The 180183-nt window shown below is 70.6% G+C and carries 160 protein-coding genes, 3 tRNA genes, 9 pseudogenes and 1 CRISPR repeat array; of the genes and pseudogenes, 72 read left to right on the plus strand and 100 right to left on the minus strand.

Annotated elements, in window-relative coordinates; genetic code table 11:
- Window positions 1–229 precede the first annotated feature (229 nt).
- The 3 genes from ABZ826_RS06550 to ABZ826_RS06560 all read right to left on the minus strand — a co-directional run bounded on the left by ABZ826_RS06550 (window position 230) and on the right by ABZ826_RS06560 (window position 4536).
- Window positions 230–1129, minus strand: coding sequence for a cellulose-binding protein (locus ABZ826_RS06550; protein ID WP_361443178.1), 900 nt, complete (start codon window positions 1127–1129; stop codon window positions 230–232).
- A gap of 174 nt (window positions 1130–1303) precedes the next feature.
- Window positions 1304–3553, minus strand: a complete 2250-nt coding sequence (locus ABZ826_RS06555) for an SUKH-4 family immunity protein (protein WP_361443181.1) — start codon at window positions 3551–3553, stop codon at window positions 1304–1306.
- A gap of 5 nt (window positions 3554–3558) precedes the next feature.
- A complete protein-coding gene (locus tag ABZ826_RS06560) occupies window positions 3559–4536 on the minus strand; it encodes an SMI1/KNR4 family protein (RefSeq protein WP_361443184.1) in 978 nt (325 codons plus the stop codon).
- Between the two features lie 291 nt (window positions 4537–4827).
- Here ABZ826_RS06560 and ABZ826_RS06565 point away from each other — a divergent pair, with 291 nt between their 5' ends.
- Window positions 4828–5352 (plus strand): YwqJ-related putative deaminase, encoded by a 525-nt coding sequence (locus ABZ826_RS06565; protein WP_361443187.1) that lies wholly within the window; start codon window positions 4828–4830, stop codon window positions 5350–5352.
- A 10-nt stretch (window positions 5353–5362) separates the two neighbouring features.
- Window positions 5363–5896, plus strand: a complete 534-nt coding sequence (locus ABZ826_RS06570; RefSeq protein WP_361443190.1) for an SUKH-3 domain-containing protein — start codon at window positions 5363–5365, stop codon at window positions 5894–5896.
- Between the two features lie 38 nt (window positions 5897–5934).
- Here ABZ826_RS06570 and ABZ826_RS06575 read toward each other — a convergent pair whose 3' ends face one another.
- Window positions 5935–7248, minus strand: coding sequence for a histidine kinase (locus ABZ826_RS06575; RefSeq protein WP_361443193.1), 1314 nt, complete (start codon window positions 7246–7248; stop codon window positions 5935–5937).
- 155 nt (window positions 7249–7403) lie between these two features.
- On the opposite strand from ABZ826_RS06575, the pseudogene ABZ826_RS06580 reads away from it, so the two are divergent.
- The 7 genes and pseudogenes from ABZ826_RS06580 (at window position 7404) to ABZ826_RS06610 (ending at window position 13078) form a co-directional block, all read left to right on the plus strand.
- A pseudogene (locus tag ABZ826_RS06580) lies at window positions 7404–8266 on the plus strand (hypothetical protein).
- A gap of 15 nt (window positions 8267–8281) precedes the next feature.
- A tRNA-Gln gene (locus ABZ826_RS06585) sits at window positions 8282–8354 on the plus strand.
- Window positions 8355–8463: 109 nt separating this feature from the next.
- Window positions 8464–9912: a bifunctional UDP-N-acetylglucosamine diphosphorylase/glucosamine-1-phosphate N-acetyltransferase GlmU gene (gene glmU, locus ABZ826_RS06590; RefSeq protein WP_361443196.1), complete on the plus strand. Its 1449-nt coding sequence runs from the start codon at window positions 8464–8466 to the stop codon at window positions 9910–9912.
- Between the two features lie 120 nt (window positions 9913–10032).
- The gene (locus tag ABZ826_RS06595; protein WP_361443199.1) at window positions 10033–11007 is read left to right on the plus strand and encodes a ribose-phosphate diphosphokinase; all 975 of its coding nucleotides are present in this window, start codon (window positions 10033–10035) and stop codon (window positions 11005–11007) included.
- Window positions 11008–11189: 182 nt separating this feature from the next.
- Window positions 11190–11774: a 50S ribosomal protein L25/general stress protein Ctc gene (locus ABZ826_RS06600; RefSeq protein ID WP_361443202.1), complete on the plus strand. Its 585-nt coding sequence runs from the start codon at window positions 11190–11192 to the stop codon at window positions 11772–11774.
- A 116-nt stretch (window positions 11775–11890) separates the two neighbouring features.
- Complete coding sequence (gene pth, locus ABZ826_RS06605) at window positions 11891–12484, plus strand: aminoacyl-tRNA hydrolase (protein ID WP_361443205.1); 594 nt, start codon at window positions 11891–11893, stop codon at window positions 12482–12484.
- Window positions 12485–12607: 123 nt separating this feature from the next.
- Window positions 12608–13078 (plus strand): hypothetical protein, encoded by a 471-nt coding sequence (locus ABZ826_RS06610; RefSeq protein WP_361443208.1) that lies wholly within the window; start codon window positions 12608–12610, stop codon window positions 13076–13078.
- A gap of 268 nt (window positions 13079–13346) precedes the next feature.
- Here ABZ826_RS06610 and ppc read toward each other — a convergent pair whose 3' ends face one another.
- Window positions 13347–16076 carry a phosphoenolpyruvate carboxylase gene (ppc, locus tag ABZ826_RS06615; RefSeq protein WP_361443211.1) on the minus strand — a complete coding sequence of 910 codons (2730 nt, stop codon included), beginning with the start codon at window positions 16074–16076 and terminating at the stop codon, window positions 13347–13349.
- Between the two features lie 340 nt (window positions 16077–16416).
- Between ppc and ABZ826_RS06620 the strand changes: the two genes are divergently transcribed.
- From ABZ826_RS06620 to ABZ826_RS06630, 3 genes are all read left to right on the plus strand, one after another.
- A complete protein-coding gene (locus tag ABZ826_RS06620) occupies window positions 16417–17418 on the plus strand; it encodes a fatty acid desaturase (protein WP_361443214.1) in 1002 nt (333 codons plus the stop codon).
- Window positions 17415–18101, plus strand: coding sequence for a TetR/AcrR family transcriptional regulator (locus ABZ826_RS06625; RefSeq protein ID WP_361443217.1), 687 nt, complete (start codon window positions 17415–17417; stop codon window positions 18099–18101). Before ABZ826_RS06620 ends, ABZ826_RS06625 begins: the two co-directional genes overlap by 4 nt.
- A 92-nt stretch (window positions 18102–18193) precedes the next feature.
- Window positions 18194–18796, plus strand: a complete 603-nt coding sequence (locus ABZ826_RS06630; protein WP_361443786.1) for a Uma2 family endonuclease — start codon at window positions 18194–18196, stop codon at window positions 18794–18796.
- On the opposite strand, the gene ABZ826_RS06635 is transcribed toward ABZ826_RS06630, so the two are convergent.
- A complete protein-coding gene (locus tag ABZ826_RS06635) occupies window positions 18783–19157 on the minus strand; it encodes a VOC family protein (protein ID WP_361443220.1) in 375 nt (124 codons plus the stop codon). The two genes, ABZ826_RS06630 and ABZ826_RS06635, sit on opposite strands and share 14 nt — an antisense overlap.
- Complete coding sequence (locus tag ABZ826_RS06640) at window positions 19154–19963, minus strand: trans-aconitate 2-methyltransferase (RefSeq protein WP_361443223.1); 810 nt, start codon at window positions 19961–19963, stop codon at window positions 19154–19156. Before ABZ826_RS06640 ends, ABZ826_RS06635 begins: the two co-directional genes overlap by 4 nt.
- A gap of 87 nt (window positions 19964–20050) precedes the next feature.
- Between ABZ826_RS06640 and ABZ826_RS06645 the strand changes: the two genes are divergently transcribed.
- Window positions 20051–20548 (plus strand): MarR family transcriptional regulator, encoded by a 498-nt coding sequence (locus tag ABZ826_RS06645; protein WP_361443226.1) that lies wholly within the window; start codon window positions 20051–20053, stop codon window positions 20546–20548.
- Between the two features lie 15 nt (window positions 20549–20563).
- On the opposite strand, the gene ABZ826_RS06650 is transcribed toward ABZ826_RS06645, so the two are convergent.
- From ABZ826_RS06650 to galT, 4 genes are all read right to left on the minus strand, one after another.
- Window positions 20564–21343, minus strand: coding sequence for a response regulator transcription factor (locus ABZ826_RS06650; protein WP_361443229.1), 780 nt, complete (start codon window positions 21341–21343; stop codon window positions 20564–20566).
- A 305-nt stretch (window positions 21344–21648) separates the two neighbouring features.
- Window positions 21649–22815: a galactokinase gene (gene galK / locus ABZ826_RS06655; protein ID WP_361443232.1), complete on the minus strand. Its 1167-nt coding sequence runs from the start codon at window positions 22813–22815 to the stop codon at window positions 21649–21651.
- Window positions 22812–23792: a UDP-glucose 4-epimerase GalE gene (gene galE / locus ABZ826_RS06660; RefSeq protein WP_361443235.1), complete on the minus strand. Its 981-nt coding sequence runs from the start codon at window positions 23790–23792 to the stop codon at window positions 22812–22814. The genes galK and galE overlap by 4 nt, the downstream gene beginning before the upstream one ends.
- Window positions 23789–24832 (minus strand): galactose-1-phosphate uridylyltransferase, encoded by a 1044-nt coding sequence (galT, locus tag ABZ826_RS06665; protein ID WP_361443238.1) that lies wholly within the window; start codon window positions 24830–24832, stop codon window positions 23789–23791. Before galT ends, galE begins: the two co-directional genes overlap by 4 nt.
- A 185-nt stretch (window positions 24833–25017) precedes the next feature.
- Between galT and ABZ826_RS06670 the strand changes: the two genes are divergently transcribed.
- A complete protein-coding gene (locus tag ABZ826_RS06670) occupies window positions 25018–25266 on the plus strand; it encodes a hypothetical protein (protein WP_361443241.1) in 249 nt (82 codons plus the stop codon).
- Window positions 25267–25295: 29 nt separating this feature from the next.
- On the opposite strand, the gene ABZ826_RS06675 is transcribed toward ABZ826_RS06670, so the two are convergent.
- From ABZ826_RS06675 to ABZ826_RS06695, 5 genes are all read right to left on the minus strand, one after another.
- Window positions 25296–25991 (minus strand): LuxR C-terminal-related transcriptional regulator, encoded by a 696-nt coding sequence (locus tag ABZ826_RS06675; protein WP_361443244.1) that lies wholly within the window; start codon window positions 25989–25991, stop codon window positions 25296–25298.
- A 216-nt stretch (window positions 25992–26207) separates the two neighbouring features.
- On the minus strand, window positions 26208–28124 hold the full coding sequence (locus ABZ826_RS06680) for a PQQ-binding-like beta-propeller repeat protein (protein ID WP_361443247.1): 1917 nt from the start codon (window positions 28122–28124) through the stop codon (window positions 26208–26210).
- Between the two features lie 130 nt (window positions 28125–28254).
- On the minus strand, window positions 28255–30048 hold the full coding sequence (locus tag ABZ826_RS06685; protein ID WP_361443250.1) for a PQQ-binding-like beta-propeller repeat protein: 1794 nt from the start codon (window positions 30046–30048) through the stop codon (window positions 28255–28257).
- 244 nt (window positions 30049–30292) lie between these two features.
- Complete coding sequence (locus tag ABZ826_RS06690; RefSeq protein WP_361443253.1) at window positions 30293–31705, minus strand: PQQ-binding-like beta-propeller repeat protein; 1413 nt, start codon at window positions 31703–31705, stop codon at window positions 30293–30295.
- A gap of 501 nt (window positions 31706–32206) precedes the next feature.
- Entirely contained in the window at window positions 32207–34024 is a 1818-nt protein-coding gene (locus ABZ826_RS06695; RefSeq protein WP_361443256.1) for an ABC-F family ATP-binding cassette domain-containing protein, read from the minus strand.
- On the opposite strand from ABZ826_RS06695, the gene ABZ826_RS06700 reads away from it, so the two are divergent.
- Entirely contained in the window at window positions 33975–34292 is a 318-nt protein-coding gene (locus ABZ826_RS06700; protein ID WP_361443259.1) for a type II toxin-antitoxin system YoeB family toxin, read from the plus strand. The two genes, ABZ826_RS06695 and ABZ826_RS06700, sit on opposite strands and share 50 nt — an antisense overlap.
- Here ABZ826_RS06700 and ABZ826_RS06705 read toward each other — a convergent pair.
- The 6 genes and pseudogenes from ABZ826_RS06705 to rsmI form a co-directional block, all read right to left on the minus strand.
- The gene (locus tag ABZ826_RS06705; RefSeq protein ID WP_361443262.1) at window positions 34280–35179 is read right to left on the minus strand and encodes a 4-(cytidine 5'-diphospho)-2-C-methyl-D-erythritol kinase; all 900 of its coding nucleotides are present in this window, start codon (window positions 35177–35179) and stop codon (window positions 34280–34282) included. The genes ABZ826_RS06700 and ABZ826_RS06705 overlap by 13 nt on opposite strands.
- Window positions 35176–36084, minus strand: coding sequence for a 16S rRNA (adenine(1518)-N(6)/adenine(1519)-N(6))-dimethyltransferase RsmA (rsmA, locus tag ABZ826_RS06710; RefSeq protein WP_361443265.1), 909 nt, complete (start codon window positions 36082–36084; stop codon window positions 35176–35178). The genes ABZ826_RS06705 and rsmA overlap by 4 nt, the downstream gene beginning before the upstream one ends.
- A 144-nt stretch (window positions 36085–36228) precedes the next feature.
- Window positions 36229–36594 (minus strand): annotated as a pseudogene (locus ABZ826_RS06715) (ubiquitin-like domain-containing protein); the annotation flags it as partial.
- Between the two features lie 222 nt (window positions 36595–36816).
- Window positions 36817–37683 (minus strand): TatD family hydrolase, encoded by an 867-nt coding sequence (locus ABZ826_RS06720; RefSeq protein ID WP_361443268.1) that lies wholly within the window; start codon window positions 37681–37683, stop codon window positions 36817–36819.
- A gap of 58 nt (window positions 37684–37741) precedes the next feature.
- Complete coding sequence (locus tag ABZ826_RS06725; RefSeq protein ID WP_361443271.1) at window positions 37742–38116, minus strand: hypothetical protein; 375 nt, start codon at window positions 38114–38116, stop codon at window positions 37742–37744.
- Window positions 38117–38275: 159 nt separating this feature from the next.
- Entirely contained in the window at window positions 38276–39172 is an 897-nt protein-coding gene (rsmI, locus tag ABZ826_RS06730) for a 16S rRNA (cytidine(1402)-2'-O)-methyltransferase (protein ID WP_361443274.1), read from the minus strand.
- Between the two features lie 53 nt (window positions 39173–39225).
- Between rsmI and ABZ826_RS06735 the strand changes: the two genes are divergently transcribed.
- The 4 genes from ABZ826_RS06735 to ABZ826_RS06750 all read left to right on the plus strand — a co-directional run bounded on the left by ABZ826_RS06735 (window position 39226) and on the right by ABZ826_RS06750 (window position 44304).
- Window positions 39226–40992: a phospholipid carrier-dependent glycosyltransferase gene (locus ABZ826_RS06735; protein WP_361443277.1), complete on the plus strand. Its 1767-nt coding sequence runs from the start codon at window positions 39226–39228 to the stop codon at window positions 40990–40992.
- 172 nt (window positions 40993–41164) lie between these two features.
- Window positions 41165–42799, plus strand: a complete 1635-nt coding sequence (locus ABZ826_RS06740) for a penicillin-binding transpeptidase domain-containing protein (protein WP_361443280.1) — start codon at window positions 41165–41167, stop codon at window positions 42797–42799.
- Between the two features lie 159 nt (window positions 42800–42958).
- Window positions 42959–43456 carry a YbaK/EbsC family protein gene (locus ABZ826_RS06745; protein WP_361443283.1) on the plus strand — a complete coding sequence of 166 codons (498 nt, stop codon included), beginning with the start codon at window positions 42959–42961 and terminating at the stop codon, window positions 43454–43456.
- Window positions 43453–44304 (plus strand): DMT family transporter, encoded by an 852-nt coding sequence (locus ABZ826_RS06750; RefSeq protein ID WP_361443286.1) that lies wholly within the window; start codon window positions 43453–43455, stop codon window positions 44302–44304. Before ABZ826_RS06745 ends, ABZ826_RS06750 begins: the two co-directional genes overlap by 4 nt.
- 420 nt (window positions 44305–44724) lie before the next feature.
- Here the strand turns inward: ABZ826_RS06750 and ABZ826_RS06755 are convergent, their stop codons facing one another.
- Window positions 44725–45546, minus strand: coding sequence for a helix-turn-helix transcriptional regulator (locus ABZ826_RS06755; protein ID WP_361443289.1), 822 nt, complete (start codon window positions 45544–45546; stop codon window positions 44725–44727).
- A gap of 160 nt (window positions 45547–45706) precedes the next feature.
- Between ABZ826_RS06755 and ABZ826_RS06760 the strand changes: the two genes are divergently transcribed.
- From ABZ826_RS06760 to ABZ826_RS06770, 3 genes are all read left to right on the plus strand, one after another.
- A complete protein-coding gene (locus ABZ826_RS06760; RefSeq protein WP_361443292.1) occupies window positions 45707–46924 on the plus strand; it encodes an MFS transporter in 1218 nt (405 codons plus the stop codon).
- Between the two features lie 405 nt (window positions 46925–47329).
- Window positions 47330–47917 carry a hypothetical protein gene (locus ABZ826_RS06765; RefSeq protein WP_361443295.1) on the plus strand — a complete coding sequence of 196 codons (588 nt, stop codon included), beginning with the start codon at window positions 47330–47332 and terminating at the stop codon, window positions 47915–47917.
- A 189-nt stretch (window positions 47918–48106) separates the two neighbouring features.
- Window positions 48107–48955 carry an aminoglycoside phosphotransferase gene (locus ABZ826_RS06770; protein ID WP_361443298.1) on the plus strand — a complete coding sequence of 283 codons (849 nt, stop codon included), beginning with the start codon at window positions 48107–48109 and terminating at the stop codon, window positions 48953–48955.
- 59 nt (window positions 48956–49014) lie between these two features.
- On the opposite strand, the gene ABZ826_RS06775 is transcribed toward ABZ826_RS06770, so the two are convergent.
- The 5 genes from ABZ826_RS06775 to ABZ826_RS06795 form a co-directional block, all read right to left on the minus strand.
- Window positions 49015–49815: an SDR family NAD(P)-dependent oxidoreductase gene (locus ABZ826_RS06775; protein WP_361443301.1), complete on the minus strand. Its 801-nt coding sequence runs from the start codon at window positions 49813–49815 to the stop codon at window positions 49015–49017.
- On the minus strand, window positions 49812–50975 hold the full coding sequence (locus ABZ826_RS06780; RefSeq protein ID WP_361443789.1) for a serine hydrolase domain-containing protein: 1164 nt from the start codon (window positions 50973–50975) through the stop codon (window positions 49812–49814). The genes ABZ826_RS06775 and ABZ826_RS06780 overlap by 4 nt, the downstream gene beginning before the upstream one ends.
- A gap of 66 nt (window positions 50976–51041) precedes the next feature.
- On the minus strand, window positions 51042–51824 hold the full coding sequence (locus ABZ826_RS06785; protein WP_361443304.1) for an ABC transporter ATP-binding protein: 783 nt from the start codon (window positions 51822–51824) through the stop codon (window positions 51042–51044).
- A complete protein-coding gene (gene cbiQ / locus ABZ826_RS06790) occupies window positions 51812–52573 on the minus strand; it encodes a cobalt ECF transporter T component CbiQ (RefSeq protein WP_361443307.1) in 762 nt (253 codons plus the stop codon). The genes ABZ826_RS06785 and cbiQ overlap by 13 nt, the downstream gene beginning before the upstream one ends.
- Before the next feature lies 1 nt (window position 52574).
- Complete coding sequence (locus tag ABZ826_RS06795) at window positions 52575–53633, minus strand: energy-coupling factor ABC transporter permease (RefSeq protein ID WP_361443310.1); 1059 nt, start codon at window positions 53631–53633, stop codon at window positions 52575–52577.
- Between the two features lie 180 nt (window positions 53634–53813).
- Between ABZ826_RS06795 and ABZ826_RS06800 the strand changes: the two genes are divergently transcribed.
- The gene (locus tag ABZ826_RS06800; RefSeq protein WP_351084704.1) at window positions 53814–54179 is read left to right on the plus strand and encodes an SsgA family sporulation/cell division regulator; all 366 of its coding nucleotides are present in this window, start codon (window positions 53814–53816) and stop codon (window positions 54177–54179) included.
- Between the two features lie 267 nt (window positions 54180–54446).
- On the opposite strand, the gene ABZ826_RS06805 is transcribed toward ABZ826_RS06800, so the two are convergent.
- Both ABZ826_RS06805 and ABZ826_RS06810 read right to left on the minus strand, forming a co-directional pair.
- Window positions 54447–56675, minus strand: a complete 2229-nt coding sequence (locus ABZ826_RS06805; protein WP_361443313.1) for an MMPL family transporter — start codon at window positions 56673–56675, stop codon at window positions 54447–54449.
- Between the two features lie 137 nt (window positions 56676–56812).
- Window positions 56813–57385 (minus strand): TetR/AcrR family transcriptional regulator, encoded by a 573-nt coding sequence (locus ABZ826_RS06810; protein ID WP_361443316.1) that lies wholly within the window; start codon window positions 57383–57385, stop codon window positions 56813–56815.
- A 164-nt stretch (window positions 57386–57549) separates the two neighbouring features.
- On the opposite strand from ABZ826_RS06810, the gene ABZ826_RS06815 reads away from it, so the two are divergent.
- Window positions 57550–60840, plus strand: a complete 3291-nt coding sequence (locus ABZ826_RS06815; protein ID WP_361443319.1) for a S41 family peptidase — start codon at window positions 57550–57552, stop codon at window positions 60838–60840.
- Window positions 60841–60895: 55 nt separating this feature from the next.
- On the opposite strand, the gene ABZ826_RS06820 is transcribed toward ABZ826_RS06815, so the two are convergent.
- From ABZ826_RS06820 to ABZ826_RS06830, 3 genes are read right to left on the minus strand one after another with little or no spacing between them, the layout of a single operon-like run.
- A complete protein-coding gene (locus ABZ826_RS06820; RefSeq protein ID WP_361443322.1) occupies window positions 60896–61474 on the minus strand; it encodes a NifU family protein in 579 nt (192 codons plus the stop codon).
- A complete protein-coding gene (locus tag ABZ826_RS06825; RefSeq protein ID WP_361443325.1) occupies window positions 61471–63408 on the minus strand; it encodes a ferrous iron transporter B in 1938 nt (645 codons plus the stop codon). The genes ABZ826_RS06820 and ABZ826_RS06825 overlap by 4 nt, the downstream gene beginning before the upstream one ends.
- On the minus strand, window positions 63405–63707 hold the full coding sequence (locus ABZ826_RS06830) for a FeoA family protein (protein ID WP_361443328.1): 303 nt from the start codon (window positions 63705–63707) through the stop codon (window positions 63405–63407). Before ABZ826_RS06830 ends, ABZ826_RS06825 begins: the two co-directional genes overlap by 4 nt.
- 239 nt (window positions 63708–63946) lie before the next feature.
- On the opposite strand from ABZ826_RS06830, the gene ABZ826_RS06835 reads away from it, so the two are divergent.
- Entirely contained in the window at window positions 63947–65104 is a 1158-nt protein-coding gene (locus ABZ826_RS06835; RefSeq protein WP_361443792.1) for an FAD-dependent oxidoreductase, read from the plus strand.
- A 76-nt stretch (window positions 65105–65180) separates the two neighbouring features.
- Window positions 65181–66089, plus strand: coding sequence for an RNA polymerase sigma-70 factor (locus tag ABZ826_RS06840; protein WP_361443331.1), 909 nt, complete (start codon window positions 65181–65183; stop codon window positions 66087–66089).
- Between the two features lie 18 nt (window positions 66090–66107).
- Here ABZ826_RS06840 and ABZ826_RS06845 read toward each other — a convergent pair whose 3' ends face one another.
- Together ABZ826_RS06845 and ABZ826_RS06850 are read right to left on the minus strand one after the other, a co-directional pair.
- Entirely contained in the window at window positions 66108–66578 is a 471-nt protein-coding gene (locus ABZ826_RS06845) for an ATP-binding protein (RefSeq protein ID WP_361443334.1), read from the minus strand.
- Window positions 66575–66796 carry a hypothetical protein gene (locus ABZ826_RS06850; protein WP_361443337.1) on the minus strand — a complete coding sequence of 74 codons (222 nt, stop codon included), beginning with the start codon at window positions 66794–66796 and terminating at the stop codon, window positions 66575–66577. The genes ABZ826_RS06845 and ABZ826_RS06850 overlap by 4 nt, the downstream gene beginning before the upstream one ends.
- A 117-nt stretch (window positions 66797–66913) precedes the next feature.
- Here ABZ826_RS06850 and ABZ826_RS06855 point away from each other — a divergent pair, with 117 nt between their 5' ends.
- Together ABZ826_RS06855 and ABZ826_RS06860 are read left to right on the plus strand one after the other, a co-directional pair.
- The gene (locus tag ABZ826_RS06855; RefSeq protein ID WP_361443340.1) at window positions 66914–67792 is read left to right on the plus strand and encodes a helix-turn-helix transcriptional regulator; all 879 of its coding nucleotides are present in this window, start codon (window positions 66914–66916) and stop codon (window positions 67790–67792) included.
- Window positions 67749–67952 carry a DUF397 domain-containing protein gene (locus tag ABZ826_RS06860; protein WP_361443343.1) on the plus strand — a complete coding sequence of 68 codons (204 nt, stop codon included), beginning with the start codon at window positions 67749–67751 and terminating at the stop codon, window positions 67950–67952. The genes ABZ826_RS06855 and ABZ826_RS06860 overlap by 44 nt, the downstream gene beginning before the upstream one ends.
- A gap of 54 nt (window positions 67953–68006) precedes the next feature.
- On the opposite strand, the gene ABZ826_RS06865 is transcribed toward ABZ826_RS06860, so the two are convergent.
- The 3 genes from ABZ826_RS06865 to ABZ826_RS06875 all read right to left on the minus strand — a co-directional run bounded on the left by ABZ826_RS06865 (window position 68007) and on the right by ABZ826_RS06875 (window position 70401).
- A complete protein-coding gene (locus tag ABZ826_RS06865) occupies window positions 68007–68354 on the minus strand; it encodes a VOC family protein (RefSeq protein ID WP_361443346.1) in 348 nt (115 codons plus the stop codon).
- 221 nt (window positions 68355–68575) lie between these two features.
- Window positions 68576–68935: a hypothetical protein gene (locus tag ABZ826_RS06870; RefSeq protein ID WP_361443349.1), complete on the minus strand. Its 360-nt coding sequence runs from the start codon at window positions 68933–68935 to the stop codon at window positions 68576–68578.
- Between the two features lie 665 nt (window positions 68936–69600).
- The gene (locus ABZ826_RS06875) at window positions 69601–70401 is read right to left on the minus strand and encodes a hypothetical protein (protein WP_361443352.1); all 801 of its coding nucleotides are present in this window, start codon (window positions 70399–70401) and stop codon (window positions 69601–69603) included.
- A gap of 250 nt (window positions 70402–70651) precedes the next feature.
- Between ABZ826_RS06875 and ABZ826_RS06880 the strand changes: the two genes are divergently transcribed.
- Window positions 70652–71332 carry a DUF4232 domain-containing protein gene (locus ABZ826_RS06880; RefSeq protein ID WP_361443355.1) on the plus strand — a complete coding sequence of 227 codons (681 nt, stop codon included), beginning with the start codon at window positions 70652–70654 and terminating at the stop codon, window positions 71330–71332.
- Between the two features lie 252 nt (window positions 71333–71584).
- Here the strand turns inward: ABZ826_RS06880 and ABZ826_RS06885 are convergent, their stop codons facing one another.
- The 4 genes from ABZ826_RS06885 to ABZ826_RS06900 all read right to left on the minus strand — a co-directional run bounded on the left by ABZ826_RS06885 (window position 71585) and on the right by ABZ826_RS06900 (window position 75312).
- Window positions 71585–71845 carry a hypothetical protein gene (locus ABZ826_RS06885; protein ID WP_361443358.1) on the minus strand — a complete coding sequence of 87 codons (261 nt, stop codon included), beginning with the start codon at window positions 71843–71845 and terminating at the stop codon, window positions 71585–71587.
- Window positions 71846–71930: 85 nt separating this feature from the next.
- Window positions 71931–72824, minus strand: coding sequence for an SDR family oxidoreductase (locus ABZ826_RS06890; RefSeq protein WP_361443361.1), 894 nt, complete (start codon window positions 72822–72824; stop codon window positions 71931–71933).
- Window positions 72821–73777, minus strand: coding sequence for an alpha/beta fold hydrolase (locus tag ABZ826_RS06895; protein ID WP_361443364.1), 957 nt, complete (start codon window positions 73775–73777; stop codon window positions 72821–72823). The genes ABZ826_RS06890 and ABZ826_RS06895 overlap by 4 nt, the downstream gene beginning before the upstream one ends.
- Complete coding sequence (locus ABZ826_RS06900) at window positions 73774–75312, minus strand: NAD(P)/FAD-dependent oxidoreductase (RefSeq protein WP_361443367.1); 1539 nt, start codon at window positions 75310–75312, stop codon at window positions 73774–73776. Before ABZ826_RS06900 ends, ABZ826_RS06895 begins: the two co-directional genes overlap by 4 nt.
- Before the next feature lie 167 nt (window positions 75313–75479).
- On the opposite strand from ABZ826_RS06900, the gene ABZ826_RS06905 reads away from it, so the two are divergent.
- Window positions 75480–76130: a MerR family transcriptional regulator gene (locus ABZ826_RS06905; protein WP_361443795.1), complete on the plus strand. Its 651-nt coding sequence runs from the start codon at window positions 75480–75482 to the stop codon at window positions 76128–76130.
- 45 nt (window positions 76131–76175) lie between these two features.
- Here ABZ826_RS06905 and ABZ826_RS06910 read toward each other — a convergent pair whose 3' ends face one another.
- On the minus strand, window positions 76176–76991 hold the full coding sequence (locus ABZ826_RS06910; RefSeq protein WP_361443370.1) for an exodeoxyribonuclease III: 816 nt from the start codon (window positions 76989–76991) through the stop codon (window positions 76176–76178).
- 39 nt (window positions 76992–77030) lie between these two features.
- On the opposite strand from ABZ826_RS06910, the gene ABZ826_RS06915 reads away from it, so the two are divergent.
- On the plus strand, window positions 77031–77510 hold the full coding sequence (locus ABZ826_RS06915) for a GNAT family N-acetyltransferase (RefSeq protein ID WP_361443373.1): 480 nt from the start codon (window positions 77031–77033) through the stop codon (window positions 77508–77510).
- Between the two features lie 172 nt (window positions 77511–77682).
- Here ABZ826_RS06915 and ABZ826_RS06920 read toward each other — a convergent pair whose 3' ends face one another.
- Both ABZ826_RS06920 and ABZ826_RS06925 read right to left on the minus strand, forming a co-directional pair.
- Window positions 77683–78480: an SAM-dependent methyltransferase gene (locus ABZ826_RS06920; protein WP_361443376.1), complete on the minus strand. Its 798-nt coding sequence runs from the start codon at window positions 78478–78480 to the stop codon at window positions 77683–77685.
- Window positions 78481–78666: 186 nt separating this feature from the next.
- Window positions 78667–79263: a helix-turn-helix domain-containing protein gene (locus tag ABZ826_RS06925; RefSeq protein ID WP_361443379.1), complete on the minus strand. Its 597-nt coding sequence runs from the start codon at window positions 79261–79263 to the stop codon at window positions 78667–78669.
- Window positions 79264–79492: 229 nt separating this feature from the next.
- Between ABZ826_RS06925 and ABZ826_RS06930 the strand changes: the two genes are divergently transcribed.
- A complete protein-coding gene (locus tag ABZ826_RS06930) occupies window positions 79493–79765 on the plus strand; it encodes a hypothetical protein (RefSeq protein WP_361443382.1) in 273 nt (90 codons plus the stop codon).
- 104 nt (window positions 79766–79869) lie between these two features.
- Here the strand turns inward: ABZ826_RS06930 and ABZ826_RS06935 are convergent.
- The 7 genes from ABZ826_RS06935 to galU form a co-directional block, all read right to left on the minus strand.
- Window positions 79870–79943: transfer RNA gene (locus ABZ826_RS06935), tRNA-Ala, on the minus strand.
- Between the two features lie 97 nt (window positions 79944–80040).
- Entirely contained in the window at window positions 80041–81165 is a 1125-nt protein-coding gene (gene glpR / locus ABZ826_RS06940; protein ID WP_361443385.1) for a gephyrin-like molybdotransferase receptor GlpR, read from the minus strand.
- 158 nt (window positions 81166–81323) lie between these two features.
- Window positions 81324–81956: a GNAT family protein gene (locus ABZ826_RS06945; RefSeq protein ID WP_361443798.1), complete on the minus strand. Its 633-nt coding sequence runs from the start codon at window positions 81954–81956 to the stop codon at window positions 81324–81326.
- Window positions 81953–82516, minus strand: coding sequence for a MogA/MoaB family molybdenum cofactor biosynthesis protein (locus tag ABZ826_RS06950; protein ID WP_361443388.1), 564 nt, complete (start codon window positions 82514–82516; stop codon window positions 81953–81955). Before ABZ826_RS06950 ends, ABZ826_RS06945 begins: the two co-directional genes overlap by 4 nt.
- The gene (gene moaC, locus ABZ826_RS06955) at window positions 82513–83013 is read right to left on the minus strand and encodes a cyclic pyranopterin monophosphate synthase MoaC (RefSeq protein ID WP_361443391.1); all 501 of its coding nucleotides are present in this window, start codon (window positions 83011–83013) and stop codon (window positions 82513–82515) included. Before moaC ends, ABZ826_RS06950 begins: the two co-directional genes overlap by 4 nt.
- Window positions 83014–83137: 124 nt before the next feature.
- A complete protein-coding gene (gene glp / locus ABZ826_RS06960) occupies window positions 83138–84451 on the minus strand; it encodes a gephyrin-like molybdotransferase Glp (RefSeq protein ID WP_361443394.1) in 1314 nt (437 codons plus the stop codon).
- Window positions 84452–84455: 4 nt separating this feature from the next.
- On the minus strand, window positions 84456–85358 hold the full coding sequence (gene galU / locus ABZ826_RS06965) for a UTP--glucose-1-phosphate uridylyltransferase GalU (protein WP_361443397.1): 903 nt from the start codon (window positions 85356–85358) through the stop codon (window positions 84456–84458).
- 106 nt (window positions 85359–85464) lie between these two features.
- Between galU and ABZ826_RS06970 the strand changes: the two genes are divergently transcribed.
- Complete coding sequence (locus ABZ826_RS06970; protein ID WP_361443400.1) at window positions 85465–86052, plus strand: 5-formyltetrahydrofolate cyclo-ligase; 588 nt, start codon at window positions 85465–85467, stop codon at window positions 86050–86052.
- Here the strand turns inward: ABZ826_RS06970 and ABZ826_RS06975 are convergent.
- Window positions 86042–88795, minus strand: coding sequence for a penicillin acylase family protein (locus tag ABZ826_RS06975; RefSeq protein ID WP_361443403.1), 2754 nt, complete (start codon window positions 88793–88795; stop codon window positions 86042–86044). The two genes, ABZ826_RS06970 and ABZ826_RS06975, sit on opposite strands and share 11 nt — an antisense overlap.
- Before the next feature lie 240 nt (window positions 88796–89035).
- Here ABZ826_RS06975 and ABZ826_RS06980 point away from each other — a divergent pair, with 240 nt between their 5' ends.
- From ABZ826_RS06980 to ABZ826_RS07000, 5 genes are all read left to right on the plus strand, one after another.
- The gene (locus ABZ826_RS06980; protein ID WP_361443406.1) at window positions 89036–90622 is read left to right on the plus strand and encodes a potassium/proton antiporter; all 1587 of its coding nucleotides are present in this window, start codon (window positions 89036–89038) and stop codon (window positions 90620–90622) included.
- Between the two features lie 540 nt (window positions 90623–91162).
- Window positions 91163–92446 carry an MFS transporter gene (locus ABZ826_RS06985; RefSeq protein WP_361443409.1) on the plus strand — a complete coding sequence of 428 codons (1284 nt, stop codon included), beginning with the start codon at window positions 91163–91165 and terminating at the stop codon, window positions 92444–92446.
- Between the two features lie 66 nt (window positions 92447–92512).
- Window positions 92513–92863: an FmdB family zinc ribbon protein gene (locus ABZ826_RS06990; protein WP_361443412.1), complete on the plus strand. Its 351-nt coding sequence runs from the start codon at window positions 92513–92515 to the stop codon at window positions 92861–92863.
- An 80-nt stretch (window positions 92864–92943) separates the two neighbouring features.
- A complete protein-coding gene (locus ABZ826_RS06995; protein ID WP_361443415.1) occupies window positions 92944–93777 on the plus strand; it encodes an S-methyl-5'-thioadenosine phosphorylase in 834 nt (277 codons plus the stop codon).
- A gap of 503 nt (window positions 93778–94280) precedes the next feature.
- A complete protein-coding gene (locus ABZ826_RS07000; protein WP_361443418.1) occupies window positions 94281–94772 on the plus strand; it encodes a hypothetical protein in 492 nt (163 codons plus the stop codon).
- 194 nt (window positions 94773–94966) lie between these two features.
- On the opposite strand, the gene ABZ826_RS07005 is transcribed toward ABZ826_RS07000, so the two are convergent.
- Together ABZ826_RS07005 and ABZ826_RS07010 are read right to left on the minus strand one after the other, a co-directional pair.
- Window positions 94967–95176, minus strand: coding sequence for a hypothetical protein (locus ABZ826_RS07005; protein WP_361443421.1), 210 nt, complete (start codon window positions 95174–95176; stop codon window positions 94967–94969).
- A gap of 21 nt (window positions 95177–95197) precedes the next feature.
- Window positions 95198–95425, minus strand: a pseudogene (locus ABZ826_RS07010) (hypothetical protein); the annotation flags it as partial.
- 80 nt (window positions 95426–95505) lie between these two features.
- Here ABZ826_RS07010 and ABZ826_RS07015 point away from each other — a divergent pair.
- The 3 genes from ABZ826_RS07015 to ABZ826_RS07025 all read left to right on the plus strand — a co-directional run bounded on the left by ABZ826_RS07015 (window position 95506) and on the right by ABZ826_RS07025 (window position 98893).
- Window positions 95506–96669 carry a low temperature requirement protein A gene (locus ABZ826_RS07015; RefSeq protein ID WP_361443424.1) on the plus strand — a complete coding sequence of 388 codons (1164 nt, stop codon included), beginning with the start codon at window positions 95506–95508 and terminating at the stop codon, window positions 96667–96669.
- Between the two features lie 209 nt (window positions 96670–96878).
- Complete coding sequence (locus ABZ826_RS07020) at window positions 96879–97988, plus strand: P1 family peptidase (protein ID WP_361443801.1); 1110 nt, start codon at window positions 96879–96881, stop codon at window positions 97986–97988.
- A gap of 134 nt (window positions 97989–98122) precedes the next feature.
- Window positions 98123–98893 (plus strand): DUF6227 family protein, encoded by a 771-nt coding sequence (locus tag ABZ826_RS07025; protein ID WP_361443427.1) that lies wholly within the window; start codon window positions 98123–98125, stop codon window positions 98891–98893.
- Window positions 98894–98991: 98 nt separating this feature from the next.
- On the opposite strand, the gene ABZ826_RS07030 is transcribed toward ABZ826_RS07025, so the two are convergent.
- Complete coding sequence (locus ABZ826_RS07030; RefSeq protein WP_361443430.1) at window positions 98992–100566, minus strand: MFS transporter; 1575 nt, start codon at window positions 100564–100566, stop codon at window positions 98992–98994.
- A 93-nt stretch (window positions 100567–100659) separates the two neighbouring features.
- Here ABZ826_RS07030 and ABZ826_RS07035 point away from each other — a divergent pair, with 93 nt between their 5' ends.
- On the plus strand, window positions 100660–101775 hold the full coding sequence (locus ABZ826_RS07035) for a YafY family protein (RefSeq protein ID WP_361443433.1): 1116 nt from the start codon (window positions 100660–100662) through the stop codon (window positions 101773–101775).
- A gap of 87 nt (window positions 101776–101862) precedes the next feature.
- Here the strand turns inward: ABZ826_RS07035 and ABZ826_RS07040 are convergent, their stop codons facing one another.
- On the minus strand, window positions 101863–102861 hold the full coding sequence (locus ABZ826_RS07040) for a sigma-70 family RNA polymerase sigma factor (protein WP_361443436.1): 999 nt from the start codon (window positions 102859–102861) through the stop codon (window positions 101863–101865).
- Window positions 102862–103009: 148 nt separating this feature from the next.
- Here ABZ826_RS07040 and ABZ826_RS07045 point away from each other — a divergent pair, with 148 nt between their 5' ends.
- The gene (locus tag ABZ826_RS07045; RefSeq protein ID WP_361443439.1) at window positions 103010–103549 is read left to right on the plus strand and encodes an N-acetyltransferase family protein; all 540 of its coding nucleotides are present in this window, start codon (window positions 103010–103012) and stop codon (window positions 103547–103549) included.
- A gap of 71 nt (window positions 103550–103620) precedes the next feature.
- Entirely contained in the window at window positions 103621–104724 is a 1104-nt protein-coding gene (locus tag ABZ826_RS07050; RefSeq protein WP_361443442.1) for a questin oxidase family protein, read from the plus strand.
- Window positions 104725–104799: 75 nt separating this feature from the next.
- Here the strand turns inward: ABZ826_RS07050 and ABZ826_RS07055 are convergent, their stop codons facing one another.
- On the minus strand, window positions 104800–105582 hold the full coding sequence (locus ABZ826_RS07055) for a class III extradiol ring-cleavage dioxygenase (protein WP_361443445.1): 783 nt from the start codon (window positions 105580–105582) through the stop codon (window positions 104800–104802).
- A gap of 145 nt (window positions 105583–105727) precedes the next feature.
- Between ABZ826_RS07055 and ABZ826_RS07060 the strand changes: the two genes are divergently transcribed.
- Entirely contained in the window at window positions 105728–106231 is a 504-nt protein-coding gene (locus tag ABZ826_RS07060) for a MarR family transcriptional regulator (RefSeq protein WP_361443448.1), read from the plus strand.
- A gap of 90 nt (window positions 106232–106321) precedes the next feature.
- On the opposite strand, the gene ABZ826_RS07065 is transcribed toward ABZ826_RS07060, so the two are convergent.
- Window positions 106322–107854 (minus strand): MFS transporter, encoded by a 1533-nt coding sequence (locus tag ABZ826_RS07065; protein ID WP_361443451.1) that lies wholly within the window; start codon window positions 107852–107854, stop codon window positions 106322–106324.
- Window positions 107855–108148: 294 nt separating this feature from the next.
- Window positions 108149–108811: a TetR/AcrR family transcriptional regulator gene (locus tag ABZ826_RS07070; RefSeq protein ID WP_361443454.1), complete on the minus strand. Its 663-nt coding sequence runs from the start codon at window positions 108809–108811 to the stop codon at window positions 108149–108151.
- A gap of 382 nt (window positions 108812–109193) precedes the next feature.
- On the opposite strand from ABZ826_RS07070, the gene ABZ826_RS07075 reads away from it, so the two are divergent.
- Window positions 109194–110468: a M6 family metalloprotease domain-containing protein gene (locus ABZ826_RS07075; protein WP_361443457.1), complete on the plus strand. Its 1275-nt coding sequence runs from the start codon at window positions 109194–109196 to the stop codon at window positions 110466–110468.
- A 39-nt stretch (window positions 110469–110507) separates the two neighbouring features.
- Here the strand turns inward: ABZ826_RS07075 and ABZ826_RS07080 are convergent, their stop codons facing one another.
- The 3 genes from ABZ826_RS07080 to ABZ826_RS07090 form a co-directional block, all read right to left on the minus strand.
- Window positions 110508–112406 (minus strand): class I adenylate-forming enzyme family protein, encoded by a 1899-nt coding sequence (locus tag ABZ826_RS07080; RefSeq protein ID WP_361443460.1) that lies wholly within the window; start codon window positions 112404–112406, stop codon window positions 110508–110510.
- Between the two features lie 90 nt (window positions 112407–112496).
- Complete coding sequence (locus tag ABZ826_RS07085; RefSeq protein WP_361443463.1) at window positions 112497–113921, minus strand: HAMP domain-containing sensor histidine kinase; 1425 nt, start codon at window positions 113919–113921, stop codon at window positions 112497–112499.
- Window positions 113918–114655, minus strand: coding sequence for a response regulator transcription factor (locus tag ABZ826_RS07090; RefSeq protein ID WP_361443466.1), 738 nt, complete (start codon window positions 114653–114655; stop codon window positions 113918–113920). The genes ABZ826_RS07085 and ABZ826_RS07090 overlap by 4 nt, the downstream gene beginning before the upstream one ends.
- A 171-nt stretch (window positions 114656–114826) precedes the next feature.
- Between ABZ826_RS07090 and ABZ826_RS07095 the strand changes: the two genes are divergently transcribed.
- The 4 genes from ABZ826_RS07095 (at window position 114827) to ABZ826_RS07110 (ending at window position 117888) form a co-directional block, all read left to right on the plus strand.
- A complete protein-coding gene (locus ABZ826_RS07095; RefSeq protein ID WP_361443469.1) occupies window positions 114827–116188 on the plus strand; it encodes a ferredoxin reductase family protein in 1362 nt (453 codons plus the stop codon).
- An 11-nt stretch (window positions 116189–116199) separates the two neighbouring features.
- A complete protein-coding gene (locus ABZ826_RS07100) occupies window positions 116200–116643 on the plus strand; it encodes an FMN-binding protein (protein WP_361443472.1) in 444 nt (147 codons plus the stop codon).
- A complete protein-coding gene (locus ABZ826_RS07105) occupies window positions 116636–117436 on the plus strand; it encodes an FAD:protein FMN transferase (RefSeq protein WP_361443475.1) in 801 nt (266 codons plus the stop codon). Before ABZ826_RS07100 ends, ABZ826_RS07105 begins: the two co-directional genes overlap by 8 nt.
- A gap of 376 nt (window positions 117437–117812) precedes the next feature.
- Window positions 117813–117888 (plus strand) — tRNA-Arg (locus tag ABZ826_RS07110).
- A gap of 76 nt (window positions 117889–117964) precedes the next feature.
- Here ABZ826_RS07110 and ABZ826_RS07115 read toward each other — a convergent pair.
- From ABZ826_RS07115 to ABZ826_RS07155, 9 genes and pseudogenes are all read right to left on the minus strand, one after another.
- Window positions 117965–119117, minus strand: a pseudogene (locus ABZ826_RS07115) (site-specific integrase).
- Entirely contained in the window at window positions 119117–119308 is a 192-nt protein-coding gene (locus tag ABZ826_RS07120) for a helix-turn-helix domain-containing protein (protein ID WP_329831976.1), read from the minus strand. The pseudogene ABZ826_RS07115 and the gene ABZ826_RS07120 overlap by 1 nt, the downstream one beginning before the upstream one ends.
- Complete coding sequence (repSA, locus tag ABZ826_RS07125; protein ID WP_361443804.1) at window positions 119305–120684, minus strand: replication initiator protein RepSA; 1380 nt, start codon at window positions 120682–120684, stop codon at window positions 119305–119307. The genes ABZ826_RS07120 and repSA overlap by 4 nt, the downstream gene beginning before the upstream one ends.
- 110 nt (window positions 120685–120794) lie before the next feature.
- Window positions 120795–121112, minus strand: a complete 318-nt coding sequence (locus ABZ826_RS07130; protein ID WP_361443478.1) for a SpdD-like protein — start codon at window positions 121110–121112, stop codon at window positions 120795–120797.
- 23 nt (window positions 121113–121135) lie between these two features.
- Window positions 121136–121291, minus strand: a complete 156-nt coding sequence (locus ABZ826_RS07135) for a hypothetical protein (protein ID WP_361443481.1) — start codon at window positions 121289–121291, stop codon at window positions 121136–121138.
- 13 nt (window positions 121292–121304) lie between these two features.
- Window positions 121305–121496 (minus strand): annotated as a pseudogene (locus tag ABZ826_RS07140) (mobile element transfer protein).
- A 1-nt stretch (window position 121497) separates the two neighbouring features.
- The gene (locus ABZ826_RS07145; protein WP_361443484.1) at window positions 121498–121692 is read right to left on the minus strand and encodes a hypothetical protein; all 195 of its coding nucleotides are present in this window, start codon (window positions 121690–121692) and stop codon (window positions 121498–121500) included.
- Window positions 121693–121711: 19 nt separating this feature from the next.
- On the minus strand, window positions 121712–122377 hold the full coding sequence (locus tag ABZ826_RS07150; RefSeq protein ID WP_361443487.1) for a DUF2637 domain-containing protein: 666 nt from the start codon (window positions 122375–122377) through the stop codon (window positions 121712–121714).
- A gap of 82 nt (window positions 122378–122459) precedes the next feature.
- Window positions 122460–123077, minus strand: a pseudogene (locus ABZ826_RS07155) (FtsK/SpoIIIE domain-containing protein); the annotation flags it as partial.
- Between the two features lie 13 nt (window positions 123078–123090).
- Here ABZ826_RS07155 and ABZ826_RS07160 point away from each other — a divergent pair.
- A pseudogene (locus ABZ826_RS07160) lies at window positions 123091–123195 on the plus strand (IS5/IS1182 family transposase); the annotation flags it as partial.
- A gap of 181 nt (window positions 123196–123376) precedes the next feature.
- On the opposite strand, the gene ABZ826_RS07165 reads toward ABZ826_RS07160, so the two are convergent.
- Window positions 123377–123823 carry a DUF1772 domain-containing protein gene (locus ABZ826_RS07165; RefSeq protein ID WP_361443490.1) on the minus strand — a complete coding sequence of 149 codons (447 nt, stop codon included), beginning with the start codon at window positions 123821–123823 and terminating at the stop codon, window positions 123377–123379.
- Between the two features lie 90 nt (window positions 123824–123913).
- Between ABZ826_RS07165 and ABZ826_RS07170 the strand changes: the two genes are divergently transcribed.
- From ABZ826_RS07170 to ABZ826_RS07180, 3 genes are all read left to right on the plus strand, one after another.
- A complete protein-coding gene (locus tag ABZ826_RS07170; RefSeq protein ID WP_361443493.1) occupies window positions 123914–124492 on the plus strand; it encodes a TetR/AcrR family transcriptional regulator in 579 nt (192 codons plus the stop codon).
- Window positions 124493–124928: 436 nt separating this feature from the next.
- Entirely contained in the window at window positions 124929–126980 is a 2052-nt protein-coding gene (locus ABZ826_RS07175) for a PA14 domain-containing protein (protein WP_361443496.1), read from the plus strand.
- Window positions 126981–127161: 181 nt separating this feature from the next.
- Window positions 127162–127317: a hypothetical protein gene (locus ABZ826_RS07180; RefSeq protein ID WP_361443499.1), complete on the plus strand. Its 156-nt coding sequence runs from the start codon at window positions 127162–127164 to the stop codon at window positions 127315–127317.
- Window positions 127318–127391: 74 nt separating this feature from the next.
- Here the strand turns inward: ABZ826_RS07180 and ABZ826_RS07185 are convergent, their stop codons facing one another.
- The 4 genes from ABZ826_RS07185 to ABZ826_RS07200 all read right to left on the minus strand — a co-directional run bounded on the left by ABZ826_RS07185 (window position 127392) and on the right by ABZ826_RS07200 (window position 134106).
- Entirely contained in the window at window positions 127392–128573 is a 1182-nt protein-coding gene (locus tag ABZ826_RS07185) for a serine hydrolase domain-containing protein (protein ID WP_361443502.1), read from the minus strand.
- A gap of 527 nt (window positions 128574–129100) precedes the next feature.
- On the minus strand, window positions 129101–129382 hold the full coding sequence (locus ABZ826_RS07190) for a hypothetical protein (protein ID WP_361443505.1): 282 nt from the start codon (window positions 129380–129382) through the stop codon (window positions 129101–129103).
- Between the two features lie 102 nt (window positions 129383–129484).
- Complete coding sequence (locus tag ABZ826_RS07195) at window positions 129485–131347, minus strand: MFS transporter (protein WP_361443508.1); 1863 nt, start codon at window positions 131345–131347, stop codon at window positions 129485–129487.
- Window positions 131348–131517: 170 nt separating this feature from the next.
- Window positions 131518–134106, minus strand: coding sequence for a D-alanyl-D-alanine carboxypeptidase (locus tag ABZ826_RS07200; RefSeq protein WP_361443511.1), 2589 nt, complete (start codon window positions 134104–134106; stop codon window positions 131518–131520).
- A gap of 164 nt (window positions 134107–134270) precedes the next feature.
- On the opposite strand from ABZ826_RS07200, the gene ABZ826_RS07205 reads away from it, so the two are divergent.
- The 3 genes from ABZ826_RS07205 to ABZ826_RS07215 all read left to right on the plus strand — a co-directional run bounded on the left by ABZ826_RS07205 (window position 134271) and on the right by ABZ826_RS07215 (window position 136693).
- Window positions 134271–134993, plus strand: coding sequence for a GPP34 family phosphoprotein (locus ABZ826_RS07205; RefSeq protein WP_361443514.1), 723 nt, complete (start codon window positions 134271–134273; stop codon window positions 134991–134993).
- A gap of 346 nt (window positions 134994–135339) precedes the next feature.
- The gene (locus ABZ826_RS07210) at window positions 135340–136209 is read left to right on the plus strand and encodes a helix-turn-helix transcriptional regulator (protein ID WP_361443517.1); all 870 of its coding nucleotides are present in this window, start codon (window positions 135340–135342) and stop codon (window positions 136207–136209) included.
- A gap of 277 nt (window positions 136210–136486) precedes the next feature.
- Window positions 136487–136693, plus strand: a complete 207-nt coding sequence (locus ABZ826_RS07215; protein ID WP_266360788.1) for a DUF397 domain-containing protein — start codon at window positions 136487–136489, stop codon at window positions 136691–136693.
- A 313-nt stretch (window positions 136694–137006) separates the two neighbouring features.
- Here the strand turns inward: ABZ826_RS07215 and ABZ826_RS07220 are convergent, their stop codons facing one another.
- Window positions 137007–137846: a hypothetical protein gene (locus tag ABZ826_RS07220; RefSeq protein WP_361443521.1), complete on the minus strand. Its 840-nt coding sequence runs from the start codon at window positions 137844–137846 to the stop codon at window positions 137007–137009.
- A gap of 80 nt (window positions 137847–137926) precedes the next feature.
- Here ABZ826_RS07220 and ABZ826_RS07225 point away from each other — a divergent pair, with 80 nt between their 5' ends.
- Together ABZ826_RS07225 and ABZ826_RS07230 are read left to right on the plus strand one after the other, a co-directional pair.
- Complete coding sequence (locus tag ABZ826_RS07225; protein ID WP_361443524.1) at window positions 137927–138709, plus strand: SDR family oxidoreductase; 783 nt, start codon at window positions 137927–137929, stop codon at window positions 138707–138709.
- 361 nt (window positions 138710–139070) lie between these two features.
- On the plus strand, window positions 139071–140648 hold the full coding sequence (locus ABZ826_RS07230; RefSeq protein WP_361443527.1) for a sodium:solute symporter family protein: 1578 nt from the start codon (window positions 139071–139073) through the stop codon (window positions 140646–140648).
- Window positions 140649–140745: 97 nt separating this feature from the next.
- On the opposite strand, the gene ABZ826_RS07235 is transcribed toward ABZ826_RS07230, so the two are convergent.
- A complete protein-coding gene (locus ABZ826_RS07235) occupies window positions 140746–141861 on the minus strand; it encodes an ADP-ribosylglycohydrolase family protein (RefSeq protein WP_361443530.1) in 1116 nt (371 codons plus the stop codon).
- 445 nt (window positions 141862–142306) lie between these two features.
- Between ABZ826_RS07235 and ABZ826_RS07240 the strand changes: the two genes are divergently transcribed.
- Window positions 142307–142891 (plus strand): helix-turn-helix domain-containing protein, encoded by a 585-nt coding sequence (locus tag ABZ826_RS07240; protein ID WP_361443533.1) that lies wholly within the window; start codon window positions 142307–142309, stop codon window positions 142889–142891.
- Window positions 142888–144162 carry an MFS transporter gene (locus ABZ826_RS07245; protein WP_361443536.1) on the plus strand — a complete coding sequence of 425 codons (1275 nt, stop codon included), beginning with the start codon at window positions 142888–142890 and terminating at the stop codon, window positions 144160–144162. Before ABZ826_RS07240 ends, ABZ826_RS07245 begins: the two co-directional genes overlap by 4 nt.
- Window positions 144163–144327: 165 nt before the next feature.
- Here the strand turns inward: ABZ826_RS07245 and ABZ826_RS07250 are convergent.
- From ABZ826_RS07250 to ABZ826_RS07265, 4 genes and pseudogenes are all read right to left on the minus strand, one after another.
- A pseudogene (locus tag ABZ826_RS07250) lies at window positions 144328–144755 on the minus strand (serine hydrolase); the annotation flags it as partial.
- A 184-nt stretch (window positions 144756–144939) separates the two neighbouring features.
- A complete protein-coding gene (locus ABZ826_RS07255; protein ID WP_361443539.1) occupies window positions 144940–147522 on the minus strand; it encodes a bifunctional FO biosynthesis protein CofGH in 2583 nt (860 codons plus the stop codon).
- A gap of 120 nt (window positions 147523–147642) precedes the next feature.
- Entirely contained in the window at window positions 147643–148011 is a 369-nt protein-coding gene (locus tag ABZ826_RS07260) for a helix-turn-helix transcriptional regulator (RefSeq protein WP_361443542.1), read from the minus strand.
- A 2-nt stretch (window positions 148012–148013) separates the two neighbouring features.
- Window positions 148014–148262 carry a type II toxin-antitoxin system RelE/ParE family toxin gene (locus ABZ826_RS07265; protein WP_361443545.1) on the minus strand — a complete coding sequence of 83 codons (249 nt, stop codon included), beginning with the start codon at window positions 148260–148262 and terminating at the stop codon, window positions 148014–148016.
- Window positions 148263–148793: 531 nt separating this feature from the next.
- On the opposite strand from ABZ826_RS07265, the gene ABZ826_RS07270 reads away from it, so the two are divergent.
- Together ABZ826_RS07270 and ABZ826_RS07275 are read left to right on the plus strand one after the other, a co-directional pair.
- The gene (locus tag ABZ826_RS07270) at window positions 148794–149195 is read left to right on the plus strand and encodes an RNHCP domain-containing protein (protein WP_361443548.1); all 402 of its coding nucleotides are present in this window, start codon (window positions 148794–148796) and stop codon (window positions 149193–149195) included.
- Window positions 149196–149234: 39 nt separating this feature from the next.
- On the plus strand, window positions 149235–149651 hold the full coding sequence (locus tag ABZ826_RS07275; protein WP_361443551.1) for an RNHCP domain-containing protein: 417 nt from the start codon (window positions 149235–149237) through the stop codon (window positions 149649–149651).
- Window positions 149652–149914: 263 nt separating this feature from the next.
- Here ABZ826_RS07275 and ABZ826_RS07280 read toward each other — a convergent pair whose 3' ends face one another.
- On the minus strand, window positions 149915–150334 hold the full coding sequence (locus tag ABZ826_RS07280; protein WP_361443554.1) for an ATP-binding protein: 420 nt from the start codon (window positions 150332–150334) through the stop codon (window positions 149915–149917).
- 133 nt (window positions 150335–150467) lie between these two features.
- Here ABZ826_RS07280 and ABZ826_RS07285 point away from each other — a divergent pair, with 133 nt between their 5' ends.
- The 3 genes from ABZ826_RS07285 to ABZ826_RS07295 all read left to right on the plus strand — a co-directional run bounded on the left by ABZ826_RS07285 (window position 150468) and on the right by ABZ826_RS07295 (window position 152868).
- Window positions 150468–151334, plus strand: a complete 867-nt coding sequence (locus ABZ826_RS07285; protein ID WP_361443557.1) for a helix-turn-helix transcriptional regulator — start codon at window positions 150468–150470, stop codon at window positions 151332–151334.
- On the plus strand, window positions 151331–151576 hold the full coding sequence (locus ABZ826_RS07290; protein ID WP_361443560.1) for a DUF397 domain-containing protein: 246 nt from the start codon (window positions 151331–151333) through the stop codon (window positions 151574–151576). The genes ABZ826_RS07285 and ABZ826_RS07290 overlap by 4 nt, the downstream gene beginning before the upstream one ends.
- 320 nt (window positions 151577–151896) lie before the next feature.
- The gene (locus ABZ826_RS07295; RefSeq protein ID WP_361443563.1) at window positions 151897–152868 is read left to right on the plus strand and encodes a helix-turn-helix domain-containing protein; all 972 of its coding nucleotides are present in this window, start codon (window positions 151897–151899) and stop codon (window positions 152866–152868) included.
- Between the two features lie 51 nt (window positions 152869–152919).
- Here the strand turns inward: ABZ826_RS07295 and ABZ826_RS07300 are convergent, their stop codons facing one another.
- On the minus strand, window positions 152920–153774 hold the full coding sequence (locus ABZ826_RS07300) for an NmrA family NAD(P)-binding protein (protein WP_361443566.1): 855 nt from the start codon (window positions 153772–153774) through the stop codon (window positions 152920–152922).
- Window positions 153775–153943: 169 nt separating this feature from the next.
- Between ABZ826_RS07300 and ABZ826_RS07305 the strand changes: the two genes are divergently transcribed.
- A complete protein-coding gene (locus ABZ826_RS07305; RefSeq protein WP_361443569.1) occupies window positions 153944–154615 on the plus strand; it encodes an HAD family hydrolase in 672 nt (223 codons plus the stop codon).
- Window positions 154616–154692: 77 nt separating this feature from the next.
- On the opposite strand, the gene ABZ826_RS07310 is transcribed toward ABZ826_RS07305, so the two are convergent.
- Window positions 154693–158187, minus strand: coding sequence for a hypothetical protein (locus tag ABZ826_RS07310; protein WP_361443572.1), 3495 nt, complete (start codon window positions 158185–158187; stop codon window positions 154693–154695).
- 391 nt (window positions 158188–158578) lie between these two features.
- On the opposite strand from ABZ826_RS07310, the gene ABZ826_RS07315 reads away from it, so the two are divergent.
- Window positions 158579–158719, plus strand: coding sequence for a hypothetical protein (locus tag ABZ826_RS07315; RefSeq protein ID WP_361443573.1), 141 nt, complete (start codon window positions 158579–158581; stop codon window positions 158717–158719).
- Window positions 158720–158754: 35 nt separating this feature from the next.
- On the opposite strand, the gene ABZ826_RS07320 is transcribed toward ABZ826_RS07315, so the two are convergent.
- Complete coding sequence (locus ABZ826_RS07320; RefSeq protein WP_361443575.1) at window positions 158755–159606, minus strand: chromosome condensation regulator; 852 nt, start codon at window positions 159604–159606, stop codon at window positions 158755–158757.
- A gap of 297 nt (window positions 159607–159903) precedes the next feature.
- Between ABZ826_RS07320 and ABZ826_RS07325 the strand changes: the two genes are divergently transcribed.
- Entirely contained in the window at window positions 159904–160689 is a 786-nt protein-coding gene (locus ABZ826_RS07325; protein ID WP_361443578.1) for a hypothetical protein, read from the plus strand.
- A 165-nt stretch (window positions 160690–160854) separates the two neighbouring features.
- Here the strand turns inward: ABZ826_RS07325 and ABZ826_RS07330 are convergent, their stop codons facing one another.
- Window positions 160855–162339: a penicillin-binding protein 2 gene (locus tag ABZ826_RS07330; RefSeq protein ID WP_361443581.1), complete on the minus strand. Its 1485-nt coding sequence runs from the start codon at window positions 162337–162339 to the stop codon at window positions 160855–160857.
- A gap of 73 nt (window positions 162340–162412) precedes the next feature.
- A complete protein-coding gene (locus tag ABZ826_RS07335) occupies window positions 162413–163258 on the minus strand; it encodes a TIGR03619 family F420-dependent LLM class oxidoreductase (protein WP_361443584.1) in 846 nt (281 codons plus the stop codon).
- A 180-nt stretch (window positions 163259–163438) separates the two neighbouring features.
- Here ABZ826_RS07335 and ABZ826_RS07340 point away from each other — a divergent pair, with 180 nt between their 5' ends.
- Complete coding sequence (locus ABZ826_RS07340) at window positions 163439–164980, plus strand: CehA/McbA family metallohydrolase (RefSeq protein ID WP_361443587.1); 1542 nt, start codon at window positions 163439–163441, stop codon at window positions 164978–164980.
- Here ABZ826_RS07340 and ABZ826_RS07345 read toward each other — a convergent pair.
- Complete coding sequence (locus tag ABZ826_RS07345; RefSeq protein WP_361443590.1) at window positions 164934–166334, minus strand: MFS transporter; 1401 nt, start codon at window positions 166332–166334, stop codon at window positions 164934–164936. The two genes, ABZ826_RS07340 and ABZ826_RS07345, sit on opposite strands and share 47 nt — an antisense overlap.
- Before the next feature lie 306 nt (window positions 166335–166640).
- Between ABZ826_RS07345 and ABZ826_RS07350 the strand changes: the two genes are divergently transcribed.
- Complete coding sequence (locus tag ABZ826_RS07350) at window positions 166641–167285, plus strand: DNA polymerase ligase N-terminal domain-containing protein (RefSeq protein ID WP_361443593.1); 645 nt, start codon at window positions 166641–166643, stop codon at window positions 167283–167285.
- A complete protein-coding gene (locus tag ABZ826_RS07355; RefSeq protein WP_361443595.1) occupies window positions 167282–167998 on the plus strand; it encodes an endonuclease in 717 nt (238 codons plus the stop codon). Before ABZ826_RS07350 ends, ABZ826_RS07355 begins: the two co-directional genes overlap by 4 nt.
- Window positions 167999–168057: 59 nt before the next feature.
- Here ABZ826_RS07355 and ABZ826_RS07360 read toward each other — a convergent pair whose 3' ends face one another.
- The 10 genes and pseudogenes from ABZ826_RS07360 to ABZ826_RS07405 form a co-directional block, all read right to left on the minus strand.
- Window positions 168058–169620, minus strand: a complete 1563-nt coding sequence (locus tag ABZ826_RS07360) for an APC family permease (RefSeq protein WP_361443598.1) — start codon at window positions 169618–169620, stop codon at window positions 168058–168060.
- 247 nt (window positions 169621–169867) lie between these two features.
- Entirely contained in the window at window positions 169868–171331 is a 1464-nt protein-coding gene (locus ABZ826_RS07365; protein ID WP_361443807.1) for an aldehyde dehydrogenase family protein, read from the minus strand.
- Window positions 171332–171345: 14 nt separating this feature from the next.
- The gene (locus tag ABZ826_RS07370; RefSeq protein ID WP_361443601.1) at window positions 171346–173085 is read right to left on the minus strand and encodes a D-aminoacylase; all 1740 of its coding nucleotides are present in this window, start codon (window positions 173083–173085) and stop codon (window positions 171346–171348) included.
- Window positions 173086–173400: 315 nt separating this feature from the next.
- The gene (locus ABZ826_RS07375) at window positions 173401–174528 is read right to left on the minus strand and encodes an LLM class flavin-dependent oxidoreductase (protein ID WP_361443604.1); all 1128 of its coding nucleotides are present in this window, start codon (window positions 174526–174528) and stop codon (window positions 173401–173403) included.
- A gap of 109 nt (window positions 174529–174637) precedes the next feature.
- Window positions 174638–175435 carry an SDR family NAD(P)-dependent oxidoreductase gene (locus ABZ826_RS07380; RefSeq protein WP_361443607.1) on the minus strand — a complete coding sequence of 266 codons (798 nt, stop codon included), beginning with the start codon at window positions 175433–175435 and terminating at the stop codon, window positions 174638–174640.
- A 10-nt stretch (window positions 175436–175445) separates the two neighbouring features.
- Window positions 175446–176390, minus strand: a complete 945-nt coding sequence (locus ABZ826_RS07385; RefSeq protein WP_361443610.1) for an LLM class F420-dependent oxidoreductase — start codon at window positions 176388–176390, stop codon at window positions 175446–175448.
- Between the two features lie 369 nt (window positions 176391–176759).
- Window positions 176760–177275, minus strand: coding sequence for a hypothetical protein (locus ABZ826_RS07390; protein ID WP_361443613.1), 516 nt, complete (start codon window positions 177273–177275; stop codon window positions 176760–176762).
- 246 nt (window positions 177276–177521) lie between these two features.
- Window positions 177522–177674, minus strand: a pseudogene (locus ABZ826_RS07395) (carboxyvinyl-carboxyphosphonate phosphorylmutase); the annotation flags it as partial.
- 464 nt (window positions 177675–178138) lie between these two features.
- Window positions 178139–179098, minus strand: a complete 960-nt coding sequence (locus ABZ826_RS07400) for a phosphotransferase (RefSeq protein ID WP_361443616.1) — start codon at window positions 179096–179098, stop codon at window positions 178139–178141.
- 370 nt (window positions 179099–179468) lie between these two features.
- Window positions 179469–179615 carry a hypothetical protein gene (locus ABZ826_RS07405; RefSeq protein ID WP_361443619.1) on the minus strand — a complete coding sequence of 49 codons (147 nt, stop codon included), beginning with the start codon at window positions 179613–179615 and terminating at the stop codon, window positions 179469–179471.
- Between the two features lie 166 nt (window positions 179616–179781).
- A CRISPR array of direct repeats spans window positions 179782–180122; the repeat unit is 35 nt; unit sequence GCAGGACCCGTCGCACCATCAGCACCATTGGTACC.
- The last annotated feature ends 61 nt before the right edge of the window (window positions 180123–180183 follow it).

Consider the following 180183-nt stretch of genomic DNA (forward strand, 5'->3'; position numbering starts at 1 on the left):
GACGCCCGAATACTGGATGTATTCGGGCGTTCCGACAACGCGGCGAGGTGCCGTAGCTGTCGTCGCACGCCCGCCAGGGATTACGGGACAGCCCTAAGGCCCCGACCCTGCACCGCCGTGCCCGAAGGCCCGGCCCTGCATTGCCGCGCCCGACGGACCGGCCCCGTACCGGAAGGCCCGGCCCTGCACCACCCCGTACCGGAAGGCCTCGGCCCGTATCGGTGGGGCCTCAGTCCTCCGCCGGACCCGGGGCCACCCGCCCGGTGAGCGCCGCGAGCGAGTTCCGCACGTGCGCCATGTGCGCCTGCATCTCCTCGCGGCCCTCCTCGTGCTCCCGCAGGATCCGTTCCGTCTCCCGGACCACCCGCTCCTCGCGGACCCGGGCCGCAGCGAACAGCTCCTCGCCGCGCGCCTCGGCGTCCTCCTGGCCGTGCCGTGCGGCCTCCTCGGTCTCCGCCAGCGCCCGCCGAACCTCGGCCAGGCGGGCCTCCGCCCGCTCGATCTGGTCATCGTGGCGCGCCGCCTGCGCGGCCTCGGCCTCGGCCAGCTCGCGTTCGGCCGTCTTCCACCGCTCGGTGTGCTCCTGCTCCTGGTGCGCGAGAACGCTCGCGGTACGACGACGCGTCTCGGTCATCGCCGACTCCGCCTGCTCCCGGACCTCCGCGACCTCCCGGCGGGCCTCGGCGACGGTCTCCTCGGCGGTGCCCCGGGCCGCGGCCAGCGTCTCGTCGGCGTACTTCCCGGCCGCCGTCCGCATCGCCTCGGAGTCCGCGCCCGCCGACGCGCGGAGCCCGCGGCCCACCTCGTCCGCCGCGTCCCGCAGCGCCTGCGCCTCCTCCTGGGCGGCGCCCCGGACGTCCCGGGCCTCGCTCTCGGCGAGCCCCAGGATCCGCTGGGCACGCTCACCGAGCGACGCGTAGTCCTGCGGAGCGAGCGCGGCGACGACGACGCCCAGCCGCGCCGACTCGGCCGACAGCTCCTCGACCAGCGCGGTCAGCCGGGACACCTGCCCCCGCGCCTTGTCCCGTTCCGCCGACAGATCGGCCGCTTTGTTGTCCACCTGCTCCGGGCGGTAGCCGCGCCCTCGCACCACGACGAAGCCGTGCGGGGACACCGGTGCAGAACTCATCCTTGAAGCCTCTTTCCGACTCTCCGATCACCAGCAATACGTCAAGGATGCGGTAATTGGCACAGAAGTCGGAATCGATCGGCCGCGTTCCGGACGGAAGCGACGGGCATCACAGACCGTGCGAGGGCGCCCGGCCCCTGATCGGGGTCCGGGCGCCCTCGCACGGCTGCCGGGTCAGATCAGCCCGTCCCACATCTGCTCAAGGAGTACGGACCACCAGCTCTCCGGCGACGCCAGCGCCGCCGCGTCCAGCGCCACCAACTGGGCCTGGAAGTCGACCGTCCAGCGGCCCGCCTGCTCCGGGTTGAGCCCGAAGCGCAGCCGCCACATCCGGCCGAGCAGCGCCATCGAGCGCTGGAACTCCGGCAGCCCGGTGTTCACGAACTGCGGCGCCACCGGCTGACCGTGCCCGCCCGCGGGGGAACCCGCCTCGACCGGCACGGCCACGATGTTCGCCGTGCCGTACTGGACGCAGATCGCCCGACCGAAATCGGTCCCCATGACGAGGTACGACCCGGCGTCCGGGGCGGCCTGGACCTGCCGCTGCGCGGCGAGCTCGGCCAGCGTCGGCACCACCGGCTGGCCCGGCTGTGCCCAGAAGAACGGCCCGAAGTCGGCGGGCAGCCCCGCCCACACCAGGGTCTGTGCCACGGTCTCGGGCACCCCCTGACGGGACACCGCGCGCTGGTCGAAGCGGAGGATGCCCTGCGGGCCGAAGCTCTGCAGCAGTTCCTGCGCGACGACCTCCGGCGGCACCTGCGGCGCGGGCGGCATCTGCGGCAGCGGCGCACGCACCGGCGCCGGGCGCGCCGGCCCGTCCGCCACCTGGTGCAGCTCGCCCTGATGCGTGAGCAGATGCTGCATGCCCTGCTGGCGGCTGGCGTGATCGGTGCCGTACGGGGCGACGCTGGTGATCCGCACCTGCGGCCAGGTCTCACGGATCATCCGCGCGCAGTAACCACCGGGCAGCTCACACGACTCCAGCTCGGTGTGCAGCTCGATGACCTGCTGCGGCGGCACGTTCATGGCCCGCAGCTCGTGCAGCATCTGCCACTCGGGGTGCGGGGTGCCGGGCGCCGAGCGGCGGATCAGCTGCTGCTCGCTGCCGTCGGGGGCGCGGTAGCGCAGCACGGCCTGATAGCCGGGGCCGACGGTCGGCTGACCGCTCGGCGCCTGCGGATAGCCGTACGCCGGGGGCGGCGGGGTGTGCGGATTCGGCGGTACGGGGCCGGGGCCGCCGCCCTGCGGCACTCCGGGTGGACCGGGCGGGCCAGGAGGCTGCGGGGCGCCGCGACCACCCACGCTCGGATCGGCCAGCATCGTCGCCGCATGATGCACACCCCCACCCAACGGCGGAGGCGTCGAACCAGGAGGCACCGGCGCCCCCGGCGGACCAGGAGGCTGCGGCACACCAGGAACCCCGGGCGGACCTTGCTGGGAGGCGAACCCGCCCGGCAGATACCCGCCCGCCGGAGCGCCGGGCGCACCCGGCCCCGAGGGCGGCGGCACGGGAACGCCGGGCCGGGCGCCCGGCACACCGGGGGCACCGGGCGGCGGCGGGGTCGTCGAACCGCCCCCGCGCGGACCGCGCGGCGGCACGGCGGCCTTGCTGGTGGTCGCGTCCGCGATGTCACCGGCACCGGGAGCGCCCGGGGCACCCTGGGCAGGTGCTCCGGAAGCGGGGCCGGCGGCACCCTGCGGTTCCAGGCCGGGGACGATCGCCGTCCTGGGCAGCCGGCTGCCGCCGGACATCAGGGCGGTCGGCGCGTCGGCGGGCACGACCGGCGGCGGGGTGCCGTCGTCGTCGGAGCCCGAGAGCGGCGGCGCGAACACCGTGGCGGGCAGCGGCACCGCACCGTCGTCGGAGCCCCCGTTGGTATCGGTCCCGGCCCAGGGGGTGGCACCGGCGGGCACGTTCGGCGGGGATACCGGAACGCCGTCGTTGGCCGTGGGCTCGTATTCGGCCTGCCCGCCCCGCGCCACTGCGGGCACGGGGTCGGCAGGCGCGGCGGGGGGCTGCGCGCCCCCGTCCCGGTCCGCCCGGTGGTCCGGGATGCCCAGCTTGTCGGCCGCCTCCTGGAGCCACTCCGGAGGGCTCAACAGGAAGGACGTCTGATTCAGGTCGATGCGCTGCGGCGGCTCCGGAGCGACCGGCGCCGCGCCCTGCGCGCCGTACTCCTCCTCGTAGCGCCGGATCACCTCGCCCACCGGCAGCCCCGGCCACAGGGTGGCCTCACCACTGTCCCGGGCGATCACCAGCCGCTGCCGGCCGCCGTCCGAGACCGGGCCCTCGGCGCGGTCCTCGCCCCACACCACGAAGCCCAGCTCGAACTCCCGCACCCGCACCTCGCGGTGCTGGTACGCGGGCACGTCGCCGTTGATCCACTCGTCCGCGCGCTCCTGCGCCTGCGCAAAGGTCACCATCGCGCTCACCCCTCCACCGGGACGGCCCGCGCGAAGCCGCCGTCCACCATCAGGTTCGCCACGGTCTCCAGCTCCGGCGGATTGCCCGCCAGACGCTGCAGGAAGGCGTCGAAGTCACCGCCGCACGGCAGCAACAGCCGGTCCACCCGCTCCTGCACGTTCCAGCCGTCCTGGTCCCGGGCGTCGTCGTACGCGCAGAACCAGACCGAGCCGACACCGCTGCCCTTCACCTTCACCGCGAGGATGCCGCCCTGGACGAAGGCGACGCCCAGGTAGTCCTTGGTGAGGTGGTCCCGCAGGCACTTGTTGACGTACACCAGATCGTTCACGGCGGCCTCCTCGCGCACCGTGAAGAACGGCTGGTCGACCAGGAGACCGAGCTCCGCGTCGAGCGCCGCGCCGACCGGGGCCGAGCCGCCCGCCGCCTTGAGGAAGGAGCGGTAGGCGCCGGGCAGCCGGTACCCGAGGTCCTCCTCGACGCCCAGGATCTGCTGCTCGCTCACCGCGACCGCGCCCTTGGGCAGCCGGAAGTGCGCGGGCCGCGTCTCCTGCAGCGGGCGGGTGCCGCGCTTGTTCTGGTCGACCGCGGTGGCGGCCAGGCCGCCGTGGTGCCGGAGCAGCGCCTTGACCTCGACCGGGACCAGTTCCATACGACGGCCGCCGGGCGCGTGGTGCCAGGTCCAGCCGTGCGGGGTGGCGACCGCGGGGATCGTGTCCCACAGTTCGTGGCCGGACGCCGCCAGCGCCGCGTTGGCCGAGACGTAGTCGGTCAGCCGCAGTTCGTCCACACCGAAGCCCTGCGGGGGCTCGGCGATCTCGGCGGCGGCGCGCGCGTACGGCGCGAAGTCCGGGCTGCCGTTCCCGTCCATGCGCACACCTCTGGGGTGGCGGGACGCCCGGACCGGGTCCGGGAAATGCACGAGCTGCCCGGCGTAGGCCGCGTTCGGTGGCGCGGCTTGCTGACCGAGCCGACCTGTCGTCATGGCGGTTGCCCCCTGCTGCGTCTGACTGGTGAGGACCGACCTGCCCAAGGGGCGGTCCGGGCACAGCCTATGCGGTGCCGCAAGAGGGGGTCTCGCCCCCGGGCCCGCCGTCACGAACCGTCACAGCGGCGTGACGGACGAGCGACGCCACTGCCACCTCGGGGTGACACGGACGTGTGTATCGCCGCCCCAGCTTTCCGACCAGCCGGGACATTTGGCAGGCTGTCACCGCAACTCGGGGGGCGTGCACATCGCGCAGCTACCGCTGCGGGCACGGGAGGGAAACGCACCATGCACACTGCACGACCAGTCACATCCGGGGACCCGCGCCTCAGCTGGAGCAGCACCGAGGCCGGCCGCACGCCCCGTCTGCACCACCGCCGCGACGGCATCCTGCCCGCGGTGGCGGCGGCGCTGTCCGTACGCGGCGAGACGCTCACCTGCACCGCGGGCAAGGGCGACCAGCCGCCCGTACTGCACCCGCTGGTCCAGGACTTCCTCGACACCCTCACCAGCGGCCAGCGCGAACGCTTCACCGGCCGCTGCCCCGAGGCGATACTGCTCTCCCGGCAGCTCACCGCGGCGGAAGCCGGCCGTTCCAAGCGGGCCCAGCGCAAGCCGCTGACCAACGGCGAGGCCCGCCGCGCCCTGAAGCACTCGCGACTCACCGCACGGCGCATCCGTGAGGACGGCGACCCGATGCACGGCAGTTACGCGCCGCCGTGCCGCTCCTGCACGGCGATGCTCGCCCATTTCGGCGTCCGTCCCGTCGACCTCACGACCACCGGGGCGGCGACCACCGCCGAGAAGGGCTGATCGCGCGCCGATGCACGACCGAACCGACCTACCCGAACAGGCGGGCCCCACGGGCCGCGACCGCCATGCCTCGACCCGCTTCCCCGTCGCCGTCGACGCCGCCCTGCGTGCCGCGGGCTGGCAGCCCGGCCACTGGGACATCCGGCAGGCCGAGGAGTGGGCCGACGCGCTGCGCTCGCACGCGTCGCCCGCCGGCCATCAGCACGCGATCTTCCCCGCGGCCGTGGAGGCGTGGGCGGAGTTCGGCGGACTGCGCATCACGGCGTCCGCGCCGGGCCGGCAGATCGCACCGGCCCCGGTGCGCATCGACCCGATGTGCGGGCTGCATCTCGCCCGCACGCTCGGTGACCTCGGCCGGGCGCTGGAGACCGAGGTCAGCCCGCTGGGCGAGGAGGGGGACGGGCAGGCAGTCCTCGCGATCGACACCGAAGGACGCGTGTACAGCATCGACCACACCGGGGACTGGTACCTCGGCCCGGACATCGACCAGGCGCTGGCCACCCTGGTCAGCGGCGTCCAGCCGGAACGCCTGGTCTCGGGCTGACCGGCCCGATCCTCCGGCCCGCCGACACGTTCCGGCCCTCAGGCCGCCCCCGGGTCCGGCAGCACCGCCGACACCCGGAAGCCCCCCGCGTCCGTCGGGCCGGAGACGAAGACACCGCCGAGCCCCAGCACCCGCTCCCGCATGCCGACGAGCCCATTGCCCCCGCTCGGCAGCCCCGCGTCCGCCGTGGCCGCGTCCGACGGGCCGTTCTCCACCTGCATCGCGAACTCCGAACCGCGGTGCGCGAGCCGCACCCACGTCTTCGCGCCCGCCGCGTGCTTGTGCACGTTCGTCAGGGCCTCCTGCACCACCCGGTACGCGGTCTGCTCCACCTCGGGCGCGTACGGGCGGGCCTCCCCGTCCACCGAGAGCTCCACGGTCATGCCGGCCGCCCTGGACTCCCCGACCAAGGTCTCCACCTCGTGCAGCCGGGGCCCGTCCTCCGCCGCCGCGGCAGCCGCGGCTGCGGCCGCCTTCCCGACCGAGGCGAGCGGCACCTGGGCCGACCGGGACGTCACCGGATCCCCCGCCCGCAGCACCCCGAGCATCTCGCGCAGCTCGGTCAGCGCCTGCCGGCCCATGTCGCCGACCAGCGCGGCGTTCCGCACCGCCTTCGCCGGGTCCTTCGGCGCGACGGCCTGGAGCGCGGCGGCGTGCACGACCATCAGGCTGACCCGGTGGGCGACCACGTCGTGCATCTCGCGGGCGATCCTGGTGCGCTCCTCCGTACGCGCCCATTCGGCCCGCTCCTCGGCGCGGTCGGCGAGCAGCGACAGTTCCCGCTCCAGCGAGTCCGCCCGCTCCCGCAGGCTCTCCATCAGCCGGCGCCGCGCCCCTATGTAGAGGCCGAACAGCACGGGCGGCGCGGTGAGCCCGAGGGACATGAAGAGGGACATCAGCGGCACGTACCAGTCGCCGGGCCCGAAGTCGGCCTGCTCGGAGACGCTCTGCCGCAACCGTACGTACGTGACGATGAACGTCCCCGCGAAGGACATCCCCATCAGCACCGCGGTGATTCTCCGCGGCACCTCGGAGGCGGCCAGCGTGTAGAGGCCGACCAGGCCCATCAGGAAGCCCATGTCGGCGGGCGTGGTCGCGATCGACACCAGCACCACGGCGATCGGCCAGCGCCGCCGCACCACCAGTACGGACCCCGCGAGCAGCCCGAACACCACGCCGATCGGCACCGGCAGCCCGGTGTCCCGGGCGAACTTCACCCCTTCCAGCGCGCATTCCAGCGCCGACAGGAGCGCGAGCCCCACGTCCAGAGCGACGCCTCGCCGCCGATCCCACCACCAATAGCCGCGGGTGGTCGTACCCGCGGCTTCCCGGTATGCCCCCGTTGCGGTCATGGCGTCCAGCCTACGGGCGGGCGCACCTCGTTTTCGGGTGACCTGGGCAGCACGTACGTCTGTCGAACAGAGACGGAACCACCACTTATCGCTGGAAATAGTGAATCGATCAGGCTTTCGCACCGGACGTCCGCATTCCGGACGACGCTCGCCACATGACGGAAATCACGAGCAAGTACGCCGACTTCGAAGGGCTGCGCGAACAGGCGATCGCGCTGCGCCGGCAGGGTCACAGCCGCCGACAGATCCGCGACCGGCTCCACGTCCACAACAACGACATCCTCAACCGCCTCCTGGAGGGCGAGCCCGCCCCCGAGTGGACGAAGCGCCCGAACGCCAAGGACGACCTGCGGGAGAGGCGCGAGAGCTGAGGCAGCAGGGCATGACGTACGACCGGATCCAGGTGGAGCCGGGGTGCTCGAAGAGCTCGATCTCCCTATGGGTGCGGGATCTGCCGAAGCCTGTTCCCGATCACAGTGCTGTCGAGCAGGCCCGTCTTGCCGGGCGGATGCGCTGGGACCACGAGCTGGCGGTACGGGACGCCAAGCGGCAGCAGACGAAGGACGCTGCGGAGCGCGAGGTGGGAGCGATGAGTGACCGAGAACTCTTCTTCGCAGGTGCGGCCCTCTACTGGGCGGAGGGAAGCAAGGACAAGCCGTACAGCCGACGGGAGACAGTCACCTTCATCAACAGCGACCCGGACGTCGTGAAGGTCTTTCTCGCATGGCTCGACCTGCTCGGCATCGCGCGGGAACGCCTGCGGTACCGAGTGATGATCCATGAGTCCGCCGACGTGACGGCCGCCGAGCTCTACTGGGCCGACCTGGTTCATGCAGACGTCTCAATCTTCCAGAAGACGACGCTGAAGAAGCACAACCCCAAGACGGTACGGAAGAACGTGGGCGCCGGGTACAGGGGATGTCTTGTCGTCCGGGTGTCCAAAGGCGCCGACTTGTATCGTCGCATTGAGGGATGGTGGCGCGGAATCACTAGCCAAGCTCAACTCCGGCTCGGGTAAGGTCTGACGCAGTGATCCGCCGTAGTGTAATCGGCAGCACGGCATCCTTTGGAGATGTTCGGTCTAGGTTCGAGTCCTAGCGGCGGAGCCCACGCGTACGGGCCCCGACCACCACGGTCGGGGCCCGCACTCATGCCCGCCCATCGGCCCCCCGGTATCCTGCGGATGTCCACCACCCGAAGCCGAAGGGCATTTCCGTGAGCTCCGAACGCCCGGCAGCCGTCGTCGTCCTCGCAGCGGGTGAGGGCACCCGCATGAAGTCGAAGACCCCCAAGGTCCTGCACGAGATCTCCGGGCGCTCGCTCGTCGGACATGTCGTCGCCGCCTCCCGAGAACTGGACCCCGAGCACCTCGTCGTGGTCGTCGGCCACGAGAGCGAGCGGGTCAGCGCGCATCTCACCGCGGTCGACGACCGGCTGCGGACCGCCCACCAGGCCGAGCAGCGGGGCACCGGCAACGCCGTGCGCGTCGGTCTCGACGAGCTCGGCGGGGCCGTCGAGGGCACCGTGATCGTCGTCTGCGGCGACACCCCGCTGCTCTCCGGCGAGACCCTCACCGCGCTCGCCGCCACCCACGCGGCCGACTCCAACGCCGTCACCGTGCTGACCGCCGAGGTCCCGGACTCCACCGGTTACGGCCGGATCGTCCGCGACCCGGCCACCGGCGCGGTCACCGAGATCGTCGAGCACAAGGACGCCACCGAGGCCCAGCGCGCGATCCGGGAGATCAACTCCGGAGTCTTCGCCTTCGACGGCCGACTGCTCGCGGACGCCCTCGGTAAGGTCCGCACCGACAACAGCCAGGGCGAGGAGTACCTCACCGATGTGCTGTCGATCCTGCGCGAGGCCGGACACCGGGTCGGTGCCTCGGTCGCCGGCGACCACCGCGAGATCCTCGGCATCAACAACCGGGTCCAGCTGGCCGAGGCCCGGCGGCTGCTGAACCAGCGGCTGCTGGAGCGCGCCATGCTGGCCGGTGTCACCGTCGTGGACCCCGCGTCCACGCTGATCGACGCCACCGTCACCTACGAGCGGGACGCGATCGTGCACCCGGGCACCCAGTTGCTCGGCGCCACGCACCTGGGCGAGGACGCCGAGGTCGGCCCCAATACCCGGCTCACGGACACCACCGTGGGCGCGGGCGCGCGGGTGGACAACACGGTCGCGGACCGGGCGGAGATCGGCGAGAGCGCCTCGGTGGGCCCGTACGCCTATCTGCGTCCCGGCACGAAGCTCGGGCCGAAGGCCAAGGCCGGTACGTACGTGGAGATGAAGAACGCCACCGTCGGCGAAGGCACCAAGGTTCCGCACCTGAGCTACGTGGGTGACGCGACGATCGGCGATCACACCAACATCGGTGCCGCCAGCGTCTTCGTGAACTACGACGGCGAGGCCAAGCACCACGCCACGATCGGCTCCCACTGCCGTACGGGAGCGGACAATATGTTTGTGGCGCCCGTCACGGTCGGGGACGGCGTGTACACCGCGGCCGGCTCGGTCATCACCAAGGACGTGCCGTCCGGTTCGCTGGCCGTCGCCCGCGGCCAGCAAAGGAATATCGAGGGTTGGGTGGCCCGCAAGCGTCCGGGGAGTGCCGCCGCACAGGCGGCTCAGGCCGCCGCTTCGGAGCGCGACAGCGAAAGCTGACCGGAAACAGGTGCGCCGAGCACGGCGTACCGTGATAGATGCTCACCCCATTTCGGCTGGCTCGTCGCACATCGGGACACATGCGCGCGGCGCCAGGAACACGTCTGAGGAGACTGTGCTGTGACCGGGATCAAGACGACCGGCGAGAAGAAACTGATGTTCTTCTCCGGCCGCGCCCACCCCGAGCTGGCCGAGGAGGTTGCGCACCAGCTGGGTGTCGGCCTCGTGCCGACGAAGGCCTTCGATTTCGCCAACGGTGAGATCTACGTCCGCTTCCAGGAGTCCGCCCGCGGCGCCGACTGCTTCCTGATCCAGAGCCACACCGCTCCGATCAACAAGTGGATCATGGAGCAGCTCATCATGCTGGACGCGCTGAAGCGCGCTTCGGCCCGTTCCATCACGGTGATCGTGCCGTTCTACGGCTATGCCCGCCAGGACAAGAAGCACCGTGGCCGCGAGCCGATCTCGGCCCGTCTGATCGCCGACCTGATGAAGACGGCGGGTGCCGACCGCATCCTCACCGTCGACCTGCACACCGACCAGATCCAGGGCTTCTTCGACGGCCCGGTCGACCACCTCTTCGCGCTGCCGATCCTCGCCGACTACGTCGGTGCCAAGGTCGACCGCTCGAAGCTGACGATCGTCTCCCCGGACGCCGGTCGGGTGCGCGTCGCCGACCGCTGGTGCGACCGCCTGGACGCCCCGCTGGCGATCGTCCACAAGCGCCGTGACAAGGACGTCGCCAACCAGGTGACCGTCCACGAGGTCGTCGGCAACGTCAAGGGCCGGGTCTGTGTCCTGGTCGACGACATGATCGACACCGGTGGCACGATCTGCGCCGCCGCCGACGCCCTGTTCGCGCACGGCGCCGAGGACGTCATAGTGACGGCCACCCACGGTGTGCTCTCCGGTCCGGCCGCGGACCGTCTGAAGAACTCCAAGGTCAGCGAGTTCGTCTTCACGGACACCCTGCCGACCCCGGGCGAGCTGGAGCTCGACAAGATCACGGTGCTCTCGATCGCCCCGACGATCGCCCGCGCGGTGCGCGAGGTGTTCGAGGACGGCTCGGTCACCAGCCTCTTCGAGGAGCAGTAGGAACAGCGCTGCCGTAGATCCACTTTGGGTGCGGCCTCCCCGCCGGGTAGACTCAGCGAGTTGCTCGGCGAGGGAGGCCGTACTCATGTGTACGGCGGTCCGTTATCGACGCGCTCTTCGTAGCAGGCCTGTCGTGGGCCGGGTGACTGTCCAGTTTTCGTCACCATACGAGGAGTGCAGTCATGGCTGAGGTCAAGCTCGCCGCCCAGGTCCGTACCGAGTTCGGCAAGGGCGCCGCCCGTCGTACCCGCCGCGCGAACCTGGTTCCCGCGGTCATCTACGGTCACGGTGCCGAGCCGGTTCACATCACGCTGCCGGGCCACGACCTGATGATGGCGCTCAAGACGGCCAACGTCCTGATCGGTCTGGAGATCGACGGCAAGGACGCCCTGGTCATCCCGAAGGCCGTGCAGCGCAACGCACTCAAGGGCGACATCGAGCACGTCGACCTGCTGACCGTGAAGCGCGGCGAGAAGGTCAACGTCGAGATCGCCGTGCACGTCGAGGGCGACCTGGCCCCGGGCGGCAACCTCCTGGAGTACGTGCAGAACACCCTGCTCGTCGAGGCCGAGGCCACCCACATCCCCGAGTCCGTCACGGTCTCCATCGCGGGCCTGGACGCCGGTGACTCGATCCTCGCCAAGGACGTCCCGCTGCCCAAGGGCTCCGTGCTGGCCGGTGACGAGGACGCCGTCGTGCTCCAGGTCGTCTCCGCGCAGGCCGAGGAGCCGTCCGCCGAGGCCGCCGAAGAGGGCGCCGAGGCCTGAGCCTCGCCCGCACTGCTTCACTGACGGGGCGGCGGTTCCCCCTCCCGGGGCCCGCCGCCCCGTTTCCCTGTACCCCGGCCATCCGAAAACCCGTACGCGAAGGAGACCGAGCGCAGATGTCCGACGTCACCGAACCCTGGCTCATCGTGGGCCTCGGCAACCCCGGTCCCGATTACGCGGCGAACCGGCACAACGTCGGTTTCATGGTCGCCGATCTCCTCGCCGAACGGATCGGCGGGAAGTTCAAGCGGGCCCAGAAGGCCCAGGCGCAGGTCGTCGAGGGCCGCATGGGCCCGCCGGGACCGGAGAACCGCCGGGTGATCCTGGCCAAGCCGATGTCGTACATGAACCTCTCCGGCGGCCCCGTCACCGCGCTGCGCGACTTCTACAAGGTGCCGACCGACCACGTCGTGGCGATCCACGACGAGCTGGACATCGACTACGGGACGCTCCGGCTGAAGCTGGGCGGCGGCGACAACGGGCACAACGGGCTCAAGTCGATGACCAAGGCCATGGGTGCCGACTACCACCGGATCCGGTTCGGGATCGGCCGGCCGCCGGGCCGGATGCAGGTCGCGGACTTCGTGCTGAGGGACTTCTCGTCCACCGAGCGCAAGGAGCTCGGCTACTTCGTGGACCGGGCCGCCGACTCGGTGGAGTGCCTGCTGGCGGAGGGGCTGGAGCGCGCACAGAGCGCGTACAACTCCTGATGCCCGCAGCGCCCGACGCCGACGGGGCGCGGCGCGCGCAACTGCTGACAGTCCCGCCGGTACCCCGGCGATTTTCGGCCATAAGTTGACCGAGCACGCTGCTCTGCCCAAGGATCGCTCCCCATGAAGCGGAGCTCTTCCCACCGCGCCCTGGCCCACGCCCGCAGCGCCGCCATGGGCTGTGTCGTCCTGCTGCTGCTCGCCGCGGGCGTGTACGCCTCGTGGGGTTCGGCGCACCACATCGTTCTGGCCAAGGGCCGTGAGCACGGCACGATGACCGTCACGGGCTGCGGCGCCGATGTCTGCACCGGGCCGTTCGCGCCGTCCGGACAGGCCGCCGCGCGTTCCCGGGTGACGATCGACAAGTCCGTCGCGGTACGCAGGGGCGAGCGTTTCCCGGTCGTCGTGAAGCCCGGCACGGACGATGTCGTACGCACCGGCACCGCCGGCTTCCTGCACGCCTGGGTGCCGCTGGGCGGTGCGCTGGTGCTGGCCGCCCTGATCATCGGCGGCGGTCTGCGGATGCCCCGCACGGCCTGGGGCACGGGGATCGCGGGCGCGGTCCTGCTGGTGGCGACGTTCTTCGCCCTGTGAGCCGGACCGCACCCGCGCCCCGGCGCTCAGAGCCTGTCGGGCGGCCTCTGATCGGGCGGCCACGCCCTGGCACGCACTCCCCCAAGGCCTCAAGGGCCAGGGGGGACCCCCTCCCGCGTTGCCGAAATGCCCTAGTAGCTCCATCCCCGAGCTCTCAGCTTCGTTCGAGCAGGGGAGACCCCACCCGAGGACATCCCGGCGCCTTGGAATCGCACGCACCAGACCGCGTCCGCGTCCGCTGTCCGATCGAAGGCCGCCCGACAGGCTCTCAGCCGGTGTTGCGCAGACCCGCGGCGACACCGTTCACGGTGAGCAGCAGGGCCCTGGCGAGCAGCGGGTCCGCTTCCTCGCCGCGTGCCGCCGCCTCGCGCTGACGGGCCAGCAGCGAGACCTGGAGGTAGGAGATCGGGTCCAGGTAGGCGTCCCGGATGGCGAAGGTCTGCTGGAGCACCGGGCTGGTGCTGAGCAGTTCGGAGCCACCGGTGACCCTCAGTACTTCCTGGACCGTGAGCGCGTGCTCGGCCTCGATGTCGGCGAAGACGTGCTTCAGTTCGTCCGGGACGAGCGTGTCGACATAGTGGCGGGCGATCCGCAGGTCGGTCTTGGCGAGCGTCATCTCGACGTTGGAGATGAAGTTCCGGAAGAAGTGCCAGTGCTCGTGCATCTCGTCCAGCACGGTGTCCGGACCGGCCTCGCGCAGCGCCTTGAGCCCGGAGCCGACGCCGTACCAGCCGGGCACGATCTGCCGTGACTGGGTCCAGCCGAAGACCCACGGGATGGCCCGCAGCCCGTCCAGACCGGCGCCGGAGTCCGGGCGCCGCGACGGGCGGGACCCGAGGTGCAGCTCGGCGAGCTGGTCGACCGGGGTGGAGGCGAAGAAGTACGCGGGCAGGTCCGGGTCCTCGACCAGCTTGCGGTAGGCGTCGTGCGCGGCGTCGGAGACGGTGTCCATCGCCGCGTCCCAGCGGGCGAGGGCCTCGTCGGACTGGCGGGGCGCGGTATGCAGCGCGGAGGCCTGGAGGGTGGCCGCGACGGTCAGCTCCAGGTTCTCCCGGGCGAGCGCCGGGATGAGGTACTTGTCGGAGATGACCTCCCCCTGCTCGGTCACCTTGATCTCGCCTTCGAGGGTGCCCCAGGGCTGCGCGAGGATCGCGTCGTGCGAGGGGCCGCCGCCACGGCCTACGGTGCCGCCGCGGCCGTGGAAGAGCCGCAGCCGTACGCCGTAGCGGTGCGCGACGTCGCGCAGCCGGCGCTGGGCGCGGTGGATCTCCCACTGCGAGGTGGTGATGCCGCCGAACTTGGAGGAGTCGGAGTACCCGAGCATGACCTCCTGCACATCGCCGCGCAGGGAGACGAGCCGGCGGTACGACGGGTCGGCGAGCATCTCGTCGAGGATGACGTCGGCGGCGCGCAGTTCGTCGGTGGTCTCCAGCAGCGGCACGATGCCGATCTTGGCCCAGCCGCCGTGCAGATCGATCAGTCCGGCCTCACGGGCCAGGACGGCGGCTGCGAAGACGTCGTCGGCGCCCTGGCACATCGAGATGATGTACGACTCGATGACCTCGGGGCCGAACCGCTCGAAGGCTTCCTTGACGGTGTGGAAGACGCCGAGGGTCTTCTCGCCCGCGGCGTCCAGCGGGGCCGGGGTCGGGGCGAGGGGGCGGCGCGAGCGGAGCTCCTTGGCGAGCAGCTTCTGCCGGTAGTCGCGCGGCATGTCGGCGTAGCGCCAGGACTCCTCGCCGAGCCGGTCGAAGAGCTGGCCGAGGGCGTGGTGGTGGGCGTCCGCGTGCTCGCGCACGTCCATGGTAGCGAGCTGCAGGCCGAACGCGGCGAGCGTGCGGATCGTGCGGTCCATCCGCCCGTCGGCGAACAGCCCGCCGCGGTGCTCGCGCAGCGAGGTCTGGATGAGCCCCAGGTCGGTGATGAGCTCGGCGGTGCCGAGGTAGTCGCAGCCGGGGCGGTGCGGGGTGCCGCCGGCCAGGCGCTCGCGGGTGTTGACGAGCTTCTGCCGGATGCAGGTGGCCTTGAGGCGGTACGGCTCCTCGGCGTTCAGCCGCTTGTAGCGCGGGCTGATCTCGGGGAGGCGCTCCAGGTCGGCCTGGAGCGAGGTCAGCAGTTCGTCGGTGGCGCCGGTGTAGCGGATGGAGTTGGAGAGCTGGCCGCGCAGGTGGTCGACGAGCTCCAACGCGTCGGTGATGCCGTGCTCGTGCTGGAGGATCAGCACTTCCCGGGTGACGGCGGGCGTCACATTGGGGTTGCCGTCGCGGTCGCCGCCGATCCACGTGCCGAAGGTGAGGGGGCGGGTGCCCGCGGGCAGCTCGACGCCGACCCGCTCCAGCTCGGCCGCCAGGTCCTCCAGGACGTCCCCGACGGCGTTGGCGTGCAGTTCGTCGAGGTAGTAGATGGCGTTGCGGGCCTCGTCGGCGGGTTCGGGCCGGACCACGCGCAGCTCGTCGGTCTGCCAGATGAGGTCGATGTTCTCGGCGAGCCGCAGATCCTGGCGGCGCCGGTCGGCGTCGATGACGGGCGTCTCCAGCAGCTCGGCGATGCGGCGGAGCTTGTTCAGCACGGAGCGGCGCGCGGCCTCGGTCGGGTGCGCGGTGAAGACGGGCCGTACGTTGAGGTTCTTGACGGTCTCGCGCAGGTGCTCCGGGTCCGCGTCCTTCAGCCGGTCGGCGGTACGCGCGAGGAGACCGCCCTCGGCGGCGCGCCGGTCACGCATCTCGTGGGCGCGGTGGACCTGCTCGGTGACGTTGGCGAGATGGAAGTAGGTGGAGAAGGCGCGCACGAGCCGCGCGGCGGTCTCCAGGTCGGTGTCGCCGAGGAGTTCGGCCGCGGCCTCGCCGTCGGTGCGGGTCAGGGCGCGGACCCGCTCGACGAGGTCGAGGAGTTCCTGTCCCTCCTGGCGTACGAGGGTCTCGCCCAGCAGGTCGCCGAGGCGGCGGATGTCGGCGCGCAGCTCGGGGCTGGCGGCAGGGGTCTGGTCGGCGCTGCTCACAGTGTGCGGCTCCTTGCAGTGAATGAGGAGGTGTGTCGCGAAGCGACTCCCAACAAGGGTGGCGGTGGGAGACGGGCGGGCACGGGGTCTCCGGGGCCGCGGTCGGCAGCGGTGCTGACGCCACCCCGGGAAAGCAGAGTGCGGACCGCGCTGTCCGACCCCACCAGGATAGGTGTCCACGCCATCGGCGACGCTCGCGCCCCGTTCGGGTTTCCCTTCGGCGGGAGGTCCGTCGCGCTCTCGTGCCACGGGCCCCCGCGCTGCCATACTTACGTAGCCGTAGGTTACGGATGCGTAGCCAGAGCCATCCGTCGTACTCCTCATCCCCAGGGGACTCCCCATGAACACCAGCCCCTCCGTGGTCGACGACGCCCAGCCATCGGCGGCCGACGCTCAGACCCCTCCCTCCGCCACGCTCGGCGGGGACAACAAACGGTCGATCGAGCAGATCACCCTTCTGCTGTTCATCGTGGTGCCGTTCGTGGCGCTGGTCGCCGCGGTACCGCTGGCCTGGGGCCGGGGCGTGAGCTGGCTCGATCTGGGCCTGCTCGTGGCGATGTACTTCATCGGCTGCCACGGCATCACGATCGGCTTTCACCGCTACTTCACCCATGGTTCCTTCAAGGCGAAGCGTCCGCTGCGCATCGCCCTGGCCGTCGCGGGTTCGCTGGCCGTGGAGGGTCCGGTGGTGCGCTGGGTGGCCGACCACCGCAAGCATCACCGCTTCTCCGACGCGGAGGGCGACCCGCACTCGCCGTGGCGTTTCGGCGAGACCCTCCCCGCCCTGATGAAGGGGCTGTGGTGGGCCCACATCGGCTGGATGTTCGACGAGGAGCAGACCCCGCAGCAGAAGTACGCGCCCGACCTGATCAAGGACCCGGCGATCCGCGCCGTCTCCCGTCACTTCCTCACCCTCACGATCGTGTCGCTGGCGCTCCCGCCGCTGGTCGGCGGTCTGGTGACGATGTCGTGGTGGGGCGCGGCGACCGCCTTCTTCTGGGGCTCTCTCGTCCGGGTGGCGCTGCTGCACCACGTCACCTGGTCGATCAACTCCATCTGCCACGCGGTCGGCAAGCGCCCCTTCAAGTCCCGTGACCGGTCCGGCAACGTGTGGTGGCTCGCGGTCCTGTCCTGCGGCGAGTCCTGGCACAACCTGCACCACGCGGACCCGACGAGCGCGCGGCACGGGGTGATGCGGGGGCAGATCGATTCGAGCGCCCGGCTGATCCGCTGGTTCGAGAAGCTGGGCTGGGCCTCCGACGCGCGCTGGCCCGACTCCGCCCGGATCGCCTCCCGCCGTATCGATGCCCGGCGCGACCCCGCGCGCGCCGACGCGGCATGATTGACGACGTGGCGACCGACGGCAGCACGAGCAGCGAGAAGAACCGTCCCTCCCCCACCCGGCGTACCCGCCGCGTGAGGATGACCGGCAAGGAACGCCGCGAACAACTGCTGGACATCGGCCGCACCCTCTTCGCCGACAAGGGCTTCGAGGGCACCTCGGTGGAGGAGATCGCGTCCCGCGCCGGTGTCTCCAAGCCGGTCGTCTACGAGCACTTCGGCGGCAAGGAGGGCCTGTACGCCGTCGTGGTCGACCGCGAGATGCGCCAGCTCCTCGACATGGTCACCGGGGCCCTGACCGCGGGCCATCCCCGCGAGCTCCTGGAGCAGGCCGCGTTCGCCCTGCTCGACTACATCGAGACGTACACGGACGGTTTCCGCATCCTGGTCCGCGACTCCCCCGTCGCCCAGTCGACCGGCACCTTCGCCTCCCTCATCAGCGACATCGCCACCCAGGTGGAGGACATCCTGGGCCTGGAGTTCAAGGCCCGCGGCTTCGACCCGAAGCTGGCCCCGCTCTACGCCCAGGCACTGGTCGGCATGGTCGCCCTGACCGGCCAGTGGTGGGTCAACGCCCGCAAGCCGAAGAAGGCGGAGGTCGCCGCCCATCTGGTGAACCTGGCCTGGCACGGCCTGGAGAACCTGGAGTCGAAGCCGCGGCTGATCGGGCACCGGAAGAGCTGAGCGACGGGCCGGTCACTCGTTGTGATGACGTCGCGGGAAGACGACCTCTACTGTGGTCGGTAGGGCCAAGAATCCCGTCCATGGGAGGAATCATGACCGCCGAGCCGATCGCCGGGCACAGCAGCCGCTGGCCGGTGCCGCCCCAGGACGGATACACGGTGGACGATCTGTTCACCTTGCCCGAACTCCCGCCGCACACTGAACTGCTCGACGGGAGCCTGGTTTTTGTGAGTCCGCAGCGGATTTTCCACAGCCGCATGATCGACCTGTTGGTGTACGGGCTGCGGAGCACCGCGCCACGCGAACTGAAGGCCGTACGGGAGATGACCGTGGTCCTCGATCGGCGCAACGGCCCCGAGCCAGACATTTCCGTCGTCCGCGCCGATGCCGTCACTGGGCCGGACCTGACCCGTTTCCAGGCCGAGGACGTCCTTCTCGCCGTCGAGGTCGTCTCCCCCGACTCCGAGGCCCGCGACCGCGGGGCCAAGCCGCAGAAGTACGCGGCGGCCGGCATCCCGAACTTCTGGCTGGTCGAGACGGCCGGCACCGACCAGCACCCGGTGGTGCGGGTCTATGAGCTGGACCCGGTCTCCAAGGCGTACGCGCTGACGGGCATCCACCACGACCGGCTGAAGACGGGCGTCCCCTTTCCGATCGACATCGACATCACCTCGTCCGCGCTCAACGATCTGTAACGCTCACCGGCTCCAGGAACTCCAGCCGGTTGCCCACCGGGTCGTGGCTGAAGAAGCGGCGGTGTCCCGGCAGGCCGTCGTCCCATCGCACCGGTGCACCATGTGCCTCAAGCCGGGCCGCGAATGCCTCGATGTCCGTGACGCGCAGGCCCGGGTGGGCCTTCCTCGCCGGGCGGAAATCGGGCTCGATGCCCAGATGGAGCTGGACCGGGCCGGCCCTGAACCAGCAGCCGCCGCGGGACGCGAGCGCCGGGGGCTTGGCGGTCTCCGTCATGCCGAGGACGTCGGCGTAGTAGGCGCGCAGGGCATCCTCGGAGCCCTCCGGGGCGGCCAGTTGGACGTGGTCGACGGCGGCGATCACCGGTTCACCCCGGGGGACTTTCGGGCCACGGCGAAGACGCGCCGGAACGGGAAGACCGTGCCGTGCGGGCCCGCGGGGTACGCGGCGCGCAGCAGGTCGCGGTATTCGGTGAGGAACGCCCCGCGCGCTTCGGGGTCGTCGGCCAGGGCGGTCAGGACGGGGCGCAGACCGGTGCCCTTCACCCAGTCGAGCACCGGGTCCTCGCCGTGCAGCAGATGCAGATACGTGGTCTCCCAGACGTCCGCGGTGATGCCGGGGGCCGTCAGCGCGTCGAGGTAGGCGGCGGGGGCGAGCACCGCGTCGGCGTGGCGCAGCTCGCCGCCCAGGCGGTCGCGCCAGCGCGGGGATTCCGCGAGCTCCCGCATCAGGGCGTGGCTGGGCTGGTCGAAGTTGCCGGGGACCTGGAAGGCGAACGTCCCGCCGGGGGTGATCGCGTCCAGCCAGCCGGGGAAGCGGGCGGTGTGGTCCGGGACCCACTGGAGCAGGGCGTTGGAGACGATCAGGTCGTACGGCTCGGCGGGGGTCCAGGTCGCGGCGTCGGCCTCGGCGAAGTCCAGGAGGGGGCCCGCGTACTCCCGGGCCCGCTCCAGCATCTGCGGGGAGTTGTCGTATCCGGTGATCCGGGCGTTCGGCCAGCGGTCGGCGAGGAGGAGGGTGACGTTTCCCGCTCCGCAGCCGAGGTCGGCGATGCGGGGCGCGGGGGCGGACGGGAGTCCGGGGATGCGGGCGAGGAGGTCGCGGAAGGGCCGGGTGCGGTGGTCGGCGTGGCGCAGGTACTGCTGCGGGTCCCAGGTGGGTGTGGTCATGGAAGAAGGATCAGTCAGAGGTATCTTGATGTCAAGACACTTGAATTCAAGAGACTTCATGTCGACAGACCCTCTACACTGATCCACATGGAGGACGAGGTCGACCGACTGGTTGCTGCCTGGCGCCGCGAGCGCCCCGACCTCGACGTGGAACCACTCGAGGTGCTCAGCCGCGTCTCCCGCCTGGCCCGCCACCTGGACCGGGCCCGCCGGATCGCCTTCTCGGAGCACAATCTGGAGCCGTGGGAGTTCGACGTACTGACCTCCCTGCGTCGCGCGGGCGCGCCCTACCAGCTCTCCCCCGGCCAGCTGCTGACCCAGACCCTGGTCACCTCGGGCACCATGACCAACCGCATCGACCGGCTGACCAAGAAGAACCTCGTCGAGCGGCTCCCCGATCCCAGCGACCGCCGCGGCGTGCTCGTCCGGCTCACCGCCGAGGGCCGCGACAAGGCCGACCAGTCGCTGGCCGGCCTACTCGCCCAGGAACGCGCCATCCTGGGCCGGCTCTCCACCCAGCAGCGCGCCCAACTGGCCGGACTGCTCCGCCAGTTGACCGCCCCGTTCGACAACATCCCCGGATAGGGTCTTTCGTTCGGATCAGGGGCTGACCGACCCCAGGAGCACCGGTTCCAGGTCGACAGGGCCGACGCCCGCGCGCCGGGCCAGCGCGACCGCGGCCAGGGTGGAGTGCACACCCAGCTTCCCCAGCACGTTCTGCATGTGTGTGCGGACCGTGTGCGGGGAGAGGAACAGCCGCTCCGCCACCGCCTTGCGGCCCAGCCCCGCCACCATGCAGCGCAGCACCTCGCGCTCGCGCGGGGTCAGCGACTCGACCAGCTGCTCGCTCTCGGTGCGGTGCTTGCGCGCCGCCGTCAGCTCCCGCAGCACGCCCGTGAGCAGGGCCGGGGGCAGATGCGTCTCGTCGCGCAGCACCCCCCGGACGACCGTGAGCAGCCGCTGCAGCGAGCAGTCCTTGGCGACCCAGCCCGAGGCCCCGGCCTGCAGCGCCAGCGCGGCGCGGGCCGGATCGTCCCTCTCGGCGAGCACCACCGTGCGCACGGAGGGCCGGCCCGCACGGACCGCGGCGACCAGCGAAATGCCGTCCACCGGGCCGTCCTCCCCGCTGCGGGGGGCCGGGACGGGTGTCCGGCGGCCTCGCGTCGCGGCCAGGATGCCCAGTTCGGCGTCGATCAGCATCACGTCGTAGCCGCGCCCCTCGGCGGCGGCCCGCTCCAGACACCGCAGCGCGGCGGGGCCACTGCCCGCCGCCGCCACGTCGACGTCCGGCTCGGCCGCGAGCGCCGCTGCGAGCGACTCGGCGAAAATACGGTGGTCATCCACCACGAGAACCCGGATACGAACCACAGACACCCCCATGCCGCCTCTGTTGCTGGGCCACCCCAGGCCCGCCGTAGGGACGGAACGGCGCGGGTACGGCCGCCCGGATCGGGGCGATGGACCGCAGTCCCACGGCCGCCGCCGTGTGTGCCGACTGCCACCCGCCCCGGGCGCCGTACCCGACTGTCTCGTACCCCTGAATCAGCACCGGCCCCCACCGGTGCTGTCCATCAGCGTACGGCCGGGCGGCCGGTGTGGAAGGCGATTCGCAGAACTGGCAGGGCCTGCTCCGCCAGGTGTGGTTCGTGTTCCGTCCTGGGACGGGAGTCACCGCCCACGGAGCCTCAGGCGAGGCGTCGGGCACCCGCCGACGGAACGGCGGGGAAGATCCGCGGTGCCGCGTACCCGGCGGAGGCGAACGCCTCCAGGACGGACTTGGCGACCGTGTCCGCCTGCGCCTCGTCCACCAGCACGATCGCCGAGCCGCCGAAGCCGCCGCCGGTCATCCGCGCACCGAGCGCCCCGGCCTCGCCCGCGGCCGACACCACCAGGTCCAGCTCCGGGCAGGAGACGCGCAGATCGTCGCGGAGCGAGGCATGCCCGGCGTCGAGGAGCGGACCGGCTCCCCGCACATCGCCGGCGTCGAGCAGCGCGATGACCCGCTCCACCCGCTCGTTGTCGCTGACCACATGGCGTACGTAGCGCACCACGGACTCGTCGGCACCGTTTCGCCCCAGGGTGCCCAGGGCCGCGCCGAGACCGTCGTACGGCAGCTCGCGCAGCGTGCGCAGGCCGAGCGCGGCGGCCCCCGCCTCGCAGCCGGCCCGCCGCTCCGCGTACGCGCCGTCGCCGAGCTCGTGCTTGACCCGGGTGTCGACGACCAGCAGCCGCAGCCCGTGGGCGGCCAGGTCGAAGGGGACCTGGCGCTGGGTGAGGTCGCGGGTGTCGAGGTACAGCGCGTGGCCCTCGGTGCAACAGGCGGAGGCCATCTGGTCCATGACCCCGCACGGCACGCCGACGAACGCGTTCTCGGCCCGCTGGCCGACGACCGCCAGTTCCTGGGCACAGAGCCCCAGTTCGAAGAGGTCGTTCAGCGCGAGCGCGGTGACGACTTCGAGCGCCGCGGAGGAGGAGAGCCCGGCGCCGGTGGGGACGGTGGAGGTCAGCTGGATGTCCGCCCCGGTGACCGGGTGACCGGCCTCGCGCAGCGCCCAGACGACACCGGCCGGGTACGCGGCCCAGCCGTGTCCCTGGTGCGGGGCCAGCTCGTCCACCCGGAGCCGGACGACTCCGCCGGGCACGTCGGCCGAGTGGAGCCGCAGCTCGCCGTCGGTGCGGCGGGCGACGGCGGCGCGCGCGGTGTGCGGCAGCGCGAGCGGCATCACGAAGCCGTCGTTGAAATCGGTGTACTCACCGATCAGGTTGACCCGGCCGGGCGCCGCCCAGACTCCCTCGGGGGCGCTCCCGTACAGCTCGGTGAAGGCGGCGGTCGGCTCACTGTCCTCGGTCATGGGGCGGTGGGCTCCTCTCGGCGGGCGAAAGTCCAGGCGTCGGAGACGATTCCGGTCAGGTCCGCGCGCGACGGCGTCCAGCCGAGCCGCTCCCTGGCGGTGGCGGCGGAGGCGACCAGCACCGCGGGGTCACCGGCGCGGCGCGGGGCCGCGGTCTCGGGGACGGGGTGGCCGGTGACCTCGCGGACGGTCTCGATGACCTCGCGGACCGAGAAGCCGTTGCCGTTGCCGAGGTTGCAGATCAGGTGCTCGCCGGCGGTGGCGGCGTCCAGGGCCAGCAGATGGGCCTCGGCGAGATCGGCGACATGGATGTAGTCGCGGACGCAGGTGCCGTCGGGGGTCGGGTAGTCGTCGCCGTAGACGGAGATCGACGCGCGCTGCCCGAGGGCGACCTGGAGGACCAGCGGGATGAGGTGCGACTCGGGGCTGTGCCGCTCCCCGCGACTGCCGTACGCGCCGGCCACGTTGAAGTAGCGCAGCGAGACCGCGGCCAGTCCGTGCGCGGCCGCCTCGCCGGTGATCATGTGGTCGACGGCGAGCTTGGTGGCGCCGTAGGGGTTGGTGGGCGCGGTCGCGTCGGACTCGGTGATGGGGGTGGTGACCGGTTCGCCGTAGGTCGCGGCGGTGGAGGAGAAGACCAGGGTCCGCACCCCGGCGTCCCGCATCGCGGCGAGCAGCGCGACGGAGCCCCCGACGTTGTTCACCCAGTACTTCTCCGGGTCCGCCACGGACTCGCCGACCTGTGAGTACGCGGCGAAGTGCAGTACCCCGTCGTAGGAGGCGTCCAGCCACTTCGCCGCGTCCTGGACGCGGCCCTCGATGAACTCGGCCCCGGCCGGGACGCCCTCCCGGAACCCGGTCGAGAGGTCGTCGAGGACGGTGACCGCGTGACCGGCCTCCAGCAGATGCTGGGCGACCACGCTGCCGACGTATCCCGCGCCACCTGTGACCAGGTACTTCTTCTGGGGCTTGCTCACTCGCTCGCTACCTCTCGCAGTCGCTGGGCCGCGGCCTCCGGCGGCACATCGTTGATGAACACGTTCATGCCGGATTCGGAACCCGCGAGGAACTTCAGCTTGCCGGAGGTGCGTCGGATGGTGAAAAGCTCCAGATGGAGTCCGAAGTCCTCCCGCCCGGGGACCCCGAACGGGGCTTGGTGCCAGGCCGAGATGTACGGGGTCGGCGGCTCGCCGGGGCCGAAGATCCGGTCGAATCGCCTCAAGAGTTCCAGATAGACCTGTGGGAATTCCATGCGCGCGGCCGCGTCGAGCTCCCGCAGGTCGGGGACGCGGCGGCGGGGGTGGAGATGGACCTCGTACGGCCAGTGCGCCGCGTACGGCACGAAGGCGATCCAGTGCTCGCCGTCGATGACGATCCGCGAGCCGTCCTTCTCCTCGCGGGCCACGACGTCGTCGAAGAGGTTGCGGCCGGTCGCGGCGCGGTGGTCCGCCATCGAGCGGAGCATCAGTTCGGTGCGCGGGGTGACGAAGGGGTACCCGTAGATCTGCCCGTGCGGATGGCCGAGCGTGACGCCGATCTCGGCGCCCCGGTTCTCGAAGCAGAACACCTGCTTGACCTGGCCGAGCTCGGCGAGATCGGCGGTGCGGTCGGTCCATGCCTCCAGGACCAGGGCGGCCCTGTCCTCGGTGAGGTCGGCGAACGACGCGTCGTGGTCGGAGGTGAAGCAGACGACCTCGCAGCGGCCGGAGTCACCGGCGAGCGAGGGGAAGCGGTTCTCGAACACGGCGACGTCGTAGTCCGCCTCGGGGATCTCGCTCATCCGGCCGTCCCGCGAGGGGCAGAGCGGGCACTCGTCGGTCGGCGGGTGGTAGATGCGGCCCTGGCGGTGCGAGGCGATGGCGACGCTGTCGCCGAGGAACGGGTCGCGGCGGATCTCCGACGAGGTGGAGACGGCGTCCAGGGGGCGCCGGTCGACGGCATCGTGCACGACGTCGTCACGACTGTCGTAGTAGAGCAGCTCCCGGCCGTCGGCGAGCGTCGTAACCGTCTTTTTCACCAGGTTCCTCCAAACATAACCAAACACAATGAACCACAACTCAACAGACGCGTCAATGAGTCGGCCCCGAACGATGCCCCTGCACCGCTTTCCAGCCCAGTACCGCATGGCAGAACAGCTTCACCGCGAGTCGGCCTCAGCAGCGAGGCCCGGTCAACGCCTCGCGTCACAACGGGCGTTCGGCTGTGCGCGTCGACATCCGGCGGATCATCGGCGGCCTCTTCGTGGTCTACGGCGTGATCGTCACCATCGCCGGGATCACCCCGTCCGACGCGGACCTGGAGAAGGCCCAGGGCGTCACACATCAACCTGTGGACCGGATCAACCTGTGGACCGGCCTGGCCATGCTGGTCCTCGGGCTGCTCTTCCTGGTCCGGCTCAAGCTGCGCCCGGCGCAGGCTCCGGCCGACGGACCGGACCCGGCCGACGGCTGACGCACCGCCCCGGCAGGGTCCCGACGACGTCACCCGATGTCGTCGGGCCCCTGTTCGCCGAACGGCACCGCCCGGTCCAGCAGCCCCGTGCGGGCCGCGAGCGCCGCGGCCTCCAGCCGGGAACCGACGCCCAGCTTCATCAGCACCCGCTGCACATGCGTACGCGCGGTGCTGGACGCGATCCGCATCCCGGCCGCGATCAGCCGGGTGTCCTGGCCCTCGGCGACCCGTACCAGGACCTCGACCTCCCGCGGGGTGAGCAGCCGCAGCAGCCGCTGGCCCTCGTCGTCCGGTGTCGCGGCCGGATTGAGCAGTTCGGCGAAGGCCCCCTGGAGCAGCTGCGGAGCCACCGCGGCCTCTCCGGCACGCGCCTTGACCATCGCCCGTTCGACGCCCTCCATCCGCTCGTCGTGCCGGACGTAGCCCGCCGCGCCCGCCGCGAAGGCCGCCGCGATCCCGCGCGGGCTGGGCACCGGCCCGAGCACCACCACGGCCACCTGCGGGCGCTCCCGCCGGATCCGTACGATCGGGTCGAAGGCGCCGGGTTCGGCGGGTGCCGCGGTGCCGAACAGGCAGACCTCCGGGGCCCTGCTCACCACCAGTTCCGCCGCCCCCGTGGTCGGCGCCGCCGCCGCGAGCACCCGGTGGCCCCGCAGCTTCAGCGCCGAGGCGAGCGCCTCGGCGAGCAGTCGGTGATCATCGACCACCATGAGCCGCACGCCCATCGAGTACACCCCCGTAGCACCGGCACCAGGCCCCCCGGCCCGTCCTGACCCGGCAAGCTACACGCTTGTTCGACGTTCTGGACCCGTTACCCGGCATAAGGCCCGCGGAGTGTCGGATTATGCGTCGTTCAGGGCCGCTCGACGGGCGGAAAACGATCGGCCCTGCCGGTCGAATGATCGACCGGCAGGGCCGGGGGTGCGGGTACCGCGCGAGGATCAGCCGGTGCCGAAGGCCACGGCCAGGTAGTCCTTGCCGCTCAAGGAGCTTCCGGTCGTCTTGCTGATCATCGTCTGGGATATGAACAGCCGGCCGGCGGAGTAGAGCATCTCGGAGTAGTCCGAGGAGAAGCTGCTCTCGGCTTCGCGGACGGACGCCGCGCCCGGGTTCTCCATCAGCACGGTCTGCTTGAAGGTGGAGCCGTCGATGGAGACGATCTGGCCGCCCTTGTCGTACGGGGGCGCCTTGTACGCGATGATGTTGCCGCCGTCCATGCGCAGCGGGAACATCGTGTAGCGGTCGCCCGCGTCGGCCCGGTCACTGGTCGGCTTGCCGGTGGTGAGGTCGAAGGAGACGATCTCGTTGGTGTCGCCGTACTCGCCGCCGCCCTCGTGGTCCTCGGTCGGCACGTAGATGCGGTTGTTGCCGACGGCCAGCTTCTGGCAGCTCTCGACCTCCGTGGACTGGCAGCGCGCGGCGTACTTCTCGCCGTCCGCCGCGATCCTGGTGAGCAGCTTGCCGGTGGAGGCGTCGATCGAGAAGAAGTCCGAGATGCCGCTGCCGTCGCCGGCGGTGTCGCCGACGTCGGCCGCGACGACCAGCGGCTTGGTGGAGACGATGCTCGCGTAGTCGACACCGGGCGGCATCTTGTACGAGGAGAGCGGGGCACCGGTGGTCGGGTTCAGTGCCTGGATGACCAGCTGCGGGTCGTCGTACGTGCCGCACTTGCGGACGACGGCGAGCGCCTCGCCACCGCCGTAGCCCGTGTCGTAGCAGCTGTCGGTGGAGACCTTGGGCTTCCAGCGCTCGGCGCCGGTGCCGAGGTCGAACGCCGCGCCGCCCTCGGTTCCGGCCGCGGCGACCGTGGTGCCGCTGAGCGTGATCTCGGCGAACCTGACCGGCGCGTCACCACTGGTGGCGCCGGTCACCGACTTGCTCCACATGAGCTTGCCGGTGTTCAGGTCGATCGCGCCGACCTGGTTGCACGGCTGGTACTTCTTGTCCTTGGTCGGCTTGCCCTCCTCGAAGAGGACGGCCGTCTTGAAGTCCTTGGACATGTGCCGGGAGGCGCCGCAGAGCTGGCCCGCCAGCGGGATGGACCACAGCTTGGTGCCCTTGGTCATGTCGTAGCCGACGATCTCGTTCAGGCCCGTCTTCACGTACGCCTTGTCGGTGAGCCACGAACCGTCGACCTTGGTGACGTCGGTGACCTTCGGCTCCGGCAGCTGGAAGGTGACCCTGGACTTGGGGTCCGCCGGTGCCTTCTCCGTACCGCCACCGCCGACGGTGCCGCCCTGTCGGGTGTCCTTGCCCTCGGAGGCGCCGCCGCTGGACTGGGACGCCTCTTCCTTCTTGCCGTCGTCGCCGCCGCCGGAGGCGAACCAGATGCCCGCGGCGACGATCAGGACCACGGCGACCGACGCGGCGACGACGATCTGCATCCGGGTGGTGAACTTCTTGCCCCCGTTGCCGTTCCCGCCACCGTTCTGGAGCGGCGGGTACTGCTGCTGCATCGGGGCGGTCGGGTAGCCGTAGCCCTGCTGCGGCGGCTGGCCGGGCGGCATTCCCTGCGGGAAGCCGTAGCCCTGCTGCGGCCGGCCGGGCACCGGCGCCTGCGGGTAGCCATAACCGGGCTGCGGGGGCTGACCCTGCGGATAGCCGTAGCCCGGCTGCGGGCCCTGCGGGTAGCCGTAACCGGGGCCCGGCTGCTGCGGCGGGCCCTGCGGGTAGCCGTAACCGGGGGGCGGCGGGGTCTGCGGGGCGCCGAATCCACCCGCGGGCGGGGTGGCCGGCTGCTTGCCGAACGGGTCGGCGGGCGGCGGTGTCGGTGCGCCGAATCCACCGGGCGGGGGGTCCTGCGGGGCGCCGAATCCGCCCTGGGGCGGCTCGTTGGGAGGCTGGGGCGGCTGCGTCATGGCGTACGTACCTCTGGGGAAAGGGAGTCGGTGGGTCGGGGCCGGCGGCGGTCGGGGGTGTTCCGGCCGCTGCCGGTCGTGAGCCGTCGGGCGCCGACGATCGGGTGCCGTCGAGGGCCTTCGTGAGCCGTCAGTTGCCGAAGGCCATGATGGTCTTCTTCTCCAGCTCTTCCTGGTCGTTCCGCGCGCTGACCCGTCCGCTCAGGATGAAGGAGCGGCCGTCCGCGTAGGCGATCTTCGTGTTGTAGAAGGAGTTCTCGATCTCGGACGTCGACACGGGGTGCTTCAGCAGCATCTGCACCGTGCCCCCGGTCGGTGCGAGGGTGGCGATCCCGCCGCCCTTGTTGTATCCGGCCAACACGTAGAGCAGTACGTTGCCGCCCTCCATGCGCAGCGGCTTCACCACGCGCCCGGCCGGGGCCGCGGCCTTCCACTTGGACCGACCGGTGTTCAGGTCGAACGCCACGACCTTGTTCGTGTCGGTGATGCCGCCGGAGTCCGGCGCGGTCGACATGTAGAAGGTGTTGGCGTCGGCGGCGACACCCGTGCAACCGTCCAGGGACTTGCCGAAGATGGCGAACGCGTTACCGCAGTCCGGCGCGAACTTGTCGCCCTTGTCGCTGACGACGCCGGACCGGAACGAGCCGTTCTCCTTGAGCGCGAGGATGCTCCACGACTTGTCCTTCTTCAGCGAGACCACCAGCGGGCTCACCGAGTAGACCCGGTCGATCTCCGATCCGCGCTTGATCCGGTACGTCCACCGGGGCTTCCCCGTGACCGGGTCGAGCTCCTGGATCTGATGCTGGGGATTGTTGACGTCATCGGTGCGGCAGCTGGAGGCGGCGATCAGCTTGGGTCCGCCCGCGAAGGCGAACGGCTGGCAGCTGCCCGGCTGGTTGCCGAACAGTTCCTCGCCGTCGCTGACCCGGAAGCCGTTGGAGTTGCCGGTGCGCCCGACCGCCACGGTGTCGCCGCTGATGGTGAGCGAGATGTCCGACATCATGTCCCAGATGCCGTTCTTCTTGATCGACTTCTTCCAGCCGGCCTTGCCGGTGTTGAGGTCGATCATCTGGAGGTCCGCGCAGTCCGCCTTTTCGGTGGTGCCGTTCTTGACCCCGATGACGATCTTTCCGTCGGTGGTGGGCTGCGAGGGCGCCGCACACAGGTCGGCGGGCAGCTTCAGCTTCCACACCAGCTTGCCGTCGGCCACCGAGTAGCCGGCGACGGTGCGGTACATGCCCTTGACGATCGTGTCGCCGACGACCCAGGGGCCGTAGACGTCCGAGCCGTTGCGCGGCAGGTCGACATCGTTCTTCTGCAGCCAGAGAACCTTCGCCTCGCCCTTCTGGCGCCCGGCGTTGAGGTCGTCATCGGTCTGGCGGCCGTCGCCGTTGCCCTCGTCGACGGAGGGCGAGCCGCTCGGCTTGAGGTCGTCGCTCTTCTGCACGACGGGCTTCTTGTCGTCGCCGCCCCCGCTCGTAGCGAGGTAGACGCCGGCGCCTATCAGCAGGAGCGCGGTGGCCGCGGCGCCGATCACCAGCGCGGGCTTGCGCTTGAAGAGGTTGCCACCGCCCGGACCACCGGGTCCGCCCGGACCGCCGGGAGCCGGTGCGCCGGGGTACTGCTGCTGCGGGTAGCCGTAACCGGGCTGCGTCGGCTGGCCGTACGGACCGGGCTGCTGGCCGTACGGACCGGGCTGCTGGCCGTACGGACCGGGCTGCTGGCCCGGTTGCTGGGGGTAGCCGTAACCGGGGGCCTGGCCCGGCGCCTGACCGGGCGTCTGCGGGTGGCCGTAGCCGGGCTGGGCGGGCGGCGGAGTCTGCGGCGCCGGCGGGGTCTGCGGCGGCTGAGGACTTCCCGGCGGCGGCTCCTGCGGTGCGCCGAATCCCCCCTGCGGCGGTTGCTGGTTGGGCGGCTGGGTCATCAGCACGTCCCCCTTCGTGCGGTCCGGTGCCCGTTCCGGTCTCCCCCGCGATTCCGCAGGGCTCGAAGGGGTCAAGGCCCCCTGAACTCCGCGGAAAGGAGCGAATCGGGCATGGATCCCGCAGTGTTACGACAGTCGAGCGGGGCTTCTTTGTACCACCCGCAACACCCCGCCCACCGGGGCGGTCCACCCCCTGTTCCCAAGGGAGAACCGGCCTGTGATGCCGCCGTTACGCCTCGGACCGTCAGTTGCCGAAGCCCACGATCGACTTCATCGACTTCTCCGCCTCGTCGTCGATCCCGCTGATCCTCGCGTGTACGAGGAAACTGCGCCCGTTCAGATAGGCGACCCGGGAAGCGAAGAAGTCCCTTTCGACCGCGGCGGCCGCCGCCGGGTGCCGCAGCACCATCTGCGGCGTACCACCCGTCGGCGGGAGGGACGCGATACCGCCGCCCTTGTTCTTCCCCGCCGACAGATACATCAGCAGCCTGCCGCCCTCGACCCGCATCGGCATCAGGGTCTGACCCGCCGGCGCCGCGGCCTTCCACTTGGTCCGCCCGGTGTTCAGGTCGAAGGCCACGACCTTGTTGGTGGGACGGCGAGCCGCCGGGTCGGGCTTCGTCGCCAGGTAGACCGCCCGGTCGTCGGCCGCCACGCCGAGGCAGTTGTCGAGACTCTTGCCGTCGGTGAGGAGGTCCTCGTCGCACTCCGTCACGTAGTCCTCGGTGCCACCGATCAGTTGGGAGCGGTAGGTGCCGTTCTCGTTGAGCACGAGGATGGCCCACTTGTCGTCCTGCTTCAGCGAGACGACCGGTGGGCTCGCCAAGTAGAACTGTGCGACCTGCCAGCCTTTCTTGACCTTGTACGTCCACTGGACCTTGCCGGTGACCGGGTCGATCCGCTGCACCTGCTGTTCCTTGTGGTCGTCGGCCGCCGTCTGACAGCTGGTGGCGGCGATCCCCTCGGGACCGCTCGCGAAGCCGAACGGCTGGCAGTTCCCCGGCAGTTTCCCGAAGAGCACCTTGCCGTCACTGACCCGGAAGGCATCCGTCCTGGTGGTGCGTCCCACGGTCACGGTGTCGCCGTTGATCGCCATCGCGACGTGGGAAAGCCCGTCCCAGAGGCCCTGGCGCTCGTAGGTCTTGTGCCAGCCGGCCTTGCCGGTCGTGAGGTCGACCATCTGGAGCGCGTCGCAGGACGCCCGATCCCCGTGGCCGGACTTGATCCCGAGGACGATCTTGCCGTCTGCGGTGGCCCGCGAGGGCGCCGCGCACAGATTCGACGGCATGCGAAGGCTCCACTTCTGGTGGCCGTCGGTGACCGAGTAACCGGAGAGCGTCTGGAACATGGCCTTGACGATGGTGTCGCCGACGATCCAGGGGCCGTAGACGTCCGAGCCGTTGCGCGGCAGATCGACGCCGCCCTCCTGGAGCCAGAGAACCTTCGCCTCGCCCGGCCCGCGCTCGGCGTTGAGCGCGTCGGCCTCCGCGCGGAGGTCACGCGCGGCCGGACTCGGCTTCCCGGCCTTGCCGCCGCCCCGGTCGCCGGTGGGGCCCGGTCCGGGATCGGTGCTCGCCTTCGCCGTGGGCTTCGACTCGTCACCGCCGCTCCCGGCGAACCGGATGCCACCGCCGGCCAGCAGCACCACCGCGAGCACGCCAGTGATGACCGCCCCGCGCCGACCCCGGAAGAACCCTCCACCGCCGGGCTCCGGCTGTGGCTGCGGGCCGAACCCGGGCTGCGGCTGCGGCGGTTGGCCGTAGGAGCCGGGCTGCGGGGGCGCGTTGTACGGTCCCGGCTGCGGAGGCGCGCCGTACGGACCGGGCTGCGGAACGCCGTACGGGCCCGGTTGTGCGGGCGCGCCATACGGCCCTGCCGCCTGACCGGGCGCGCCGTACGGGCCCGGGGCCTGGCCAGGCGGCGGCGCGGAGCCGTACCCGGGTGGTGGCGGGGGCGGCTGAACCGGCGCCGGCGGCGGATCGTACGGAGCCCCGAAACCCCCCTGCGGCGGTTGCTGGCCGGGCGGCTGGGGCATCAGCACGTCCCCCTTCGTGCGGACCGGTCCGGCACCTACACCTGCGCCGGGCGAGCTTTCTTTCTATCACCCGCCCCACAGGCCACTCCGGTCACACCGGTCACACCGAAAGCGCCTCAGCGATCAGGCGTCCTCGGCCAGTTCCAGCCAGCGCATCTCCAACTCGTCGCGTTCCGCGACCAGTTCACGCAGCTCCGCGTCCAGCTTCGCCACCTTCTCGAAGTCCGTGGCGTGCTCCGCGATCTGCGCATGCAGCGCGGTCTCCCGGGTCGAGATCTTGTCGAGCTGCCGTTCCACCTTCTGGAGTTCCTTCTTCGCCGCACGTGCGGCCTGCGGGGAGACGGCCGTGGTCGGCGCGGCCTTCTCCTTGGCCGCAGCGGGTGCGGCGGAGGGGGTCGCCGCCTCCTCCATCCGCTGCCTGCGCTCCAGGTACTCGTCGATCCCGCGCGGCAGCATCCGCAGTGCGCGGTCGCCGAGCAGCGCCATCACCCGGTCCGTGGTGCGCTCGATGAAGAACCGGTCGTGGGAGATCACGATCATCGATCCGGGCCAGCCGTCGAGGAGGTCCTCCAGCTGGGTCAGGGTCTCGATGTCCAGGTCGTTGGTGGGCTCGTCGAGGAAGAGGACGTTCGGCTCGTCCATCAGCAGGCGCAGGATCTGGAGCCTGCGCCGCTCACCGCCGGAGAGGTCGCCCACCGGGGTCCACTGCTTCTCCTTCGAGAAGCCGAACTGCTCGCAGAGCTGCCCCGCGGTCATCTCCCGGCCCTTGCCCAGGTCGACCCGGTCCCGTACCTGCTGCACCGCTTCCAGCACCCGCAGGTTCGGGTCGAGCTCGTGGACCTCCTGGGAGAGGTAGGCCAGCTTGACGGTCTTGCCGACGACGATGTTCCCGGCGGCGGGCTGCGCCTCGCCCTCGGTACGGGACGCCTCGGCGAGGGCCCGCAGCAGCGAGGTCTTGCCCGCGCCGTTGACCCCGACCAGACCGATCCGGTCACCGGGGCCGAGCTGCCAGGTGAGGTGGGTGAGCAGTGTCTTGGGACCCGCCTGGACGGTCACGTCCTCCAGGTCGAAGACGGTCTTGCCGAGCCGCGCGTTGGCGAACTTCATCAGCTCGCTGGTGTCGCGCGGCGGCGGCACGTCGGCGATCAGTTCGTTGGCCGCCTCGATGCGGTAGCGCGGCTTGGAGGTTCGGGCGGGGGCGCCGCGGCGCAGCCAGGCCAGCTCCTTGCGCATCAGGTTCTGCCGCTTGGACTCCTCGGTCGCGGCGATCCGCTCCCGCTCGGCCCGTGCGAAGACGTAGTCGCTGTAGCCGCCCTCGTACTCGTGGACCGAGCCGCGCTGGACGTCCCACATGCGCGTGCAGACCTGGTCGAGGAACCACCGGTCGTGGGTGACGCAGACGAGCGCCGAGCGGCGTACCCGCAGGTGGCCGGCCAGCCAGGAGATGCCCTCGACGTCGAGATGGTTGGTCGGCTCGTCGAGGACGATCAGGTCCTGCTCGGCGATGAGCAGCTTGGCCAGCGCGATCCGGCGCCGCTCGCCGCCGGAGAGCGGCGCGATGACGGTGTCCAGGCCGTGCTCGAAGCCCGGCAGGGCCAGCCCGCCGAAGAGTCCGGTGAGCACGTCACGGATCTCGGCGCTGCCCGCCCACTCGTGGTCGGCGAGGTCGCCGATCACCTCGTGGCGGATGGTCGCCTCCGGGTCCAGCGAGTCGTGCTGGGTGAGCACGCCGAGGCGCAGCCCGCCGCTGTGGGTGACCCGGCCGCTGTCCGCCTCCTCCAGCCTGGCGAGCATCCGGATGAGGGTCGTCTTGCCGTCGCCGTTGCGGCCCACGACACCGATCCGGTCCCCCTCGGACACCCCAAGGGACACACCGTCGAGCAGGGCACGGGTGCCGTACACCTTGCTGACCTGCTCGACATTGATCAGATTGACGGCCATTTCGCTCCTGCTCCCGGGGGGTCGATCGGCTTCCCAGGGTACGGGGCCCGAGGGCGGGATTCCGCTGGCGGCCTGCCTTCCACCCGCCTCATGCGTACGCTTTCCTGTACGTACGGCTTCCTACGAAGGCATCGGCAAACCGGAGCCCCTGCGGCATGATTTCCATGGGTTCTCGTCCCGCAGGATCAGCGAGGAACGCCAACTCATCTACCGCGTGATCGAGGACGAGGTACGTAGCGTCTCGTGCCGCTGCTACTACGGCCGCTGAATCGTCGCGCCCGGCGCCGGGGACACCGCGGCCCGTGCGTTCCGGCAGGTCCCCGAGGTGATCAGCGCCTCGGCCACCTTCCGTGCCGACTCCTCGTCCGCCACCAGGAACGCGGTGGTCGGCCCGGAGCCCGAGACCAGCGCGGCCAGGGCGCCGGCCGCGGTGCCCGCGGCGAGGGTGTCGGCCAGCGAGGGGCGCAGCGAGAGCGCGGCGGGCTGGAGGTCGTTGCTCAGGGCGCCCGCGAGCGCGGTGGTGTCACCGGACCGCAGCGCGTCCAGGAGCGCGGTTGACGCGGCGGGGTCCGGGACGTCCGTACCGGCCGTGAGCCGGTCGAACTCGCCGTAGACGGCCGGGGTGGAGAGCCCGCCGTCGGCGACCGCGAAGACCCAGTGGAAGGTGCCGCCGACGTCGATCGGGGTCAGCCGCTCACCGCGTCCGACCCCGAGGGCCGCGCCGCCGACCAGGCTGAACGGGACGTCGCTGCCCAGCTCCGCGCAGATGTCGAGCAGCTCCTGCCGCGTGGCGCCGGTGGACCAGAGGGTGTCGCAGGCCAGCAGGGCCGCCGCGCCGTCGGCGCTGCCGCCCGCCATGCCGCCCGCGACGGGGATGTCCTTGGCGATGTGGATGTGCACATCGGGTGCGATGCCGTGCCGCTCGGCCAGTGCGATCGCGGCGCGGGCGGCGAGGTTCGTCGCGTCCAGCGGGACCTTCGCGGCGTCCGGGCCGGAGCACGTGACGCGCAGCTCGTCGGCGGGGGTGACGGTGACCTCGTCGTACAGGCCGACGGCGAGGAAGACATTGGCCAGGTCGTGGAAGCCGTCGGGGCGCGGGGCGCCGACCGCGAGCTGGACGTTGACCTTGGCGGGTACGCGGACGGTGACGCTCACTCACCACTCCCTGAGGGCTGGTTGTCGTCGGTCCCGGCGGTCGGGGCGGGCTTGTTCTCGGCGATGGCGGCGAACTCCTCGACCGTCAGGGACTCACCGCGGGCCTGCGGCGAGATCCCGGCCGCGACCAGGGCCGCCTCGGCGGCGGGGGCGGAGCCCGCCCAGCCGGCCAGGGCCGCCCGCAGGGTCTTGCGGCGCTGGGCGAAGGCCGCGTCGACGACCGCGAAGACCTCGGTCCTGCTCGCGCTCGTCGTGACCGGCTCGGTGCGCCGGACCAGCGACACCAGGCCGGAGTCGACGTTCGGGGCGGGCCAGAAGACGTTGCGGCCGATGGATCCGGCCCGCTTGACGTCCGCGTACCAGTTGGCCTTCACCGACGGCACGCCGTAGACCTTGTTGCCCGGCCTGGCGGCCAGCCGGTCCGCGACCTCCGCCTGGACCATGACGAGGGTCCGCTCGATGGACGGGAACCGCTCCAGCATGGTCAGCAGCACCGGCACGGCGACGTTGTACGGAAGGTTCGCGACCAGCGCGGTCGGCGCCGGGCCCGGCAGCTCTCGGACCAGCATCGCGTCGGAGTGCACCAGGGCGAACCGGTCGGCGCGCCCCGGCATCCGGGCGGCGACCGTGGCCGGCAGCGCGCCCGCCAGCACGTCGTCGATCTCGACGGCGACGACCCGGTCCGCCGCCTCCAGCAGCGCCAGGGTCAGCGAGCCGAGCCCCGGACCGACCTCGACGACGACATCGTCCGGGCGGACCTCCGCCGTCCGCACGATCCTGCGGACCGTGTTGGCGTCGATGACGAAGTTCTGACCGCGTTGCTTGGTCGGGCGTACGCCCAGCTCGGCCGCCAGCTCGCGGATGTCTGCGGGGCCCAGGAGGGCGTCGGGCTCAGTGGTGCTCACCCGGTAAGCCTACGGCCGCGGTGCGGCCCGGGGCTCGCCCCCGTCGCGTGAGAGGCCTCTCGCCGACGGGCGCGCCCGGCCACCCGGGCGTGCCACGGCCTGCCCGCCCCGTCACAGGTGCGCCCTCGGCTACCTCCGCGTCCGGACCACGACCTCGTCGCCGTCGCCGAGTGCGCTGCCGGGGGCGGGCGTGACGGTGTCGCGGCCGGCGAGCGCGACGTCCTGGTCGGCGAGGAGTTCACCGACGTCGCCCGCGAAGGTGTGCAGGGTGCGGGGGCTGCCGTCGATGTCGAGCGTCACCGCCTTGTCGCAGACCACGAACGCCGCGGTGCCACCGGCCAGGAACGCCAGGACGAGGGCCTGGGGGACGAGGCGGCGCAGGTTCTCGGGCCGGAGGGGGTGCTTGCGGTGGGAGGCCCGGCGCCCGGCCGCCCGGCCGCCGGTGGCGCGGGGGACGGCAGGCCGGGCAGGCGGGACGCGCGGGCCGACGAGCGTCGGGGCGTGGAGCACCCGCGCGGCGAGCGTCAGCCGCTCATGGAGCGGCACGGGTTTGGGGACGGCGGACGACACCGTACGCCCTCTGCCACGTGCCGCACGGTGGCTGCCCTTGGAACTGCTCACGACGCTCCCGAGGATCCGATCGGCCGGTCGCCGAATGGCGCCCGGGACGATAGCGGAGCATCGGTCACTCTTCAAAACGGTGCGACCACGCACCGTCATCGACCCGTGTGGTCAGTAGTCGAAGGCGCGAGCGGTGTTGTCGAAGACGGCTGACGCCAGGGTGTCCTCGTGCACGCCCTTCACCGCTGCCATGGCACGCAGGGTGACCGGAATGAGATAGGGCGCGTTGGGCCGTCCCCGGTACGGGGCGGGGGTCAGGAACGGTGCGTCCGTCTCGACCAGGACCAGCTCCATCGGCGCGACGGCCAGCGCGTCGCGCAGCGGCTGGGCGTTCTTGAAGGTGACATTGCCCGCGAAGGACATGAAGTACCCGGCGTCCGCGCAGATCCGGGCCATGTCGGCGTCGCCGGAGTAGCAGTGAAAGACGGTCCGCTCGGGGGCGCCCGCGTCGGCGAGGACGCGCAGCACGTCCGCGTGCGCTTCACGGTCGTGGATGACCAGCGCCTTGCCGTGCCGCTTGGCGATCTCGATATGGGCCCGGAAGGACTCCTCCTGCGCGGCCATGCCTTCGGGGCCCGTGCGGAAGTGGTCGAGCCCGGTCTCGCCGACACCGCGTACGTGGTCGAGCGCGGCCAGTGCGTCGATCTCCGCGAGTGCCTCGTGCAGCGCCGCTTCTCCGCCCGCTTCCCGCGCCCCCTGCCGCGACCGGCCCTCGGGGTCGCCGTGCACGATGCGCGGCGCCTCATTGGGGTGGAGGGCGACCGCCGCGTGCACGTTCGCGTGCGCGGCGGCGGTCTCGGCGGCCCACCGCGAACCGGCCACGTCGCAGCCCACCTGGATCACGGTGGTCACATTGACCGCCGCGGCCCTGGCCAGGCCCTCCTCGACGGTCGCGTCCTGCATGTCCAGGTGGGTGTGCGAATCGGCGACCGGCACCCGGAGGGGTTCGGGCAACGGCGGGGCTTCGGTACGGCTCATGAGGACGATCGTACGAGGACCGCGCCGGGCACCCCGCCCGCGGTGGGGGCCGGACGCCCTACTTGCGGTGGAAGGGGTGCAGCAGGTCGGACAGGTGCCAGTGGTGCCCGGCGCCGACGGTCGCGGCCTCGCCCTCCGGAGCGTCGACGCCCTTGCCCGCCGACCGCCTCGGCTGGGGGTCGCGGAGCAGCTTCTGGACGGTCGAGACCCGGCCGGACCGCATGATCCGGACCACGTGTCCGCCGCAGTTCGTGCAGGTCGGCGTGGAAAGGGGTGAGGGCACCCGTACCCCGTCCGCCTTGTATATGACGAAGCCGTTGTTGGAGCCGTCGACGTGGTGCTCTATCTCGAAGGCCTGCTCCCAGCCATGTCCGCACCTCATGCAGGCGAATGCGTACGCCTCGTGCACCGTGGTCGCTGCGATCTCGCTCATGTCCGCTCCTTCTGTCCGCCGGACGAACACTCCGGGGAGTGTGTCCCCGGTCCAGTGGACTCCCCTACCGGCGGGAGCGCATCGGGCCCTGTCGACTGTTGGAGCGGTTTTGGCCTTCTCGTGGCAGAAAGGCCCGGTGCGCGGCTCACGCTTTGCTTTTCAGGAAAGTCCTTTGCCCTCAGCAGAGGCGGTTCGCGCCGCGTTCTTTGCCGCGACGACCGCGTCGAACACCTCGCGTTTGGGCAGCCCCGCGTCGGTGGCCACAGCGGCGATGGCCTCCTTGCGCCGCTCCCCCGCCTCCTCGCGCACCTGCACCCTGCGCACCAGCTCCGCGGGGTCCAGTTCCTCGGGTCCGGAGTCGGCCGCGCCCTCGACGACGACGGTGATCTCGCCTCGTACCCCTTCGGCCGCCCAGGTAGCCAGCTCGCCCAGCGGGCCGCGCTTCACTTCCTCGTACGTCTTGGTCAGCTCCCGGCACACGGCCGCCCGGCGGTCGGCGCCGAAGACCTCGGCCATCGCCGCGAGGGTGTCGTCGAGCCGGTGCGGGGCCTCGAAGAAGACCATGGTGCGGCGCTCGTCGGCGACCTCGCGCAGTCTGCCCAGCCGTTCGCCCGCCTTGCGCGGCAGGAAGCCCTCGAAGCAGAAACGGTCGACCGGCAGCGCGGACAGGGCGAGAGCGGTCAGCACCGCGGACGGACCGGGGACCGCGGTGACCCTGACCCCCTTCTCCACCGCGGCGGCCACGAGCCGGTAGCCGGGGTCGGAGACGGACGGCATCCCGGCGTCCGTGACCAGCAGGACCCGGGCGCCGCCGGTCAGTGCCTCGACGAGTTCGGGCGTACGGGCCGACTCGTTGCCCTCGAAGTAGGAGACGACCCGCCCCGTGGTGTGGACGCCGAGTGCCTGGGTGAGACGGCGCAGCCGTCGGGTGTCCTCGGCGGCGACGACATCGGCCGTCTCCAGTTCGGCGGCGAGGCGCGGCGGGGCGTCCGCCACATCGCCGATGGGGGTTCCTGCGAGTACCAGCGTTCCAGTCGTTCCAGTCACATGAGTCATCCTCCCAGCACGGGCGACAGCACTCGCACAGATGCGTTCCCTACGATGGCGCGGTGACGAGTACTGCGCCCGAAGCCCGGCAGGGCCAAGACGCCGGGGAACCGCACGGCGAAGAAACGGCCTCCTGGCAGCAGCGGCTGCGCCGCTTCGGCCATGCGCCCCGGCCCGGGATCGGGCTGCGTGAACGGCTGGTTCCGCCGTACGCCCGGCCCGGCGCCCAGCTGTGGGCGGTACTCGGGATCTCCCCACCCCTGGCCGCGCGCCTGGTGCGGTGGTCCGCCTGGGGCGGTCCGCTGCTGGTGGCGCTGGTCGCCGGGGTGCTGCGGTTCTGGAACCTGGGCAGCCCGCACGCCCTGATATTCGACGAGACGTACTACGCCAAGGACTCCTGGGCGCTGATCAACCAGGGGTACGAGGGCAACTGGCCCAAGGACATCGACAAGCTGATCCTCGCCGATCCGTCGAAGGTGCACGTCCCGGTGGATCCGGGCTATGTGGTGCACCCGCCGGTCGGCAAGTGGATCATCGGCCTCGGTGAGCAGATCTTCGGCTTCACGCCGTTCGGCTGGCGGTTCATGGTGGCGGTGCTCGGCACGCTGTCGGTGCTGATGCTGTGCCGGATCGGGCGGCGCCTGTTCCGCTCGACGTTCCTGGGGTGCCTGGCCGGCACGCTGCTCGCCGTCGACGGCCTGCATTTCGTGATGAGCCGCACCGCGCTGCTCGACCTGGTGCTGATGTTCTTCGTGCTGGCTGCGTTCGGCGCGCTGCTGATCGACCGCGACTGGGCGCGGCGCAGGCTCGCCGCCGCGCTGCCCGTCGACGAGGAGGGGGTGCTGCGCCCCGATGCCGGGGTCGCGGAGAATCTGCGCCTCGGCCTGCGCCCCTGGCGGCTCACCGCCGGTCTGATGCTGGGGCTGGCCTTCGCCACCAAGTGGAACGGTCTGTACATCCTGGCCGGCTTCGGCCTGATGACGGTGCTGTGGGATGTGGGCGCGCGGCGGACGGCGGGGGCCGTCCGTCCGTACATGGCAGTGCTGAAGCGGGACCTGCTGCCGGCGTTCGTCTCGACGGTCCCGGTCGCGATCCTCACGTACCTCGTCTCCTGGACCGGCTGGATCGTCACCGGCAAGGGCTACTACCGCGACTGGGCGCAGACCGAGGGCAGGGGCGGCAACTGGACGTGGCTGCCGGACTGGCTGCGCAGTCTGTGGCACTACGAGTACCAGGTCTACGAGTTCCATGTGAATCTGACGTCCGGCCACACGTACCAGTCCAATCCCTGGAGCTGGATCGTGCTCGGCCGGCCCGTCTCGTACTTCTGGGAGGAGCAGCCGGGCTGCTCGGCGTCGGAGACCGGCAAGTGCTCCCGCGAGGTGCTGGCCATCGGGACGCCGCTGCTCTGGTGGGCGGCGTGCTTCGCCCTGGTCTACGTGCTGTGGCGCTGGTTCTTCCGGCGCGACTGGCGGGCGGGGGCCATCGCCTGCGGCGTGGCGGCGGGCTGGCTGCCCTGGTTCTTCTACCAGGAGCGGACGATCTTCCTCTTCTACGCGGTCGTGTTCGTGCCGTTCCTGTGTCTGGCGGTGACGATGATGATCGGCGCCTTGCTGGGTCCGGGGGCGGATACCGGGCCGGCGAGGGAACGCGGCCTGATGTCCGGCGATCCGTCCGGGGAGCGGCGGCGGGCGCTGGGGGCGGTCGCGGCGGGTGTGCTGGTGCTGCTGATCATCTGGAACTTCATCTATTTCTGGCCGATCTACACGGGGACGCCGATTCCCGACGGTTCCTGGCGGGACCGGATGTGGCTGGACACCTGGATCTGAGACCGACACGCCTCGATATGGGCGGCACAACTGGATGTGACCGGCGCGTTCATGCCAAACGTATCGCGTTCCTATAACAACCATCTCGGCTGTCACCACCGTCCCGTAAGGTGCCCAGCAGCATCTCCTTGAACATGTTCAAGGAGAACTCCTGGGGAGGGGGACTGCAAGGATGCGCAGTGGAGCGAAGGTTGCGATAGTCGGCGGAGTGTTCGCGGTCGTGGTCGGTGGGGTGGGATACGGCGCGTACAACGTCCTGGACGGGCTGGGCGGCGGGGGCGGTGACACGGGCACCGAGACCGCCTCCGCGAAGGTGAGGACGGGGCCGGTCACCGACACGGAGATCGACGAGGTGTCGAAGAAGTTCCTCAAGGCCTGGGCGAGCGGTGACGCGGCCGTCGCGTCGCAGCTCACCAACAACGCGACCGAGGCCGAACCGATACTGACGGACTACCGCGAGAGCGCCCATGTCACGAAGGCGGTGATCACTCCCGGTCCGGCGGTCGGCTCGAAGGTGCCGTACACGGTGAAGGCGACCGTCTCCTTCGAGGGCAGGTCCAAGCCCTGGTCGTACTCCTCCGAACTGACCGTGGTGCGCGGCCTGACCACCGGCAGGCCGCTGGTGGACTGGGCCCCCACCGTGATCCACCCGGATCTGGCGAAGGGCGCGTCGCTCAAGACGGGCGAGGCGTCCGCACCGGCGATCGAGGCGGTCGACCACAACGGCAACGTGCTCAGCAAGGAGAAGTACCCGTCTCTGGGGCCCATCCTGGAAGCACTGCGCGAGAAGTACGGGGAGAAGGCCGGCGGCACCGCCGGTGTCGAGACCTGGATCGAGAGCCCGAACGAGAGCAGCCCGGACAAGACCCTGTTGACGATCAGCAAGGGCAGGCCCGGCAGGCTGCAGACCACCCTGGACGCGAATGCCCAGGCGGCGGCCGAGGTGGCCGTGAAGAAGTTCAGCCAGGCCTCGGTGGTCGCGGTCCGCCCGTCCACGGGCGCGATCCGCGCGGTCGCCAACAATCCGGCCACCGGATTCAACGCGGCGATGCAGGGCAAGCAGGCGCCCGGCTCGACGATGAAGATCGTGACGGCGGCGATGCTGATCGAGAAGGGCCTCGCCTCGGCCGACCAGAAGATCGAGTGCCCGCCGACGGCGATGTACTACGGCCGCACCTTCAAGAACCTGGACGGCTTCTCCATCCCCGACGGCACCCTGACGACCAGCTTCGCCCGCTCCTGCAACACCGCCTTCATCAAGCTGATCGACGACGCGAACGACGACGCGGCACTCGCCAAGGAGGCCCGCGACGTCTTCGGCATCGGCCTGGACTGGAAGACCGGCATCCTGTCCTTCGACGGGAGCGTGCCCGAGGAGACCGGAGGCGAGGCGGCCGCCCAGTACATCGGCCAGGGCACGGTCCAGATGAACGCCCTCAACATGGCGTCCATCACCGCCACCGCGAAGACCGGCACCTTCCGCCAGCCGGTCCTCGTCGACCGGGACCTCGACGGCCGGCAGATCGCCACCGCCTCCCGGTCGCTGTCCCCCTCCGTCTCTCAGCAGCTCACCAACATGATGCGCCAGACCGCGAGCTGGGGCACCGGCAGGGCCGCGATGGCCTCGGTCGGCGGCGACAAGGGCGCCAAGACGGGCTCGGCGGAGGTGGACGGCCAGGCCACCTCCAACAGCTGGTTCACCGGATTCAGCAACGACCTGGCCGCCGCGGCGGTCGTCCAGTCCGGCGGCCACGGCGGCGACGCGGCGGGCCCGGTGGTGGCGGCGGTGCTGCGTGCGGGGTCGTGACGCGCACCGCCGGGGCCGTCGGCGCACCCGGCCTCTGCGAGTGCGGCACTGGCCAATGGCCTCGGCCCGTCCACGCCTCATCACGGACCCGGCGGCACCTGCCCCGCACATGCGCAACCCCTTCGCGCACCCGGTGCCGCGTTCGCTAGCGTGCGGGGCATGAGCACTCCCGACACCACCGCCGCCGAAGCCCACCCCCGATTCGCCGAGGCCCTGCGGGAGCTCGGCCTTCAGGTCGAGATCCGCCGGTTCCCGGAGGCCACCCGTACCGCCGCCGAGGCCGCCGCCGCGATCGGCTGCGAGCTCAGCGAGATCGTCAAGTCCCTGATCTTCGAGGCCGACGGTGTCCCGGTACTGGTCCTGATGGACGGTTCTTCACGCGTCGACGTGGAGCTCGTACGCGGTGAACTGGGCGCCGGGAAGGTCAAGCGGGCCGGGGCCGACCTGGTCCGGGAGACGACCGGGTACGCCATCGGGGGCGTACCGCCCTTCGGGCACCGTACGCGGACCCGGGTGCTGGCCGACCGCGGGCTGCTGGACCACGACATGGTGTGGGCGGCGGCGGGCACCCCGCACACGGTCTTCCCTCTCGACCCCAAGTCGCTGATCGGGCACGCCGGCGGAACCGTGGTGGATGTGCGCGAGCAGTCGAAGTGACGCCGCTGGTCGCCCTCGCCGTCCTGATCGCCGCGGTCACGCACGCCAGTTGGAACGCGATCGCACACGCGATCAAGGATCAGCTCCTCTCCTTCACCCTGATCTCCGGGGGCGGGGTGCTGATCGGCGCCCTGGCGGCCTGCTTCGTCCCCTTCCCCGCCGCCGGGGCCTGGCCGTATCTCCTCGTCTCGGCCGCGCTGCACGTGACGTACATGATGCTGCTGATGCGCTCGTTCACCCTGGGCGACTTCGGCCAGATGTATCCGATCGCCCGGGGCACCGCGCCGCTGGTGGTGACCGTTCTCGCCGCCGTCTTCGTCGGTGAACACCCCGACGGCTGGGCCACGGCGGGCGTCGCGGTGGCCTCGGCGGGACTGGTCGGGCTCGCCCTCTGGGGCATCCGGGGCTCCGGCAGGCGCCCGGACTGGCCGGCGCTGCTGGCCGCCGTCGCGACCGGCCTGGCCATCGCGGGATACACCACGGTGGACGGGGTCGGGGTACGCGCCTCCGGCACCTCGCTCGGCTACATCGCCTGGCTGATGATCCTGGAGGGACTGGCCATCCCGGCCTACGCGCTCCACCGCCACCGGGGCGAACTCGTCACCCGGCTGCGGCCGTTCGCGGCGCGCGGGCTGCTGGGGGCGGCGTTGTCGGTGGCCGCGTACGGCCTCGTGCTGTGGGCCCAGACCCGGGCGGCGCTGGCCCCGATCGCGGCGCTCCGGGAGTCGTCGATCATCGTCGGCGCCGCCATAGGAACGCTGTTCTTCAAGGAACGGTTCGGCGCCCCGCGCATCGCGGCGGCGGGGCTGATGGTGGTCGGCATCGGGCTGATGCTGCACACGAGTTGAGCGGGAGGAAAAGGCCGGGTGCCCGTGGCCCGGCCTGCCCCCTTCGCCGGAGCATGACACCGGGCCGGGCGTCTGTCACGTCCGTATCGCACCCCAGCTGTCCTCCGCGCCGTGCAGATCGGGCAAGTGGAGCCGGCCGGACACGGGTTCAGCAGTCGGTTCGCCGCCGCAGTGGACACCGATTAGTCGTATTGCCCTGTGAGCGGGGCGGACCGGGGAGCGGCACGCCGACGCGCTCACCGCGGTCGCCGACGGGTCGGTGATGAAGGCGGTGCTCACGTCCTGACACCTCGCCTCCCGGTACTCACCTCCTGACGCACCAGCCCCCGCGGTGCGCCGGTGACGGCCCGGCAGCAGCGCACCGGCGCGGTCGGGCCGTCACCGCTGCCCGTGCGCCCGCCCGCAAGAATGGGCACCGGCTCATCCGACGAGCACCCTCAGGGCCTCCTCCGTCGCCCGGTCATCGGGAAGATAGGCCAGCAGATGGTGGCCCGGCTCGTCGACGGCGGCGAGCTTGACGTACCGCAGCCGCAGATCACCGGCCACCGGGTGGCGGAAATGGCGTACTGCGGGATGGAACGCCGAGGTCTCCCGGCGGCCGTACCAGCGCGCCGCGTCCGGGTCGGCCAGCAGCTCTTCGACGATCTCGGCATACCGGCGGTCCTCCGGATGCCGGGCCACCTTCGCCCGGAACTGGCCGAGCAGGCTGCGCGCCTCCGGCTCCCAACTGGCCAGCAGCGTACGGGCCGGCGGCCAGCAGAACACCAGCCACAGCAGATTGCGCTGCTTGGGCGCCAACCTCGCCAGGTCGGTGAGCAGCGCCGTGTACCCCGAGTTCCAGGCCAGCAGATCCCAGTGCGGGTCGAGCACCACGGCCGGGTTCGGCGCCAGCGACTCCACCAGCGACAGCAGGTTCCGCGACACCCACCCCGGCGGCTGCTCGGACGGCGCGGCGTGCTCCACGAACGACATCACATGCGCGGTCTCGTCCGGGCCGAGGCGCAACGCCCGCGCCACCGACCGCAGCACCTGCTCCGACGTACGGACCCGGCCCTGCTCCAGCCACGCGTACCAGGAACTGCTGATCCCGGCCAGCTCCGCAACCTCCCCGCGCCGCAGCCCCGGGGTACGGCGCCGTGGTGAGCCGGGCAGCCCCACATCAGCGGGCGCCAGCCGCTCGCGGCGAGAGCGCAGAAACGCGCCCAGTTCGCGGGCCGGGCCGTTGAGTCCGCCGCCGTTCATACCCCGTCCCCCTTGTGACGCCGATCCGCCCCGGGGCTTGGCCCCATGCCCCACAGGGTGTGAGCAAGGGTAATCGGCTGCGGGGCCACCGTGATCGCCCGCGGTGGTGAGCTGGAGCTGCCGGTCCGAAAGCACTGGCAGGCACGACACAAGGAGCCCCATGGACACCAGCGACCCGGCCCGCACCACCCCCGCACCCCCTCCGGCCACCGCCACCGCGGGCCCGACCGCCCCGCCGCTGCCCGCCGCCTCACTGCGCCTGTTGCGCGCCGCCGGTTTCGTCAGCAATTTCGACCGCTTCTGCATCACCCCGATGCTGCTGCTCATCGGCACCCGGCTCGGCGTCTCGCTGCCCACGGTGATGCTCGCCGCCAGCGGCTACTTCCTCGCCTACGGCCTGATGCAGCCGGTCTGGGGCCTGGCGAGCGACCGTCTCGGCCGGGTGCGGGTGATGCGGATCTCGCTGACCGGGGCCGCCGTTGCCGCGCTCTGCTCGGTGACCGCACCCGACGCGACCGTGCTGATCGTGGCACGCGCCGCGGCCGGCGCGTTCTTCGCCGCGTCCATCGCCGCATCCATCACGTACATCGGGGACACCGTGCCCGCCCCGGTCCGCCAAGGCCCGCTCAGCGAGCTGATGACCGCGTTCGCACTGGGCACCGCTGTGGCCACCATCGTTGCCGGAGCGCTGGCGCACTACGTCAGTTGGCGCCTGGTCTTCGCCCTGCCCGGCTTGATCGCAGCGTACCTGGCTGTCGCCCTGCGCCGGCTGCCGGAGCCGCCGCGCCTGGCGCCCGGTGCACTGCTGACCCCGTTCAAGGTCGTCCTGCGCTCCCGCCAGCAGTGGTACGTCATGGCCGTCGCGATGCTCGAAGGCGCCGTTTTGCTGGGCTTCTCGACGTACATCGCACCGGCTCTGGAGGCCCAGGGCGCCTCGGCGACGCTGGCCGGTGCGGTGTCCGCGCTGTACGGCGTGGGCTCGATGGCCGCGGCGCAGACGGTCAAGCGGCTGGTCGGGCGCTGGACACCGGTACGGCTGATCGTAGTCGGCGGGGTGCAGATGGCGGTGGCGTTCGGCCTCGCCGCGGCCAGCCGGTCCGTGCCCGCGCTGATGGCGTGCACGCTGCTGCTCGGCGGCGGCTGGTCGTTCATGCACTCCACGATCCAGTCCTGGGCCACCGGCCTCTCCCCGGCGGCCCGCGCCACCGGGGTCGCCATGTTCGGTCTGGCTCTCTACGTCGGCAGCGCCCTGGCCAGCGCTGTCGTCGCCGGTCCCGCCGAACACCACGCGTACCAGGGAATGTTCCTGACGGCCGCGGCCCTCACCGTCCCGCTGACGGTCGCCGCCGCTGTGGGCCGCGCCCGCCACCGGAGCTGACCGGTCCACCGGTGCCAGAGCCAGACACGGGAAAGTCGTCCAAGCACCAGTCGCACCACGCCGAACCCCGCTCCTGAACACGTCTTCGAAGCCGTGCCGCAGCATCACGACGGTTCGCCCGTCGCCGGCTCAGTGCACGTCGGGTACCGACACTCGCCCGAATTTCATACGCCCCGGGCTGCTGGTGGTCGGCATCGGGCTGATGCTGCAAACGAGTTGAGCGGGACGGCGCACCCGGCTCCAGGACGTACGACCGGCGTGCGCGGGGCGTTGTGGGCGGGACAGGCCCGATGGAGTGAAAAGGGGCCGCCCGTCCCAGCGTGATCGTTTCAGCGGGAATCCGGGCTGCTTGGATGCCCAGGTCTTTCCATTACGGACATCCATGCACCGAAAGGGACATCTGCCATGTCCAAGCGCAATCATCCTGTACTGGCTCTCGCCGCAGCCGTGTTGGCGACATGCGGTGTCGCCGCGGCCGGTGGCACGCCGGCCTCTGCCGCACCCAGTCCGAACCGGGACGTGATCAACAAGATGGACGGGAGCCGTCTGGCCCTGCTCAACAACAGCACCGCCGAGGGCGCCACCGGCATCACCCTGCGCGACCCGGCGTGGAACTACAGCACCGAGCGCTGGGAGCTGGACTTCTCGGCCTGGCAGGCGGACGCCCCCAACACCTACACGGCCACGATCAAGAACGAGGCCGCGAACAAGTGCCTCCAGCCCAGCGTCGCGACACCGCAGCGGGGTACGACCGTCGTCGTCCGGACCTGTGACGGCTCACAGCTCCAGAAGTGGAGCCTGATCGGCGAGAAGGTCGGCGACACCCACACGGGTTGGTGGATGTACCGGCCCGTGGTCAACAAGGACCTCGCCCTCAGCCTGAACAGGTACAACGACGGCAGCTGGGACACCCTCTACCTGAACATCGCACAGCCCAGCTCCGACCGGCTGTGGCGCAGCGCGGGCAACGACACCCCCGTGGCCAACAGCTGAGACCTCGCGTTCGGATCACGCCCGGCTCGCATCCCCCGCTCGCCGATCCGGCCCGATCCGAACGGAAGACCCTGGTTCGAAGGGGTGGGCGACGGGCTCGGGGGCTCGTCACCCACCCCTTCGCGCGCGCGAGGTACCCGAGCCCCGATGTGTCACGTCCGTGGCGCAGCCCTCCCTATACTCCGCGCCATGCCGAGGAAAAGCTGGGACGAGCTCCCCGACGACGTCCGCGCGGCGATCCGCGAGCAGGCCGGTACGGTCGAAGGAGTCGAGTCGGCCGGCCATGGGTTCAGCAGTCAGTTCGCCGCCACCCTGGACACGGCACGCGGCCGGGTCTTCCTCAAGGGAGTGCGCCAGGACGACCCGCTGGCGTGGACGCAGGCGCGCGAGGCCGCCGTCAATCCGTACGTCGTCCCCGTCGGGCCGAGGCTGCTGTGGCGCGTCAGGACCGACGACTGGGACCTGCTCGGCTTCGAATACCTCCCCGGCCGCAGCGCCGACTTCACGCCAGGCTCCGCCGATCTGCCCCTCGTCGTCGAAGCCTTGACGGCGCTGGGACGGATTCCGTGCCCCGACATCGAGTTGGAGGACGCCGTGGGACGGTTCGGCGGCCGACTCGACGACCCCGCCGACGCGGCGCTGCTCGCCGGTACGGCGCTGCTGCACACCGACTGGTTCCACACCAACGTCCACATCACCCACGGCCCGCCCAGCGGCAGCACCCGGTCCGACGGCTCCCACGCCACCGGCGGCGGCGCCCACCTCGTCGACTGGGCGTGGGCCACCCGCGGCGCCGCCTGGATCGACCCGGCGTGCTGGGTCGTATGGCTCGGCTTCGCCGGGCACGACCCGTACGGGGCCGAACAGTGGGCCGCCAAGGTCCCGGCCTGGTCCACCGCGTCCACCCGCGAGCTCGACGTCGCCGCCACCGCCCTCCGGCGCTACTGGCGGTCCACCGAGGACGAGCACCCCAACGAGTGGACGCACCGGCTGCGGGCCTCGGCGGACCGCTGGGCCACGTACCGGCTGGGGAGCTGAGGCGGGCGGACCGGTGGCACGGGCTCGGACGGACCCCGGCGGCATGGGCGCGGGCCGCGCTACTCCCCCGAAACCGCCTGGCGGAAGCCGTAGTTCACGGCGGTGAGTCCGCCGTCCACCCGTAGCGTCGTCCCCGTGATCCAGGCCGCGTCGCGCGAGGCGAGGAAGGCGACGGCGGACGCGATGTCGTCCGGCTCGCCGACCCGGCCGAGCGGGTAGAGACCGCTCACCCGGGACAGTTCGGCGTCACGCCCCGCCCAGGCGTCCGTGCGGATCGTGCCGGGCGCGACCAGGTTGACGCGGACGCCGCGCGGTCCCGCGTGACCCGCGAGGGTGCGGGTCAGGCTGCCCAGGCCGGCCTTGGCGGCGCTGTAGCCGTGGTTGCCGAAGTCCTGCTCGCCGTTGACCGAACCGATGTTGACGATCGCGCCCCGGCCGGAGGCCACCAGGTGCGGCAGGGCGGCGCGGGCGCAGCGGTAGGGACCGGTGAGCGAGATGTCCAGGTCGCGTTCCCACGCCTCGTCGGGCTCGTCCTCGAAGAGCGGTGCGTCCGGAGTGCAGGCATACGCGTTGTTGACCAGCACGTCGAGGGAGCCGAAGGCGGCGACGGCGTGGGCCACCGCGGCCTCGACCGCCGCCCGGTCGGCCACGTCGCAGGGCAGCGACTCGGCCGTCCCGCCCGTCTCGCGTATCGCCTCGGCGGTGCGTCCGGCGCGGTCGGCGTCCAGGTCGGTGACCAGGACGCGCGCGCCCTCCGCGGCCAGTCTGCGGGCCGTGGCCGCGCCGATGCCCTGGCCCGCTCCGGTGATGAGTACGCCGTATCCGTCGAACCGTGCACCCGCAGGGTGAGGAGGAGTCATAGCGCCGACCGTACTGCCCTGACCAGGGCCTGGGCACGGGGATCGGCGGTAACTCCCTTCTGCAGACCGTTCGTCACGTAACCCAGGGCGATGCCGGATTCGGGATCGGCGAAGCCGAGCGAGCCGCCCCGGCCGGGGTGACCGAAGGAGCCGGGGGCCAGCAGCGGGGCCGCCGGGCCGTGCAGCATGTAGCCGAGGCCGAAACGGGTGTTCACGACCAGGACCCGGTCCGGGCCCGCCGATTCCTCGGTGCGGGCGAGGGTGAGCGTGGCGGGGGCGAACAGGCGGTGGCCGTCGACCGGGCCGATCATCGCCGCGTAGCAGCGGGCCAGGGCTCGGGCGGTGGCGATGCCGTTGGAGGCGGGGAGTTCGGCCGTCCGGTAGGCGGGGTCGTTCTCGTCGGGCAGGGGATCGATGGCCCCGAAGGCGCGGCGGGTGAGGGATTCCGGATCGCGGTACGCCTCGACGACGGACCGCTTGGGGCGTACCCGCAGGGCGCCGCCGTTGCCCGCGGCGGCCGGGGGTTCGACGGGGCCGATGCGGCCCACCCGGTGCGCCTCGTCGGCCGGGAGGCCGAACCAGAAGTCCAGGCCGAGCGGGCGGGCGATCTCCTCGGCGATCCAGCGGCCCACGGTGCGGCCGGTGACCCGGCGCACCAGTTCGCCGACCAGCCAGCTGTAGGTCTGGGCGTGGTAGCCGTGGTCGGTGCCGGGTTCCCACTGGGGGCGCTGGGCGGCGACGGCCTGCGGACCGGAGATCCCGTCGGCCGCCTCCGAGGGCGTCAGCGCGCGGTCGAGGGCGGGGATTCCGGCCCGGTGGGCGAGGAGGTGGCGGACGAGCACGCGTTCCTTGCCGGCGGCCTTGAACTCCGGCCAGTACGTGCCGACCGGGGCGTCCAGATCGACCTGGCCGCGCTGGTGCAGCAGCAGCGGTACGGCGGCGGCTATGCCCTTGCCCGCCGAGCGGACGATCTGCACGGTGTCGACGGCCCATGGTTCGGCTCCGTCGACGTCTCTCGTACCGGCCCACAGATCGACGACCTTGCGGCCGTCCCGGTAGACCGCGACGCCCGCTCCGCGTTCGCCGCGCTGCTCGAAGTTACGGACGAAAGCATCCCGGACCGGTTCGAATCCGGCCGCCACCGTGCCCCGTACGTCCACGCCTGCTCCTGCGCTCCCGCTCATCCCCCCATGGTGCATCCCGTCGCAGGTCGGACGCGGGGCGGGTCACCCCATGTTCACCGTCACGGAACGCGGATCGAACCCGAAGGGCAGTTCCAGACGGTGGGTGCGCATCAGTTCCTCGTCGCAGAGCAGGTCCTGGGTGCGGTCGTCGGCGGCGATGACGCCCTCGCTCAGGACGACCGCGCGCGGGCAGAGCTCCAGGGCGTACGGCAGGTCGTGCGTGACCATGAGCACGGTGACGTCCAGGGCGCGCAGGATGTCGGCGAGCTCGCGCCGCGAGGCCGGGTCGAGGTTGGAGGACGGCTCGTCCAGGACGAGGATCTCCGGCCGCATGGCGAGGACGGTGGCGACGGCGACGCGGCGTCGCTGGCCGAAGGAGAGGTGGTGCGGCGGGCGGTCCGCGTACTCCTCCATGCCGACCTGCCGCAGCGCGTCGGTGACGCGTTCCTCCAGTTCGGCGCCGCCCAGCCCGGAGGCGGCGGGCCCGAAGGCGACGTCCTCGCGGACGGTGGGCATGAAGAGCTGGTCGTCCGGGTCCTGGAAGACGATGCCGACGCGGCGGCGGATCTCGGCGAGGTTGCGCTTCTCCACCGGGAGACCGGCGACGTGGACGGTGCCCGCGCCGGCGTCGAGGATGCCGTTGAGATGGAGGACGAGTGTGGTCTTGCCGGCTCCGTTCGGGCCGAGCAGGGCGACGCGTTCGCCCCGGGCGACCGTCAGGTTCACCCCGAAGAGCGCCTGATGGCCGTCGGGGTAGGCGTAGGCGAGTCCGCTGACTTCCAGGGACGGTGCGGGGGCGGTGGGCATGCTGCTCATACGGTCCATCCCAACAGACAGATGACAAGGGCGAGGACGGGGAGTGCCACGGCGTGCGCCCACTGGGTCCGGGAGGCGGTCACCTCGTCGATCACCGGCATGGAACCCGCGTAGCCGCGGCTGACCATCGCGAGATGGACGCGTTCGCCGCGCTCGTACGACCTGATGAAGAGCGCGCCGGCCGATTTGGCGAGCACACCCCACTGTCGTATCCCGCGCGCCTCGAAGCCGCGGGAGCGGCGGGCGATCGACATCCGGCGCATCTCGTCGGTGATCACATCGCCGTACCGGATCATGAAGGAGGCGATCTGGACGAGCAGCGGCGGCAGCCTGAGCCGTTGGAGGCCGAGCAGCAGCGAGCGCAGTTCGGTGGTGGAGGCGAGGAGTACGGAGGCGGCGACGCCGAGGGTGCCCTTGGCAAGGACGTTCCAGGCGCCCCAGAGGCCGGGGACGCTGACGGAGAGACCGAGGACGTGGGTCTGCTCGCCGGGCACCACGAACGGCATGAGTAGCGCGAACGCCACGAACGGCACCTCGATGAGCAGCCGCTTGAGCAGGAAGGACGCGGGGATGCGGGCCAGTGCGGCGACGGCGCCGAGCAGTACCGCGTACAGCGCGAACGCCCACACCGCCTCGCGCGGCGTCGAGACGACGACCACGACGAAGAGGAAGGCGGCGGCGAGCTTGCAGTGCGGGGGCAGATCGTGGACCGGCGAGTGCCCGTGCCGGTAGAGCCTGTGCGCGTGTCCGGCGCCCATGTCAGACGGTTTCCCCGGTGCGCGGGGTACCGACGGTCGCCTCCGCGGTGCGACGGCGGCGGATCACGTAGAAGACTCCGCTGCCGACCACGATCGTGGCACCGACGCCGATCACTCCGGCGAGACCGCCGGAGAGGCGGGCGTTCTTGATGTCCTTGACGCCGTAGTCGGCGAGCGGGGAGTCCTTGCTGGCGTGCTCCTCGGCCTTCTTGTCGATGCCCTGGTCCGCGGCGACCTTCTCCAGGCCGTCGGGGCTGGCGGAGGCGTAGAAGGAGACGAAGCCCGCCAGGACGACGGCGGTGATCAGACCGGTGATCCAGATGCCCCGGGTGGAGCGGGCGGCGACGGGGGCGACGGGCTGCGGGGCGGGGACGTCGACGAGCTCGCCCTCGACCCGGAGCTTGAGCGGGGCGGTGAGTCCGCGGGCGCCGTGGACCAGGTCGGGGCGTACGGCGATGACGGCACCGACGGTCAGCGCGGTGATCACGGCCTCGCCGATACCGATCAGGACGTGGACCCCGACCATCGCGGTGAAGACCTTGCCGATCGGAATGTCGGTGGTGCCGCCGATCCAGTAGATCAGCGTGAAGACGCAGGCCGCCGCCGGTACGGAGACCAGGGCGGCGACGAAGGAGGCGACCGTCACCGAGCGTCGGGTACGCGGCAGCACGCCGACCAGCCCGCGGAAGAGGGCGTACGCGACGACGGTGGTCGTGATGCCCATGTCGAGCACGTTCACACCGAGCGCGGTGAGGCCGCCGTCGGCGAACAGGACGCCCTGCATGAGCAGGACGACGGATATGCAGAGCACCCCGGTACAGGGCCCGACCAGGATGGCGGCGAGCGCCCCGCCCAGCAGATGCCCGCTGGTGCCCGCCGCGACCGGGAAGTTCAGCATCTGCACGGCGAAGATGAACGCGGCGACGAGACCGGCGAGCGGCGCGGTGCGCTCGTCCAGCTCCCGGCGGGCGCCCCGCAGGCTGACGGCCACCGCACCCGCGGCGACGACCCCTGCGGCGGCGGAGACGGGCGCGTTGATGAATCCGTCGGGTACATGCATGAAGGGGCTCCGCTTCCTGCGATGCCGCGTTGCTGCGGGCGGTGTCGTTAACCGCTCAATGATAGGGCCTTGTTGCAAACGCTTCGCAAGAGCGGGTACGTCACAGCTGGGCTCGCCGCGCCATGTGCGGGAAATATGGGACATTGGATGGCGAAGAGCAAGAGAAGGAGGAGTCGGCCCATGCCCCCCGTGATCCATGAACAGGCCGAAGCCTGGCTCGTCAATGACACCCCCGACCTCCCGGCGGTACCGGTCGATCTCCTGTACGACGCCGACAAGGATCCGCGTACCGTCCATGTCGCCTTCCCCGGCGGCATCGACTGGTCGTTCAGCCGCGATCTGCTGGAGCGCGGCCTGCTCTCCCCCGCCGAACGCGGCGGGATCCGGGTGTGGCCGTGCGGACGGACGCAGTTGGTCGTGGAAATCCGCTCGAAGGAGGGCGTGGAGGTGGTGCAGTTCGATAACGCGCCGCTGATCCGGTTCCTGCACCGTACGCACGACGAGAACGTCGACGACGAGGGCGTCGGTACCCACGCGCCCGCATGACCCGGAGCAGGCGCGACGCGCGCCTGACATTCACACGCTCACACACACGCACACGCATGACAGAAGCCCCCGCTCGCACGGGGGCTTCGTCATTGCCCCGGTCCCCCGTCCCCACAGGTAACCGGCCCGTCCGGGGCCGCGCTCCGCTCAGAGCCTGTCGGACGCGGACCCCGGAGGCTCTACGGACCGGCCCCCGATCCCCGAGGCTTCGCGGTCCGACCGCAGCGGCCCGGCCCGGACGGCCGGGACGCCGGGCCCGGCAGGCGCTCAGACCAGGGCCGGCTCACGCTCGCCCTCGGCGTCGGGCTTCTCGCCGAGCTGCTCGCGCAGCCCCTCGCCCTCCACGTCCACGTTCGGCAGGAGCCGGTCCAGCCAGCGCGGCAGCCACCAGGCGCGCTTGCCGAGCAGGGCGAGGACCGCGGGCACGATCGCCATCCGGACCACGAACGCGTCGAAGAAGACGGCGATGGCGAGCGAGAAGCCGATCATCTTGATCATCTGTTCGCTGGACCCGATGAAGCCGGAGAAGACCGCCATCATGATCACGGCCGCCGCCGTGACGACCCGGGCACCGTGCTTGAAGCCGGTGACGATCGCCTGGCCGGGCTTCTCGCCGTGGACGTACGCCTCCCGCATCCGGGTCACGAGGAAGACCTCGTAGTCCATCGCCAGACCGAAGACCACACCGACCATGAAGATCGGCATCATGGACATGATCGGGCCGGTCTGCTCCACGCCGAAGAGCGAGCCGAGCCAGCCCCACTGGAAGACCGCGACGACCGCGCCCAGGGCCGCCACGACCGAGAGCAGGAAGCCGAGGGCCGCCTTCAGCGGCACCAGCACCGACCGGAAGACGAGCATCAGCAGCAGGAACGCCAGGCCGACGACGAGCGCCAGGTACGGCAGCAGCGCGTCGTTCATCTTCTGCGAGAAGTCGATGTTCATCGCCGTGGAGCCGGTGACCAGGACGTCGGCGCCGGTGTCGGACTTGATGTCCTTGCCCGCGTCACGGATCGCGTGGACCACGTTCTCGGTCTCGGTGGAGCTCGGCCGGTCCTTCGGGACGACGGTGATCATCGCGGTGTCGCCGGCCTTGTTGAACTGGGCCGGGGTGACGGCGGCGACGCCCGGGATGCCGGAGATCTCGTCCGAGACCTGCTTGGTGGCGGTCTTGCCGTCGGAGCTGTGCGCGGTGTCGACGACCACCATCAGCGGCCCGTTGAAGCCGGGGCCGAAGCCGTCGGAGAGCAGGTCGTAGGCGCGCCGCTGAGTGGTGCTGGTGGGCTGGGAGCCGTCGTCGGGCAGGCCCATCTCCAGGGACGCGGCCGGTACGGCGATCGCGCCGAGTCCGAGGACGCCGACCAGCAGCACCCACACCGGCTTGCGCAGCACGAACCGCGCCCAGCGGGTGCCCATGTTCGGCTTCGCCTCGGGCCGGTTCGAAGCCTCGGACCCGCTCTCCGCCGCGGCGGCCTTGCGCGCCTTGCGTCCCATGACCCGCTTGCCCGCGAAGCCCATCAGGGCCGGGACCAGGGTGAGCGCGATGAGGACGGCGATCGCGACCGTGCCGGCCGCGGCGAAGCCCATCTTCGAGAGCATCGGGATGTTGACGACGGCGAGGCCGACCAGCGCGATGACGACGGTGAGACCGGCGAAGACGACCGCGGATCCGGCCGTACCGACGGCCCGCCCGGCCGCTTTCTCGCGCTCCCGGCCCTCGGCCAGTTCGGCGCGGTAGCGGGAGACGATGAACAGCGCGTAGTCGATGCCGACCGCGAGGCCGATCATCATCGCGAGGGTGGAGGTGGTGGAGCCCAGGTCGAGCACGTTCGCGAGTGCCGTGATCGTCGAGACCCCGATGCCGACCCCGATCAGGGCGGTGAGCAGTGGCAGTCCGGCGGCGATCAGCGAGCCGAAGGTGATGACCAGCACCACCGCGGCGATCGCGACACCGATGATCTCGGTGACCCCGGTCTGCGGCATCGCCTGGAGCGCGTCACCGCCGATCTCCACGGTCATCCCGCTCTTCTGCGCCGCGTGGCCCGCGTCCTCCAGAGCGCTGCGCGTCCCGTCGGTCAGCTCCATGGAGTTGACCTTGTAGGACACGGAGACGTACGCCGTGGACCCGTCCTTGCTGACGGCGTTCGCGGTGTACGGGTCGGTGACCGAGGCGATCTGGTCCGAGCCGGACTTCAGCTCGCCGGCAACCTTGTTCACCTCGGCCTTGTTCGCCGGGTCCGTCATCTTCTGGCCGTCGGGGGCCTTGAAGACGACCCGCGCGGTCGCGCCGTCGGCGCCGGCGCCCGGGAAGCGCTGTTCCAGCAGGTCGAAGGCCTTCTGCGCCTCCGTACCCGGGATGGAGAAGGAGCTGGAGGTGGCGGTGGACGCGGAGGCCGCGCCGAATCCGGCGAGGGCCAGCAGTGCCACCCAGATCAGGGCGACATAGCGGCGGCGCCGGAAGGCGAGCCGTCCGAGTTTGTAGAGGAATGTGGCCACGGAGGCGTACTCCCGGTCAGGTCGTGTGAGTGGAAAAGGGCGTGAGGAACCAGCCCGACGACGAGAGCGGCGTGTCAGGTGGGGCTTGGGGAGGGGGCCGTGCGAAGGGGACGGGTCGCGCGAAGGGGACGGGAGCGTCAGACTCCGAGCGCGGGGAGCATCACGGAGTCGACGTAGTCGATGAGGAACGCCTGGTCGACGGGGCGGTCCTCGACCAGTTGCCGAGCGGCGAAGGCGCCGACCAGCATGTGCGGTACATATTTCAGCGCCGGGTTGTCCGGACGCAGTTCACCCCGGTCCACGGCTCGGCGCAGCAGCGTGTCGAGACCGGTCACTTCCGGCTCGATCAGCAGGTCGCGCAGGGCCTGGAGCAGATCGGGATTGTCGTGGACGGCATGGCTCAGGCCCCGCATCAGCGCGGAGTTCTTCTCCATCTGGCAGTCGTCGCTGCGGCTCAGCGCGGCGTGGAAGTCACCGCGCAGCGATCCGGTGTCGATCTCCGCGAGGGACATCGGCTTGTTGTGCCGCAGGGCGGTGACGACCAGCTCGGGCTTGCTCCCCCACTGGCGGTAGAGGGTGGCCTTGCTGGAACGGGTACGGGCGGCGACGGCGTCCATGGTCAGGGCGTCGTAGCCGACCTCGCGGAGCAGGTCGAGCACGGCGGCGTACAGCTCGCTCTCACGCTCGGGCGTGAGCCGGGTGCGTGCCATGTGCCGACCTCTCGTTCCGCTTCTCGGTCTCGTACATCAGTCGATCGAACGAAACTGTTTCGTACACATCGACGGTACCCCGCCCGTCCAGCGAAACGAAATCGTTTCGCTTGTGTTCCGCACCACAAGTTGCCGGGGCCCACGCGCGCGGAAAGCATTGAAGGGTGAGTGACGACGTCGCGTATCTCCGTTTCCCGCACCTCCACGACGATCTGCTCTGCTTCGCGGCCGAGGACGACCTCTGGGTCGCCCCCCTCGCCCCGGAGGGGCAGCGGCCCGGCCGCGCCTGGCGGGTGACCGTCGACCGGACCAGAGTCAGCCATCCGCGGTTCTCGCCCGACGGGACGCGGATCGCCTACACGACCTGGCGCAGCCTCGACCCCGAGATCCATCTCGCGCCGGTCGAGGGCGGCCCGGCGCGCCGGCTCACCTACTGGGGGTCCACGGACGCCCGGGTCTGCGGCTGGACCCCCGACCCCGGGGACGCCTCGCAGATCCTGGCGGTGTCCTCGCACAACCAGCCGTTCGCACACATCTCCTGGGCCTACACCGTCCCCACCGACGGCAGCCCCGGCGGCAAGCTGCCCTGGGGGCCCGTCGCCGACATCGCCGTCGCCGACATCGACGGCGAGCGGCGCACCCTGTTGCTGACCGGCAAACCGCCGCACGAACCGGCCTCCTGGAAGCGGTACCGGGGCGGTGCCATGGGCCGGCTGTGGCTGCACGGCAAGCGGCTGCTCCCGGACATCGGCGGACATCTCGACTCCCCCATGTTCGTCGGCGGCCGGATCGCGTTCCTCTCCGACCACGAGGGCGTCGGCAACCTGTACTCCTGCCGGCCCGACGGCAGCGATCTGCGCCGCCACACGGACCACGACGCCTTCTACGCCCGGCACGCGTCCAGCGACGGCCACCGGGTCGTGTACCAGTGCGCGGGCGACGTGTGGCTGGTGGACGACCTTGCGTCGCCGGACGCGGTGCCGCGCAAGCTGGAGGTACGGCTCGGCGGGCCGCGCGCCGGACGGCGTACGTACCAGGTGCCGGCCGCCACCAACGTCGACTCGCTGTCCGTGGACGAGACGGGCCGGGCCAGCGCCGTCTGCGTACGCGGCAGCCTGTACTGGCTCACCCACCGCGACGGCCCCGCCCGGACGATCGCCGACACCCCGGGGGTACGGGTCCGGCTGCCGGAGATGCTCGGCAGCGGCGGCCAGGTCGCCTACGTCACGGACGCGGAGGGCGAGGACGCCATCGAGATCGCGTACCTGCCGCGCGCCAGCGGCGACCGCGAGCCTCGCCGGCTGGCCTCCGGACACGTCGGCAGGGTCCAGGAACTGATCGCCGACCCGGACGGCGAACGCCTGGCCATCGCGACGAACGACGGGCGGCTGCTGCTCCTGGACACCGACGAGGAGACATCCACGGGCGAGCCCGTGGAACTGATCCGCTCCATCAACGGCCCCGTCCGTGACATGGCGTTCTCCCCGGACGGCGCCTGGCTGACCTGGTCGCACCCCGGCATCGGCCGTTCGCTGCGCCAGATCAAACTGGCCCGCATCCTGGGGACGGGATCGCCGGTGATCGTCGACGTCACCAACGGCCGCTTCGAGGACGAGAATCCCGTCTTCACCGGTGACGGCCGCTACCTCGCCTTCCTCTCCTGGCGGGGTTTCGACCCGGTGTACGACGTGCACACCGGGGACCTCTCCTTCCCGCTCGGCTGCCGCCCCTACCTGGTGCCGCTCTCCTCGGCGACCCCCTCCCCGTTCGCCCTGTCCCCGGAGGGCCGCCCGGCGGCGGGCGGGCTCGACCCGGCCGACGACGTTCCGGACACCGGAGCGGGCGAGGGGCCGTCCACGGTCACGGTGGAGTTCGAGGGGCTGGAGAACCGGGTGACGCCGTTCCCGGTCTCCGCGTCGAAGTACTCGGCCCTGCATCCGGTGAGCGGCGGCGGACTCGTCTGGCTGCGCTGGCCGATCTCGGGCGCGCTCGGCGAGACGTTCGCCAACCCGGCGGACATGTCGGGCCGTCCCACGCTCGAACACTTCAACATCTCCAAGGCCAGGAAGACCGAACTCGTCGGGCATCTGGACTCGTTCGCGGTCAGCGGCGACGCGACCCGGCTCGTCGTGATGGACGAGGGCGAGCTGCGCGCCGTCCCCGCCACCGAGATCGCCGACAGCGACACGACGGTCTACCTCGACCTGCGCCGCATCCTGCACGACGTCGACCCGGCGGCGGAGTGGCGGCAGGCCTACGCGGAGGCCGGCCGCATCATCCGCGCGTACTTCTGGGAACCGGACATGTGCGGCATCGACTGGGACGGTGTGCTCGACCAGTACCGCCCGCTGGTCGAACGGGTCGCCTCCCCCGACGAGTTCGCCGATCTGCTGCGCGAGGTCCTGGGCGAACTGGGCACCTCGCACGCGTACGTGGCACCGGCCCGCCGCAACGAGGGCCCGCCGCACTACCAGCGCGCGATCGGACTGCTCGGCGCGAACCTCGTGTGCCGGGACGGCGACTGGACGATCCGGCGCATCCTGCCCGGCGACTCCTCCGACTCCAAGGCCCGTTCCCCGCTGGCCGGTACGGGCATCCGGGAGGGCGCGGTCCTCACCCATGTCGACGGCCGCCCGGTCGACCCGGTGACCGGCCCGTACCCGCTGCTCTCGGCGGCGGGCGGCACCACGGTCGAACTCGCCTTCCGCCCGCCCGAGGAGAAAGGCCACTCCCGCCGGGTCGCGATCATCCCGCTGGTCGACGAACGCCCGCTGCGCTACCAGGACTGGGTGGCCAAACGCCGTGAGGTCGTACGGGAGTTGAGCGGCGGCAAGTGCGGCTATCTGCACATCCCCGACATGGGCGGCTCGGGCTGGGCCCAGTTCAACCGGGACCTGCGCATGGAGGTCTCACGCCCGGCGCTGATCGTCGATGTGCGCGGCAACGCGGGCGGTCACATCAGCGAGTTGGTGGTGGAGAAGCTCACCCGCACGATCCTGGGCTGGGACCTGACCCGCAACGCCCAGCCGGTCAGTTACGCCTCCAACGCACCCCGTGGCCCGGTGGTCGCCCTGGCCGACGAGGCGACGTCCTCCGACGGCGACATGATCACCGCCGTGTTCCGGCTGCTGAAGCTCGGCCCGGTGGTGGGCCAGCGGACATGGGGCGGCGTGGTCGGCATGACCGGACGGCACCGGCTGGGCGACGGCACGGTGATCACCGTGCCGATGAACGCGGCCTGGTTCGACACGTACGGCTGGTCGATCGAGAACTACGGCGTCGAACCGGACCTGGAGGCGCTGCGCACCCCGCTCGACTGGGCCGAGGGCCGGTACGCGGTACTGGACGACGGGGTACGGGTGGCGCTGGACCTGCTCGCCGCGCATCCGGCGGCGACCCCGCCGACGTACGACACGGTCCCGGACCGGCGGCGTCCGCCGCTGCCGCCGCGTTGACCCCTTGTCCCCGTGATCGCTACGGCCGGCCCGTCGCCGCCCCTCCCTCGGACGGTCACGCGCCGCGGCGGCGCAGGGTGAGCCATGTGGGCCTCGCCGTCTTTCCGGGCTCCTCCGTGGCCCGCAGCTCTACCAGGTCGGGGAACCGGGCACGCAGCGCCGACTCAAGGCGCGAGTGGCGGGTGAACCCGGCAGCCGGGCAGTGCGTGCAGGTGCCCCCCATCCGCACCTCCACGCGCCGGTCGTGGGCGGATACGACCGTCACTTCGCCGCCGTGGGAGCGGATGTAGTCGCCGACGGGTCCGTCCAGGACGTCTTGCAGTGCGGCGCGCAGCATGTCGTCCTCGGTGACTACGCAGGCCGGCCTCCACCGCTGAGGGTGCCGCAGTGCGGCGCTGAGCGCGTCGCGTACCCGCGCTCCGGCACCGGACCAGCTCCGGCCGTCGGCGAGCCGGATCACCACGGCCTGTGTCTCCACCTCGATGGAGGCGACGTCTTCGGAGTGGAGCATTCTCCCGAGCTCGTCCGGTGCCTCTGCGATCTCTCCGACGACCGGCAGCGTGCCGACGGGGATGACCCAGCGGACGGCCTGCGGGTCGGCCGTGGCCTCGGGGTGCATGGGGACGACGCTCATGTCAGCTGCGCTACGAGCGTGCGTGTCAGGAAGGCCATGGTCCAGGCCAGCACGAACATGTAGCCGAAGGCGACCGCGGGCCATCTCCACGAGCCGGTCTCACGGCGCATGACCCCGATGGTCGACATGCACTGCAGCGCGTAGAGGAAGAAGACCAGCAAGGCGGCCGTCGTGGCCGGGGTGAAGAGCTTCTGTCCCTGGTGCGGCCCGTCGGTGTACGTCATGTGCGCCAGGGCCTCGGCCGGCTGGTCGGGGTTCTGGGCGGCGGCGACCTGGCCGAGGGTGGCGACGAACACCTCGCGGGCGGACAGCGATCCCAGCACGCCGATGTTGATCCGCCAGTCGAAGCCGAGGGGTGCGAAGACGGGTTCGATGGCGTGACCGATGTGGGCGGCGTAGCTGTGGTCGACCTCATAGGCCGAGACCGCGGTCCGGTCGGCCGGGTCGACCCCGGCGGAGCGCAGTTGCGCATCGCTGTGCATGGGCAGGCTGAGCAGCAGCCACAGCCCGATGCTGACGAGCAGGATGATCCGGCCGACCTTGTGCAGGAAGCCCTTGCACGCACTCCAGACGGCGTCGGCCACCGACCGCGGCCGCGGCAACCGGTAGGACGGCATCTCCATGTAGAACGGCAGCACCGGCCCACCCCGGCTGCTGAACCGTTTGAAGACCCAGGCCGTCGCCATGGCGGAGAGCGCACCGACGAGGTACAGGGCGAACATGACGAGGCCCTGGGCACCGAAGGGACCGACCCTGGTATCGGGACTCACCAGCAGGCCGGTCAGCAGCACATAGACCGTCAGGCGCGCCGAGCAGGTCATCAGCGGCGCGCCCATCATGGTCGCGAAGCGGTCTTTGGCCGACGGGAGGGAACGGGTGGCCATGATGCCCGGGATGGCGCAGGCGAGGGAGGAGAGCAGGGCGACGAACGCCCGGCCCTCCAACCCGGCCTTGGCCATGAGCCGGTCCATCAGGAATGCCGCGCGGGAGAGGTAGCCGCTGCCCTCCAGCAACGAAATCATGAGGAACAGCAGGGCGATCTGTGGCAGGAAGACCAGTACGCTGCCCACGCCGCCGATCAGGGCGTTGCCGAGGAAGCCGGAGAGCAACGGGTTCGAGACGTACTCGGTGACCAGCGTGCCGAACCAGTCGAAGAGGCTCTGCACCGCGTCCTGCAGCGGTGTCGCGACGGTGAAGATGATCTGGAAGAACGCGAACATGGTCGCGAAGAAGATGAGCGTGCCCCACAGCGGGTGCAGCAGCACGGCATCGATGCGCCGCGTGCGGTGATCGGCCTCGGGCACCTCGTAGCCCGCGCTCTGCAGCAGCGACTCCACCCAGGCCCCTCTCTGCGAGGGATCGGTGGGCGGCGGGACGACCGGCCGCTCCCATGCGGCCCGGTCGAGCAGCATGGACTGCAACTGCGCCAGGTCGTTGCGTGACCCGCTCGTCACCTCGACGACGGGCACACCCAGAGCACGTCGGAGGGCCGAGACGTCAAGGGTGCCGCCGCGACGGGCCAGCTCGTCACGGAAGGTGAGCACCACACAGATCGGCAGGCCGGTCTGCATGACCTGGGCGAGCAGCCCGAGGGAACGACGCAGCGTCGTCGCGTCGATCGTGACGAGAATCCCGTCGGGTGTACCGATGTCCGGATTGCCCGGGTCGAGCGCATCGGCGACGACCTGCTCGTCCGGGCTGATCGGGTCGAGACTGTAGGTGCCGGGCAGATCCTCGATGACCACCTCGTGCTCGCCGACACGCGCCACCCCCTCATGGCGCGCGACGGTCACTCCGGGGTAGTTGCCGGTCTTGGTTCGCAGGCCGGTAAGGGCATTGAAGAGCGTGCTCTTGCCCGAGTTCGGGCTGCCGACCAGAGCCAGGCGAGTCTCGCCGGTGACCGTCCGGGCCACCGGACCGCAGTGCGCGCTCACGCAATGCGCCGTACATGGATGCCTGCGGTCTGCGCTTTGCGCAGTGCCACCTCGTACTCCACGACCCGGAGAACAACAGGGTCGCCAAGCGGCGCCTTCCGCAGCACGGTGACCTCCGCGCCGGGGGCGAACCCCAAGTCGAACAGTCGTCGCGCGGTGCTCGGCTCGACCGACTCGTCGATGCCGATCACCCGGCCACTCATCCCGGGGCCCAGGTCGGCCAGTCGCGCATCCGGCGCCGACTCCACCGACACGGACGGGCCGCCCTTCCGGCGCGCACCCGACTGCACTGAGACCATCGACATCCTCAACCCCTGCGACCACCTGAGCGCCCGAGCGCCTGAACACCTTAGGGAAGGCTAACCTTTTACCCCGATAACAACAATATAGACCCCGCCTCTCCCTGCCCACACCCACGTCGACCTGCCCGCGCCCGCGCCCGCGCGAGTGATCTGCCTCACGTGCTGTCACAGCGAACCTCCGTCCGGTGTCTTGATGCCGAAACCGGGCAACGGACGGAGACACCGTGAACAAGAACATGGACAGGAACACCGACGTGGTCGTGATCGGCGGAGGTTACGCGGGCGTCACCGCGGCCAACCGCCTGGCACACCGCGACAACGTGTCCGTGACGCTGATCAACCCGCGCCCCGACTTCGTCGAACGCATCCGCCTCCACCAACTGGTCGGCGGCAGCCATGCCGCGGTCGTCGACTACGGGGAGGTGCTGGCCGAGAACATCCGGCTGGTGGTCGACAGCGTGGCGACGATCGACGCGGCCGGGCGCGGCGTGGAACTGACGAGCGGCGGCACGGTCGGCTACGACTACCTGATCTACGCGGTGGGCAGCGGCAGCGCCGAACCGGACGTGCCCGGCGCGGCGGAGTTCGCCCACCCGATCGCCACCCTGGAAGAGGCGCGGCGGCTGCGGCCGGTCGTCGACGCCGCGCCCGCATCGGCCCCGGTGACGGTGGTCGGGTCCGGTCCGACCGGCATCGAGACCGCCGCCGAACTGGCGGAGGAGGGCCGCGCCGTGACCCTGGTCTGCGGCCGGGTGCTCGGCCCGTATCTGCACCCCCGGGGCCGGCGCTCGGTCGCCCGGACCCTCGCCGAACTCGGTGTGACCGTGCTCGAAGGCCCCGGCGCGAGGGTGGCGGCCGTGACCCGCGATGCCGTACGGCTCGACGACGGCCGCGAACTCCCCAGCCGGGTCACCGTCTGGGCCACCGGATTCGGCGTGCCGGACCTGGCCGCCCGCAGCGGGCTGAGCACCGACGCCGTGGGCCGCCTGCTCACGGACGAGACGTTGACGAGCGTGGACGACGCGCGCATCGTCGCGGCCGGGGACGCGGCGGCACCGGCGAACGCACCGTTCCGGATGAGCTGCCAGGCCGCGGGCCAGCTGGGCACACGCGCCGCCCGCACGGTGCTCAGCCGGATCGCGGGCGAGCGGCCCGCGCCCCTCAACCTGCGGTTCGCCGGCCAGTGCATCAGTCTGGGCCGTCGCACCGGGATCTTCCAGTTCGCCTCCCATGACGACCAGGCGAACCAGTTCTACCTGGGCGGCCGCCCCGGTGCGAAGCTCAAGGAGTTCATCTGCAAGTCCACCGTCAAGCAGCTGGTGAACGAGGCACGCAAGAGCGGTCCGCGGCCCGAACCCGGCAAGGCACCGGCCACGGTCGAGCGGGCGGCCTGAGAGCTGAGAGCTGAGAGCCATGAGCCATGAGCCATGAGCTGAGAGCTGAGAGCTGAGAGCTGAAGAGAGGCGAGACGTGAACGACGACCACGACGACCACGCCACCGACCCGGCGACCGAGGCTTTCGTCGCCCACCGCAATCTGCTCTTCACCGTCGCCTACGAGATGCTCGGATCGGCGGCCGACGCGGAGGACGTCCTCCAGGAGACCTGGCTGCGGTGGGTCGGGGTCGAGCCGGGGCAGGTACGCGACCAGCGCGCGTACCTGGTCCGGATCACCACCCGCCAGTCGCTCAACCGCCTGCGCGCGCTGTCACGCCGCAAGGAGACGTACGTCGGCCCCTGGCTTCCCGAACCGGTGCTCACCGCGCCGGACGTGGCCGACGACGTCGAGCTCGCCGAGAGCGTGTCCATGGCCCTGATGCTCGTCCTCGAAACCCTGTCGCCGACGGAGCGCGCCGTCTTCGTACTGCGCGAGGTCTTCGACGTCGACTACGACGAGATCGCCGCCGCCGTCGACAAGAGTCCCGCGGCCGTCCGCCAGATCGCGCACCGCGCCCGCCGTCACGTCGATGCCCGCCGCCCCCGTGCGGCGGTCTCGGCGAGCGAGACCCGGGCGGCACTGGAGTCGTTCCGGCGCGCGCTCGAAACCGGGGACCTGCAAGGCCTCCTCGACGTGCTCGCCCCCGAGGTGGTCCTGATGAGTGACGGCGGCGGCGTCAAACAGGCCGCGCGGCGGCCGGTCATCGGCGCCGACAAGGTGGCCCGCTTCATCGTCCACGGCTCGGGCAAGGCCACCGGCGTACTCACCGCCGGCCCCACCGTGGTCAACGGCAACCCCGCACTCGTGCTGCGCCTGGACGGCAAGATCGACGGCGTACTGACACCCCGGGTCGAGGACGCCCGCATCACCGGCCTCTACTACGTCCGCAACCCGGCGAAGCTGACCCGCGTCGAATCCGAGACGCCGCTCACCCTGAGGTGAACGCCCTTCGCCGCCCCCTCACCCGTCCGCGTGGTCCCGGGACAGCGCGGACGGGCCACCCCGCGCCCCGGCACCGACAGTGACCGGCTCGTCCACCGCCCGCTCCCACCCGGTGGGCGCCGGCAGCTCGCACCAGACCGTCTTGCCCCGCACCCCTTGGTCCACCCCCCACCGCAGCGCCAACGCGTCCACGAGCGCCAGCCCCCGCCCCGACTCGTCACCGCCCGCCGCGCTCCGTATCGCCGGCCAGGCACACGGTTCGGGATCGCTCAGCTCGACGCGGACACGACCGGTGCACGTGCCGCTGACCCGGAGCGTGACCGGCGTTCCCTCGCCGAGATGCACGATCACATTGGTCAGCAACTCACTGACGCAGAGCAGCAGATCGGGCGAGTCCGCACCCCCGCACCGCTCCCGCAGGGTGTGCCGCACTTCCGGTACGGCCTTCGGCACGGCGAGCAGGTCCACCGCGATCGGCAGCGGGCTCATCCACCGGCCGCCGTACGCAGCACCTCGGCGAGCCGACGCGCGGTCTCCGCAGTGCAGTTGCCGAGCGCGACCAACGGCGGCCGGGTCGTCCACCCGGCGAGCGTCAGCGGATCGACGCCGAGCGACGGCAGGGTGATGCCGTGGACCGTGAGCGCCGCGCGGAGCACGTCGATGGCCGAGCCGATGTCGTAGTCGGGGGTGTCCTGCGTGTCGTCCATGAGGGGCCGTCCACCTTTCGTTGCGCACTGTGACGAACCACTCACACGCTGCCGCACGGGGCTCTACCTTGAAAGGGTTTCCCGCTCCACAACGCACAGCGCGAAAGGTGGTCAAGAGTGGCTACGCGCAAGGAGATCGACGGCTCGGCGGGCGTCCCGCAGTTCTACGGCAAGGAACTCCGCTTCAAACGGGAGGAGGCGGGCCTGACCCTGGAGAAGCTGGTCGATGGCAGCTTCTACGGCATCACATACCTGAGCGAGATCGAGCACGGCCATCGCCGGATGCCGGCGGACCTGGCACAGCATGTGGACCGGGTACTGGGGACGGACGGGTTCTTCCAACGGCGGTGCGAGGATGTACGGAAGGCCCGGCGCAAGGGGCACGCGGAGTATTTCGAGCGCGTGCTGGAGGCGGAGAAGCGCGCCGAGACCATCGAGCAGTGGTCACCGGCCGTCTTTCCCGGCCTGCTCCAGACAGAGCCGTACGCGCGGGCCCTGTTCCACGCTGAGCGGACGCCGGAGCTTCCGGAAGAAATCGACGAGAAGGTCGACGGACGGCTGGCGCGGGCGCAGCTCTTCGAAGCGAACCATCGAACACCGCAGTACTGGGCTGTCCTGAACGAGTCTCTGCTGCGCCTGCCGATCCTGCCGTCGCAGCAGATGGCCGAGCAGCTCGATCACATCGCAGCACTCACCAAGCGCGGCCGGATCTTTACGCAGATCCTTCCGTGGAACACGGGGGCGCACGCCCTGATGCTGGGCAACGCCATGGTGCTGGACTTCGCGGACGCTCCTCCGCTCGTCTACATGGAGGGCCAGCACCACGGAAATACCGTCGACGATCCGGCCCTCGTGAAGCAGTATCGGAGGTCGTACGATCTCCTGAGGGCCGCCGCTTTGCCGCCGGAGGCGTCCCTCACCATGATCGAGGAAGCGGCAGAGGACTACCGAAATGGTGCGCAGCCAATTCGACTTGATCGCCGCCACCTGGCGTAAGAGCAGCCACAGCAACACGTCCGGCGGCGACTGCCTCGAAGTCGCGGACGGTCACCCCGGCGTCGTCCCCGTCCGCGACTCCAAACGCCCCGAAGGACCGGCCCTCGTCATCGCCGCGTCCGCCTGGACGCCGTTCGTCGAGGCCGTCAAGGCATCCTGACCCGCCGCAACGTCCGGAACCACAAGAAGCGCGGCTCTCGCGGCGGGACTGGCGTCAGCGGTGGCCCAGCACGTTGACCACCCGGCCGTTGGGGTCGCGGACGAAGAAGCGCCGCACGCCCCACTCCTCGTCCTGCAAGGCATGGACGATCTCCGCACCGCTGTCCCGCATGACCGCATAGGCCGCGTCCACGTCGTCCACTTCGATACTCAGGTCGGGAGTGACCGGGGCAGTCTTGTCGCTGGTCATGAAGCTGAGCTGCGCCGCCGGAGCGGACGGGGAGGCGAGCGTCATGATCCAGCCGTGGTTCATGACCTCCTCGAAGCCCAGTAGGCCATAGAACTCCCGGCTCTCCTGCGGAGCTTCTGACGGGATGTTGGGCACGACACGATGAACGGCCATCGACGACTCCAGGTGAGTACAAAATTGTCTTCGAGACCCTCCACAAGTACTACGGCGCAGCTTCCGGCGCCGCACATACACTCGAACGCCGTCCACTGCTCGCGTCGGTGCGTGGTGAGGGCCTGGAGGCACCAGAAGGAAACGTTCGGCACGATGTCACCTGCCGGCGTTCCTCCGCCAGTTGACGGAGGAACGCCAACGCCTCACCTGCGGGTTGCCTGTCAGATGCGTCGCAGGTAGACGGCTTCGCCGAAACGCTTGCCGAGCCAGATCTTCTGGTCGGCTGCGGTTCCGGCGAGGCGCGGGTTGTCGTAGGTGCTGGTGCTGGCGCCGCCGGGGTTGACGGTGACGGTCACGCCCTCCACGCACCAGTCGTCGTCGTTGTCGATGCCTTCGAAACGGAGGTAGACGGGGTACCGGTCGAGGTCGTCGGTGTTGAGGCGGGGCAGGCGCGGATCGTTGCGTACGGCGTCGAGCACGTTGGCGCCGTCGCCGAAGATGTAGGTGTAGTTGTCGCCGGGTTCGAAGTCGTCGCGAGGGGAGTCCACATGGAACTCCCGGCCGGCGATTCCGACGTACACGAAGCCGTTGGTGCCGGCCCCGTGTCGGTCGCCGTGTACAGCTGAACACTGAGCTTGGTGATGTCTGCCATCTGTTTCCTCCATCAGCAGACACGACCCACCCTCACGCACACGGCAGCGACCGGCGGCGGATCCCTTGGCAAGCAGTCGGGACGCTGAAGACGCGCAATGTACATGTCCGACGAGTCTGTTCGGCGGCGCAGCCACCTGACTGCGCTCGCTTCAAGTGTTCAGTTGATTGCAGTGAGGCATCAAGGCTTCCCTGGCCGCGGGTGCAGCGCACCGCAGCGTAAACCGGGACGCAGACGCAAAGGCGCCCCGGCAGGCACCCCCGAGCACAAGAGCGAACAGGGCGCATGTCAGTCATCTCATAGCAACAAGTCGGAGGAACTCAACCGTCGTCCCTTCTCTCCGCCCGCGCCTCCCGGATCCAACGCCATCGTGACGGCTGTCGGCTCGGCATGGATCAGCAGAGGCATCAAGCGGGATCGACGGTCGTTTCGGGGGCAGAACCACGCACTCAGCGTTGATCAGTGGTGTTGCGCGCCGGGTGAGACGGCCGGTCCGACCGGGCCAACGGCCAGGACTGTCTCACCCGGCGCTCCAGGAGCCTGGCGCGCCGCCCCGGGGCTACCGGGGCGGCTTGTTCCGGGGAGAGGGGACCGTCACTTGACGTCGACGTAGTCGCCGGCCGCGGTCGCGCCGCCGGTGGTGTTCGTCTCGCCGAAGGTCCAACGCCAGTAGCCGTCGGCGGAGGCGGTGACCGTGGTCTTCAGGGCGCCGGTCGAGCTCGCCTTCACGATCTTGACCGTGTTGTACGTGCTGGTACCGGCCTTGCGGAACTGGAGCTTGGCCGCCTTGCCACCGAAGCCGGTGTACGTGTGCTTCACCCAGTCCGCGCGGGTGATCTTGCCGGTGACGGTGAGCTTGCCGCCCTTGGCGACGGGCTCGGGCGAGGCGTCGACGGTGACCTTCGCCGCACGCTTGACCCGCACGGTCGGGGAGAGAGTCAGCAACTCCTCGCTCTTGAGCCCGCCTTTCGCGTTCCAGATGCGTACCCAGACGGCGCTCTTCCAGGTCGTGGCGTCGTTGTTCGAGTCGAGGGTGTATCGCGGGTCGATGTACAGCTCGCCCTTGCAGTCGGCGGCCACGGATCCGGTCTCACAGGCCGTGAGCCCCATGTAGATGGCCCCGCGCACCGAGGCCTTGGCGGGGGTGGTGTCGTGGTACAGGAACAGGGAGGTGTTCACGTCGGACTGCTTGAGGCCGGACGGCCACGACACGTGGTACGTGAATGTGGGAGAGACCTCTGCCGACGTACCCACGATGATGGACTTGCCCTTGTTCAGGACCAGGTTCGACACCTTGACGCCGGTGTCCGCCGCCTGCGCGGACGGCGCGGTGAATGCCCCCAGGGCGAGCGTTCCCGCGACCACGACCGCGAAGCCGGATCTGCCTGCGCGCATGCGCAACCTCTTATTGGTGAGGGACTGGTAGGAGTCCGGTAAAGGAAGAATGGATCGCTGCAGGCTAACAGCCGCCGAACGGCGGCCGGTTAGGGTCTTCCACTTCGTGATCATGTCACCGGCCTGCGACAGCGTTGTCCTGGGACGAAGACGCGGGATCCCTTCGGCCCACAGCCCCCTCATAGTGGTCGAGCGAGCACCGAGAAGCCGAGACCGATTCGGCCTCAACCACTGATTACCAAGGGGATTCATGTCCGGCAACCGTCGCAAGGCCTTCCTCGTCTCCGCAGCCCTCGTGGGCAGCACCATGCTGATGACGGCGTGCCAGGACACGGACGCGGCCACGGACACCGGCGCGGCAAAGGGCTCTTCGTCCGCCACTCCGGCCGGCAACGCGGCCACCCCGTCCGGCTCGTCGACCGCGGGCAGCGGTCAGGGCACGGCCAAGGGCTCCGACGCGACGACGGGCAAGGGAACCAAGGACGGGGCCGGCTCCGGCGCCGACACCGGCAACGGCAAGCGGGAGCCGGTCGGGCAGGTCTGCGGCGCCAACGACATCTCCTGGAGCACCAAGTCCGAGACCCAGGCCGGCGGATACATCCTGATCAGCGCGAAGGCGAAGTCGGGCATCACCTGTGTCCCGCCGGCCGCGCTTCCGACCGTGGCGTTCGGTTCCGACGGCACCGAGGCGGGTCCCGCGGAGCAGGCCGTCGGCAAGCAGATCACGCTGAGTGGGAACACCACCGCCTACGCCGGGGTGAACCCGAAGACCACCGACGCGGACGGTGGCAAGGAACTGGACAGCATCATCGTCGCCGTCGGTGACGACGACGACAACCCGGTCTCCCTGTCGGTCGGCACCATCACGGTCGATCGCCCGATCGTCACCAACTGGCACACTTCCCCGGCGGACGCCGTCCCCTTCGGCTGAACGCACCCGCAGCTCGTGATCCATGCTTGACCGGCTCGGCGCAGCCGGCGACCGGACCCGGGACTGGGCCTGGTGACGGCGCCGCCGGTCGGACGCGGCGGACGGCCACCAGCGGTCCGGCGCAGCTCGGTGGCCCGGCGAGCACGGCCCGTCGGCAGTCCGCGGAAGCCCTGATCCACGCCACGCGCAAGGGGCGCGCCCGGTCACCCGGGCGCGCCCCTCACCAGACAACGCGCAGTGTCGCGAATCGCGTCAGCGGTCGTAGCGCTCGCGGGTCTCGTCCGCAGCGTCCCGGACCTTGTCCCGGCCCTGCTGGGCCTTGTCCCGGCCCTGCTGGGCCCGGTCGCGGCCCTGCTGGGCGCGGTCGCGGCCCTGCTGCGACGTCTTCGAGGAGGTCCGGCCGGACGCGTCCTGCGTCCGCTCCCGGCCCGTGTCCTTGCCCTCGTTCGCCTTGCGCTTCGCCTGGTCGGCGAGCTCCTGCGCCTTGTCCTTGAACTGGTCTGCGATACCCATGCTGTTCACTCCTAGTGGGTGCGTGGGGGACGGTCCGTAAGGACCTCGACCAGAGTTACACGCCCCGGCAGGCACCGCATTTCGATCACTTACGCTGCGTACGCACCGCCCGTGCGTCCTGGTCAGCGGCCCCTCCGGCACCGACGAGCGCCTTGCTCACACCCTCCAGCCGCGACCCGAACCGTTGCATCTCGCGCTGGCCGACGACTCCGATCACCGAGGGGAGGTAGCCCCGTACGGACTGCATCCCGCGCAGCCACCACTGCGCGTACACATGCGCGGAACGCCGTTCGATGCCGGCCACGATCCGGTCGACCGCCGGTCCCAGCGGGTACGTACGGTTCGAGGGCCAGGGCAGCCGCTGCCGCAGCTCCCGCATCACGTCGTCCTGGTCGGCGCCCCGCACCATGTCCGTGTCGGTCCAGGAGAGGTATCCGACCCCGACCTTCACCCCGCGGTAGCCGACCTCGGCCCGCAGGCTGTGTGCGAACGCCTCCACGCCCGACTTGGACGCACAGTACGCGGTCATCATCGGCGCCGGTGTCATCGCCGCGAGCGAGGCGATCTGCAGGAAGTATCCGCGGCTCTCCATGAGCACCGGCAGGAACGCGCGTCCCGTCACAGCGCCGCCGATCAGATTGACCTCGATGACCCGCCGCCATGCCTCCGGGTCCGAGTCGAGGAACGGTCCGCCCGCCGCGACCCCGGCGTTGGCGACGACGACGTCGACCTTCCCGAACCGTTCCTTGACCTCCTCGGCGACGCGCGCCATCGCCGCGTGGTCGGTGACGTCCGCGAACCAGTGGTCGCTCTCCGAGTGCAGTCGCTCCGAGACCTTCTTCAGCTCGTCCGGCTCCAGACCGACCAGTGCGAGTTTCGCGCCGCGCGCCGAGAGCTTGCGTGCCAGCAGTTCGCCCACGCCACGCGCCGCGCCCGTGACGACGACGACCTGTCCTTCCAGACTCCGCCTGTCGTTCATGCGACATCCTCCTTCTCGGCCGTACCGTCCACACCGTCCACACCGACCGCGCCCACCGGGAGGTACGCGGTGACGAGTTCCCGGAGCTTCGCCGTGACCGCCTCCGGCGCTTCCACCGGTGTCATGTGGCCCATGCCCGCCAGTTCGGTGAGCCCCAGGCAGTCGGGCAGCGCCGCCGCGATGGCGCGGGCGTGCACGGGCGGCGTCAGCCGGTCCTCCGTACCCGCGATCACGGCCGTGGGCACCCGCAACTCCCTCACTCCCGCGTCGAGATCGAGCTCCGCGAGGACATGCCCCCAGGCGACCCTGGCCGCCCGCGGGCACGCGTGCACGATCCGGGCACAGGTCTCGACCCGGTCGGGGGCCGAACCCGCCCCCATCGTCCCGTACTTGAGTATCCGCCTGGAGACCGGTGTGACGGGTCCGAGCGGGGCCCGCGCCCCGAGGATCGCACGGGTCATCCGGGTCCGGACGGCCCCGGCCCGCAGCGGCACCACCCGCGACTCGGCGGTCAGCCGCGAACTGCCGGTGCTGCACAGCAGTACGGCCGCCGCGTGCTCGCGCAGTCCGGCCCGCCGCGAGGCGGCCATCATCGTCATGCCGCCCATGGAGTGCCCGGCGAGCACGGCCTTCTCCCCCGGTTCGAGCGTGGCGGCCAGCACCGCTTCGAGGTCGTCGGCGAGCGCGTCCGTGCTGTACCCCTCGCGGCCCGGCGCGGGCGAACGGCCGTGGCCCCGCTGGTCGTAGACGACGACCCGGTGGTCCACCGCCAGGTCCCGGATCTGCGCGGCCCAGAAGTGGGTGCTGCACGTCCAGCCGTGCGCCAGGACCACCGCGGGGGCGCCTTCCTGCCCGTGCACCTCGACATGGACGCGCGCGCCGTCGGCGGAGAGGGCGGTCAGCTCGCACACGGGGGTGGGCGGGGCGTCGTCCCGCCGCAGCAGCCGGCTCATCCCACGACCTCCTCGGCGAGGGACTTCGTCGTGGCGGGCGCCCCGGGCGCGGCGGCCTTCTTCGGCGCCCGGAGGACCTCGTACTCCGCGAGGTCGACCGACCGGGTCACCTTGCGGAACTCGGCGGTGGTACCCGGCCAGACCGTGGTGTTGCGCCCGTTGGCGTCCAGGTACCAGCTGTCGCAGCCGCCGACGTTCCACACCGTGCGCTTCATCCGCTGCTGGACGTGCCGGTTCCAGGCCCCGACCGCCGAGGGGCGCGGGTCGAGTGCGACGCGGCCGCCCAGCACGTTCAACCGGCGCAGATAGTCGGCCAGGTAGTTCAGCTGGGACTCGATCATCAGGATCATCGAGGAGTTCCCGAGTCCCGTGTTGGGCCCGATGATCGTCATCCAGTTGGGGAAGCCGGACGCGCTCGCGCCGCGCAGCGCCTGCATGCCGTCCTTCCAGGACTCGGCGAGCGTGATGCCTTCCGCGCCCACCACCCGCCCGGCGATCGGCATGTCGGTCACGTGGAAGCCGGTGCCGAAGATGATCGCGTCGGCCTCGGTCTCCGTACCGTCGGCGGCGACGACCGTGGAGCCGCGCACCTCGGCCAGGCCGGAGGCGACCACATCGACATTGGGCCGGGCGAGCGCCGGGTAGTAGGTGCTGGAGAGCAGGATGCGTTTGCAGCCGATGCGGTAGGAGGGGGTCAGCTTGGCCCGCAGCGCCGGGTCCTTGATGGACCGCGCCATGTTGGACTTGGCTATCGACTCGATCACGCCCAGTTCGTCGGGGCGCTTGGTGAAGGCGCTGACCTGCAACTCCCTGATGCCCCAGAGCAGTCCGCGGCGCGCGGTGCCGGTGAACGGGAGCGTGCGGTGCAGCCAGCGCTCGGCGCCGCTGATCCTCCGGTCCATGCGCGGCATGACCCAGGGCGGGGTGCGCTGGAAGAGCGTCAGCCTGCCGGCCTTCGGCTGGATCGCGGGCACGATCTGGATGGCGGAGGCGCCGGTGCCTATCATCGCGACGCGCTTGCCGGCCAGGTCGTAGTCGTGGTCCCAGCGGGCCGAGTGGAAGACCTTGCCGGGGAAGCCGTCGAGCCCGGGGATGTCGGGCGTCTTCGGGTCGGAGAGCGGTCCGGTCGCGGAGACGACCACATCGGCGGTGAAGGTGGCCCCGTTGCCGGTCTCGATGACCCAGCGGAGCGCGTCGCGGTCCCAGCTCATCAGCAGCACTTCATGGTTGAGCCTGATGTGCGGGCGCAGCCCGAAGGTGTCCGCGACGTGCTCCAGGTAGGCGCGGATGTGCTCCTGCCCGGAAAAGGTGCGCGGCCACTCGGGGTTGGGGGCGAACGAGAACGAGTAGAGGTGGGACGGCACGTCACAGGCGCAGCCCGGATAGCTGTTGTCGCGCCAGGTGCCGCCGACGGAGCCGGCCCGTTCCAGGACGACGAAGTCCGTGATGCCTTCGCGGCGCAGCCGGACCGCTGCCCCGAGGCCCCCGAATCCGGATCCGATCACCGCCACTCGTACGTGCTCGTGCTGGGCCATGCCGGCGCCTCCCGCGGTACGTCACACAACTCCGCCAGCAATCACTGGCATTGTTGGGAGGGTAGAGCAGCTCCGTACCGATGGGTAGGGGGCAGCAAGGGAAAGTTACCGGCGGTACAACATAGGGTGCGGGTGTGGCTGACGGACGCGAGCACCGTGAATACCGGATGGAGGAGCTGGCCGAGGAGGCCGGCATCCCCGTGCGGACCGTGCGCTTCTACCGGGAGCGCGGGCTGATCTCACCGCCTCGCCGCGAGGGGCGCATCGCCTGGTACGACGACCATCACCTGGCCCGCCTGCGCACCATCGCGGGCCTGCTGGAGCGCGGCCACACCCTCACCGGCATCGCCGATCTCGCCCGGACCTTCGAGAGCGGTCGCAATGTCGCCGAAGTACTGGGCCTGGGCGAGCCGACGGAGGAGATCCCGGTGCGCCTGACCCCGGAACAGCTCGCGGACTACTTCGAGGGCGAGGTCACCCCGGAGAATCTGGCCGCCGCCCTCGACCTGGGCTACCTGGCCACGGACGGCGACGAGATCGTCCACATCAGCCGCCGGCTGCTGGAGGTGTCGGCGGAACTGGTCCGGGAGGGGATACCGCTCGCCACGGTGCTCTCGGCCGGCCGCCGGGTCCGCGAACACGCGGACGCGCTCGCCGAGTTGTTCGTCGGCATCCTCCAGGCCCACAGTGACGAGGCCGAGCCGCCCCAGCTCCGCCCCCTGGCCCGCGCGGTGGTGGACGCCGAGCTCTCCATGGCGCTGGACCGGCGCCTGCGCCGCGAGGGCCCGGACAGCCCGTCGCGGGAACGCACGTCCTGACCCGGACCTCCCGAGCCCCCCGCCCCACCCCGCACACCCGCGGGTCTACCGCTCGTAGACCACCGTCACCGGCGCATGGTCGCTCCACCGCTCGCCGTGCGTCGCGGCCCGCTCGACCCAGCCCTTCACCGCGCGTGCGGCCAGCCCCGGCGTCGCCACCTGGTAGTCGATCCGCCAGCCCGTGTCGTTGTCGAAGGCCCGCCCCCGGTAGGACCACCACGAGTACGGCCCCTCCTCCTGCGGACGCAGCGCCCGTACGACATCGACGTACTCGACCTCGTCGAAGACCCGGGTCAGCCACTCCCGCTCCTCGGGGAGGAAGCCGGAGCTCTTCTTGTTGGCCTTCCAGTTCTTCAGGTCGGCCTCCCGGTGGGCGATGTTCCAGTCGCCGCAGACCACCACCTCGCGACCGTCGGCCGCGGCCCGCTCCCTGAGGCCCCGCAGATACGGGAGGAACGCGGCCATGAACCGCTCCTTCTCCTCCTGCTTCTCCGTGCCGACCTCGCCGGAGGGCAGATACAGGCTCGCGACCGTGACACCGGGCAGGTCGACCTCGACGTAGCGCCCGCTCGCGTCGAACTCCTCGCTCCCGGCGTCCCCGAAGCCGCCGAACCCGATCTGCACGCGCTCGGGCGCACGCCGCGTGTACAGGGAGACACCTGCCCGGCCCTTGGCGGCGGCCGGTGCGTGCACGGTGTACCAGCCCTCCGGTTCACGCACCTCGGCGGGCAGCTGCTGCGGCTCGGCCCGCACCTCCTGCAGGCAGATCACATCGGCTTCGGTCCCGGCCAGCCACTCGACGAAGCCCTTCTTGGCGGCGGCACGGAGCCCGTTTACATTGACGGTGGTCACAGTGAGCATGACGGCACGATACAACTGCATAGCTGTACTATATTTCGCATGATTATCCACCCTCGGCCTTTCGATCACCCCGATGCCGTCAAACTCAACGACCAGGTGCAACTCGAATACGCCGAGCGCTACGGCGACGAGGGCGATGTCACACCGCTCGACCCGTCGATGTTCGACCCGCCGAACGGCCTGTACCTCCTCGCCTACGACGCGCAGGGACGCCCGGTCGCCACCGGTGGCTGGCGCTCCCAGGAACGCAATGCCGAGGGATACTCCGACGGCGACGCCGAGATCAAGCGGATGTTCGTGATCCCCGAGGGCCGCGGCAACGGGCTGGCACGCCGCATCCTGGCCGCGCTGGAGGCCGACGCACGGGCCGCCGGCCGGACCCGCATGGTGCTGGAGACCGGCGACAAACAGCCCGAGGCCATCGCGCTGTACGAGTCCAGCGGCTACACCCTGTGCGAGAAGTTCGGCCACTACCGCGCCTACGAGAGCAGCCGCTGCTTCGCGAAGCCGCTGAGGTGACGGGACCCGGCACCCGTCGGCCCTCCCCTCGGCGAGCAGCATCCGGGCGAAGGAGGGCCATTCGTCCGCGGTCGGGACCAGGCCGCCGGCCCCGGACGGCACAGCCGGCACCCTGCTCCACCGCCCGTCAGGGGCGTCGACCGCACCGCCCCGAACTCATCGGTCCCGGACGTCACGCCCCGCCTCGGCGCACCCGCCCGACACCCACGTAGAAGCCGCTGCGTTCATCGAGGGGCGCCGGCTCCTCCTGGTACCACTGGGTGGCGTACACCAGCCCGGGTTCGACGAGGTCCAAGCCCTCGAAGAAGGGCTCGACCTCGCTCCGGGTCCGCATCCGCAGCGGGATCGCCCCCTTCCTGTACGCGGTCTCGGTCTTCTGCCGCAGCTCCGGATGCTGATCGGCCGTACCGTGCGAGAGCACCAGGAAGCTGCCTTCGGGCAGAGCGTCGACCAAGCTGCGGGTGATGCCGTACGGGTCCTGGTCGTCGGGCAGGAAGTGCATGAGCGCGATGAGGGACAGCGCGATGGGCCGACTGAAGTCCAGCAGCTCACGCGCGCGTTCGAGGATGGCCCGCGGCTCCCGCACATCCGCGTGGAGGTAGTCGGTGGCCCCCTCCGCGCTGCTGATCAGCAGCGCCTCCGCGTGCCGCAGGACGATCGGGTCGTTGTCCGCGTAGACGACCCGGGCGGCCGGGGTGATGGCCTGGACGACCTGGTGCAGATTGGGTGCCGTGGGGATGCCGGTGCCGATGTCGAGGAACTGGTCGACCCCGCCCCGCGCCAGCCACGCGGCGGCCCGGTGCATGAAGGCCCGGTTCCGCGCCGCGTTGCCGCGCGCCTCCTCGGGCAGCGTCTCCCCCACCTGCTGGTCGACCGGATAGTTGTCCTTGCCGCCCAGGAGCCAGTCGTAGACGCGCGCGGGGTGGGGCTTGCTGGTGTCGATCTGGAGCTTGGGTATTCCGGCCGTCACAGGACGCTCCTCCGTACGGGAAATCACGAGCAGCTGAGCACTCGGTCCGTCGCGGGAACACCCCCGGCAGGACCCGCAAAAGCAGCCGAGCATCACCAGCGTAGACCGCCCCGCCGACATCGCCCCGCACCGGCCACCGGGCAACCGCGGCCGAACACACGGTGGTTCGGTGCGGCGCCCGTGCCGTCACGGTCCGTCGGCCGGAGGCGGTGCGCCTCGCCCGTCGTCGGGCAGCATCACCAGGCGAACGGCCATCTGGCGTGTGCCCGGCGGGCGTTCACCGGGCGCGCTCGCGTACTTGTGCAGCAGCGCCTGGTACTCCTCGGTGAACGAGGCGACCTGTTCCTTCGTCATCCGCAGCCCGGCCCGGTAGATCTGGTTCCAGCCCGCCGAGGCGTCGTACCCGGCGTACGCCCGCACGACCAGATTCAGGTCATGGGTCATCTTGAGCACGCCGACCTTCACGGCGGCCTCGCGTTCGTCCGCCGTCATCTCCAGGCCGGGCGGCGTGAAGATGTTGGTCATGAGCGACTTCCACCAGCGCTCCCGCCCGGTGGAACGCTCCTCGATCTCCTCGATCAGCTTGAGGTCGGCGAGCTTGCGCAGGTGATAGCTGGTGGTGCCGGTGGACTCACCGAGGGCCTTGGCGACGCCGGTGGAGTTCGCTTCGCCGTGTTCGCTGAGATAGCCCAGGATGTCGCGGCGCACCGGATTGGACAGCGCCTTGTAGAAGGCCTTGAGGTCCGGGCCGGTGAGCACTCTCGTCTCGGGACGCTCGACCATGCCCGCCAGCATAGTGCAGAGATGTTCTGCAATCATTGCAGAGACTGTTTGCAGAACATCTCTGCAAACGCTACGTTGGCCCCGAGGGCGCCATCGGGCGCCGGGAATCGCGGGGGCGAGATGCGAAGAGACCTGACCGGAAGGCTGTCGCCGGGAGCCGGGCTGGCCACCGGGGCGACAGCCGGGACAACTGCCGGGCCGACGACGGGAGCGACCTGGGCGGCCCCTCATGCCTGATTCCCTGGATGCCCGACTGCGGGACGAGATCGACGACCAGGTCGCGGAGGCCTTCGACGCCTACCTGTCCGACCGGCTGGCCGAACCCGGACCGCTGCGCGCCTCCCTGACCGCGGGGCGCGGCGCCCGGTTGGTGCTGGGCACGGTCGCACTCGGCGCCCTCGCAACAGCACTCGCGCCGCCCGGCATTGCCGCCGTCTGCTGGATCTGGGGCGCCATCGCCATGATCGACGTCACCTGGCTGTGGGCCGCCCGCCGCCGCTGACGGCCCGTGAGACCCCCTTCCCCGCACGGACCCGTGCGGAAGGAAGTCCCGGAACGACGAGATCCCGCCCGATCTTTCGATCGGACGGGATCTCGTGTGTGCGGTGGACCTGTGGGGATTTGAACCCCAGACCCCCTCGATGCGAACGAGGTGCGCTACCAGACTGCGCCACAGGCCCTTGCAACGAGTGAAACTCTAGCACCCCCACGGGGGTGCTCGGAAATCCGGTCCTTGCTGGTCAGCCGAGTCGGTGTCGCAGCGGGGCCCGAAGGAGCTCACTCGTTGGCGGCACGGGGGCGTTCCCCGTCCTCGTACTGGTCGAAGAGCGGGGTCCGGCCGCGGTCGCGGGTGCGGCGGGACTGGTTGGTGCGCTGCCGCGGCGCCGGGTCGACAGGGGGTGCCACGGGGTGCGAGGTGCCCGTCTGGGAAGGCTCGGCGGCGCTGGAGCGGGCCGCGCTCCAGGTCTCCGGGTTGCCCACCTCGACGCCACCCGTGACACGCGGGGCGACCGGGGCGGTGACGTACGTCGGCAACGGGACCGGGACCGGCTCCCAGCTGTCGCCCTGGACCCGGCCGCGTTCGCGCTGCTGGTCGACCCATTCCGCGTGGTCCGTCTGCTCGACCAGGGCACGGCGGCCGGCCTCCTGCGGGGAGACCGCGGGTGCGGGCTCGGGCTCGGGGCGGCGCGCTTCGGGCTCCTCGTCGGCCTCGGCGGGGGCCGCCGCGGCCGGCTGGTGCCTGCGGGGACGGTTCTCACGCAGATGCTGCGCCGCCACCTCGGCCCGCCGCCGGTCCATGGTGAAGGCGAACCGGCGTCGCTCCTGGGAGCGCAGATGCACGATGTACGTGCTCAGCAGGACCGCCGGAACCGCGGGCGCCCAGAGGAAGCCGAGGCCGCCCACCGCCGCCACGACCGCGCCGAGGGTGAAGGCCAGGAAGAGGACGACGGTGGTGCGCCGCCGGCGCGCGAGGACCTGCAGGCGCTGGGCGCGCCGGACGCGCTCCGCGTCCGCCGCACCGGCGCGCGGGCGCGGGCGCCGCGAAGAACCGGGTCCGGGGCGTTCCCGGTCCGAGTACTCGGGCGGGTGCGCCGGGTCGTGCATCCGGGCTTCGGTGTGCGCCGGAGGCGCGGCGAAGGCCCGGACGTCCACGGAATCCAATCGGTCCGTGACGACGTCCGGGTCGGCGTCGGGCTCCGCCTCCTCGGCGATGCGTCCCCGCAACTCCTTGGCGTACCGGCGCTCCATGGCCGCCCGTCCGGACAGCAGCCGGATGGCGGTGCTGAAGCGTTCCGTCGGGCGGGCTTCATTGAGCTCGTCCTGCCTGCGGAGCCACATCGGCACCAAGTAGGCGGCCCAGGCCCCGACGATGACTGCGTAGATGAGGCCGCTGCTGCTCACGTCTCACACCGTAGAGGGGTTTGCACGGAGGCATCCGCCAATTGGCCCGGTGTGTCGCACGATCCGGCTGATTTCAAGGACTTTTTTTGTGATTGTTCAGATCGCCCGTGCGAGTTTGCGCGTTCGTTTGCGGCCCTATGGCGATCAATATCGAACACTTATTTCATTTCCCGTGGCGTTCCGGGTCGTGCCTGGTGCCAGCGCCGGAGCAGCCCGTCGGGCACTTCCTCCGCGGTGAGCGCGTAGATGAGATGGTCCCGCCAGGCGCCGTCGATGTGGAGATAGCGCGGGCGCAGGCCCTCCTCACGAAATCCCAGTTTCTCGACGACCCGCCTGCTGGGCCTGTTCTCCGGCCGAATGCATACCTCGATGCGGTGCAGTCCGACCCTGCGGAAGCAGTGGTCGACGGCGAGGGCGACCGCGGTCGGCATCACCCCGCGGCCCGCCACCTCCTGATCGACCCAGTAGCCGATGTGACCCGAGCACATCGAGCCCCAGGTGATCCCGGCGACCGTCAGCTGGCCGACCAGACGGCCCTCGTACTCGATGGCGAAGGGCAGCATCCGGCCCGCGTTGGCCTCGGAGCGCAGATGACGGACCATCTGACGGTAGGTGGGGCGCTGGGCCACCGGTCCGCCCGGGGCGGGCGGCGGCACGGTCGCCTCCCAGGGGCGCAGCCAGTCACGGTTGCGCCGGTTGACCTCGCGCCACATGCGCTGGTCGCGCAGTTTCACCGGACGGAGAGTGACCTCGCCGTCGTTGAGGACGACCGGCCAGGTCGGGACGTTCAGCTCGGGCTCCCGGGTCGGGGGTGATCGCCGCCGCGCAGTTGGTCGACGGCATGTACCAGAAGACGTGCGAGGACGGCGAGGCCGTCGCGCACCCCGCCGGTGGAGCCCGGCAGGTTCACGATGAGCGTGCCGCCGGCGACGCCCGCGAGGCCTCGGGAGAGTGCGGCGGTGGGCACCCTGTCGCGGCCCTCGGCACGGATCGCCTCGGGGATGCCGGGGATCTCGTGGTCGAGGACGCGACGGGTGACGTCGGGGGTGCGGTCGGTGGGCGAGATGCCCGTACCGCCGGTGGTGACGATGACGTCGTACCCGGCGGCCACCCCTTCGCGCAGCGCCTGTTCGACCGGGTCGCCGTCGGGCACGACCCGCGGCCCGTCGACGGTGAAGCCGAGCTGCGTGAGCGCCTCGGAGATCAGGGGGCCTCCCTTGTCCGCGTAGACCCCGGCGGAGGCCCGGTTCGACGCGGTGACGACGAGGGCGGCGTACGGGGCGGTCGGCGCGCCACCGAGCGGAGACCCGGCCGGTCGGCCGTCACCGGTCCCGGTTCCGGGCGTCGTCACGCGTCCGCTCCGTCCGGTGCGGTGCGCCGGTAGTCGCCGGACTTGCCGCCCGACTTCGACTCGACCCGTACGTCCGTGATGACCGCCGACTTGTCGACCGCCTTGATCATGTCGATCACGGTGAGCGCGGCGACCGAGACCGCCGTCAGGGCCTCCATCTCGACGCCGGTGCGGTCCGTGGTCTTCACCGTGGCCAGGATCTCCACCGCGTCGTCGGCGACGCTCAGGTCGACCTTGACGCCGGAGACGGCGAGCGGGTGGCAGAGCGGGATCAGGTCGGGGGTGCGCTTGGCCCCCATGATCCCGGCGATCCGGGCGGTGGCGAGGGCGTCGCCCTTGGGGACTCCTTCGCCGCGCAGCAGCTCGACGACGCGCGGCGAGACGAGGACCCGGCCGCTGGCGCGGGCCACCCGCGCGGTGACGTCCTTCTCCGAGACGTCGACCATGCGGGCCGCGCCCGCCTCGTCGATGTGCGTCAGCCTGTTCTGCGTACTCAACTCACTCCGCCTCGCGGTAGGGCGCCGGTTGCCCGCTCGGCCCGCACCGGGGTGCGGGCCCGGGGCCCCGGGGGTGTCCCCGGGATGGCACAGCGGCAGATACCGTACCGCCACCGCCCGGGGATCAGCGGAGCAGGATCACCTCGGTGTCCGTGCCGGGCTCGGCGGAGGTGACGTCCTCGGGCAGCACGATCAGCGCGTCGGCCTGGGCGAGCGCCGCGATCAGATGCGATCCGGAGCCGCCGACCGGGGTGACGGTGCCGGCCTCCGCGTCGTACGTGCCCCGCAGGAACTGCCGTCGGCCGGCCGGTGAGGACAACGTCTTGTCGGTGTTCAACACGGCCTTGGCGGTGGGACGGTTCACGTCCTGAAGCCCCATCAGCGTGCGGATCGCGGGCCGTACGAACAGCTCGAAGGAGACGTACGAAGAGACGGGATTGCCCGGCAGCGCCAGCAGCGGTGTGTGCTCGGGGCCGATCGAGCCGAAGCCCTGCGGCTTGCCCGGCTGCATGGCGAGCTTGCGGAAATCGATGCCGCTGCCGGGCTCGTCCTCGTCGCCCACCGACGACAGGGCTTCCTTGACGACGTCGTACGCCCCGACGCTGACCCCGCCGGTGGTGACGACGATGTCGGCCCGGATCAACTGGTCCTCGATCGTGGCGCGGAGCGTATCGGCGTCGTCCGTGACGGCACCGACCCGGTAGGCGATCGCTCCGGCGTCCCGGGCGGCGGCCGTCAGGGCGAAGCTGTTCGAGTCGTAGATCTGGCCGCCGGTCAGCTCCTCGCCCGGCTGCACCAGTTCGCTGCCGGTCGAGATGACCACGACGCGCGGCCGGGGCCGCACCTTCACCGTGGAGCGGCCGATCGCGGCGAGCAGTCCGATCTGCGGCGGGCCGATCACCGATCCGGCGCTCAGGGCCAGATCGCCCGGCCTGACGTCGCTGCCGCGCGCCCTGACATGGGCGCCGGCCTCGACGGGGCGGTGGACGCGGACCTCGCCGCCCGCGCCCTCGGGGGCGTCGCGGTGGGCGCGCATGGTGTCGGCGGGGCCGCCGCCCGTACCGCCGTCGGTCCACTCGACCGGGATCACGGCCTCGGCACCGGCCGGCAGCGGGGCGCCGGTCATGATCCGGGCGGCCTCGCCCGGTCCGACGCTCCGGTCGCCGGGCAGCCCGTCGCTGCCCGCCGCGACGTCACCGATGACGGTGAGCACGGCGGGGAACTCCTCGTCGGCGCCCTCGACATCGGCGACCCGGACCGCGTATCCGTCCATCGAGCTGTTGTCGAAGGGCGGCAGGGCGATCTCCACGAAGACGTCCTCGACGAGGACGCAGCCCTGGGCGTCGTGCAGTTGCAGCTCGATGGGTTCGAGCGGTCGCACCGCGCCGAGAATGTCTTCCAGATGCTCGTCCACCGACCAGATCGTGCTGCTGCTCAAGGTGCTACATCTCCTCGGTGACATAACTGCGGAGCCAGGCCCTGAAGTCCGGGCCCAGGTCTTCACGTTCGCACGCGAGTCTGACAATGGCACGGAGGTAGTCGCTCCGGTCACCGGTGTCATAGCGGCGCCCCTTGAAGACGACACCGTGCACGGGGCCGCCGATCTTCTCGTCCTCGGCGAGGAGCTGCAGGGCGTCGGTGAGCTGGATCTCGCCGCCGCGGCCCGGCTCGGTCTTGCGCAGTATGTCGAAGACGGCGGGGTCCAGGACATAGCGGCCGATGATGGCGAGGTTGCTGGGCGCCTCGGCCACCTCCGGCTTCTCGACCAGGCCGGTGACGCGCACCACATCGCCCGCGGCGGTGGGCTCGACGGCCGCACAGCCGTACATGTGGATCTGCTCGGGCGCGACCTCCATCAGGGCGACGACGCTGCCGCCCTCGCGCTCCTGGATCTCGACCATGCGGGCCAGCAGCGGGTCGCGCGGGTCGATCAGGTCGTCGCCGAGGAGGACCGCGAACGGCTGGTCACCGACGTGCGGTGCGGCACACAGCACGGCGTGGCCGAGGCCGCGCGGATCGCCCTGCCGGACGTAATGCATGGTGGCGAGGTCGCTCGACTCCTGGACCTTCTGGAGCCGTTCGGCGTCTCCCTTGCGGGTGAGCGCGGACTCCAACTCGTAATTCCGGTCGAAGTGGTCCTCAAGAGGGCGCTTGTTGCGACCAGTGATCATCAGCACGTCGGAGAGACCGGCGGACACCGCTTCCTCGACGACGTACTGGATCGCCGGCTTGTCGACGACAGGCAGCATCTCCTTGGGAGTGGCTTTGGTGGCCGGCAGGAAGCGGGTACCGAGCCCTGCGGCCGGGATGACAGCCTTGCTGATCCTGGTGTGCGACTGAGTCATGCGAAGAACCATAACTGGTGCCTATGGGCGGAAGATGAGGCTCCGGTTAATTTTGTACACCTATATGCACATACGAGAGATTCATGGGTGGCCGTTGAACACCGACATGTCCCAAAAGGCGCTTCTCAGGCGTGAATTGCTGGCCGCACGGCGCCTTCTCAGCAGGGAAGACGTGGAAGACGCCGGGGTGGTTCTGTCCCGGGTCGCATTGGGTCTTCCGGAGTTGTCCGGGGCCCGCACCGTCGCCGCGTACGTCTCGGTGGGGAGCGAGCCGGGCACTCGCGCCCTGCTGGACGTGCTCCGCGCGCGGGGCGTGCGGGTGCTGCTGCCGGTGCTCCTCCCGGACAACGACCTGGACTGGGCGCCGTACGAAGGAGCCGGTCATCTGGTCCCGGCCGGCCGCGGGCTGCTGGAGCCGGACGGGGAACAGCTCGGCCCGGACGCGGTCCTGGAGGCCGACGTGGTCCTGTTGCCGGGCCTCGCGGTGGACGCCCGCGGGATGCGGCTCGGCCGCGGCGGCGGCAGCTACGACCGGGTGCTGGCCCGGCTCGCCGCGGCGGGGGCGCATCCCGCGCTGATCGTCCTGCTGTACGACAACGAGGTGGTCGCGCGGGTCCCCGAGGAACCGCACGACCACCCCGTGGACGCGGTGGTGACTCCGGCCATGACCCGCCGGACGGGCCCTACGGTCTGAGGGTCAGGGTGTCGGTCGTCGACTTCATGACGGCGTTCGTCCCGAAGGACCAGTCGAGCAGTTCGCCCTTGACCCACTTGTCGGTCTGATCGGTGTAGTGCGCCGCGAACGCGTGCCCGGAGGCGCCGGTGAGGTTGATCCAGCGGGACTTGTCCCAGTCCCCCACGTTGACCACCATCCGCATCGACGGAACCCAGACGACGTCGTAGCCGCCGGCCGCGTTCCAGCCGGTGGCGTTCACCGCGGCCTCGCCGCCGCCGATGTTCCACGGGCCGCGGTTGAGGACCCGCTGGAGCAGGCCGGGGCCCTCGGTGCCGAGCGTCTGGTTCTTCAGGGTCAGCTGGTGCAGTCGGCCCCAGCTCCAGGTGGTGATGTCCTTGCCGAGCTTGGCGGTCAGCTCCCAGCGGGCGTCCGTCATGGCGCGGGCGAAGAGCTGGTCGCGGTTCTCGGTCGCCGCGTCCCGGCCGCTCCTCGGCGACTTCCACCAGTCGCTGTTCGGGTCGTCCATCAGGTTGGCGACCACCTGGTACCAGCGGTCACCGCCGTCCGGCTGCGCCGTGTCCGCGTCGCGCCGGCCGCACTCGCGCACCAGCTTGCCCTGCTCGTCGACCGGGCCCGAGCTGTCGGCGCGGGTCACATTGAGGCACTCGCCCTTGACCCGCAGCTCCTTGGGCAACTTGTCGCCGAAGGCCAGCTTGAGGATGTTGCGCCAGACCGCGTTGAAGTACGCGGCCGCGGCCGAGTCGGACTCCTGGGTGTAGTCCCAGCCCTCCAGGAGCTTCTGCGCCTCGCGGACGCTCTTGTCCGAGATGTTGATCTTCATCAGCTCGGGCACCAGCAGCGCGGCGATCTCGCTGGTGTTGTCCATCTGCATCTTCTGCATGTCTTCGGTCGAGATCTTCCCGCCACCCTTGATCTTCGACTGGATGAGGTCGTTGATCCGCTGGCTGCGGGTGCCGTAGCCCCAGTCCTTGGTGAGCAGGTAGGGATACTTCTTCTCGTCGATGACGGGCTGGTTGGCGGTGACGATATAGCCGCGCTTCGGGTCGTACTCGTAGGGCAGCTCACGGAATGGGATGTACCCCTTCCACTGGGACCTCGGGTCCCAACCAGGCGCCGGAACCGACCCGTCGTATCCATTGGCGCGAATCGGAATCTTCCCTGGCGCCTGGTAGCCGATATGCCCCTTGGTGTCGGCGTAGATCAGGTTCTGCGAGGGAACCTCGAAGTGCTCGGCCGCCTTGCGGAAGGACGTGAAGTCCTTGGCCCGGTTGAGCTCGAAGACGGCGTCCATCGACTTGCCGGGTTCCAGCGCGGTCCACTTCAGGGCGACCGCGTACCCGTCGGCCCGGTCCGGAGCCGAGTTGCCGACGGGGGCCTTCTGGCCGACCGTCTCCAGTTCGCTGCTGCGGTCGGAGACCAGCGGACCGTTGTTGGTCTCGCGGATGGTGATGGTCCGGCTCTTGCCGCCCGCGACCTTGATGGTCTCGTCGCGGGTGGTGAACGGCTTGACCTTGCCGTCGTACAGGTAGCCGTCGCCGGAGACCTTCTCCAGGAAGAGGTCGGTGACGTCCGCGCCGAGGTTGGTGAAGCCCCACGCGATGTCCTGGTTGTGACCGATTATCACGCCGGGCATCCCGGAGAAGGTGTAGCCGGCCGTGTCGTACTGGCACTTCGCCGTGATCTCGCGGCAGTGCAGCCCCATCTGGTACCAGAGCGAGGGCAGCTGGGGCGCCAGGTGCGGGTCGTTGGCCAGCAGCGGCTTGCCGGTGGTCGTGTAGTCGCCCGAGACCACCCAGGAGTTGGACCCGATGCCGTTGCCGTTCGGGCCGAGCAGCGCCGGGATCTGGTCGAGCGTGTCGGAGAGCGAGGAGAGCTGGGTGTTCAGGCCCTCGGTGGCGCCCTGCACGGTGTCCGAGCCGAGGCCGGGCGACGACGGCGTCGCGTCCGGGTCGAACTTCCCGGTGACCGAGGAGATCGCGCCCCCCTCGACGATCGGCTTGTGCTTCTTGTACGGGTAGGGCGGGTAGAGGTCCTCGATCTTCTTCGCGTCGAGCCTGCTGGTCATCAGCGAGCGGTCGATCTCGTCCTGCATGTTGCCGCGCAGGTCCCAGGCCATGGCCTTGAGCCAGGCGACCGAGTCGACCGGGGTCCACTCGGCCGGCTTGTAGTCGTTGGTGAGGCCGAGGGCGGCGTACTCGACGGAGATGTCCTTGCCGTCGCGCCCCTTGAGGTAGGCGTTCACGCCGTCCGCGTACGCCTGGAGGTTCTTCTTGGTGTCCGCGGACAGGACGTTGTCGTACTCCTCCTGGGCGACCTTGCGCCAGCCGAGCGTGCGCAGGAAGGAGTCCGTGTCGACCTGTCCGGAGCCGAACATCTCGGAGAGCCGGCCCGCCGTCATGTGACGGCGGACGTCCATCTCCCAGAAGCGGTCCTGCGCCTGCACGAAGCCCTGGGCGCGGAAGAGGTCGGCGTCGGTGTCCGCGTACAGCTGCGGGATCCCGTAGTTGTCGCGTTTGACGTCGACGTTGCCGTCGAGGCCGTCGATCTTGATCGACCCGGTCGTCTGCGGGTACGAGGCCCGCACGGTTGATACGGACCAGAACGCGCCGTAACCGATACCCGCGACAAGCGCCAGCACCAGGACGATCACGATCAGGCGGGCACGTCGCCCCTTCTTCCTGCCGGTCTTCCCACCGGTGGAACCGGTGGTGCCGGAAGAGGCGGTTGTGTTGGCGGGCATCGCTGTCCTTCGAGGGGCAGGTGGTCCTGGGAGTGCAGGAGCAACCATAGGCGCAGCGCCGACGCGGCTCTGACGCGGCATCGAGATGGTTCGAATTTCGAAGTGGTCGTACGAATGATCGAGCGCGTCAAGAAAACGTTAAAGATTAGGTAAGGTAACGAAGTAACGGCCACCCATGGCCGATGCCGAGGGTCGATTCGGCAGGCGTACGCAGGGAAGGAACGGCCACTGACTGTCCACGTGCTCAACGAACTCCTGCTCGTCTGCTCACTCGTCCTGCTCGTCGCGGTGGCGGCCGTGCGTGTCTCGTCCCGCAGCGGGCTTCCCAGCCTGCTCCTGTATCTCGGCATCGGGATCGTCATGGGGCAGGACGGCCTCTTCGACGTCAAGTTCAACAATGCCGAACTGACCCAGGTGATCGGCTATGCCGCGCTGGTCGTGATCCTCGCCGAGGGTGGCCTGGGCACGAAGTGGAAAGAGATCAAGCCCGCACTGCCGGCTGCCGCGGTGCTCTCGATCGTCGGCGTCGCGGTGAGCGTCGGTGTCACCGCCGCCGGGGCGCACTACCTGGTCGGCCTGGACTGGCGCCAGTCGCTGATCATCGGCGCGGTCGTCTCGTCGACGGATGCCGCCGCGGTCTTCTCCGTGCTGCGCAAGGTGCCGTTGCCCGCCCGGGTCACCGGCGTGCTGGAGGCCGAGTCCGGCTTCAACGACGCCCCCGTGGTGATCCTGGTGGTGGCCTTCTCGACCAAGGGACCGGTGGACAGCTGGTACGTACTGGTCGGGGAGATAGCCCTGGAACTCGCGATCGGTGCGGCCATGGGCCTCGCCGTCGGCTGGCTCGGCGCGTTCGGACTGCGTCACGTGGCGCTGCCCGCGTCCGGCCTGTACCCGATCGCGGTGATGGCGATCGCGGTGTCCGCGTACGCGGCGGGCGCCCTCGTCCACGGCAGTGGCTTCCTCGCCGTCTATCTGGCCGCGATGATCCTCGGCAACGCCAAGCTGCCGCACTGGCCCGCCACCCGCGGCTTCGCCGACGGGCTCGGCTGGCTGGCCCAGATCGGCATGTTCGTGCTGCTCGGCCTCCTGGTCACTCCGCACGATCTGTACGACGACTTCTGGCCCGCGGTCATCGTCGGGCTGGTGCTGACCGTGGTGGCACGTCCGCTGGAGGTCTTCATCTCGCTGGCGCCGTTCCGGCTGCCCTGGCAGGAGAAGGCGTTCATGTCCTGGGCCGGGCTGCGCGGCGCCGTACCCATCGTCCTGGCGACCATCCCGATGGTGTCCGGAGTCGAGGGCTCCACCCGGATCTTCAACATCGTCTTCGTGCTCGTCGTCGTCTACACCCTCATCCAGGGCCCGACGCTGCCCTGGATGGCGAAGGTCCTGAAGATCGCCGACGATCCGGCCGAGGCCACCGACCTGGGCATCGAGTCGGCACCACTGGAACGGCTGCGCGGCCATCTGCTGTCGGTGGCGATCCCCGGCAAGTCGAAGATGCACGGCGTGGAGGTCGGGGAGCTGCGGCTGCCCGCCGGGGCCGCGGTCACCCTGGTCGTACGGGACGAGAAGAGCTTCGTACCGGCGCCGTCGACCGTGCTGCGGCGCGGTGACGAACTGCTCGTGGTCACCACCGACCCGGTGCGCGACTCGGCGGAGGAACGGCTGCGCGCGGTCGGCGAGGGCGGCAAGCTCGCAGGCTGGCTGGGCACCACCGGCAGCGGCGGCGAGAGCCTCGCCGGGTCCGATGTGGCCCATGACGTGGCGCACGCGCTGAAGGCCGTGAAGAGAATGGGGAAGGCGGACGGGCCGAAAACCCGTCACTGAGGTCGTCGAGGCCATCCGGCCGGCCCCGCAGCCCCATCGCCATCGGGCCGGCCCCGCGGCCCCATCAGTCTCGGCAGTCCCTGACCGTCGGAACGGCTGGGACTGTCGGGGCCGCCGGGACTGCCGAGGCCGCGGGGCTGTTGAGGCCGCTGAGGCCGCTGTGGCCGCTGAGGTGGCTGCAACGGCTGGAATGGAAGAGGCCGTGGTGTTTCTATGTGAGGCTGGGACGGTGCCATTGCGCACAATCAGAGGCCCGTAAGGGTATCTGCCTGTATCATGAAGGACATCTGATCGACCCCAGGTAGGGGTCGGACGGCCCGATCGGCCAACCCGATCGACCCACCTGAACGACCAACTCTGCCTGACGCAGAGCTGGCGCGACCGTATGGCGGTCGTGGCGTCCTCCGCCTCTGCTGAGCGCCCGGCATCTACCGCAGTTCCGCGCGAAGAGGACAGCTCTCGGCAGCACCCGTACGAGCCCGCACCACCTGTGTCGGCAGAGCGGGAGCTCGGCCACCAGGCAGCAGAAAGGCATGGACCGTGGCGTCCACGGTCTCCGACCGCCCCGGATACGGGCAGTTGCTGCGCACCCCTGGTGCGTGGACGTTTCTCCTGCCGGGCTTCGCCGCACGGCAGCCCTTCGCGATGCTGACGATCGGCATCGTGCTCCTGGTCCAGCACACCACCGGCTCGTACGGCAGCGCGGGCTCCGTCGCCGCCGTGACCGGTGTCTCCATGGCCTTGTTCGCACCGCAGACCGGAAAGCTCGCCGACCGTCTCGGCCAGCGCGCCGTGCTGCTGCCCGGCGTCCTGGTGCACGCGGCGTCCGTGTCGGCGCTGACGGCGCTGGCGCTGGCGGACGCGCCCCTGTGGGCCCTGTTCGTGGCGGCCGTGCCGACCGGCGCGTCCGTTCCGCAGATCGGGCCGATGGTCCGGGCCCGCTGGGCGGCCGTGCTGAGCGCGGCACCGGGCCGTGCGGCCTCCCCGCTGATGCCCACCGCGGCCGCCTTCGAGTCGGTGACGGACGAGTTCACCTTCGTCATCGGCCCGGTGCTCGCCACCGCGCTGTGCACCGGCGTGCACCCGGCGGCCGGCCTGATCACGGAGGCCGGGCTCACCCTGGTCGGCGGCCTGCTCTTCACCGCGCAGCGCCGCACCCAGCCCGCAGTGACCACCCCCGCGACCAGCACCTCCCAACGGAATGCGTCCGCGCTGTCCGTACCGGGTGTCCGGGTGCTCGCGGTGAGCTTCCTGGGGATCGGCGCGGTCTTCGGCGGCATGCAGGTCTCGCTGACAGCCTTCGCCGAGGAGGTCGGCCGGCCCGGCGCGAACGGTCTGCTGTACGGGGTCTTCGCGGCCGGCAACATGCTGGCCGGGATCGCCTGCGGCGCCATCGCCTGGAAGAGCGGGCCACGACGGCGGCTGATCGTCGGGTACACGGCGCTGACCCTGACCGCGTCCGGACTGTGGGCGGTGCACTCCATGCCCCTGCTGGCCGGGCTCGGGCTGCTGGTCGGGCTCTCCATCGCCCCGGCCCTGATCAGCGGCTACACGCTGGTCGAGGAGCTGGTGCCGGAGTCCGCCCGGACCGAGGCGTTCACCTGGCTGACCGGTTCGGTCGCTCTGGGCCAGGCGGGCGCGGTGACGGTCGCCGGGCGACTCGCCGACACCCATGGCGCGAGCACCGGTTTCGTGGTGCCGCTGGTGGGGACCGTACTGGCGCTGGCCACGCTGCTGGCACTGCGTTCGAGGCTCGCGCCCGCCGCCTCGCCACGGACCGTGGCACGTGGTGTCGGTCACCGGGAGCCGGTCACGGTGGACTGATCCCGCGGAATACGTCAGTATGGAGCGTCGTTAGCACTCATTGAGTGAGAGTGCCAGGAGGAGCAAGTGCCGACCTATCAGTATCAGTGCACCGAATGCGGCGAGGGCCTTGAGGCGGTGCAGAAGTTCACCGATGATGCCCTGACCGTGTGCCCGAGCTGCGATGGACGCCTGAAGAAGGTGTTCTCGGCGGTCGGCATTGTCTTCAAGGGCTCCGGTTTCTACCGGAACGACAGCCGTGGCTCCTCGTCGAGCAGCACGCCGACGTCGTCCTCGGCGAAGGCGTCCGGTTCCGCGTCGTCCGATTCATCGTCGTCGTCGACCGGGTCCGACTCGAAGTCGCCCGCTTCCTCCTCGGTCTCCGCGTCCTCTTCGTCCTCCTCGTCGTCCTCGACGAGTGGTACGTCGGCCGCCTGAGCCGAACCGCGCGTTCCCGGGACCCCGCCGATCCGTTCGGCGGGGTCCTCGGCGTTTTCCCGCGCCGCTAGTGTGATCGCATGGTGAACGCAGAGATCGGTGTCATCGGCGGCTCGGGCCTGTACTCCTTCCTGGAGGACGTCACGGAGGTGCGTGTGGACACCCCGTACGGACGGCCGAGCGACTCCCTCTTCCTCGGCGAGGTGGGTGGCCGACGGGTCGCCTTCCTGCCCCGCCACGGACGTGGCCACCACCTGCCGCCGCACCGCATCAACTACCGGGCCAACATGTGGGCACTGCGCTCCGTCGGTGTGCGTCAGGTGCTCGGCCCGTGCGCGGTGGGCGGCCTGCGTCCGGAGTACGGGCCCGGCACGCTGCTCGTGCCCGACCAGATGGTGGACCGCACCAAGGCCAGGACGCAGACGTACTACGACGGGGAGACCCGGGCCGACGGAGCGGAGCCGAACGTCCTGCATCTGGGCTTCGCCGATCCCTACTGCCCCGAGGGGCGCCGGGCCGCGCTGACAGCGGCTCGCGCGAAGCACTGGGAGCCGGTGGACGGCGGAACGCTGGTGGTCGTCGAGGGGCCGCGCTTCTCGACCCGGGCGGAATCGCGCTGGCATGCGGCGATGGGCTGGTCGGTGGTCGGGATGACCGGGCATCCGGAGGCAATCCTCGCCCGCGAACTGGGCCTCTGCTACACGACGATGACGTTGGTGACGGACCTGGACGCGGGGGCGGAGGCCGGGGAGGGTGTCTCCCACGGGGAGGTGCTGAAGGTGTTCGCGGCCAATGTGGACCGCCTGCGCGCGGTGCTCTTCGACGTGGTGGCCGCGCTGCCGGCGGTGGCCGGCCGCGACTGCCCGTGCTCCCACGCCCTGGACGGGCTGGACACGGGGATCGAGCTTCCTTGACGGGGTGCTGCGGGCGGCCGTGAGGCGGGACGGGGCGGAGCGGGGTCGGGGAAGCGGGGCGGTTGCGGGTAGCGGGTAGCGGGTGACCGCTGTGGCGTGAGTGGGTGACGGAGTTGTCCACAACGCCGGAGGCATCCACAGGTTTCGGCGGGAAACTCGCGGACGATGGATCGTGAGGGGTGTTCGCCCGAATCTCCTCACGGCAGGTGGTGTTGCCCATGTCTCCGTCGTCTCAGTCGTCCCCGTTGCCTCAGTTGTCCCCGTTGCCTCGGTCGTCCCCGCCGTTCTCGCAGTCCCCGCCGCCTCAGTCCTCTCAGCCGTTCTCCCCACCGCCCTCGCTCTCCGCGTCGCCTCAGTCCTCTCAGCCACTCTCGCCGTCGCCGTTCTCATCGCCCTCGTCGTGCGCGTCCGTGCGCCCTGAACGTCCCGCCGCGCGTGCAGAGGCGGTACGCCCGACGGCTCCGGGACCACCGGCGTCGGCTCCCCCGCCGTGTGGCGTGCCGGTGTTCGAGCCGTTGCGGGTACGCGGAGGCGGTGGGCACCGGCTGCGGCGCGCACTGTGGCGACAGCGCCGCGCCGTGGCCGCCGGGCTGGCCCTGGTAGCTGCCGCACTCGCCGCGACGGGGCTGGGCGGTGGTGGCGCGGGCGGCGACACCGCCCAGGAGGCACGGATGAGGGAAGGCGGTACAGCGGGGACGGCTCCGGAGCAGGCGCGGCGGTCGGCTCCGCTGGCGTCCGCACCGGTCCGGATCGCGGATGCCGCGACGGTGCGGCTGCTACGGCCGGGAGACCGGGTCGATGTGATCGCTGCCGAGCCGACCGGAACCGATGTCCGGGTGCTGGCGAAGGGCGCGCGGGTGGCCGATGTCCCACAACCGACGGCCGAAGGTCCCGCGGAGGACGGAGCGCTGATTGTGCTGTCGGTCCCCCGGGCCGTGGCCGCGTCGCTGGCCGGTGCGGGTATTTCGGCCAGGCTGGCGGTGACTCTGTGCTGACGCGCGTCGCTGACGAGCAGTCACATAATGGATCAAAGGCGCGGACTTGTTTCGCAGCGCGGCAGCGGCCCGGTGGGCGGGAGCCGCGGCGAGAGCCGCGGCCGAGGTCACGACCAGGAGCGGACATGACCAGGAGCAGGACACGTGGCGGGGAAGCCGGCGGCAGCGTCGTCGGACCACCACGGAGCGGGGGCTCAGATGTGGTGGGGCGGCTTCTCGTCGAGGAAGCGCGCCAGATCGGCGGCGCTGCCACCGGCCGGGGCCCGCTCGCCCCATCCTCGGTCCGTATCGTCCGCGGACTGCTGGTCCAGCGGATCGTCGAAGATCAGAGCCGGTCCGGGTTTCGGCTGTACCGGCTGGGTGGGCTTCGAATCGCGCGGGCCGGGGGCGGGGGCGGTGCTCATACATCCAGAGTACGGCGGCGGTCAGCGATCCTTCGGGTCGAGCAGCCACAGCCCGAGGACCACGAGGAACAACAGACAGAGGGCGCCCCACCAGGCCGTGCCGGTGTTTCCCTCCATCCACGCGTCGATGACGACGGTCAGCCCCCAGAGCTGTCCGATGACGACGGTCGTGGCCAGGGCCAGCCGGGCCGTCAGTTTCGAGGAGCGTTCCGGTTCCTGGTCGGTTCCCGCACCCGGGCCGGGACCGCTCACGAACGCACGCACGAGAATCCGCTGACCGGTGTCCGGGACACGTCACCCGAGTGCCGCCGACCACATCTGGTGTGCTGATGCCCATGCCCCGAATGACTGCTCGCAGCCGCGCCGAGAAACATCGCGCGTCGACCCCGCTGGAGCTCTTCTTCGACCTCTGCTTCGTCGTCGCCGTGGCGCAGGCGGGCGGGCGGCTGCTGCACGCCGTCGCCGAGGGGCACGCCGTCACCGGAATCGTCAGCTACGCGGCCGTCTTCTTCGCGATCTGGTGGGCCTGGGTCAACTTCACCTGGTTCGCCTCGGCTTACGACATCGACGACCCGCTGTACCGCGTGGTCACCCTCGTCCAGATCACCGGGGTGCTCATCTTCGCCGCCGGCGTGCCGCGCGCCTTCGACGCGGGCGACTGGACGGTCGGCGTGGTCGGCTATGTCGTGATGCGGCTCGCCCTGACCAGCCAGTGGCTGCGCGCCGCGTACTGCACCCGGGGCGCCGAGCGGCGCGTCGCGCTGCGGTACGCCGTCGGGATCACCGTGGTGCAACTGGGCTGGATCGGCATGCTGCTGCTGACCGACAACTCGGGCGGAGCGCGTGCCGCCGTCTTCGTCGTCCTGGTGCTCGCGGAGATGTCCGTTCCGGCGCTGGCCGAGCGCGACCGCCCGACGAGCTGGCATCCGCACCATATCGGCGAGCGATATGGCCTGTTCACGATCATCGTGCTGGGCGAGACGGTCGCGGCAGCCACCGTCGCGGTCCAGGAGGCGGTGGACGAGCACGACGCGTTCCGCGAGCTGCTGCCGATCGCCGCGGGTGGGCTGCTGATCGTCTTCTCCGCGTGGTGGATCTATTTCGCCGTGCCGATCCACGACTACCTCCGCGGCAGCAGGGAAGCGTTCGTCTGGGGATACGGACACTTCCTGATCTTCGGCTCGGCGGCGGCGATCGGCTCGGGCATCGAGGTCGCCGTGGAACAGACTGTGGGCAAGGCCCATGTCTCGAACGCGGTGGCGGCCGCCGCGGTGACCGTGCCCTCCGCGCTCTTCCTGCTGACGGTATGGGCGCTGCACGCCCGCCACTTCAAGCGCGATCTCGCGGAGCAGTTGCCCCTCCCCGTGGCCGCGCCGGCGATCCTGGCCTGTACGTTCGCCGGGGAGTGGGCGGTGTTCGCGGCCGGCCTGGTGGCGGCGGCGACCGTGGCCGTGGGAGTGGCCCTGTCCCGGCGGCCGGACGTGGCGGGGTGAGGGCGTGGTGAAGGCGCGGGCGGGACAGGCGGCGGTGAGCGAGTGGCGAGCGACAGTCGCGAGGGGCACGGCCGACGCCATCGGCAGCACAAGCAGCAGAGGTGCCGGGCGGCGAGTCGCGAGCGCCGCACGGCGCGAGTGGTGAATCCAGTTTCCAGTGAGGAGCCCGCGTGACGGAAGAACCGCAGGAACCGACGGACCCCTTCCCGTTGCCCGTTGCCGCCGGGCCGCTCGACGCGCTGACCGATGTCGCCGGACTGCGGGTCGGCCACGCACGGGTGGCGGGCGCGGGCGCGTTGAGCGGCACCACGGTGGTCCTCGCCCCGGAGGGCGGCGCGATCGCGGCCGTGGACGTACGCGGCGGCGGCCCCGGCACCCGAGAGACGGACGCGCTCGATCCGCGCAATCTGGTGCAGCGCGTCGACGCCGTCGTCCTGACGGGCGGCAGTGCGTACGGCCTGGACGCCGCGTCGGGTGTGATGGCCTGGCTGGAGGAGCAGGGGCGCGGGGTGCGGGTCGGGCCCGATCCGGCGCAGGTGGTGCCGGTGGTTCCGGCCGCGTGCGTCTTCGACCTGGGGCGGGGCGGTGACTGGCGGGCCCGCCCCGACGCGTCGACCGGTCGCGCGGCGGTGGAGGACGCGGCGGGCACGGAGCCCGGGGCTCCGGTCGTCGAGGGGGGTGTCGGCGCCGGTACGGGTGCGGTCGCCGGGCAGCTGAAGGGCGGGGTGGGCACGGCGAGTGTGCGGCTGGAGTCCGGGATCACGGTGGGCGCGCTCGTCGTGGTCAACGCGGCTGGTTCGGTGATCGATCCGCGTACGGGAGTGCTGTACGGGGAGTACGGCGCCGCCGAACCGCCGGTGCACCCCGCACCCGAGGTCCACCGTGCGGCCCAGCGACGCCTCGCCGAGGCGCGGGCGACGGACGTCCGGCCGCCGCTCAACACCACGCTCGCGGTCGTCGCCACGGACGCGGATCTCACCCGGGCCCAGGCGCAGAAGCTCGCGGGCACGGCGCACGACGGACTGGCGCGCGCCGTCCGCCCGGTGCATCTGCTGACCGACGGGGACACCGTCTTCGGGCTGGCCACCAGCGCCCGGCAGCTGGATCCGCGGAACCCGATCGCGCTCAACGACCTCCTGGCGGCCGGCGCGGATGTCCTGACCCGCGCCATCGTGAAAGCCGTCCGGGCAGCTCAGAGCGTCGACCGCCGCCCCGGCGGCGGCAGCTACCCCTCGTACAGCGATCTCTATGCCGGGCACCGGCCCCCGGCCCGGCCCGCGCCGCGCGAACGCCCGACATCCGACTCGCCTCCCGGGTAAGAAAGTTCAGACGAACCGACAGGAACCATCTGCGTGCGACGTACGTTTTTCTGAACCCCGGTCACGATGTCGGACCCAGGTACTACGTTAAGCACGCACCAAGTAACACGCGGCGACGGCCTGGAGACAGCACCTTGAGCGATCCGTACGAGACAACCGAGCAGCACCTCGAGCGACTCCTGCGACGGGCACTCAACTCTTTCGACCTGCCCGACAGCACGGTCGAGAGACTCGGTACCGCACTCGCCCACAGCAGTTCCCTGCACTCCTCGCACCACAGTTCCGTACTCCACCGAGAGACCTACCGGCACACGTATCTGCTGTCCGACGGCACTCCTCTCACCCTGTGGGAGCTGGTGCACGGCGGTCCGCAGAGCGCGACGGCCCCCCGATCCCGGACGGAGCCCGACCTCCGCCACCACGAGTTGTACGACGACGAGGCCGATGCCCATGTCGCCGCCGCCCGGCTGGCCGGCGGCTTCGGTGAGAGCCCGGTGTTCGGGGACGACGGACCGCAGGCCGATCTGGAGGTACTCACGGTCCTGATGGCCGCGCCCCAGGTCCCGCTGCCCCGGATGTACGCCCCGGACAATTCCGCCGACCACGCCCGCCGGGTCCTGCGCCGCGCGGAGAACAGCGACGGCCCCGGTGAGGAGACCGCCCGGCTGCTGCGCGCCGCGTTCGCCCATCACATCACCCAGGTCTTCGGCCGGCAGTGCCGGGTGGATGGGCGGGATGCCGGTTTCACCCTGTACGAGCACGCCTTCCTGCTTCTCGACGGCAGCGAGACGAGCCTGTGGGAGGTCGAGCACACGGCCACGCCGGACGGCCGCCACATGTGCGAGGTGTACGGCGACGAGGACTCCGCGCGCGGCGCCATGGAGAGCCGTACGCACATCTGCTGACCGGAGCCCGCCACGCATGCGAGGTGCCCGCACTCCCCCGGGGGACTGCGGGCACCTCGTACCGTCAGGACGCCCGGCGCCGTCAGGGCGTCACGGCGTCATCGCGTCAGCGCGGGTTCCTTGCCGAGCTCGGCCCCGGGCCCGCTCATGGACGCCACGGAGACGCTCTCGTCGTCCAGGGCCTCGTCGCCGCCCTCCTCGTGCCGCCGCGGCCGGGCCGGCAGCGCGAACATCACCAGGAAGATCACCGCGAGCACCCCGGCCACCCACCACAGCGAGTGCTGGAACGCCTCCGCGAACGCCGGGCCCACCTGCTGGGGTGCCAGCCGGTCCCCGATGGAACCGAAGAAGACGACCGAGACCAGTCCGAGCCCGAGCGCGTTGCCCATCTGCTGCACGGTGTTGATCAGCCCGGAGGCCGAACCGGAATGCTCCTTCGGCACCTCGGACAGCACCGCGTCCGTCAGCGGAGCCACGATCAGGCCCATGCCGATACCCATGACCACCAGCGGCAGCGCCATCTGCCAGGACGTGATGCCCATGCCGTACCGGTCCGACTCCCAGATGTAGAGCAGCACGCCGACGATCATCAGCAGCGCACCCGACTGGAGGACCTTGCGGCCGAAGCGGGGCACCAGCTTCTGTACGGAGATGCCCGCGGCGAACGAGACGGCGATCGAGAACGGGATACCCGTCGTGCCGGCCTTCAGCGCGCTCCAGCCGAGCCCCATCTGCATGTAGAGCGTCCAGACCAGGAAGAAGATGCCGAGGCCGAGACCGAAGGTCAGCTGCACGGCGATGCCCGCAGCGAAGCTCTTGACCCGGAACAGCGACAGCTCGACCAGCGGTGAACCGTCCTTGCGCGCCTTGCGCTGCTCGAACACCACCAGGACCAGGAACACCAGGAGGCTGCCGACCATCAGCGCATGGCCCCACAGCGGCCAGCCCAGCTCGCGCCCACGGGTGAGCGGGTAGATCAGCATCAGCAGTCCCAGCGTCACCAGGGCGACACCGATCAGATCGAGCCGCAGCGCCTTCGGGGCCTTCGACTCGGTGATGAACTTCCGTCCCAGGATCAGACCCGCTATGCCGACCGGCAGGTTGATCAGGAAGATGGGCCGCCATTCGAGACCGGCGAGGTTCCACTCGGTGAGCAGCGCGCCCAGCAGCGGTCCCAGCACGGCGCCGAGGCCGACGATCGCCCCGAAGAGGCCGAAGACCTTGCCCCGCTCGTGCGCCGGGAAGGTGGCGTGCACGATCGACAGCACCTGCGGAACCATCAGCGCGGCGGTGCCACCCTGGAGGATGCGGGAGGCGACCAGCATCTCCGGGTTCGCGGCGAAGCCACAGAGCGCGGAGGCCAGCGTGAAGCCGCCGATACCGATGAGGAACAGTCGCTTGCGGCCGTAGATGTCGCCCAGCCGGCCGCCGGTGATCAGACCGGCGGCGAAGGCCAGGGCGTATCCGGCGGTGATCCATTGGATCGAGCTGAACGAGGCGCCGGTGTCCTGCTGGATGCTCGGGACGGCGATGTTGACGATCGTGACGTCGACCAGGTCCATGAAGGCCGCGGTCATCACGATGGCGAGCGCGAACCAGCGTCGCCGGTCCGACGGGTCCGAGGACACCGTGGGCCCGGATGCCGTGGACGGCAGAGATGTGGAAGAAGTCATGGGAAGAAACTAAGCAGCCATTAGGACAGCCCATGACCCAATAGGCTGGGCATCCTGGTGAGATGACCGACACACCGGCACGAGGCTGAGCCCATGACCGACACACCGGCACGACTGCTGAACCTGCTGTCGCTCCTCCAGACGCCCCGCGAATGGCCGGGCAGCGAACTCGCCGAGCGGCTCGACGTCAGCCCGCGCACGATCCGCCGCGATATCGACCGGCTCCGCGAGCTCGGCTATCCGGTCGAGGCCTCGCGCGGATCGGTCGGCGGCTACCGCCTGGTCGCGGGCACCGCCATGCCGCCGCTGCTCCTCGACGACGAGGAGGCGGTGGCCATCGCGGTGGGCCTGCGGGCCGGCGCCGGGCATGCCATCGAGGGGGTCGACGAGGCGTCCGTACGCGCTCTGGCGAAGCTGGAGCAGGTGCTGCCCTCGCGGTTGCGGCACCGGGTCTCGACCCTGCAGAACGCGACGATGCCGCTGACCCGTGGCGACGGCTCGACCATCGATCCGCACACGCTCACGGTGATGGCGGCGGCGGTCACCGGGCGGGAGCGGCTGCGGTTCGCCTACCGCGCGGGGGACGGCGCCGAGACGAAGCGGCAGGCCGAGCCCTATCGCCTGGTGAGCACCGGGTGGCGCTGGTATCTCGTCGCATACGACCTGGGGCGCGAGGACTGGCGTACGTTCCGGGTCGACCGGGTCAGCGAGCCGTTCGCGACCGGAGCCCGGTTCACGCCGCGCGAGCTGCCCACGGGCGACGCGGCGGAGTTCCTCGCCGGCTCCATCGCCCGGCGGCAGCCCGAGCTGGCGGTCGACGTGAGCTTCGCGGCCCCGGCGGACTTCGTGTCCGCGCGCCTCCCGGCCTCGATCGGACCGCTGGAGCGGACCGGCGAGAACAGCTGCCGGCTGCGGGCGGTGCTGTCGGACTCACTCGAATGGGTGGCGGTCCGGCTCGCACTGGTGGACTGCGAGTTCACCGCGCACGAGCCGCCGCAGCTGGTGGAGTACCTGAGCGATCTGGGCGCCCGGCTGACCCGCGCGGGGACAGAAGGCACGGGGACAGAAGGCGCGGGGGCAGAAGGCCGGCGGACGGACCGACCGGCCACAGGCCTGCGCGCCGGATCCACGCGGCCGCCGACCGACAGGGCCACCGGCATCAAGCGCACGGACATCAAGGCCGCAGGCACCAAGGGCACAAAAGAATGAGCCCCGGCGCCAGGGGGGGGTGGGCGCCGGGACTCAGCTCAGGGGGTCACGCGAAGCGACCCATTTCGGAGGATACTGGACTCGGGCTCACGCCGCAGCGTCAAAACCCGTGTCGTGCGCCATTCGCTTCAGTTCGAGCAGCGCGTGCTTCTCGATCTGGCGGATCCGCTCGCGGGTCAGTCCGTGCTGCTTGCCCACCTCCGTGAGGGTCCGCTCGCGGCCGTCCTCGATGCCATACCGCATACGGATGATCGACGCGGTGCGGTTGTCGAGCTTGCCGATCAGGTCCTCCAGCTCCTCGCTGCGCAGCAGCGTCATCACCGACTGCTCGGGCGACACCGCGGAGGTGTCTTCCAGCAGATCGCCGAACTGCGTCTCGCCCTCGTCATCCACGGACATGTTGAGACTGACCGGGTCGCGGGCCCAGTCCAGGACATCGCCCACACGCTCCGGCGTGGAGTCCAGCTCTGCGGCTATCTCCGTGTGCTCCGGCTCGCGCCCGTGTTCACGGTTGAACTCGCGCTGCACCCGGCGGATCCGGCCGAGCTCCTCCACCAGGTGGACGGGGAGCCGGATCGTACGGGACTGGTCGGCGATGGAACGGGTGATGGCCTGACGGATCCACCACGTCGCGTACGTGGAGAACTTGAAGCCCTTGGCGTAGTCGAACTTCTCCACCGCACGCACCAGGCCCGCGTTGCCCTCCTGGATCAGGTCGAGCAGGGGCAGCCCCGCCCGCGGGTAACGGCGGGCGACGGCAACGACGAGGCGGAGATTGGAACGGATGAATATGTCCTTGGCGCGCTCGCCCTCGGCGACCAGCGCCTCCAGCTCCTCGCGCGTCGCTCCACCGGCTTCGCTCTCCACCTCGCCGCCGAGTATCTGCCGCGCGTAGACGCCCGCCTCGACGGTTTGCGACAGCTCGACCTCCTTGGCGGCATCGAGCAGCGGCGTACGCGCGATCTCGTCCAGGTACATGCCGACCAGGTCGCGATCGGCGATCTCTCCGCCCGCTGCGCGAACACTGCTTGCCCGGCTGGTCCCGCCGGTGGCGGACGAACGACGGGCGACGGCACGGGTTGCCATGCGTGCTCCCTTGCTGAGTAGGTCGCGACACCCTCTCGGGTGCCCTGCATCCGATGGAAACAACGACTGGAATCCGGACAGAATTCCCATGCCTGGCATTCATTTTCGCGATCATGCAGTACCCTGTGCCGCCGCGAGAGGAGTGCGCATGCCGAACAGCCGGGAAGAAGTGCAGGTCAGGCCGGGCATCGAAGGCGATTTGGTGGCGCTCACGGACATCTACAACCATTACGTACGTGAGACCGCGCTCACATTCGATACGACTCCCTTCACACCCGAACAGCGGATGCCGTGGCTTCGTTCCCACCCGGAAGACGGGCCCCACCGGGTTCTGGTTGCTCAGGATGTCCGCATTGTCGGCCCCGATTCGATCCTGGGATACGCCACCAGCAGCCCCTTCCGCCCCAAGGCGGCGTATGCGACCTCGGTCGAGGTGAGTGTGTACTGCGCGCCGGGCGCCACCGGCCGCGGTGTCGGCACACTGCTCTACTCGTCCCTGTTCGAGGCGCTCGCGGATGAGGATCTGCACCGTGCGCACGCGGGCATCACCCAGCCCAACGACGCCTCGGCCCGGCTGCACGAGCGTTTCGGTTTCCGCCATGTCGGCACGTACGCCGAGGTGGGCCGGAAGTTCGGAACCTACTGGGACGTGGCCTGGTACGAGAAGCGGATGGGTCCCGGGTCCTAGGCCGCACACCGTCCGGGACCGGGACCACGGCCCGTTACGCACCACGGGCGCCACGCCTAGCGTCCTTCCGTATGAACGAGACGACGAGCACGCACGGCACAGCGGGCGGCCGGGACGACGACACGGCAGGTGTCAGGGACGACGCGACAGCCGGTGGGACCACCGAGGACACCACGGGCACGCTCGACGAGGCGCTGGAACGCCTCCACACCGCGGGCCCGGAACGGAACGGCTGGCTGAGCAATCACGGTCCGATGGCCGTCGAGGCACTGGTCCGGCACGGCCAGGCACCGGTCGTCCACCGCTGGCTCGACCACTACAGCCACAAACTGGAGGACATGCCGGACACCGCGTCCCGGGTCACGGCGGAGAACTGGCGCGAGGCCCTGGGCAACCCGCGCCGGATCGCGGACTGGACGGTGTACTTCCAGCGGGAGACGGCCGAGCGCCCCTGGCGGGACGTCCTGACCGAGTGGTGGCCGCGGCTGCTGCCCGGCATCGCGGCGGGCGCCACCCACCCCGTGATCCGGGTCGGCCACTGCGTACGCACCCTGCTCGCGGGCGAGGCGAGCGCACCCCGGATCACCGAGCTCGCCCACGGCCTCGGCTACTGGGCCGCCCGCCACCAGCCGCTGCCCGCGCTGACTCCACTGGCACCCGCACCGAGCGCCGGGGCCGCGCTGGACGCCGTGCCGCCGGTGCCGGAACAGAGCGGCGGCATTCGGGACCGGTTGGCGCAGCTCACCGCGTTCCCGGTGTGGCCGCAGCGCTTCACCGACGACCCGGACGAGGCCCGGACCCGGCTGGAGGAGCTGGTGCGGGCCGCGACCCACCGCTATGCCACCCACGGGCACGGCGAGCCGATCATGCTGGTGCATGCCGCGACCGCGCCCAACGCCGTGCTGCGCACTCTGCCCGCACTCCCCCGTGCGCTGTGGGCGCCGAGCCTGGAGGCCGCCTGGGCGGCGAGCGCCGCCGTCACCGCCGCGTACGGTCCGGCCGAGCCCGCCCCGTACGCGCCCACGACCGCGTCCGCCGAGGAGCTCTTCGCGCGGGCGGCGGCGCACGGCGACGATCACACCATCAAGTTCACCGACACCGCACTGGACGTCGGCGACTCCACGGCCCTGGCCGCCGCACTCCGCTCGATCGAGCTGAACCCGCCGGCCCTGTGACGGATCTTCCGGGGCCCCTCACCGTCCTGGGCGTCCCCGCCCCTGCCCCCGTTCCCCCTGGCCCCTTCGGCGCTCTCAGCCGAACTGCACCGACCGTTTCGCGAGCCCCATCCAGAACCCGTCGATGACGCTGCGGCCCCGGTCCAGCTCGCCCTCCGACGCGCCGAGCGTCACGAACAGCGGCGCGAAGTGTTCGGTGCGCGGGTGGGCGAGCCGGCCGGCCGGGGACTTGTGCTCGAAGTCCAGCAGGGCGTCGATGTCCTGCGCCTGAAGCGCCCGCTTCCCCCAGTCGTCGAACTCCGCCGACCAGCCGGGGGTGCCCCCGCCCGCCTGCCGCAGGGCGGCCAGGTTGTGGGTGAAGAAGCCGCTGCCGACGATCAGGACGCCCTCGTCGCGCAGCAGCGCCAGCCTGCGACCGATGTCCATCAGCTTCTGCGGGTCCAGCGTCGGCATGGAGATCTGGAGCACCGGGATGTCGGCGTCCGGGAACATCTCCACCAGCGGGACGTACGCCCCGTGGTCGAGCCCGCGGTCCGGGATGTCCTGGACCGGCGTACCGGCGCCACGCAGCAGCTTGCGCACGTTCTCCGCCAGTTCCGGCGCGCCCGGGGCGGCGTACCGCACCTGGTAGTAGTGCTCGGGAAAGCCCCAGAAGTCGTAGACGAGCGGGACGGTCTCCGTCGCGCCGAGGGCGAGCGGGGCCTCCTCCCAGTGCGCGGAGACCATCAGGATCGCGCGGGGGCGGGGCAGCCCGGCGGACCAGGCGGCCAGTTCGCCGGGCCAGACCGGGTCGTCGGCCAGCGGCGGTGCGCCGTGGGAGAGGTAGAGGGCGGGCATGCGCTCCACGGTGACAGTCATGGCACTCCCCATCCGCTGCTGATCGAGGTAAGTCTTCTCTTGGTCTCTTTGAGAAGGAAGGATTCTTTAATCTTCAAGCTCCCACCTCCAGAGACCTTAGCTCTATCTAGTTAAACTTTCAAGAAAAGGTCGTACAGTGGAGTCCATGACCACGGCATCCCCCGGCGAGCCTCACTGGCTCTCCGACGAAGAGCAGCGTGTCTGGCGGGCGTATCTCCACGCCACCACGCTCATGGAGGACCACCTCGACCGCCAGTTGCAGCGTGACGCGGGGATGCCGCACATCTATTACGGACTGCTCGTCCAGCTCTCCCAGGCGCCCCGCCGCCGGAAGCGGATGACCGAGCTGGCCAAGGACGCCAAGATCACCCGTTCCCGGCTCTCGCACGCCGTCGCACGACTGGAGAAGAGCGGCTGGGTGCGCCGCGAGGACTGCCCGTCCGACAAGCGCGGCCAGAACGCGGTCCTCACCGACGACGGCTACGAGATGCTCCGCCGGTCCGCGCCGGGCCATGTCAGCGCCGTACGCCAGGCGATGTTCGACCGGCTCACACCCGAGCAGGTGTGCTCGCTCGGCGAGATCATGCAGGTCATCGCCACCGGGCTGCAGCCGGAGGGCACGGACGCGGATCTGCCCTGGCTGCGCTGAGCCACGCACCGGGGCATGGCTCTGCCCCGGTTCCGTCGAGCGGAACCGGGGCAGAGCCGCGTTCACCTCACGTCACGCCGCCGGGCGTCGTCAGTGGGCGACGACCGGGACCTTGAACTCGTCCTCGACACCGTCGGCGTCACCCGAACCGGAGCCTCCGCTCGCCGTGGCCGTCGAGGGACGGCCGGCGTTGATGAAGGTCACCGCGATCGCGGAGGCCACCACCAGGATGCCGACGGCCCACCAGATGGCACCGGTGAAGCCGTGCACCATCGACTGGAGCTTCAACAGCTCGGGGTCGCGGGCGCCGAGCGCGGCGTGCGAGGTGGCGTACGCCGTCGCGGCCGATGCGGCGATGGTGTTCAGCAGCGCCGTACCGATCGCGCCGCCCACCTGCTGCGAGGTGTTGACCATCGCGGACGCGACGCCCGAGTCCCTCGGCTCGACACCGTGCGTCGCCAGCGACATGGCCGGCATGAACGCCGTGCCCATGCCGAGCCCCAGCAGGAGCTGCGCGGGCAGGATCAGCGTGGTGTACGAGGAGCCGATCTCCAGCTGCGTCAGCAGCAGCATGCCGACGGCGGCGGTCAGGAAGCCGGGGCCCATGAGCTTGCGCGCCGGGACGCGGGTCATCAGCCGGGCACCGATCTGCGTCGAACCGGTGATCATGCCCGCGATCATCGGGAGGAAGGCGAAGCCCGTCCTGATGGGCGAGTAGCCCCTCACGACCTGCAGGTAGTACGTCAGGAAGAGGAACAGCCCGAACATCGCGATGACGGCCAGACCCAGCGAGAGGTAGACGCCGCCGCGGTTGCGGTCCAGCACCACGCGCAGCGGCAGCAGCGGCGACGCGACCCGGGACTCGGTCAGGACGAACGCCAGGAGCAGCGCGCCGGCCGCGACGAACGTGCCGATGGTCAGCGCGTCCGACCAGCCGGCGGACTCGGCACGGGTGAATCCGTACACCAGCGAGACCAGACCCAGTGCGGACAGGACGACGCCCGGGATGTCGAGCGGCGAGCGGTTGCGGCTGCCGGCCGGCTCACGGATCACGAAGTACGCGCCGGAGGCCGCGACGACCGCGAACGGGATGTTGACGAAGAACGTCCAGCGCCAGTTCAGCGCCTGGGTCAGGAAGCCGCCGAGGATCAGGCCGACGGCGCCACCGCCACCGGCGATCGCACCGTAGATGCCGAACGCCTTGGCGCGCTCCTTGGCGTCGGTGAACATCACGGCGAGCAGCGACAGCGCCGCCGGGGCGAGCAGCGCACCGAAGACGCCCTGGAGGGCTCGGGAGCCGAAGAGCATGCCCTGGTTCTGGGCCGCGCCACCGAGCGCGGAGGCCAGCGCGAAGCCGATCAGGCCGACGACGAAGGTCCGCTTGCGGCCCCAGAGGTCGGCAATCCGGCCCCCGAAGAGCAGCAGTCCGCCGAAGGCGAGCGCGTAGGCCGTGATGACCCACTGCTTGTTGGCGTCGGATATGCCCAGGGCCGTCTGAGCGTGCGGCAGCGCGATGTTCACGATCGTGGCATCGAGCACGACCATCAGCTGCGCGAGGGCGATGAACGCCAGCGCTTTCCAGCGGCTGGGGTCCGGGAGTCGGATATCAGCTGTTTTTGACATGGAGGTATCCACCTAAGGACGCGCGTGGGCGCGCGGAATCGTGAACCGAGAAGTCGGTGAACGGGCAGTCGGTAAGGGACGGCCGGTGAGAACGGCCGCCGGAGAAGGCCGGGCGGGACGGGTCGGGCGTGACGGATCAGGCCTGACGGGTCGAGTGTGACCACTCGGGCATGAAGGTCGTCGCGGGTCGAGCGGTGAAAGGGAGGTGCGGTCGAGGTGCGGTGAAAGGAAAGGCGTGGTCACAATGCGGTGGTCGCGTCGCCGGGCACCCGGTTCGGGGGCCCGGCGCGGGCCTCATGGCCGACGCCGCAAATCCTCCAAGGTCGCCGCCGTTCCGGGCAGTCGGGACCGGGCCGGGGCCTCCAGTCCGTCCAGGAACAGCTGTAGATGACGGTGGGTGAACCGGTCGATGTCCGGGCATCCGATGCCGGGCAGTGGCCGGGTGAGCTGGGAGAGGGCGACCAGTACGTCACCGACCGCGATGTCGGTGCGCAGGCGCCCGGCGGACATGGCGCGCGCCACGAGTCCTTCGACGGCCTCTTCGAGGCGCCGACGCTCGGCGAGCAGTTCGGGGTGGTCCTTGTCGAAGCCGCCGGACAGCATCGGGCACAGGGCCCCGATCCGTTCGTCGGCCGCCGCGTGCACGAAGCGGCAGAGCGCGGCGAAGGGATCGGCCTCCTCGGCCGTCGCCTCCTCCGCGCGGTCGGTGGTGCGGGAGGTGACCGCGAGCACGACCTCGTGCGTCAGCGCGGCCCGGTCGGGGAAGTTCCGGTAGAGCGTGGCGTTGCCGACGCCGGCGCGGCGGGCGACCTCGTCGAGCGGCACGTCCGGCCCGAACTCGACGAACATCTCGCGCGCGGCCGTCACGATCCGCTCCCGGTTGCGCAGCGCGTCCGCCCTCGGACGGTGCGTCCGGGGCTGCGCCGTTCCGGTGGCGGTGCGGGTGACGGTATCCACGACGGCTGTCCCTGCCTTCCGACTCCTGCGATTCCCGGCGCCACGGTCTTCGTGGTGCCGGACTTCGGTCCTGGTCTCTTCGGCCTCGACCCTGATCCTGCTTCGGTCCTGGTTCTGCTCTGCCGCTGCTCCTGGTTGCTTCCATCTTCGCAGCACCCCCTCCCGCAACCGGGGAATGCTTCCCCGTTTCACGGGGACAGAAGTTCAAACGGGGAAACGGTCCCCGGTTATTTCCCCACCACGATGTGACCTGCGGCACACCTCGGAACGGGAAAACCAACCGTTCGGCGCACCCGACGAGCGGTGCCGCAGCACCCGTCACAGGCTGATCCGCAGAGCGCAGTCAGGGTCGGCCGGCTGCCGCGGACCGCGAGGCGCCTGTATGCAGAAGACCCGCCACCGGATACGCAAGCACCGCAACCCGATCGCGTTCGCCTCGGCCACGACCCTGGTCATCGCGGCACTGGCCTCGGCCAGCAGTGCACTTCCGATATCCAGCCGGGCTTCGGCCGGACCGGTGGCGAACTCCTCGGCAGGCATAGCCGCGTGCCGAATAGCGACGACCATGGGCGTACAGATGTCGGAGGGCATGCCGACGGCGGCGAACTACGCCCACTCCACAGGCAGGATCCACGCGCTCAACCTGATGATCGACTTCCCCGACGCACCGGGCACCGAATCGGCGATGGACCGGTTCGACGAATTCTTCCCGCAGACCGTCAACTGGTTCCGGACCGCTTCGTACGGACGGCTCACCTACATCCCGGACGCACCCCTGAAAACCTGGCTGCGGATGCCGCTGCCGTTCTCCGAGTACGGGATCGAGCGCGGATCACCGTACGAGCCGGGCTACCGCCAACTCGTCCAGGACATCGTCGCCGCCACGCGATCGAAGGTGGACTTCAGTACGTACGACCTGATCAACATCCTGGTCACACCGAACGCCGGACCCCCCGCCCTGGACACCGTCCTGTCCGTGACCTTCTCCGGCAATGACGACGCCCCGCACGCGGACGGCATCCCGCTCGCCAACACGTCGTTCATCTACAGCCGCCAGGACGACGGCTCGGGGTCGTTCAAGCAGAACGGATACCGCGTGCTGCCGCACGAGAACAGCCATGTCTTCGGCCTCCCCGACCTCTACACCACGGAGGGCGGCGGCGCGGTCGGGCACTGGGACATCATGTCGGAGGACTGGGGGGCCAACAACGACCTGCTCGGCTGGCACAAGTGGAAGCTCGGCTGGCTGGACAACAAGCAGATCAGCTGCGCCGCCCGGCCCGGCACCAGCGACCACATCCTCGAACCGCTGGCCACCCGGGGCGGCGTCAAGCTGGCCTTCGTACCGCTGAGCAGCGAGTCCGGCTACGCCGTGGAGGTACGGACCCGGGCGGGCAACGACCAGGCGGTCTGCCGGCCCGGGGTGCTGATCTACAAGGTGAGCTCGGACGTCGACACCGGGCAGGGGCCGGTGTCCGTCGCGGACAGCACCAAAGGCAGCAGCGGCTGCACCCAACTGCCCAATGTGCACGCCGAACTCTCCGACGCCCCCTTCCAGCCGGGCCAGACCTTCACCGACCGGGCAGCCGGGATACGCATATCCGTGGTCGACAAGGACGACAAGGGGAACTACCGCGTCCGGATCACTCGGCCCTGACGGCCCGAATCCGTGGCCGTCCGCCCCGCCCGGCCGCGGTCACGGCCGACCGCCCTCGCCGTCCGGATCCGTGACCGATGCGTCCCCGCCGGCCCGCCGCACCTCCGCCTCGACGGGCCCGCGCAGCTCCCGCTTGAGGATCTTCCCGGTCGGATTGCGGGGCAGCGGTTCCCTGCGTACCAGCACATGGGCCGGGACCTTGAACGCGGCCAGGCTGCGACCGACGTGCGCCCTGAGCTCCTCGGGAGTGACGGTGGCACCGGACCGCAGCCGGACGACGGCGGCGACCTCCTCGCCCAGAACCGGATGCGCGACCCCCAGCACCGCCGCGTCCTCGACGTCCGGGTGGTCGTGGAGCACCGCCTCGACCTCGACGCAGTACACGTTCTCCCCGCCGCGGATCACCATGTCCTTGATCCGGTCGACGACATCGACCCGCCCCGCGCGCACCACCGCAAGATCACCGGTCCGGAACCAGCCGTCGGTGAACGCCCGAGCGGTCGCCGCCTCGTCCCGCCAGTAGCCGCGGACCAGGGACTGACCGCGCAGCCACAGCTCACCGACCTCGCCATCGGGCAGCGCCTCGCCCGTGGGGCCCGCGATCCGCACCTCGGTGGCGGGGGTCGGACGGCCGACACTGCCCGGGTGGAGCCGGTATTCGGCGCCGAAGTTCGCCAGGACGCCGCCGCTGGTCTCGGTCAGTCCGTAGCCGTTGCGGGGCTCGATCCGGTCGCCGTGGCGGGTCGTCAGCCGCGCGACCAGATCGGGCGGGGCGGCGGCCCCGCCGGTGTTCAGCATCTGCAGACCCTCCAGGCCGTCGCCCGCCCGCTCGGCCGCCGCGAGGAGCTGGAGCGCGGTCGTCGGGACTCCGGCGTAGTGCGTGACGCCGTGTGCGCGGATCAGCCGCAGCGCCTCCTCGGCGTCCCACTTCCGCATCAGGACGATCGTGCCGCCCGCCGCCATCGCCGCGTAGAAGCCGGTGAACGCGGCGACGTGGAAGAACGGGAACGTCAGCAGCGACACCGGGGCGGGGCCCTGCCCCGGGACGGTCCCGCGCCCGAGCGCGGAGACGGCGGCGTGGTAGCGGGGGTTGAGTACGGCGCCCACCTGGGCGAGATGGGTGGCGACCGCGCCCTTGGGCCGGCCGGTGGTGCCGGAGGTGTAGATGATCGTCGCGTCGTCCTCAGGCCGGATCTCGACCTCGGGGGGCGCGGCGAGCGGATCGGGCGCGGGCAGGTCCTCGTACCGCTCGACGCCGTCCGGAACCATCCCCTCCGAGTGGAAGGCGACCACGCGCGCCCCGTTCTTCGCCGCCCAGCCGGCCACCCTCGGCAGCCGCTCGCCGTCCACCAGGAGCACCCGCGGCTCACAGTCGTCCAGCGCGTACGTGAACTCGTCCTCGGTCCACCAGGCGTTGAGCGGGACGGCCACCAGCCCGGCCAGTTGCACGGCCCAGAAGGCGATCTGCCACTCCGGGTGGTTGCGCATCGCGACGACGGCCCTCTCTCCCCGGCGCAGCCCGTACGTCCCGGTCAGCCGGCACGCCAGCGCGGACGCGGCGGCGAAGAACTCGGCGTACGAGTAGCCGCGCTCCCCCGCGATCAGGAACGGCCGGTCCCCGTAGGCCCAGGTGGTCTCCACGAACTCACGGAGGGTGCGCGGCCCGTCCGCGTACACAAGGGCTCCGGCGTGCGCCCCGTCCTGTGCCCGCACCACGGCGAACGGGGCTCCCGGAGCGGTGAGCGCGGCTTCGACACGGGCCGCGGCATCCGCGACGGCGGCTTCATCGGCAGCGGCGGCCGGGGGCCGGGCGCGCGGGGCCGGCGCGGCGGGAATCGGGTCGATGTGCGGCACGAACGACCTCTCTAAGCGCTTGCTCAGTACATGCGCGACGGTATGCCCGTGCCCACCCCCCGTCAAGGACAGGGTCAGGCGCATCGGGCGGGTCGGGCGCGTCGGGCGGGTCAGATGCGTCGGCCGCGTCGAGGGTGTCGGGCGGGTCAGGCGCATCGGGCGGGTCGGACGGGGTCAGGCGGGGAGTGTCAGGCGGAAGGCCGTATGTCCGGGGCCGCTGGTGACGGTGACGGTTCCGCCGTGGGCGGTGATGACGGCGTGGACGATGGCGAGACCGAGACCGGTGCTTCCCGTGCTGCGGGAGCGGGCGTGGTCGGCGCGGACGAAGCGTCCGAAGACTTCGGGCTGGAGCTCGGCGGGAATCCCTGGTCCGTTGTCGCTCACGCTCACAGCGACGCCGGTCCGACCGGGGGTGAGGGCGACGGTCACTTCGGTGCCGGGCGGGGTGTGGGTACGGGCATTGGCCAGGAGGTTCCCGATGGCCTGCTGGAGCCGGTGGGCGTCGCCGGTGACGGTGACCGGTTCTCCGGGGAGGTCGAGGAGCCAGCGGTGGCCGGGGCCCGCGGCGCGTGCGTCCTCTGTCGCGTTCAGGATCAGCAGGGTCAGATCGACCGGCTCGTGTTCGAGGGGGCGTCCGGCGTCCAGGCGGGCGAGGAGAAGCAGGTCGTCGACGAGGCGCGTCATGCGCTGCGACTCCCCGTCGATGCGCTCCAGGGCGTGGCGCACCTCGCCGGGAACGGGGCCGTGGTGGCGCAGGGCGAGTTCGGCGTGGCCCCGGATGTTGGCGACGGGGGTGCGCAGCTCGTGGCTGGCGTCGGCGGCGAAGTGCCGGAGCCGCTCCTCACTGGCCTGGCGCTGGGTGAGTGCGCCCTCGACATGGCCGAGCATGTGGTTGAGGGCGCTGCCGACCTGACCGACTTCGGTACGGGGGTCGGTGTCGGGAAGCGGGCCGGGCATGGCGACCTCGCCGCTGGCGAGCGGCAGCCCGGCCACCTCCGCGGCACGGGCGGTGACCCGCTGGAGGGGGCGCAGGGAGATCCGCACCCACAGGGCCCCGGCGACGCCGGTGACCACGAGGGCGGCGCCGAACAGCACGGCTTCGACCGCTTCGAGGCGGTGAACGGTCTCTTCCACCGGGTGCAGGGGCAGGCCGGTGATCAAGGTGTCCTGGTCGTCGCCCCGGACAGCCGTGACGCGGTACGCCCCCGGGGTGGAGAGGCGGATGCTGTGCCCGTGCCCGTCGGCGGGGATCCCCGCCAGGGCGTGGCGGTCCCCGGGGGTGAGGGGGAGGGGGCGGTCGGTGGCGTCGTCCACGACAGCTGCCTGGGTGACGATGCCGTTCAGGAGGCGGGCACCGAAGGTCGACTCCGCCTGGCCCCGGGTGTCGGGGCGGTTGTCGGCGTCGGGCGTGGCCTCGTGTTCCAGGCTGGCGGCGAACCGGCCGCCGGAGGCGGACAGCTGCTCGTCCAGCCGCCCCATCAGGAAGCCGCGCAGGGCGAGGGCGGTGGTGATGCCGACGGCGAGGCAGGCGAGGGCGAGCAGTGTGACGAGTCCGACGGTGAGCTGGCCGCGCAGGGTGCGGGGCAGCGGGCGTCTCATCGGGACCCCGCCTTGAGGACATAGCCGACACCGCGCACCGTGTGGATCAACGGAGTGCGTCCGGCGTCGATCTTCTTGCGCAGGTAGCTGATGTAGAGCTCGACGATGTGGGCCCGTCCGCCGAAGTCGTAGGCCCAGACCCGGTCGAGGATCTGGTCCTTGGACAGCACCCGGCGCGGGTTGCGCATCAGGAACCGCAGAAGCTCGAACTCGGTCCGGGACAGATCGACGGTGGCCCCGCCGCGCCTGACCTCCCTGGCTTCCTCGTCCATGGTGAGATCCCCGACGGTGAGCCGGTTCGCGCCGGCGGATTCCGCCGTCAGGCCGGCCCGCCGGAGCAGCCCGCGCAGCCGGGCCAGGACCTCCTCCAGGCTGTAGGGCTTGGTGACATAGTCGTCGCCGCCGGCGCTGATGCCGGCGATGCGGTCCTCGACCGCGTCCCGGGCGGTCAGGAACAGCACGCACACGCTGGGTGCCTCGCGTCTCAGCGCGCGCAGGACCTGCAGGCCGTCGAGGTCCGGCAGCATCCAGTCCAGGACCACCGCGTCGGGCCGGAAGGCACGGGCGGCCGCGAGTGCGGTGGCGCCATCGGCAGCAGTGCGTACCTGCCAGCCCTCCCCGGTCATGACCCCGGCCAGGACATCGGTGACGTCGGGTTCGTCGTCGACGACGAGAACCCTTACCGGTTCTCCGTCGGGGCGGTGCAGAGGCGATGTCGTACGCGGCTCGTCCATGGTTCCTTCAGCATCCCCCGGCACGGGCCACGGCAGGGCGGGCCGTGTCTCTGAGTTTCCTCTGAATCGGCTCTGAGAGTCGCCGGCGGGTCGCTTTCAGAAGATACACAGAGGTTGGGCCGGGAGGCTGGCCGTCCGTCGCCGGAGCGAGGCCTGTCCGGAGGAGCCCCCATGACCACCACGTTCACCACCACACACGCGAACCGCGGGGTGCGCCACCGGCGCCCGCGCCGCAGCGCCGTGCGCTTCCTGGCACTGCCGGCGATCTGGGCCGGGGCCGCGGGGGTGCTGGCCCTGTGGTGGAGCGACACGACCTCGGTGGTCGGCCCGGCGGGCTGGCTCACCGGCGCCGGGCGCATCACGGGGCTGCTGGCCGGTTACGCCTGCGCGGTGCTGCTGGCCCTGATGGCCCGCATGCCGCTCCTGGACCACAGCATCGGCACGGACCGCCTCGCCCGCTGGCACGCCCTGGGCGGTCGCTGCACCGTCTCTCTGGCCCTCGCCCACACCCTGCTGATCATCTGGGGCTACTCACTGACCTCCCACACGAACGTGCTCAACCAGACCTCCACGCTCGTCCTGCACTATCCCGACCTCCTCAAGGGCACGGCGGGCTTCCTGCTGTTCCTGGCCACCGCAGTCCTCTCGGCCCGCGCGGCCCGCCGGAGGATGAGTTACGAGACCTGGCACTATCTGCACTTCGCCACCTACCTGGCCGTCTTCCTCGCCTTCGGCCACCAGCTCTCCAACGGCGCCGACTTCGTCGGCAACCGCCTCGCCCAGGTGGCCTGGTACACGCTGTTTCTCGGCGTCGCCGCGCTGGTCGCCTGGTACCGGTTCGCCGTCCCCGTACGGCGTGGACTGCGTCACCGCCTGCGCGTCACCGCGGTCCACCCCGAGGCGCCGGGCGTGGTCTCCGTCCACCTCACCGGCGAGCACCTGGATGAGTTGGGGGGTGAGCCGGGACAGTTCCTGCGCTGGCGCTTCATGACCCGCGGCCTGTGGTGGACCGCCAATCCCTACTCCCTCTCCGCACCCGCGCACCCCCGTCATCTGCGCATCACCGTGAAGACCGCCGGCGGCCACAGTGCCGCGCTCGCCCACCTCGCGCCCGGCACCCGGGTGTGGGCCGAGGGACCCTACGGCGGCTTCACGGCGAACCTCCGCACCGCTCCCAAGGTCCTTCTCCTGGCCGGCGGCGTCGGTATCGCCCCCCTGCGCACGCTCTTCGAGACGCTGCCGGGACAGGTGACGCTCGTCTACCGGGCCCGCCGCGCCGTCGACCTCTCCCTGCGCGGTGAGATCGACGCGACAGCCGTCCGCCGACGGGCCGCCGTGCACTACGTCGTCGACGAACCGGCCGGGTACTCCTCACCCCTCACCGCCCAGGGCCTGAGTGCTCTGGTGCCCGATCTCGCGGCGCACGACGTCTACCTCTGTGGTCCGCCCGGTATGACTCGGGCCGCGATCCAAGCCCTGCGCGAGGCCGGCGTCCCGGCACGGCGCATCCACCACGAGTCGTTCGCGTTCTGAGGAGAACCGCCATGCGCCGAGCCGTCCTGGCAACCACCGGGATCAGCGCCCTCGTCATCGCGCTGCTCGCCCTCAAACCCCATCAGCGCCCCGTCCTCGCAGGAGTGACCCCCCGGTCCCCCGCAGCGTCCTCGTCCCCGCCCGCCCCTGCGGGCACCGCATCGGGCTCGTCCACGGGCACGGGCACGTTCACCGGGGATCCCATCGACACCCCGTACGGAACCGTGCAGGTCGCCGCCACCCTCACCCGGGGAAGGATCACTGCCGTCAAGGTGCTCCGGGCCCCGGACCAGAACGGCCGCGACCAGCAGATCGCCTCCTATGCCCTGCCTCGCCTCGCCCAGGAGGCGATCGGCGCCCAGAGCGCGCACATCGATGCCGTCACCGGCGCCAGCTACACCAGCCAGGGCTATGTCCAGTCCCTGCAGAGCGCCCTGGACCAGGCCCATGCCTGACACCGCGCACGGGCTGCGCCACGTCGAGCACGTGATGGGCGCGGTCTTCTCCTTCGACATCCGGGGCGAGCCCACCGCTGCCGTCCGCCGCGCCCTCACCGAGGCCGTGCGGCGGCTCCACCAGGTCGATGCCGTGTTCTCCACCTACCGGCCCGACAGCCACATCAACCGCCTCGACCGCGGTGAGATCCGCCTCGGCGACTGCCCGCCAGAGGTCCACGAGGTGCTGTCCCTCTGCGCGCGAGCCGCCCATGTCACGGACGGCTGGTTCAGCATCGTCCCGGCCGGTGCCCTCGACCCCTCGGGCCTGGTCAAGGGCTGGGCCACCGAGGCCGCCTCCCGGCTGCTTCACGAAGCCGGCGCGCGCCACACCTGCGTCAACGGCGGAGGCGACCTCCAGCTTCGCGGCCGGGCGACCCCCGGCGCCCCCTGGCGCATCGGCATCGCCCACCCGCTGCGGCCCGGCGAACTGCTCACCGTCATCACCGCCGGCCACGACCTGGCCGTCGCTACCTCGGGCACCGCCGAACGCGGCGCCCACATCCTCGACCCGCACAGCGGCACACCCGCCACGGCGTTCGCCTCCCTCACCCTCATCGGCCCCCGGCTGACCATGACCGACGCCTACGCCACCGCGGCGTTCGCCATGGGCGCGGACGCGCAGGACTGGCTGGAAGCACTGGACGGCTACGAGGCACTCGCCGTCCTGCCCGACGGCCGGGCGTGGCAGACCTCGGGATTCAGTCGATACGGGTCACGAGGTGGCATGCGGGCTCAGTCCTGCCCGCCGTGAACGGCCCCACCTCTTCACAGCCACGCTTCCCCACCCCGCCCTCCCCAAGAGCCGGGGCCCCGCGCGGTGCAGAGCGGAACACACTGCGTGCCGCCGCCCCCCGACCGCCTGTCCGCACACCTCCCGTGCCCGGTCGGGTCCGACACGTAGCACCGGGGATGCCCGACCCCGACCTCTCGCCCGCCGACAGCACCGCAGCTGACGCACCACAGGCGCACACGGCCAGAACCGGGAGTACCTACCTCACCCCACCCGCTACACTGTCGGCGGTGGCCGGGCCCTCACGGGTCAGACCACCGCGAACCTGTCGGCAAGCTGACCTGAAACCCACCGCCCACCCGGGTCGGGTTTCGCACACGTTTTCCGACAGAACCCTGCCTTCGTAGCTCAGGGGATAGAGCACCGCTCTCCTAAAGCGGGTGTCGCAGGTTCGAATCCTGCCGGGGGCACCAGTTCAGAAGGGGTCCACCTCCGGATTTTCGGAGGTGGACCCCTTCTGACATCTAGATCTGACATCAACGGCGGCGGTCACTGACGACCGGGACGCCTCCTGAGCAGCCGGTCCATGTGGCTCATAGCCTCGCGCTGCGTGTCCTGCACGACGTGCGTGTACACGTTCATGGTGATGCTGATCTGGCTGTGCCCGAGGATCTCCATCACGACGCGAGGCGCGACTCCGGCCGCCGTGAGGAGCGTGGCCGTGCCGTGCCGGGCGTCATGCAACCGGATCACGCGGAGGCCGGCGGACTCGGCGACGCGGGTGAAGGAGCGGTAGACGTTCCGCGGCTCGACCTGGCGGCCGGTGCGGGTGGTGAAGACGTAGCCGGACTCCTCCCACCGCTCCCCCGCCTTGGCACGAGCAGCGGCTTGCCGCATCCGGTGCCAGCGCAGGGGCGCGATACAGAGGGCGGGCAGCGGGACGACCCGGCGACGGCGGATCTTGGGGTCGTCGTCGTACAGGACACCCCGACGGCGCTGGGTCTGCTGACGGACGTAGAGGACGCGGTTGTCCAGGTCGAGGTCCGACCAACGCAGGCCGACGATCTCACCCCTGGCGAAGCCCCATGGCGATGGCGAGCACGAACGCCGCGTACAACGGGTCCTTACGGGAGGCCGCGAGGAAATCCAGCGTTTCGTCGAGCGTCCAGGGCCTCAGTTCGCGGTTGTCGGTGCGGGGCGGCTCGACCAGCTTGGCGACGTTGCGCGTGATCAGTTCCTCGCGGCAGGCGGAGGACAGCGCCGACCGCAGGACGCGGTGAGACTCCTTGGCGGTCGCCGCAGTGGTCTCCTTCTCCAGGCGGACGAGGAAGCGGCGTACGTCGGCGACGCCGAGGGATTCGAGCCGCTTGGCACCGATCAACGGCACCAGGTACAGCCGGATGTGCGCCTCGTACTTGTCGTACGTACTGAGCTTCCGCCGGGGCTTGATGACGTTGTCCAGCCAGTACGGCAGCCACTCGGAGAGCTTGGCCGAGCGGGTGGGCACGGGCACGCCTTGGTCGACCTTGGCGAGCAGTTCCCGGCGCTTGGCGTCGCACTCGGCCCAGGTCTTGCCGTAGGCGAACTTGCGGGCGCGGGTGCCGTCCGGCTGGAGGACGTACACGGCGCATTGGTAACGGCCGTCCTTGCGCTTGGTGATGGTGCCGGCGCCGTTGGGATTGCGCTTGCGGGGACCGGCCATCAGGCAGCCTCCTCGATCTGGCCGAGGACGAAGTCACGAACGGCAACGTCAGGGATACGACGAGCCCCATCGATCTTGATCGAGACGAGACGGCGCGAGCGGATCAGGTCGTAGACCTTCGAGCGTCCGACCTTGAGGCGCGCCATGACTTCCGGCACGGTCAGCAGTTCGGCGGTGACGGCGGTGTTCATGCTGCGGCTCCTTCCAGGGCGAGTTGGTCTTGCAGTGCTTCGCGCGCCGTCTCGCGGTTGAGCTGGAGATCCCGGGCGATTGAGGCGGCGAGGGCGGATTCACCGGGGGTGTGGCCATGGCCGGCGTACTGCCAGTCGGTGAGGACGAGGACGGTGTCCGGTTCGCGGGCGCCCAGGCCCAGGACTGCGGCCTCTTGGGCGGCGCGGTAGTCGGCGCGTGCCTGGCGGAGAACCCCGAGGGTGGTGGAGTAGCGGCGGGACTTGGAGGAGAAGTGGCCGCGGAAGCCGAGCATGTGCGCCCAGGCCCAGAGGCGCCGGTCCGGGTAGAGACCGTCCAGGTCGCGGCAGGCGGTGATCAGGCGGCGGGTGTGGTCCGGGACCTGGTGGCGGTCGAGCTCGGCGAGTTCCCCGATGCGGCGGTCAAGGGTGCCGGTGTTCTCGGCTGCCTTGGTGGAGTACTTGGCGACGTAGGAGGCAACGGCCTGTTCGGTGATGTCGGAGCCGTCACCGAAGGCCTTCACCGGACGGACGTCGAGCTGTGTTCCCCAGCGGAAGGACCGGGCTGGTTGGTCCCCGGCGGACGGGACGGAGACGGACGTGTAGGAGTGCGCCGCGGCTGCGTGGATCGCGTCGGCGAGCAGGTCGACCGTTGCCCAGGCAGGTGGCGGCGTTCCGGGCCCCTCCGGGCCGTCGAGCCGGATCACTGCGTGGAAGTGCAGGGCGCCACGCTTCTGGAATTCGGCGACCTTGCCGTAGGAGACGCGGAGGCGGTCGGCGAGTTCTCGGCGGGTGAGGCCGACGCGGGCGGCGAGTTCGCGGCGCAGGCGTGTGGTGAAGCGCTGCCAGAGCTGTCCGGCGTGGTTGTTGAACAGGACGGCGCCCGCGTAGTCGTACATGGCGGGGTCGAGGGCGGTGCCCAGTTCCGATGCGTCCGGGGCGTGTTGGGCGCCACAGCGGCAGACGCCGCGGTCGGGCCGGTTATGGACCGGGCCGAAGGAGGGGGCGGTGAGGGTGGTGAAGACGCGGGGGTGGTCCCTGACGGTGGTGGGGACATCGCGGCTGTCGTCACCGACCAGGCCCGCACGGATGAGGTGGTAGGTGACGCCCGCGTAGGTCCAGGCGCAGGAGGGGCAGCGAGAGGCGCGGCGGTTGCCGCAGGCGAGGCGGAGGCGTCCGCCGGGTTCGTCGGCGGTGGTGTAGTGATGCAGGGTCTCGCCGGTGGTCTTGTCCTTGTGGAGTGTCCAGCCGGTCAGATGGATGGGGTCGGAGCAGCCGCCGGTACGGCGGATCTGGTCCTCCCAGCGCGTGTAGTCAGGGGCCGAGGCCACCCGCAGGAGGTCACCAAGGGTGGTCGGGTCGAGCAACGGGGCAGGCACGGGCGAGGCACGATGCGCCATGCTGGGTTCTTCCTTCTGGTTGTGAGATCGGACAGGGACGGCGCCCGGGCGGCGGATGCTTGGCGGTATCGAGGCCGCCCGGGGGCCGGTCAGCGTCGCTTGGCGTCGGCGTTGACGAGGGAGCGGATCACCAGGGCGCAGACGGTGACCGAGGCGCCGGTGATGGCTACCGCGAGGAGCATGGAGACCAGGACGACGCCGACGACCAGGACCACGGCCGTCCCGCCGCCGACGAGGGCGAGGGCGGTGCCGGGCGTGAGCTGCACCGTGGGCCGGGACTGCATCGCGGCGACCGGAGCAGGAGGCGGAACCTGCGCACTCGGCACGACGGTGGTCGGCCCCACCGGCACGGACGGCATGACGTGACCCGTGGGCGTGGGATTGGTCGGGATCTTCGGGCGGAGCATCGGTGTTCTCCCTTCGGTTCGTGCTACTTGACGAAGTCGTTGACGACGGGGGCAAGCACGCTGTCGGCGAGGAGGAAGCCGCCGAGGAGGAGCACGGCGATGAGCCACCAGGGCGGGCGGATGAGCTTGACGCCGAGGTAGCCGACGGTGAGAAGTGCGAGCCAGAGCGGAACGTCCATCGGGGTCGGCCTCCTAGCTGACGCGGCAGCGGTGGGCGCGGGCGGCGAGCTGTGCGGCGGACTGGCTGGAGTAGTCGGCGGATCAGCCGCACCGGTCGTTGGTGCACACGGCGGCGTGTTTGGTCCGGCCGCGGCGGTCGCGATGGGTGCCGATCTGTACGGGGCCGATCCGCATCACGGAGTGGAAGAAGTCGCGGGCGGGCATGTCAGTCGGTTTCCTCTCGGGTGGCGGTCGGGTCGGGGAAGGTGGCGCGGATGCCGGCGGCGGTGGCCGGGTCGGTGGTGCGCTGGGCGGCTTCGTCGGCGAGCAGGTGGGCGAGGTAGGGCCGGTTGGCGGCGGTCATTTCGCGGGCGCCGTCGAGGTAGTCGGCGGTGGTCAGGTCGGCCGGGTCACGGGTCACGGCTTGTCTCCCTTCTGGATCAGGTGAGTTGGGCGGCGATGGCGTCGGCGAGATGGGGCGGGACGCCGAGGCGGGCGCGGAGGGTGTCGGTGTCGATCCGGGCGCCGGTGCGGGCGTGGTGGTCGTCGGCGACCTTGCGGGCGTGGGCGACCAGCGCAGCCGGGACCGGCATGGCTGTGGGCAGGGCCGGGGTTTCCTCGGTCTCCGGGACGGCGACGGGTTCGGCCACCCGGCTCGACTCAGCGGCGACGGGGTCGTGATCCGTCTCGGGCGCGAGTTCCGGAGCCAGGGCGGAAGGTGCCGGCGGAGCCGGGGAGGGGTCCGCGGGTGAGTGGGCGAGGAGGGTGCCGCCCATGAAGGCCAGGGCGGGCCAGGCGGCGACGAGGATGCGCAGCCAGGCCGGGACATCGTTCAGGTCGAGCAGTCCGGCGGTGGCGACGTTGGCGCCGAGCGAGGCGACCAGGGCGATGAGGAACCAGCACCAGGCCAGCCGGGACGGCCCATCGGCGCGCAACCGACGCCAGGCGGCGACCAGGAGCAGGTCCACGGAGACCGGGTAGGCCCAGGCCTTCCAGCCGGTCTGTCCGGCAGCGGCGGCAAGGTCGTGCAGGTGGGCGAAGGACAGTGCCCCGGCGATGACGGCCTGAACGAGCACGGCGTCGATGCGGAGAGCGGGGCGGGCCATCACGGCTCCTTCCTGTGATCAGGCATGGCGGGGGTAGGGAACCGGCGCGAAGGGCGGTCACGCCGACCGTGGGAGGGGTGGGTCAGGCGGTGGCGGGGGCTGTCTTGGACAGCGGCACGCGGGCCGAGTGCAGCGGGGCGACCGCGGGCCGGAAGGACGCGAGGACGGGCACCTCGGGGGTGCGGTCGGCGTGCTTGTTGCAGACGTTCACGGCCAGGCGCAGCGAGGTGTGCGGGGCGCGGATGCGGTGCCAGCCGCCGGTGGAGTCCCCGGCGATGGCGATGCCGCGTGTCTCAGCAGGAATCTGGATGGCAGCGAGTACGGCATCCGGCGCGATGTCGCCGAAGGCCATGTTCGCGGACGTCTCGTCGTTGACGCGGTGCGCGGTGCGGCCGGTGAGCTGGGCGCGGAGCATCGTGATGCCCTTGCCGAGTTCGGAGCCGAAACGCTGCCCACAGATCTCCAAGTAGACGCCGGCCGCGCGGCCGAACTGGGCGAGACGGACCAGGGCGGTGATGATCCGGTCCCGCCGCTTCTCTTCCTCCTTGTTGGCGAAGAGGGCGAGTTCGGCAACCTCGTCGACCAGGACGACGACCGGAACCGGCCGTAGATCCTCGGGCAGATCCCAGATGTCGGCGGCGATCTCCGCGTCCGGCACGGCGACGCTGACCCGCTGCTCGGCGCGGATGAGCTGATACACAAGCGTGCGAGCACGCCTGATCAACAAGCTCAAGGCGTGGCGGGGCATCGCGACCCGCTACGGCAAGACCCCGGGAAGCTACCTCGCCGGGCTTCACCTGCGTGCCTCGGTGATCTGAATCAAAGACCTCACCCGAACCAGAGCCGAGAGCCGCGCAGGTCATCGGGGGACGTAGCTTGTCGGGATCGCAGTTGTGGGCTCTCAGCGGCAGCCGCATTCCCGGATGTCGGGAGTTCGATGGCCCGCGGCCGCCCGGGAGTGGGGATCGTGCGCCACCAGCGCGGTGTCGGCCCGCGGGCTCAGGCGAGGGCGGCGACCAGCAGGGCGAAGGCGGCGATGATCACGGCGACGCGGACGTAGTGGAAGCGGTCCCAGCGGTTCATCTGCTCCTTCCAGTCCTCGGGTCGGTTCTCGGGGGTCCACGTCTTGCCCCGGTTGTTGATCGGGACGAGCAGCAGGATCGACATGATCACGCTGAGGATCAGCAGCGCGCCGGCGGTGACGACGAGGCCGGTGCCGTGGTGGTGCCATCCGGCGATGGCCCAGACCGCGACGAGGGCGAGCGAGGTGATGTACCAGACCGGCATCACGGCGCCGAGCATCCGGCCCCCGTGGGCGCGGCCGAGTTGGCCACTGTCGCCGGGGAGTGCGTTGAGGATCGGGCCGATGACAAAGGCGACGGAGAACTCCACCCCCACCATCACGCCGACGACCACGGTGGTGAAGACCTCTAGCGCGTTGAGCATGGCGACCCTCCTGGCATCTAGTGTTGCTAGCTGATGAGGCAACGCTAGTACTGTCGCCGCTCACTTGTCTAGCGATGCTAGGATCGCATCATGTCGGTACAAGAACGCAAGCAGCGCGAACGGGCGGAGCGCGAACGCCTCATCGTGGCGACAGCCCGCGAACTCGCCGAGCAGCAGGGCTGGGACGCGGTCACCACCCGCCGCCTCGCCGAGCGCATCGAATACAGCCAGCCCGTCCTCTACAGCCACTTCCGCGGCAAGCGCGAGATCATCGGCGCCGTCGCCCTCGAAGGCGCCGCCGAGATGGCCGCGGCGCTGCGGGCCGCGACCTCCGCTGCGGACGGCCCTCGCACCCGGGTCACCGCCCTCGCCCGCACTTACCTCGACTTCGCCAAGCGCAACCCGGCGGTCTACGACGCCATGTTCCAGCTCGACGGCGGCCTGGCGTTCGCGCACGAGGACACCCCGGAGCTGCTGAAGGACGCCTTCGCCGCCCTGCTGGAAAGCCTCGGCGAGGTCGCCGGAGACGGCGTCCACCCGGGGCTGTTCACCGAGGTGTTCTGGGCGGCCCTGCACGGGCTGGCCACCCTGACCCGGGCGGGACGGCTGCCGCCGGAGGACACCGAGCGGAGGACGGAGCTGCTGATGGAACGGCTCGCCATGGTCTGACACGCCATCCCGGCGGGCACGCAGCCGGGGACCTCGGGCCCCGCCGCTGCCTGCCTGCGGCATCGCTTCCGGTCACTCGCGCCCACACGGCGCAGCCGCAGATCGCCGGGCCCCGTACCCCAGACGGGCACCCGCCCCGCAAGCTGCGATGCTCATTGATCCCGGCCCGATACGCGCCCTGGTTGCCGCATGTCCCAATGGCGCAACGCCCGCGGCCTTCCGGGCCTGAACCCAGTCGTCCCTCAAGTTGCTCCGCCGCAGCCGTCGTCGGTACGGCTCGCGGCAGCGGCACCTGCGTCGCCGCAGATCGGGGATTCCTGGATCTGCGGCGCCGTACCTCCGCCCACGTCCCCACAGCCGTACAACCGACGCCTCTGCTCGCGAGTCGTGATCAAGGCGGCCTCATCCGCCGTCCCGATCCTGACCAGAGGCCCGAATGAACCCAGACAGACGCACGACCGCCGCGACCGCGATCGTGCTCGCCACCGCGGGCGGCCTGCTCACCGCCGTCGCCACGCCCGCCTCCGCCGCGACCACCTGCACCTCGCCGGTATACAAGCGGCAGTTCTTCGCAAACACCGCCTTCTCCGGTACGCCGAAGAAGACCGACTGCGACTCGAAGATCGACGAGAACTGGGGCACGGGAGCCCCGGCTTCCGGCCTGCGGTCGAACTACTTCGGTGTCCGCTGGACAGTGACCCGCGACTTCGGCTCCGGCGGCCCCTTCTCCTTCCCGGTCGAAGCACGTGACGGCATCCGCGTCTACCTCGACGGCGTCCGTAAGGTCAACCTGTGGAAGGACGTCTCGACGACGGTGAAGAAGACGGTCAACGTCACCATTCCGTCCGGCAAGCACACCCTGCGCATCGACTTCGTCAACTGGACCGGCGCCGCCAACGTCAAGTTCGGCTACATACCGAGGACTTCGGCCACCGTCGACAAGGTCAAGCCGCTCACCCCGACGGGCACCACCGTCACGTACAGCACGACGACCGGCAAGGCCAAGATCGCTTGGTCCAAGAACAAGGAGATGGACCTCGCCGGCTACCGCGTCTACCGCCGCCTCAAGGGCGGCGCGTACCCTGCCAAGCCGCTGGCAACCACGACCTCCACGTCGTACACCGACACCCCGCCCCCGACCGGCCAGACCTACTACTACGAGGCCCGCGCGGTCGACAAGGCCGGCAACGAGTCCACCGGCACCGCCGACCAGGGCGTCACCACGCCCGACCGCACGGGTCCGGCCGCCCCCACGGGGCTCACCGCGCACGGCGACCTCCACGGAATGGTGCTCGGCTGGAACGCGGTGCCGGACGCGGCCGCCTACCAGCTGTACGAGAGGAACCCGGCCACCGGCTCGTACACGCTGGTGAAGCAACTCACCGGCACCTCGTACACGCACCCCGTGGGCCACAACGAAACCCCGCACACCTATGTCGTGCGCGCCCTCGACAGGGCGGGGAACCCGGGTCCGTACTCGGCGCCCGTCACCTCCGACGGCATCGACCGCACGGCCCCGGCCGCGCCGGTGAACCTGCGCGCGGCGCCGGACCGGACCAGGGTGCTGCTCACCTGGAACACCCCGGAGCACCCGGCGTCCGACGAGCTGGACAACGACGCCTACTTCACGGTGCTGCGCTTCAAGGGCACCCGGCTCGGCGCGGACGCGGTGCGGGTCCAGTGCGCCGAGGAGAGCCAGACGCTCAACCCCAGCCGGGGCGAGTACTCGTTCGTCTGCTACGACGAGAGCTGGGAGCCGGGCACCGCCTACACCTACGGTGTCATCTTCACCGACTGGCAGGGCAACAAGTCCGCTCCCTCCAACACCGTCACGGTGACCACCGCCGACCGTGTCGCGCCGCAGCCGGTCACCGGACTGACCGCGACGCCGCGCGCCGACGGCACGCTGCTGCGCTGGAACGCCTCGGCGGAGGACGACATCGCCTTCTACCGCGCCCTGCGCGGAGTCCGGCAGGCCGACGGATCGGTCAAGTGGCTGGTCACCTGTACCCCGGGCCAGGACGACCCGACGGCCGCGCTGTGCATCGACGTCCCGGACGGCGAGTCGTACGTCTACGCGGTCTACGCGGTCGACAAGTGGGGCAACGTCACGGCCATCGCCGACTGGGCCACCGTGACCGCCACCGAGCTGGACACCACCCCGGCCGAGCCGATCGGCCAGGACAAGGGCCCGCTGTACGGCGGTGGCGGCTGGACGGCCTCCGAGGCCGCCGGGTCGGTCCAGTGGCACTGCTCCGGCGACATCTGCGCCTCGGTCACCGAGTACCGGGTGAGCCGCTGGAATCCCGAGACGCGGACCTACGACCTGCTGGGCACCGCCGCGCCCACCGGCGATTACTGGCAGTCCTACAGCGACCCCGCCCAGCCGCTCGGCTCGATCTCCTACTACCGCGTGGTCGGCGTCCTCGCCGACGGCACCGAGACCGCGGCCGCGCACCCGTGGCGGATCCGGCCGGACCTGGTCTGAGCACTTCTGCGGGGCCGGAAGCCCACGCCGCTGCGCGGCCGTCGGCGGAGAACGGGAGGGGTGCTGGGGCGAGTGGGGGGGCAGGGAAGGCGCGTGATGGCGGGGCTTTGAGGAACCGGCAGGATCCGCACATGCGTCGTGGCCAGAGCAACGTTGCGCACCTACATCAAGAAGGCAGGGCATGGAACCGGACCCCTCGATATGGGAGTTGCTGGCCACGTTCCTCTTCATGGGGATCACCGCCATTGTGACGATGTCGTTGATCGTGTTCCCCATCATCGGCGTCGGGATCTGGACTGTGTCGCGAGTGCGCCGCAGACGTGACGGCGGCCGCTAGAGCCTGTCTGTGCGGAAGGCGTGGGACTCGGCCTGGCCGGAGCCGCGCAAGAAGCTGCCGCCGCGGCCGTCCGCTCACGGCGTGCTGGGGCCCCCGGCGCACAGTGCGTGGTCGATCAGGGCGCTGGCCGCGTTCTCCTGGTCCAGGATGTGCTTCGGGGTGTCGCCGCGTGCCTCGGACATGGAGACCACGGCGCTTCGCTTGCCGTCGTCGGTGACGCCGTTGAGGGTGATGTAGCCGGCGTCCCCGCCCTCGTGGCTCCAGTAGGTCCCTCCACAGCTCAGAGGGCGTTCGACCAGGCCGAGCCCGTATCGGCCGCCGGGCCACAGCTGTTGGGCCTCCGCGCTCACGGGGACGGTCTGCTTCATCTCGGCCAGCTGCCGCGTCGGTAGCAGGCGGCCCGCGAGCAGCGCACGGAGGAAGCCGTTCTCGTCCCGGGTGGTCGTGACCCACGAAAGGCTCTCGTGGTCCACCGGTATCTGGTCGGTGACGTCCACCACGGAACCGGGGCCGAAGAGCTGGTAGGCCTGGGCGTGCGGCCGGGGCAGGGTGGGCGAGGTGCCCATCCACCGGGTCTGGTCGAGGCCGAGCGGGCGCAGGATGCGGTCCTCGATCTCCTGGTGGGCGGGTTGACCGGTGGCCTTCCGGATGACCATGTCGAGCAGGACGTAGCCGGTGTTGGAGTACCCCCAGCCCTTGCCGGGCGAGAAGTCCGGCGCGTGGGCCATGGCGCGGGAAACCAACCGCTCGGAGCTGTGGACGTCGTGGCGCTGCTGGTAGTACTCCTCCGGCGTGGTGTATCCGGGCAGGTCGTCGTGGATGCCGCTGGTGTGCTGGAGCAGTTGGCGGATGGTGATCCGGCTGCCGTCGTTGCCCTTCCCCCGCACCACTCCAGGCAGCCAGTGGTCGACCGTATCGGCGAGGGACAGCCTGTCCTCGGCCTCCAGTTGGAGGACCACGGTGGCGACCAGCGTCTTGGACGTGCTGGCCATGCGGAAGTAGCCGTCGGAAGGGACCGGGCGGCCGGTGTTCAGGGCGGCGGTGCCGCTGGTGGCGACCGACTGCCGACCGTCAGGCGCGATCACGCGGGCCTGCACACCGCTGACACCGAGGGCGTGGATCGCCTCGGTGTCCTGGCGCAACTGCTGCACACGGGAGGGGCCGGCGGGCCGGGCGACGGTGGCGGCCACCCCCGTGGCGAGCAGCGTAGCGACACCGAGTGCCATGGCGAGGCGCTTTCGCAGGGTCGAAGTCATGGCTGAACGCTAGTTTCGCCCCCAACAGGGCACGATCCGGCACACCCCAGGATCGGAAGGGGGAAAGCCCCCGGGCGGAGGCCCGGTCCAGGTTCGAGCGGGACTGGCGGGCCGCACAGGCTGCGGAGTCACAGCGCCGGCGCCAACTGGCCGCCTACCAGCCGCAGTACCAACAGCGGGCCGATACTCAGCTCGGCGAGATCCGTCGGCACAACGCCGGCGTCATGGCTTCGAGGTCCGGTCCGGGCGGGATGCGGGTGCGCCGCCCGCCGTCAGGTCCCCCACGGAGTCGCCGTAGTACGTCGATCCCTCCAGATGGAAGGCGAGTTGACGGAACGTCCACCCCTTTCCGGGCGACCGGTCGAGCTGATCGGGTGTCAGGGAGTCCAGACGGTTCGGGGGCGTCAGGTGCGTGCGGGGCGTCGAGTACGCCGGAGGCGTCGGGTACGTGCTTCGTGTCCGTCATGCCTCGACGCTAGATCCGTAACGCTTCGGTCCCCGCCGAACCGTTGTCGGGCCTCTCGGGCTCAGGACGACGTGACGTCCTTCGACCGCGGACGCCGGCCCGGCGAGGCGCAGTTCGGACACCAGTAGCCCTCCTGCTGGATGAATATCCATCCGAGCTCCCCGATGTACGGGGAGGCGACGGTCGCACTGTGCAGCACATGGCCGAACAGGTCGGTCTCGATGTCCGGCGGCGGCTCCGCGATGACCAGGTCGAACACGGCCCGTGCCTGGCAGCCCCGGCGGTCGCACGCGAGGTAGAACCGCACCGGGCCGGGCGGCTCTCCGTCTGTGGTCAGGCTCATACATCCACTATGACCGCGGAGTCGGCCCGGCGATGCCGATTCCCGGCCATCGAGCCACCGGGCCCGGATCTCGTCCTCGACCGGGTGGCTCCGGGGCCGGGTTCAGCGCAGCTCCTCCGGGCACGGTGAGCCGGGTGACAGCTGGTAGGGCGCGGCCAGCCGGTACACGCCCGGCCGCGGCGCGAGCAGTTCCGTCCACTCGTCGCCGTCCGCGTCCTCATCGACCTTGATCAGGCAGCCGTTGGTGTTGACGAAGGTCCGAGGGGTGTTCTCGTCCTCGCGCTGCTTGGACGCCTCGGTCTCCTTCGGCCGCTCCACGCTCTTGCCCTTCTCGTCCACCAGGGCGAGCCAGCGCGAGTACGGGATGCGGATCAGGATCCGGCCGGGCTTCTTCACATGGATGGTCAGTTCACCGGCACCGGCCCGGTCCACCGTGGCCGGCGGGTCCGCCAGCGGTACCGCGCTGTCGACCGCGAAGAGCCGCCAGTTGGCGTCCGACCAGATCGGCTTCAGATACGGCAGCCCCGCGTCGACGAGCTCCGCCTCCTGCACGGCACCACTGGAGTCCGGGGATCCCTTGGGCAGCACCACGTAGTGCACCGCCCAGCGGTCGAGCCACTCGCGGTAGGCCGCGCTGTTGAGGGTGTCGTCGTAGAAGAGCGGGTTGCGCTCCATGTCCGCCTGCCGGTTCCAGCCACGGGCCAGGTTGACGTACGGCGCGAGCGCGGACGCCTCCCGGTGGCTGCTGGCGGGCACGACCTCGACCCTGCCGCGTTCCGCGCCGACCTGCTGCAGCTGATTGACCAGAGGTGCCAGCTCACGCGTCCAGGAGGCGGCGGGGGCGGTCCGGACGATGTCGTCGACGCTTTTGAAGCCGATCCAGAAGTTCATCCCGACGAACGCCAGAACCAGTGCGTACCAGCGCCGCGAGCGCGGCTTCGCGTACGGCAGCGCGGCGAGCAGCACCACACCGGCGAACAGCATCGCCATCCGGGTGACGTTCGAGCCGATCTGCGAGTCGATCACGTAGGTCAGCAGCGTCCCGACGCCGTACACGGCAGCGGCGGTGCGGACCGTCTTCCAGTCGCGCGGTACGAGGACGAAGACGAGGACCGCGAAGAGGAACGGCAGCGACAGGGTCGCGATCGACATCGGCTGCGTGCCGGAGAAGGGGAACAGCCACGCGGACAGCGCCACGACCGCGACCGGCGCCAGGCCCAGCGCGTACGCCCCGGGGCGCCGTTTGTTCAGGAAGAGCGCGGCGGCGACCACGCCGAGGAACAGCCCGGCCACGGGGCTGCTCGCCGTCGCGAGCCCGGCGAGCGGGGCGGCGACGGCCGCCTTCGCCCATCGTTTGTACCGCCAGCGGTGCGGCCAGCAGAACACCGCGGTGACCGCCCCCACCGCGAACATCATGCCGAGCCCGAACGTCACCCGCCCGGACAGCGCGTTGCACAGGTACGCGAACACCCCGGCGAACGAGCAGGCGAGCGGGTTGCGCACGGCCCGGACCCGGACCAGGATCAGCGCCGTCAGCGCCGCCGACACGGTCCCGGCGATCATCATCGTCGTCCGCACGCCGAGCACCGACATCAGATACGGCGACACGACGCTGTACGAGACGGGGTGCATGCCTCCGTACCAGGCGAGGTTGTACGCCGTACCGGGATGCCGGCCGACGAACTCCGCCCAGGCGTCCTGGGCCGCGAGGTCACCGCCGCTGTTCGCGAAGAAGAAGAACCAGAGCAGGTGGGCGACCGCGGCGACCACGGTCGTCAGCAGGACCGGGTGCCGACGCAGCAGCCCGCCACGGGGCGGACCGGACGGGGTGGTGGACGAGGTGTCGGACGACGGTCCGGAAGAGTCCGGGGCGGGCGCGGCCGTGCGCACGCCGCCGCTGTCGCCGCCCCTCATGCCGCCGTTGTCGGCCGACTCACGGCCGGGCCTCGGCTCCGCGGTGGTCACTACGGCTCTCCCCGTCTCCCATATCCGCCGGCCCCGTGCCCCGTATATCGGTGAGGACGCCGAATCGGCATCCTTGAGTTGCTCCGGGACGCTAACACGTACGCAGTCGGGAAGAGGGCGCCGGGATCGGCGCCCTCTTCCCGCTACGGGCTGTTTCGGCCATGGCTCCGTCAGCCGAGCCGGGTCAGCTTGTCCCCGAACGTCGGCTCCACCAGATCACTCTTCAGCGCGACGGGCACCTTCACCTGGCTTCGTCCCTCACCCACGGTGAGCGTGCCGACGTGAGTGCCGGCCGCCGCCGAGTGCGGGATCGTCTTGCCGTCGTCGTTCAGATCGAGCTTGACCGTGAGACCGGACCAGCCGACCGCCGAGACGTCCTTGGTCGCGATCACCGGCGTGCTGCCGCCAAGACCGTCGGAGACGGTGCCGACGACATCGCCCTTCTTGATGACCTTCGCATCCTCCAGCAGGTCCTGCGTCGCGATCATGACGTCCTTGCTGACCGCGTTGACCGTGTCGATGATGGACTGCTTGTGCTGGCCGAGAACAGCGCCGACGATCAGCTGGTCGGTTTCGCCGACCATCTTGTGCGCGGCGAAGAGCAGGTTGCCACCGGCCTTGGTGGTGGTGCCGGTCTTGATGCCGAGCGAGCCGTTGTACGGGACGAGTTTGTTCCAGTTCGGCCACACGTGGCCCGAGGGATCGGTCCACGACGGCAGCACGGTGATCGCCATCAACGCCGGAATCTCCACCAGCTTCTCGCCCAGTTTCACCTGGTCCTCGGCCGTGCTGACCGTGGTCGCGTTGAGCCCGGACGGATCGGTGTACGTGGTGTTCTTCATGCCGAGCGACTTGGCGGTGTCGTTCATCTTCTTGACGAACGCCGCCTCGGAACCCGCGTCCCAGCGCGCCAGCAGCCGGGCGATGTTGTTCGCGGACGGGATCATGATGGCCGTGAGCGCCTGCTTCTCGGTGAGCTTGTCGCCCTCCTTCACGGTGTCGAGCGTCGACTCGTTCACCGCGCTGAGCTTGCCGTCCGACTCCGCCTTGGCGTCGATCGTGATGGACGGACCGTCCTCGCCCTTCTTCAGCGGGTGGTCCTTGAGCACGATGTACGCGGTCATCGCCTTGGCCACGCTGCCGATCGGCACGGCCTTCTGCTCGCCGAACGAGCCCACCGTGCCCAGCCCGGTGGCCGCCATGTAGCCCTGGCCCTCGTTGGGCCACGGCAGCGACGGCTTGCTGCCCTTGAAGGTGTACGTCGGCTTCGCCGACATCTGGAGCTTGGGGTCCGGAAGCGGGCGCACCATCTGCACGATCGCAAAGATGATCAACAGAAGCAGGACCAGCGGGGTCCAGATCTTGACCCGGCGCACGGCGGTGCGGACCGGTGTCTCGGGCGGCGGAGGCGTGTTCGTCAACTCGGCGAGCAGGTCGAGCGGCGGCCTGGGCGGCATCGGCTGCTGCGTGGTCCGCTCGGCGGTGGAGAGCGCGGGAGCGGGAGAAGTCGCGGCGGAGGGGGCCGCCGGTGCCTCGGGCTTGCGAGGTGCGGCCGGCGCCGGCCGCACGTCGTCGCCGCGCAGGGGTACGAACTTGCTGGTCCGCTCGGCGGCGGACTCGGGCTTCGACTCCGCGTCCGGCTTCGACACGGGCCGAGTGATCTTCAGCGCGGTCGTCGGCTGGTCGACCTTGGCCGCGGCGGGCGCCCTGAAGACGGCGGTCGGCTGATCGACGCCGCGCTTGCCCTCGGAGGTGTCGTTCTTGTCCTCACCGTCGGCGGCGTCGGCGTCGTCGACGTCCTTCGCCTCGGCGGTGTCCTTGCCGGTGTCCTCGGCGTCGTCCGCGTTCTTGGCCTTGTCCGAGCGCTTGGCCTTCGCCGCGTCGTCCGCACCCTTCGCCTTGGCGCCGTCGCCCGCGTCGCCTGCGTCAGCCGCACCGGCCGTGACCTCGGCCTCGCCTTCCGAGGCTTCGGCGCCGTCGACTTCTTCGGTGTCCGAGGTCTTCTCGCGTGACCCGGCGACCCGGGCCTCGTCGGAAGCATCGTCGCCCGACGCGGTCGCCCCGTCCGGGGCGTCGTCGTCCGAAGCGGCAGCATCGGCGTCCGCGTCCGGCTCGGCCGCGCTCTCGGACATAGCGCCCTTCGCGTCGTCGCCGTCCTTCGCGTCGCCGGCGTCCTTCGAGCCCTCGCCGCTCTCGTCGCCCTCGCCGCCGTCCTTCGACACCCAGGCGGCGACCGCCGCGCGCAGCCGCGCGTCACCCGCCTCGGGAGCCGCATCGGCAGGCTCGGCAGCGTCCGTGTCCTCCGCGCCGTCCGCGTCCGCCGCACTCTTCGCGGGCTCAGGGGCCTCAGAAGCCTTCTCCGGGCCCTGAGCGGCCTTCTCCGCCCTCTCGGTACCCTCGTCCCCCTCGGCGCCCGTAGAGGCTTCGGAGTCGCCGGAGGCCTCGCCGTCCGAGGAGACCTCCCGAGCCGCCGGGCTCTCCCCGCGCTTCCCGTCCTCGTCGTCCCCGGACGGTCGCGTACGGAAGACGGCCGTCGCCGTGTCCGCCTTGCCGCCCTCGCCGTCGCCGGACGAACCCGTACGGAAAACCGCTGTCGCCGTGTCCGTCCCGCCGCGGGCCTCGGCCTCGGCGGGCGGTTCACGGAAGACGGCAAGCCGCGGATCGCTCTCGCCGCGAGTCGTCCCCGACGACTCCTGCTGCTTCGACTTGTCGGGGGACTCGCCCGCCACCGATGCCTCCTCCATGCGGCGCGGGGACATCCCCGCGCTGTCCGAACCATCTACCAGTGTCCTGTGTGAACCACCGGCCCGGCTGCTAGACGAGAACGACATACCTACTGGTTCCCGTGCAAAGCACCCAGGCACTCTCGACAGACCAATGTGAGAGGGGTCACCCTGTCATTCATCCACGCGGGGAGGCATGGATGGGCAGGAGCCGCAGAACAATTCCGGAGGAGCTTCTGCTGCTCGCTCTGGACCCGACCACGGGTACCACAGCGCAGCCGCAGTCGCTCGACCTCGGCCTCGCCGGAGCTCAGCTAGTGGAGCTGGCTCTGGCAGGACGGATAGCCCCTGACGGGGATCGTATCGCCGTGGTGATGCCACGGCCGACAGGAGATCCGACTCTGGACTCCGCACTGGAACTGCTGCGCCGACGCGGCAGCCCGGTCCGGGCGGTCCACTGGATCGGCGGGCCCCGGCTGGGGCTGCGTCAGATCTACCTCGCTCATCTGGAGCGATGCGGCATGGTGCATGCCGTGGCGGGCCAGATGTGCGGAGTTCTGCCGACAACTCGCTACCAGGCGACGGACACGGCGATCAGCCGGGACATCAGAGCCAGGCTGGACAGTGCGATCCGCACCGGCGTACCGCCGGACCCGCGGACCGCGGCGCTCGCCGCGCTGGCCCACGCGGTCGGACTCGGCAAGCACCTGTACCCCGGGAACGAGGGGCGTTCATCGCGCTCCAGGCTCCGGGACCTGATCAGGCACGACCCGATGGGCGGACTCGTGGCGCACGCCGTGATGGACGTCCAGAACGGGGCGGTCGCACAGCCGCGCCGCAATCAGGCGGCCGGAATGCCGTTGCAACCGCAAGTGCAGTCGCAGTCACGCCGGGGCAGCATGGCGCACACCGCGGCCCACTAGGGGGTTTCGCTCGGATCGGGCCGGAGCCCTGCATGATCCGGACGAGAGGCCCGACGGCCGCGCCCGGCGCCACGCGCACCGCGGCACACCGCACGGCAGCGCAGGGCACCACAGGGCACGGCCGTATCAACGGCACGAACGTATCAACGGCACGGACACACCAATCGAATACCGCCGCACCGCCGTCCCCAAGACCCGGTTCGGGAGCCGCACCAAGCGCGGGGCAGCCGGATTCACGCTGCCCCGCGCGCTTGCGTGTCTCCATTTCCCAGCGCGGCCAGGGGCAGGGGTGGCAATCTGCTCAGCAGTAGATACGCACAGCTACATAGCCGGAGGTGCCGTTTCCGTGCCGTCCAACGTCAATCCCACCGTCAGGCGACGCCGGTTGGGTCAGGAATTGCGCCGACTGCGCGAACTCAAAGGTATGACGGCCGAGGAGGTGGCGGAGCGGCTGCTGGTGTCGCAGTCGAAGATCAGCCGCCTGGAGAACGGCCGCCGTTCCATCAGCCAGCGCGACGTCCGCGATCTCTGCGGAGTGTACGAGGTCGAGGACCACCGGATCGTCGACTCACTCATGCAGATGGCCAAGGACTCGCGCCAGCAGGGCTGGTGGCACGCCTTCGGTGACATCCCGTACAGCGTCTACATCGGTCTGGAGACGGATGCCGAGTCGCTGCGGGTGTACGAACCCCAGGTGGTACCGGGCCTGCTGCAGACGCGGAGTTACGCCGAGGCGCTCATCAGCGGCGCGTTGCCGGAGGCCCCGCCGAGCGAGATCGACAAGCGCGTCAGCGTACGGGCCCGCCGTCAGGACCGGATCACCGACCCGGAGCATCCGCTGCGGCTGTGGGTGGTGATCGACGAGTCCGCGCTGCGCCGGCTGGTCGGCGGCCGGCAGGTGATGATCGAGCAGTTGGAGCAACTGGTCGAACTGTCGCACCTGCCGCACGTCACCGTGCAGGTCCTGCCCTTCGAAATGGGCGCGCACCCCGGCATCAACGGGCAGTACGCCATCCTGGAATTCCCGGACGCCGCGGACTCCAGTGTCGTCTATATCGAGGGCGTCACCAGCGACCTCTACCTGGAGAAATCCAATGACGTACAGCGGTACAGCGTCATGTACGAGCATCTGCGGGCCCAGGCGCTGAACGTGGAGCAGACACGTCACTTCATCAGCGACATCGCGAAGAAGTACGCGGGAAGCTCCGGCGCGTGAAACCGGAAGCTCCGAGCGTGAAACCGGGCGCGCCGGCACGTAAAACCGGACAGCCCAATGGTCCGGTATGCGGGAAATGAAGTGAAGCAACGGGAAGGGCGGCGGTAAGGTACACCGCCGCCCACCCACAGAGGAAGATCTTGGTGGTATATACCATCCGGTCGAGTGAACGGCCCCTTCACTCACGGGACTTGGCGAGTAGCGTCGATCACGCCACATGGAGCACTGACGGAACGCTGTCGGTGCCCCTCACACGACTCTCTGAACCGGAGTGAACATGGCCATTCGTCAGGGTGCTACGGACAAGTGGACGAAGTCCTCGTATTCCGGGGGCAACGGCGCCTGCGTCGAAGTCAAGTCCCCTCTCGCACAGGCAATCGCCGTACGCGACTCGAAGGCCCCCGAGGGCCCTTCGATCACGTTCGTCCCCGCCGCGTGGAACGCCTTCGTGCGTGACGTCGGCAAGGGCGCCGTCGACGCCTGATCGCCGCTTTCCACCATTCGCCTCGCAGCATCGGCGCCGGTGTCGCGTGCGGCCCTCTCGGCTGGTCCGCCGTCCTGGCCGAGGGTGCTCGGTGCCTGCCCCGGGGAATTCCCGCCCCGGGGCACACTTGTACCGGCATACGCGTCGCCGGACGCCGGGCCACTCGATACAAACGGCAACGGCCGGCCCGGAAAGGACCGCCTGGAAGGGGCCCCGGAAAGGACCGGCCGAGGAATGCCCTGCGGGAAATGTCCTGCGCGGGTTGTCCTGCGCGGGCCACCTGACGGGAAATACCCGGCAGGGCGAGCGGTGTTCAGCGCAGCTGATCGACATGGAGATCGGTGCCGGGCACCGTCGGGATGAACGGTGCCACCAGCTCCACCCGCCCCAGGCCTGATTCCGCGACCAGCGCGTCGAGCCCGGTGAAGTGCCCGGCCCAGCAGTCCCGCGGGTCCTCCTGGAGGAACCAGAGCAGGGTCAGCCGGGTGTCGACACCCTCGACCTGTTTCACATAGGTCATCCGGTCGCCCGGCAGCGGCGTGGGACGGAAGACGGTCACCATCGCCGCCGGTGAGCCGCTCAGCCGCTTCGGCAGATGCCGCGAGCGCAGCCACTCCAGCAACTCGGCCCGCCGCTGGGCGCCTTCGACGTCGATCACCTGAAGGACCAGCCCGCGATAGGGGTGGTCGAGCGCGTGGAAGTCCCGGGGCCCTGCGGCGCCGTCCCGGTAGACCGTCGCCTCGTGGTCCTGGAACGACGTGAACACATGGGTGCGGTCCTGGTGGACCCGGCCGTCCCGGTTCAGCCGCTTGTTGATCCCGACGGTCCACTTCATGTGGTCGTCGTAGCGCCCGTCCGTCACCCAGTACGTCGACAGATAGCAGCCGGCGCCGACCGGCTCGGCCACTGCGGACTTCTCCGGGTAGCGCAGTTCCCGCAGTTCCCGGGTGGCGACCCAGCGGCGTCCCGCGAACATCCAGGGCATCGCCATGGCGCCCGCGTAGTAGTGGTCGTCCTCGTACCAGCGGTTGTACGCGTACTCATGGCCCGGGTGCGGTTCGACCATGGTGATCAGCGCGTGGCCGGGATGGACGCCGTACGGTCCCAGCGCGGCCAGTTCGGCGTAGGTGTCGCTCCGCGTCTCGTCGCTCATGCCGTTCCCCTTCCGTACTCCGCAGCGGCGTCCTGCTCTGACGCTCCGTCAGACGAACTGCCAGAGCCGGGAGGCCACCGATGTTGCTCGCGGGGAAGACCGTCATCGTGTCCGGCGTGGGCGCCGGGCTCGGGCACCAGGTCGCGGCGACGGTCGTACGGGACGGCGGCAACGCGGTGCTCGGGGCGCGCACCGCGGCGAACCTCGCCAAGTCGGCCGCGGAGATCGACCCGGACGGTCTGCGCACCGCCCATCTGGCCACCGACATCACGGACGAGGCACAGTGCGAGGCGCTCGCCGCGCTGGCGCTGGAGCGGTTCGGGCGGATCGACGCGGTGGTCCATGTCGCCGCCTGGGACAGCTACTTCGGCGGGATCGAGGATGCCGACTTCGCCACCTGGCGGTCGGTCGTCGACGTCAATCTGCTCGGCACGCTGCGGATGACGCGCGCCTGCCTGCCCGGCCTCAAGGAGCGGGGCGGCTCGGTGGTCGTCATCGGTACGCAGTCCTCGGTGGCCGCCCCGTCCCAGGTGCGGCAGGCGGCGTACGCGGCCTCGAAGGGGGCACTCACCTCGGCGATGTACTCCATGGCGCGGGAGTTCGGCCCGCACCGGATCCGCGTGAACACGGTGCTGCCCGGCTGGATGTGGGGCCCGCCGGTGCAGGCGTACGTACAGTTCACCGCGCACACCGAGGACGTGCCCGAGGCCGAGGTGCTCGGCAGGCTCACCGAACGCATGGCGCTTCCGGACCTCGCCACGGACGGCGATGTCGCCGAGGCCGCCGCGTTCCTGGCCTCAGACCGGGCGCGGGCGATCACCGGACAGTCCCTGCTGGTCAACGCGGGTGAGCTGATGCGGTAGGGCCGGTTCGCGCGACCGGCCCGCAGGGCCAGTTCTCCTCCTTCTCGGCCGCACGGGACCCGCATCCCGTGCGGTCTTTCTGTGCTTCCCGGTCTTTCCGACGCTCTGCACAGCCTGACGAAGTGCCCGCTCATCGTGTGGCCGTCGTCACGTTCACGACAACGCCCACGCGAGTCAAGAAAAAGTAAAAACGTTCGCCTTACTGATCCTCGTTCACATCCCTGACCGCGAAAACCTTGACCGGGGTGCCGCACAGGCGGTTCAATCCCCGAAGTCGCCGCTCCCGCACGGGGACACCGCTGAGCGGCCTCACTGACGAAGTGCGAACCCCGTTCATAAGGCGGACCCCAGGAGGGGACACATGAACAGTCTCGACTGGGTCGTGCTCATCGGCTACTTCGGCGTGATGATCGCGATCGGGCTCTGGTCCCACAAGCGTGTGGACAACGTCAGCGACTTCTTCACGGCCGGCGGCAAGATGCCGTGGTGGCTGTCCGGCATCTCGCACCACATGTCCGGCTACAGCGCGGTGATGTTCACCGGTTACGCCGGAATCGCGTATCAGTACGGCGTCACCTCCTTCGTGACCTGGTCGCTGCCGATCGCCATCGGCATCGGCATCGGCGCCCAGCTCTTCGCGCCCCGGCTCAACCGGCTGCGTTCGCGGCTGCACGTCGCGTCCCCGCTCGAATACCTGAAGAACCGCTACAACATCCCGACCCAGCAGGCACTCGCCTGGTCCGGTCTGCTGCTGAAGATCGTGGACGTCGGTGCCAAGTGGGCGGCCATCGCCACCCTCCTCTCCGTCTTCACGGGCATCTCGATCACCCAGGGCATCTTCATCACCGGCTGCATCACCGCCGTCTACTGCACGGTCGGCGGTCTGTGGGCCGACGCGCTCACAGAGCTGGGACAGTTCGTCATCCAGCTCTTCGCCGGGGTCGCGATGCTCGTCACCGCCATGGCCAAACTCGACGGTGTCAGCACCCTGTGGACGGTCTGGGACAAGCTGCCCGAGGGCCACACCGACCCGACGGCCGGCCCGTACACCGTGACCTTCCTGCTGGCGTACCTCTTCATCAAGACCTTCGAGTACAACGGCGGAATGTGGAACCAGGCCCAGCGCTACATGGCCACGGAGTCCGCCGCCGCGGCGAAGCGCTCGGCCCGGCTCTCGGCCGTGCTGTGGCTGGTCTGGCCCACCGTCCTGTTCTTCCCGATGTGGTGCGCCCCGCTGCTCGTCCACGCGCAGAAGCCGGACGCCTCGGACAGCTACGCCCTGATGGCCGAGCAGTTGCTGCCGCACGGGCTGCTGGGTCTGGTGGTCGTCGGCTTCTTCTCACACACGATGGCCATGTGCTCCTCGGACGCCAACGCCATCTCGGCGGTCTTCACCCGCGACATCGCGCCCGTCCTCTCCAAGACGGCGCGCGGCTGGGGCAGCCGGGCCGGGCTGCTGGCCGCGCGGCTGTCCACGCTCGGTTTCCTCGGTCTGTCGATGGCGCTGGCCACCCAGATCAACTCGCCGACGTTCAAGGACATCATCTCCGTCGTCATCAAGTGGGTCGCCGGTCTGATGGGCCCGATCGCGATCCCGTTCATGCTGGGTCTGCTGCGCAGCTTCCGCAGGTCCGGACCGACGGCTGCGCTCACCAGCTGGGCGGCGGGTCTGCTGGCGTTCTACTTCACCAACTACAACTTCGACGGTTCGGTGAAGACGGACGTCGCGCTGCAGTACCAGGTGGCGCTGCCGCTGGCGATCTCGCTGGTCCTCTACATCGTGATCGGCCTCGTCAGGCCGGAGGACACCCCGGAGCGCGACGCCGTCATCGAGAAGATCAACTCGGACAGTGACGGCACCGGAGCCGGAGCGACGGTTCCGGCGCAGGCGCAGGCCGGTTCCGGGGACGCGGCCGTCGCGGAGAGCGCCAAGGACTGACGCCCGCATCCGTACGGGCAGGGGCGGGGTACGGGCACGGCGGTGTCCGTACCCCGCCCGTCCCCCGTGGTTCACCCGTCCCCCGTGGTTCGGGGTCTCAGCCGCGCGGATACCGGGACAGCCAGCCCGGCGCGGCGGCCGACGGGCTGTGCAGGGCGGGCCCCTGGGTCATCTCCATCGCGAAGTCGTCGGCGAGTTCCAGGAGGGTGGCCCGGCCCTCCAGTTCGGCGAGCCAGGCCGGCGGCAACGCGGTCTCGCCGTGCAGCGCGCCGAGCAGCGCTCCGCACAGGGCTCCGGTGGCCGCGGATGGCCCCCCGTGGTTCACGGCCAGCCGCAGCCCGTGCCGCACGTCCTCGCCCACCAGCGCGCAGTAGAGGGCGACGGCGAGGACCTCCTCGGCGGCGTCCGTGGCACCCAGCGATTCGATCAGGGCCGGTCCCGGAATGCCCTGCCGTACGGTGCCGAGGGCGCGCTTCAGCGCCTCGGTGACCGGTTCGTGCCCCGGGCGCTCGGCGAGCAGGGCCAGCGCGTGCTGGACGGAACCGTCCAAGGTCTCGCCCCGGGCCATGCCGTGCACCATGACGGCCAGGGCGCCCGCGGAGAGCAGCGCGGTGGGGTGGCCGTGGGTCTGCGCGGCGCACTCGACGGCGAGTTGCAGGACGAGCTGGGGCTCCCAGCCGACGAGCAGGCCGAACGGAGCGGACCGGGTGAGGGCGGCCGAGTCCCGCGCGGCGGGGTTCTTGGGCTGGTCGAGGGTGCCCATGGTGGTGTCGCCGAGACCGGTCAGGCACTCACGGGTGGGGGCTCGGCGGGCGTAGAGCCACTCCTGCAGGGCGAGCCAGCCGTTGTCCTTGCGCCGCTCGTCGGGCCCCCAGTCGTGCTGGGTGGCCGCCCACCGCAGATGGGCCCGGTGCACATCGGTGGGCGGATGCCAGGCGCCGGTGTCGCGGCGGACCTGGGCGCGGATCAGCCCGTCCACGGTGAACAGGGTGAGCTGCGTGATGGCGGTGACGATGCCGCGCCCACCGTGCGCGGGTACGAAGTCGGTGACCGCGTCGACGCCGTGGGCCGCCCGGATCTCTTCGAGCGTGAGCCCGTCGACACCCGCTCCCAGCGCGTCGCCGATGGCCCCGCCGAGCAGAGCCCCACGCACCCGGCTGCGGAAGTCCTGCTGCTCGGCACGGCCCCAGACGGCTGTGGTCCCTGTGCTCACCGTGCCCCTCCCCGTCCGTGCAGGCCGTCCGCGTACGACTGCGCAGCTTTGACGCGCAGCACTGTAATCGAACCGGAACGACCGGTTGTGGGCCTGAACGGAATGTACGGAGTAGATCCTGCGATCACTTTTGGACGGCATTCTCCGGGGATTTCCGTGTCCCGGAACAGCAATCACCCGCTCCGTTGGGGCGAGCGCGTCGGCCGGGCGGGGGCCGTGAGCGGCTGGCTACTTCCGGACGCCGAGCCGGACACGCTGCCCATCCCGCCGCCGACCGCCTTGCCACCCTCGCAGTTCCACAGACGTTGACAAAGAAACCTTGGCAAAGGAATCTTTCTAAAGATACCTTTAGATGGTGAGTGGAGACCAAGCCGATCAGGCACATGAAGCACATGAAGCACATGAAGCACGTAACGCCCGTGAGCCCCACGAGCAGAGCACCGGCGTGCCGGATACGCCGGAGCGGGAGACCGTGCTCAGCGACCCCCGCGCATTGCGCGCGTATGCGCACCCCACGCGGATGCGGCTCGTCGGAATGCTGCGCCGGGAGGGACCCTCCACGGCCACCAGGGCCGCCGAGCTGATCGGCGAGTCCGTCGCCAGCTGCTCCTACCACCTGCGCATGCTCGCCAAGTACGGGCTGGTCGAGCAGGCCGGCGGCGGACAGGGCCGGGAGAAACCGTGGCGAGCCGTCGCTTCGTACACGTCGTGGCAGGCGCACTCCGACGATACGGCCGTGGACGAGGCGGCGGTGGCGCTGAGCACAACGGTGGCCGAGCTGTACTTCGAACGCCTGACGCGTGCCATGGAACAGCGTCATCGGCTGCCGCGCGAGTGGCGGGAGGCGGAGGAGTTCGGCGACCACCAGCTGTATCTGACCGCCGGCGAACTGGTCGAGCTGCGCGAGCGGATCAGGGAACTGCTGAGGACGTATGAAGGGCGCAACGACGATCCGGCGCTGCGGCCCGAGGGCGCGCGCATCGTGGAGTTCCTGCGGATCGCCCACGTGGCTCCCGAGGACGCGCCGTGAAGCGGCCTCAGACGCTGATACCCGCGCTGCTGCGGGACCGGGCATTCCGGCGGTACTGGACGGGACAGGCGGTTTCACTGGCGGGGGACCAGATATCGCTGATCGCCATCCCGCTCGCCGCCGTGCTCGTCCTGGGGGCGGACGCGGCGGAGATGGGCTGGCTGAAGGCTGTCGAGCTGCTGCCCGCGCTGCTGTTCAACCTTCCGGCGGGAGCCTGGGCCGACCGGTGCGGGCGGCGCAGGGACGTCATGATCGCCACCGATCTGGCACGAGCCGTGCTGCTGGTCACGCTCCCGGTGGCGTACGCGCTGGACGCCCTCACGTTCTGGCAGCTGTACGGCGTGGCCTTCGGGATCGGTGCGCTGACGGTGCTGTTCGAGGTGTGCAACGCGACACTGTTCGTGTCCCTGGTGCCGACCGAGCAGTTCGTGGAGGGTAATTCCCTGGTCAACGGCAGCCGCTCGATGGCCTGGCTCGCGGGTCCCGGTGCGGGCGGCGTGCTTGTGCAGATCCTGACCGCGCCCCTGGCGCTGCTCGCGGACGCGCTCACGTATGTCGTCTCGGCCGGGCAGCTCGCGCGCATCCGGCCCGTGGAGCCGCCGCCCGTCGAGCGGGCCGAGGGTCACTTCACGGCGGGGATGCGCTGGGTGTTCCGGGAGCCCTCGATGCGCGCGATGTTCATGGCGTCGGGCAATGTGCAGTTCTTCAACTACATCTTCCACACCCTCTTCGTGCTGTACGCGACACGTCAACTGGGCCTCAGTGCAGGCATGTTCGGAGCCGTGCTCAGCATCGCGGCGGTGGGTGGGCTGATCGGGGCGACGGTCAGCGGGGCGGTCGTCCGGACGATCGGCGTCGGGCCGTCCATCGTCGCGGGGTTCGCCCTCTTCACCGTGCCGCTGATGCTGGTGCCGCTCGCGGGCGGGGCATTGCCGGTGGTGCTCGGGACGCTCTTCGTCGCCGAGTTCGTCTCCTGCGTCGGCGTGATGTTCGTCGACATCGCGGCCGGTTCGCTCCAGACGGCGCTCATACCCGACGCGCTGCGCTCTCGCGTGACGGGCGCCTACCGAACTCTGAACCATGGCTTCCGGCCCCTCGGGGCCCTGGCGGGCGGGGCGCTGGGGGAGGCGGCCGGGCTGCGGACCGCACTGTGGGTGGGCACTGCCGGGGCGGTGCTGAGCGTGGTGTGGATCCTGTGCTCCCCGGTGGCCGGGATCCGAAAGCTACCGACTCGTAGTCCCGCGTCAGGCATCGAACCGCGCTTGACGTAGAGGACTCCGGCCAGAACCTGGCCGCCGCCGAGACCGGTTCCGAGCACCAACGCCCAGACGACAGGCGCGGCTACTGAGGGTCCGACCAGTCGCAGCGGCCTGCGGCTGCCCGGCCGGCCCGGCGCACCGGCGACTTCCGGTGCGCGGGCCGGCCCGCCCTGTGGTTCAGCGGCACAGGGCGGTGTCCACGGTCTTCTCCACCCGCCGCACGACAGCCTCGTCGGTCGGCATGGCGGTCACCGCGACACTGGCGGCGCGTCCGTCGTCGGTGGCACCGCCTCGGGTCTCGTGTATCCCGGAATGTCACCGCCGTGGCCCCAGTACACACCGCCGCACGACAGCGGCCTGCTCGCCAGACCCAGTCCGTAGCGGGTGCCTTCGCCGAGTTCGTCGGCGGGGACGGTGGTACGCATCTGGGCAAGCTGGGCCGCCGGGAGGAGACGGCCCCCGAGGAGCGCGGCGTGGAACCGGTTGAGGTCGGTGTTGGTGGAGACCATCGTTCCTGCCGCCCAGCCCCAGGAGGAGTCCATTTCCGTGTAGTCGCGCAGCGGCCCGTCCGCCGAATCCCTGAAGTAGCCCTTGGGATGGGGCTCGTGGAAACCCGAAGTGATCCCGCTACCTGCCCATTTCCAGGTGGCGGTACCCCCGCGCATGCTCGGGGGACGAGGCGCGGAAGCGGGAGGGCCGCCCACATCCGGTGTCCCGTACGGCACATGCGGAGACGCGGCGGATCTCGGCGTCGCCGACGGCACGGTACGTCCGGGACCGGCACACGGCTCAGTCCGGCAGTACGGGCAGCAGCTCCGGCAGGTGTCCGTCGGACGCCTTCGCTGCCGTCACCCGCTCCTCGGAGACCTCCCCGTACAGCGTCGTACGCGGCTTCGCCGGGCGGCCCGCGAGTTCCGCGATGGCGATCAGGTCCTGGACGGAGCGGTACGAGCCGTAACTCGACCCCGCCATCCGGGAGATGGTCTCCTCCATCAGCGTGCCGCCGAGGTCGTTGGCGCCCGAGCGCAGCATCTCGGCGGCACCCTCCGTGCCGAGCTTCACCCAACTGGTCTGGATGTTGGTGATGTGCGGGTGGAGCAGCAGCCGGGCCATGGCGGTGACGGCCCGGTTGTCGCGGTCGGTCGGGCCGGGACGGGCGATGCCGGCCAGGTAGACCGGGGCGTTGGTGTGGATGAACGGGAGGGTGACGAACTCCGTGAATCCGCCGGTCTCCTGCTGGAGTCGGGCAAGGGTCCTGAGGTGGCCGAGCCAGTGGCGCGGCTGGTCGACGTGGCCGTACATCATCGTCGACGAGGAGCGCAGACCCACCTCGTGCGCGGTGCGGATGACCTCCAGCCAGGTCGCCGTCGGCAGCTTGCCCTTGGTGAGGACCCAGCGGACCTCGTCGTCCAGGATCTCGGCCGCCGTGCCGGGGATCGAACCGAGCCCGGCCTCCTTCGCGGCGATCAGCCAGTCGCGGATGGACATGCCGGTGCGGGTCGCCCCGTTGACGACCTCCATCGGCGAGAAGGCGTGCACGTGGATGCCGGGGACGCGTTCCTTCACCGCACGCGCGATGTCGAAGTACGCGCTGCCGGGGAGATCGGGATGGATGCCGCCCTGCATGCAGACCTCCACCGCGCCGACGTCCCACGCCTGGGCGGCGCGGTCGGCGACCTGGTCCAGGGAGAGGGTGTACGCGTCGGCGTCGGTGCGCCGCTGGGCGAAGGCGCAGAAGCGGCAGCCGGTGTAGCAGACGTTGGTGAAGTTGATGTTCCTGGTGACGATGTACGTGACGTCGTCACCGACCACGTCGCGGCGCAGGGTGTCCGCGATCCGGCACAGCTCGTCGAGCGCCGGGCCGTCCGCGTGGAGCAGGGCGAGCGCCTGGTCGTGGTTAAGTTTCGTCGGGTCGTCGGCGGCCTGGCTCAGGGCCTGGCGCACGTCGGCGTCGATGCGGGAGGGGACCATTCCGGGGGCGGCGGCCTCGCGCAGCGCCTCCCAGTCCCCGTACACCTCGTCGAAGTCCTCGCGGCGGTCGCCGGTACGGCCCCGGGTGTCGATCGTGCGGTGCAGATCGGTGCGGCCACTGGCGCCGAACTCCTCGTCGGGTTCCTGCCAGGGCAGGCCGACGGGGATCGCCCCCTCCTTCGCGAGGCCCGTCTCCGGGTCGGCGAGGGCGCGGACGTGCGGGAGCAGGCGGGGATCGAGCCAGGGCTCGCCGCGCCGGATGAACTCCGGGTAGATGGTGAGGCGTTCGCGGAGCGCGAAGCCCGACTCGGCGGTCTTCGCGGCGAGTTCGTCGATGTGCGGCCAGGGGCGTTCGGGGTTCACATGGTCGGGGGTGAGCGGGGAGACGCCGCCCCAGTCGTCGATGCCCGCGCCGATGAGCAGCCCGTACTCGGCGTCGACGAGGTTCGGCGGCGCCTGGATGCGGGCGGACGGACCGAGGACGTGCCGAGCGACGGCGACGGCCGCGGCCAGCTCCTCCAGTTCGGCGTCCGGCATGCCGCGCATCGCCGTGTCCGGCTTGGCGCGGAAGTTCTGGACGATGACTTCCTGGATGCCGTGGTAGGCGCGGGCGGTCCTGCGGAGCTCGAAGAGGGAGTCGGCGCGCTCCTCGTAGGACTCGCCGATCCCGATCAGGATGCCGGTCGTGAACGGGACGTTGGAGCGGCCCGCGTCCTCCAGCACCCGCAGGCGTACGGCGGGTTCCTTGTCCGGGGAGCCGTGGTGCGGGCCGCCCGGTTCGGACCACAGGCGGGTGGCGGTGGTCTCCAGCATCATGCCCATGGACGGGGCGACGGGCTTGAGGCGCTGGAGGTCGGTCCAGGTCAGCACACCCGGGTTGAGGTGCGGGAGGAGGCCGGTGTCCTCCAGGACCCGGATCGCCATGGCGCGTACGTACGCGAGGGTGTCGTCGTACCCCTCGGCCTCCAGCCACTCCCGGGCCTCGGGCCAGCGGTCCTCGGGCCGGTCGCCGAGCGTGAACAGGGCTTCCTTGCAGCCCAGGGCCGCGCCCTGGCGGGCGATGTCGAGCACCTCGTCGGGCGAGAGGAACATGCCGTGGCCCTCGCGGCGGAGCTTGCCGGGGACGGTGACGAAGGTGCAGTAGTGGCACTTGTCGCGGCAGAGCCGGGTCAGCGGGATGAAGACCTTGCGGGAGTACGTGATGACGCCCGGCCGGCCTGCGGCTTCGAGACCGGCGTCGCGCACCCGGGCGGCCGAGGCTGCGAGGTCCGTCAGGTCGTCGCCTCGCGCCTGGAGCAGCACGGCGGCCTCGGTCACATCGAGAGCGACACCGTCGCGGGCCCGCTTGAGGGCTCGCCGCATGGAATTGGTGGTCGGACGTCCGCGCTGAGGATCGGTCATGGAGCGAGCATACGAGCGAGGCCCGCGCCCCGGACCAAGGCATCTGCCGGGCGACCGCCTCCCGGCCCTGCCGGAGGGGCCGGCCGGCCCAGTCCCCGCGCGTACCGGCGGCGAGCTGCGTCAGGCGGCCGAGGATCGCCCGCCCGTGGCGATCCCGCCGGGGCCGCCGCGTTCGTGCGCGGTGAAGGAGAACGCCGAGGTGTCACCGTCCAGATCGATGGTGAGCGAAGCGTCCAGGGCCTTGGCCAGGCGCGTCAGCAGAGCCAGGGTCGGAACGGAGTCACCACCCTCGATGTGGGAGATCTGCGGTTGTGTCATCCCCGCACGACGGGCCAGCTCGGCCTGCGACAGTCCGAGTCCGGTCCGCCGGTCGTAGACGGCCTGCCCCAGCGCGAAGGCGTACCCGGCCTCGATGTAGGCGGACGACTCCTCGACCCTCTCCCCCAGAAGCTTCCTGGTCTGCCGTGTCTTCCACTGGGAGTGATCCACGATCACGCCTCCTCGAATCGGTCGTATGTGTGCGCGGCCGCTCCGTGGTCCGCCTCGCACACCTTCTGGGCCGGCTGAGCACGCTCGTAGGTGATGCGCACCGCGCTGCCGTCCATGGCGAAGCGCAGCTCACGCACCTTGCCGCCGAGGTGTCTGGGGTACGGCTCGGCCAGAGCGGCGGGCTTCGCCGCGAGCATGTCGGCCGCCCGCTCGGCCTTGTCGTACTGGGCATCAGGAGCAACGCCGGCCACTGCCGAACCTCGGGCTCGATCTCGATTCGCCAAGGTAATTCCGCAGGCACAACTATATAGAAAATTATATAGAGCGGCGTGGTGGAGACGGCGGACTGGCGCATCAGCGCTTGGACGGAGCTCCCGGCACTGGTTGCCGAGGCCCGCGAATCCAGCCCGTCCGGCGGTCGACCCAGCCCCTAAATCGCTGGCCCCGCGCTCGGTGCGTTGTTACGGTGCTTGGACCTCGACCGCGGTGCGGACCGTCGGTGACCTATGGGCGCTTGCCCTGGAAAGCAGTTGATGTATGCCCCGGCCAGTAGTTCCGAGCTTCCCTCGTCGCGCCCTCATGTGCGCCGGGGCGACCGGACCTGCGCGCATGCGCACGCTCGCGGCATCCCACTGACCCGCGTCCGCTGATCGGCACGCGTTTCCTTTTCGTCAGTACGTGATTCCCGGCTGACGTGCCATGCCTCTGAGGCCCACGCCCCCGAGGGCTGCTCGGTACTTCCCTGCTGCATTGCTCATCCCCTTCGGCAAGGAGAAAACCGGGTGTCCACCGACAACCCCCAGCACCGTTCGACCAAGTCCTCCGCCAACGGCGCCAGTGCTTTCCTGAGGACCGACACCTTCACCTGCCTGTGGTGCGGGCTGACCGTCGCCACGCTCGCGCCCGATGGCAGCCGCCGCAACCACTGCCCCAGTTGCCTGCACTCGCAGCACTGCCTCGACCACATCGAGGGCGGTCCGTCCGATTGCGGGGCACGCATGACTCCGATCTCCATCGCGGTCCTGCGCACCGGCGACTGGATGGTCATCCACCGCTGCACCCGCTGCGACGAGCTGACCTCGAACCCGATCTGCGGGGACGACAACCAGCTGATCCTGATGCGGATGGCCGTACGACCGCTGGCCCAACCGCCGTTCCCTCTCGAAGCGTTCGGTGATCTGTGACCCACCGACGACGACCGAGGACAGGACGGCGGCCACGCCGTGCCACGACGTAAACCCCACCGACCGGCCCACCGCCCGCAGAGGCGCAAGGACGTCCTGCACGGACCGGGCGGAGCCCACGGCGACGCCTTCCGTTGTGTCGGCTGCCGGCTCGACGTACCGCTGAACGCGCCGGGCACCGGGCACCGCAACCACTGCCCGCACTGCCTGACCAGCCTGCACGTCGACCGGCGGATACCGGGCGACCGGGCCGCCGACTGCCGGGGCCGGATGACGGCACTCAGCCTGTCCGTCCGGCAGGACGGGGAGTGGGCGCTCATCCACGAGTGCCTGACCTGCGGCGAGCTGAGCGCCAACCGCATCGCGGGGGACGACAACGCCCTCGCCCTGATGCGGATGGCGGTACGCCCGCTGTCGGACACCTTCATCCCCGTACGAGCACTGCTCGCACTCTGACACGGGGGCGCCCGGTCACCGTCGTGATGGCGAGGGCGACCGGGCGCCGGGGGACCGATACCACCACTCACTGGACACAGGACGCAACAAGTGTTTGGATGCCGTCGACCTGCTCGCCGACAACCCGCCGCCTCAAGGATCTGCACCATACGGCTCCCCCCACGCTGCGACGCGTGCACGTCGGGCGCTATCGAGTGCTGAACGAGATCGCAGAGGCCCAGGTCACCAATATCGTGATCCACCTCGTCCGCGTCGGCTGACGTTCACGGGGTCGTGGCCAACGTGGCCCAGACCGTCTTGCCCACGCCCCGGTCCTTCACGCCCCACGACGTCGCCAGCGCCCCGACCAGATGCAGGCCGAACCCCGATTCCGCGCCGGGCCGGGGAGATCGCGGCTCGGGCCCCCGCTCTCCCCGCGCGTCCGACACCTCGATACGGAGCGTGCCCGCGAGGGCGACGAGCCTCAGTTCGAAGTCCCGCCCCGCTACGAGCCCGTGCAGCACCGCGTTGGCCGCCAGCTCGGCCACGACCACGGCTGCGTTGTCGGAGAGCTCGCTCCCGTACGGCACACCCCACTCGTCGAGTTGATGCACAGCGAGCCGACGGGCGAGCCGTGCGCCTCGGCGGGTGGCGCTGAATCGTTGGACGAACTCGGCGCCCACAAGGGTGATTTCGGCGTTCATGTGACTCAGCGTGTCCGGTTCCTCGTACCCTGACCAGGAGTGACACCACGACTCCGAGTAGCTGTACGGGCACATCCGGTGGGCTGTACGGGGCGTCGGCCGTGACCAGGCGGACAGAGAGCGGTACGGGTAGATGGCGAACGCAGAACGCGAAGAACGACCGGAGCGCCCGGCCGAGTCGGACGGCACTGCACATCTGTTCAGGGCACTGGGCAGACAGATCAAGGTGCTGCGCGAACGCGCGGGCCTGAGCCAGAGGCAACTGGGGCTTGCAGCGCATTGCGGGGAGGACCTGATCTCCGCGATGGAGCGTGGCGTAAGGACGCCGCAAGTCGATTTCCTTGACCGGGCCGATGATCTGCTGGGGGCAGGAGGGGTACTACGGGCAGCGATCCCCGACGCGCAGGAAGCACTGAACAAGGCTCGCACGCGACATCCGGAGTGGTACCGCAGCTACGCCAAGTTGGAGGCGGAGGCCGCACAGCTCTACGTCTACAACAACCAGTCCGTGCCCGGACTGCTCCAGACAGAGGCCTATGCACGTGCTCTCTTCACTCAATGGCGGCCGCTGCTGAGTGAAGACACCATCGAAAAGAGGGTGGCCGACCGGCTCGATCGCCAGGCAATCTTCGCCCCCTGGCCCTCGCCGACGTTCCACTTCATCCTGGACGAAAGCGTGCTGATGCGTCCCATCGGCGGACGCGACGTACATCGGGAGCAGTTGCGGAAGCTCCTGCACATCGGCCGTCTCCGGACAGTTGAAATTCAGCTGATGCCGCTGGACCGCATGGAGCAGCCAAGCTTGGACGGCCCGTTCACCCTGGTCACGCCCAAGGGCCAACAGCAAGTGGCGTACCTGGAGATCCACACGTATCCGCGACTGATCACCGCGATGGAGGAAGTCCGCGTGCTGGCCGTCCGCTATGGAATTATCCAATCGGCGGCTCTCACCCCCCAGGAGTCCCTGACGCTGATCGAGAAAATGCTGGGAGAGCGATGAACAACGAGCGACTGCGCTGGTTCAAGAGCAGCTACAGCGACGGCGAAGGCGGCGCCTGCATCGAGGTCGCCTACGACTGGCGCAAGTCCAGTTACAGCAGCGGTGGTGGCGGCGAATGCGTCGAGGTCGCCGCCTGCCCCACCACCGTCCACATCCGCGACTCCAAGCACGTCCAGGGCCCCCACCTCGACGTCGCCCCCGCCACCTGGTCCGCCTTCGTCACGTACGCGCGTCAGGGCTGATCGCGCCAGGTCCGCGCCCCGCACCGGATCGCGACAGCCGCGACCTGGTGCGCCGCGACCTGGCTGGCCGCGTCCAGGCGGTGCCCGACGTAAAAGGCTTTCAAGGCTTTGGGGAGAGAAGAAATTCCCCAACCCAACCCCCCGCCCGGCCGCACGCAGAGGCCCGTCACTCGCACGGGTGAGGTTCGCCAACTGAGCTGGATTTCCGTCCGGTTGCCTGACATATGCTCACCGCGACAACCGCAGACATGCGTCGGCCCCCGTCCAGGACGGCAATCCTGACCGAGGGCCTGACCACCGAGGAAGTCAGGAGCTTCCCGATGGATACCCAGCAGATTAGCGTGCCCTCGCGCGCCCCGTCCCGCGTACCCGTGGACGCCACACCGACATTCGGTGTCATGCACATCAATTCCCGGCACACCACCCGCTTCACCGTGGTCGGCAATCACCTCGCCCAGCACCGCGCGCTCTCCCTCCTCGCGATCGGGCTCGCCACCCACATCCAGTCGCTGCCCGCCGGGGCGAGGATCGGCATCAAGACCCTCGCCGAACGCTTCCCGGAGAGCGAGGCCCGCACCGCCGCCGCGTTGCGCGAACTGGAGGCGCACGGCTATCTGGGCCGCACCCGCGAACGCCTCCCCGACGGCCGCGTCATCACCCGGACCTGCTCGTACAACCAGCCGGGCACCGCCGCCCCGCGCAAGCACCCGGTACCCGAGCCGCAACCCCGGCCGAGGCCGCGCCGCCCCGCTCGCCAGGCTCCCGTACCCGAGCAGTCGCCCGCACCCGCCTCCGCGCCGTCGCCCGAGGCACCCACCCCGCCCGCGCCCCGCCTCGTACCGCTGCCCACCTCACCCAGAGCTCAGCGCCCACCGCTCCCCTCGCCCCACACCTCCAGCGCCGAGCTGCTCCGGACCGCAGCCGATGTCCTCGCCGAACTGCGCCGGATCACCCCACAGTTGCCTCTCTCCCAACGCGATGTCGACGACCTCGGCCCGGCCCTCGCCGCCTGGCTCGAACGCGGGGCCACCCCCGAGGCCATCCGCCGCGCCCTGACCAGCGATATCCCCGTGCCCCTCAAGCACCCCGCGGGATTCCTCCGGCACCGCCTCACCGCGCTCCTCCCGCCCCCTCTCCCCCGCGCCCCTCTCCGTACTCCCGTACACCGGGTGACGCCCTTCCAGACCTGCGACGGCTGCGAGCGCGCCTTCCGCTCCCCCGACCCGGGCCGCTGCCGCGACTGCCGGGCCGAGGCGTACCAAGAGATCGAGGCGCTCACTCCGAGCGAGTGAGCGCCTGGTGACCAGTGCCCCCGCTGCGGTGGCGGGAACGGGACGCGGGGATCACGGGCGGGGCGCCGGCCAGTCCTGGGTGTCCGCCCACGCCGCGTACGAGGTCCAGGGGACGCCGGGGAACTGCGCCCGCAGGGCCTCCAGGTCCACCTGGTATCCGGTGTCCGTCAGGAATCTGTACATGGCGAACATGTCGGGGTTGATGGTGCGCAGGTCCTCCAGCGGCGTACGCCGGAACGCGACCGTGCCCCCGGCGGCCCGGCCGATCTCCTCGGCCATCCGGACCGGTGTGGGATCGTCGCCCGCCACCTCGATCCGCTGCCCGATCCAGCGGCCCGGATCGGCCACGACCGCGGCCACGACACGGCCCAGGTCCTGCCGGGCCACCTGCTGGAGCGGGGTGTCGCCGGGGAGCGGCATGGTGAGAAGGCCGGCGGCGACCTCGTCCATGGCTCCCAGCGCGTTGTCGTAGAAGTAGGTCGGTGCCACCACCGTCGCCGGAAGCCCGGAGTCGGCGAGCAGTTCCTCGGTCCTGGCCTTGGTCTCGAAGTGCGGGACGCCGGTGCCGCGGTCCGCACTGGCTACGGAGGCCAGCACCAGATGCGGCAGTGCGGCGTCCGCGGCTGCCCGGACGATCGCCGCGCCCTGGGCCACCTCCGCGTCCAGACCGTCCTGGAACGGGGTGGTGACGGCGAACGCGGCCGTCGTACCCCGGAACGCCTCGGCGAGCGAGGCCGCGTCGAACAGATCTCCGGCGACGACCTCCGCTCCGGCCACCGCCAGCGCCTTGGCCCGTCCGCTGCCGGGGTCGCGCACCACGGCGCGCACGCCGTGTCCTGCCTCCAGCAGGGCGGCGGCAACCGCGCCGCCCTGGCCTCCGGTCGCTCCGAGTACCGCGATGGACATGGGTTCTCCCTGGTCGAGGGGCATGGGTCCATGCTGACCAGCGGTGGCCGGACCCGCCATCTGGAGGCCCCCGCAAACCGCATGGCGACAACCGTATCTCCCCGCCCCGTCCACCACGCCCCGTCCTCCGCGCGCCTACGCCGACCGTGGGCGTCCCTATCCTGTCCGGATGACCACGATCCCTGCGCCTCCCCCGGAACTCGTCATATTCGACTGCGACGGCGTGCTCGTCGACAGCGAACGAATCGCCGTGCGCGTCCAGGTCCAAGTGGGCGCCGAGCTGGGGTGGGCACTGACGGAGGACGAGGTCATCGAGAAGTTCGTGGGCCGGTCGAACGCGTCCATCGGTGAGCTGATCGATGCCCGCCTGCCAGGTCGGGCCCCGGTCTGGCAGGAGCGGTTCGAGCGGCTTCACCGCGATGCGGTGGACACCGAACTCGTCGCGGTCGACGGCATCCGCGAGGCGCTGGCCGCCCTCACGCTCCCCAGCTGCGTGGCGTCGAGCGGCAGCCACGAGAAGATGCGGCACACCCTCGGCCACACCCGGCTCCACTCCCACTTCGAGGGCCGGATCTTCAGCGCCAGTGAGGTCGCGCACGGCAAGCCCGCTCCCGATCTCTTCCTCCACGCGGCCCGGCGGATGGGGGTCGAACCGTCCGCCTGCGTCGTCGTCGAGGACAGCAAGTACGGCGTCCAGGCCGCCCGTTCGGCCGGTATGCGGTCGCTGGGCTACGCGGGCGGCCTCACCCCGGCGCACTGGCTGGAGGGCCCGGACACCGTGGTCTTCGACGACATGCGCAAGCTGCCGGCCCTGCTGTCCGGGCTCTGCCCCTCACTCTGACCGGCGACGGTGCGCGAAAGGGCCGGGCGCCCCACCACGGGTGAGGCGCCCGGCCCTGGTCGATCACACTCCCGATGTCAGCGGGCGACCGCCTTCGTCGCCTTGCTGGTGGCCGAGCCGCTGGTGTGGCCCGTGCGGCGGGCGGTCACCTTCACGGTGATCTTCTGGCCGCGCTGGGCGGACTTGAGCGTCAGCGAGGACTTGGTGGCCCCCTTGATCGCCTTGCCGTTCGCGTACCACTGGTAGGCGTACGAGGTCGGGGCGGGCGTCCAGGAGCCGTGGGCGGCCTTGAGGGTGCGGCCCACCTTCGCGGTGCCGGAGATCGTGGGCTGCTTGGTGGCCTTGGGCGCGCTGCCCGTGGCGATCTTCACCGGGGCGGTGGTCGCGGAGCCGTCTGCGTGGCCGGTGCGACGGGCCGTGACGGTGACCGTGACCTTCTTGCCGAGCAGCGACGCCGGGGCGGTGTACGTGGACACGGTCGCGCCCTTGATCGCCTTGCCGTCCGCCTTCCACTGGTAGGCGTACGAGGTGGCGGACGGTGTCCAACTGCCCTGCGCAGCCGTCAGCTTGGCGCCCACCTTGGCGGTTCCGGTGATCTTCGGGGCCGTGGTGGCCCTGGGCGCCGTCCCCTGGGAGGGCGTGACCGCTACCGAGGTGGCCTGGACGTCCGGGGTGCCGGTGCGACGGGCCGTGACGGTGACGGTGATTTTTTTGCCGAGCAGCGTCGCGGGGACGGTGTACGTGGACGCGGTCGCGCCGGAGACCGCCTTGCCGTCGGCGTTCCACTGGTAGGCGTACGAGGCCGGGGCGGGGGTCCAGGTGCCGGTGGAGGCGGTGAGCCGCTCCCCCACCTTCGCGGTGCCGGTGACGGCCGGGGGTGCGCTGTTCCTGAGCAGGGCCCCGGTGACGGTGAAGCTGCCGCGCTGGTACCCCCACCCGTTGTGGGTGTTGACGCCGACGTCCCAGGTCCCGACGGCGGCCCCGGTCAGGTCGAGTACGGCCGTCAAGGTCCGCCGGTCCGCCGAGACCGCGGTGGTGGTCGACGTGATCTGTTTGCCGCTGAGAGACAGCACGATCTCGTCGTCCTTGTGGAGCGACGTGCCGCTCAGCTGAACCGTCGCCTTCGTACCACTGGCCCCGGTGGCCGGAGTGATCTGCCCGATGGTCACCTGCTCCGTGCCGCAGAGGACGGACGTGCAGACCGCCTCGGCCTCGTACGAGGTCTTCGATGCCTTCTCCGGCAGCGAAAGGACGAGGATGCTCGGGGTGGTCTCCTTGGTGTACGGCTCGTTCACGGCGCAGTCGTAGCCGGTCGGGATGTAGCGAATGCAGCCGTTGTCGAGGCTCGGGTCGTACAGCGCGGGTACCGCCGTCTCGGTGGCGCCCGTCGTGTCGCTGATCTTCATCTCGAAGTAGTCGCGGTACGCGGTGGGCAGTGCGGCACAGAGTGCGGTGTGCTGCTCGTCGAGGGTGCCGGTGACCGGGCCGTATCCGAAGGCGACGTTGGGGACCTTCTCGCACTCGGCGGCCGGTCCTTCGGCTCCGGCGATGCGCAGGGCGTCGAAGCGGTACGAGTCGGCGGCCTTCAGCCCCGACCGGACGGTGACCAGGACCTGGTAGTGGGTGGAGCCGGTGACTGCGCACGCCTGGTTCTTGTTGCACAGGGCGGTGCCGTCCGCGCCGTACACCACCACGTTCGCGGTGCCGAGCGCGTCACGGACGTTCATGTGCAGGACGTCCTCGGCGTCGGCGGTGGTGACCTGACGGCAGCGCAGCTCGCCGGGGGCTCCCATATCGCCGCCGGTGGACGGACCGCCGACCTTCGTCACCGGGTTCGGGGTGCAGCCCTTGGCCGTCGCGGTGACATCGCGGCGGGTCAGGGTGTAGTCGGCGGCGGTGTCACGGCCCGTGACGAGCACGGTGTGGGCGACGCCGGGGGTCAGTTCGCACGTGGTCCAGGTGGAGAGGGACGCGTATATGGAGCAGACCCGCTTGCCGTGGGGATCCAGGACGGTGAAGTCGGCGGTGGACGTGGTGCCGGGGGCCGCCTGGAGCTGAAGGTTCTCGTAGACGCTGTGGTCGTCGGCCGGGATGGTCAGGCAGTGCGAGAAGACACCGTCGCCGGTGGAGAACCGGGCCGCCGGGCTCGTCGCGGTGAAGTCGCCCGCCGGGATGGCCGCGCAGTCGCTCGCCATGTCGGTGCGGTGCAGGGCGAGGGCGTACGGGCCGGTCGGATTCGACTGGCTGTCGGTGGAGACCAGGGCTCGGAACGGGGCCTTGCCGGTGAGTGCGCACGTACCTGCCGAGAGGTCGGTCCAGTCGCACCGCTGTTCACCGGCGGCGTCGACGACGGTCACGTCGGGGCGCGGCTCGGGCCCGCTGAGGGCCTTCAGCACGGCCAGCCGGGCCTTCGCGGGGAGCGGCAGGATCAGGCAGTCGATCTCACCCGCCGCGTCGAACGCGGAACGGTACAGGCCGAGTTCGACAGGCTCGCAGCCGGTGGTGGCGGAGCTGTCGAGGATCAGCGTCGGGTGGTCGGTGAAGACGGTGTAGTCACCGGCGGCGGCCAGGTCGCAGGCGTTCCCGGCGGAGCAGACGGTCTTGCCGTCCCGGTCGTACACGGCGAGCGACGAACGGGCGCCGTCCTGGACGGCGTACACGTTGTAGCGTCCGGCGACCGGGGCGGTGAACGTCTTGCAGCCGCTGGCCGGTACCGCGGTCGTCGGTGCGGAGTTGTATCCGTTCAGGGGGACGCGGGTGCAGCCGGCCGGGTCGGAGATCCGGCGGACGGTCAGGGTGTACTCGGCCGGGAAGCCGTGTTCGGCCGAGGTGACCTGGGAGAGGACCCGGTACGGGCCGTGACCGGGGAGTACGCAGCCCTCGCTGCCGTCCTCGTTGGAACGCGGGCAGATCCGGGCACCGGTCCCGTCGGTGATCCACGAGCCGCTCTGTCCGTACACGGTCGTCTTGATCTTGTCGGTGATGCGCTCACCGGGCTTGCCCGAGAACGGCTGGCACTGGATCGCGTTCGCCCCGGCCGCCGAGGCGACGACGGGTGCGGTGTCCCAGGCGGTGCTGATCTCCGGGGCGCAGCCCTTGGTGGAGCCGAGGGGAACGACGGCGACGGTGGGCTTGCCCGGCTCGGACCAGGCGGTCGCCAGGCGCAGCGTGTAGGCGCCCGCGCGGGGCAGCGCGCACCAGCCGTCGCCCCACTTGGCGTCGTAGCAGTTGATCTCCGTATCGCCGTCGAAGACCTTGGCGTACGCAGTCGCGCGGCTGTCCACGAGCACGACTTTGTGCAGGCCGGGCGCCTCGGCCGTGAAGGTGAGGCAGGCCGCCCCGTTCGCCGGGATGGTCACGGCGCCTTCAGCCGGGGCGGCTTCACCGAAGGGTGAGAGCGGCAGAACGGAACAGTCCTCGTCGGCCGGGGCGGCTGCCGTTGCCGCGGGCGCCGCACCGGCGTACGCCTGGGCGGCGGTCGCGGGGATCAGCAATGAGAGCAGGACCGACAAGGTGAGCAGCAAGGCGGTGTACGCCGCGGATCTCGCGGCCGTACGTGAGTGGCTGGACATTCCGTTCCCCCCGGACCGGTGAAGTGAAGGGTGCGCGCCAGGACTTCACGGACGACGCGCCAACGCGCGGTGCGGCCCGGAAGGCAAGTGACATGTGCGCGAATTGTAAAGAACACACATGGTAATCGCACGCACGCCCGTAGAACAGGCCTACATTCTGCGCAGCCGACGCGCACCCGGAGAGGCCCCCGCCACCAGCCGTGAACGGCAGGCCACCGCCCCGTCACCGGACCGACGAGCGACCCGCCTCAGCGGACCTCAACGGGTCGGATGTGCACCTGCGTTGACATGCAGCACCTGCCCGACGTCCACCCGACCGCCGCCCTGCTCCTGGAACAGGGCGGCGACCTCGTCGCGATCAAGGGTCTTCGACGAACCTTACCGATAGCTTTTGGGCTTCCTCTGGATCGTCCGCGAAGATCTTGATCCGTCGGAATCCATCGGGGCCGACCTGGTACTGATGACAGAAGGTGGCGCCGCCAAGGTCGGCGATTTCTACAACCCCGCGAGGCCTCTGGGGCTCGCCGAATGACGGCATGTCAGTTCGCGTTGGTGCGGCCCGGAGGTCTATGGAAGCTGGACTCCGGACCAGGCATCGACTTCGCACTGTCTGTCGGCATTGTTCCCTGAGGTCACGACTGTGCCGTTGGCACGCAGGCCAAGGGTGTGCGTTGAACCAGCCGCCACGGCGACAATGTCGCGCCAATCGCCGACTTCGCACTGTCCGTAGCTGTTGTCTCCCGCTGCGAGGACCCGTCCGGACGCAGTGACCCCGACGGTGTGGTAGCTGCCCGCGCCGAGCGCCACCACGTCTTCCCACTCATCGACCTCACACACCCCGGTTGCCCGGTCTCCGGTCGCTACTGCCCGCCCGTCGGTTCTGAGGCCGACGGTATGGAGATACCCGGCCGAAATGGCGGCCAGGTCACGCCACCCTTCAACGGCACACTGCCGTCGTCGATTGTTCCCTGCGGCCAGTGCAGAACCGTCCGACCGGACGCCGACCGAGTGCCAGTCACCACACGAGAGGGCGACGATCTCGTGCCAGGACTGCACGTCGCACTGTCCTTCCGAACTCCGGCCGACTGCTAGCACGCGGCCATTCGCGAGTAGCCCGAGTGTGCGGCGCCAGCCTGCGGCCACGGCCGTGACGCCTCGCCATCCGGCGACATCACATTGCCCATCGCCATTCCACCCCGTTGCCAGCACCGTGCCGTCCGACCGGAGTCCCACCGTATGAGACCTGCCCGTGTTCGTCGCGGTATGGACGTTGCCGGCTGCCACCGCGACGACGTCTTCCCATCGCTCGACACGACATTCAGCGGCTGCGGTATTGCCCACGGCGAGAACGGTTCCATCCCAGCGCCGTCCGACCGAATGACGCCTTCCGGCCGTCAGCGCCGACGAGTTGGCGAGCATTCCGCCTCCTTGTGCTCGGCGCGAGTTCGCGACATGGGATTCCACCTTAGACCGATCGGCACATGGGGGGTGGGACAAGGAGCGGGGCCGGGTGCGTGCAGGTGGTCTCGTCCCCGTTGGCCTCCGTCGTAGTTGCAGGACGACCTCCTCGATGCCCCGCCGGCATGCGCACACCGCCGGCCCTCCTGCTGGAGATCCGACCGCAGGTCGTCCCGGACTCCGTACGGGCAAGGCGGATCCGGAGATCGCTACCCTGTTCTCCCGCTGTCACGAGGCAGGGGAGAACAGGGGTGGGACATGCGCAGAAGAATCGCTGCGGCATGCGTGGTCGGGGCGGTGGCCACGGGGATCGCGGTGGCTCCGGCCGCTCACGCGGAGGGGCGGGGTGACATCCGCGTCACCAAGACCGTCGTGAACGGCGGCAGCAACGTGATCGTCGGGATCAAGAACATCAAGCGGTTCCCGATCACCATGACGATCAAGGACAACTCGGGGGTGAAGGGGGTCGCCGATGTGTCCGCGTTCAACACGTCCAACGGCCACGGGCCGGTCGACCACCTCGGCACGACGTGCAGGAAGGTCAGCACGACAACGTCCGTCTGCACGGCGACGATGCAGATCGACCCGTCGTGGATCGACTCGTACGGAAGCGGCAACAAGGGCTGGGACGCCAACGCGGTCGCGGGGACCTGGCAGGTCAACGCCACGGTCCAGGCGAATGACCGCGACTACTGGATCTCCGACCAGATCGCCTTGTTCAAAGTGAAGCGCGCCGCGACCCTGACCACGGACGCCACGCCCGAGCCGGTCAGGAAGGGCGGCACCCTGACCGTCACCGGGAAGCTGTCGCGGGCCAACTGGACGGACCTCAAGTACCACGCGTTCACCCGACAGGTGGTGAAGCTGCAGTACAAGAAGCCCGGCGGCTCCTACAGCACCGTGAAGACGGCGACGACGGACAGCAAGGGCCATCTGCGCACGACGGTGAAGGCCACCGCCTCGGGCAGCTGGCGCTGGGCGTTCCTCGGTACGACCACGACCATGAAGGTCGTCTCCACCGGCGATGCCGTCACGGTGAAGTGATCTCGCGGCGGGCCGGGAACGGCCCGCCGACGGGTCACGGTCCCGCGCGGACCGGCCGCTGCCGCCCGGGGCGTCGTCCGTGGGTGCAGGGGGGCGGCGGGCCGGTGCACGCCGCCACCGTCGGCGAGAGGCGACGGGCGCCCCCGTCGGGACGTGCGGTGCGGGCTACTCCCCCAGTACGGCCCGCATCACGTTCTTCGCGATCGGGGCGCCGAGGCGTCCGCCCGAGATGTCCTGCCGCGAGATGTCCATGTCCGTCGGGTCGATGAACACCGCGACCGCCACCGACCGACCATCGGCCTTCTTTCCGTACGAGACGAACCAGCCGTACGGCACCTCGTCCTTCACGTTCACGCCGCGCTGCGCCGTACCGGTCTTGCCGCCGACCGTGACGCCGTCGATCAGGGCCCGCTGGGCGCTGCCCTCCTTGGCGGTGAACTCCATCATTTCCTGGACCTTCTTCGCCGTCTCCTCCGACACGGCCCGGCTCTTGAGCTTCGGCTCGTGCCTCTCCAGGACCGACAGGTCCGGACCGCGCAGCTCTTCGACGATGTACGGCTGCATCAGCTTGCCGTCGTTGGCGAGGGCGGCCGTCACCATGGCCATCTGCATCGGCGTGCTGGTGAGGCTGCCCTGGCCCATGCCGGTCAGCGCCGTTCCGGGCTTGTCCAGTTCCTTCGGGTAGAGGCTCCTGGTGGCGAGCATGTCTCCGAACTCGTCCGAGTACACATCGGAGTTGAAGCCGAACTTCTCCGCCGTCTCGCGCATCTTGTCGGCACCGACCTTGGACGCCGCGTCGAGGAAGACGTTGTTGCAGGAGTACTGCATCGCGGTCTTCATGGACGCCTTGGCGCACACCGCGTCACCGGCCTCGCTGCTGATCTTGTTCGAGGAGAGCGGCAGGGGGTACGGGGAGTCGGCGTCGGACGCCGCGTCGACGTCGGTGACCACACCGTTCTCCAGGGCCGCGGCCGCCGTGAGGATCTTGAACGTCGAGCCGGGCGGGAAGGTCTCGCGCAGCGGCCGGTTCGCCAGCGGCTTGCGCTTGTCCTTGACGAGGGCCTGGAAGCGGTCGCCCTCCTTGAACGAGTTCCCGGCGAAGACGGTGGGGTCGTACGAGGGCGTGGAGACGAGGGCCAGGACCTTTCCCGTGGGCGGGTCAAGAGCGACCACCGCGCCCCGTGCGCCGAGAGCGGTCAGCCCCTGGTAGCCGGCCTTCTGCGCCTTCGGGTCGATCGTGGTGATCACGTCGCCGCCGCGCCGCTGCTCGCCGGTGAGGATGTCCTTGGCGTGCCGGAACGCGAACCGGTCGTCCTGGCCGCTGAGGATGGTGTCGTACGTCTTCTCCAGCAGGGACATGCCCTGCGCCTGGGAGGCGTAGCCGGTGACCGGGGCGTACATTTCGCCCTGCTGGAAGGTCCGCCGGTACTTGAAGTCGGTGCCGTCGACCGCCTTGGAGCCGGTGATCGCCCGGCTGCCCACGATGATGTCGCCGCGCGGGGTGGCGAACTGGGTGATCTTCACCCGGCGGTTGTGCTCGTCGGTGGCCAGTGACTCGCTGCGGATGTGCTGGAGCCAGTTCGCGCGCAGCAGCAGGGCCAGCACCAGCAGTCCGCAAAAGATGGCCACGTGCCGCACCGGCCTGTTCATCGTGCTCCCGTCCCCGGCCCCGATCGATCTCTGATTAGGGAAGATGCACGTATCGGGCCGGCGGTTGCACCGCTCACAGATGTTCCGCGTAGCCGTCCAGTGTGCGCAGCACCTCCCCTTCCCCCGCCGGGGGCAGTTGCAGGACGACTTCCTCGATGCCCAGCTCCGCGTAGTGCGCCAGCTTCCCCGGGCTCGGGAGTACCGCGTACGGGACCACCTGGAGTTGCTTCGGATCCCGGCCGGCCGACTCCCACACCTCGCGCAGCTTCGGTACGGACTCCGTCAGGCCGCGGCCCCCGATCGGGAGCCAGCCGTCCGCGTACTGCGTGATGTGCGCGAACAGCTTCGGGCCCGCCGCGCCGCCGATCAGGGTGCGGGGGCCGTTCACCGGGCCGCGGGGTTCCTGGACCGGCTTCGGGTACGCGTGGCTGGCCCGCACCGAGCCGAACTCGCCCTCGTACGCCGTCGGTTCGGCCGCCCACAGGGCGCGCATCAGGGCCATCCGGTCGCGAGTGAGGTCGCGGCGCGTCGACCAGTCCACTCCGTGGTCTGCGGCTTCCTCGACGTTCCAGCCGTAGCCGAGGCCCAGCGTGAACCGGCCGCCGGAGAGATGGTCGAGGGTGGCGATCCGCTTCGCCAGGTCGATCGGATCGTGCTGGGCGACGAGCGTGATGCCGGTGCCGAGGGCGAGGCTTTCGGTGACCGCGGCGGCCTGCGCGAGGGCGACGAAGGGGTCGAGGGTGCGCCCGTACTCGGGCGGGAGTTCGCCACCGGCCGGGTAGGGGGTGTCCCTGCTCACCGGGATGTGGGTGTGCTCGGGCAGGTAGAGCCCGGCGAAACCGCGCTGTTCGAGCTCGCGGGCGAGCCGCAGCGGCGTGATCGTCTCATCGGTGAGGAAGATCGTGGTGGCGATCCGCATACGAGGGCACCTCCGTCGTGGTCCGGTGACGGCCCCAACGTATGCCGTGCGGTGTGGAAAGCCGAGTGTCTCGCGGTACGGGCCCCGCTCGTGCCTCTCGGCGTTCTTCCGGAGTTCACGGCTTCCCGCCAGGGTCGCGTACGTCATTCTCGCCACCACGACCCCCGGGGAGCCACTCGTATGTCCTCATCGCAATCCGCCCACGGCCGGCCGATGGCCAGGCGCGGCCTTCTCGTCGGGACGGCGGCCACCGCTCTGACGTCGGGCACCGTGAGCTTCGCCGACGCCGCGACCGGCAACGACGCCCCCGACCGGACCAGGACCGTGCGCGGCACCCTGCCGACCGGGTCGCCCGACTATGTGTATCTGCCGGTCGAAGTGCCGCGCGGGGCACGGGAGATCGCCGTCTCGTACACGTACGAAAAGACGCCCGTCCCGGCCGGGACGCAGGGCAACGCCCTCGACATCGGCATCTTCGACGAGCGCGGCACGGAGCTGGGCGGGCGGGGGTTCCGGGGCTGGTCCGGCGGCGCGCGCAGCGGCTTCTTCATCCGGGCCGACGAGGCGACGCCCGGCTACATCGCCGGTCCGGTACGGGCCGGGACCTGGAACATCGCCCTCGGGCCGTACACCGTCGCCCCGGAAGGGCTCCCGTACGAGGTGACGATCACCCTGCGCTTCGGGCCCACCGGGCCCACGCCGAAGCCCCTGTACCCGCCGGAGCGCGCGAAGGGGCGCGGGCGCGCCTGGTACCGCGGGGACTGCCATCTCCACTCCGTCCACTCGGACGGCAGGCGCACCCCGGACGGGATCGCCGCCGCCGCTCGCGCGGCCGGGCTCGACTTCATCAACAGCAGCGAGCACAACACGCACTCCGCGCACGGCGCGTGGGAGGGGCTGTGGGGTGACGATCTGCTCGTCCTCACGGGTGAGGAGATCACCACCCGCAACGGACATGTGATCGCGCTCGGCACCGACCCGGGCACCTGGATCGACTGGCGCTACCGGGCCCGCGACAACCGGTTCGGGCACTACGCGAAGGCCGTGCGGCGGGCCGGTGGTCTGGTCGTGCCCGCGCACCCGCACGCCACCTGCATCGGCTGCCACTGGAAGTTCGGCTTCGGTGAGGCGGACGCGGTGGAGGTGTGGAACGGGGCCTACACCCCGGAGGACGAGATCGCCCTGGCCGAGTGGGACAACTCCCTTGTCGCTGCCGTCCGTTCGTCGAAGCCGTGGGTTCCGGCGATGGGCAACAGCGACGCGCACCGGGAGCCGGACAGGGTGGGACTGCCGCAGACCGTCGTCCTCGCCGACGAGCTGTCGCGCGGGGCGATCACGGCCGGGATCCGGGCGGGGCGCTCGTACATCGCCGAGTCGTCCGCCGTCACCCTGTCCTTCGGCGCCTCGGGCGGGCGCGGACTGCACGCCGGGATCGGCGAGCGGCTGCGGGTGGACGGGGACGACAACCCGGTCACCGTACGGCTGGAGGTGACCGGAGCGCCCGGCTGCACCGCGCACTTCGTCACCGACCAGGGCACGCTGTTCACGGCCGCGCTACCGGAGTCGGGGACGGGAACGGTTCAGTGGCGTACGACGCCGGCCTACGCCGCCTATGTGCGGGCCGAGGTCCGGCACCCGGCGACGGTGCCGGGGCTGCCGGGGGCACTGGCGGCGCTCACCAATCCGGTGTTCCTGGAGAGTGCTGACGCGTCTCGGAAGTAGCTCCGTCCGACCGCCGGGCAGACGGGACGTTCGGCACACGTCCCGGGTCCGTCGGTGCGGGGACGGGCCTGTGCGCGGCGGGCGGCGAGAGCGCGCGGAGCCGTCGCGCGCAGGCCCGTCCCTGGACGGCCGAGAAGCCCGCGACCAGCGTGCCCAGCACCAGCCAGCCCGCCGGTCCGGCCGCCATCACCGCGCCGGTCAGCAGCGGCGGCCCGGCGGACTTCTGAATGGACTGGGACATCCCGGCCACCCCCAGATACGCGGCGCGGGCATCCCGGGGTGCGAGCAGGACCGCCAGCTCCCACGAACTCACCGACCGCATCAGCTCCGCCAGGGTCACCACCAGCGCCGCGGCGAGCAGGGCGGCGGTGGCCATCCAGGTCCCGCCCCGGGTGGCCGCCGCCAGGAGCACGCAGCACACGAACACCATGGCCCCGTACAGCTGCACCGCCCGGGTGGCCCGGCGCGGCCCCTCGGCCCGCTTGGACACGCTGATCTGCAGCACCACGACCATCACGGTGTTGATGACCAGGAAGGCCGGGATGAGCGCGTGCGGTGCCGAGGTGCGGTTCACCAGCCACAGCGGCAAGCCGACTCCGAGGATCGAGTCGTCCAGGTTCATCGGGATGTCCAGCAGCACGAAGGTGAGATAGCCGCGGTCCCGCCACGGGCCGGCCCTGCGAGCGGACGACCGCTCCCCTGCCGACGCCGCGCCGACCGGAGCCCCGGTCACCTCGACGGTCCTCTCCCGCGGCTCGCCCGTACGCCACACCAGCGCCGCGGCGACGGCGAAGGACAGCGCGTTGCCCAGGATCAGGGCCCGGTAGGCGTCGTTGGTCCCCACGGCCAGGCCGATGGCCGCGATACCGGCGCCGAGACCGTAACCCGCGTTGGACGCGCTGCGGGACAGCGCCTGGTAGGCCGCCCGCCGCTCGCCCGCCGTCCGGGTGGCGAACAGCATCTCCAGTGTCTTCGCCGCCCTGTCCCCCAGGTACGTGACGGCGATGACGGGCAGCAGCGCCTCGAAGCTGCCGCACACCAGGACCAGGACGAGCGTCACCAGACGCAGCAGATGACAGCCGATCAGCAACGGGCGCAGCGGGAAGCGGCCGGCCAGCCGTCCGGCCAGCGGTGATCCCGCGATGCCCGCCACTCCGGCCACGCCCAGCAGCACACCGATCTCTTCGGCGCTCAGTCGCGTCACGAAGGTGAGATACAGGACCGAGGACGCGGCCCACAGCCCCGAGCCGGTCCGGTCCAGGGTCAGCGCGAGCAGCATGATCCGCGCATTGCGCCCGCCCGGCGGATCTCGCAGCTGGGCCAGCAGCCCCTGTCCGCCCCGCTCGTTCCTCAAGGGCTTCGTCTCCCCGCTCCCCCTGCCGCGTCGCGTCGCCCGTCGCATCCGCCCGCCCCTCGGATATGCCCGACATCGAAAGTCCGATGGATCAAGAAGGAAGACTGCCGGGAGAGTTTCTCGATGTCAAGATACTTGATGTCGACATACTTGCTCCGTCCCGGCAGGCGCCGCTCCGCGAACCCGTCCCCGCCCCGTCCCGCCCGTCCCCACCCGTCCCCTCTTCCCGTCCCTGTGCGCTTCACGGCCGGGGGCGTCACAGTGGAAGAGGGGCACCGGGCGGGGCTGCCGGAGGAGGTGTCCGCAATGGATGTGACCGGCGGGAACGACGACCGGCTCCGGGAATATCGCGGCAAGCGGCACTTCGACGCGACGGCGGAGCCACGCGGTGACGGCGAGCGGCCGGGCGCGGCGCCCTGCTTCGTCGTACAGATCCATCAGGCGCGCCGCATGCACTTCGATTTCCGGCTGGAGGTCGGCGGCGTACTGAAGTCATGGGCGGTGCCGCGCGGACCTTCGGAGAATCCCCGCGAGCGGCGGCTGGCGGTCCCCACGGAGGACCACCCGCTGGAGTACCGCACGTTCGAGGGCGTCATCACCAAGGGCGAGTACGGCGGCGGCACGGTGATCGTGTGGGACCAGGGCACCTACCGGCCGCTCAGCCACGACCACCGGGGCAGACCGGTGCCGTTCGAGGAATCCCTGGAGAACGGACACGCGACCTTCTGGCTCGACGGCACCAAGCTGCACGGCGAGTTCGCCCTCACGCGCTTCAAGGCACGCGACGAGAACGACGCGCCGGGCGGGGAGATATGGCTGCTGATCAAGGCCAAGGACGGGCGCGCCACCCAAGACGGGCCGGGCACACCCGACCCGTACCGCGCACGGTCGGCCCGTACGGGGCGCACGCTGGAGCAGGTCGCGGCCGAGGAAGGGGGCGGGTCCCGGTGACCGCCCGCGGCACCGTGGAGGTTCTGCTCAGCCGTTACGGCACCACGTATGCCGCCGAGGCCGGCATCCGGTTGCGGAACACTCCCCAGCCCCTGTACCAACTCCTCGTCCTCAGCGATCTGTTGAGCGCCCGCATCCGGGCTTCCGTGGCCGTGGCGGCGGCGCGTGCGCTGTTCGCCCACGGCCTGCGGTCCCCGGACCGGATGATCGGGTCGACGTGGCAAGAGCGCGTCGACGCCCTGGGCGAGGGCGGCTACCGGCGCTACGACGAACGGACCGCCACCCAGCTCAGCGACGGGGCGGAACTCCTGCTGGTCGAGTACGGAGGCGATCTGCGGCGACTGCGCGGGGAGGCCGACGGCGATCTGGACATCCTGCGGGCCGGGCTGCGCAGGACTCCGGGCATGGGCCCGGCCGGTGCGGACATCTTCGTGCGCGAGGTACAGGCGGTGTGGCCGGAGGCGGCGCCGTTCCTGGACGGAAAGGCACTGCAGGGCGCCGAGAAACTCGGTCTGCCCGCCTCACCGGCGAAGCTGGCGCGGCTCGCGGAACAGGCCGGGGAAGCCGGAGAGGCCGGGCCGGACGAACAGACCGGGCGGGACGAACAGGCCGAGCAGGCGGGCGGCCACGGGCCCGCCGAGCTCGCGGCCGCTCTGGTCCGCGCGGCGCTGGACAAGCACGTCGTGGACGACGTCAGGGCACGGGCCGCCTGAGAGCCTGCCCGTTCCGTCCGGACCCGGCCCACCACACCCTGGGCCGGAGCCCCGGCTTCTCAGTCCTCCACGACCAGCGCCGGAGTCTCCTTCGTCAGCACCTCACCGCGGAAGAACGCCGGGCTGCGGCGCTGCATCACCAGCATCAGCACCACCCCGAGCAGCAGCAGCCCTACACCGATCACGAAGACCGAACCGACCCCGAAGACGGACGAACCGGAGCCGTACGCCGGGTCCCACATGTCGTAGAGGGTCTTGCCGAAGACCGCGGCGAGCAGGATGCCGCCGAGGACCGGGAAGAGGCCCTTGAAGACCAGGTCGCGGACCGAGCGGGTCAGTTCGGCGCGGAAGAACCAGGCGCAGGCGAAGGCCGTCAGCGCGTAGTAGAAGCAGATCATGAGGCCGAGCGCGTAGATCGTGTCGACCAGCACGTGCTCGCTGACCAGGGTCATGACCGTGTAGAAGACACTGGTCGCCACGCCCGCCGTGACGGTGGCCCTCCCCGGCGTCTTGAAGCGCGGATGGACGCGGGCGTACGAGGCCGGCAGGGCCTCGTACGTGGACATCGCCAGGACCGTGCGGGCCACCGGGATGAAGGTGGTCTGCAGGCTGGCGGCGGCGGAGGCCAGGACGGCGATGAAGAGCAGGACGCCGAGGCCGGGGCCCATGATCGGGCCGGCGAGTGCGGCGAAGACGTTGTCGGAGGTGTCCGGGTTGGCGAGGCCGAGACCCGAGCCGCCGGAGCCGACGGCCATCTGGGCGGCGACACCGGTCGCCAGATAGGAGCCGACGAGCACGACCATCGCGATCAGGGCGGCGCGTCCGGGGGTCTTCTCGCTGCCGATGGTCTCCTCGTTGGCGGTCAGACAGGTGTCCCACCCCCAGAACATGAAGATGGACAGCGACAGGCCCGCCGTGAACGTCGCGAACGACTTCACCGCGAACGGGTTCAGCCAGGACCAGGAGAAGTGCAGCGACGAGGCGAACTCCCCGCTGTGCGCCTTCTGCACGGCCATCACCACGAACAGCGCGAGGACGAGGAGCTGAAGGCCCACCAGGGCGTACTGGATGCCCTTGGTGGCCGTCATCCCGCGGTAGCTGATCGCCGTGGCGACCGCGATCAGGACCAGACAGGTGAGGATGTGGACGGGCTTGTCGTGGTCCAGGGCGGCGATCGAGTCGCTGCCCGAGATCTCGCCCGCCAGCAGCCAGAAGTACGAGGTGGCGACACCCGCCAGGTTCGACAGCACGATGATCGTCGCGATGACCAGGCCCCAGCCGCACATCCAGCCGACGCGCGGGCCGAACGCCTTCACCGTCCAGGTGAAGGACGTACCGCAGTCCGGCACGGCCTTGTTGAGTTCGCGGTACGCGAATGCGACGAGCAGCATCGGCAGGAAGCCGGCCAGGAAGACGGCGGGCATCTGCACGCCGACCTCACCCGCGGTGGAACCGAGGGTGGAGGTGAGGCAGTAGACGGGGGCGACGGTGGAGATGCCGATGACGGCGCTGCCCATCAGGCCGACGGAGTTCCCGCCGAGGCCCTTGCCGCGTACACCGTCGGCCGGGGCGGTGTCCCGTACCGGGTCTCCGGCCTGAGGCCGCGTGTCCACCTGTGTCATGTAGAGGACGGTATGCGCTGCGATATCCACATTCGGAGGACGAGACTCCGCCAACTCGACCTTGAAATTCAAGCAACATGACGGTTAGACAGGATTGAATTGAAGGTTATTTTCAGAAACACCCTTCCAATGTGAGGTCGACACTCGATCGCAACGCCATACGGGAATCGCAGCACTGTCCGTTTTGTGGTGATTCAAAATTTTCCCGTGAGTGTCCGCTCAGCGGACGCCCACGGAGTGCGCCGCCTCAGCCCGGCCAGACGATCGCCTGGAGTTCGCTGTACGCGTGCAGGGCGTACGAGCCGACGTCGCGCCCGACGCCGCTCTTCTTGAACCCGCCGAACGGGGCCTCCATGTTCCGGCCGATGGTGTTCACGCCGACCCCGCCGGCCCGTAGTCGCCGGGCCACCCGGAAGGCCCGTGCCACGTCCGAGGACCAGACGTAGTCGATCAGTCCGTAGTCGCTGTCGTTGGCGAGTGCGATGCCCTCCTCCTCGTCGTCGAAGGGGACGACCACGACGACCGGGCCGAAGATCTCCTCCCGGACGACGCGCATGTCGTTGGTGCAGTCGGCGAGGAGGGTGGGTGCGACGTAGAAGCCCCGGTCGAGACCGGCCGGCCGTTCGCCGCCCGTGACGATCCTCGCCCCCTCCTTCCGGCCGAGTTCGACGTACGACTCGACGCGGTCGCGGTGGGCGGCGGAGATGACCGGGCCGACGATCGTGCCCCGGGCCGTCGGATCCCCGACCTTCAGATGCCCCGCGTACGCGGTGAGCCTCTCGATCAGGGCGTCTTGAACGCCGCGCTGGACGAGGACGCGGGTCGGGGCCGTACAGATCTGGCCGCTGTAGAAGGAGAACGTGGTGCCGATGCCCGCCGCCGCGGAGTCGAGGTCCGCGTCGTCGAGAACGACGGCGGCCCCCTTGCCGCCCAGCTCCATCAGCTGCCGCTTCATGGAGCGCCCGCACACCTCGGCGATGCGCTGTCCGACGGCCGTGGAGCCGGTGAAGCTGACCATGTCGACGTCCGGTGAGCCGACGGCGGCCTCGCCCGCCTCGGGCCCCGACCCGGTGACGACGTTGACCACGCCCGCCGGAACGCCCGCCTCTTCGAGCGCCTCGGCCATCCGGTAGACGGAGAGCGGGTCCTGCGGCGCGGGTTTCACGACGACCGTGTTGCCCATGGCCAGGGCCGGAGCGACCTTGCCGGCCGGGTTGGCCCACGGGTTGTTGTACGAGGTGACGCAGGTGACGACGCCGACCGGCTGGCGTACGGCCAGTGCCCCGAAGACACCGGCCCGCCCCATCGGACCGGCCTCGTTGATCTGCGGTGCGACGGCTTCCTCGACCGGCTCCAGGGCCCCCCTGGCGTACCGGCGGAAGCGGGCGGCGCCGACGGCGACCTGCATGCCCCTGGCCGTCCCGGTGGTGGCGCCGCTCTCCGCCTGGGCGAGCGCGACGTTGCCGGTGAGGTCGCGCTGCATCAGGTCGGCGGCCCGGTCCAGGATGGCGGCCCGCTCCTCGGGACGGGTGCGCGACCAGCCGGCGAAGGCCTCGCGGGCCGCGGCCGCCGCCGCGTACACCTGCTCACGGCTCGCCTCGGGGGCGAGACCGACGACCTCCTCCGTGGCCGGGTTGATCACCTCGTAGTGGCCGTGGTCGGGTGCGGTCCACCGCCCGCCGATGAACAGACGCTGCTTCCCGTCACGCATCGGAATTCCGTCGCTCATACGGTGCTCACCGTCCGGGTGTCTCGGCCGGAGCGCAGCACCGTACCGGGGACCGCGCCGGTCACCTTGTCGTCGCGCAGGGTCTCCACGCCGTTGACCCGGACCGACACGATGCCGATGGCCCTGGAGTCGAGGCGGGGGCTGTCGCCGGGCAGGTCGTGCACGAGGGTGGCGGGCCCGGCGTCGATGCGCTCGGGGTCGAAGAGGACGAGATCGGCGTGGAAGCCCTCCTCGATCCGGCCGCGGTCGCGGAGCCCGAAGAGACGGGCGGGATCGTCGGTCAGCATCCGCACGGCCTGTTCGAGGGGGACGAGTCTGCGCCGGCGCAGACAGTCGCCGAGGAAGCGGGTGGTGTACGGGGCGCCGCACATCCGGTCCAGGTGCGCGCCCGCGTCGGAGCCGCCGAGCATGACGTCCTCGTGCGCCCAGGTGCGGCGGCGCAGCTCCCAGGAGTCGGGGTCGTTGTCGGTGGGCATGGGCCACAGCACCGTACGCAGCCCGTCCGCGGCGCAGATCTCGACGAGGCAGTGGAAGGGGTCCTGGCCGCGTTCGGCGGCGATGTCGCCCACGACACGGCCGCTGAGCCCTTCGTTGGCCACGCTGTAGGTGTCCCCGATGACGTACCGGCCGAAGTCGGCGAGGCGGCGGAAGACACCGGCCTCCTTGCTGTCGGCACGGCGCAGCATCTCGGCGCGGGTGTCCGCGTCGCGCAGCCGCTCGATGCGTTCGGGAACGGGGAGGGCGAGGATGTCGCCCCAGCCGGGGATCAGGTTGAGCGCGCAGAAGGTGCCCAGCGACATGTTCATGGGCGTGAGGATCGGCATGGTGAGGGCGACGATCCGCCCGCCGGCCCGGCGGGCGCGTTCGCTGGGCACGAGCTGGCGCGGCACGCGTTCGGGCACGGCGGCGTCGATGGTGAGGACGTTCCAGTTCAGCGGGCGTCCGGCGGTGGCGGTCATGTCGACGAGGAGCTCGATCTCCTCGTCGGAGAACTGGTCGAGGCAGCCCGCGACGATCGCTTCGAGCTGGGTGCCCTCGTGCTCGCCGACGGCACGGGACAGGGCGAGGAGTTCCTCGGGGAGCGCGTGCCGGGAGGCGACCGGTTGTCCGTCCCCGTCGGAGTGGGTGGCGGACTGGGTGGTGGACAGCCCCCAGGCTCCGGCGTCCATCGCGTCGTGGAAGAGCGCGAGCATGGCGTCGAGCTGTTCGGGGGTCGGCCGGCCGCCGATCGCGTCGGCGCCCATGACGTGCCTGCGCAGGGCGCAGTGGCCGACCATGAAGCCGGCGTTGACGGCGATCCGCCCTTCGAGCGCGTCGAGGTATTCGCGGAAGCTGGACCATGTCCAGTCGACGCCCTCCTCCAGGGCCTTGAGGGCCATGCCCTCCACCCGCGCCATCATGCGGCGGGTGTAGTCGGCGTCCTCGGGGCGTCCCGGATGGAGCGGGGCGAGGGTGAATCCGCAGTTGCCCCCGGCGACGGTGGTGACGCCGTGGTTCATGGACGGGGTGGCGTACGGGTCCCAGAAGAGCTGGGCGTCGTAGTGGGTGTGCGGGTCGACGAAGCCGGGCGCGAGGACCAGGCCGGTGGCGTCCTCAGCGGTGACGGCTTCCTCGGTGAGCGTGCCCGGTTCGGCGATGACGGCGATGCGGCCGTCGCGGAGGCCGACATCGGCGCGGTACGAGGGTCCGCCGGTGCCGTCCACGACGGTCGCGCCGCGGATGAGGTGGTCGAGCATGACGGGGTTCCCTTCCGTGTTTCCTGTGGCAGGTACGGGGGTGTGCAGCCGGGGTGCGCACGGCCGCGGTACGCACCCCGGCTCACGGAGCGGCGGTCCGGGAAGACGCCGCTGCTTCCAGCCCCGCCGACGATTGAGGCACGGGGTCCGAGGCGGAGCGGAAGACCAGCCCCGCCGGCGATTGAGGCACGAGATCCGAGGCGGAGCCCCGGTTACGGGAAGGGGCGGGTAGGGGAACAGGCCCGCCGCAGGCGCACCCACACCCCCACCCCCACAGACGCACCCGCACCGCCACAGACGCCCACCCCCTACGCCCTACGCCCCCGCCGCCCCCCGGAACCGCGAGGTCCGGTGCGCCGGGTCCGTGTCGATCTCCGGAATCACGTGCTCGCCGATCAGCTTGATCGAGTTCAGCGTGTCCTCACGGCTGATCCCGATCGGCATCCCGAAGCTCAGCTGGTCGGCCCCCGCCTGCTCCCACCGCTTGCACTGCCCCAGCACCTCGTCCGGATCACCGCAGATCATCAGCTCCTCGGCGATCAGGAGCTCGATGATCTCCTCGGAGTACTCCGGGAGCAGCTCGGGCCACTCCGGGATTCCCTCCGGCCGGGGAAACGTGTCGTGATAGCGGAACAGCAGCGACTGCAGGTGGTTCAGCCCGCCGCCCACCGCGATCTCGACGGCCTTGGCGTGCGTCTCGGCGCAGATGGCCGTGGAGGTGACCATGACGTTGTCGTTGACGAAGTCCCCGATGGGTTCCGCTTCCTTGACGGCCGTCTTGTAGGACTCGACGACCCACTCCATGTCGGAGACCTTCTGCACGCTGAAGCCCAGCACGCCGAGCCCCTTCTTGCCCGCCATCGCGTACGAGGACGGCGAACCGGCCGCATACCACATCGCCGGGTGCGACTTCCCGTACGGCTTGGGCAGGACCTTGCGCGGCGGCAGTGACCAGTGCTTGCCCTGGAAGCCGACGTACTCGTCCTGGAGCCACATCTTGGGGAACTCGGCGATGGTCTCCTCCCAGAGTTCCTTCGTGTGGTTCATGTCGGTGATGCCCGGCATGAAACCCAGGATCTCGTGGCTGCCGGCCCCGCGCCCGGAGCCGAATTCGAACCGGCCCTCGGAGAGGTGGTCGAGCATGGCGACCTTCTCGGCCACCTTCACCGGGTGGTTGACGGGGGCGAGCGGGTTGAAGATGCCGGATCCGAGGTGGATGCGGTCGGTGGCGTGCGCGAGGTAGCCCAGGTACACATCGTTGGCCGAGAGATGCGAGTACTCCTCCAGGAAGTGGTGCTCGGAGGCCCAGGCGTACTTGAAGCCGGACTTGTCCGCCTGGATGACGTACTCGGTCTCCTCGATCAGCGCCTTGTGCTCTGCCCCAGGGTCGGTCCTGGCCCGCGCGGCGGGCACGTACCCCTGTACAAAGAGCCCGAATTCCAAGGGGATTCACCGTCCTCAATCGTTTTCTGACACACCGTCAGATCGTGATGCGTCCGACTGTTCCACCGGCACCGGCACCCGTCAATACCTGACGCATCGTCAGCTACGCTCAGAACAGACTCACTCCGGCCAGCCATCCGCCGTCGATGACGAACGGCTGCCCGGTGATGTACGAGGAGTCGTCCGAGGTCAGGAAGAGCGCCAGCGCGGCCACCTCCTCCGGCTGCCCGATCCGCCCCAGCGGTACGAGCTTGCGGTACAGCTCGGCCACCGCCGCCCTGGACTCCTCCGGGTCCGCGCCCGGGTCCAGGGCCGCCGGATTGGTCATCGCGGTGTCCACGGCCCCGGGGCACAGGGCGTTGACCCGTATCCCCTTCGCGGCCAGCTCCACCGCCGCCACCTTGGTCAGCCCGAGCACCGCATGCTTGGTGGCGGCGTACGCCCCCACGAACGCCATGCCCGTCAGCCCCGTGTACGAAGCGGTGTTGACGATGGTCCCGCCACCGGCGGCCTCGATCTCCGGCGCGACGTTCTTGATCCCGAGGAACGCGCCCACCTGGTTGACCTGCACCACCTGCTGGAACTCCTCCAGCGTCGTGGCCACCAGCTCGTTGAACCGGAGGATCCCCGCATTGTTGACCAGCCCGTCGATCTTCCCGAAGGCGTCCTTCGCGGCGGCGACGGCGGCCCCCCAGTCCTCCTCCCGGCTCACATCCAGCCGCACGAACCGGGCCACGTCCTCCCCCCGCTCCTCCCGCAGCTCCTTGGCCAGCGCTTCGCCCTGCTCTTCGAGCACATCGGCGATCACCACCCGCGCACCCTCCGCGGCGAAGAGCCGCGCCTCCTGCTCGCCCTGTCCGCGCGCCGCGCCGCTGATCAGTACGACCCGTCCGTCCAGCTTGCCCATGTCCTGACTCCTACCTGTCGAGATGGGGTGCGACCTCGGCGGCGAACGCCGCCATCTGGTCGGTCAGTTCGCTACGGCTCCGGCTGCGGAACCGCACCTGGATCTGATGGACGCCCATGGCCCCGTACGCGCGCAGCGACTCGGCGACGGCCTCCGGCTTCCCCTTGAGGGTGCGCCGCCCGACGGACCAGTCCGGCTCACCGATGTACAGCGGCTCGGTGATCGCGCCGATGACGATCGGGTCCTCGATCCCGGCCGCCTCGCGCAGCTCCCTCAGCCGGGCGATCTGCGCGGGCAGCTTCTCCCGCGGATCGCCCTGCGGCAGCCAGCCGTCGCCCCGCAGGGCGGCCCGGCGCACGGCGGCGGGCGAGGATCCCCCCACCCAGACCGGCACCCGTTCCTGGGCCGGACGCGGCCGCTGCCCGAGACCGGCGAAGGAGAACCGCTCCCCCGCGAATTCCGGGTACTCCTCGGGACCCAGCGCCGCCTTCAGCGCGTCGATGGTCTCGTCGAGGACCCCGCCCCGCCCCTCGAAGTCCGCCCCGAGCGCCCGGAACTCCTCGGGCACGTGCCCGGCGCCGACCCCGAGGATCAGCCGGCCGCCGCAGAGGTGGTCGAGGGTGGCGTACTGCTTGGCGGTGACCAGCGGGTGCCGCAGGCCGACGACGGCGACATGGCTCATCAGCAGGACCCGCTCGGTGATCCCCGCGAGAAAGGCGAGGGTGGCGACCGGGTCGTACCAGACGGTGCTCATCACCCCGGCCAGCCGCCGCGGGATCGCGACGTGGTCGCAGCTCGCCAGATAGGCGAAGCCGGTGCGGTCGGCGGTGCGGGCGATCTCAGCGAGGTCGGCTGGGGTGGCCGCGGCCTCCCACCCCTCGGCATAGATGGTGCTCTGCGACTGGATCGGGAGCTGCATTCCGTACGACAGCGACCCGGTGGGCAGTATCGGCACCGAACGGCCTCCTTCCCGGGGGAATCTGACGCATCGTCACCTGACGAGCGCGGGGGCCATCGTCGTACCTGACGCCACATCAGACAAGAGGCAAAGGCGAGGGCGATCCGGTTCCCGAGCAGGAACTCCCCCACCAGCGGCGAGAGCAGGAACAGGGCGATCACGAGCGGAGACGGTGTCGGGGGCGGGGTGGGGGTCGTGGCGCCTGCCTTCGACGCTACGGCGGCGGCCCGGCTGCGGCTGTCGGCCGATGGGCGATCCGGCCGGGCGAAAGTCACCGGCCGGCGTCGGGAGGCGCGCACCCGCGCGCCCCAAGTACGGCCGCGCGGTACGGCACGGGGTACGGGTACGGGTACGGGCCGGCCCGGCTCAGGCGCGGGCGTCCCGGAACAGGAACTCGCCGTCGATCTCCACCCGGGTCGGGGGTTTGCTCCCGTCGTAGAAGTTCACGTCATCGCAGGCCGCGGTCCAGCGCAGCCGGAAGCGGTCGCCGTTGCGCGAGAGCACCGTGATCCGGTTGTCCCGCAGCGGCTCGTGCTCGTAGTAATAGAGCAGCGACATGCACGAGTCCTCGTCGTCCGCCGCACCCGGCATCACGAACGTGCGCCCGACCAGCCGGTCGGCGTCCGCTTCGGCCGCCGCCAGCCCGATGCCGACTTCCGCGGCCGGCGCCATGCCCGAACCTGCCGTGTCCTCGCACCGCTGGATGGCGTCGTCATCGGCCGCGAGCTCGAACCAGAGCACCGCGTCCACGTCCGGACCGCCGTCGGTCGCACGGCCCAACCACATCTCCGCCGACCTGAAGCGGTACACCTCGTCACCGTTGAACCGATGCAGCACAAAACGCCCGTCGGGGTCCGTGCCCCCGCCTCGCGGCTCGTCCATGACCATCCCTCACGGGCCCACCCTCGCACGACGCCACCAGCGCGCGAATGCCGCCTCCCCCGGCGCCGGACGGCCCGGCGCCCTCGGGACCGGTCCCTTCAGGGCGGGCTCGTCAGGGCGGGTCCCTACAGGGCGGGCTCCTCAGGGCCGCGACGGTGCGGCAGCGCTCGACGGGCCCGGCGCACGGGTGGTCTCCCGGTCGGCGTCGCCCTCGTCGTCGTCCCCGCCGGTCGCCGCGCTCCCGGGCCCGTAGGGGGAGGCGGCGAAGCCGAATCCGGACACGAAGAATCCGTCGTAGTGCCGGGCGACGACGGACGCCGAATACATGTCGTAAATACCGATGAGGGGAGTGGTTCCCGGGGATCGGACTTCTCCCCTCAGCGCACTTCCGTAACGCACAGCATCGCCTTGCAATGGCTCGTTGGTTCATGAATCGGCGCTCGGCGCATCGTCGATGCGCCGAGCGGCGGTTCAATGAAGTGAAATCCGGTGACACCGGGACCGGGCCGGGACCAAGAGCCGCCGGAACATCGGGAGGTGAATCGGCGGATCGCGGGTTCCGGCGGTTCAGCAGTCGGCTGATGCAGCGAGTGCGGGAACACCGGGACGCAAAATCTGCCCTCTTTCACGAAGACGAGTACACCTATACAGACATGACCGTCCCATTACCCAGGGACACGCCGCGTTTGACCTTGCGTACGACACATCGCGGGTATGTGCCGTTGACCGGTTGACGACGTCACGAACCGGGACCGTTTTCCTTCGGATCACCGACATCGCCGATGAGGCGCACCTCCGGTATCCGGGGTGACGGTCCTGCCGAGAAACGGGGGCACGACGCCGGGCCCCGGAGCCTGGACGGCTCAGCCGAACCGGTCGAACAGGCTTTCCAGGTAATCCTCCAGCCGCGCCGTGAGCACTTCGGCCGTCAGATCGGACCGCCCCAGCTCCCGCCACGGGACCGCGACCTTCTCCGCGTCCGGGGCGTAGGCGAGGGCGTCCAGCAGCCGCCAGTACAGGTGGTCCGTCGCGTCCCGCGCCAACTCCCCGCCCGCGTCCGCGTATTTCCCGGCGAAGCTCATCGCGGCCGGGACGCCGTGCAGCAGCGCCAGCGCCGTCGAACAGTGGGCGACGTCCAGGTCCGCGGGGCCCCAGGAGGTCTCGACCCAGTCGACGACCCCGCTGATCCGGGAATCCGCCCTGTCATCGCTGAAGAGCACATTGCCCGGGTGGAAGTCACGGTGCAGGAACCGGGGGGCGTACGCCGGGGGCTCGCGGCGGATGACATCGACCGCGCGCCGCCAGAGTCCGGGCCGCCCGGTCTCCGCGGGCACCCGCGCCCGGTCCGGCGCGGTCCACGCCTCGTAGTCCCGCGGCCGGGTCGCGTCCGTCACCGGTACCCGGTGGACAGCAGCCAACTGCCGTGCCAGCGCACCGATGCGCTGCTCCGCCCCGGCGTCGCCCACCCGCACCCGGCCAGGCAGCAGGGTCATCAACAGCGAGGGGCGGTCGCAGTGTTCGGCCCCGGCGTCGACGGCCACGAAGCGTGCCGCCGGGACATCGGTGGAGCCCAGCAACCGCAGGATGTCCGCCTCTCGGGTGAGCAGCCCCGGCGCGTGCCGTACGTAGAAGGGCTTGACGAAGGACCTCAGTACGAGCGAACGTCCGCCCTGCGGACCGGAGATGTCCAGCCTCCGCATCCGCGAGGTCCACCCGCCGCGCAGCCTCTCCGAGCGGTCGATCCGCTCGCCCGGCGCGAGGTTCTTCTCCACCCAGGCGCGCGTCGCCGGGCGGTCGAGGTCGTCCACTGCCGCTTCTTCCATGCGTGGAGGGTACTGGCCGGGCGGCACGGGCCGCCCCATGCCACCGGGCGCGTTGTGTGCGGTGCGGAGAAGTCGAGTTGAGGTCGATGGCGCAGCCGACGCCGGGGCCGTACGCAGGGAACGCCGGCGTGTGTCGTGCTGTCCCGGTAGATGCGTCGGCCCCCGAGTACCTGAGCCGGTCCCTTCACAGAAGTGCGGCCGGCGCGCGCGGCGCGGTCGCACCGGTCGGGAACTCGGGGGCTGAGCGACGTCCCGGAATGGACAGGAAGCTGCCGCAGCAGAAGGCGCTTCATCTGCTGCGGCAGCGACCACGGGGGACTGTTCCGGACCCTAAGCGGATTCCTGTTCCTTCCCCTTGTAGCTAGTCATTTCACGAACCGGAGGGGATGCAGACCGCGTAGGACTGAACGGTCTGCGGGGTGATGCCGTTGTTGTACGCGGAGACGTGCCAGGTGTTGGTGGAGGTGTCCGGAGAGCTCGCGGTCCAGATGATGTCCGGGTTCTGCAACTGGTTCACGGCACCTCCGCCGGTCAGCACGGTCCCGGCGGGGCATGTCGCCGTGATGTCCTGAACGCTGCCTCCAGCGGGCACAAGCGTGGCGGCGCTGGTGGCGGTCTGGGACGGGCCAACAGGTCCCGTCGGGCCGGTGGCGCCCGTCGCACCGGTGGCACCCGTCGGACCGGCAGGACCCGTCGCACCATCAGCACCATTGGTACCAGAAGCACCCGTGGCACCCGTCGGACCGGCAGGACCCGTCGCACCATCAGCACCATTGGTACCAGAAGCACCCGTCGGACCCGTCGGACCAGCAGGACCCGTCGCACCATCAGCACCATTGGTACCAGAAGCACCCGTGGCACCCGTCGGACCAGCAGGACCCGTCGCACCATCAGCACCATTGGTACCGGCGGCACCCGTCGGACCAGCAGGACCCGTCGCACCATCAGCACCATTGGTACCAGAAGCACCCGTCGGGCCCGTCGGACCCGCAGGACCCGTCGCACCATCAGCACCATTGGTACCAGAAGCACCCGTCGGACCCGTCGGACCAGCAGGACCCGTCGCACCATCAGCACCATTGGTG

It is taken from the genome of Streptomyces sp. NPDC047515, assembly GCF_040643055.1.
Taxonomy (GTDB): domain Bacteria; phylum Actinomycetota; class Actinomycetes; order Streptomycetales; family Streptomycetaceae; genus Streptomyces.

Excerpts from the sequence above, each read along its gene's own strand:
- ABZ826_RS07360 (WP_361443598.1), bottom strand. The coding sequence starts at position 169,620 with ATGACACAGGTGGACACGCGGCCTCAGGCCGGAGACCCGGTACGGGAC.
- ABZ826_RS06915 (WP_361443373.1), top strand. The coding sequence starts at position 77,031 with ATGATTATCCACCCTCGGCCTTTCGATCACCCCGATGCCGTCAAACTC.
- ABZ826_RS06680 (WP_361443247.1), bottom strand. The coding sequence starts at position 28,124 with ATGACGCAGCCGCCCCAGCCTCCCAACGAGCCGCCCCAGGGCGGATTC.
- ABZ826_RS07220 (WP_361443521.1), bottom strand. The coding sequence starts at position 137,846 with ATGAGCGACGAGACGCGGAGCGACACCTACGCCGAACTGGCCGCGCTG.
- ABZ826_RS06880 (WP_361443355.1), top strand. The coding sequence starts at position 70,652 with ATGTCCGGCAACCGTCGCAAGGCCTTCCTCGTCTCCGCAGCCCTCGTG.
- ABZ826_RS06875 (WP_361443352.1), bottom strand. The coding sequence starts at position 70,401 with ATGCGCGCAGGCAGATCCGGCTTCGCGGTCGTGGTCGCGGGAACGCTC.
- ABZ826_RS06695 (WP_361443256.1), bottom strand. The coding sequence starts at position 34,024 with ATGGCCGTCAATCTGATCAATGTCGAGCAGGTCAGCAAGGTGTACGGC.
- ABZ826_RS06675 (WP_361443244.1), bottom strand. The coding sequence starts at position 25,991 with ATGGGCGTGCGGCTCATGGTGGTCGATGATCACCGACTGCTCGCCGAG.
- ABZ826_RS06845 (WP_361443334.1), bottom strand. The coding sequence starts at position 66,578 with ATGAGCCCGCTGCCGATCGCGGTGGACCTGCTCGCCGTGCCGAAGGCC.
- ABZ826_RS06640 (WP_361443223.1), bottom strand. The coding sequence starts at position 19,963 with ATGACCACACCCACCTGGGACCCGCAGCAGTACCTGCGCCACGCCGAC.
- ABZ826_RS07040 (WP_361443436.1), bottom strand. The coding sequence starts at position 102,861 with ATGGCAACCCGTGCCGTCGCCCGTCGTTCGTCCGCCACCGGCGGGACC.
- ABZ826_RS07335 (WP_361443584.1), bottom strand. The coding sequence starts at position 163,258 with ATGCGGATCGCCACCACGATCTTCCTCACCGATGAGACGATCACGCCG.
- ABZ826_RS06860 (WP_361443343.1), top strand. The coding sequence starts at position 67,749 with ATGGTGCGCAGCCAATTCGACTTGATCGCCGCCACCTGGCGTAAGAGC.
- ABZ826_RS07280 (WP_361443554.1), bottom strand. The coding sequence starts at position 150,334 with ATGAACGCCGAAATCACCCTTGTGGGCGCCGAGTTCGTCCAACGATTC.
- ABZ826_RS06550 (WP_361443178.1), bottom strand. The coding sequence starts at position 1,129 with ATGAGTTCTGCACCGGTGTCCCCGCACGGCTTCGTCGTGGTGCGAGGG.
- ABZ826_RS07350 (WP_361443593.1), top strand. The coding sequence starts at position 166,641 with ATGGATGTGACCGGCGGGAACGACGACCGGCTCCGGGAATATCGCGGC.
- ABZ826_RS06755 (WP_361443289.1), bottom strand. The coding sequence starts at position 45,546 with ATGAACGGCGGCGGACTCAACGGCCCGGCCCGCGAACTGGGCGCGTTT.
- ABZ826_RS07365 (WP_361443807.1), bottom strand. The coding sequence starts at position 171,331 with ATGCGTGACGGGAAGCAGCGTCTGTTCATCGGCGGGCGGTGGACCGCA.
- ABZ826_RS07230 (WP_361443527.1), top strand. The coding sequence starts at position 139,071 with ATGAACAGTCTCGACTGGGTCGTGCTCATCGGCTACTTCGGCGTGATG.
- ABZ826_RS07180 (WP_361443499.1), top strand. The coding sequence starts at position 127,162 with ATGGAACCGGACCCCTCGATATGGGAGTTGCTGGCCACGTTCCTCTTC.
- ABZ826_RS07340 (WP_361443587.1), top strand. The coding sequence starts at position 163,439 with ATGTCCTCATCGCAATCCGCCCACGGCCGGCCGATGGCCAGGCGCGGC.
- ABZ826_RS06645 (WP_361443226.1), top strand. The coding sequence starts at position 20,051 with ATGGAGGACGAGGTCGACCGACTGGTTGCTGCCTGGCGCCGCGAGCGC.
- ABZ826_RS07305 (WP_361443569.1), top strand. The coding sequence starts at position 153,944 with ATGACCACGATCCCTGCGCCTCCCCCGGAACTCGTCATATTCGACTGC.
- ABZ826_RS07325 (WP_361443578.1), top strand. The coding sequence starts at position 159,904 with ATGCGCAGAAGAATCGCTGCGGCATGCGTGGTCGGGGCGGTGGCCACG.
- ABZ826_RS07320 (WP_361443575.1), bottom strand. The coding sequence starts at position 159,606 with ATGCTCGCCAACTCGTCGGCGCTGACGGCCGGAAGGCGTCATTCGGTC.
- ABZ826_RS06720 (WP_361443268.1), bottom strand. The coding sequence starts at position 37,683 with ATGAGCCGTACCGAAGCCCCGCCGTTGCCCGAACCCCTCCGGGTGCCG.
- ABZ826_RS06570 (WP_361443190.1), top strand. The coding sequence starts at position 5,363 with ATGCACGACCGAACCGACCTACCCGAACAGGCGGGCCCCACGGGCCGC.
- ABZ826_RS07215 (WP_266360788.1), top strand. The coding sequence starts at position 136,487 with ATGGCCATTCGTCAGGGTGCTACGGACAAGTGGACGAAGTCCTCGTAT.
- ABZ826_RS06850 (WP_361443337.1), bottom strand. The coding sequence starts at position 66,796 with ATGGACGACACGCAGGACACCCCCGACTACGACATCGGCTCGGCCATC.
- ABZ826_RS06785 (WP_361443304.1), bottom strand. The coding sequence starts at position 51,824 with ATGGACCGTATGAGCAGCATGCCCACCGCCCCCGCACCGTCCCTGGAA.
- ABZ826_RS06620 (WP_361443214.1), top strand. The coding sequence starts at position 16,417 with ATGAACACCAGCCCCTCCGTGGTCGACGACGCCCAGCCATCGGCGGCC.
- ABZ826_RS06685 (WP_361443250.1), bottom strand. The coding sequence starts at position 30,048 with ATGACCCAGCCGCCCAACCAGCAACCGCCGCAGGGGGGATTCGGCGCA.
- ABZ826_RS07055 (WP_361443445.1), bottom strand. The coding sequence starts at position 105,582 with ATGACTGTCACCGTGGAGCGCATGCCCGCCCTCTACCTCTCCCACGGC.
- ABZ826_RS06625 (WP_361443217.1), top strand. The coding sequence starts at position 17,415 with ATGATTGACGACGTGGCGACCGACGGCAGCACGAGCAGCGAGAAGAAC.
- ABZ826_RS06865 (WP_361443346.1), bottom strand. The coding sequence starts at position 68,354 with ATGGCCGTTCATCGTGTCGTGCCCAACATCCCGTCAGAAGCTCCGCAG.
- ABZ826_RS07225 (WP_361443524.1), top strand. The coding sequence starts at position 137,927 with ATGTTGCTCGCGGGGAAGACCGTCATCGTGTCCGGCGTGGGCGCCGGG.
- ABZ826_RS06575 (WP_361443193.1), bottom strand. The coding sequence starts at position 7,248 with ATGACCGCAACGGGGGCATACCGGGAAGCCGCGGGTACGACCACCCGC.
- ABZ826_RS07105 (WP_361443475.1), top strand. The coding sequence starts at position 116,636 with ATGCCTGACACCGCGCACGGGCTGCGCCACGTCGAGCACGTGATGGGC.
- ABZ826_RS07200 (WP_361443511.1), bottom strand. The coding sequence starts at position 134,106 with ATGTCCCCGCGCCGCATGGAGGAGGCATCGGTGGCGGGCGAGTCCCCC.
- ABZ826_RS07170 (WP_361443493.1), top strand. The coding sequence starts at position 123,914 with ATGTCGGTACAAGAACGCAAGCAGCGCGAACGGGCGGAGCGCGAACGC.
- ABZ826_RS06760 (WP_361443292.1), top strand. The coding sequence starts at position 45,707 with ATGGACACCAGCGACCCGGCCCGCACCACCCCCGCACCCCCTCCGGCC.
- ABZ826_RS06600 (WP_361443202.1), top strand. The coding sequence starts at position 11,190 with ATGGCTGAGGTCAAGCTCGCCGCCCAGGTCCGTACCGAGTTCGGCAAG.
- ABZ826_RS07370 (WP_361443601.1), bottom strand. The coding sequence starts at position 173,085 with ATGCTCGACCACCTCATCCGCGGCGCGACCGTCGTGGACGGCACCGGC.
- ABZ826_RS07310 (WP_361443572.1), bottom strand. The coding sequence starts at position 158,187 with ATGTCCAGCCACTCACGTACGGCCGCGAGATCCGCGGCGTACACCGCC.
- ABZ826_RS07400 (WP_361443616.1), bottom strand. The coding sequence starts at position 179,098 with ATGGAAGAAGCGGCAGTGGACGACCTCGACCGCCCGGCGACGCGCGCC.
- ABZ826_RS07120 (WP_329831976.1), bottom strand. The coding sequence starts at position 119,308 with ATGAACACCGCCGTCACCGCCGAACTGCTGACCGTGCCGGAAGTCATG.
- ABZ826_RS06775 (WP_361443301.1), bottom strand. The coding sequence starts at position 49,815 with ATGACTCCTCCTCACCCTGCGGGTGCACGGTTCGACGGATACGGCGTA.
- ABZ826_RS07285 (WP_361443557.1), top strand. The coding sequence starts at position 150,468 with ATGGCGAACGCAGAACGCGAAGAACGACCGGAGCGCCCGGCCGAGTCG.
- ABZ826_RS07150 (WP_361443487.1), bottom strand. The coding sequence starts at position 122,377 with ATGGCCCGCCCCGCTCTCCGCATCGACGCCGTGCTCGTTCAGGCCGTC.
- ABZ826_RS07380 (WP_361443607.1), bottom strand. The coding sequence starts at position 175,435 with ATGGGCAAGCTGGACGGACGGGTCGTACTGATCAGCGGCGCGGCGCGC.
- ABZ826_RS07095 (WP_361443469.1), top strand. The coding sequence starts at position 114,827 with ATGACCACCACGTTCACCACCACACACGCGAACCGCGGGGTGCGCCAC.
- ABZ826_RS07330 (WP_361443581.1), bottom strand. The coding sequence starts at position 162,339 with ATGAACAGGCCGGTGCGGCACGTGGCCATCTTTTGCGGACTGCTGGTG.
- ABZ826_RS06565 (WP_361443187.1), top strand. The coding sequence starts at position 4,828 with ATGCACACTGCACGACCAGTCACATCCGGGGACCCGCGCCTCAGCTGG.
- ABZ826_RS06830 (WP_361443328.1), bottom strand. The coding sequence starts at position 63,707 with ATGGTCTCAGTGCAGTCGGGTGCGCGCCGGAAGGGCGGCCCGTCCGTG.
- ABZ826_RS07290 (WP_361443560.1), top strand. The coding sequence starts at position 151,331 with ATGAACAACGAGCGACTGCGCTGGTTCAAGAGCAGCTACAGCGACGGC.
- ABZ826_RS07165 (WP_361443490.1), bottom strand. The coding sequence starts at position 123,823 with ATGCTCAACGCGCTAGAGGTCTTCACCACCGTGGTCGTCGGCGTGATG.
- ABZ826_RS07030 (WP_361443430.1), bottom strand. The coding sequence starts at position 100,566 with ATGACTTCTTCCACATCTCTGCCGTCCACGGCATCCGGGCCCACGGTG.
- ABZ826_RS06890 (WP_361443361.1), bottom strand. The coding sequence starts at position 72,824 with ATGAACGACAGGCGGAGTCTGGAAGGACAGGTCGTCGTCGTCACGGGC.
- ABZ826_RS06555 (WP_361443181.1), bottom strand. The coding sequence starts at position 3,553 with ATGGTGACCTTTGCGCAGGCGCAGGAGCGCGCGGACGAGTGGATCAAC.
- galK (WP_361443232.1), bottom strand. The coding sequence starts at position 22,815 with ATGACCGAGGACAGTGAGCCGACCGCCGCCTTCACCGAGCTGTACGGG.
- ABZ826_RS06770 (WP_361443298.1), top strand. The coding sequence starts at position 48,107 with ATGCCGAGGAAAAGCTGGGACGAGCTCCCCGACGACGTCCGCGCGGCG.
- ABZ826_RS07080 (WP_361443460.1), bottom strand. The coding sequence starts at position 112,406 with ATGCGCCTGACCCTGTCCTTGACGGGGGGTGGGCACGGGCATACCGTC.
- ABZ826_RS07175 (WP_361443496.1), top strand. The coding sequence starts at position 124,929 with ATGAACCCAGACAGACGCACGACCGCCGCGACCGCGATCGTGCTCGCC.
- ABZ826_RS06765 (WP_361443295.1), top strand. The coding sequence starts at position 47,330 with ATGTCCAAGCGCAATCATCCTGTACTGGCTCTCGCCGCAGCCGTGTTG.
- ABZ826_RS06905 (WP_361443795.1), top strand. The coding sequence starts at position 75,480 with ATGGAGGAGCTGGCCGAGGAGGCCGGCATCCCCGTGCGGACCGTGCGC.
- ABZ826_RS06995 (WP_361443415.1), top strand. The coding sequence starts at position 92,944 with ATGGTGAACGCAGAGATCGGTGTCATCGGCGGCTCGGGCCTGTACTCC.
- cbiQ (WP_361443307.1), bottom strand. The coding sequence starts at position 52,573 with ATGGGCGCCGGACACGCGCACAGGCTCTACCGGCACGGGCACTCGCCG.
- ABZ826_RS06895 (WP_361443364.1), bottom strand. The coding sequence starts at position 73,777 with ATGAGCCGGCTGCTGCGGCGGGACGACGCCCCGCCCACCCCCGTGTGC.
- ABZ826_RS07255 (WP_361443539.1), bottom strand. The coding sequence starts at position 147,522 with ATGACCGATCCTCAGCGCGGACGTCCGACCACCAATTCCATGCGGCGA.
- ABZ826_RS07065 (WP_361443451.1), bottom strand. The coding sequence starts at position 107,854 with ATGTCAAAAACAGCTGATATCCGACTCCCGGACCCCAGCCGCTGGAAA.
- ABZ826_RS06560 (WP_361443184.1), bottom strand. The coding sequence starts at position 4,536 with ATGACGACAGGTCGGCTCGGTCAGCAAGCCGCGCCACCGAACGCGGCC.
- ABZ826_RS06610 (WP_361443208.1), top strand. The coding sequence starts at position 12,608 with ATGAAGCGGAGCTCTTCCCACCGCGCCCTGGCCCACGCCCGCAGCGCC.
- ABZ826_RS07135 (WP_361443481.1), bottom strand. The coding sequence starts at position 121,291 with ATGGACGTTCCGCTCTGGCTCGCACTTCTCACCGTCGGCTACCTCGGC.
- ABZ826_RS06910 (WP_361443370.1), bottom strand. The coding sequence starts at position 76,991 with ATGCTCACTGTGACCACCGTCAATGTAAACGGGCTCCGTGCCGCCGCC.
- ABZ826_RS07130 (WP_361443478.1), bottom strand. The coding sequence starts at position 121,112 with ATGCTCCGCCCGAAGATCCCGACCAATCCCACGCCCACGGGTCACGTC.
- ABZ826_RS06650 (WP_361443229.1), bottom strand. The coding sequence starts at position 21,343 with ATGGGGGTGTCTGTGGTTCGTATCCGGGTTCTCGTGGTGGATGACCAC.
- ABZ826_RS06725 (WP_361443271.1), bottom strand. The coding sequence starts at position 38,116 with ATGAGCGAGATCGCAGCGACCACGGTGCACGAGGCGTACGCATTCGCC.
- ABZ826_RS07045 (WP_361443439.1), top strand. The coding sequence starts at position 103,010 with ATGCCGAACAGCCGGGAAGAAGTGCAGGTCAGGCCGGGCATCGAAGGC.
- ABZ826_RS06835 (WP_361443792.1), top strand. The coding sequence starts at position 63,947 with ATGGACAGGAACACCGACGTGGTCGTGATCGGCGGAGGTTACGCGGGC.
- ABZ826_RS06820 (WP_361443322.1), bottom strand. The coding sequence starts at position 61,474 with ATGAGCGTCGTCCCCATGCACCCCGAGGCCACGGCCGACCCGCAGGCC.
- ABZ826_RS07390 (WP_361443613.1), bottom strand. The coding sequence starts at position 177,275 with ATGGACGAGCCGCGAGGCGGGGGCACGGACCCCGACGGGCGTTTTGTG.
- ABZ826_RS06930 (WP_361443382.1), top strand. The coding sequence starts at position 79,493 with ATGCCTGATTCCCTGGATGCCCGACTGCGGGACGAGATCGACGACCAG.
- ABZ826_RS07015 (WP_361443424.1), top strand. The coding sequence starts at position 95,506 with ATGCCCATGCCCCGAATGACTGCTCGCAGCCGCGCCGAGAAACATCGC.
- ABZ826_RS06630 (WP_361443786.1), top strand. The coding sequence starts at position 18,194 with ATGACCGCCGAGCCGATCGCCGGGCACAGCAGCCGCTGGCCGGTGCCG.
- ABZ826_RS07050 (WP_361443442.1), top strand. The coding sequence starts at position 103,621 with ATGAACGAGACGACGAGCACGCACGGCACAGCGGGCGGCCGGGACGAC.
- ABZ826_RS07090 (WP_361443466.1), bottom strand. The coding sequence starts at position 114,655 with ATGGACGAGCCGCGTACGACATCGCCTCTGCACCGCCCCGACGGAGAA.
- ABZ826_RS07205 (WP_361443514.1), top strand. The coding sequence starts at position 134,271 with ATGGGCAGGAGCCGCAGAACAATTCCGGAGGAGCTTCTGCTGCTCGCT.
- ABZ826_RS06740 (WP_361443280.1), top strand. The coding sequence starts at position 41,165 with ATGCGCAGTGGAGCGAAGGTTGCGATAGTCGGCGGAGTGTTCGCGGTC.
- ABZ826_RS06745 (WP_361443283.1), top strand. The coding sequence starts at position 42,959 with ATGAGCACTCCCGACACCACCGCCGCCGAAGCCCACCCCCGATTCGCC.
- ABZ826_RS06800 (WP_351084704.1), top strand. The coding sequence starts at position 53,814 with ATGCCCCCCGTGATCCATGAACAGGCCGAAGCCTGGCTCGTCAATGAC.
- ABZ826_RS07190 (WP_361443505.1), bottom strand. The coding sequence starts at position 129,382 with ATGAGCCTGACCACAGACGGAGAGCCGCCCGGCCCGGTGCGGTTCTAC.
- ABZ826_RS07060 (WP_361443448.1), top strand. The coding sequence starts at position 105,728 with ATGACCACGGCATCCCCCGGCGAGCCTCACTGGCTCTCCGACGAAGAG.
- ABZ826_RS06925 (WP_361443379.1), bottom strand. The coding sequence starts at position 79,263 with ATGGTCGAGCGTCCCGAGACGAGAGTGCTCACCGGCCCGGACCTCAAG.
- galU (WP_361443397.1), bottom strand. The coding sequence starts at position 85,358 with ATGACTCAGTCGCACACCAGGATCAGCAAGGCTGTCATCCCGGCCGCA.
- ABZ826_RS06810 (WP_361443316.1), bottom strand. The coding sequence starts at position 57,385 with ATGGCACGCACCCGGCTCACGCCCGAGCGTGAGAGCGAGCTGTACGCC.
- ABZ826_RS07185 (WP_361443502.1), bottom strand. The coding sequence starts at position 128,573 with ATGACTTCGACCCTGCGAAAGCGCCTCGCCATGGCACTCGGTGTCGCT.
- ABZ826_RS07035 (WP_361443433.1), top strand. The coding sequence starts at position 100,660 with ATGACCGACACACCGGCACGACTGCTGAACCTGCTGTCGCTCCTCCAG.
- ABZ826_RS07005 (WP_361443421.1), bottom strand. The coding sequence starts at position 95,176 with ATGAGCACCGCCCCCGCCCCCGGCCCGCGCGATTCGAAGCCCACCCAG.
- ABZ826_RS07100 (WP_361443472.1), top strand. The coding sequence starts at position 116,200 with ATGCGCCGAGCCGTCCTGGCAACCACCGGGATCAGCGCCCTCGTCATC.
- ABZ826_RS06970 (WP_361443400.1), top strand. The coding sequence starts at position 85,465 with ATGTCCCAAAAGGCGCTTCTCAGGCGTGAATTGCTGGCCGCACGGCGC.
- ABZ826_RS06795 (WP_361443310.1), bottom strand. The coding sequence starts at position 53,633 with ATGCATGTACCCGACGGATTCATCAACGCGCCCGTCTCCGCCGCCGCA.
- ABZ826_RS07085 (WP_361443463.1), bottom strand. The coding sequence starts at position 113,921 with ATGAGACGCCCGCTGCCCCGCACCCTGCGCGGCCAGCTCACCGTCGGA.
- ABZ826_RS07295 (WP_361443563.1), top strand. The coding sequence starts at position 151,897 with ATGGATACCCAGCAGATTAGCGTGCCCTCGCGCGCCCCGTCCCGCGTA.
- ABZ826_RS07300 (WP_361443566.1), bottom strand. The coding sequence starts at position 153,774 with ATGTCCATCGCGGTACTCGGAGCGACCGGAGGCCAGGGCGGCGCGGTT.
- ABZ826_RS06975 (WP_361443403.1), bottom strand. The coding sequence starts at position 88,795 with ATGCCCGCCAACACAACCGCCTCTTCCGGCACCACCGGTTCCACCGGT.
- ABZ826_RS07075 (WP_361443457.1), top strand. The coding sequence starts at position 109,194 with ATGCAGAAGACCCGCCACCGGATACGCAAGCACCGCAACCCGATCGCG.
- ABZ826_RS06900 (WP_361443367.1), bottom strand. The coding sequence starts at position 75,312 with ATGGCCCAGCACGAGCACGTACGAGTGGCGGTGATCGGATCCGGATTC.
- ABZ826_RS06885 (WP_361443358.1), bottom strand. The coding sequence starts at position 71,845 with ATGGGTATCGCAGACCAGTTCAAGGACAAGGCGCAGGAGCTCGCCGAC.
- rsmI (WP_361443274.1), bottom strand. The coding sequence starts at position 39,172 with ATGACTCATGTGACTGGAACGACTGGAACGCTGGTACTCGCAGGAACC.
- pth (WP_361443205.1), top strand. The coding sequence starts at position 11,891 with ATGTCCGACGTCACCGAACCCTGGCTCATCGTGGGCCTCGGCAACCCC.